Origin of the sequence: Ulvibacterium marinum, assembly GCF_003626755.1 — a bacterium.
Taxonomy (GTDB): Bacteria; Bacteroidota; Bacteroidia; order Flavobacteriales; family Flavobacteriaceae; genus Ulvibacterium; species Ulvibacterium marinum.
The window spans coordinates 1,440,820-1,670,967 of the sequence record NZ_RBCJ01000001.1 but is presented as its reverse complement, the minus strand read 5'-3'; the positions used below and the strand labels follow the sequence as shown (position 1 = coordinate 1,670,967).

Sequence of the window (230,148 nt, the reverse complement as noted above, 5' to 3'; positions counted from 1 at the left end):
TCAAAAAGGCCCGCTCCTCGTCTCCACAATATGTAAATGAACTTCCTAAAACCCCAAGGGCATGCCCCCAAAGCGGCTGCAAATATAAACCGGTTTTTTTGTTTGTACAACACCTGAACGATTTTTTTTAAAAAGGTTAAGAATATTCGCAGTATTCCACCCAAGTCAAACATCAAAAAACTACGTGGATAAAGGGTATAGAACCTTGTTTTGATTATTTGAAACGGATAAAAAAATGTTCATGTTGGCCTTACTTTGTTGACGCATAATAAAGGCCTTATGCTAAAAAGCTGTGAAACTACAGAGATTCCATCAAGAAAAGAAATTCCAAACAAGGCCAAAACGAATTACAAAATCCCTATACGGGTAGTTTGGTGCTGAATAAAAATTGTAGCTTCCTCCAAAAGAAGAGTTGAAATGTTCGGCTTTCAAGTATATCCTGGTTTGTTTTACCCGGGCATTGATAAAAAAGTCCATTAGTGGATACCCTCCTAAACTTTCAGTATTCTGAATATAGAATTCCCCAAGCAGCGGATTGTACCCGTCCATAGTATAGGCCGAAAAATATTTGAATGTAATACCGGTCTGAAGGTACATGGCCTTTTTAAATACCTCTGACGAAAAATACAAGGTGTTCCTAGTAACCAATTGGGGAACATTAATTACATTATTGGTTTGCGAGACATTCTGATACATTACGGTATTATTAAGCGCAAAACCTCCCAACCTAAACTCCTTACTATATTTTATTTTTAAGTGGTTTACACTATTGCCTTCCTGAAATGGTCTTATGTTGCCCAATTCCATTCCTTCATCCACCGGGTTTTCCTGATCTAAAGTGAAATAGGTATAGTTATCCAAGGTGGTATATTTGGCCATGATGTTACCCCAAAAACCGGAATCAAAATTAACCTGGATGTTATTCACCCTTTGATTATCAAATACGGCCGTATTCTGCCAGTTGTAATTCTCGTACTCACTTTGGTAAAGCAGAAAATTGAAATTTGGCATTCTGGAAGAGGAATGAATTGAAAATCTAAGGTTGTTATTTTCATTGAACCGGTAACTTGCGGAAGCATCCAAAATACTACCCGTCAAACTTCCGGAAACATTATATTTTATATCACCCTTTAACTGGAAGCCACCAATTCGTTTTTCATACTTTGCCCCAACGGCAATTTCCTCTCCATTCAATCTGTTGTCGATTCGCTGAGTATCGTTTACCAATATACTATTAAAGAAATAATTGTAGTTATATAGACTGATGTTTCCTTGAAGCCGACCTAAAATAGGGTTGAAGAATTCAGCGCTAAATTCATTGAGCATCGTCTTAAGATTAGCCTTGTCATTGATATCCGTAAGAAAGGCACTCCCAAAATAGTCGTTGCTCGCCGTTTGTATGAATTGGTAATATTTGGTCTCATAATTGAATTTATGACCGATGGACAAGGATGTCGCCTCTACCTTAGAGGAGTCACGATTGCTTCTTAACAACTTGTATTGATGATCTAAAAAATATCGTTTCCCCAATATCTTATTATTGGCATCAGTAAATCTTACATCTATTCTGGATCGATCCCTGAATTCATTGTCTTCACCGCCAGTCTCAAATTGTTCCCTGTTCAGTAATCCTCCATTTTCCTCCGTTTCTATATCCTGGGCTGCGATATGTGCCCGTAAAACATATCGACCATTCCGAGATGTATAATTAGCGGTTGTCCTGAAGTTTCCGGATTCCGCTTGATCAAAGGCGTACTTGCCCAAAGACCTAAAACCTTTATAGGCCAGCGAAAAATTCAGTCTTTTGGAAGTATTGAAGGTGAGCATGGCGTCTAAAAGCTGACCTTGTTCAAACGTTGTCTTAAAAAAGAGGTCGGTCATGGGGGTAGGTACATTATAATACATAATGTCCTCCATTTCCATATAATTATAGTGAAGTGCCTCCGCCCCCAATACGGGATAAAGGTTTCTTCGGTCAAAATCTACTCCCAATTTATTGTAGGGTTGGCCTACATTGGAGAAGGGCATAAGTTCAAAATCGTCCTTTCTTAAATAATTATAGCGATATTCCTTTTGTATGGTCAAGGTGGTGTCCAAGAAAGTGGTATCCCGCTCGTAGGAGATTATTTTATAGTCCCTTATCGTCAATTCCTGGGAAGGGGCCTCCATCTTTTCATTGCCCGGTTTTATCATCCGCTCCCCTAAACGAGCGGTATCCAGCTTCTTTGCCGGCGGAATGGAGTCTTCTTGGGAATGGAGGGAGAGTCCAAAAAATAATAAAAATAGGAAAGGGAAATATTTCATTAAATCTGATGACCGCCCCCAAGGAAGCATTAAACAGGTCCCGTCATATGCCGGGATTATTACAATAAACTATTTTGGCAATTGCATAAAGCAGTATATCAAAACAAGTTCCATGGGCAAAGTTAATTTTTTTGTTCCTAATGAAATGTGAAAGTTTTCCGGGCCTTTGAGAGGCATCAATAAAAATTTCTTGAAATTTTATATTTTGCCCCTCCCGGAATTGCGAAAAGGCAATTCCGACCTCCCAAGGGGAGGTATGATCGGGAACCCCGAGGCAAAGCCATCGGGGAATTACACAGATTAAAGTTGGCGTAAATTATTTTCGATCCCAGTTTAGTATACTTATATTGTACCCAAACTGAAACAGTTGTCAAGTGCTTAAATCGTACTATCATAATATTGATGAAGTGGGCACCGACGAAGCAGGTAGAGGATGCCTGGCCGGGCCGGTTACGGCTGCCGCCATACTTCTTCCTAAAGACTTTAAAAATGATATTTTAAACGATTCCAAACAGCTTTCCCACGGCAAACGGAACTTTTTACGGCCCATATTGGAAAACGACTGCAGGTGTTATGGTGTGGCCCATGTGTATCCCGAAAAAATTGATGAAATCAATATTCTTAATGCGTCGATCCTCGCGATGCACAAAGCCATAGATTTGTTATCCGTTACGCCCAAGTTCATTATTGTTGACGGGAATCGGTTTAAATCCTACAAAAATATTCCGCATAAAAGTATTGTAAAGGGCGACAGCAAATTCATGAGTATTGCCGCCGCATCCGTACTTGCCAAGACCTATAGGGATGCCTACATGGAAGAGTTGCATGAACAATTTCCTATGTACAATTGGAAAAAAAACAAAGGTTACCCCACAAAAGAACATCGGGAGGCCATCCTTAAATATGGTACTACTAAATATCATAGAAAAAGTTTTAGGTTATTGCCGGACCAATTGACCTTAGAGTTTTAAAAGTTTATTTTTACGGCAAAGTATTTCCATGAAGTCCAAAATCCTTATCCTTTATTTTCTTTTTTTGATTTTTGGCTGTCAAGAAGAGAAAAGAACCTCTTCATCCTTACTGGAATTTATACCAGCGAATGCTTCGCTCATTATCAAAATCAATTCCTTTGATAGTTTTAAGGAAAGTATTCGAAACAACGATTTCCTTAAACGTTTTAAATCCTCAAAAACCTATAAGGAAATAGCCGAGGTAGTGAATAATCTCGATTATGTTCGGCCACAAACTTCAAGTTTATTGGCTTTTTCAAAATCCGCGGAGGGGAAATGGGGATACACTTTGGTAACAGCTTTTTCTCCGGATATCATAAACCTGAACAGTTTAAAAAACAAAACTATTGAGAGCCTTTCCACGGAACAGGAAGAAATAAATCGGTACACCATTGACGGATCAGTATTTTTTGCTTCCCGTTTGAAGGATAAAATAGCCGTAAGTTCGTCACAATCTCTATTGGAAAATTTGTCTAGAAGCTTTGGAAAGGTTGAAATTTCGAAAGCGTTACAAAAACTTTTCAAGGCATCGGGTACTACAAAGCCTGCATCTATTTTTCTGCATATGGATGAAAATACCGAACTTCTTGGCTCCTTGCTGAAGAACAATCCCGAAATTGAAACCTCACGCTTTGCAGATTGGTTGTCCCTGGACATCGACCTGCAATTGGATTACATCAATTTAAGGGGAATAAGCATGGTACAGGACTCGACCAAAAACTACCTAAACCTTTTTAAGAATACTACTCCCTTGGCCAACACCATTCAAAATTTCGCCCCTAAAAATGCCGAGGCCATCCTATCCTATACATTTAATGATTATGAGATATTTGCAAAAAACAAACGCGAGTATTTAGGGCATTCCGTACCAGAAGATTCCTTGTTTTCAACAGTTGAGGAAATTGGGTGTATCTATCTTAACTCCAAAAAGGCAGTCCTGTTAAATACGTATGGATCTGAAACCATTGCCGAATATTTGGGAGAAATGCAAGTGGGTTCCCTTGATTTTCAGGGAAATGAAATCCTGGAATTGGGTCAAAGTGATTTTTTAAAAAAACTACTTTCACCACTTATAACGGATTTTGATGCAAAATACGTTACGGTTTTGGACAATGCCTTTGTTTTTTCCGAGGAAAAGGAGGTCTTGCAAACTGTAATCAGAAATTACAAAAACAGCAACACTTTTCAGGATACCCCTGTTTATGAAACGGCCATGGAAAATATAGCGTCGGAATCTACTATTTTGTACATCTCGGATTCCGATGGCATAAAAGATGTGTTGAATGCACATTTTTCCAAGACTTTCATTCAAGATTTTACCAAATCAAAACTTAAGCCTACAGTATACGGAGCTCAGGTGGTGGCGGACAAGGATATCTTTCATACCAATGCCATAATCAATGCAATAACGCCCAAAAAATCCAACAGGAGCATTTCCAAGTCGTTTTCCCTAAACTTGGAAAATGAAATTACCATGAATCCTCAATTTGTCGTCAACCATAATACCAAAACAAAGGAAATTGTTGTTCAAGATGCGGACAATACGCTCTATCTAATTTCAAGAAACGGTAAAATACTTTGGAGCAAAAAATTGGATGGCCGTATTCAAGGCAAGGTACATCAGGTAGACATTTATAAGAATGGGCGTCTACAATTGGCCTTTACGACCAATAATCAATTTCTGGTTTTGGATAGAAATGGAGAAGAGGTAAAACCTTTCGTAAAATCATTTGAAGGTGGAAACCTGAATCCGCTTGCGGTTTTTGATTATGATGGAAAAAAGGACTATCGCTTTGTTGTGGTACATAATGAAAAAATATTTATGTACAACAACAAGGGCAATATTGTAACCGGCTTTACCTATATCGAAGCGGAACACCCGGTTCTTGGCGCTCCAAAACATTTTAGAATTGGCAAAAAAGACTATCTGACGTTTAAACTTTCGGACGGTAGCCTAAAGATCTTAAGCCGGGTGGGTAAAGTTCGGGTAAAGGTAGATAAGAAGATAGATTTCTCCGAAAACGAAATATACGTATACAAGAATAAATTTATTGTGACGGATAAAGACGGAATTCTGTATCAAATTGATGAAAGGGGAAAAATGTCCGAAGCCAACCTAAATCTCAATGAAGACCACGGCCTGGATGCCACGAGCAAAACGCTTGTACTTATGAACAACAACGAACTTAGTATAAGGGGAAACAAGGTAGAACTGGATTTGGGCGTATACCTACCACCAAAGATTTTCTATATCTATGACAAGATATACATTAGTTTGACGGACATCCAAAATCAAAGAGTTTATCTTTTTGACAGTATGGCAAAGGCTATTCCCAATTTTCCAATTTTCGGCACTTCCCCCATAGATTTGAACGACGTGGACAATGATAGAAAGTTGGAAGTAGTGGTCAAGGATCAGGACAATTCCATTATTATGTATAATATGAATTGACGACTTCTATCCGCCCATCCATACATCATAACCAGCCAACTATACATTTTTTTGTTTTTGGTTTACAATGGTTTTTAAATTTAACCAAATGCATATAAACTTCCCCTAAATCTTCACGATCTTAAGAAACGCTAAAAATGTAACAATCAGAAATACAAAGTGCGGATTAAAAATGGTGATAATTCCCAACTAAAATGGCACGTAAGTATAAACGCACATTGGACATAACCAATATTTTGTATTTTTAAAAGGCACCAATTTAGTACGAAAGTCATGAAAAAATTAAGTAAAATCATTAAACTAGGAGCGACCTTTTTTCTTTTATTCGGGTTTGCACAAACCGCAAATGCCCAATTTCTGAAAAAGCTGGGCAAACGTGCGGAGAAAGCGGCTGAAAGGGCAGTAGAGCGAAGAGTTGACAAAGAGACTACGGAAAAGACCGACCAAGTTCTGGATAGTATCTTAGAACCAGGATCAAAAGGAAGTGGTCAGGGCGGAAACCCTATCCCACAAACCACGGAAACGAATACTCCTGATTCCAATTCGAGCGACGGGAACAGTGGAGGTAATCCAAGTACAGCCCCAGCCACAGAAAAATCGCTTACGGTTTATAGCAAGTTCGATTTTGTCCCCGGGGACAAACCCCTATTTTTTGACGATTTCGCAAACGACTTCATTGGGGATTTCCCTTCCAAATGGAATACCAATGCGGGAGGGGAAATCGTAACCCTTGGCGAGTCGTCCCAAAAATGGCTGGAACTAAAATCTGGATACAACATATATTATGTCCCCGATGTGTCAAAATTGCCCGAAGAATATACCATTGAATTTGACATAGCGGCCGTTGGCCTGGACCGGAAAACCTCTTCTACGGCCCAACTTAGGGTATCAGTTAGTGATGATGATAAATTTAAAGATGGTATAAACTATGCCTACGCCGAAATTCCGTTCTGTCAGTATGCGGCCATTGGGGTTACGGTTCAAAACAGGATTAACGGGAAATCGGAAATACGCAGTACGGTCAAAGCTGATTTACGGGATGAAGTTTTAAATATGCCCCACGTGTCCATAGCCGCCAATAAACAACGTTTCAGGCTCTGGATCAATGAGGTTAAATATTTGGATGTACCTAGATTGTTGCCTGCCGGAGCTGTATTGCATACCGTGAAATTTCACATGAACAATTTTAAGGACGGGAAAGAAAGGATATTTATTACCAACCTCAAAGTGGCCGAGGGTGGCGTGGATCTGCGCCGCAAGCTAATCTCGGAGGGCAAAATATCTACCAATGCAATTTTGTTCGAATCGGGCTCGGCCAATCTAAAGCCACAGTCGATGGGGGTTATTCGGCAAATATCCCAAGTCCTTCAGCAAGAGGCTTCCATGAAACTTAAAATTGTTGGTCATACCGATGCCGATGGTAATGACGCCTCTAATATGGAACTTTCCAAAAAAAGAGCGGATGCCGTAAAAAATGCATTGGTTTCTGTTTATAACGTTTCTTCAGGTCGATTAATAACGGAAGGCAAGGGAGAGACCGAGCCCATGGGTGACAATAGCACAGTGGACGGAAAGGCTCAAAATAGAAGGGTTGAATTTATTAAACAATAATACGTATTTAGCTATGAAAAAGACAATACTGGGGTTGACCCTTGCCCTACTATTTGGGACACACAGCTTGCTATCCCAAGACAATTGCAGTAAATATTATCCCTTAGAGGAGGGAACTACGTTTCAATATACCATGTACAATAAAAAGGGAAAGACCGAGGGCATTACCGACTACAGGGTTACCAATGTTGACAACTCAGGAGGCGAAACCAGTGCTACTATGGCTATGAAATTTACTGATAAAAAGGGGAAAGAGGCCTTTACTTCGGATTACAAATATACTTGTACCGGAAAAGGTATTAAAATTGACTTCAATTCCTTGTTACCGGAAGCTATGACAAGTCAGTTCAAGGATATGGAATATGAGATAACAGGTACGGATATAGAGCTCCCGAATGACTTAAGTGTAGGGCAGACCTTGGATGATGCCAACGTAACCATGGCCATAAGTATGGCCGGGGTGAATATGAACATCGAAGTAAATATGATCAATCGCAAGGTAGAGAAACGGGAAAGTGTAACCACACCCGCCGGCACTTTTGATTGTTACGTGCTTTATAACGATACACAATCCAAGACTATGGGGGCAAACCAAACCTTTCCTTCAAGACTGTGGCTCGCCGAAGGAGTAGGTATGATTAAACAAGAAACGTATAAAAAAGATGGCGCTCTTATGAATAGTATGGCGCTCACACAGTTTAGCAAGTAAAAGAAAAATAGATTTTTGATGGAAGGCCAGGGTTTACACCCTGGCCTTTTGTTCTATCAATTCTGCCTCGAAGAGCGTTTTAAAATGGACAAGTAGTTTTTGTTTTACTTCATTCACGTCAATTTCTCTTTTTCCCAATTCTACATTTAATGAAGTGACAGCTTTGTCCTTAATACCGCAGGGAATCATATGGTCAAAATACCCAAGGTCCGTATTTACATTCAATGCAAAGCCGTGCATGGTAACCCATCTACTGGCCCGTACGCCCAGGGCACAGATTTTACGGGCAAAGGGAGTGCCTACATCCAACCAGACTCCAGTCTCTCCTTCGGAACGCTGCCCTTGTAATTCGTATTCGGCCAAGGTTAAAATGACCATTTCTTCCAAAAATCGAAGGTATTTGTGGATATCCGTAAAGAAATTGTCCAGATCCAAGATCGGGTAGCCCACAACCTGTCCGGGACCATGATAGGTGATATCTCCCCCCCTATTTATTTTGTAGTATTTGGCCCCTATTTCTTTTAGCTGTGCCTCATCTACGAGAAGGTTTTCTTCATCCCCGCTCTTTCCCAAGGTATACACATGTGGATGCTCTACGAACAAAAAATGATTGGGGGTTTTAAGTGTGGTTCCTTGCCTTCTATTTTTGATTTTTAGATCAACTATTTCCTGAAAAAGCGTCTCTTGATAGTCCCAAGTCTTCTTGTAGTCTTGAAAACCCAAATCCCGTACCGCCACCTTTTTGTTCATAAGGGCAAAGATACGACGATAGCATCACTTTTATGTTTATTGTGAATGTAGTTTTCCCACCCCGATAGGGCAGTTATAACAAGACTTCTAACTCGGATTATTTAAAATCACTAAAGCAGCGATAACACCGGGAACCCATCCACATAGCGTAAGCAAAAAGACAATAATGATAGAACCGCAACCTTGATCGATAACGGACAAGGGCGGAAATAAGATAGCCAGTAAGACTCTGAAACAACCCATTTTGTAATTTCTTTTGATTGATGTATCTATAGGACGCAATTTTACTCCATTTGTTACGCAAAACCTGTATTTTTATTTCTTATATGACTCCTTTTTTATGTCAACAAGAATATTGTTTTTTCTAATCTGTTTTACCATCCTTAAAAGTCAGGGGCAATATCGTTTTGATGGACACATAAACCCTGACGAAGGCAAAACGGTGTACCTCTCTTATATAGAGGATTACAGAAAGTTTTCCCGAATTTATACAGATCAAATTATTCGCAAAACAGAGACCGACTCCTTGGGCCGGTTTAGTTTTCAGGGAACCAATCTTCCGGAAGAAAATCGGATTTACAGGCTGCACGTGGATGGTTGTGAGATGGAGTCTACGAAAAATCCTCACGTACTCGGGGTTTGTGATTTTAGCCAAAGTGTACTTTTTATAGCCAACAATACGGATACTTTGAATTTTTCAAAATCGGCCTACGGACAAACATTTTGTCAGATCGTTTCCACAAATCCCTCTTCCGATAATTTCTTGGAAATAGCGACCCTAAAGGAGGAAATGATAGTGGATTTCAACGATTTTAACAGTGAGGCCAATAAAAAAATCAACTCGGAGAAATGGTTTGCCAACCTACAGAATTTCGGTACTGGTCTTCATGAGCCCTTGGCAGAACTCTTTATTTACGATTTTTTATCGGATAGAAGAAATGAGACTTACCCCTATTACTTAAAAGACCTCAATGAAAACCCGTATTATGGTAATCTACTTGAACGCTTAAAAAAAGTATATCCTGAAACCAGTTATACCCAACTTTATGAAAACGAAATTGACCTGGATAAACAAATTGCGTCCAACAAAGGGGCAAGTCTTTTTACTTGGAAATGGATTTTGGCCTTTGCCTTATTACTTTCCCTGTTACTGAACATTTATTTGTTGATGAAAAAAAGACAATCCAGAGAAATGGCCAAAAAGGGAATTTTGGAGAAACTTACCCATCAGGAGCAGAAAATAGTAGACGAGATTTTAAAGGAAAAGACCAATAAGGAGATTGCAACGGACCTTTTTATTAGCGTCAGTACGGTAAAAACGCACATCAACAATTTGTATAAAAAACTAGACGTTTCCAAAAGAGACGATATCAAAGGGCTTTTTGAGAATCAAAATTGAAAATCCACCTGGGGTCTAGTCCCTATTTCCAACGCCACTTTTTTTGGATCTAATCGCTAATCCGTGATTTTCGGCATCTAAACTTTAAACCGAAAATCATGAGAACTAGTGCATTTTTATTTTTTACATTGTTTTGTATGGCTTTGAACGGGCAAAATCAGGAAATCACCCCGGAAAACGGAAATTCATTCCTTTTGGGTAAAATAACGTTAAACGTCTTTGAAAAAGAACCTTATCGGGAATGGTACCAAAAATCATATCAAGATTATGGAGTGGATGAAACCTTGGTTCATCTTTTCAGTAAGAAATTGTCCCATTATCGAATACAACTCTTTTTGGGTACATGGTGCGGGGATAGCAAGCGGGAAGTACCTCGGTTTATAAAAATTTTAAAGGAGGCCAATTTTCCTCTGGAAAATTTAGAGGTCGTAGCGTTAGATCGAAGAAAAGGGTGGTACAAAAAAAGTCCGGGGGGAGAAGAAAGGGGCAAGAACATTAAAAAAGTGCCCACGATCCTATTCATCAAAAATGGAAAAGAGGTCAATAGAATTGTGGAAAGTCCTGTAGAATCCCTTGAAGAAGATATGGCCCTCATCCTAAACGGAGGTGAGTATATACCCAACTATGCTGTAATGAAACAATAGAGCTCTTAATTATCTTTCAATAGTCCTCCTACGTAGCAGTTCGGCACCAAACTAATTTTTCGGCGTATTTTTGCTATTTGTACCTATATCCAATTAAGAATACGAAATGTTTAGTAGACTGTTGAAAGGTAATCTTCTTTTAATTGTTTTTTTCACGGTACTCGGGCTTGCCTGTAGTACAGATGAAGCAGTAGCTACTGACATGTTGGAACCTGAACAGAAGATTTCACCTGGCACTTCCATTCGTTATCTTGCGCTAGGCGATAGTTATACGGCAGGAACGGGCATAGACACATTACAAAGTTTCCCCCGGCAGCTACAACAAACCCTGGCCAGTGAACTTACTAGAGGGGTAACAGTGCAAGTAGTTGCCCGAGCAGGGTGGCGCACGGACAATTTAATCAATGCCCTGGAGGGGGAAACACTGGAAGATAGCTACGATTTTGTCACGCTATTGATCGGAGTGAATAATCAATTTCAAAATCGTCCTTTTTCGCAGTACGAAGACGAATTTCCGAAGCTCCTGAACAGGGCTTTGAACTTGGCAGGCGACAATCCTGAGCGAGTGGTGGTGATTTCCATCCCCGATTATTCCTATACCCCGTTTGGACAGAACCTGGGCTTTGAGAATATATCTGATGAAATTGATGGTTATAACAATTTTGCAAAAATAATCACGGAAGAGAACGGCATTCCATTTGTTGATATTACGGATATCTCCCGAAATGGTCTGGAAGACATCTCCTTGGTAGCCAGAGACAATCTTCATCTTTCGGAAAAGGCTTATCAAATGTTTTTGGATCGGATTGTTCCAGATGCCATATCCAAATTGAAAGATTGAGGCAAAGGGCCTATATTTGCAGCCTTAATTAAATGTACATGCAACTTTCGGAGCAAGAGATTATAAGGAGGGACAAATTGGAGAAATTAAGGGAAATGGGTATAAACCCGTATCCTGCAGCACTGTTTCCCGTAAATACAACCTCGAAGCAAATAAAGGAAGAATATCTTGAAGGGAAAAAAGTAATTATTTCGGGCCGGTTGATGTCTCGCCGTATCCAAGGAAAAGCTTCTTTTGCGGAATTACAGGATGGTCTTGGCCGAATTCAGGTGTACTTTAATCGCGATGAAATTTGTCCGGGTGAGGACAAAGCTTTATACAACGAGGTATACAAAAAGTTGCTGGACATTGGTGATATCATTGGGGTAGAAGGAGCGCTTTTTACTACTAAGGTGGGAGAGAAAACGGTTATGGTAAAAGACTTTACCCTGTTAAGCAAGGCTCTTCGCCCATTGCCCTTACCAAAAAAAGATTCAGAAGGAAATCTATACGATGAATTCAACGACCCGGAATTGCGCTATCGCCAGCGCTATGTGGACCTAGTCGTAAATCCATCCGTTAAGGAGACCTTTATCAAAAGGACTAAAATAACCAATAGCATCCGGGAGTTTTTAAATGCGCAAGGTTATCTTGAGGTAGAAACCCCTATTCTACAACCCATTCCTGGTGGCGCGGCCGCGCGTCCATTCTTGACCCATCACAATGCATTGAATATTCCATTATACTTACGCATCGCCAACGAGTTGTATTTAAAGCGCCTTATTGTTGGAGGATTTGATGGTGTCTACGAGTTTGCCAAGGATTTTAGGAACGAGGGTATGGATCGTACCCATAATCCCGAGTTTACTATAATGGAATTATATGTCGCCTACAAGGACTATAATTGGATGATGGAAACCACCGAACAGTTATTGGAAAAAGTGGCTTTGGATGCTAACGGCACCACTAAAGTAAAGGTTGATGAAAAAGAAATCGACTTTAAGGCTCCCTATCCCAGGGTTCCCATTTTGGAAGCGATAAAGATACATACCGGTTTTGATGTTGCCGGAATGGATGAGACCCAACTCAGGGAAGTGGCACGGAAGCTACAAATAGAGGTGGATGAAACCATGGGTATTGGCAAATTGATCGATGAGATTTTTGGCGAAACATGTGAGCACCAGTATATACAACCCACCTTTATTATCGATTATCCCAAAGAGATGAGCCCTTTGACCAAGGAGCACCGTAGCAATCCGGCCTTGACGGAACGCTTTGAACTCATGATTAATGGGAAGGAAATAGCCAATGCCTATTCCGAGCTAAACGATCCCATTGATCAACGTGAACGTTTTGAGGAGCAGCTAAAACTATCTGAAAAAGGAGATGATGAAGCCATGTTCATTGACCAGGACTTTCTACGGGCCTTGGAATATGGCATGCCCCCAACTTCCGGCATTGGTATTGGCATAGATCGTTTGGTAATGCTTATGACCAATAATTCCTCCATTCAAGAGGTATTGTTCTTCCCTCAAATGCGGCCCGAGAAAAAGCAGATAGAGCTGACTGAGGAAGAAAAAACGATAGTAGCCCTTTTAAAGCCGGAAGGGAATATGGATTTAGGCGAACTTAAATCCCAAGCCGGGCTCAGCGGCAAAAAATGGGACAGATCTATGAAGGCACTTTCCAAAAATGGGCTTGTGAAGGTTGTAGTTGAAGGCGACTCAAAAATTGTAATGTTGAAAGAATAAGATTCAGCTCTTTTAAAAATCAGGCTTTAGTTGCACAGTGTTGCGTAATTTTAAAACCCGATTTTTCAAAATATCCCTATATTTATAAGCCGTTCCAAATCATTGGATTGTACATGAAAAGGAAGATTTATATAGGAATATGCATTGGTATGGCCCTAATGGCCATTGCCCTTCTCTGGAATTCGTTTAAACCTAACGAAAAAGTTGATTTTAGCACACAAATAAAACCCATACTCAATAATAGGTGTATCACTTGTCACGGAGGTGTCAAAAAGAATGGAGGGTTTAGCCTATTGTTTGAAAAGGAGGCCTTTGCCGCTACAGAATCCGGAAAACCAGCTATCATTCCCGGGGATGCCTCAGGTAGCGAATTCATTAAAAGATTGAAGGAAGAAGATCCAGAACTTCGCATGCCTTATGAAAAGCCCAAACTATCGGATGAGGAAATAGACCTCCTAACGCGCTGGATAGACCAAGGGGCAGAATGGGGCCAACATTGGGCCTATTCGCTTCCAGAAAAAGTAGACGTACCCACATTGACCAACGAAGCCGGATTTACCTTTGAAGAATCATCCGATTTCCTCCAGAACAACATTGATAATTTTATCCTTACCCGCTTGGAAAGTGAACAAGTGGAACCCAATCCAGCGGCTGAGAAAAACATCATTGCCCGAAGACTCGCCTTGGACCTAACCGGATTACCCCCTAGCACGGAATTATTGAAAGCGTTCGAAAGCGGAGCACTTTCCTACGAAGCCTTGACAGACACCTTACTGGCACAAAAGAGCTACGGGGAAAAATGGGCTACTTGGTGGTTGGACCTTGCCCGGTACGCAGATTCAAAAGGCTATGAAAAAGATATGGGCCGATCCATTTGGAAATATCGAGATTGGGTTATTGATGCCTTTAACAGGGATCTCCCTTATGATCAGTTTACCCTGGAGCAATTGGCGGGGGACCTTCTAGCGAATCCGAGTACCGATCAACTCATCGCAACTGCTTTCCATAGAAACACCATGAATAATGATGAAGGGGGCACTGATGATGAAGAATATCGAGTGGCCACGGTCATTGATAGGGTGAATACCACCTTTGAAGTCTGGCAGAGTACCACCATAGGTTGTGTACAATGCCATGGCCATCCATATGACCCGTTTAAGCACGAGGAATATTATAAGCTCATGGCCTTTTTTAACAACACAAGGGACGAAGATACCCCAAGCGAGGGTCCGGTGCTCAAGTTTTATACCCCAGAACAGCAGAAAGACGTTGATAAGGTATTGAATTGGATTACGGAAAATGGTACTATAAAACAGCATAAGACCTACAAAGACTTCATGCAGTTTACCGAACCCGTTTATAAATCGCATATTTTTCAAGAAATTACCAATGGGTCCTACGATGATCATGCTTCCGTGGTACTATGGGATGATGGCAATTGCATCCTGAAAAACGGCTATACCAACAACAGCGGTTATGTATATTTAAACTATCGTTCGCACTATGACGGCACTCGGATGACCATACGTGAAGGGGATGCCAACGGTCCTATTTTAGGGCAGTTTACCATTAATAAGGCGAAAAATAACACCACATCCCAATTTCCAATAAAAAAGATAGACCGTAAGACCAATCTTTATATTGAAACGCAAAATAATGCGGCGGCCAAAGAGGCCAATATTATCAATATCTATTGGATTGCGTTTTTAGAAGATATGCCAGGACAGGATAAACCTGGATGGTCTGCCGTAAACAAGACTTTTCTGAAGACCTTGAATACCAACATGGCTGTCACCGTACCTATTTTGGCCGAAAACCCATCATATATGCAGCGTGCCACCCAGGTTTTTGATCGTGGTAGCTGGCTTTCCCAGACCGATACGGTTCAACCGAGCACTCCTGAAAGCCTTAGCAAGTGGAATACGGAATGGCCCAAAGACCGATTAGGTTTTTCCAAATGGATCGTTGACAAAGAAAATCCTTTGACCGCTAGGACTTTGGTAAATAGGATATGGCACCAAATTTATGGCAGGGGCTTGGTCCCAACTATCGAGGATATCGGTTCACAATCCGATGCTCCTTCCCACCCTGCCCTACTGGACTGGCTCTCGTTGCGTTTGATGAACGAGCACAATTGGAGCATGAAAGCGTTGATAAAGGAAATTGTGCTTTCGGGTACTTATCGCCAAAGCTCTAAGAGCACCCCTGAAATGTATCAAAGGGATCCAAATAACGAATTGTATGCCAGAGGTCCCAGGGTTCGATTGGGAGCCGAGGCCATTCGCGATCAAGCGTTGGCCGTTTCCGGACTTTTAAGTGACAAGATGTACGGTCCAGGGGTAATGCCCCCGCAGCCCGATGGAGTCTGGCAAACCGTTTACAACGGGGCCCAATGGGAAGAAAGCAAAGGAGAAGATCGGTATAGAAGAGGAGTCTATACCTATTTGAAACGTACTAGCCCCTACCCCTCGTTTTTAACCTTCGATGCCGGCAGCAGGGAGGTCTGTACCATTCGCCGAATCGTCACCAACACACCCCTACAGGCCTTAGTAACCCTGAACGATCCGGTTTACTTAGAAGCGTCGTATACGCTAGCAAAGAATACCAAGGTCGCCGATGATGTAGACGAGAGTATCGCCCAAAGCTATAAAAGGGCAACCTATACCGATATTTCACCGAACAAATTGGAGGCGTTAAAGGCATTGTATGAGGAGTCATTATCAGAATTCAGGGAAAATGAGGAAGCCAATGTACTTTTTTTACATTTTGATGATAAACCAACTCCAGAATTAAGTGCCCTGACCGTGGTAGCCAATGCCATTATGAATTTGGATGAATTTTTAACGAAAGCCTAACCCCATGGAAGACCATATCCAGAGATTGATCCAAGAAAAGATCGTGCGAGAGACACAGGCCAAAACCCGCAGGCACTTCATAAAGAGTTGTGCTCAAGGTATGGGTGGTTTGGCATTAAGCTCCATTTTTATGGGTTGCGATCCTTTGGCTAAACCCATGGCGAAAAAAACCGTGGCATTTTCCGAACGCGACCTAAACCCGTTGGCTACTTTGGCTCCTCCCTTTGCCCCAAAGGTAAAGTCGGTTATTTACCTACATATGGCAGGAGCGCCCTCGCAACTCGAAATGTTCGATTATAAACCGCAACTCCAAAAATATCATGGACAGGATTGCCCACAATCTTTGTTGGAGGGAAAGAAATTTGCCTTTATCAAGGGGACTCCAAAATTAATGGGGCCTCAGGCCGAGTTTAAACAAGAGGGGCAATCAGGAAATTGGGTGTCAAACTTTATGCCCCATTTTAAGAAGGTGGTGGACGAAGTAGCCTTTTTAAAGGCCGTACATACCGATCAATTCAATCACGGCCCCGCGCAGTTGTTTATGCATACGGGTAGTGCCCGATTGGGCAGGCCCAGTATCGGTGCGTGGGCCACATACGGATTGGGTTCTCCAAATCAGAATCTTCCCGGTTTTGTAGTGTTGACCTCTGGTGGCAATACTCCTGATGCCGGGAAAAGTGTCTGGGGCAGTGGATTTCTACCGTCCGTTTACCAAGGTGTTCAATGCCGCTCCAAAGGAGATCCCGTACTCTACATAGAAGATCCCGATGGTATGACCCGAGATCTTAAAAAAAGTACTATTGATGCCATCAACAAAATCAATAAAGAGGAATATGCCAAGTATGCCGACCCGGAAATCTTGGCACGTATAAACCAATATGAAATGGCCTACCGTATGCAGATAGCAGTACCGGAGGTCATGAATATCAACAATGAACCGGAAAATATTAAACAAATGTACGGCGTTGAACCGGGCAAGGAATCTTTTGCCAACAACTGTCTTTTGGCCCGTAAATTAGTCGAGGATGGCGTACGTTTCGTACAGCTTTTTGACTGGGGATGGGATACTCATGGGAATATCCGTGAGGGATCTATCGATTTAGGCCTACGCAATAAATGTGGGGAAATAGACCGGCCAATTGCCGCGCTAATCTTAGATCTGAAACAACGCGGTCTATTGGACGAAACCTTAATAGTCTGGGGCGGTGAGTTTGGCCGTACACCCATGCAGGAGAACCGGGGCAATAAAAAAATGGCCTACAAAGGTCGTGATCATCATGGAGATGCCTTTACCATGTGGATGGCTGGTGGGGGTATCAAGAAAGGGGTTTCCCATGGCAAAACAGACGATATTGGGTTTTCCGGAATAGAAGGTCAGGTTTCGGTACATGATATTCATGCCACCATTTTACACCTACTGGGCTTTGATCATGAACAATTTACCTATGAATTTCAAGGAAGACATTTTCGATTGACCGATGTAGAAGGAGAACTTATTAAAGAAATTTTAGCGTAATCCTAGACTCCCTCATTTTAGTAAGGGTAAAGTTGGAACGCTAAGGGTAAGACAGGAAATGAACTCAAATACCAAACCAAAAAAATGAAAAGACGTTTTCTCTTTGCCCTATTTTGCATATCCTTCCTCACGCATTCGCAACAAAAAAAACAGCTAGAATTCTTTCAAACCGACTGGGGTAGAACTACCTCTTGGGATAGCTTCTGCAAACGCATAAAGGCATCTGGGTATGACGGGCTTGAAACCTGGTTCCCATCTACCGAGCAAAGTCAAAATGAGTTGAAAGCTGCATTAAAAAAATATGGGTTGAAAGTCGGATTTTTAAATGGAACCAATAAGTCATTGCCTTTTGAAGAGAGTCTAAAATCCTATACCGAACATTTCAAGGTTTTGGTATCCTGGGAACCCGCGTACATTAACTGTCATACAGGCAACGACTTTTTTACCTTTGAGCAGAACAAGGCCTTTGTTGATGCTGCCAATGCCATGGCCAAAGAAAGTGGCGTTCCCATTTATCATGAGACACATCGAGGAAGGTTCAGTTTTAACCTACCGGATACGAAGGCCTATTTAAAAGCAATTCCCTATTTGAAATTAACCTTGGATATTAGTCATTGGATGGTCGTCCATGAATCGCTCTTAGAAAATCAAAATGAAGAATTGAGTGAAGTTATTGACCGATCCCATCATATCCATGCCCGTGTGGGGCATGCCGAAGGGCCGCAGGTCAACGATCCGGAGGCCCCGGAATGGAAAAAAGCCCTGGACCGACATCTGGATATCTGGGAAAAGGTGATACGTAAAAAATGGGAAACCCAAGATGTGTACACCATCACTACTGAATTCGGCCCTGCCGATTATATGCCAACCTTACCCTATACCCGCGTTCCGGTAGCGGACCAATGGAAAGCCAATACATATATGATGATGCGATTAAAAGAACGTTTGAATATTGATTAACCAAAAAGATTTATGGACGTTCTAAAACAGTTACTGGGTAGGCTTCACCCCCTTGTGGTGCATCTACCCATAGGATTTATCATTCTTGGATTATTACTACAATGGTATGATCGCAAACGTAAGGAATACACTAAAGTCATTTCACTTGTGTACCTATGGGGTGGAATCAGCGCAGCCCTGGCCTGTATTACCGGTTATTTGCAATATCTCGGAGAAGGCTATGCATTTGATACGGTGAAATGGCATCTATGGTCGGGCATCGCAACAGCATTATTTTCTTTTTTGATGTATGCCAAGTTACAGGAAATACAACGAATCGATTTTTTGGGTAAAGTGCCCATCGCGGTATTGGCGGTGCTATTTTTTGTATTGATTTCCTTTACCGGTCATCAAGGAGGTAATATTACACACGGGGAAGATTATTTGGTAGAACCACTTCCCAATCATATAAAATCGGCCTTGGGTTTTGAGACCTTTGAAGAAAAACCCATTGTTTTGAATGAAGAAAATTGGCAAGAAGCCTTAATTTATGATGATGTTGTAAAACCTATTTTAAACAATAATTGCGTAAGCTGCCACGGAAAAAAGAAAACTAAGGGAGAACTGCAATTGCATACACCTGAAGTACTTCTAAAAGGTGGTGAAAATGGGGAAATCATAATTACCAATAATCCCGAAAATAGTGAGTTGTATACTCGACTGGTATTACCTAAGAATGACGAGGACCATATGCCGCCCAAAGATAAAAGGCAACCCACCCAAGAGGAAATCGAGTTAATCAAAGCTTGGTTGAGTATCGGAAACCCTTTTGAGGGTGCCATAGGGGAACTCGGGATGGAGAAGGAATTGTTCCTATCATTTTTCCCGAAAAAACACAATGCCGATTACCCTGATATTCAAATTGCAGCTGCTTCCCAAGATACTATCAACGCTATAAAGAGCCATGGGCTTCATGTAGAACACATCAGTAAAGCATCCAATTTTTTAGAGGTTTCCTGTATTAACAAACCTTCCTTTGTAGATTCCGATTTTGAAATAATAATGCCCCTCAAAGAGCAGATTGCCATATTAGATCTTGGAGGAACCCAAATTACGGATGCCATTTTTGAAAAATTGGCGACCCTGACCAACTTGACCGTATTGAAATTGGACGCCACAGCAATTACAGGGAAAAACATGGAGTTGCTCGCTTCTTTGGAGCATCTTAAATCCATTAATTTGACCGGATCTCACTTAGAAGAAATTTATTTGCGAAACTTGGAAAGCTTCAAAAATCTGGAAATTGCCTATGTCTTTGGTACCCAGGTAGAGGGAGAGGGTGTCCGAAGGTTGAAAGATGGTCAAATAACTATCGATTATGGCAATTACGAACTACCGCCCCTCCCATCGGATTCTATAATTTATTAGGCCTATGGCATCAATTCATAGATGGAAAAGCGCAGGTTTGCCCAAACACAAATTTTTAAAACCAAAAGAAAAAACATAGTTTAGGGGCATTAATCTACCTTCATGGAAATCAGTAGGAAACTAGGTCTTTTTTTAGGCCCCATTTTATTTTTTGTCATAATCAATCTACCTTTTCAGCTGGTTTCCGAACAAGGAGATGCCGTCATCGGCGTTGCCGTCTGGATGGTCATCTGGTGGATTACCGAAGCGGTGTCCATATCGGTAACCGCTCTTCTGCCCTTGCTACTGTTTCCCATCCTCAAGGTAATGCCGATGACAGATGTAGGGGCCAATTATGGAAGCCCCATAGTTTTCCTCTTCTTTGGTGGCTTTGTTATGGCACTTGCACTGGAAAAGGTAAACCTGCACAAACGTATTGCCCTAAGTATTATAAAGGTAACAGGAACTACTCCGAATAAAGTGGTACTGGGATTCATGATTGCCACGGCATCCCTAAGTATGTGGATCAGCAATACGGCCAGTACCGTGGTGATGTTACCTATTGCTATGTCCGTTATTGGATTATTGATCAATGATGCCGATGGTTTTACCAAAAACGATCAGAATTTCGCCCTTAGCGTGATGTTGGGGATTGCCTTTTCTGCCAATGCCGGCGGTATTGCCACAGTTATCGGCACACCTCCCAATTCTGTTATGATCGGGCTCTTGGAAAATGAATATAACATTGAAATATCCTTTTTAAAATGGATGGTTATCGGGGTTCCCTTTTCTTTCGTTATGATCGCTATCAGCTATTTGGTATTGGTGAAATGGATGTTTCCCAATAAACAGCTAAAGTTTACGGCGTCCAAGGAAGTTATCAATTCCGAGCTTCAAAAATTAGGGCCAACGAGCGGAAAGGAAAAAATGGTCTTGGTCATTTTTGGCATCACTGTTTTCCTGTGGATCTTTAGAACCCTTATCAACAAAATATTTCCCGCTTTAGGACTTTCAGATACCATCATTAGTATGTTTGCCGCTATTTCCCTTTTTGCGGCTCCTTACAACCTGAGAAAGGGTGATTTTTTAATCCATTGGCGAGATACTTCAAAATTGGCCTGGGGCATTTTGATTCTTTTTGGCGGTGGGTTGGCTTTGGCGAAAGGGATGTCCGTAAGTGGTATAGTGGATATGGTGGCCAACGCCATAGCTGCCAGTGAAATCTCCATTTTGCTTACCGCGGCGCTACTGATTTTTTTAATGCTCTTTATGACCGAATTAATGAGCAACGTAGCTCTGGTAGCCGTTTTGGCCCCTGTAGTGGCCGGTATTGCGATAGGCCTCGAAATTCCTATCTTGTACTTATTGATTCCGGTAACCATAGCAAGTAGCTGCGCTTTTATGCTCCCTATGGCCACTCCGCCCAATGCGATCGTTTTTGCAAGTGGTTATATAAGGGTACATCAAATGGCCCGGGTAGGGATAATGCTTAACCTTATTGCGGTTGGGCTTTTGATCTTGATGTTCCAATTTATATTACCCTTGATTTTTTGAAAAAAGAAAGCCCTGGACAAATTGCCCAGGGCCCGTTCATCTATTTTTAATGTACTCTTACTTTCTCTGGTAAACGTTAAATGACTCAGGCAAGTACTCTGCCGTCTCAAAATCCATTTCGATATCATCACTGGAATCCATATAATTGATTCCTTCCACCGAACTTGGATCGGCATAGGCATCAAAGTCTGCGGGCAGATAAATCTTTAACTCCTCAAGCTGCGGCAGTCCCTCTTCTTCCATATAAGAAACGGAATTCAGGTCAAAATATATGGTATACGGATCGAAACCTTCCGGCAAATAATCCGCGGTGTCAAACCCGAGGTCAACTTGGGCTTCTTCCTCAATATAGGTTATACTATTAATGTCAAATTCTTTCTCTGGTCGGTGTGCCAATATTCCATTGGCAAATAATAGACCAATTGCGATACTTAGGGTTGCTCTTTTAAAACTCATAACGATATGGTTAATTGTATGAAAGGATATAACGTTATAAAAACCAATTATTGCCTCTTTTAAGCTCTGGACAAATTTTCAAAAAATGTCTAGAAATAGGGTTGTCAATGTAAAGGCCTCTTATTTGCCAACCCCATACTATAGCTTAATTTTTTTTACGTTCTTCTCAATTTTATATCCTAATTTTTGCCAAATGGAGTTTATCCACTTTTGCGTTATTTTTTTGTTAATTTCTATACTCTTCATTTTTAGTCGGTATTCTGTTTCGGTCAATTCCGGAAAAAAGGGGCCGGCCGAAAAGCCGGCCCTTTTTTGACTAATTCAAATTAACTCTAAAATGAAGATTCTCTGTCTATAAGACTATCCTTAATTCAAAGTGTTACGCTTTTATGAAAACTTTAAGCCTTTTCGACCTCCTATCGACCAAAAGGCCTAAAAATCCGATGTTATGAATCCCAACACGATAATCGGAAAGTGATAATAGTGGTGACCACAGAATTTGGCTCGTTCACCCCATCAAGTTATGCATTTCACAACATTGGTTCCTTTTGGGGATTTCCTTGGTCTATCTTAGAGAAATAATCAAAAAAATCAATAATTATGTCCCCCAAAATTAAAAGTTTACTTTATTTCACTTGTTTTATGGCCTCTGCTGCTATGTATTACATCGTAGAGCCTGAAGATTTGCAAAATCAAAAAGAATCTCCAGAATTAGTTAAGGTAGATGTGGAAAATTATGCGCCTCAGGCCGAAGTATTTGAAGATACCCTGAAATAACCAACCAAAATCAATATATTACAACCAAAGGTGTGGAGTTTATCCGCACCTTTTTCTTTTAATGTAGTTGCCTATTGCGCTTCGTTAAAGAAATCACAAACTTCACTACCATGATTAAACCTCTTCTTAATCTCCAAGTCCTACTTCTGAAAATCATAAAATATAAAGACATGAAAAAAACATTAGTATTAGTTATGCTATTGGCAGGAGCAACTGTTATGGCGCAAAAAGGGCAAAAAAATCATCATAGGGAGGCCATGAAGGACCTGACCCCGGAACAGATCGCCACCCTACACACCAAAAAAATGACCTTGGCCTTGGACCTCAGTGACACACAACAAAAGCAAGTTCAGGTATTAAATTTGGAGAACGCCAAACTTCGCAAGGCTAAAATGGAAGAACGAAAGGCAAGGAAAGAAAGCGGTGATTCCAAAAAACCGACCTCAGAGGAGCGCTATGAACTGCAATTGGAACATTTGGACAATCAGATTGCCCATAAGGCCGAAATAAAAGCGATTCTTTCCCCGGAACAATATGAAAAATGGGAGAAATTGCATTTCCATAAAAGAAAAATGCGTGGAAAAGAGCGGAGCGAGGGCAAAAGAGGTAGACGATAACGGGCTTTATGTCCTAGTGTGAGGAGCATGCCTAAAAACCCCACATTTTCTATCATTGCGAGGTACGAAGCAATCTGTAGCTTCTTGGGAAGAAATAAACAGATTACTTCACTTTGTTCGTAATGACGAATGATATGGGTTTTTAGGCGTTCCCTATGTTATCGTATATATTTGGCTTACCCCTATTACATGAAATGGTATCTACAAAGCCATAGGAAGCTCTAACCGAGGCTTCAGCAAATTCTTCAAAAACATAAGCCTGCTAAGAGGCACAAAATACCTCAGGTCATCAATCAATAGGGCAAACGCCTGCTCCATCCCTTGGATTATTGCCAAAAACTCTTCTAGACGGAGGTTTATATTCCATGATTTGCATCAATCCATACATGCCTTGTCCCACAATTTCACTATATTTCTGGGTAATAAACACACAATAATAACCATTAACACCAGAGAATTATGAAAAAATTAGTTGCAGAATTTATCGGAACCTTATGGCTCGTATTGGGAGGATGTGGGAGTGCCGTTTTAGCCGCTGCCTATCCAGAATTGGGTATTGGATTTGTCGGCGTTGCCCTTGCCTTTGGCCTAACCGTTTTAACCATGGCCTATGCCATTGGGCACATTTCGGGATGTCATCTTAATCCGGCCGTTTCCATTGGGCTTTGGATGGGAGGCCGTTTTGAAAAAAAAGAACTACTCCCTTACATCATTGCGCAGGTTTTGGGCGGTATTGCCGGGGCCGGTATCCTATACCTAATTGCAAGTGGAAAACCTGGATTTGAGCTGGGCGGTTTTGCCGCCAATGGTTATGGGGAACACTCTCCTGGAGGATATGGTCTGGTCGCTGCTTTGGTGACTGAAATCGTCATGACCTTTATGTTTTTGATTATTATTTTAGGAGCAACACATTCCAAAGCGGCACAAGGATTCGCGGGATTGGCCATAGGATTGGGGCTTACACTCATCCACTTGATAAGTATTCCCGTAACCAATACCTCGGTAAATCCGGCAAGAAGTACAAGCCAAGCTTTGTTTGTAGGTGATTGGGCCATCGGTCAATTATGGCTGTTTTGGGTAGCACCCATTCTGGGGGCTCTTTTGGCCGGACTCGTTTACAAATTCATTTCACCCGAAAAGGAATAGAACAAGGTTATCCTTGTTTTCAAATTGCCCGGACGAAAAAGAAATGGCAAGTGGAACCTAGAATAGAACTATTCCCTACTACCAAATTCATTGGGAAGCGGTTGAAAATGTCCCTTACCGCTAACCGGACACTAGAACTTTGGCAAGGTTTTATGCCCCAAATAGGACGAATCCAAAATAGGTTAGGCACGGAACTTTTTTCAGTTGAAGTTTACAACGAAACCTTATTTTTTGAATATTATAGTCCGGAAAAGCTATTCGAAAAATGGGCCGCCGTACCGGTATCGCATTTGGAATTCATCCCAAGTGCTATGGAACCTTTGGAAATCCCAAAGGGGCTTTATGCCGTTTTCCTTTATAAAGGAAAGGCAAGCGAGGCACCTAAGGCGTATGCCTACATTTTTGGAACCTGGATCCCCAATTCGGATTATCTTTTGGACAGTAGGCCCCACTTTGCCATTATGGGCGAAAAATACAAAAATGAAGACCCTAATTCGGAGGAAGAATTATGGATTCCGATACGAAAGGCATAAATTCGGAATATCCATACGATAGGGCTTGACGCTATTTAAACACCCTTCACAAATCCAAGGCATCTAGGGCTGCAATGGTTTCGTCCAAATCGCCATAGCTCAGGGCATCATTTAAAAAATAGCTCTCAAAGGCACTGGGCGGTAAGTAAATCCCTTTTTCCAACATCCCATGGAAGTACTTTTTAAAAGTCTCGTTATTTCCCTTGGCCGAAGTCTCAAAATCCATTACCGGGGCATTTGTGAAATGTACCGAAATCATACTTCCAAAACGGTTGATTTGATAAGGAATACCTTTTTTGCGCAGCACATTATCAAAACCTTCATACAAGTGTTCCGTCTTGTCCGCCAAACTTTCAAAAACTTCAGGATGTTCATTGAGTTGGGTAAGCATGGCCAACCCTGCACCCATGGCCAGAGGGTTTCCACTTAAGGTTCCCGCCTGGTATACGGGCCCCTCCGGTGCCAGATGTGCCATAATCTCCGAGCGGGCAGCAAAAGCCCCTACAGGTAGCCCGCCGCCGATTACCTTTCCAAACATCACCATATCCGCATTGATGCCCAGAGCTTCTTGTGCTCCTCCTTTGGCTAAGCGGAATCCTGTCATGACCTCATCGAACAACAATAATATCCCTTCTCGGTTACACAGTTCCCGAAGACCTTCCAAAAAGCCCTCCCGGGGTACAATACAGCCCATATTACCCGCCACAGGCTCAATGATAATCGCAGCGATTTCACCTCTGTTTGCTTGAGTCAATGCTTTTACACTTTCCAAATCATTGTACGGGGCCAAAAGGGTGTCCTTGGCCGTCCCTTGGGTAACCCCGGGACTGTTTGGCGTACCAAAGGTAACCGCCCCACTTCCTGCCTGTATCAAAAAGGAATCCGAATGCCCATGATAACAACCCGCAAATTTGATGATCTTGTCCCTACCAGTATAACCCCGTGCCAAGCGAATGGCGCTCATACATGCTTCGGTACCACTATTTACAAAGCGAATCTTATCAATATTCGGCACCATGGATACCGTCAATTGGGCCAACTCGGTTTCTATTTCCGTTGGCATTCCAAAGGAAGTTCCCTTTTTCGCTTTATCGATTACCGCGTCGACCACAGGGGCATAAGCATGCCCCAAAATCAAGGGGCCCCATGAGGCAATGTAATCGATAAGCCTGTTCCCGTCCTCATCATATAAATAAGCTCCTTTTGCCTCATTAACGAAAATAGGGTCTCCTCCTACCGCCTTAAAGGCACGGACAGGGGAGTTTACCCCTCCGGGGATATATTTTTTGGCCTCCGCGAACAAGGAGCTACTTCTTTGATACAGCATTATTTGTTGATTTGTGTAGATTTTATGGTAAGTTCCTGACCTATTGAGATGGTATTGCCCCTAATGCCGTTCCAGCGCTTTAATTCATCTACTGAGACAAGATATTTTCGGGATATGGAATACAGGGTATCGCCCTTTTTGACTATGTAAATATTCCTTTGGGATACTTCAACCACCTCTTTTTTATCATATCTTTTGCGAATAACGGCCCTATCGTATTTATGCAATCGGTGTTGCTCTATTAATTGAATCAATTTTTGGGGATAGCGCTTATCCGTGGCATAACCTGCTTGTTTTAGTCCCTTTGCCCAACGCTTGTAATCGTTTGGGGGTAGGTTGAACAAAAAGGCATAGCGAGAGCGGTTCGCCAAAAAAATACTGTGATCCCGATAGGAATACATAGGATGATTGTATTTGCGAAAGCATTCGCCCCGCTCATCATCATCATGAAAGTCATAATCCCCCTGCCAGCCCGTATGGCACTTTATTCCAAAATGATTATTGGTCTTTTTTGCAAGCTCGCCCCTACCAAAACCACTTTCCAGAAGTCCTTGGGCCAAAGTGATACTAGCCGGTATTCCATAGGCCTTCATTTCAAATTGGGCAATTTCAGAAAATGTGTCGATGTACTCTGAAATGGACGAAATCTCAAATCTCACGAATTTTCCGGTATCTTCTGGCAAAGGATATAAACCATCGTCGGCTTTTTGGGTCTTTCCTGTTTTGACGGTTTTTGCCGATTGCCCTTTTTTTCCATTTCCATAGGTAGTGCGTTTTTTTGCCTTACAGCCCATAAACAAAACACCCAAGACAATGATCCATGCCCCTTTTCTAATCATAGAACCCCAATTTAATCGTGTACATTGATTAACGGTAATTTTTTTTGTTTTAGCACACGGTTCATTCCTTCTATACCTTGCAGTCCCCCCGTATGTACGGCTAAAATTCTTGTTCTTGGTTTAAAGCTTTTGTTTTGTGCCATATCCAATAGTCCGAACATCATTTTTCCTGTATAAATGGGATCAAGTAGTATTTGAGTTTGTTTGTAAAAATCATTTACAAAGTCTACAAGAGTTTTGGATACTTTAGCATAACCTCCAAAATGATACGCTGTTTGCAAAACCCAATTTTCCTTTCGCGCAAATTTACGAATATCTTCCTGTAAAAAATCGCCCTTCAATGCCGGAAACCCTAAAACTTGCTGATGTGGCAAGGCTGCATTGCTAATTCCAGCCAAGGTTCCTCCTGTACCAACGGAACAACAAAGCACATCGCAATCATTGTCATTAGGGGTCAAAATCTCTTCACAACCTTTTATGGCCAATGCATTGGTTCCGCCTTCCGGTAACAAATAATGCGATCCAAACTCGTTTTCCAATTCACGGTGAAAATGGATATTGTCCTTATCTCCATACACATCCCTGGAGACAAATTTAAACTGCATTCCATGCTCCTTGGCCAATTTTAAGGTAGGGTTAAGCCTCCATTTCTCTTCCAGTTCCTCACCCCGAATAATTCCGATGGTCTTAAACCCATGCACTTTACCGGCATAGGCTGTCGCTGCGATATGATTGGAATAAGCTCCACCAAAGGTGAGCAGAGCATCGAAGCCATCCTCCCTGGCTTTGATAAGGTTGTATTTGAGCTTTCTATACTTATTACCTGAAATGAGCGGATGGATAAGGTCTTCCCTTTTGATAAAGAGGGATATTTTATTATCTGTAAGGACAGGTAGGCGTATTGGTTGATTTTCCACAAACACACCAAAGGCTTACGTACGAAAAAAATAGTTCATGAAACTGAATGGCCTCCTGCGGTCCAGATAATTGAGGTCTTTCTCATTGTGATAGGCTTCACGTTCAAAACTCATATTCTGGTAGGCCCTATACGTATTCAAATATAGTACGGTCCTTAAAAGCCATTCAAGGATATAAAAGATATAAAAGGGTAAAATCAATAGTTCCAGTTGCTGCCTCAAATGTATTTTCTCATGATTTATAAGCACAGCGTCCTTTTTAAGCTCATTGTGCTTTAAAAAAATGAAAGGCCAAAGGGATAGCCCTACATAGTTTTTGTAAAAGAGGTGTTTAAAGACTAAAATCATAAATCAGCTTTAAAACGGTCTATAACAAAGATAATTGTTAAAAACGTTGACTTCTCGTTAAAATGGATTTATTGCCAACAATTGTAATAGAAGCTACAAAAAGCTCCCAATGACTGTTAAATTTATGGTTGTGGTGAATGTAAAGCCTTTTTATTCACAATAAAATCATGTATTTTTATAAAAGACTACTATTCCAGTCGAGACTAAAATGAAGGAGATTATTCCGTTGGAAGAGGGTGATTATTACCTCTCCGAAGAAGGCTACAAAGTATTCACCGAACAATATCATCTCAAAAGAGGGTATTGCTGTGAGAGTGGCTGTAGACATTGTCCATACGGTTATAATCCAAAAACCAATTTACGGTAGTTTTACCCGTATTCGGCATGATTTTTGAGACTTGTTTTAAAGTTAATAGCCTCAGTTTGGAATAATTAAAAATCTTTGTTATGAAAAAAGTTAAAACACTGGCAATCCCGTTATTTGTAATGTTATTCTTAAGTTCCTGTTCTTCGGTCCAAGTTTTGTCCGATTATGATAAGGAAACAAACTTCACCGAATACAAATCCTATGCATTCTATAAAACTGGAATTGATCAGGCTCAGATATCCGATTTGGACAAAAAGCGCATTCTTAAGGCAATTCAAGATGAAATGAACAATAGAGGATTCGTAAAATCCGGAAAACCTGATTTATTGGTAAGCATCTTTACCAAAGAAAAAGAACAAGTGGATGTTTACAACAACAACTGGGGCGCCTGGGGTTGGGGCTGGGGTTGGAACCCTTGGATGTGGGGACCTGGATGGGGAGCCGGCTGGGGCGGTAGCCAAGTAAGCACACGAACGGAAGGCTCACTTTATATAGACCTTATCGATGCAGGTACCAGGGAACTGGTTTGGCAAGGAAAAGGTGTCGGGAACTTAAACAACATTAAGGATATCAATAAGAAAGAAGAACGCATCAAGGAATTTGTGTCTGAAATATTACAGCAATATCCGCCCGATGCGGTGGCTGTAAATTAATACACCTATCCCATACAATCCCTTCTCTTTATGAGAGGGGTTTTTTTTGTCAAAAATTTTGGATTCCAAAAAGTTGACCTTCCTATTTCGTAACTTTAAAGAAAATAGATTTACTATAATGTCCTATGAAAGCAATGCCATCCTGGATAAGCTGCCCAGGCATTTAAGACAATATATAAAACCTCAGAAATATGAGGAATATACGGCCATAAATCAGGCGGTATGGCGGTACGTGATGCGAAAAAATGTGGATTACCTAAGTCAAGTTGCCCATACCTCCTATGTAGATGGACTCAAAAAAACCGGAATATCCATAGACCATATTCCCAACATGTACGGTATGAATCGAATCTTAAAAGATCTCGGTTGGGCCGCAGTGGCCGTTGATGGATTTATTCCACCATCGGCATTTATGGAATTCCAGGCCTACAATGTATTGGTAATCGCATCTGATATTAGGCAATTGGAACATATTGAATATACCCCGGCTCCGGACATCATCCATGAAGGAGCCGGTCATGCCCCTATCATTGCCAATCCCGAATATGCCGAATATCTACGTCGTTTCGGGGAAATTGGTAGCAAGGCCATTTCCAGTGCCAAGGATTTTGAGTTATATGAGGCCGTACGGCATCTTTCCATTATTAAAGAAGCATTGGGAACACCAAAAAGCGATATTGATGAAGCTGAAAGTCATATTGCGCAATTGCAGCAAAATATGGGTGAGCCCAGCGAAATGGCCTTAATACGAAATCTTCACTGGTGGACCGTGGAGTATGGACTCATCGGAACGGTGAACAATCCCAAAATTTATGGCGCAGGTCTACTCTCCTCTATTGGTGAGAGTACATGGTGTCTGACCGATAAGGTAAAGAAAATCCCATATTCCGTTGAAGCTGCACATATCTCTTTCGATATTACCCAACCTCAGCCCCAACTTTTCGTAACCCCGGATTTCGCTTATTTAAGCCAAGTTTTGGAAGAATTTGCGAACACCATGGCTCTGCGTAAAGGAGGACTAAAAGGCATTCAAAAATTGATCGACTCCAAGGAGCTGGGAACCATAGAGCTTAGTACGGGTCTCCAGATTTCGGGGAATTTTATTGAGGTAATTGCCCATGATAGCAAACCCGTGTACCTACAGACCCAAGGGGAAACCGCCCTGTCCTATCGAGAAAAGGAGTTGGTAGGGCACGGTACATTAAACCACCCCGATGGTTTCGGCACACCTATCGGTAGACTTAAGGGCATTAACCTGGCGATTGAAGATATGAGTCCCAGAGACCTCAAGGCTTATAACATATTTGAGGGTGAGGAAGTTTCCTTGGAGTTTGAGGGGAATATAACGATTAAGGGTAAAATCATCACCGGAACCAGAAACCTTCAAGGTAAAATACTGTTGATAACCTTCGAAAATTGTACGGTAACACACAGAGGCGACACCCTTTTCGAATCCAAGGAAAATCTTTATAACATGGCAATAGGGCAGGAAATCGTATCGGCTTTCAATGGCCCTGCCGACCTTGAGAGTTTTGACTTGATTACGCATACTGTTTCCTCCACTACCTTAAAACCCGAAATATCCAGTTCAGGCAAAAAACTGGAACAGTATTACGAACAAATTCGTCATTTTAGGGAAGGAAAGAACACGACCATCTCCAGAAATAAGGTCTTTGGAGAACTTAGGGAAAACTATCCCGAGGACTGGTTATTGCCCGTTGAGCTCTATGAATTGGCCAAGACCAATGGCGATACCCAATTTGCCCAAGAAATCTTGGTACATTTGGAAGGTATAAAACAAAACGATCCCAAAGTAGGTCATTTGATCGATGACGGTCTGAGGCTAGTGGATAAAAGTTTGATTCTTTGATTATGAAAAAAATAATAAACCATACTATTATCCTTCTCTTCATGACACATTTCTCCTCCGCACAATTTGAACCAAATTATGATGAGGCCAAGGTGCCCGTATTCCCAATCCCAGATCTACTGACTACCTTTTCCGGAGAGATAATCAAAAACAGCGAAGACTGGAATACAGAACGACGACCCGAACTTCTCAATTTCTTTGAAGAAAACGTCTACGGAAAGGTACCTGGAACATTGGACAATGCTTCATTTGAAGTTGTAGAAAGAAACGAAAACGCCCTTAATGGTAAGGCACATCGTAAGCAAATTGAAGTTACCCTCCAAAAAGGCAGTCGTTCACTCCAGTTTAACATCCTTCTATATCTGCCAAAACACAAGGACAAGGCACCTTTATTTTTGGGTTATAATTTTTTCGGGAACCATACGATTACCACGGACCTCAATGTGCTCGTTTCCAAAGCTTGGACCATGAACAATGAAAAGTTGGGCATTACCGCAAACCATGCAACAGAAGCTTCCAGGGGAGTGCGTGCCCATCGCTGGGCCATAGATAAAATTCTGGATAAAGGATTTGGGTTGGCGGTCATTTATTATGGTGAGGTGGATCCGGATAAAAATGATTTTTCGGATGGGCTGCACACCCTTTTTTATAGCAAAGGGCAAAAACAGCCTAAGGCCAACGAATGGGGGAGTATCGCTGCATGGGCCTTTGGATTGAGTAGGGCCTTGGATTTTCTGGAAAAGGAGAAACAAGTAGACGCTTCTAAAGTCATAGCTTTTGGACATTCACGATTGGGGAAGGCTGCCTTGTGGGCAGCCGCCACAGACGAACGTTTTGCAGGGGTCATTAGTAATAACTCGGGCTGTGGCGGGGCCGCATTATCCAAACGGAAATTTGGCGAAACCGTTGGCCGTATCAATACAAGTTTCCCCCACTGGTTTTGTGATAATTTTGAGAAATACAATGAAAATGAAGAAGCTTTGCCCATAGACCAGCACCAATTGTTGGCCCTAATTGCACCAAGACCCTTATATGTTGCAAGTGCAGAGGAAGATCAATGGGCGGATCCCAAAGGTGAATTTCTTTCGGCCCATTATACTTTTCCGGTTTATGGCTTGTTCGGTAAAGAGGGAATCACTTCACAAAGGATGCCCGAGGTTAACCAACCTATTCAAAATACAGTGGCCTATCACATTAGAACAGGTATACATGATGTAACCGACTACGATTGGGAACAGTATCTTATTTGGGCCAAGAAGTTTATAGAATAGAATTGATCAGGCCGCTCTGCCTTTGATATATCGGATCTGACCGTTATGGTTGGATTCATGTTCCACCACGTGGAACCATTTACAATAGTTGTTGGTAGGTTGGTTACCGAAGAATTCTGTAGATTCCATTAACCAACTGTCGTCCCTATTTTTTAATTCCTTTTTTGAAAACTCCCTCACCTCATTCAATTTATCCAAATAGAAAGATAAGGGTTTGTCCTTAAACACCCTGCGCCCGGAATCACCTAAATTACTAGCTGCGCTCCAAACATCCTCTTCCACACCAAAACCAAGTTTATTTTTGGGGATTCCCGTAAACGTATCGATTTGATAATAGCGTTCCGTGGCGGCCAGATGCATTAACATGGCCCCTATAGTGTTTGAATTTTCATCTAATAAAAAATCAAGCTGCTCTTGTGAAATACCCCTCGTATCCCTTATGATCACAAATCGCATCCAGTCCATCATGGATATCAAGATGCTAACTTGATCGGTATAACCCTCCCTTTTTCCAAACTCATGGATATTATCATTGGCAGAAAACGTCCCGCTCGAGGCAAAATTCACTTTAGGAATAAACAATCCGGCACCTAAAAGCGTGGATGCCCTTAAAAAATTCCGTCTATCATTTTTTGGTTCTAGGTTGTCCATGATTCTTCATTTACTTCCAATTTAGAAACAAACCCGTATACCTTACCTGAGTTTCAGGAAATTTTAACATCAATCCTCAGTCAAAATTTGGTTTAAATCTTGATTTATGATTCGGTCTTTATAGGCCAATGACCAACCCATGGAATTGGTCAAGATGTAGAATTTTTGAAGTTCACTGATCAATCGGTTTCGGGCGTTGGTTTTCAGGGGAGAAGCTTCTATCTTTTTAAATAAAGCACTATTCACATTCGTTTTAATGGTATTGTAATCCGAAGCATTAAATTGATTAAAGTAATCCGCCGTCACATCATAATATTCAAAATCTGGATTGATTTTAACTTCCGGTTCGGGAATGGTTTTAATGTAAAGAGTTTTGCTATCTCTGTCCATTTCAAAATCGATCTTGGATAAATCGTAGGCTACGGTAACCTCGGCATTTACTACCACTAATGCCTTTTTATCTGCTGTGATCAAGGAGCCGAATAGTTCTTGAGAATCTTTGTAGGTGTAGACTTCGGCAAAATGTCCCTCGGTTACGATAAGCTTGGAGACATTATCGATCTGCTGCTGTATGAGCATGGAATTTTCCTGAAGAATGGATTTTTCCTTTCTTTCCTCAGAACAGGACCGGAAAATAAGGACAACCGCCAATGTAATAATTACTCCGATTACTATTTTTTTCATCATCCCAGTGTTGACCTCGCATGAAGTTTAAAACTCCATAAAAGGATATCCTTTTTGAAGATACACAATTTTCTCCTGTAGCGATTTTCTGAATTTTTGATGGGATTCCGAATCGGGATGAAAAGGTCGGTGCATCAGCCCTTTTTGGATTGTATCCACTTTTTCCATTGTAGAATAGGCTTGTTTAGAAATCCAGGTTTCCTTGAATTTTTCCCAGATATAATCGATGGCCAATGAATTAGGATGAATCATATCTGCTTCATAGAAGCGGTAGTCGCGCAATTCGTCCATCATAAGTTCGTAGGAAGGAAAATAAAGACATGTGGTCCTTTCTGGATAAGTGTCCAGCAATTGGTGAACAGCAGTTATTAAATGGGCTTTGCTCCTTTGGTTTTCAAGGAAACCATCTTTAAGATGACGAACCGGGGAAATGGTTAAAATAATTTGAGCCTTTTTATTGACAGATTGAATCCGATTTACAAGCTGTTCCAGGCTCTTTGCAATAGTTTCTATGGAAAGGAGTTCCTTATCAAATTCCTTTTGTGGAATCTTATGGCAGTTGGCCACTAGGGCATTGGTCTTTTTATAGCGATAGGTCCAAGCCGTGCCCAAGGTTAAGATAATATGTGTGGCTTCGCCTATTTCTTGGCTCGTATGTTCAAGACTTTCGTTTAACCTTTGAACTAGCCTTTCCTTGGACACATCACTTAAATCGGAATGTGCATCAAAACAATGCCAACGCTCATTGTGAAAAAAAACATCCCTTTCTGTAAAAGTATTATGATCTAATGCTCTTGAAAGTAGATTTTCGATCGCTTTCGGATGAAACAGAACACCCCATGGATTTTGAAGATTTTGGAATTTAAAATAATCCGATTTTTTGCCGATGTTCTCAACAAAACATGACCCTACCAGCAGTAATCGGCTTTGATAATCAATTTGACTATTTGCAGGATTTAAAGGAATTTTGGTCTGTAGCTTCATCGACATAAAAACGATTCACAAAATACAAACTTAATCTTCATTTTAAACTCACAAGCTCAATATATTTGTTATCGCCTTGATAGTTTACAGAAGAAAATTTAGTATTTTTATATACTGATTTTCAATATTTTACAAATTATGGGATTTAAAGCAAAAATCATTTTATCCTTTTTTGCGGTAATTTTATGCAGTGTTGCGTGTAGTGATAGTTTTTTGGAAACCAACCAAGAACCCGCAATGGAACCGACCTCTGAATTGGATGTTGAAAAGGCCAATAAGGATTTTTCTGAGCTTCCTTTTAAAACCGGCATCAACGATTTTGAAATAAGCGTATTATTCAACCAAAGATGGCGATTTCGTCTAAATGTACCAGAAGTGACGGACGATGAATTGGTACCCCTTTTTATAAATTTACATGGTGGTGCACTTACCCCAAGGCCAGATGGGTTCAGACGAGGAGATTGTCTACTTGGACCTGCCCTGGAGACGAAAAATATCAAGGCATATATTTTGAGTCCTACTTCTGAAGCTCTTTTATGGTTTGACCCTTTCAATGAGGCTCAAGTGGTCAACCTAGTGAAATTTTCAATAGAGCATCTAAATGTTGACCCTAAAAGAGTGGTTGTCTTTGGATATAGTGATGGCGGTTTTGGGAGTTGGTTCTTTGCCGATACCCATCCCGAGCTTTTTTCAGCGGCCATACCTATGGCACAGGCCTACGGTCTAATATCTTCGGACAATGGAATAGCAAAAAAAACGGAAATCCCCTTATATGTTATTCATGGGGAAACCGACGTAATTTTTCCCTTTTCCAATACGGAGGATTTGGTGGAGCGATCTAGAAATGCTGGTAGTGAAATTATATTTGTAAAAGCAGAGGGGTTAGATCACAATAGGGCTTGTAGTTATTTACCTTATGTAGAAGATGCTATTGACTGGTTAAAAGACTCCGTTTGGGAATAACAAAATCGAGTTTATGGCATATTTCAATGACATTTGCTAAAAGAAAAGTGTTTTCCTTTAAAAAAACAATGGTTATATACAGTCCGTGATCCGTTTCAAAAAAGCTTCATATTCCTTTTCCAAACTGGAATCCATTTGGCGAATAAAATCCAAGACCCGAAGCAAAAGCTCTATTTCCTGATTCTGTAACGCATTGCTGGCCTTGTCCATTTCCTTCATGACCAAATCCTGCAGATTATAAATGCCTTGAAGTCCATAGAGGCAGTCATAATTAAATTCGTTTACAATTCCCGTAGTCTTGGACGTTTCCCATGCTATTTTGGAAAGCTCGGCCAACTCTAGATTAATGAAAACATCCCCTTCATAATTAAATAGTGCGTCAGCTATGTTAGTAGAATCTGTTATACGCAAAAAGTCCGGAAACTCTTTTTGAAATTTACCCATTTGTCCAGCTGTTACTACAACACCATCCTCATCGCCCGAATCAAATCCTTTATAAGTCTCGATGGCCTTGACAAGGCGCTGGTTGTTTTGCCTTGTCTTTCGAAGCTCCCCTAAATTATTTTTAATTTCAATTTGAATTTTTTCAATAGCAATTTTCTTGTCCTGATCTATTTTTTTGGAAGCATTCCAATCGTTGAACCAAATAGCAAGATTGATTCCAACAAATATCAATAGAACCTCCCCGACAATATATTTCCAATTGAAATTACGGAGTCTTAGGCGTTTCATTTTACACTACATATTTTCTGGCCTCTTGTAAGGCTTGATGTATCCCATCTGGATTTTTCCCTCCTGCCGTGGCAAAAAAAGGTTGTCCGCCCCCACCACCTTGAATAAATTTTCCAAGTTCACGGACAATGGTTCCCGCGTTCATTTCCCGCTCAGCCACTAATGCTTTGGATATATAGCAAGATAGCAGGGCCTTCCCATTCTGCTCCGTTCCAAAAAGTAAGAACAAATCGTTTCGGCTATTTCCCATTTCAAATGAAAGATCCTTGATACTGGCCGCATCCAAATCTAGCTTTTTGGCCAGAAATTGAATCCCGTTTACCTCCTCCAATTCATTTAACAGCTCCCCCTTAAGGTTTTTGGCCTTGTCCTTTAACAACTGTTCCACATCCTTTTTTAATCTGGTATTTTCATTTTGAAGGGATTCCAGTGCCTTAACAGGATCTTGTGGATTGTTCAGGAGACCTTTGAGTTCGGCAAGTACACTTTCGCTTTTGGTATAAAAATCCTTTACGGCATCCGAAGTTATGGCTTCTATACGTCTAATCCCAGCTGCTATGGCACTCTCGGAAACAATTTTAAAATGCCAGATATCACCGGTGTTCCGTACATGGGTACCACCACATAATTCTATAGATTGCCCAAAACGGATTGTACGGACCGTATCACCGTATTTTTCACCGAACAATGCCATGGCGCCTTCATCAAGAGCCTGGGTCATAGGTACATTTCTGTTTTCCTGTAAGGGCAATTGACCATCTATACGAGCACGTACAAACTCCTCCACAGATTTAATTTCTTCTTGGGTCAACTTCGCAAAGTGGGAAAAATCGAACCGGAGGTATTTGGAATGTACGGCCGATCCTTTTTGTTCTACATGGGAACCTAATATTTCCCTTAGCGCTTGGTGCAACAAATGTGTTGCAGTGTGATTTGCAGCTGTTCGTTGCCTCTGCTTTTTATCAACAACCGCTCTAAAGGTGGCTTCGGTATGTCTAGGCAAGCTTTTGGCAAAATGTACAATTTCATTGTTCTCCTTTTTGGTATCAACAATATATACCACATCTCCATTCGGGACTTCCAAATAGCCCTTATCCCCAACTTGCCCCCCTCCTTCGGGATAAAATGGAGTTATATTGAATACCAATTGATAATGCTCGCCATCCTTTTTGGAGGAAACCCTTCTATATTTGGTCAACTTTACATCGGCCTCCAAGAGGTCATAGCCTACAAATTCCTGTTCTACATCGCTGGATAAAATCTCCCAATCGCCCTTGGAAATTTCAGAGGCTGATTTTGAGCGCTCTTTTTGTTCCTGCATTGCTTTCTCAAACCCCTTTTCATCCAAGGCATACCCTTTTTCCTCGAGAATCAATGCCGTTAGGTCTATTGGAAAACCATAGGTGTCGTAAAGTTCAAAAGCTTTGTGGCCATCCACTGTTTTAGTTTTCGTAGATTGGATAACGCTTTCCAAAAGTACCAAGCCTTGTTCCAGGGTATTTAGAAAAGAATGCTCCTCTTCCCGTACTACATTCTCGATCAAGTGCCTCTGCTGTTTCAATTCGGGGAATGCTTCGCCCATTACGCTGACCAGCACATTTACCAAACGGAACATAAACGGTTCCTTTATTCCCAAAAAGGTAAATCCATAGCGTATGGCCCTGCGCAATATTCTTCGGATAACATAACCTGCCCCCGTGTTGCTAGGGAGTTGTCCATCCGCAATGGAAAACGCCACGGCACGAACATGATCCGCAATTACCCTGATAGCTATATCGATATCCTCATTCTGTCCATATTTGGTATTGGTTATGGTTTCTATTTCCCGGATAATCGGAGAAAAAATATCGGTATCGTAATTGGATTTTACACCCTGTAAAACCATACACAAACGTTCAAAGCCCATTCCGGTATCCACATGTTTGGCAGGTAGGGGCTCTAGCGCTCCGTTGGCTTTTCGATTGTATTGCATGAAAACCAGGTTCCAAATCTCCACTACTTGAGGATGGTCCTGATTCACCAGGGATGCTCCGGAAGTCTTTGCTTTTTCCTCGGCGGTACGTATATCCACATGTATTTCGGAACAAGGGCCACAAGGGCCTTGATCCCCCATTTCCCAAAAGTTATCCTTCTTGTCGCCCATAAGGATGCGATTCTTGGGAACAATGGCCTTCCAATGTTCATAGGCCTCTTTATCCATCTCCAGGTTATCGGCATCCTCGCTCCCCTCAAAGACGGTAACATAGAGATCGGCCTTATCTATTTTGAGAACATCGGTCAGCAATTCCCAAGACCATTGTATGGCTTCTTTTTTGAAATACCCAGCTGTGTCGGAACTGGCGGCGTCACCAAAACTCCAATTCCCCAGCATCTCGAACATGGTATGGTGATAGGTATCCTTGCCTACTTCCTCAAGATCGTTATGCTTGCCGCTTACCCGAAGACATTTTTGGGAATCCGCCACCCTAACATGTTCCGCCTTCCGATTTCCTAGGAAAAATTCCTTGAATTGGTTCATCCCCGCATTGGTAAACATTAGGGTAGGATCATCCCTGACGACCATGGGGGCAGAAGGCACAATTTTATGCGCTTTTCCTTTGAAAAAATTTAAAAATTGATTCCTTATTTCTTTGGAAGTCATTGAAAATGGTAAGGTTTTACAAATTTTAACGGTTTGTACAAAACAATTTTTATATTTGTTTGTTTTGTTAAAAGAAAGCACAAAAATAGGATAAAATCCATTCATGTCTAAGGTAAAGTATTATTACGACCCGGACACCTTGTCCTACCGAAAGATAGAACCCAAAAAATCCAAGCGCTATTGGAATATCGCTTTTTTCTTCCTTGGGTCATTATTATTTGGCCTATTATGTCTTATCCTATTATTGAATACCAATTTAATAAATACGCCAAGGGAATTGTCCTTACAGCGTGAGGTAAAGAATTACGAGCTACAGTTTGAGCTTTTGAACAAAAAAATGGAGCAAATTGAGGAAGTTTTGGCCAATATAGAGGACCGCGACAATAACATTTATCGTCTATATTTTGAGGCCAATCCTATCCCGGAAGAACAAAGAAGAGCTGGCTTTGGAGGGATTAATCGATACAAATCCTTGGAAGGCTTCAATAATTCTGAAATGGTCATTGCCACCACCAAGCGCCTGGACATCATTAAAAAACAAATGGCCATACAATCCAAGTCCTTGGATGAGATTACCAAATTGGCCAAGGAAAAGGAGAAACTATTGGCTTCTATTCCTGCCATACAACCCATTAACAATGAAGACCTTACCCGAATGGCATCAGGTTTCGGTTGGCGGTCGGACCCCTTTACCAAAGCTAGGAAAATGCATAGGGGTATGGATTTCACTGCACCTAGGGGTACGCCTATATATGCAACAGGGGATGGTAAGGTAACTCGGGCGGACAATAGATCTTCAGGTTTTGGCAAACATATCCGTATAGAACATGGGTATGGATACATTACCCTTTATGCCCATTTAAGCAGATACAACGTAAAAAGGGGACAAAAGGTAAAGCGTGGAGACATCATTGGCTTTGTAGGGAATACAGGACGCTCCGAAGCTCCTCATGTACATTATGAAGTGTGGAAGGATGAGGAACGCATAAACCCCATAAACTTCTATTACGGAAGTTTGTCGGCGGAAGAATTCGAGAATATGCTCAAATACGCTACTCAAGAAAATCAATCCTTGGATTAATGTACGTAGAGCTGCCTGAAAAACGATACTATGGTATTGGCGAAGTCGCCAAGGCCTTTGGGGTAAACACTTCTTTGATACGTTTTTGGGAAAAGGAATTCGATGCGCTCAAACCCAAAAAAAATGCCAAAGGTAATCGAAAATTCACCCCTCAGGACATCAATAACCTACGTCTTATTTACCATTTGGTGAAGGAACGGGGATTTACCCTGGAAGGGGCAAAGACACATCTTCGTGAAAGTAGACAGAAAACCTTGAATAATTTCGAAATTATCCAAAAGTTGGAACGGATAAAGGCCGAGCTTTCCAAGATAAAAGAGCAACTATAAATCTACCTTAAATACACTACCATGAAAAAGGGATTAATTATTTTAATTATTCTTGGGGTCATTGCTTTTGGCCTCTATCAATGGGCCGTAGGATTTAACAATACGGCCGTAGAATTGGAGGCGGATGCCAAGACCGCTTGGTCCAATGTAGAAAGCGCCTACCAGCGCAGAAATGATCTCATCGGAAATTTGGTCAAAACCGTCCAGGGTGCCGCAGACTTCGAACGGGGTACGCTAACCGATGTAATAGAAGCACGCGCCAAGGCCACTTCTACCAACATAGATGTAAACAATCTCACTCCCCAAAGTATGGCGGCCTTTCAAGAGGCCCAAAGTGGATTAACAGGTGCCCTTGGCAAACTAATGGTTGTAGTGGAACGTTATCCTGAACTAAAGGCCAATCAAAACTTCTTGGAATTACAGGCCCAACTTGAGGGAACGGAGAATAGGATAAACGTGGAACGCAATAGATTTAACGAAAAGGTAAATCTTTACGACATCCACACCACCAAGTTCCCGGGGAAGTTATTGGCAGGACTTTTCGGTTTTGATGAGATGGCCCGTTACCAAGCTGATCCAGGTTCGGATCAAGCACCGGACGTAGAATTTGACTTTAACTAACCTTATGTCCAAGGTAGAGGAATTTCTAACCGCGGAGGAGGAGAAGGAAATTGTCCTGGCCATTTTGCAGGCCGAAAAGAACACCTCAGGGGAAATCCGCGTACATATCGAAGCACATACAGAGCTAGATTATCTTGATCGTGCCAAAGAAGTCTTCCATATACTTAAAATGGACAATACCAAAGAAGATAATGGAGTACTAATATACATTGCGGTCAATGATAGAAATTTTGCCATTTATGGAGATAATGGCATAGATAAGGTAGTCCCTAAAGGTTTTTGGGAAAGCACTCGAGATGCCATCCAAAAAGCATTCAAGGAAGGGCATTTCAAACAGGGCATCATTGACGGCGTTTTAACTGCAGGCAAAGAATTGGAATCCCATTTCCCATGGCAGCATGGGGATATGAATGAATTAAGCGATGAAATTTCAAAAGGTTAGTCTTCTTTTAGTCGTTTGCCTTTTTTGCTCGGGAGTTACCTTTGCCCAGTTCCGAATTCCAGAAAAACCGGCTTCTACTAGTGACCAAACCAGTGTATACGATTACATTGGCCTACTTTCTCAAAATCAAGAATCAAATCTGAGAAAAAAACTAATTCGTTATTCAGATAGTACCTCCACACAAATAGTCATAGCGATCATAAGTTCTACGGAAGGGGAGAATATCAATTATCTTGGGGCCCAATGGGGTCAAAAATGGGGTATAGGCCAAGCCGATAAGGATAACGGTATTCTAGTTCTTTTGGCTAAAGATGATCGAAGAATCGCTATAAATACAGGATATGGTGTGGAGAGCAATCTTACGGATGCGATGTCCCGACGTATTATAGAAAATATTATCGTACCTCGGTTCAAGCTAGATGACTACTATGGTGGTCTTAGCAATGGTGTTGACTCCATTTTTAAGGTATTGACAGGAGAATTTAAGGAAGAACGGACTTTTAACAATGAAGAAGGATTTCCATTAGGCTCCATACTACCCTTTATTGTTTTTATTATTATTTTGATCATTCTTTCGCGCAGAAATCGAAAAGGTGGTGGACGAGGTGGTAATCGTTCTTCTGGGCCGGATATTTGGGATATCATTATCCTCAGCAATATGGGGCGTGGCGGATTCGGCGGTAGTTCCAAAGGAGGCTTTGGAGGAGGCGGTTTTGGAAGCGGCGGATTCGGTGGGGGCTTTGGTGGCGGTGGTTTTGGTGGCGGAGGCGCTTCAGGAGGTTGGTAAATCCAAATTCAAGTGCACGTTTTAAAATCAAAATCAGAATTATAGTATCTGGCGATGCTACTTCTGAAGCATAAAAATGGGTATGAGTACGCCGGTGAGGTTAAAATGTTCCCATAACTTGCTCTCTAAAAACCACTTGTACATACTACGCAACCTTTTTTTGACTTGTCCATCCTAAAAGAAAAATAATGTGCAAAGTATTGTTTTTTCTGCCCGTTTTGGTACTTCTATCAATGTGTGACAACGAGGGGGATAATGTTCTAGCTCCTGATTGCGCCGCCGTACTATGCGAAGCTGATTTCTCCGAGCTATTTTTAGAAGTTGTATCCAGTGATACCAACGAGAATGTCTTTTTTGCCAATATCCATGACGAAAGCGATATTACCGTAAATGGAAATCCATCAATGAACTTTGAAATAAGGAATGTACTGGAAAAAGAACTTTTGGTCCTAAGCGATGAAAATTGGGAAATTGGCAGTTTTGAGTATACCCTTCGGATAGGGGAGACCAATGAATTTGTGTTGGCCCTTGAATTGGCAAGGACTGGCGGTGTCGGTTGTTGCGCAAACCGGTTATTCCTGGATAATCTTAAAATAAATGATACCGTCCAAGATGTAAATTCCAGACCTTGGATTTTTACCATTTCAGTTAATTGAAGACTGGAGTACCTCAATAAGTTGAGTATTCAATATACCAAAAACTACTTCTTACGCATAAAAATTGACATGGGTACACCCGTAAAGACAAAGTGTTCCCGCAATTTGTTCTCTAAAAACCGCTTGTAAGGATCACGTACATATTGGGGCAGATTACAAAAGAAGGCAAATTGTGGAAAAGGAGTGGGCAGCTGCGTAATGAACTTTATTTTTACGTATTTTCCTTTATAGGCGGGTGGTGGCGTATTCTGGATAATGGGCAGCATAACATCATTCAACTTACGGGTGGGGATGCGTTTGGAGCGATTTTTATACACCTCCACCGCTGTTTCAATTGCCTTAAAAATTCGCTGCTTGGTCAATACCGAAATAAAGAGGATGGGTACATCGGTAAAAGGTTCCATCGCTTGTTTGATCTTTTGGGTATACTGCTTCATGGTATGGGTTTCCTTATCACCGACCAAATCCCATTTATTGACCAAAATCACGATGCCTTTATTGTTTCGCTGCGCGAGCCAAAAAATGTTTTCGACCTGGCCATCGAATCCTCTAGTTGCATCGAACAAAAGAAGACATACGTCACAATGTTCAATGGCCCTTACCGAACGCATCACTGAATAAAACTCCAAATCTTCCTTTACTTTGGCTTTCCTCCGAATACCCGCCGTATCCACCAAATTGAACTCAAAACCGAAGCGATTGTATTTGGTGTCAATACTATCCCGAGTGGTTCCCGCAATATCCGTAACTATATAGCGTTCCTCTCCGATCAATGCGTTGATGAAAGATGATTTTCCCGCATTTGGCCTTCCTACCACGGCAAATCTGGGTAAATCATCCGTTTCCATTTCTTTTTCGGGCAAGACCTTGACCAAATCATCCAACAGCTCTCCGGTTCCACTTCCATTGATGCTGGAAAGGGTGTAATACTCCCCTAATCCCAGCGCGTAGAATTCTACTGCATCCGCAGCCCGTTTGGCATTGTCCACTTTGTTGACCGTTAAAAAAACCGGCTTGTCTATTCTTCGAAGTAATTTTGCTACATCCTCATCCATACCGGTTACCCCGGATTCCACATCTACCATGAATATAATGGCATCTGCCTCATCTATCGCCAATTCTACCTGTTTGTCGATTTCCTTTTCAAAAATATCGTCACTGCCTACAACATAACCTCCAGTGTCTATTAAGGAAAATTCCTTTCCGTTCCAATCGCTCTTTCCATAGTGGCGATCACGTGTAACCCCACTAATGGCATCCACTATGGCCTCACGGCGCTGTATGAGACGGTTAAAAAAAGTGGATTTACCTACATTGGGCCTTCCTACAATGGCAACAATCGCGCTCATAAAAATCAATTGAGTTTGCAAAGGTAGCACTAATCAATAAATTATAATGGTAAATGGACTAAAGTAGGAAGAGAATGGAAAAAGGTATGGAATCTGGCAGGTATATTAAAACCTGGAATTGAAAAAGCATAGCTCCTTAAAGCATAATTAAAATACTTCTACCTGTGTCGAAATAGTGAAATCATATTTGTGTCACCTCTACTTCCCATCAGGTAAGGATCGCCAGCTATTCTATTCCTAATTTTTTTAACAGGAGACCCATAAGCCAAAACATAACTATCGACATTACCAACCACCAAAGATCCCGCACCGATAACAGTATATTTTCCTATGGTGATATTCTCAATAATATTCGTACCCAAACAAATAGCAGAACCTGTTCCCAGAATAAAATTTCCCCCTACACAAACCCTTGGTGCTAAACTTGAAAAGTCGCACAGAAGGCCGTCATGCTCAAAAGAAGAGTTTGTATTGAGTATGCAATGATTTCCGATAACGGAGTTAGCATTAATGATTACCCCGGGCATAACCACACTGCCATGACCAATTTCTACGTTCATACCTACAATGGCCGTGGGATGAACGGTAGAAACAAAACGAAAATCAGAGATAATTCTAATAATTCTCTCAACAATTATTTTTCTTATCCAATTATCCCCAATCGCAACTATGCCACCATGTATATTATACTTTTCGATCAAATAGGGAAGATCGTATTCATTACCAAGAATTGGGTAGCCATTGTGTTCTCTGCCCTTTTTCTGAAAGGAATCTATATATCCAACAAAGTTATACTCTCCTTCCTTCTTAACACAATCCATGACGACACTACCGTGACCGGAAGCTCCAAAAATGACAATATTGTGCATTTTATCGGATTTTTTTGCGTTTCATCGATATTTCAAAGATACTCAAAGTTAACATAGGGTAAAGAAAAAAGGTGTCTTTTCGACTAAATTACTAATATTAAGATAAGATAGCTCTGATTTTCAGAATCATAAATCTTTTTAAAATTTCGAAAACATATTAAAAATGTAGACATATATTTTCGTCTCTCCCACCAGCCTAAGAATTGCAAAAATCATTTTCTTCAAAGATCTGCCTTCTCCTTTTCCAAAAAAAGAAGTATATTATTACACCCTTGATGTCTAATGAAAACACTACCCAATGATATTGTTCTAAGACCTAGGTTTCAGTTGGAGTTACCAAATGAGAAGGAAACGGTTTTGGAAGCCTTTGAGCAGACACAAAAAGATCCCTTTTTGTTGAAAAGGGTAGATGACCATGTGTTCATCAAGTTCAACAGGGAACATATCCATTTTTGGTCGCCTCAATTGCATTTGGAAATCAATGAAGTTGATGTAAAGAACAGTAAGCTCTATGGCCTTTTTGGACCTAACCCTACTTTATGGACTTTTTTTATGTTCCTTCATTTTGGAGTGGGAACGTTTTTTATCATTTTTGGGATTTGGGCCTATTCTTATGCCTCGCTTGGTAGACCCTACGGACTTCAGATGGGGATTATGATTTTTATGGTAATCCTATGGTTTGTACTGTATGCCTTTGGAAGGGCGGGAAAACGCAAAGGGAAACCCCAAATGCGGGAACTGTATCAATTTATGATGGAGACCTTGACCGATTGATTTCACAATCGATCAAAAATCATCCATCCCAATCAATTAATTACACTAATTTTCGTAAAAAGTAACGGTTCCGCTTACCTCATTACTAACTACCAATACATCTTTTCCTGAAGGGCTATACTCCGCAGGAATGGCCAATACACCTTCTGGGCCAATATCCCCGGCATTGGATAGGATATCCATAAAAACAGGGGCATATGGATCGGAAATATCATAAATCATCACCTGATTATTTCGTTCCAGACCTACAAAGAGAATGTACTTTTCCCCAACTTTCAAAACTTCTACGGCCTCGGGTTCCGCCCCTTTATCATCACTTCGTGCGTCGTCCCCGTTAAAAACGTCGGGAGTGAGGCTCAAGGTTTGCATGGCAATATCATTGCCACTATCGTATACCAGTTGACCGTTACCTGTCCAAATTGTAAAAGAACGTGCCCCGTAGTTATACAGTTCATCGTAATCACCATCTCCGTCAATATCTCCCAAGGTTGTTGTAGATTGAAGCCGGCCCAAGTTTTCTTCCAGCTGCAATGTTGCCGCATCAGGAAACTTCGTTTCATCCAAGGGTAAGCCCCCAATTCTCTCTTCTTCAGAAAAACCATCGTAATCCCTGGCATCACCCTCATTGGCAGTAATAATGTAGTCTGCCCCGCTTACGTTGTAATGCGCTATGGCATCCGGTTGGAATATTCCAAAAACGGGTACACTCCGTAATTCCTTTTTACCGTCTTCGTTACTTGGGTCAATTTCATTTCCGGGAAGGCTGTAATCCTTAAACCCTAAAGGTAGGATGGCTTCAATTTGCTTTGTCTCCAGATTTACTACTGCAACCCCATTGTTTTCCTGTAGGGTAACCCATGCCGTTTTTGAATCTTCCGAGATGGCTACATATTCGGGCTCTACATCCATAGCGAGCGTGGCGCCCGGTCCAAATACCCTAAAACCTTCAGCGCAAAGGTTGTGAACATCCATATTAAAGCTTTCAAAATCTAAGGTCTCCACAGCGCCTTCTGCCACATTAATGATACTTACCGTACCATGGGGGTCATTTGTATAGTCATCATTGGGCTCTCCCTCATTGGCGGAAACGATGTACTTCCCGTCTGGCGAAAAGGCCACCATATCGGGTAAAGCACCCACTGTAAAGGAGTTTAGATAGTTTTGGGTTTCCGTGTCAAAGAGTTTAATTGCTCCTTGGTCTTGTTTTACTTCAGCTTCCACGGCTACCGCCAATATACCGTTTTTTACTGCTACACTATTTGGAGCTCCAGAGCCTGACAAATCAATGGACGTTAGTTGCATGGGGGCATCAAGGTCCGAGATATCATAGACCGATATGCCATTGGTCTCCACATTGACCGTAAACAGTTTCTTGGTCATGGGGTCATAGGCGGAAATCTCCGCAGCCCCTTCGCCACCTACCTGAATGGTATTTTTATACACAAAATTTACATCCATTGTTGGATCATCATCGTCATGCCCATCCGGGTCACCAAGAAAATCATCCAATTTATCGCAAGAAAGAATAGAGAAAAGTAATCCTAAGGATAGGATTCTAGTAAAAAGTTTCATCTTAAGTTGGTTTTTTAGATTGATGACAAGATGAAACTTTCAATAGAACTAAAGGTTAGCAAAAATCTAAGTTATGGTTAGCTAAGTAATAGGAAAAGGTTAGGTTTAGGAAATGTAAATGTTAATCGCCTAATTATTGTAGCCAAACCGCTTGAGTTGTCTGGAATCGCTACGCCAATTTTTATTTACTTTTACGTATAATTCCAAATGGACCTGTTTGCCAAAGAATTTTTCCAGGTCCTTACGGGCCTCTACGCCTACACGCTTTAGGGCGCTGCCTTTATGCCCAATTATGATTCCTTTTTGTGAATCCCGCTCTACCATAATTACGGAACGCATACGGATAATGTCCGCGTCCTCCAGGAATTCTTCGGTTTCTATTTCCACGGAATATGGAATTTCCTTTTTGTAGTGTATCAGTATTTTTTCACGTATGGTCTCATTGACAAAAAAACGTTCCGGCTTGTCAGTTAATTGATCTTTGGGATAATAAGGAGGCGCTTGGGGCAACAATTCGATTATTCGATCAAAGACTCCTTTAACGTTAAAGTTCTGGAGCGCCGAAATGGGATGTATCTCTACCTTGGGCAACGTTTCTTGCCAATGTTGTACCTGTTCTTCCAGAAGCTCCTGGGAGGCACTGTCTATTTTATTCAATAGTAAAAGAACAGGAATCTTACTGCTCTTGATTTTATCCAGGAATCGTTCATCCTTTAATGCTTTTTCCCCAATTTCCACCATATATAGCAATACATCGGCATCCTCAAAAGCCGATTTCACAAAGTCCATCATGCTGGATTGCAACTCGTATGCCGGCTTGATGATTCCCGGGGTATCGGAAAGGATAAGCTGAAAATCATCGCCATTGACAATACCTAAAATGCGATGCCTAGTGGTTTGTGCCTTGGAAGTGATGATGGACAACTTTTCACCTACAAAGGCATTCATCAGGGTCGATTTTCCCACATTGGGATTGCCTATGATATTTACAAATCCGGCTCTATGTTCCGACATGTTTCCTTTTTTCGAAGTAGATTTTCATTTGTTGGTCCACCTTTGGTGATAAGTAAAGAACGGCCAACATATTTGGAATCACCATAAGGGCATACGCCAAATCAATCAGATTAATGACCAAATCTACCGAAGCGACCGCGGCAAAAACAATGGTTCCAACAAAATACCAGTTGTAGTATTTCCCAATCTTGGCATTGGTTAGAAATGAAAGACATTTTACCCCATAATATGAATAGGTAAAGAGCGTTGAAAGTGCAAAGGCAGATACGATAACCATAAGCAAAACGTCCCCAAAACCAAACAATGTCTTTTTAAAGGCAATCAACGTCATCAAAATACCATTACTTTCTGCTTCCAAGTAGGCTCCACTTAAAATAATAACTATGGCGGTAAGGGTACATACAATAATGGTATCGATAAAGGGGCCCAGCATAGCGACCAGACCCTCTTGTACAGGTTCATCCGTTTTGGTCTGACCATGATACATAGGCGCGCTCCCGAGTCCCGCCTCATTGGAAAACATAGCTCGCCTCACTCCAAGGATAATCAAGCCCCAAAGACCGCCTTTGACCATGGTGTCCAGATTAAAAGCCTCGGTAAAAATTAATTTTAGAGAGGGTCCTATTTCCGAGGTATTGGTCATCATGACTACCAAAACAGCCAGAAAATATAGCAACACCATAAACGGAACTATTGTGGATGCCACCTTGGCGATTTTTTTTAGCCCTCCAAAAATAACGAATGAAGTGATAAGGGCCAGAATAATCCCAACTATCAATTTCCAATTAAAGTCCCCCAGTATAATCAAGTTTTCGTCTGGCCTTACCACATTCATAAAGGTTTGGGTAAATTGATTTGCCGTGAATACGCCTAAAAAACCAAACAGCCCTGCTATGCAGAAAAAACTGGCCAGAGGCTTTGCTTTTTGACCTATCCCTTGAATGATATAGAACATGGGGCCTCCCTGAAGTTTACCTTCGGAATCCTTTCCCCGAAACATTATGGAAAGACTGCAAGAATAGAATTTAATACACATCCCTATGAGTGCCGTAATCCAAATCCAGAAAACCACTCCAGGCCCCCCCATGTATATGGCAATGGCGACGCCAGAGATATTTCCCAGGCCCACGGTGGCCGCTACTGCCGCGGATAACGCCTGTAGGTGACTTACATCTCCTTTTGCCTCTTCCTTATCATGTTTCCCTGCCGTTATTGCAATGGCATGACCAAAGTAGCGATAGGGCAAAAACTTAGATTTAAAAACAAGAAAAAGTCCGCCACCAATTAAAAGAATCAGCATAGCCCATTCCGTATAGGGCAGCATTGCGGATAAAAAATCATTAAACGTCTCCATAGGTGCGCAAAGTCCCGAAGGTATGGATTTTCTTAATTTTCATGAGACCGTTCGAGAAATAATTCTTTTTTGGTAGGATTTGATAATACTAAAAAACCGTTGTATCTTTGCCGTCCACATCGCGGGGTAGTGTTTCGACAGGCTCAACATTAAAGCAGTATCCTTCGACAAGGCTCAGGACAGGGTACCTACCGGAACTGGGTAAATTGAATAAATCAAGTGCCTACAAAGCACTTTTAAGATACATCGCGGGGTAGAGCAGTAGGTAGCTCGTCGGGCTCATAACCCGAAGGTCGCTGGTTCGAGTCCAGTCCCCGCTACTAAGAAGCCCCAAGGAAACTTGGAGCTTTTTTGTTTATAGGGTCGCGTAGCTCAGCTGGATAGAGCATCTGCCTTCTAAGCAGGGGGCCGTTGTACTTTGAAAAATAAAAAAAATGAACTAAAAAATTTAGGTCGCGTAGCTCAGCTGGATAGAGCATCCGCCTTCTAAGCGGACGGTCACAGGTTCGAATCCTGTCGCGATCACTGATTTTTTTGATAGGCTTCCAAATTTTTTGGAGGCCTTTTATTTTCAATCCGTACAACATACGTACAACATTTGAAGCTTTGAATTGTCTTTCCAAAATATAGGTAACTGGACAAATACTCGAACAACCTTTTTGGTTGATGTGTACTGAATGACTTGTTTTAAAATTCATGCCTCTAATTTTAGACTAAGATTGAATTTACCCTGCCTGATTCTAGATTCACGAATGCCCCGTGTTTTTGAATCTGTTTGTGGTATAACAAGCGAAACAAACAGTCGGAAGCATGGGCGACCAAGACGTCGTTAATGAACAGCGACTGTTCATTTAGTTTATCGGAATAAGTGCATCCTGCGCCCTGTAAAGTAGGTGTGTCATAGGCATCCAAATCGGGAAAGAAATCGATGATATTTTTGAGTTTTTCGACCTGTTCAAAGTCCTCTCTTTCTATTTTACGTTTCTCATTGAAAAGCGTTCCTATAACAAATTGCCCTGTATTTCTACTGTTGCCCAAATCCAACCAATAAAACATAGTATTGTATTCAGAACCTTTGTACGGATATTGAAGCGATCGTGCGAGTTGTACCCGAAAATTGGCATTGTCAACACAAGTAATTATGATATTCGCCCTAATATCTTCGCCATCAGGGAGAGCGTCCATGGGAATACCTTGCCATTGCAGACCAAATGCCATGTTTACCTTGTTAACGGCATTGATCACTTTGTACTCCCCAACATCGGAAGTAGTGTACAATTGTCTCCCTACATTATTTGGTTCGACTATATCGGAATCATAGGCGATGATGTGCAGCCCTGGGTGTCCTACTTGACGTAGCGCATGATCGATTCTAGCCAATCGTGCCAATAGTAATGAACCCGTTCCCCCAACTCCGATCAAAGCAATCGTTATAGGATGTGTCGGGTTATAAAAGTAGTTAGGCGCAAAGTGTATCCTAGTTTTCATAAAGGTCTTTTATGGTCAGTTTGTTTGCAATCAATAATCCATCGTCAAAGAATGGTTTGTCCAAATGGCTTTTCATTATGGCTACAATATTTCCCTTAGCAATACGGTTGTGATGGGTTGCCGTAAAGACCGATCGAAAAAATTGCTGTTCCACAAAGCCCATGATGTCCTCGTAATATTCAAAGCCGTCATACTCCATTGAAGCACTACCCATACAGACTTTGCCATGCCCATCTACATTAAGTAGCGGTGCGTTATAAATCGGGGTCGATTCGTTCAGACTATCCTTTCGAAGAAGAGCAAACACCCTAAGAGTATTTCCTTCTAGTTTAAACAGCAACTTTGGCAATGGATATTTTCCCGAAACGATCCCCGTATTGGTATCAAAATACATGGTATGCTGTTTTGGATGTACATACCAGACCAGTTGAAGGCTTCCCTTGAAATCGAAATGGATTAGGTTTTTAGGCAACATTCCCTTGAAACGGAACTTTATCAGATCGCCTTCCAAGCAGCTAAAGACGTTTCGGGCGGTATCTTTGGTTAAAGGCATTCCTGCCGTTAATTTCTCTCCAACTATGTTGTGATATGAGAAGTAATGTCCTTGAGTATAATAGCCCTGATCTTGGGAATAACCGATGATAGCAAACTTGGGTAGAAAATGTTCGTCGGCCTGTAAAATGGTAACGTGTTCCATGTTTATAATTGTCTTAAAAGTTGGTTCAATTCGGATAGAAATTCTTCCAATCTATTGAGTTGATAGCGTGTATCTTTATTGAAAGGCTCCATGTTTTCTTTGTCAGCAATGGTATGTTCGTATGCCGAAATGATGTCGTATTCATTGGAACATTCGTTGAGCATTTCAATGTAGGAGCCTGTGAATTCGCTATCCTCATCGTCAACTATGAGGAAAGATTCCGAATGGTTGAATAAACTTTCATGTTGCTCCCTGATACTTAGACGCAAGGGTACATTAAAATCAATGGTATCGACTCTCAATAGGAGTTGCTTTATTTTTTTGTGCAACGGTTTTCTTGGTCGGTACTTCGAAACCAAAATTCTCCAATCCCGTGGAGTATATTCGCTAAATATGGTTTCGTATCGCCCAAAGAACTTTACGGAGTGATTTTGAGAGAATACCTTCCCGTTCTTGTTTTGGTACACCTCTTCCTCAAAAAGAAACTGCCATATCCAATCAACACGGGATTCGTCGGTCTGAAACAGCCCGATGTATGGCAACTCCTTCACAAAGGATAACAGGATATGAAAAAGGGAAGGGTTCTTCCATTTCAACCGAAATATTGGACGTAAGGGAATACAATACACCGTTCCCCTTCTTCCGATATAGCGTTTTAAAATCAGTAGTAGTCCAGCGTCCTGTACGATCCCAATATGGTCTATTCTTGCCCTTTCCCGTAACCGATAGGCACATCTTAAAATCAAATCCTCATAACTATCCAACGGTTCTAATTTCCAAGTGGATATATCCCCCGAAAAATGATTTGTTACGTCTACCATCAATTGAGCGAGTTCGCGAAGGTCAACATCCGATTCGTCCAATAAGCAATGGGAAAGTATTGGGGATATGGTTATGTTAGAAAGGGAAAAACTTCGGGCTGTAAAACCTTCGGTCTTCGTGTTCCGCCCTTGAAATGGGATTGTTGTACCGCTTTGAACAATCGAACGTGAAATTCTTTCTGTTCTTTTGATATGCTGAGTTGGGGATTGGGCTTCCATGGTTTTTGTCTTATAAATTCATCTACATTCATCGATCTATCCTTTCGTACCCGCTAAGGTCTTAAAGTGAATTTCATGAAAACCATTGACAATGCCCCTGTCCATAATATTGGCATTGGTCAAATCGGCGTATAAATGGGAATAGTGATCCATGACCTGTTCATGGGTCATGCCGTCGTCAATATCGTCCAACTCAATGGTATTGTTGTTGCCGTTTTGATAGATGTACTTACGTGTAATGCTTGCTACTTCCATTATGTAAAAAGTTTAGGGGATTCATAAACCTTCATATCCTTTACGACCTTTTGGGCATCCTTATGGTTCGGGTCGATCTTCAAAATATCGTTGGCGATGTCCGTTGCTTTTTTGTGGTCGGTCATAGGGTTAAAGTCGGTTGCCTTTAAAAGTTGCTTCAGTTCGGTCGCTTTTTTGGAAGCGGATTCCTTTTTCTTTTTTGCCTGTTGCGTCTTTTGTTCGGTCTCGGCTAGGGTCTGTTCAAAAGCAACGGTATTGCGAAAAAGTGCTTTTGTTTTTTGCATTGGTTTTTGAAGAATCTGAAAAAACTTCTCGTCCACTTCCTGCACATTTCCTCGCAGGGTAAGAGGTTTTAGGGATTGGAGTGCCTTGTCCTTGGCACTCGATTTGGGCAGTACGGATACGTTTACAGTATCCTCATTAAAGGAAATACTAATGCCAAATTGTTCGATACCCGTTTGCCGTAATGTTGAAAAAAAGTCTGTCATTGTAACGGTATTTATAGTTCTCAAAAAAAAATTATTTAAAAGCGGGGCTTGGTATACACCAAATTAATTTGCCCCGCTCCTTCCTTAACTCTCTTTCAAGATACGTCCATACCTGTGGGAATCCTCGTAAAATCAAGCGAAAATCCGCCCTTTTCTTCCTTCCCCCTATCCACAAAAATGCGCCCGATAGGGCGCTGGATTCTATGACTTAAAATAATTTTTTTTGTTATGTATTTTAAAGCTTGGCTTTGATTTGGTTAGCCTAAATGCTCTAAATTTTTATAAATAAGGATTTATTGAAAAACAGTACCGTAAAAGGTCAATTACCGGAACTACTAAAAAGAACGGCAAATGGAACTGTCAACCAAATACTATGTTTCTTAATTATGTTGTTTCCTAAAATCGCCGATTTTAAGAACTGGAAAAAGCCCAATAGTGTAACATCTGAAGGGACTAATCCTCTTTAATGTCAAAATTGTTATATTAACAGTTAAATAGTAACCAACAAGTATATGATCGAGGAGTCAATGCACAAGGGTACCTATTCGGGAAAAATACTTCTTTCAAGTTTTGGCTCTAGCCATACGGCCAGTATTACGAAATACAACCCAAAAAGCTTTAACGACAAGCTTCACGCTCATGAGAACGCACATTTTAGCTATTTGTTCGATGGAGGATGTGTAGAAAAGAAAAGGTCCTCATATGAAATTTGTCCGGGAAATATTACGTACTACGAAGCCGGGGAAAAGCATCAGGTGACTAAGGTCGCAAAGGATACAACACGTATTAATCTTGAATTTGAGGACTCTTTCCTTAAGCAGTATAATATATCTTCTGGCCACATGCGTACCGCCGTATATAGGAATCCCGAGGCCAGATTTCTTCTAATGAAAGTCTACAGAGAACTTGTAATAGATGATTCACTTTCCGATCTCTCGCTCCAAATGCTTTGTCTTGAATTGACCGTTCCAAAATTTGTGCATCCCAAAAACGGGAACAGTACAAATTGGCTGGAAAACCTTGAGGAATATCTAAGGTGCACCCTACCCAAAAAGCTCTCCTTGGACCAACTATCGGAAGTATGTAATTTACATCCCGTTACCGTCTCAAAAGGCTTTGCTACCCATTTTAATTGTACGCTCGGTCAATTTAAACGAAAACTTATGGTAGAAAGGGCATTGCCAATGGTAAGCTCTTCCGAGTTATCATTGTGCGAGATTGCATTGGAATGTGGTTTTTTTGATCAAAGCCATTTTACTCGGACTTTCAAAGAATTGATAGGTTGCTCTCCCAAAACATATAGGAAATTTAAGAAGGACTTCTAGGTGAGGGCTAAATCCATACTATTTTTTATTAAATCTAAATACTAGGTTTGCTTCATAAACTAAATTGAATATGAAGCATCTTTTAAACTTGGGTATTGGTCTGATTCTAATAGGACAACTGGTTAGTTGTATATCCAATGCACCTGTTACGGCCCTGAACGGGAAAGAAATCAGTGCCGCTCGGATAGACTCCTTTTTGAATAAACAAATGGATTCGGTCAATATGCCGGGCCTTTCCATTGCATTCATAAACGACGGCAAGATAGTGCTGCACAGGGAACTGGGATATGCCGATTTGGAATCCAAGAAAGTTGTGGACGAGTTAACTCTATTCGAGGCTGCATCCATGAGCAAAACGGTATTCGCATATTTCGTGATGCAGCAGGTGGAAAAAGGCATTCTGACTCTTGATGAGCCTTTATATAAGATTCTTCCCTTCGAAGACTTGGCATATGACGAGCGTCACAAGTTGTTTACTGCTCGTATGGTTTTGGCTCATACTACCGGGCTTCCCAACTGGCATGAGTACCAACCGCCTGACCCAAGTTTAAACGTGCCCGAGGGACATACTTACATTATGTTCGAACCCGGCACCCAATTCTCCTATTCGGGGGAGGCCTACCAATATTTGGTCGATGTGTTGGCCCATCTATTGGACACCGATCAGGAAGGCTTAGCGAAAATATATCGTGAAGAAATGGCAAAACCTTTGGGGATGGACCATGCTTATTTCGATTGGAGCGAATTTATTAAGGAACATAGGGCCACTGGTTATTTTCAAGATGAAGATAGTGGCTTAAATGAGGCAGGGACGCTTAAGGAATTTAATGGGTTCAGCGCGGCAGGTGGAATTAGAACAAATGCCCTTTCCTTCGCCAATTTCATAATAGCTTTGATGGACGAAAAGGGTCTGAAAAAACATTCCTTCAATGAAATGTTCGAGATTCAGTCAACGGTCGATGATTGGTCCGATATTGACCATTGGGGCCTTGGTATCGGGATTAAAGAGACTCCTTACGGTATTAGGTATATGCATAGTGGCAACAACGGGGATTATCATGCATATTTCATTATGTATAAAGAGCAGAAATCTGGTTGGGTATTCCTTACCAACTGTAATCGTTCAGACGAACTCTTTGAAAGTTTGGAATCATTCTTCCGTGCAGGAGAATAATGAATTCTTATAACGCGCAGAATCTATTAACAGAATATATTAATAGAGGAGTAAAATCCGTTAGTGCCGCAAAACCAAGGTCATATTAGACACCCTCCTTTCTTATTCATTTAAATGAACTGAATTGGAAAATCCACGTTTTTCATTAAAAAGGGTTAGCCTTACGAGGTATTTGATTCATCCTTAAGCTTCAGTAGTTCGACTTTAGCGGATATTAAAAGCATTTTTAATTTCTGTTTTTGAACCCTACATTTAGAAATAACCATATTTTCTTTTGTGCGATAAATAAGGGATTCGCAGTATTTAATTCGAGTAAAAATCGGACATTTAGAAACTACATTTTTGTAGAGGGAATCAAAATGGACCAATGACTTCCGAAACCTGTATATCGTTGTAAATTCTAGGAGCTTGAATATCATTTCTTAATTATTACACCTAGTCGTAGATTGATTACTCTAAGTTGATCTTGGAATTTATATCCTCAAATTTCATTCCCAACTATCAGAAAATCATCTAATTAACAGTATTTCATTTTTTTCAATAAGAGATGTATTCAAAACTCTATAAAAGCTGCTTGAAGGCTTGTGGTATGCTGCAGACCCCTGACCCCTAATTTTTTTGATATGATTCTGAATAGGATAATCCTAAGTCCCAAACTGATTTTTATCATTTTCTGGATAGACCTTGGGTCTTAATTTTATCGTCCAATTTGCTAGAAAATGGATGGGATAAATGCAAAAACAAGAAGATTATCCTGGGTATATATCTTCCTGATAGGAATAACAATTCAAAGCTGTACAATGGTAAAAGTTAGTGTAAGCGATAAACGAAATCCAGTTCTCCAAACCGTAGACTTCAACGAAAATCTGAAGATTACCTCTTGGGGCACCATCAAGGTGAACAAGTCAGATTTTTTTCCATCGAGTTTCCAAATTGTATCGGGAGGGAAAACGATTTACATAGACCCTGTCGAAACAAGTACATCGGAAAAGGCCGATTATATATTTATCACCCATGCACATCCTGACCATTATTCGCTTAAAACTATCGAGCGAATCGTCAAACCTGAAACCATCTTTATATGTCCGAGAGAGGTCTCGAAAAAGCTTTCCAAAAAAGGATATACCACACGGACAGTAGTACCTAATGACAGTATAGTAATGGACGGTATAAATAGTGAAGCAGTACATGCGTACAACACCAAAAATGTATTCCTATGGATAAAGGCGCATCCAAAATCCAAACAAAACGTAGGCTACATTTTAACGCTAGGGGACGACATCAGAATATATCACGCAGGCGACACGGACTACATACCTGAAATGGAAAACATCAAGGATATTGACATAGCAATGGTACCCATAGGGGGAGACAACCTGACCATGAACATTGATGAGGCATCAAAAATAGTCAACAAAATCAAACCTAAGTTGGTTATACCAATGCACTATGAACTCAAAAACAAGGCTGATTTGACGAAATTCAAATCTCTGGTGGATAAGGATATTACGGTTAGCATATTAGAGTAAGCTGTATACGGTTAATATTAATGTGGGAAATCTAATGCAACATATGTATTTATCGAGCAAGAATCTTCTTGTTGTAGGCAGCGTTTTGAGTTTCCTAGTTGCGCTATTACATGTTGCGCTCACCATAAGACCAAAACTTTATGATTATTTCGGGGCTTCAAAGCTTTCTGAACTTACCGAGCAAGGTTCATCGTTTACCGTATGGGTTACGCTAGGTCTGGTTATCATGTTCTTCGTTTGGGGATTTTATGGACTTTCCGGCGCAGGTATCATTGGGCAACTTCCATTATTGCGTCTAACACTTTTCGGTATCGGAATCATTTACCTTATACGAGCGCTTATGCTTCCTTCGGATATTCTGAAATTTGCACAACATGCCCGTCCGTTCCGATTTATTATATTATCGACCGGTTCGTTATTGGCAGGCTTGTTTTATCTGATGGGTGCACTAATGACCGCCAAATGAGAATTTTAATACATTCGCAAACAAAACTGAACAATCGATAAAAAGAAGATAAAAAAATGACACTTGCAGATTTAGGTTACACTTCCAGTTTAGCGCAATATGGAAAAGATAAAAATCTGGACGCTTTCAATGTGGGTCGTATTGTATCAGAACACAAAGATAGATATGTAGTAAAAACAGGTACAGGGGAATTTGATTGCGAGCTCATTGGTAATTTACGATTTACCGCTGAAAATCGTTATGACCTTCCCGCCGTTGGGGACTGGGTGGCCATTTCCGAATATGATAAGGACAAAGCCTTGATCCGTTCTATTTATCCGAGACATTCGATACTTGAAAGACAGGCCGTCGGAAAATCGGGGCAGATACAAATAATTGCCACGAACATTGATTACGGCCTAATTGTCCAGTCGGTAAACAGGGATTTTAATATAAACAGGCTGGAACGATATTTGGCGATCTGCAACGCTTCCATGGTAAAACCCATTATCGTTCTTAGCAAAATAGATCTAATTGATGAACAAGGGCTAAAAACACTTCTAAATCAAATAAATGAACGGATCAAGGGTGTTCCTATAATCGCCATCAGCAATCAATCCGATATTGGGCTAGATAAACTGGACGCTATTATACATAAAGGCAAAACCTATTGTTTACTTGGCTCCTCTGGTGTCGGAAAATCAACACTATTGAATAAACTGGTTGGCAAGGAATTAATGGAAACCGGTGCCATAAGTCAAAGTATCGATAGGGGTAAACACGTCACCAGCCATAGGGAACTGATAGTGCTGGAAAATGGAGGGATCATAATCGACAATCCCGGGATGCGGGAAGTAGGCATTACCGATTCCAAAGCCGGACTTGAGATTACATTCGATGACATTGTAAAATTATCATACGATTGTAAATTCAAGGATTGTACACATACAACTGAGATCGGCTGTGCGGTTATGGAAGCCCTCGAGAATGATGAAATTGACCGCGGATCCTATGAAAACTATCTAAAAATGGAGCGGGAAAAAGTGCATTTTGAATCCACTATTGCAGAACGGCGCAAGAAGGACAAGGATTTTGGGAAAATGGTAAAACATTTTAAAAACCGAAATCGCAGAGGTGACCAGTAGAAGAATACTTTAAAATGGAATTCTACTAGCGATGACTTATGAGAGAATACATAAAAAATAATCCTGTTAAACTCTTCTTCATTCTGACATTTATTATTTCTTGGAGTGGAATTTTGATGGTGGCAAACCAAACAGGAATCCCTGCCAGTACGGAACAATTTGATAAACTACTTCCAATTGCAATGATTCCGTATTTACTGGGACCTAGTATTGCCGGTTTTATCATGATCGGTCTAACCCAAGGAAAAAAAGGGTTTAACGAGCTATTCAGAAAGCTCTCAAAATGGCGCTTAGGAAGCTCAATATATCTAATAACCATATTCACCGTACCGATTCTTTCATTTGTTGCTCTTTTCATTTTATATCAATTTTCAGAGGTATACATTCCGGATATTGTTACTACGAATGATAAGACGGCCCTAATTCTAAGTTGATTGATTTATGGGATAATAGGTGGTGGACTTTTAGAGGAGTTGGGATGGTCGGGATATGTAACTCCTAAACTAAGGGAAAAATATAGCGTAGTAAAAACCGGTCTTATTATCGGTGTATTCTGGGGAGCGTGGCATTTCCTTCCTGTTTTTTGAGGGTCTGGCGACAGTTCAGGTAACTTGGTGCTATCAAAGTTTTTACCCGGTCTGTTTTTTCACTATGCCGGTTTAATACCTGTACGTATACTTATTGTTTGGCTTTATGATAGGTCGCAAAGTCTAATTCCGCCTATACTATTGCATGCAACATTAACAGCGTTCACATTTTTCATCTTCAATATTTCCCAGGTAGGTGTTTCTCTTTTTATTTATTATGTCCTGCTTGCTATTGGTTTTTGGATACTAGTTGCTATTGTCAAGAACAAATCAATGTTGAAACCAAATAAGATTAGAAAATGAAAATCCCTTAAAAGGGAAAGTTGCTCCCGTAAAACCTACCTATTTTGAAAATCCAGCCCTCGTTATCAATCTGTCTCAGAAACTCGCCGTTTTTTAGTTCGACTTAAATCAATTCTCCTACTGGACAACCAATTAACAAAAATTTGCGTCTATATTATTAGAAAACAGTTTAGTTTGGTTGAATGAAATTAAATACGATTACAACACTTTTGATTTTCTGTGTCAATTTTCTTGGAATGACGCAAGACTCGAAATCATATAATGCCGGATTTAACACCATACAATTATTAGATACATCACGAATCTACAAACCAAATTCTCAGGTAACAGATAGATTGCATTACCGACCCATTGATTTGGATGTCTGGTATCCTTCCTCCGAATCTGTTGATGGAAAAGAACCCCTACGGTTTGGGAATCTGTTTCAATTATATGAGGATCGAGCCAATAAATACCAAAACGAAACCGATTATACAGGGTTAGTTGAAGAATTGGCTCAATTTTTTGTAGCACAGTTAGGAATAGAGGGAGATGGCCGTCGACTTCTAGAGGTGGTTACCGATAGTTATCAAGACCTAAAAATACTCGAAGCGCCGATTCCATTGATTATTTATATGGCGGGAATCAATGGTATGGGCTTTGAAAACTATAAGCTATTGGAAGATTTAGCTGAGAACGGCTATGTAGTGGTTTCGATTTCATCCAATGGGCGCTATCCTGCTGATATGACCAATGAACTTGGCGATACCATGGAGCAGGTTTATGATGCAGAATTTGCCTTGAACTACCTAAAAACGCAAACGGATTTCCATATCGATTATGGCAAAATTGGAGTTATAGGTACCAGCTGGGGGGGTATGTCGGGCGCAATACTGTTAAACCGTAGCGAAAACATTAAAGCCCTGGTTTCACTGGATGGTTCAGATACGCATTTTTATGGAGATTATAGTGATAACAATCGCTACGCGAATGATGCGACATGGGAAGATAATGATCGGTTTATCAAAGAAATCTACGATGCAGAGTTCACTGACATTGAGAAGCAAAAGTTTGCCTACCTCTATCTTGAAAGTGGGGATAAATTAAATGACTTTACACCTACAGATGAATATCAGTTACATAAAGAATTGGAATCCAATGCTAAGTATTTACGTTTCAAACAAAGTGAACATGCTGATTTTACTTGTATCCCTTCAATTCTGAGCAGTTCAAAGAAAAGTATAGCTGTTCATGAACAAATTCAAAACACTACCGTCGGTTTTTTAAATCAGGTCTTTAAAGGAACGAAGGAATTCGATGTGTTATGGAATAACTATACCAGATTAGAGGAGACTACAACGGAACCCTACGACATCGCAAACTTGAGTCCAAAGGTGACGGAGTTTGGCGAACTGCTCGGTAGAATAGTAGATGCAAAAACCGACTTGCCATTGAGTTATGTCAATGTTGGTATCCTAAATCGAGAGGTGGGTACGGTCACGGATAGCCTGGGAAATTTTAATTTAAATGTATTGAAAGAATTCAGTAATGATACCGTTCGCATTTCGATGATTGGGTATGAGCCTATCGAACTAATACTGGGCAATATTGTAAAGAAAAAAGACACCCTTAAAGTTCGATTGAAGGAACAGATCAGTGAGCTTAATGAAGTCGTCGTTTCAGCCAAGGCATTTAAGAGAAGGACCCTGGGTAATAAAACGGAATCTAAATTCATAAGTACAGGTTTCGGTTACAACCAACTAGGTGCGGAGATGGGTATTAAAATCAATATTCGTAAAAATCCAACCTTTGTGGACGCCTTTAATTTTACGGTTTCACAAAATCGCCTAAGCGCAAAATCTATTTTTCGATTGAACTTTTATGAAGTAAACAAGAGGAAGCCCGGAAACAATATTCTAAAGGACAATATTTTGGTTGCTATAGAACCGAAACAGACGGGTAAGATGACCATTGACTTGAAACCCTATGATATCGTATTAAAAGAAGATGTTATCGCTACCCTAGAATGGGTTGCTAACGAAGGAGAGAATAAAAAAGACGAAGCTATATTTTTTCCAATAGGGTTTTTTACCAGCGGAACTCTACGCAAGGAAACCAGTCAATCACGATTTAAAAAGTTTGCAAGTTTGGGGATTGGTTTCAATATTGATGTGCGTTACTATTGAACCTATTTAAATTTTTGACTTAGGTTCCTCATGCGAGCACTTTATTCCATGTGAAATTTGATTAGTATCGTAAAACGAACGATTAATAAGACTCCATAGATTTTCCAAGCAAGTATCATCAAACCGCCGTTTTATAATACCGGTGTTTTTCATTGAAGGCATAGGAATTCACTATATTTCATTTTCAAGTCAGACAAATGCTTCAGTTCGATTTCTTAAAGAATAAATATGGCAAGGAACTCCTTATCGATCTGGGTAGGATTGAATCCCTTTATGGATACATCCTAGAGGACGACCTGCATATTATCACCTTTTACGAGGTTTTGGTCATTACCAAGGGAGCGGGTACATATTCACTTGACGGCACGCCAAAACAATTAAAGCGTGGAACCGTGGTAGTGACCCTACCTAACCAAGTGCGGCAATGGAAGACCGAGGGAGAGGTAGAGGGATTTTCATTTTTTTTTGAGGGCGAGTTTTTGAACACCCATTTTAAAGATGAACTTTTTCTGAACCGATTCGCCATTTTTGATTACGACCGACCCAAAATCGGTTTTGACCTCAAGGAAGAGAATCTTGAAAAACTGTTATGGACGTTTGACGAAGTGGAACAAGAATTCAAGGAACTTGAGGGCGACAGCTCTCACATCTTCAGGTCCTTACTCTACTTTGTGCTCAGTCAGATTGACCGATACTACCGTAAAAATGTAGGCCAGGAAAAAGAGGAGGCTCCAATGGAAGTATATAGATTTAAAAAGCTTTTGGATAGGAACATCCACAGATGGCAGACTGTTCAGGATTACGTGAAAGCAATGGACATCGGAAAGGACCACCTGAACAAACTGGCACAGCGTTATTTCAAGCAGACCCCGCTTCAGCTCATCCACCACCGTATGGAGATTATCGCAAAGCGCGAACTGCGGTACTCGACCAAGACCATTAGCGAAATCGCACACGAACTCAACTTCTCGGATGTCTCCAATTTCAACCGCTTTTTCAAGAAGCGCACCGGGGAGTCCCCAAAATCCTACAAAGTCAAAATGACCGATCTAAAGTCGAATTGACCTGTTTTTGACAAGTCATTCAACGCAACTTTGTACCATCAAATTGCAAATTCGACCTTGTCATGAATCTAAAGTTTCTTTTATCCTTATTGTTTATTATCCCCTTCCTGGGAACCGCCCAGTTCACCGTTACGGGCACCTCAGAAGATACCAATGGCTTGCCGCTGGCATTTGCCAATGTCTTACTGTTGAAGACTTCCGACAGCACTTTTGTTTCAGGTGCGACGTCCGATGACAACGGTACATTCGAATTGACGACCGTTACCGCTGGCGAATATAGGGTCACGGTTTCCGTCCTTGGGTTCGACACCTATACTTCCCAAAGCTTTTCATTGAGCGATGCCCGACCAAATATGGAATTGGGAACCGTACAGCTGTCCGAGGGTGCTCTTGCCCTGAACGAAGTGCAGGTGGTCGGTAGCCGCCCGCTTATAGAACGGAAGATTGACCGTTTGGTGGTCAACGTGGCCAACAAGGTCAATACCGCGGGAAGTTCCGCCCTTGAGATATTGGAACGCTCGCCCGGGGTGGTCGTCAACCGCCAAGGAAATTCGATTGCCATGCTTGGAAAAGAGGGGGTGAACGTGATGGTCAATGGTAAGTTGCAGTATATGCCCGCAGACGCCCTTTTCAGTTACCTACAAGGCCTTGATGCCGACAACATCCAATCCCTTGAACTTATCACCACCCCGCCAGCCAATCTCGATGCCCAGGGCAATGCGGGATATATCAATCTGGTGCTCAAAAAAAATCCAGATGAAGGGTTTAATGGCGGGTATTCACTATCGGCTGGATTTGGCCAGGGGGAGACCGGAAATGCCAGCGTGAACTTCAACTATCGAAAGAACCGGATCAACCTTTTTGGAAGTTATAGCTATTTAAGGAACGGTCAGGAACAGTTCACCACCTTGGAGCGAAGAACTGGGACTGGCGATGATTTTACGGAAACACTTTTGACAAGTGATAGGAACCCGACCCAGAACAACCATAATTACCGATTAGGCCTTGACATCCAGGCCAGCGAAAAGACCACCATCGGGGTATTGTTTTCGGGCTATGACAACAATTGGGATATGGATGCCCTTAACATCACAAGTATAAGACCTGCCGTTGCCCCTGATACCTTGGCCATCTCACGAAATGTAGAGATCAATGATTGGCAACACCTTCAGTCCAATATCAACTTGTTGCACAATTTTGACAACGGGGCAACGCTGAACCTGGACTTCGACTATCTCACCTACGATAACCAAAACCCCATCACCTATGACCTAAGTTTTGAAGGTACGGATGGAACGCTCTTTGACCAATCGGACCTATTGAGTGAAAAGGACACCCCTTTCAACATCCTGGTCGGAAAAGCCGACTATTCATTGCCCGTGGGCGAAAAGGCAAAGTTGAGTGTGGGGACCAAATATGTGACCTCCGATTTCGAGAACCTAGTAGCATTGTCGGATGATGGGGTCACGGTTCCCGGCTTTACCTCGAACAGTGATCTTGAAGAGGATATTTTTGCGGTGTATTCCCAAGTGGACTATCAACTTTCCGAAAATACCACCCTGAAAGGAGGTCTGCGTTTTGAAAGCTCCAGTACGGTGCTCAACTCTACCAATGGTGGGCAAGTAGTGGATAGGCAATTGGACAATCTATTTCCCAGTATCTATTGGAACCAAAAGCTCGGTGAGTTCAGCAGTTTCAACCTTTCCTACAGCAGACGTATCAATAGGCCCTCCTTTAGTGATATGGCACCCTTTGTTATTTTCTTGGACCCGAGGACTTCATTTGGGGGAAATGCTGCACTTCGCCCCGCACTGGCCAATACCTTTCAACTGGACTACACCCGAAAAAGTGTAAGCCTCTCGGCCCAATATACCGATGAGGACTTTACTATAGTGGGCTTTCAGAACCGATTCAACCCTGAAACGAACACCCAACTAATCGTACCGGACAATCTCGAAGGTCAACGGACGGCATCGCTGACCCTGTCATTCCCTGTAACAGTTACCGATTGGTGGAAAATGAGATACTTTTCGACCCTACTTTGGCAGGAGTCCACGACCATCGAGGATTTGGGAAGGTTCACCTTTGACCAGACCAACTTCAGGATAAACGGGAACCAAACATTTACCCTTGGCAACGACTACACCGCTGAACTGTCCGGTTTTTACCAGACCCGTTCATTGGTCGGAAACGTGAAGTTCGAACCTCTTGGAATTCTGAATTTTGGAATACAGAAAAAGTTCAAGAACGGAAGCCGGTTGGCCTTCAACATTACGGACGTTTTCAACTCATTGGAACGTATCGGGATAACGGACATTCCAGAGGAGAACATCTTTATCGAGAGGGCCTTTGATTTCAGCCAGCGCACTTTCAAGCTCACTTGGTCCGCCAGTTTCGGAAACAAGGGTGTGAAAAAGGAGCGTGATAGAAAGACCGGTGCCGACGAGGAAAAGGAAAGGGTCAATTAAAAACAAATATTCACATAAAACAGATAAAGCATGAAAAAATTAGTCGCAACAGCACTATTAATGGCGTTCCTGTGGGGCGTCTCGGCCCAGAACGGGATTGAAAAAATTCCATTGAACGATGATAACCTATCCTATCCGGAGGGTACGCAACATTCCTTTGAGACTATCGATGGCAAGAACACTTTGGTACTGAACGGCAGGGCGCAGGTCAAGAACCCAAGGTTTACCAACGGCACCATTGAGGTAGAAGTCTTTGCCAACCAAAAAAGGAGTTTTGCGGGCATCACCTTTAGAAAGCAAGACGAAACGTTTGAGGAAGTCTATATCCGAATGCACAAATCAGGTCTTCCGGATGCACTTCAGTATAATCCCGTTTTTAACATGGAGAGCAACTGGCAACTATATCCCGAACACCAGGCTGCGGTTATTACCAAGAACGAGGGGTGGAATACTTTAAAAATAGTGGTAAATGGTGACACAGCGGAAATATTCGTGAACGGCAAGAGCGCAATGGTGGTTCCCGATTTGAAAACGGACCATGAAGAAGGGAACATAGGCCTTTTTGCCCTTTTTGAAAACCGTTTTGCCAATTTGAAGGTTTCCAAAGAATCTGAAGTCAATCTACCCGAAGCGGAGGAATCGAATACTATCGAGGGGCTAATTACCGAATGGAACCTTTCCGTGCCCAGCACTTTTGATGGCAAGACTTTTCCAAAGAATGTGAAAAATGTCCCTTACATGACCAAAGGTCAAGCGGAAACTTCTGGATTGTTGACCGTCTCCAAATATGTTACAAAGCCCTCAAGAGGAAAATACCGAAGGAACAATGAAGATTATGTGGTGGCCGGAACAACGATTAACAGTACTGAAGAAATTGTAAAACATTTCTATTTTGATTACAGCGACAGGATAATGGTCTATCTCAATGGTGAACTGCTCTATTCAGGGAACAATGGATTTCTCTTTAAGAACCCACAGTACGAAGGGCATCTCAAATTGGAAACGAACATGGTCACTTTACCGTTAAAGAAAGGGGCCAATGAATTACAGTGTGTGGTCATCGAAAGGGCAAATGGCTGGGGGCTTATGGGAAGATTGACCGATTAAGCTTTGACCCATCATGCCCGTAGTTTCCATATTCCAAACTAACCAAAATTCAGGTCCGATGTTCCAAAACGCAGCCGAAAAAGGATGGATTGCAGATGAAGCCTATCGTTTGAAATGGTTTTCCGTGGAGAAGGACGGCCCTGAAGAAATAGGCCATATCGATATTCAGGTAATCGTCGAGGGTCCTACTGTGACGACCATAAGTACGATTTTCTTAAAAGGAATCCATGAGACTTGGACAGATTATTCTATTGCGGAATTTGAAGGCTTGAAACCATTGTTGCATACCTCTTTGTCACCTCAAAGGGATTTGAAGATTCGTTTTGGAAAAAGGGCCAAAGGCGTTCTTTTTGATAAGGGTTCACAAGGGAGGAAGAATATCGACATCGGTATAAAGGGTAATTACTTTGATAGCGCGATGTCGCATCATTTGGTTCGTTGGTCCGATATTGAAGAAAGAAAAATCATCACTATCCCAATGTTCAATTACCAGGCTAATAAAAAAGCGAAGCTCATTGCGGTCAAGCTTTTTGATATCAAGAAAACGGAGTATAGCTTAAAGGATGAGACATTGGATTCATGGCATGTCAAATCGACCAGCGGTATCACCAACCATCAAGTATTGACCGAATATACCATTGGACGAAGCTCTAGAAAGATTTTACGAATGGATATTGCTAACGGGGCTAGGAAGTCGTTTATGGAAAGAACATAAAGTTATTCATTTTTTGATGTGGTAATGGTCGTGTCGTAAAAGGAAGGTTTTTAAGGACTATGATTCCGAAATTAGTTTACTCGCAACTGTTCCTCAAACTTTCAATTTGGGTAAAGTGCTTACCGAGAGAGAAAATATTTTCAAAATTCTTATTTTCTATAAGCTGTTTAGCAAATCGGGCGATTTACGGGACTGTTGATACATCCACTTCACTAAAAGCTGAGTAGACACCCTCACAGACTACGAACAGTATTTGAATCCAAACAATGTATTAACATATTATTATTCAAATTCAAATACACTATTTTAATATTTATGAATAAATGTTCATATCTTTGTATAGATGAAACTTGATAAACTCAACAGGATATTCAATGCTACACTCAACTTGACCGGAAAGGTCGGGATCGCAGGTCTCAAAATGTCCAGTATCGCAAAGGAAGCATCCATGGCCACTGGTACGCTCTATCTTTATTTTAAGAACAAGAAAGAGTTGTTGAACGCACTCTACTTTAAATTACAGAAAGAAAGCGCACCTGCTCTTATATCCGAAATAAACCATCTTCCTATTGAAATACAGCTCTATAAAATGTGGTCGTTGGCACTGAAAAGATTGGTCGAGAATAATTTGAGAATTATTTTTTTAGAGCAATTTTTGATTTCCCCATACGTTTCCGAGTCCAGTAAAGAAATGGATGCGCGTTTTAGGAATTACTTGAGAGATTTGTTGGATAAAGGCAAGAAAGAAAACCAAATCAAGGATGTTGACAGCAACATACTTATTTCCCTAATTATTGGGTTTTTGAGGAACTTTTCGACTTACATATTTAAAGATAAAGAAGGTGAGCTATCGGAGAAATCAATTGACGAATCATTTTCGCTATGTTGGGAAGCTATCAAAAAATAAAAAAATTTAATCAAAAAATGAATAATTATTCATAATTATTAATTAATAGAAAAGACCATGAGAGATATCACCATTTTAATATTCGCCTTTGTAAGCCTTTTGCCTACTAATGCGCAAAATAAAAAATCGAAAATTCAAGAAAACAAAAAAGAAAACGTAACAATGAGCAAATCAAAAACCATTAAAATCAACGAAGAAACGTTATCATACTTAGATAATGAGAATGGAAAAATCACACTTTTATTCCTACACGGAGCATTTATCAATAAAGACTACTGGGACGAACAACTATCCTATTTTGCCAAAGACTTTCGAGTTATAGCTGTTGATCTGCCAGGGCACGGAGACTCTTCATTCAATCAAAAAGAGTACACTGGCGAGCGATTCGGAAAAGACATAAGCACCCTAATAAAAAAGCTAGCTCTCAAAAACGTCATAATCATAGGACACTCTTTTGGCTCTGACGTTATGCTGGAAACTGTAGCATTAAACGCTTCTGAAATTATTGGTCTAATCGAGATTGACCATTTGAAAAACGTTGGGATGGAATTACCAAAGGAGGCAGTTGACCAAATAGTTGCTGGCTTGAATACGGATTTTGAGGCTACCTGCGAGCAATTTGCCAAACAAGCATTGTTGACGGAGGCAACGAATCCTGAAATTGTTGCCAGATTGCTAAATGATTATAAGAGGATGAACCCAGAGTTTGGCATTCCTTTACTCGAATATAACTTTGGTTATGCCCGACGCGAAGCGGAACTTCTGAAAGGATTGGAACTAAAGCTAAATTCCGTTCACGTCAACTATACGCCCACCAATGAGGAAAGTCTCAAAACGTACCTTGGTGATAACTATAAACTGCATATTATGGAAGGCACGTGCCATTATCCTATGCTCGAAAATCCAAAGGAACTCAATACCCTGCTCGAAACGATTATTTCAAAAATCTAATATCTGAACACAACATAAGTAGATTTCGATACATACAGTTTTTCGTTCTTGCTGAACTTTGTACCAAACAAAAAACACAATTATGAAAATTACACTTGCAGGTTCATTGGGGCGTATCGGAAGACCCTTAGCACAACAATTAATTAAAGATGGCCACACGGTCACCATAATCAGTAGCAATCCGGACAGAAGTAAAGATATAGAGGCTTCGGGCGCAATTTCCGCTATTGGTGCTTTACAGAACACCGACTTTCTTATATCCACTTTTACAGGTGCTGATGTAGCGTATACTTTAGTTCCCCCAGCAAATTATTTTAATCAAGACCTTGATTTGTACCAATACTTTGCAGAATTAGGAGATAGCTTTAAAAAGGCTATAGAGAATACCGACGTTAACCGAGTAGTAAACCTTAGCAGTATTGGAGCGCATTTAGAGAAAGGTAACGGAATTCTTGAAGGCACGTATTATGTAGAACAAGCTCTCAACAGTCTACCTGAAGATATAGCCATAACCCATATCCGACCCGTTGAAATTTATTATAACCTCTTTCAATTTGTTGATCTGATCAAGCATCAAAATATTGTAGGTAGTAATCTCGATAAAGATGATGTTAATGCTTGGGTATCACCAAAAGATATAGCGGAAGCCGTAGCCGATGAAATCCTAAATATCAAATCAGGCCGTAACGTGAGATACGTAGCAAGTGAAGAACTTACGTATTCCGAGTTGGCCACTACCCTTGGTACTGCGATAGGTAAGCCAGATTTACAATGGGTGCAATTTACCGACAAACAAGTTTTGGAAAGTCTGATTAATGTGGGAATGCAACCAGCAGCGGCTGAGAAAATGGTAGAAATGTATGCAGCTATCCATAGCGGTCTGCTGTACGAAGATTACAGGCAAAAAGAACCTAAGATTGAAGGCAAGGTCAAAATGAAGGACTTCGCCCAAGAATTTGCGGTAGTTTATAAAAATGCCTAAGCCTTAAAAGTTCAAAAGAACTTGTTTTCTATCATTAAATCCAAAGAAATGCCAGATATAAATATAGCTAATCCAAGCAATGAAACCATAAATCAGATTTTGGAGCATATGAGTGATGCATTTCGGAATTTACCGCGTTCACCTATATTGCGCAAGCCATCGGAAGCAGGTCTGGTTTACGAAAATATTTCATTTTCATCCATAGACGGTATACCTCTTGAAGGTTGGTTTATTCCTCGTGAAAATTCGGAAAAGGCCATTATCGCAAACCATCCTATGGGATTTACCCGTTCTGGACTGCCCGCACATTTAGAACCTTGGAAATCTGTATGGTGTGCCAGTGGTAATGATTTTGAAGTCAACTTTATACCTGACTACAAAGTTCTGCACGATGCTGGTTATAATGTGCTTGCCTATGACCTGAGAAATCACGGTCATAGTTCCGAGGCAAATGGCGGTATCATCTCAACCGGAATCTATGAATCCCGTGATGTACTGGGTTCTATAAACTATATACGCAATAGACCAGACACAAGTAAAATGAAGATTGGTCTCTTTAGCCGATGTTTGGGATGTGATGCTACCTTTTATGCAATGCAAAGTAATCCCGAAGTATTCAATCAGGTTAGCTGTTTGGTAGGCGCACAACCTGTAAGCGAAGAAATCATTCTTGGCAAACAGCTAGAGTTGTCTGGTATTCCCATAGAACGGTTAAAAGACCTCAATGAGCTTATGGTATTAAAAACCAGCCTAAGCATTGCAGAAAGGGATGCCAGGGAATGGGCAAAATCAGTATGTATCCCTACGTTTCTTTACCAAGTACACGATGATGTACTTACCAGTCCGTCGGATGTACAGACGATGTTTGACAACATTTCTTTGGAAGATAAACAGTTACAGTGGATACCTGATACTACCGTGCGATGGAACGGATATTTGGAATTTCAGAGACGTCCAGAACCAATGCTGGACTGGTTTCAAAAGTATATGTAGTAACAGTAACAATTTTTAAAGCACAATTATTATGAAAATATTATCATCATTAAAAACGCCAAATTTAGTTAACGTCCTAATAGCTCTAGTTTTGGTCAATTTGAACATTGAGACTGTTTTTGCACAATCAAAAGCAACAGAACCACCGAGCATTGATGGATTTGTGGAAAGTGATGAAGAGAAGAAAATCATTCTTGAAAAACGTGAGCAGTGGAGACAGACCTTTGAATCAAAAAGTGTTGATGATATTATGGAGTATTACGCTTCTGATATATTATCTTATGACCTTATGGCGCCCATTCAGTTTGAGGGCGAGTCTATGTGGCGAGATAACTGGGTCAGTTTTTTCAATACTTTTAAAGGCAGCATTCAATTGACTTTTGAGGATTTAACGGTGTTTCAATCTGGCGACCTGGCAACGATTCGAGGTCTTACAAGGTTACAAGGGGAAACTGCTACGGGACAAAACATAGATATGTGGACTCGTGAAACCAATGTGATGCGTAAGATAAACGGCGAGTGGTTAATTGTTCACGACCACGTTTCCGTGCCTATGGATTTTGTAACAGGTAAAGCGCTTATTGATTTAAAACCAATCAAAAAATAAAATAGTATATGCAACCAATACGATTCAAAACAATCGCCCAGTATCATAAGTTTAGAAATCTTGAAGGGCCAACACATCCCCTGATAAGTATCCATCGTATCGAGGACATCAAGAAACTAAATGATGATGAGCCCCAACGCTTAATTCAGGATTTCTATATGGTTGCGCTTAAGCATAATGTAAATGCAACAATGCAATACGGGCAACAAGAATATGATTTTGAGGAAGGCGCATTAATTTTTTTAGCGCCCAATCAACTATATGCTATCCAAGCTGATAGCGACTTGACCCACACGGGATGGTTACTGCTTATTCATCCAGATTTCTTTTGGAATACCTCATTAGCTAAGAACATTAAAAACTACGAGTATTTTGATTATGATATTAACGAAGCGTTACATCTTTCAGAAAAAGAAGAAAAGACAGTTATAAACATCTTGCAAAATATCGATGAAGAATGCAGTACGAATATCGATAAATTCAGCAAGGCTGTAATTATATCTCATTTAGAAACCTTATTGAACTATGCCGATAGGTTTTATCACAGGCAATTCATAACCCGGGAAAAACAAAATCACGAAATATTGGTGAGGTTGGAAAAATTACTTTCTGACCATTTCAATGACCCAAAAGAATCAATTAATGGTATAATTACGGTAACGGATATATCAGCTTCACTAAATATATCACCTAATTATTTGAGTGGCTTGCTTACCGTTTTAACAGGGAAAAGTACCCAACAGCATATTCACGATAAATTAATAGAAAAAGCTAAAGAAAGGTTGGCAATAAGCGAATTGTCCATAAGTGAGATCGCTTACGAACTTGGCTTTGATTATTCCCAATCGTTCAGCAAACTGTTTAAATCCAAAACAAACCTAACCCCTTCTGAGTTTAGACAATCTTATAACTGATTCTTTTTAGAAGAAATTGCCTATCTAGTGGCCACCGTGAAACCATTGTAATTTTTGTAATTCAAGGTCCTTCCTTATGCAAATGCACAAATAATACTGACCAAAAGTTCTGAATTACCAACTTTTCACGATACCCCTGTCTTAGGGCAATTTTGATATACGGATAATGCGATAAATACTTTTCGTACCCTTGTCTTCCTGAAAATCTTTTTTTCAAAATTTCCTGTGGTCCATTGTTCCGGTAGAAAAGAGATTCGGCAAAGCAAACCGTAGATGTGCAACATTTTCCCGTGACCAATGGTTTCATCTTTGCATTGTAATGTTAAAGAATAAGAGAATGAGCACACAAAAAGTTTGGTTTGTCACAGGTGCCTCGAAAGGCCTGGGACTTTCATTGGTCAAAAAATTGTTGGATGCAGGTCATCGAGTGGCAGCCACCTCGAGAACCCCCGAGGCCATAAGTGAAAAGATTGACGCCCCGGATACCGAGTGCTTGGTGCTTTCAATGGATTTGACGAACGATAAGGATATCCGAAGCGCCATCGATGCCACGGAAAAGCACTTTGGCACTATCGACTATGTTGTGAACAACGCAGGGTATGCCTTGATGGGTGCCCTGGAAGAATCGAGCTCGGAGGAAATCAAGAAAAATTTCGATGTCAACGTAAACGGTTCCCTAGACGTAATCCGAAACGTTCTGCCCCTGTTGCGCGAAAAGGGTTCGGGCCATATCATCAATATCGCTTCCGTAGGCGGTTTTGTGGGCAGTTTCCCCGCTTTCGGCATCTACTGCGCCACAAAGTTCGCCGTTCAGGGATTTACCGAATCACTGGCGGTAGAAGTCGAGCCCTTCGGTATTCGGGCGACCAGTGTGAACCCCGGCTATTTCCGAACGGAATTTTTGAGCAACGAATCGCTCAATGCCACTAAAATCCAGCTTCCGGAATACGAAAACGTGCGGGAAATGCAAAAGCTCCACGAAGAGAAACTGCACGGCAACCAGCCCGGTGATCCAGACAAGGCCGCGGAGGTTCTTATGGAACTCGTAGCCATGGAAAAACCGCCCGTACACCTATTCCTAGGTTCGGACGCTTATGATATGGTGGACCGGAAAATCGATAGCTTAAAGACTTCGATGGAAGAATATCGCGAGCTGGCGACATCCACGAATATCGCCGAAAGTGTTTAGGTGTGGTATAACCTATCCAGCTATCTTAGGTTGGATAGGTATCCTACTGTTAACCATAAACTGTAAATCACAGGAAATGGACGGGAACAGGACTATCGAAGAAACAAAGGAATATATTGGGATGTGAGTCACGGGCGACGGTAAAATCAGTTGAAACCATATCGACTATAAGGACGATACCGGGTTTACAGCGGACGGGGAGTTTAAGGACGGCATATTGTACCACGGGGGAATGATTTTTTACAAAGAGAAGTAAATGTTACATTTAAATGATGAAAGACAGCTTTCACTTCAGATCCATCAGCGAGTTCCATAAGCAGGGCAATCTACCGAAACCGGAGCATCCGCTGATCAGCCTTATCGACTATAGTCAAGTGGATTATAATATCGATGCCTCCTCCATCAGCTGGGTGCAGGATTTCTATGCCATTGGCCTCAAGCGCAACCTCAATGGCAAGTTCGATTATGGGCAACAACAATACGACTTTGATGAAGGGGTGCTCTCTTTCGTTGCACCCAAACAAAAACTCAAATTGGAAATCAACCATTCCGCGACCGAAAATCCGGAAGGTTGGCTTCTTTTGATCCATCCCGATTTCCTTTGGAATACCACCTTGGCCAAAACCATGAAAAAATATGAGTTTTTTGGGTACAGAATCAACGAGGCACTCTTCCTGTCCGAAAAAGAAGAGGGTATCGTTGTCGATCTGTTTAAAAATATCGAACGTGAATACCGGGCGAACATCGATAAATTCAGTAACGGTATCATCATTTCACAGATCGAACTTTTACTGAATTATGCCGAACGCTACTATGAGCGGCAGTTAATCACCCGCAAGATTACGAACCATCATATACTCGAGCGGTTAGAGACAGTACTTGATCAGTGTTTTGCCAAGAATACCGATGACGATTTTATAAAGGTACCTACCGTAAAGGATATTGCGAATAGACTCCATCTATCCCCGAATTATTTAAGCGGGATACTGAAATCGTTGACCGGTCGCACGACCCAACAGCATATTCAGGACAAACTGATAGAGAAGGCCAAGGAAAAATTATCGACCACTCGATTATCCATCAGTGAAATCGCATATGACCTGGGGTTCGAGCACCCTGCTTCCTTTAGTAAGCTTTTCAAGAGCAAGACGGAAACCACCCCAATTGAATTCAGGCAGTCGTTCAATTGAATACCCGTTATACCAATTTACCAATTAGTTTGACATCCTTAAATCGTATGGTATTCTATTCTTCGCAAAGTACAATAGCAATAGATAATAGTACTTTCAAATCAAAATTCCTGCTATTTCGAAAATTAATTAGTTTCTGAAAATGAACCTTTTATAAGGAATCAACTATTATTACTGAGTAGTCCCATTAATCCGCGGTTTTACGATACCATGTTTCCATTATAACAAGCAATAACATTTTTAAAACCTACTCCTAGATTTTTTAAAGATATAACCTCTTCCTATTTACCAATTAATCCGGCTTTTATACCACTTATTCTTGTAATCTTGCCATTTACTATTTTAGACATTCAAAATCGCTACATATTTCTGATATTCAAAAGCATATAAACAACTCCGGTAATTCATTTTGAGTTGAAATTCTTTAAATTTATGGCACCTCCCCTTTAAAAAATAACCCTATGAAATTCAATCAAATACTGTATTGGCTTCTAGCTTTCTATATTTTAGGTTATTCTAAACTTCAAGCTCAAAATGAGGCAAAAATAGATAGTCTTCGAAAGTCATTACTAATTACAAACTCAGATTCAACTACCCTTACAATTTTAAAAAATCTTAGTTGGTACTATGCGACCACAAGAAGTAAATTGGATTCAGCGAAATTCTATGCGGACAGCCTCAAAAGCTTCTCCCTTAAAATCGAGAATGAAGAAGGTGCTGCCCTGTCCCACTTTTATTTTGGGCTAATAGATCGTTTTAGTGGTAACTATTATGATGGACTGAAACAATTTGACAAGTATTTGGAGTATTTTGGAGAGCAAAGAGATACATTAAGAATGGAAACTGGATTATTTCAAAAAGGTGTAATTCATTATAATTTAGGTAATTACACCAAGAGTTTGGAATTATATCACGAAATTTTAAAAATTTATGAGAATAATGGCATGGATAAAAGTATTGCAACAACATTGCATTCGATTGGTCATATTCAGAGAAAAATGGATAAACAGGAAGAGGCAATAGAAAGCTATCAAAAATCCATTGGTATCAAGGAGAAACTTAATGACAAAGAAGGATTAGTAATGAGTCTAACTAGTCTTGGCAATACGTATGGAGAAATGGAGCAATATAATTTGGCCCTAATCCCCTTAATTAAAGCCTATGAGCTGGCGCATACTTTAAAAGTTCCCTATTTAACTGCTTCTGTATCTGATAATCTTGGTAATCTCTATGGAAAAACCAAAGAATACTCTAAAGCACTTAAGTATCACCTCGAAGCCTTAGAAATAAGAAAAAATCTACCGTCCAAAAAAGATTTAGCCGGTAGTCTAAATTCAGTTGGAGGAAGCTATCTTAAATTAAAAGAGTACCAAAAGTCGATGGACTATCTTAAAAGAAGTCTTGCAATTTCAAAATCAATAAATGCAAAACCAATATCCTTATTAAATTATAAAGTACTAAGTGAGCTGCATTCTGAAACCGGAAATTATAAAGAAGCATATTATTTTCAGCATATCCGCTCAGAACTAAGGGATTCAATTTTTAATAAGGAGAAGAACAGGCAATTGATGGAATTGGAAACCAAATATGAGGTCTCCCAAAAAGAGAAAGATATCGAGTTGCTCACCAAAGAAAACGAACTTCAAGAAGCCAATGCAGAAAAAGAAGCCACTTTACGAAAAGCACTTACAGGTGGTCTTATTTCATTAGCCGTAATTGGTTTACTTTTATTCCATACCATGCGCCAACGTCTGAAAAATCAAAAAGTAGTGGCCGCAAAAAACGAAGAAGTGAGCAAAGCCAGACTTTCAGAAGAACTGCAAACCTTGGAAATGAAAGCACTTCGGGCACAGATGAATCCGCACTTTTTGTTCAATAGCCTAAATTCGATCAATACTATGATCCTCAACGATGAAAATGAAAATGCCAGCCGGTACCTTTCAAAATTCTCAAAACTGGTGCGCTTGCTTTTAGAAAATTCGGAGCAACCCATGGTCTCCCTAAAAGATGAAATGGACATGCTGGAAACCTATATTCAACTCGAGGCATTACGGTTCAACAACAAATTGGAATATCAAATCAATATTGATGAGCACATTGATCAAGAAAGTACCATGCTCCCTTCAATGGTCATGCAACCCTTTGTAGAAAATGCCATTTGGCACGGATTATTGCACAAAGACAATAAGGGTCTCTTGACCATTTCCATTACGGAAGAAGACAACAAATTACATTGCAGTATTATCGATAATGGTGTGGGACGGGAAAAATCGGTTACTTTGAAACAAGAAGGTGGACTTAAAAAGAAATCAATGGGCATCAAAATAACGGCAGATAGACTTAAAATATTGACCCACCAGAAAATTCAAGATGTCATAAATATCATAGATTTGAAAGACGAAAACCAAAATGCTGTTGGCACCCAGGTGAACCTTCAAATTCCCATTGCGTAGCGAAACTATGATAAAAGCAATACTAATAGACGATGAAGCTAAAGCCCGACAAGGACTTCGGCTAGTCTTGGAAAAGTATTGCCCCGAAGTAGCCATACTTGCCCTTTGTGAGTCGCCCGAAATCGGTCTGGAAAAAATAAAGACCCTAAAACCTGATTTGGTCTTTTTGGATGTACAGATGCCCAAAATGTCCGGTTTTGATGTATTGGAGCGAATTCCAGAAATCAATTTCGAGGTCATTTTCGTTACGGCCTATGACCGCTATGCCATAAAAGCGATTAAGTTCAGCGCTTTGGACTATCTCTTAAAACCCATTGATGTTGATGAGCTGGTGGCCGCTGTCAATAAGACTTCTTCAAAAAAACAAGATAAATCCCATCAATACAAATCGTTGTTCAACAACGTAAAATCCGATTCGGAAAAACTGAAGAGATTGGCCATTCCTTCAGATAATGAAATCATCATGCAGCCCATTGCTGATATTATCTATTGTGAGGCCGATAGCAGTTACACCACCTTATACTTATCCCAAGGAAAAAAAATAACGGTAGCGAAAACTTTAAAGGAGTTCGAGAACATTCTACCTGAAACCGACTTCTGCCGTATTCACCATTCTACCCTTGTAAACATGGCACATGTTGTAAAATACATCAAAGGAGAGGGCGGTTATGTCATCATTTCGAACAAGCAACACCTCAATGTATCTCGCCGAAAAAAAGAGCATTTTCTGCAATTGCTTTATCAAGGGTAATTCCACTTACCATCCTTTAGAGAACACATACTACCACATATCGGCCACTTGCTAGTTTACCCTAAGCCGTCTTGTAAACCCGTCCTATTTTTACCTCGAAATCACATTAGTGCATTTAGTCTTGACCAAAGCTACTATACTGATTCACAAAAAACCTTCCCCCTAACACAAACAAAAATTAACTAAAGGAGGCTTCCTCCCCTGCTGATCGAATGCTATGTGCCGACCCTAAAAATAATAATCAAGGGTTGACACAATGATAGGTAAAGCCTCCTTTTTAAAAGAATTCCTCCAGACTTAAATATGTAACTAAAAATTGATGTAATGAAAAAATTGAAAAAAAGTAAAATTGATTATCTGGTTATCTTGCTGCTGGTCATCTTGTTAGTAATGATGAACTCATGTAAGAAGGACGATTCTATTGAGGAACCGACGGTACCCAATACACAAGTGGTTTTACCACCTGATTATGTGGCGCTCAAAGAACTATACGACGCCAATTCCGGAAATAGCTTAGGATGGGATTTAGACGACACCACCATGAAAAGTTGGTCAGGTGTTACCTTGGCGGGAGAGCGTGTTACCCAGCTAGATATTTCGGGCAAAAGTCTGACAAGCCTTCCCCCTAAAATCGGAGAGCTTTCGGAACTGACTAGTTTTAAGGCTGACGATAACAACATTGCCACCATTCCTTCGGCCATAAGGCAATGGACAAAACTCACTTATTTCTCTGCTAGTGAAAATGCAATCACCAATATCCCAAAAGAAATAGGTGAATTGAGCAATCTCGTTGAGTTGCATGTGAGGGGAAACCAATTAAGCGAGCTTCCCCTGGAACTGGAAACCCTTGATAAGGTGGTTATTTTCGATGCAAGTTACAATGCCTTGACCATGGTTCCCCAGCAAATCCGAAAGATGATAGGGCTTGAAAAGCTGTATTTCAGTTACAATAAATTGAATTCCATATCCTATACCATTGGACAGCTTACTTCAATCAAGGAAATAGATTTTAGCAACAATGAATTAACCGTGCTGCCTATTGAAATGGGCAACTTGAGTACCTTGGAGCAACTCTTGGTCAGGCAAAATCAGATTACGATACTTCCTCAGGAAGTATGTGACCTGGAAACCAACAACGGCACTACAATTTCGAAGGATGTCAATACTAGCTGTGGAAATGTATTTCCTAATTATATCGCTTTGCATGCCTTATACCAAGCGAACCCAGATAATACCTTAGGATGGGATCTGACCGATACCACCATGGCATCTTGGCAGGGCGTAGTTGTAGACCAAGGCACGGTGACCGATTTAGACCTATCTTCAAAACAGGTGTCCAATATTACTTCTGATATCGGGGCACTTACGGCATTACGGTCTTTGAATCTCTCAGGTAATGACATTGAAAGTCTACCTGCCGAAATCGGATTATTGTCGGTTCTCGATAATTTGTGGCTGGACAATAACTTACTGACCGGTCTGCCCTCAGAATTCAAAGATTTGAATATACTTCTGGTATTGGGCTTGAAAAACAATGAATTTACCAAGGTTCCTAGTTTGTTAAACGAATTCAGTTTAATCAACTCCATTGATTTAGGTAACAACAAGATTGATGAGATTGCCAAAGAAATAGCTAGTTTGAAGGTGGGTAGTTTAAAATTGGCCAATAATGAAATTACCAAAGTTCCAGTTGAGTTGGGCGACATTCAAAATCTGACCTTATTGGACTTACAAGGGAATTCCATAACCGAAATACCCGATGAAGTCTGTGCACTAAAAGACAAGACACCACCTACGGCTATCCTATTGGATGATGATACCCTGTGTGAAGATAATACCGTTGCCGCGGTAAGCGAATACCAAGTGTTACGGGAGTTGTATGAGGCCAATCCAAACAATTCGCTGAATTGGGGAGAAACCCTGGACGATGCGACTATGGCTGCATGGGAAGGTATAACCGTATCTAACGGACACGTCACTGAATTAAGTTTATCCTTCAAAAGAATTGATGTATTGCCACAATCCTTTGGGCAATTGCCCATGTTGGAAAGGCTTGAGTTGGGCGACAATAATTTAAATGTGCTACCAAATACATTTTTTGATCTTGTCAATTTAGTTTGGTTGGAACTGAACTCCAATAATATTGTTCAAATACAAGAGGTCTTGGGTAATTTGGTACGTCTGGAATACTTAAAATTAGGTGATAATTCATTTACGACCTTACCGGACAGTATAGGTGAACTTGTTAACCTAGAATCACTACAAATAGATAGTACTTTTAAATATTTATTTTTTGGAGTACAGGGTCTGTCAGAATTGCCAGAAACTCTTGGAAACTTGAAACATCTGACCCATGTTACAATAAAAGGACATGGATTTACTTCCCTACCGAACAGTTTTAAAAATTTGAGGAGTCTTTTTTATTGTGATTTATCCCTTAATAAGTTAGTCACCCTGCCAAATGACCTGAATGGGTTATCAAGTTTGGAAACCCTGATATTGAACGAAAATGGATTAACCGTACTTCCCGAAAGTATAGGTGATATAGCTACCCTTAAAACACTATGGGTGCACAATAATAACATAACGGTTTTGCCAAATGCCATTGGTGATTTGTTGAATCTAACAGAATTGGAAGCTTTCAATAATCAAATAGAGGTGTTGCCCAGTTCTATCGGGAATCTACGCAACCTGATAAAATTGAACTTTAGTGGCAATCAACTAGAAGATGCTGATATCCCGAGTGAGTTTTTCAATCTTACTGCCCTTAAACAATTGTTTTTATCCACAAATAAATTCTCATCAATACCTAGTGAAATGGGTAATTTGATTGAATTGGAAGAACTATTCTATACAGATAACACTTCAATGGATGAAGTTGCCCCTGAGCTGGAGAAGCTTATCAACTTAAGAACATGTGGTCTTAAGGGCACTGGTATCACTTCGCTACCTCCTGAAGTATGTGCCATGCGTACAGGTGGCAACGTAAACACCAGCTTTATAGTAGATGGTGATATTGATGATTACTGCCAGTAGAATACCAAAAGACAAACTACAACACTTTGAACACGACACCTTCTTTAAAAATCAATTATTATAAATAAAAATATCATGAAAAAAAATTTATATCCATTTACCATATTCATTTTATCATTACTCATCTTACAAACCGCTTGTAGTAAAGACGATACCTCACCGCCAACTGAAGAGGAGGAAGAGGAAAATGAAAACCCCGATAACCCAGACGGAAGCGTTGACCCTACTCAAGACCCCGTTGAATCAGCTGACTATCTTGCCCTAAAAGCCCTTTACGAGGCAAATGACAACAATACTTTAGGCTGGGACCTCAATGATAAGACCATGAACAGTTGGGCTGGTGTTGAACAAGAAAACGAAAGGGTTACCGAATTGCATATAGAAGGTAAAAGCATTATGACATTGGTACCTGAAATGGGTAATCTTGAAAAACTCACTGTATTGGATGCCGGTAAAAATAAGCTGACCCAATTACCCCAAGAACTTGGGCAACTTGATGAACTAACACAATTGTTATTACGTGAAAACAATTTGGTGGAACTACTGGATAATAGCTTGCCCAATGGACTGACCGTACTTGGTTTGGCAGAGAATAAATTGACAGAGCTGCCCTTTAGTTTTCAAAACCTGGATAAGCTTGAAATCTTGAACCTTTCCGGGAATTTCTTTGAAGTCCTGCCCTCGGAAATGGGTGATTTTGATAAGCTGACCCTATTGGATTTTTCAAAAAATCTGATTCAAGAGGTGCCCGAAGAATTGGGGCAATTACATGGCTTAAAGTATTTGGGCCTTGAAGAGAACGATTTCACTATAATCCCTCAAGAAGTCTGTAATCTGGAAGAATTTGGAGATACGGAAATCGGCAAGAACCGCAATGTCACTTGTAATTTGCAATTTTATCAATACGAAGGACTAAAGGCACTATATGAAGCCAACCCAAACAATACCATTAATTGGGATTTAAACGATACCAGTATGCAAAGCTGGCAAGGGCTGATTTTTGATACGAACGGTAGTCTTTCTGAAATCTATATGAGCGGCTTTGGTTTGGCTAATATTCCTCCAGAAATAGGTAATCTCAGACATGTTTCTATTATAACCCTAAGAAATAATGGCATTGAAGAATTACCCGCAGAAATAGGATTGTTGGCAAAAGTACAGGAGCTTTTTCTTAAGGATAATGACCTAAAAAGTCTACCTCGTTCAATAGGTAATTTGAAGAATCTAACCCATTTGGAATTGCGTGATAATAAATTGGAATCCATTCCGGATACCATGGGTGATATGGACGATATGCTCATCTTGAATTTATTTGGAAATGAATTGACCACGGTACCTACCATTCTGGCCAATTTAGAGCCTACGATAGAAGAGTTTCATTTAACAGGCAATAATATCACTGAGCTTCCTGCGGAAATTTGTGGTATGCCTTCGTTGTTCATAGAAACTGGAATCTGTCCTTAATCCATCCCTTTGAAAAAGAAAATCATGAAAAATAAATTGTTCATTTTAATCATGTTCGTCTGCTCCTTGATTTTGCTGAATTTGGCCTGTAGCAAAGACGTTACACCACCTACGCCCGAAGAGAAAGAAGAAGAAAAGGAAAATCCTGACAACTCAGGTGGTATGGTCGACCCTAATCAAGACCCTATGGTTTCAACAGATTACTTGGCACTCAAGGCGTTATACGAAGCCAATACCAATAACGCTTTGGGATGGAATTTGGATGATACTACCATGCAAAGTTGGAAGGGTGTCGAACAGGAAAACAAAAAGGTAATACGTCTTGATGTGAAAGATAAAGGCCTCGAAATTTTGGTGCCTGAAATCGGCGATTTGGAAAAATTGACCTTTCTTGATATCGGAATTAACTCCATCTCTGAAATCCCTGCAGAAATAGGAAAGCTTACCGAACTGGAAGAACTGCATCTTGAAAGCAATTCGTTGATCGCTATTCCTTCGGAAATAGGATTGTTGACACAATTAAAGGAATTCTATGTACAGGCCAACAACAGCATTAGGAATCTACCACCAGAAATAGAAGCTTTGGAGCAACTTCGTGTATTCAATCTGTATGGAAATGCCCTGGAAAGCTTACCCAATGAAATCGGAAAACTAGAGTCGCTACAGATGTTGTCTGTTTACGGTAATAAACTTACCGAAATCCCCTCTGAAATCGGGAATCTTAGCGAATTAAAAGTGCTCAATTTAAATGATAATCCGTTGCTTTCGCTACCTGAAGAAATAGGAAATCTTTTGAATTTGAACGTGTTGAATATCGAGAACGCCGATTTGATAAAGATTCCGCAAGAAATCTGCAATCTTGAAGAAGATGGTACAACGACTATCAATAAAGACGCTCGTGTACAATGTGACTTAGCGAGGTATCATCACAAGGCCTTGATTGCTTTATATGAAGCAAATCCTTCAAATACCATTGGTTGGGATTTAACAGACACCTCAATGCAAAGTTGGGGCGGTGTGTCCCTTTTTCCTGATGGGTCCGTATCACAATTGGAATTGTTTGCCCATCAGTTTAAAGTTCTCCCTAAAGAAATCGGTAATCTCAAAGGCATTTCTCTCTTATCCATGAAAAGCAACGGAATTACCTCGGTTCCTAATGAAATAGGAAAACTCACAAGTTTAACAAGTTTAAATATGGCGTTCAACGACATTGAGGAAATTCCAAGCGCCCTAGGGAATTTGATAAATTTAACAGAATTGACCTTGGATTTCAATAGTCTTCAAAATCTACCTATACAAATAGGTAACCTTAATAATCTAGTGGTATTGCTTTTGAGTAACAATTCTTTGAGTGAGTTACCCAATTCAATAGGACAACTGACCAACCTACAACAGTTAAGTCTAGAATTTAATGACTTAGAGGTAGTTCCCCCGACAATGGGCAATATGACCGCCTTGAAACGGTTGCACTTGTTTCAAAATCGGCTTACGAGCATCCCTGTCAGCATCGGTAATTTAAATGAAATAACTTTCTTAAGTCTTGAGAACAACATCTTACAGGTTTTACCTGCAAGTTTAGGGATGCTCACCAATCTTGAAATATTGGATGTTTCAAATAATGAACTGAATACAGCTCCCAAGGAAATAGCAGAACTATCTAATTTAACATTATTTGATATTGCCGATAACCCACTGGCAGACGACCTACCTGGTGAGATATGTCAATTAAACGCCTTAAGTCTTGATAGCGAACAGGATATGCGCGTATGTAAATTTTGAATTAAATAAGAGTAAAATGAAATACACAAAAGTAGCCTTTAAGAAAAATAAGGTATTCCTATTCGTAATCCCATTAGTATCATGCTTTATCATGCTACCTAAAAAAGTAGAAGCACAACGAAAGAAAACAGTCCGTGTAAAACGTTCTAAAGTGGTAGTACATAAAAAAATACGTGCACGGCCAATTAGGGGAAGACGGGTTGCCCATTACCGCTATCGTGGACTACCACGATGGGGGAAAACCGTCAGAACTGTCGGGGCTGGATTTGTGGGCGTTAGATTTGGCGGCATCGGTTATCGGTTTCATAATGGTGTTTGGTACCGACCAAAAGGGAGAAAATCCATTGTGGCCAAAGCACCGTTCGGGGTTCGTGTTCGTAAACTTCCCATAGGACACCAAAGGTTTGTGATAGGAGCACATACCTACTTTTACTATTACGGCACCTACTATGCACAAGTGGTCAACTCTGAAGAATATCAAGTCGTAATACCGCCACTTGGGGCGGCAATAGATGCGCTTCCCGATGGCTACGAAATCGTGAGCATCAATGACAGGGACTATTACAAATTCGAAGACACCTATTATGAACCCCGAACCGATAATGAACAAATTGAATATTATGTGGTCATTGAACCAACGGCATTGAACTAACAAAAAAAAAGGATGAAAACTTCTATCCATATCAAAACCTTTATTCTTTTTTGGGCACTGTTAACCCTACTATCGTGCGATAAAAGTGATGAAAGTCTGTCTTCCGAAGAAATAGAAAACACGAAAGAATCCCATACCGAGAAGGTAGTTACCATCAGCAATGGTGACCAACGGGAATATATCGTGTACACGCCATCGACCTATGATGAAAAGAACGAACATCCCTTGGTATTTCAATTACATGGCAGTAGTGGCAACGGTGAAAAGTTTTATACTATTTCCGGTTGGAATGCGCTTGCAGAGCAGCACAACTTTATCGCGGTGTACCCGACCTCATATGTCTATGACCTAAGACTGAAAGGTTGCGGCAACGATTTGGTGACCAAATGGAACAACTATAATCTTCCGAAAGAAGTCTGCCCCACAGAAACCCTACGAGACGATACGGCCTTTTTCAATCAGATATTGGATGAACTTATGAATGCCTATAGTATTGACGAATCAAGGATTTATATGGCCGGTTTTTCCAATGGTTCAGGTATGGTTTCACGATTGGCGGTAGAATTATCCGACAAAATTACAGCGGTTGGAGGCTTGGCAGGATTTTTTCCCGAAGATACTATCTACGCACCGAAACGCATACGACCGTTACATCTCATGTTGGGCACTACGGACGAGAAAATTGCTTCTCGCACCATCTTTCAAGATACCATCCCTATGGATTTTCAACAGTTGTTCACAGACCCTACTTTGAGAGGCATTACACAGACCTATATCAAAACCTTTGATCTAGACCCTAATTACTCGGTAATGGATTCTACCGAATATACCCTAACGGCGACTTTTAAGGGCAAATCCGGAGAACCCAACCATCTCATGAAGTTTACCCTTTGGAAAGATTTGGGCCATTTTTTTCCCAATCCCGATGACCGTGATGGTGCGGCCGACGTATTATGGGAATTTTTTGAAATGTATCAGAACAATCCGTAGTAGGTTTAATAACGATTACGATTGTACTGCTTTGAAACCGCTTTAAATTCATGGAAACAATAAAAGAAATGAGCTCATGAAAGTAAAATTCGAAATAGTGATTATAGAGTATATTCCTAAGCTATTGGCAATGATGGGTAAATTTAATGCCATTTACGACTATCCTTTTAATGCCATAATCACAGAACAAAACCTAACGGAGTTTTTGGGTAATGCATCGCTGGGAAGGCTTTGGCTGATATATGCTAAAAGTAAGCCTATTGGATATTTCGTTTTGACCTTTGGCTTTAGTTTCGAATACGGTGGACGCGATGCATTTATTGATGAGTTATTTATCGAAGAAGATTTTAGGCAAAGAGGTGTTGGCAAAAAGACAATGAAATTTGTACTATCAGAAGCAAAGCGACTACATATTAAGGCCGTGCATTTGGAAGTGGAAAAACACAATAAGAAAGGGCATCAATTATACATAAAATCTGGCTTTATGAGTACCTATAGAGAATTGCTTACAAACTGTTTAATTGAATGATTCTCTTTAAACAGAGAAAAACTAGATTTTTTTGTCCCAGAAAAGAACGTTTCTCGGCACTTTAGTTATATCTTCTTTTAGTTCTTTTTTAATTGGCCGTTTTAGAAAGCTAAAATTTTACTTCATGCCATCTGCATTATTTCTTTTTCTCAAAAATCAATTCAAAGTAATTTTTTAAGTGCCTCAAGTGGTCTGCGGTCAGGTCTTTGCCCTTTAGTGCCTTAGAAACTACAAAGGCACCTTCAAAGATAACAACGGTATGATCTGCCAATGACTGGATATCGACTTCGATTTTAGTGTCATATTTTTTCAGAACATCATTAATCAACTTCTCCATTGTAGTTCTCCAAGTCAATATGGTTTCCGCTATGCGGTTCAAGGTTTCCTCGTCGAACTGATTGGGTTCATAGGTGTAAGATGCATATAGGCAGCTATAAGGTTCGTCAACCTCGCACATCATATCTATGAACTCCTGTATGAACCGTAGAAGACGGTCCAGAGCATCTCCCTTTAAATCCTCGGTTTTTTTTAAGGCCTCGTTCATATGGTGGATATCTTCCCTCGCAAATTCTTCTATCAAAGCTTTTGCCAATGCGTTCTTCGTCTTAAAATGATAGAAGAACGCTCCCTTGGTAATTCCAGTACGCTCTAGTATCTGATCGATACTGGTTCCCGAAAATCCGTTTTCAAAAACCAGTTGCTTTGACTCGGCCAAAATTTTATTGCGTGTTGGTGTTCCATCTCTTCCCATATGTTAAAGATATAAAATTTTAAACAGACTAGTTGGTACAATAAAAAATAATTTTAAATTTGCACCGTCTAGTCGGTATAATTAAAATAAAATCATTTAAAAATCAGTTATTATGGAAGATTTCATTTCACAGCTACCAACACCTTTCGAATTGGTGTTCGACCCCATCTCCTATATTATATTCGGGATGTACGGGGGATTAATGTTATGGGAAACACTTTTCCCGGCACGTAAACTTCCCCAAGTAAAATTTTGGAAGTTAAGGGGCATTCTCGCCTTTGTACTTTTCTTTTTCCTTTCCTCCTACCTTCCCATAATCTGGGACGGTTTTTTTGCCCAATATCAGATTTTCGACCTCACGGCACTGGGGACCATTTGGGGAGCGATAGTAGGCGTATTGGTGTATGAACTGGGGGAATATGTTTGGCATAGGATCATGCACAATAGTGATTTCCTTTGGAAAGGGATGCACCAAATGCACCATAGTGCGGAACGAATGGATAGTTACGGGGCGTTCTACTTCAGTCCCCTTGACATGATCGGGTGGATTATCGTCAGCAGCGTCATGCTTGTTCTTGTGGCAGGTTTTACGCCGGAGGCCAGTACCCTGATTATTCTGATTACCACCTTCTTGTCCATTTTTCAGCATAGTAATATCAAAACGCCGACGTGGATCGGGTATATCGTACAGCGACCGGAATCCCACACGATTCATCATGCGAAGGGCATACATGCCCATAACTATGCGGGAATAGCCCTTTACGATATCCTGTTCGGAACCTTTAAGAATCCAAAAGGCTATGAACATGAGACCGGTTTCTATCATGGGGCCTCGGCAAAAGTGAAGGATATGTTATTGTTCAAGGATATTTCAAAAGAAAAAAAATGAAGCGTTACGAAAAATTGGAGAAAGGGCTGATTCTTTTCGCCGGACTATTGGTCCTGCTCCATTTCTATCTCCTGTTCGAGCTTTTTTACTAATAGTTGGAACATAATACAATAACCGTTGCATAGCAACATCATCATTTCAAAAATTCATTAATCTCTAAATCATTTATCATGAAAATTATCAAGAACAATTTTTTAATCGCAATAACCATATTGTTCGTTGCCTGTAGCGACGACGATTATACGAAAGACGTCCCCGAACAAAAGCAGACCCAGTTAAAAGTAATTGGTAGGGGAACGGCGGTCGCTCAATTAAAAACAATTACGAACCCGGATAACGGCCAGCCCGTTGAGGCTTTCTGCTTTTTAATGGATTTGATCGATTCGAAGACCGGTGAAATCATTGGAACCCTAGAGGACTGTGATATGGGAACTACCGAAAACCCGGATGGCACGCTTGTTTCCAAAATAGTCACCAAGTTCAATTTTACCGGAAAGGGCTCCTTTACCTCTAGGGGCGACGTGCTGCAAACCCCAATTGGCGATGGGAAGTTCACCACGGAGTCCAATCCTTCTGAAAATAACGTTTTTGACACCACATTTGATTTTGAGGGCAGTGAGGGTAAAGCAACCTTGGTAGGAGAAATCGATTTGTCAAAATTCGATCAGAACATCATCGGTTTCGACTGCAATTTTACGATCGACCTGGTATCCTATTGATTCCAATCAAAAAACAGTGTATTAGGTTAGGGTTGGTGCCCACCTGCCCATCTTCGGAGTGGGTGGGCACTTTTTAAAAACACGTAGTAATGACAAGTCATGGAAAAATACTTGAAAAATAGAACAACAGTTGAACTTAAATGGTTTGGCTGGAAAAGCGACGGTAATTCTTGCCCACGGGCCAAAGGCCTTTTGAACAGCAGGTTTAACAATAAAACAGTAGTAAAATAAATTCATCAAAAATAAAAAAACGACAGTATTATGAAAAAAATAGTAATCAGCTTAATAACAGTGGGTATGGTAAGTTTTGGTTTTGCCCAAAACTCGAATGCCGATTTGGATTTTTATAAATATAGGGAGCTCGACATTTCAGGTTCGAATCATAAATACTTATATGAAGTGCAAGATGTCGTTACACCCCGACGGGTCAAATATCTTGAGAACGGGGTAACGAATTGGAACGTCTTGGCATCAAAAGAATTTGTCGGCCGAAAAGACGAAACCTTTAAAGTCACTTTCAAGTTGAAGGATGGAAACATATATGCATTATACGGGAGTAATGGATCGATTGTTTCAGCCATAGAACGGTTCAGCAATTTTGCCATGCCCAAATCGGTAGGCAATGATATTATAAAGCAATACCCTGATTGGAACATTGTAAAGAACCGGTATTCTATCCTATACCATCATGGCGATGGAACGAAAAGAAGATTCAAAGTGCTCATTCAGAAGGGGGACCGGAAAAAGTGGCTGAAAATCGATTCGTCCGGTAAAATCGCCTAAAGGGGATTTATGGCAGTCTGATTTGGAAATTGGCCGCGCGACGGTCGTCAACTTCTTTAAACTATTATAATTAAATGTCGTTTGGGCATGAAAATTAAGTTCAGATGACTGAATTAAAAAAAATGAACAAAGAATTCGAAAATAACAATGTTAGGGGGCCTATTAACTCTTGGTTCTTTTACACGATTTCCGGCTATATGGATGTGCTATGGGGAAAGTCGAAAAAAGAACTGTTTCAAGACCATTCAGGGACCGTTGTTGAAATAGGTCCAGGGGCTGGGGCCAATATGCGGTACCTGAAAAGAGGCACTAAATTGATTGCCATTGAGCCCAACATACATATGCATAAGAATCTGCGAAAGACGGCCAAGAAGTACGGGATACATCTGTACATAAAATCCATAACAGGGGAAACCATCGATTTACCGGATAGTTCAGTGGATTTTGTAATGAGTACCCTCGTTCTATGCACGGTCGACAATCCTTTGCAATGTGTAAATCAAATAAAACGCATCTTAAAACCTACTGGTCAATTTGTGTTCATCGAGCACGTAAAGGCTAGAGAAAATTCCATTCTCGGTTTCATCCAGAATCTGATACACAAACCATGGCATTGGTTTTTTGAAGGATGTCATACGAACAGGGATACGGCAAGCTTATTGGAATCTGCCGGGTTTAGTTCAATAGTAATGGATAAGTACAATCATTATTCCCCATTCATCCCGATTATCCCTCAAATCCGCGGACGTGCAGTGAAATAATTGAAAATTATATCTTAGCAGTACGCAGTGCTTTCATAGTTATCGAGTACCGGTAATTGGAAGGCTGAACAAATTGAAATTAAATGAAGACGTTTTTAACTTTTACACTGATGGCACTAATTACAGGACAAAGTATTGGGCAATCTCCCCATACGAAGGAGACGGTAAAAATCAATGGAATTGATATATACTACGAGGTTTATGGCGATGGAGAGCCGCTATTACTGCTACACGGCTGGACGCAATCCTCCCGGTTTTGGTCGGATTATATCCCGACCTACGCGCCAAATTTTAAGGTTTTTGCCATCGACCTTCGGGGCCATGGCAGGTCGTCCGAACTGACCGATGATTTCAGTATAGAAAAATCCGCGACGGATATTTTGAAGCTGTTGGACTTTCTGAAAATAGAAAGAGCAAAAGCAATAGGGTTAAGTTACGGAGGGTTAGTCCTGTTACAACTGGCCAGTTTACATCCTGACAGAATTGAATCGATGGTCTTGATCGGTGCCTCCCCTAAATATGACGGTGCAGAGAACTCGAATCTCGACAAGACATTCTCCTACGAGAATCTGCCCGAGCCGTTTATCAAAGAATTGAAAGAGACACACTATGGGGGAGAAAGTCAGATAAAGGCACTTTTCAACCCAAAACTCAACTATAAGATAAGCATCGGTGATGAAAATTTAAAAGCAATAGAAACAAAGACCCTAATAGTTAACGGAGACCGCGATGAAATAATGGGAATTATCCCTGCCACTACCCTTCACGAAAATTTACCTAATTCTGAATTGTGGATTGTTCCGAACACAGGGCATATTGCCATAATTGGTTCTAATCAAGATAATTTTCTCTCGAAAAGCATTCAATTCTTTACTAAAGAATAGATATGTCAGCAATAACGGAGATAATTTATGAAATCATTTGATAAAAGACCTGACCATTTAAATAGTGTTGTAAAACGAACTCTTTTAAGGACAACACATGGCATTGAATATATTTCAATCTTCAATCAGAAAACCAATTCCGGATAATTCAAAGGTTCGGAAATCTCAGGAATATTTCCTACATATTCTTTTCCCCCAAGACGTCCAACAGTATAATAATCCAATTTCTCTTCGGGATACGACTGAATCAATTCATGGATCGCTTTTTTCTGGCCTTTCTCCCAAAGCGCTTCATCATAAGGTTGAATCCATTCATTTTCAAGTTCCGTTGGCAGTATCAATGGCATACGAGGGCCATCCTTAGCTTTAGGATTGTTGTGGAGTTTTGCCATTAACGGATTGGGTTTTGTGGTCACTATGGCAAAGGTGTTCCATATACCGCCTGTATTGTAATCTTTCCAAACGCTCCAAAGTCCTGCAAGGGCCATTGGCTCATTGTCCTTTTTTTTGATAAGAAAAGGGTATGTCTTGCCCTTAAAATGGTGGTGCTCGTAAAACGCATCACAATAAATAAGACATCTTCGCTTTTTCGCCGATTCCCGAAAGGAGGGTTTACTGAATATGGTTTCTCCCCTGGCATTCAATGTGTTGTTCCAGTAGCTTTTGTCCTCCGCATCCTCGGGAACGAGCCCCCATGTAGATACTTGGGGGAAGTATGGGTCCTCGTCCGTATAGATCAATAGTGAGGGGTGGCCGAAACCTTTTGAATGATATAAGGGAAGATCGGTCAAAGGAGCGAGCTTTTCCATGATTTCCTCAATGGCATGTTCATCCCCATCACGCATCGCCCTTCTTAGCTGGGTTTCCAATTGCGCCTTAATGTCATAACACATATCTAAACGGTTTTGGCCATCAAATTAATGAAATATGTTAAAATCAAAAAGACAAACATTTCATTTTCTATATTTGGATATAATCCTAACATATGGATTATATCCAATTCAATGAAAAATATTGTTTTTCGACATGCCGACAAATATGTTCTTGAGCACTTGCTGAAAGAGATTGGCAGGCATCGGCTCAATGAGGAATGTGAAAACATGAAATTGCCCTTTCCGAAAAGGCTTGGCCTCTTTTATCTGGAAAGCAATGATGACTGTACGTTTCTTAAATATAAATACCAACAAGGGGATCACGTTGTAATGAAGCTTGATAGATACGCGTTACCTGAAACGGGTTGGGTAAGAGTCAAATTGTGATAGCAATGTTTAAAGTGGTGGTTCCCAAACTAATCTCATTGGCAAATTTGCCCTCCGAAATTTTTGTTTATATGTTTTGAATCGGATTTATTCCGAATTCTTAGAATACCGGTTGAAATGTGATTCTGCAAAATGAACCTTTTTAGAATTGCATAACTTAACCAAGTCTCAAACCGGATATATCCCGCGTTAGGGATAGCAGCAGCATCGACCGCAGTGGCCCCCTTAGGGTTCGTTGTCTTGAAAAGCGACAGCGGAGCTCTTTCAAGGCTTACGAAACCTAGGGGTCCGCAAGGGCGGTATAGCGGATAGCCCGGCCAACGCCAAGAACATTATAGAGAAACACCTTGGGATTTACGAACCATACCGAATGATTCCGTTTTTTTGATTGAAGTCTCTTTTTTTACCTCTTTTTCCTCTGGTTCCGTGTCGTATTTTTCATCCAGATCGGCATTGATTTCAACGAGCCGTTTTTGCACCAACTCCAACTTTTTCGTTTTATCAAAGTGGAGTTCCAACACTTTTTGATTGGCCTTAATGGATTTCTTATATTCAGCTGCCAATTCTTTTCGGGTCTTTAATGTCTTTGGGATTTTGGACAATGCATTATACATGTAATCGGCCAGACTGTGCCAATTCTTCACGATTCTTTTGGAACCATAGCCATAGGACGCATTCGGACTAACCACGAGCAATTGGTGGTTGGTCTCATCTTCAACATGAAGCATCAACTTTGCATCTCCCATCGCGATGATGACATGCTCGCCCTTTTTTGTCCTTAAAGCCTGTAAACGAATTTCAAGATGTTCGCCCAGTACTATGGGGTCAGAGGAAGGCTGGGATAAGACCTCGCTTAATTTTAACCAGTAATCTTCTTTATTAGCAACGCTTTTCCAAAGTGGAATATCATTTTCAAGTTTGGCAATATTCCTATCGGCCCTTGAAAGTTCGGTTTCATAGAACGAAATATTGTTTTTGGCTTCCAGGCGATTTTTTTTGAAAATGGATTTTTCCAATTCCAGTTCGTCCAGTTCTTTGCTTAGTTCTTCCTTTTCAAGATACCACGGGTCGTTTTTGGCAACAGCCAGCAAGGTTTTATAATCGATTGAACCTTCATCGTTGACAGGCCCCATATCCAATCTATTGAACTGAATGGTACCGTTGGTCAATTGTTCGATGAAATTCTTTTTAATGTTCACGTTATTGAGCATCAAGGCATCGGTACAATTTTCGACAATATAAAAGGACACTACCACTTTATTGTCGTGGTATTGTTTGGCACCCACATTTCCTTTTCGCACGCCCCTTCCGTTGCGTTGGTCGATGTCCGTTGGCCGATACGGAATATCCACATGATGGATACGCACCAAACGTTCCTGAATATTGGTGCCGGTACCCAGTTTTTCAGTAGAACCGATAATGACCCGATAGTTTCCTGCATTAACCTCTTTAAAACATTCCAGTCGCTTTGTATCCGTCTTAAAATCATGGATAAATACCACCTCCTCATTGGGAATACCGAATTCTTCCGTCAGGATACGTTTTAGTTCATCATAAATATTAAAGTTTTCCTTGGGTACGCCCAAGTCTGAAAAGATGGCCTGTGTACCCTTAAAAGAAGCCGTTTCGGTATAGGTCTTATAGACTTCGGACGCAATGGTTCGCAACTTGGCCTCGCCCGGATCTTCTAAGTCTTGGCTCAGCATTCTAGGATCAATGGAAGCATTGCGCATGTGGTGCAATGCAATCAAGGACAAGGCACTTTTTTGATCTTCGGTGTAGTTCTTATTCCCATACAAAAGGTTACTATCCCCTGTTCTTAGAAACTCCTTTATTTGCTCAAAATAGGCCAACTGTGCAGGTGTGGGTTTTAGGGTATGCACATCCAATTGCATTTTGGGACTATCGATTTGGTGGGTAGTCCCGTTGACGATAATCGATATCTCGTTGTACAAGGAAGACAGTAACTTCATTTTTTTGAACGAGCGGAAGCGTTCCCGTACTTTATAATCCCCTGAAACCGTAGGTTCGAATTCGTACGACTTGTTGGCAAATACCTGTGCCCATTGGTCAAAGGATGTTATGTTCATCTGTTCCATGCGATGCGGAATCAAATACTTGAACAGCACATAGACCTCGGTAATGGAATTGGATATGGGCGTACCCGATAGAAAGGTGGTCTGAAAGTCCCGTGCTTTCGCACGCTGTAAAGTCCGTATGGCTACCAACAGATTTTTGCTCCTTTCCGAACCTTGGGAGGTATTCAACCCCGCAACCCGATTGTGGCGGGTGGTATACATCAGGTTCTTGAACTTGTGCGATTCATCGACCATGATATGCTCGAAGCCCATTTGTTCAAAATCCACGACATCGCTCTGTTTGCTGTTAATCTGAAAAAATACCTGTTGCAAGGTTGCTTTCAAATTCTCCCTTCTTTGCTCCAGCCCTTTTAAAACCCTTTTTCCGACATTGTATTTATCTTCATGGATGACGCTCAGATCGCGGTTGAGATTGGCCAATTCCTCCGAGATGATCTCGTGGATAATTTCAGGGGATTGCGGGATAAATTTGAACGTATCGTGGCTCATAAGCACCACATCGTGCGAGCAATTCTTGATCTTCTTGAAAAAGGCATTTCTTTTAGCCAATCCGCTAACGACCTTATCATGCGCCACGAGTAGATTCATCATGGGGAAGGCATTCAGTAATTCACGTTCCAATTGAACGACGGTGGAGCGCAGACCGATGACCAAGGTTTTTTTCGACAGGCCGAGTTCTTTCAGTTTTTGGGTCGTTAACGCCATATCCAAGGTCTTGCCGAAACCGACTTCCTTATTGACCAAAAGTCCTTGGTTTACAATAATACCAGCAACGGTGTCTTTTTGGCTCTTGTAAGGGGTAAAATGCCGAAGGCCCTCGAACTGAAGATAATCGCCGTCATATTTTGCATGCACTTGGGCATCATAGGTATCGTAAAAAATACGTTCGAGACGGGTTTTGATTTCCGGCTTGCCGATGATGTACGCATTGAATTCCTTATATAGCAAGTCGAACTTGATGCGAATTTCCTGCATTTTGGCCTTGTCCGTTCGCTTGTATTGTTTTGAGCCTTTTGATATATAGGGAATTGTCGAATTCAATGCACCTTCCAAAATATCCTTGAAACCGTAATACCGATGTTCCGTTTGAACGCTGAATTTTTTGATATACTCATAATCCGCCTTTTCAACTTTGACCATGTACTTTGATGTACTGTCATTGTAGGCGATATGAACGGTCGTGCCATAGGTTTCGTAAATAAATGCCTGGGTGTATTCAATTGGAAACCAAGGCTCGTGCAATTTGACATCCAAATCCTCAAAAGGGGTCATCGGCGGCCTGACCTTTTCCAAGGACAAAACCGTTCGGTCGATATAGGATTTGTCCACATAGGATTGAAACTTCCCAAAATCATTTTTTCGATAGGCATTTATTTTTTTGTAAATGGTTCCCGAAAGGAAAAGAAATCTGGGAGCTAGCTCCCATCCATTTTCTGTTGGGTTTAAGAACAAAAGTTGCCTGTCCAACGCATCTTTAATCAACTCTTCCTCTGCAATTTGCGTTGCAGCCTCCAAGGCCGAGATATCAATGCGATTGTATTTGTTCAGGGAATAGTAGATAGCATCTTCAAGGGGTAGCTTTTTTGGGATTTCCTCGGCGATTTTCTCGACCTTTTTCAAAGGAATCGATCTGTCGAAAATATCGGACTTTATAAAAACGCCGTCTTTCGGCTTTTCCAATTCCAAAATCAAGGGGCCTTGTATATCCAAGGTCGCAAAGGCATAATTTGGTTTATCGTTCAGACGTCCATATTGAAAATGGAAGGCATCGTATTGGTAATCCAGCTCGTCCTTTATTTTGGCCGCTTCCGCTTCAGGGGCATCGAGCAATTTGAAATAGGTATCGCGAAGGGCGACTATCTTTGAAATCCTATCGAATTCCTTGGGTTTCGTAACCAACAGTTCCAACTGCTGCTCGGCATCGATCTTATAAACCTTTTGGTGTTTGATGACCAGATTACCCGGTTTGAGTTTGTGGGTGTTTGCATCACCATCCTCGGCACTTTGAAATTTTGGTTTTGTAATATTTTCAGTCGGGACAAGGGCAGTCAGAACACTTTGCCTACGCTGCATTTTAGGCTGGATAACGAATTTGCTTAGGGTATCGGTTATTTCATAGGCTAGGGCGGCAAGATTTTTGTGGGTTGTGACGGTGTAGTCCAGATTGTTGTACATCCCACCTTCCTCGATAGCACCAAGAACCCGCTCAGGAAATTCAGAAAAGTAATCGCTTATCTGAACGGCGCTTTCGCCTACTTGCCGTTCGGAACTTTTTGAAAACAAATCATTGACACTTGTTTGTTCTAGGGTGGTTTCGATTTGTTGATTGTTTTGAAAGACCAAAATATCGGTTACGATCGCCGTGTTCTCTTGGGCAAAAGTGGAATCAGGCAAACGAACCCCACCAATAAAATTATTGCGCTTTAATAAATGCTCCCTAATGGGGATATATTTTGTCTTGTCCATAAAATTCTTGGTGCATAGCAACACCGAAATACCGGATGGCTTAAGACATTCAAGACTTTTATGGATAAAATAGGAGTGGATGTTTTTGGAAATCCCGGTCCGTAACGGATGTCCCATAAGTTCTGGATCGAAAATTTTATTCGCTCCAAAAGGAATATTGCTAATGACCAAATCATATTTTTTCGTTGCATCGGTCTGGGAAAGATTCTCAAACGGAACACCATAAATCGTGACATTCTTTTTGAACTTGAAATTGTGTTCCAGAATGCGCACTGTCAGGATTTCCTTTTCAAAGGCGGTAAATTTGGCAGCGGGGAAAACTTTTGCCAACGAACGTATAAAGATACCATTGCCCGCACTTGGCTCCAATATCGTCTTAGGTTGAAAATGGCTTAGGTTTTTTACATAGTCGGTTATCGCATTTACAATAGGATCGGGCATGTAGAACGAATTGAGCGACCCGCTTTTAAGACTGTTGATGATGGTCCGTGAATAGTCTGCACCAAAATGTTCATCAAGTTTTTTAATGAATTCAGCGCGATAGGAGCTGTTTTTCAGGATATCGAAAATGTTTCCGAAACCGGGATTATTGATAAAAAAATGGGGTTCTGTTTCCGGGCTATGAAGTGCGTCTATGGTCCGGACCATAAAGTCCAGATACTTTCTTTTTGAATATTTCATGAGTAAGTGAGTGAGTTAAGGAATATCGGTGTGTGCTATTGTCGTATCTGGTTTATGGTTCTTCTAGGAGTGTTATCTATTACCCGACTTTCAATGGTCCCAAAATCTTTGCTTTGGGAATACTGTTGCCGGATATATTTCGAAACTTCTGGGGTAATCGGCATAAAGTGCAATTCTTCGGAAGGTTTTCGTATTTCGGCAAAATGCCACTTACCTGTTCTGTAATGCTTTTTTAAAAACGCCTTCTTGCCATGCGATTCGAGATAGACGGCACCCTTTTCTATGACAAAGTTCTTGTTCATGATGACCTGTTTACAGAGATAGTACTTGACCTTCATAGGCAATTCCGAAGTCTTAATAATATCATCATACCTGTCCCAATGAATCGACGTTTTTGGCGGGTCCGTAAGGTTTCGGCCAATATGGAGTATTCCGTCCTTCACGCCAAGTCTTAGATCATGCTTTAGATGGGCGATTATCTCGATTTGGCTATCCAAGAAAAGTTGTTTGAATTCCCCCATGGTAAAATAATGGGTTTCCGATTTCGGTGCCGTTTTCAAAAAGGACTGAAAAGATAGATAATGGCCATTGGCCTCCGATAAGGTCGCGATCAAAACAGGCTTTTCTTGGAACGTCAGCCGGAACTGTTTGCCAATGTACAATTCCGGATTCTCAAGTAGCGCCTCGTTCGGGTCTAGGATACTTTTTGTAAAATATTTATTACCATGGAAAACTTGCGTAACACATTGGTTGTATGTTTCATAAACCTGCTTTATATCCGCTATTTTTTGCAGATGGGTCAGTTCGTTACCGCAGTGCGAATGTTCCAGTCGTAGATTGTCCGTTTGTTCGGGTTGGATACGAGATGTAAACTGCACCAATTCCGATAGGTCGAGATTTCTCCATTTCGGTATGTTTTCATGGTTAGTATAGGCCAAGCTGAAGGTCGTTTGGTCGCGTTCATAGCCTATCTGTATTTGTGCACGAAGCACTTCTCCATCCATGATCTTGAGAGATCCGATGGGCATGATTCTGGCATTGCGGTCCAGCAATCGCCGCTTTTCCTTTTGTTGCGCAAGTTGCTTTTTGAGGTCGGCACCGATATATCCGTTTCGGGCCAATTGCAATTTTTTAAGATAATTCAGCCTTTTGAGATCGGTAAGGTTTTCGCGTTCGGTATCGCCATATTCCATAATCTCAAATTCCCTGAAATCGACATCGGCAGCTTTATCGTACAGATTCTTTAAGGTGTGTACAATGCTATTGGCTTTCCTGAACGAGTTTCGAATATTCTTTTTCTTCTGTTCCATAGCGCGTTATTTTCGGAAAAGGTTCTTATATATTTTTCTTTTAAGGTTCAATGAGTAAATGGGATCAATCTTAATCCCATTTTTGACCACCTCATAATGCAGATGAAATCCTGTTGAACTTCCCGTAGTACCTACTGTTGCGATAAGTTCATGTTGGGCCACCGTTTGTCCTTCGCTGACCAACACCTTGTTCAGATGGCCATAAAGGGTCTCAAAGCCGAAGCGGTGTTTGATAATGATATGGGTACCATATCCTTTTTGGGAATGGGTAATGGATAGCACGGTTCCCGATGCCGAGGCATAGACATATCTATCGGAAGTGGCTGCCAGGTCGATACCGAAATGTTTTTTCCTTTTTCTGAAAATAGGATGTTTCCGTACCCCATATTCGCTGGAGAGCCAATAGTCCCCTTTTTCCAATGGAACCGTAGAAGGAATCTGTTCCAATATCATCGGGGCATATTCCAAATACGTTTCCAATGCCGCGATATAGGAGTAATCCGGTATCTGATATAGATAGGCGACCAACTTCTCCTCGATATTCCGCAGTAATTGTACGCGTTCCTTTTTTAGTATGACGGTGTCATTTGCTGTGGAATTTAAGTTTGATTCCAACTGTTCTCCATAACCGTCCATGGCAATTGTAGTTTCTACCAAACTGTCATTCCATACCTTGGAAATAGGACTGTTTACATAAAAAAGGGCCAACAACAGTAAGAAGACAATAGTTCCAATCCGTTTCTTAGAAACTGACTGTAAGCTCTTTAGGAGCCAAAAAGAGCTATTTTTTCTAAAAAATGTTGCTATTTGAAAACTTTTCATATATTTGCTGTGTTATATGCAAATATATATTTTATTTACAAATATAAAAGAAATGTACAGATTATGATCAATACATGGCTGACAGAAGATCATCGAATTCATCTACCAAAACTCTTGGAGCGTTTAGGTTATACCTGTTCAATGACCGAAAGAACGCATTGCATCTATACCCGTAACAAGGAGACCTGTGTGGTCATACTAACGGTCGATGGGTACTTTTACTATAAAGTGCAACTTCCGGAGCTGAAATTATCGGCTTCCCATTTGATTATCGGGCATGTCTCAAAAATCGAAGGGTCGAATAAGGAAACCGTTTGGGACAAAGTGGATGCCTTTTATCAAAAGGTCTTGGAAAACCAAGAACTGTTGATTACTAGGGGGAACCCAGGAATGGAAAAGGTCGCCAAGGATTATAACCATTTTCATTCTTATTCGTTCCCGTTACGTGCCAGAAAAGATGGTCTTTATAGCGATATAGCGCAAATGGGACCCTTTAAAGGCAGCATATTTGAAGACGAAGAAGGCCAAGTACTGTTCCCGTTGTATAATCTTCAAAACGAGAACTGCGGCTTTTTTGTGGACAATGCCCACGAAACTGCCCCTTATAAAGAATCTTCAGCAAAAAACTCCCTTTGGTATTCCAAAATTCCCGACACTATTGAATGGCTTGTCGTCTTTAAGGACCCGAAAGAGGCATTGGCTTTCCATAAAAAGTTCCGATTGGAAAATGTCATTTATCTCGCCCTCGGTGCCCTCAACTATGAAACCACCAAAATCCTGTTCCAAATACAGCAATCCGTCAAGGTCAAAAAACTCATTCTCTCATTTACAGGCGAGAAAAAAATAAAGGGCTATTTGCGCGATCTGAATTTCATATCCTTTATGGACGAATCAAATTTTAAGCTATCGGTCAAAGAACAGGATATCTTGGTGCGCTTCCGCATGGGCGACGAGAAATCGTTCCTGAATTTTTTCAATAGCACGAAGACCTTCAATCAGGGTTTGGCGAAAAGCTTTTTGAAATACAACAAGGTTATCGACCAGAACCGGATCAATGAACAAAGTATCATGGTCGCCAAGGAGAATGAACTGATCAAAGTCCGGATCCCCTTAGAGGTCAATGCTATCAGGTTTTTTGTCTGGTCGTACTACAAGAATTATTTGAACAAAACCATAGACATACTGAAACCCGTACAGCCCAATTGGTACCTGGAATGGGAATCGACTCAAAGTATTTCGTTAAAGGGAAAGGAGGTGCAGTTGAAGGATTACAGAATAGCATTATAAATGGAAAAAGAGGGCTCCCCCTCTCTTTCCGTAATATTCCTTAACTGTTAAAATCATGAAGATTTTAAAAGTTACTCAAAGTTAAACAAATTAATATTCCTTAACAATTAAAATCACTCACAATGGAAAAACAAGTAGAAAAGGTCTTTGTAAAGATTAACCAAGTATGGCAAAAAGGAACGGCTGTCTCCGAAGATGGCCAGGTCTTCAAGGTCAAAACGAACGACAATCTTTCATTCGAGATCGAAAAAGGCAACAAATACCTTGAATTTCAAAAATTCCCCGCCCAGCAATTTGCCGTCGGCGATGCCAAGGAACGATTAGAAGGTGCCTATGTCAGTTTTGACAAATTGCCGGAGAACATTCAAGATGCCATTATCCAAGGCAGGGAATACCTCCACTCATCATCGTACATCAACGATGGTAAAATGCGGGAAAGCGTAAAAATGGTTCAGATGCTTTATAGTCCTACCTCCGGTTCAAAATTGGATGTGCAGATCAAACGCAACGAGCCGGTAAAACTCGAACAGGCCAAAGCCTATAACCACCAGTTTACGCAGGCCGAGTTCGATACTATGGTCAAGGACGGGCAGACAATTTCCTTTATGGGTTCAAGTACGAACGGGGAAACATTTACCAAGTTGGCCTATTACGAACCGAAGTTGAACGACATCCGAACCAAATCGGCATTGACGGCCAACACCTATTTTTACGGGCAAAAATTAACCCCGCAACAGGCGGATGCCATCAATAAGGGCTTGGAACCTGAAATTACGATAGATACGAAAAAAGGCAAAAAGACCTATTTGGTAAGCTATAGCCCAAGGGCAGAAAAGTTCATTACAAAATCTGTGGAACAATCGAAGATGAACAAAATGGAGGTCAAAAGTGCCATTACAGTCGGCGAAAAAAAAAGGAAAAGAGTTAGCCAGGGAGTAAGCCTGTAGCTTTTGACCTTAAAATTCCAAAATGGCCGATGTACATTTTATATCGGCCATTTTAATCCAATTGAAAATGCAACTGCCTTATTCCGAAAATATAGCCTATTACAAACGATTGATCGCCCAGATTAATACGGATGTCGATTTTCCAGCCTATCTGAACCATTTGGGTTACAAATTGCTGAAAAAAAGTGCCGGTTCGCTTGAATTCGGCAATGAAGAAGACCGTTTGGTGCTGAACATCAGTAGAAATCCAGTGACCTATTTCAACCGCAACGATTCTACCGACAAGGGACTGTTTTTTAAATTCCTCCGAAAACAACATGATAATTTTTACCAGACCGTAAAATCCGGCTTGGAAATTATAGACCGCACCTATGCATTGGGGGAACCGTCATTGGCACTTGCCAAAAAGGTAGAAAATTCGAAAAGTCTAGAAGAGAACTACAACATCGTACCATTACAAAAACCGGAATACTTGGTTCAGGAAAGAGGGTTGTCCGAGGCCACACTTAACAATGAACTTTTCAGAGGGAGGATATTCAATGCCTTTCACATCAGGGATAACGGCGGGAAAATCGGCAACGTCGCTTTCCCGAAATATGACCTTAATGGAAACGCAAAAAACTATATCCTTTACAACAAACCCTATTTTGACCGAAGGGAAAAACAAATTAAAAAGTTTCGGCTGACGCTGAACAAAAAAGACCGTTTTCTGTTCTATTCAAAACCGATTCCGAACCCCAAGAACATCATTTTTGGAGAAAGTGCCATTGATCTACTTTCGTATCACGAACTTTATGGCAGACCCGAAAACTTCTATATCTCCTTTGGCGGAAGTATCTATCCGGAAAAACTAGCTTTTTTCGCCCGACTTATAGAGCCATACCTCGGGAACCAAAAAATAGGTTTGATTTCCGTAATGGACAATGATAGGGCAGGTCGGGAATTCGACATCAAAGTGCTCTCATCACTTGTGAATCGTAACCATTCGAATGTATATATGGAGCATACTATTAAGCAGGGAGGTATTATGATAACAGCCCATTATGTTGAGTCCCATAGAAAAAGGATAGCCCAGGATAAAAACTCTATCGAGGCTAATTTGATTTCCAATGCCGAATCGAATGGCCTTCCCGCAAGTACGGTCAAATCCATCGCTTTTTCCGATAAGATCGTCTTGGAATTTTCCGTGGAGAAGCTGAAAGGCAAACTGAATACTCCATCCAAACCGGTTCTTGAAACTTTGGGTAAGTTGTATTTGCCGTTCCCTTTCTCAATCCATAAATCCAACGGAAAAGATTGGAACGAGGATCTGAGGGAATCCAAAAAGAACAGTTTTATAATCACATCGAAGGTAGTACCAGGTCGCGTGAAAATTGGGGACAAAATTGAGCTAAAAACCGAAACAGGCCCGGAAGGAGCAAAAAATCAAGGCGTCATCGTAGAGATAAAAAAGAATGGCGTCGATTGCGATTTTGGTTTGAAACATACCTACCTCATTCCCTTTACCGCAATACATAAGCACTTTTGGAAAACAAACATCAGAACTAAAACCAAAAACAATACAAGGAAAATCAAAACCAAAAGAACACTCTCAATATCATAAACATGGAAGCACTATCAGAAGAATTACAGGACAACCAATACTATGTAGAGGTGTTAGATGCCCTAATTGAAGAGAACGATTTGGAGCTAAAGCACCGGTTGCAAAAAGCGGATACTTATCGAATTTTCATAAACGAACAAGCTAGCCTTTTAATGGACAAGACCATTGACCATATCAGGAAAAACAAATCGTCATTTTCCATAGCATCATCGATCATCTTGGATGAATGGAATGAACGGATGTTCTCCTAAGTACCAAACTAATATTCCTTAACTCACTCAAAATATCATGAACGATCGAAAAATGGCCTTTTCGGCCATGCTCATTTCCTCGGCATTATTCACGGCCATCGGCTTCCTGGACTACTATGGGTTGATGCGTTACCATAATTTTGGAGGCAACCTTGCCGAAATGACCTATAAGTTCCTGGCCAAATTTGAACTTTTGGGACGACCCTTTTATAGCAGGGTATTACTTCTGATGGTCATTACAGGTTCGGCAATGATATACAACCCTAAAAAGATGGAGGGCAAATCGTTTGGCAAAGGACTGGCCATTTATGCGCTGGGCTGTTCGTTACTATTGCTCTCCGATGCTTTTGCTTTTGACACATTACAACGAATTTGGGGTTCGCTGAGTATGTATTTTCTCGGGTTTCTTTTCTCCCTCTCCGGTGCCGTCCATTTGTTTCAGGTCATGAACTTTACGAACCCATCGAAGAAAGACCCTTTCAACGTAGAGAACGAAACCTTCTTACAGATGGAAGAACGTATCGATACCCCCTATTCCGTAAACATCCCCTATGAATATCGATACAAGAAGAAAGTTCGAAAAGGGTGGATAAATTTCGTCAACCTGTTCAGGGCCTTGCTGATTATAGGCACTCCTGGTAGCGGTAAATCGTTCGCTTTGATAGAGGAGATTATAGAACAATTGATTAGTAAGCTGTTCACGTTACTGATCTATGATTTCAAGTTCGATACGTTGAGCAAAATCACTTATAATTATTGGTTGCGCAAAAAGGAACAGCTAAAAAACAGGCCTGAAAAACTTGCCTTATTGCCCGATTTCTACGTGATCTGCTTTGATAACGTGGAAAAATCGCACCGCTGCAATCCCATCAATCCGTATTTGTTGAAAAGCCAGACGGATGCCTCGGATGCGGCTACCATTATCATGAAAAACCTCAACAGGGAATGGATCAAACGCAATGATTTCTTTTCCAAAAGTGCGATCAGCTTTGTCTCTGGATTGATTTGGTACTTGAAGAAAAAGTCCAAAGAAAGGGGCATCAACATCTGCACCTTGCCCCATGTCATCATTCTGTCCACGGTAAATATCGAATATCTGTTGCATATTATGCTGGAAGATGTCGAGGTACGAAGCCTGATGATTCCATTTAAGGATGCCCTGGAACGTGAGGCGGTACAACAGTTGGCCGGACAAACGGCAAGTGCCCAGATTTCTCTTTCCATGTTGGCCAATAAGGAAATATTCTACATTATGACGGGCAACGATTTCCAGTTGGATTTGAACAATCCCAAAAAGCCGAAGATTTTGTGCATACAGAACAATCCGGATCGTTCGGAAATCTATTCGGCTCCCATCGGCCTATACATCAACAAAATTCTTCAAGTTGTAAACAAGCCGGGAGGGCGGCCTTTAGGCCTGATATTGGACGAACTCCCCACCATTTTTATTATGGGTCTGCGTAAAATCATCGATACCGGCCGTTCACATTACGTGGCGACGATTCTGGGGATACAGAGCATAACCCAATTGATCGCCGATTATGGAAAAGAGTTGGCAGAGGTCATTTTCGATAATTGTTCCAATGTCTTTAGTGGAGCGGCCAAAGGGGAAACCGCTAGGCGCGTTAGTGAGATTTTCGGGAAGATCCATCAGGAGAAACAGGCAAAAACCATTTCCCGGAACGATACGACGACCAATATCAGCACAGCCATGCAGGAACTACTGCCGAAAAGTAAGATCACATCAATGTCCACAGGATATTTCGGCGGCATTGTTGCCGATACATTCGAATACCCGATAAAGAACAAACTATGCTACGGACTTATCAAGCCCAATATGGAATCAAAAAAGATTCAGGGAAATCATGACATGCCTATTATCAACGACTTTACCTTGGACAATCACGACGAATTGGTGCTTGAAATGATGAAATCATTGAAAAAATTAAACTTTTACGACACCATAGCGCAATTGGATTGCAGGCAGGTCGATTATATCGATTTCTATAATACCTACCTCGACGATTTTGCAGGCAAACACTATGATAACAAAGAGGAGAAAGACAATTTTATGGCATTGGTCAAGGAGTTGCAGCTTTTCGACCATTTGCAAGAAATCCATGAGCTAAGAAACGGAAGCAACATAAACCGGAATCTGGAAAACTTTACCTACCATTTGGTCAATCGTAGGTTCGTCCAAAAGGAAATCGATAGTGTTTTGGACAAAAATTTCATGAACGTGCTTCAGGATATCGACGATTTGGTACGTAATGAATATTATGAAATAACAGGGGAACATCTAGAATCTTCGATCTTTGACAAAGCGAAAATCAATGATGAAGTAGATGAGGCCATAAGCCAAGAACGTGAAGTTTCCTATCACTATACGCAACATCTAGCAACTGCTGATTCTACAGAAAAACCTACTTTTGATGAAAACGATACCAGTGGAGATAAGCGCTTGTTCGACAATGATAACGACGATGACAATAGCTATTATTCCTCTTATCCCGTAGAAATTCAGAGCACATGAAAAATATAGAAGAACTACAGAACGCCACGATCAAGGATTTTACATTTATCGGCAAACGGTTGAAGAAGATCAGGCTAGAACTGAAAAAGAACGATGACGCCAAAGACAAGCGGTTCAGTCGGTTTTCCGCCAAAAATGTGGCCGAAAGTTTGGGCGTCGATTACAATTCATTGATCAATATCGAACGAGGTACGATTTCGGTGTTGACCATGAAGGCCGTTCTGTTCTACCACAGCCTGGGATATAATCCTATGTGGGTCTTGTTGCCCGACAACGAGTTCATACCCAAACAGAATATCGGGGACAATTTGGTCTACCAGTCCGATGTCCAGGATTCCTATAAGGAAATGGAGCATGCCGTGGTCGCCGCTTTGACGGAGTTTAAAGCGAAGATTTGAACCTTGCATTATGAAACTACAATCCCAGTTTGAACATATCGTCCAATTAATTGAAAAGTCGAAGCAACGAGCCTTTCAAAAAGTAAATACGGAGATTATAGACCTGTATTGGCAAATAGGGAAGTACGTTCATGAGCAGGTCAATAAGGCTAATTGGGGAAAATCGGTTGTGAACGAGCTAGCCGCCTATATAAAGACCGTTCAGCCCAATACCAAAGGGTTTTCATCCCAAAATCTGTGGCGGATGAAGCAATTTTATGAAACCTACAAGGGCAGCAAAAAACTCTCGACGCTGTTGAGAGAAATTCCATGGTCGCACAATATGGCCATAGTATCGGCGGCCAAAAGTGATGAAGAGAAGGAGTTTTACATCAAACTGACGATAAAGGAACGCTTGTCCTTCCGCGACTTGGAACGCCAGATAAACAGCTCCTATTACGAGCGGGTCATGCTCGGCAATACAAAACTCTCAACACTGTCGAGAGAATTTCCAAAGGATATTACCAGCATTTTTAAGGACACCTATGTTTTGGAAATGTTGCAACTACCCCACGCACATTCCGAGAATGAACTGAAGGTCAAAATAACCCAGAACATCAGCAAATTTTTATTGGAATTCGGAAGGGATTTTGCCTTTATGGGCGAAGAATACCCCTTGCAGGTGGGAAATCAGGATTTCGCCATCGATTTGTTGTTCTACCACAGAACCCTTCAATGCATGGTAGCCATTGAATTGAAAATAGAAAAATTCAAGCCCGAGTTTTTGGGGCAGCTCAATTTTTATCTGGAAGCATTGGACAGGGATATAAAGACCCCGAATGAAAACCCCAGCTTAGGCATTCTACTCTGTAAGGGAAAGGATGATACCGTAGTGGAATATGCCTTGAGCCGTAGTTTATCGCCCACTTTGGTGGCGGATTATAAAACACAATTGCCCGATAAAAAGGTATTAAAGGAAAAATGGCAGGAGATACTAAGACAGTTGGAGGAAGCCAACTAGCAAAATTCTTGTAGTTTTAATTTGAACTTTTTACAAAAGGTGCATCTGTAAAGAGCTTTCAAAAACAGAGTATCGTCTATTTAGACTTGGATTTGAATTGTTTTGAAAATTCATCTTCTGACATTCCTACCGGCATGAGTACATGGTACCAAATACAATTTAGAATGTAACGAATTATTCTCAACCATCTGGGCAGTTTTTTCTTGGCCATAGTTCGATCAAATACTTTTGAGAACATTACTGTATCGATTTAAACTTTTGCCTGCTACAAAGCTGGAGATACCGATTATCTTATTATTCAAGGCGTCGTATTGAACTTCTACCCAAAAATAAGATATGGCATAGAGCACATATTTTGTCCTATCTTCTGCAATGGTATCGACGAATTGCCCTTGGGTAGATACGGTGTCATATTTATCGCGTTCGCTTAAAATATTGAATTCATATATACCCATACCATTCTCTATTTGAACTTTATTCTGATTTAAGAATTCCAGTCTTTAATTCACTTGTATACTCTGAAAATTTTAGCAAAGACAAAAAACATCGACATTATAAACAGAACTGCTAGATAGATCTCACCTCCAAAAAGTTCTCCAATTAAAAAAGAAGATAGATAGAAATCAATTGCCGTTGGGATTGCAACAATCAAACCGCTAAGTAATGGAGCAAAAGAAGTTCTCATTTAGTTTTATCAGGTTCTTGTTCAATCATCCTTTATGTAGACTTTAAATTTCTACTTACAGTTTTTGACTGATATCGAATTAATATCCTAGTAAAATGAAACTTCAAATCTTCCAGTGATTTAAAAACTGTAAGCCTCCTTTATTTATACTTTAATAACTTCTTAAATTCATTTTGCGATTTTAATCCCTTTTTATGTTTCTTCATTTAGAGCAAAATTCCCCATATAAATAATACGACTCCACTTAAAGCATAAATCAATTCTGTTAGTTCTGGACTAAAGCTAAAAAGCCATAAGTTTCAAATCCTAAAAGGTGACAATCGGCCAGAGAAGCTAAAAACCATATACTCGAAACCAAACTATAGGTTAAGAAGTCAATTGTCGTCAAAATTATTTCTAAGAAATATTTTTTCATTCTATTTTGATATTACAATTGAGTTTCCTTGAATGGATTATGTGATTTTTTTAGCGAATAGCCATGTGTTCTTTTTCGAAGTGATTGCAGATAATACATAAAAAGAATAATACCAAAAGCAACATAACCTAGTTCCAAATAACTGTGGCCAGACAATTTCAGACCAAACCCCAACAGGACGCACCACGTAATCAAAAGTAAATTTCTCATCGCTTAATTAGTTATATTATTAATCCTCTTTCTCGTTTCGCTTTTCCAGATCCTCTTTTAGGCCTTCAGGCAGTCCCTGCACATCTGCCAAGGTATAGGGGGCATTGTCCTCTTCTTTGGTTATTACACTAAAGGTAGCATCGGTTTCCAAGACAACGGCATGGACTTCCTTGATATTTTGTACGCCGCGGTGCCTTATCGCGGATAGGATCTCATTTTTGACGATTCGTTCGGAAGCCATATTATCTTCTAAAAATTCGCCATTGTAGACCAGAAGTTGGGGTGAGGAACGTACGACCTTCCTAAGTGCTGAACTGTGTACCATTAATTTGGTCAAAATCAATTGCATGAGCAATAGCAGGAGTATGGAGAAGGCGCCTTCAAGGATTGAAATGTCCTTAAGAATGATGGTCGAAGCGACCAGGGAACCCATTGCAACGGTTACGATCCAATCGAAACTGTTCATTTGCGAAGTCGCCCTTTTTCCGACCAGTCGGATATATAGAATCACTATGGCATAGATTACGGGCGCTGAAAATGCGATCCGTATAAGATTGTCCTGATTATCGAATAAAAACTTTTCCATTTATGTTCATGTTGATGTTTGTATATACACTTTTGAACTAACATTATTGCCCAATACACGAATGGTCAACTTGCTAGAAAAGACCTTAAGAATACTGTCCGAGGTCCTTGATCAGCACCACGCCGTTGAGAACACATGAGACAGAACAGATGGTGAACAAGGCCCATCTTGCGCTGAACAGCTCCGCATTTGCCAGGAAGGCATTCAAGGCAAAAAAAAGTGCGAAAGTTCGCGTTGATATATTCACACCAATCTTATGCCGGAACATTCGTAAAAGGAAATGCAAGGCCCCTACGATGGTCAAACTGCCGAATATAATTCCTAAATCCACTATGATTTCCATCCCCGTTTCAAATTAGCATTGCCGTTCAACAGTTATCACACAACTGTCATAGTTGATCGTCCCTGTATATACTGGTCCCATCCACTAAGCGATCGGCCGTGCAATATAAATTTGTCGACAGGGCGAATAGATGGGCCTCTGTCTCATAAAAATGCATCATATAACCCCCCGTGTTGATAAAGGCAATGTGATCTCCGATACCCGGTAGACCAGGGAAGGTGAATTTTCGTTTAAGGATCACGTCCTGCTCCAGACAATATGCCCCCGTAAAATACATTGAAGTATTTTTAGTCTCTTCAGGTTCCCTGTTATAAACTAGGTAGGGGTCGACCAAAAAATCCCTGCTGCTGCTGCGCAATTGGCTCATGTTCATTTCCAGTCCTACAAGCCAATCGCCATTCGAATCCTTCTTGCGATGGGCAACCTTCGCTATGGTCATTCCCACCTGGTCTAACAGGGACCTGCCCGGTTCGATGCGCAACTGCATCCCATTCCTTCGAATAGTATCGGCCACGGTATCCAATCCAAACCCTGGAGTGTAATCCAAAATTTCCTTCAAGAACGAAGTCTTATTGATATCATTATAGTAAGGATAAGTCTGTAGATTACCGGTAATCGATTTCGTGGTATGGTTCTTCTCATATCCCAATCCATCGTTACCAAAGGTCAATGGCCGCCTATCCCCGAAGACAGCTTGTTTTAATGCGGAATTGAAATCCTGCCATTGCTGCTTGTCCCGAAGATAGTTCATTAATATTCCCCCGCCTATATCTAGAAATCGGATCGTCTGCCCTCCGACCGATAGGTACTCTTTAAACTCCAAGGATTGCAGGATGCCCTCTGCGCGCTGGGCGGTAGAATATCCATCTAAATGGAAATGAAGACCTATCAGTTTTAAATTGTGGAAGCGAGGATCGTCATTGAACCATCGCTTTAACCAACCCTTGTCCAAATTTACATCAAAACCGAATCGGCTATAAAGCTTTTTATTCTTGAATTTGAAACCACTCAATCGCAGGCCAATGGCCGCTATTCTACCCAAACTGTTGGCCAAGTCATTGACCAATATCAGCTCATCTTCGTTATCGATGATTATTGGAACATTGTTCCTTAAGGCTAGTTCTATCATAGGCCTAGTCTTTATAGCAGCGGTAAGAACGAGATTATCATGGCCACCACCAAGTTCGATAGCCTGTGCCAGTTCTTCCCTGCTTGCCGTATCGACACCGACGCCCGATTCCAGAGCCCGCTTAACAAGGGCCTTGGACTTGTTCGCCTTCCGTGCAAAATAGACCTTGCCATCAAGTTCATAGGTCATGAAGACCTTTCGATAATCATCGACATTTTTATCGAAAGACGATAGATGATGAATATTAATAGTAGACCCGTGTTCCTTTGTCAACGATCTTAAGAGAATCGGTTTATTTAGAATGGATTCCATCCATTCGGAGATAATCGGCGAAAGTGGGAATTCACCTAGGTTTTCAGAATAGTTAACTTTATTATCGATAGTTTCGATCTGCATACTATTTTTTTAAGATTTCTTCCATACATCGCACGGACCAATCCGATGCGAAATTATTCCGTACTCTAGAGAGTGTGTCGTTATCATAGGTCATCCCTTCGGTCAAGGTGCCATAAAATGTGACTTGTCCGCTAACAGTGCCCTTAATATCCACTGGCCGGCCACACCTATCGATTTCGGGACATGCCGTTCTGTAACTATCGATACCGCTATTAATGAATTCACGTGCTATACCATTATTTTGCATGGCCTTTATCAAGGGCGACCAGTCCGCGATCGTGGTATTGACCGGGATACGGGCATCGATAAGCGTATCGACGATAAATTTACTGCCAGATTCGCTCTCAATGCTCCATCCATCGGCCAACCTATGAGTTCGGCAATTTTGATCGGGAATGGTATCCAGAATTCCATGTTCCATCAATGTAAGTACTTTTTCGGCATTGACCAAAGGGGGACCGTAGGATATCCGATTAAGCTTTGAGCGGTACTCCGTATCGAATAGCCTTTGCGACTCGGCAGTAAGTCCGCCAAAACTATAGACACTATTGAAAACTTCGCTACAATATCCCCATGTCAGGGCGGCCGCCATAAACGGGCTTGATTCTGAACCTTTTTTCGCCTCTCCAATAACATAGCTATAGTATGCTAAAGCGTCCAGGTCGATTTCTGGACGATCGGTAGCAACGGGCCTGAACAACTGTTCGAACTTGAACCGTGGGATATCTGGCCGCAGCTGGTGGAACCTATCAATACTGGTATCGAAGTGCATAATGCTTCGTCCATCGAGCGATATGCTAGGATCATTGCCCGATAGAATACGATAGTAGCGCAATTCCGTTTCTTTCTCTAATAAAGGGAGTATATCGGACTGAAAATCAGGTCGACCCCCAATAACAACATATTGAAATATATTATCATACGTAAAAAATGTCGGCGTATAGGTCTCCTTGCCCTCCGAAGCGGCCCTTGGTACCATGGGCATACCCGAACGCGAAAAAACGGTCAATTTTTTAGGTTCAAGGCTCGACGGCTCATAGAACATGGTACCAGTTCTGTTTTTTCTAAAGATTCCATCCCTACCTTCGGTCAAGGCAAGGACCGCATCGATGAAGGTCAGGCCAAGACCTTTTATTCCAACGGTTTCATAGGATGTTATGTCTCGGAATTTCTTGGGCAAAGGATAGATGAAGGGAATATCGCACTTACGGTCGGTAAATGAAACTTGATATTCTTGCAGGTCGCCTTTCCAGCTATCATGTCCCGTTGTGACCATTACTTGATCGCATATAACTTCTTTCAAGACGTCGTGCTGCCTGTAAATTATTAACACGCCATCATCACTAGGTTCTATTTCATTTACCGGACCTTTAATCATCGATACGGATGCATAATTCTCCGCTATTTTCCGTAGTTCATTGAATGAAGAACTAAGATAACGTCCTACAGTCGCTCTGGAGGAGAACCGGTCCCCTAAACCTTCATCGTCATTAATTTTCCCTGTTGTTAGGAATCTGGTAAGCGATGGTTTATCGTTCTCGGATTTACTACTCCTTAATCGCCATATATCGATATTGCGATTTGGATAGTTCATCAACAAATATGCGGGCTGCCCGGGGTCGTATATCTTACCACTTCCGAAATTACCGGAAGATTCAAAAAGAAGGATCTCCAAATCGACCGGGGCACCATAAATTTCCAGTTCATTGACGAGTCTCTCAAGAGCATATAGGCCTTTCGGTCCCATACCGATGATGGCGATCTTATGGCACATAACTATGAATCAAGCAAAATAGCGTTATTAATCTCTTTATTTGCGCCTTTTCGAGTATGACTATCGCGGTCGATATGATCAGCCACCCATGCTGGATTAAAGATGGTGTCCAGATAACGCTCCCCTCGATCGGCAAACAGCAGGACGGATATCGAGTTCTCGGGGATGTGCGATTCGATTTTTCCGAATGCCGAAACAAGGGCTCCCATAGAGCCGCCGCCAAGAATGGCCTCGCGCTCTAGGAGCATGTTGCAGCCCTTAACACAATCGTGGTCGTCTACGGTAACAACATCATGAATTTTCTTCCTGTCCAAAAATTGGGAAGCTATGCTTGCACCATGCCCGGGAATCGAACGTGGTGCACTATGACCACCAAAAAGAACACTCCCCACCGCATCGACGGCCACGGTTTTAGTGGACATCCCCCGGTCAGCGATATAATCGGCACATCCCATAATACTTCCACAAGTACTTGTAGCGACAAAAAGATAATCGATGACCGGCAAGGCCTGGGTCAACTCGTCCATGAGGGTAGTGTACGCCATAGGGTTCTGATTGTTCCCATATTGATTCGACCAGCAACTGTTCGGCACGATATCCAAAAGTTCACTTACCCGTTGCAACCTTGCGGCCAAAAAACCGCCCACCTTCAATGGCATGGTGACGGTATCTATGGTCGCACCATAGGCCTGCAACATTTTCCTGACATGGGGATTCAGCTTGAGATCAACAACAATGATAAGTTCGAGCCCATAGAACTTGCAGACCTGAGCCAGGCCCACAGCCATATTACCAGAACTCGATTCTACGATGGTCGAACCTCTTGAAATTTTTCCACAAAGCAAAAGTGATTCGATGATATTTTTAGAAGTTCTATCCTTCATGCTACCAGCGGGATTTGCACCCTCCATTTTGGCATAGACGTTTCGATTACTACCGAACAATCTATCCAATGAGACCAATGGCGTCGAACCTATGGAGTCCAAAATATTTTCTGAGAATCTTTTCATAAGGATGTGTTAATATAATACGGCATATTACGCATACAACTAAGAAGTTATTAGCGTTAAAAGTTAAATAGTTGACACAAAAAATATAGCGTAGGTAAAGATTTAAATTTTTGGACCGGGCCTACCTGAAATTGACAATAGTAATTGGAACATACGACTTAGTGGGAGGTTTGAACTTGACTAATCGCTCCATAAGAAAGATGAATAAAATATCATTTGAGTTAAACTATTATCATAACGAGATAATAGTTGACTATGATAAATGCGAATTTCAGTTAACTATGGAAAATATAATGAACATACCGAATATCTATCGTCGTCTGTACAACCTACAGGAAAAATCCAAGCACTATTATTCTTGCCTTCGTATTTTTCTCGGGAGGATAGAGCAAGGAAACCAAATCCATGTTTTTCTAAACGAGAAAATCTCAAGAAGAGAGCAATTTGCTAAAGAACTTAGTATCGTGGTTAATAAGGTAAGAAGTTATCCATGTGATATTTCGATTGTACAGAGACCGGTCGCGGTGTATTGGCTTTCGAAGGAGGAACTTTTAAATGTTAACTGTTTTGAGACAGCGAAGAAGCTCCTTTATGAAGCTGATCTTAAATCTATTAATGAATACAGGTACTTGTTGAATGTAAAAGGACTACCTGAGGAAGTTTCTGAGTTGGCCAATGTGCATAGTAGGATACTCGAACAAGAGCTTTTACGAAATCGGCCTGCAGAGTTTGATATATTTCCACAAAAATAGGGTAGAATCTATGAACAAAAAAGCACGGGTGACCGTGCTTTTATATTTAAATAAGTACTAAAGTGAATAAATTTGGCAACTATAACTGGGAATATCCAAGGAACCTGACCATTTTTTACCATCCGTACTATCTTCGAGCTTGTCCATACCCGAAACTTCGATATCGGAAAAATCATCGTCATAACCTTTCCAGCTACTATTAAAACGTAACCTCCAGTCATGTCCATCATCGATTCCAATTTTATAATCGGTAAAATCGGTATTACTAAAATTGAAGACCATCAATACCGGCTCCTTGCTTTCCCTATCCGCTCTGGTAAAAGAAAGTATTTTTGTATCGTTGTTAAAATGACCTATCCGCAATAATTGTCCCCGCAGACCAAAGGTACCTTCGCTCATACCGGTCCTAAGCGCGATTACGTCCTTAACTAGTTCTTTAATTCCCTTGTGCCTGTCGTGCTTCTCCCAGTCCAATCCCTCAGTATCCTGAAAGTACTCGTCCTCTATGAATTCCTGCCCTTGAAAAAGCATTGGTATTCCAGGTGCGGTAAGGGTAAGGACGATTCCTAGTATTGCGCGTTTTTTCGCGAAGGCACTCTCCGCACCCCCTGGCTGTACCTCCTCAGGCACCCTTGCTTGACCATTGGCCACCTCGTCATGCGACTCGGTATAGATAACCCTCCGGAAAACATCGTTGCTGTACTTAAATTCGAGTGCGTCAACAACTTTCTGCAGATCTCTACTGTCATCATGGGTATCAATTAGAACTTCGCGAATCGGATGTACATAATTCATGTCCCATTGGCTGCCGTAACCTAGACCATTGTCGTCAATAGGATCAGTGACGATGTTATGACCCTTGAGGTCTTCGGCGATAGTAAGAACATGGGGGTACTTCTCTATTATTTCGGCGTTAATATCGCGCATCAAGATATTTCCCTCTTCGATTTCGGTATCGTACCCAAGACCACCGCCCTCGAACCGGATATAGGAGGTTGCATCCATTCGTAGCCCGTCGCAACGATATTTCTCGATCCACATCAGCGCATTGTCTCTTAAATATTGTCGAACTTCCGGTCTTCCATAGTCAGGCCGAGTGTCTCCCCACGGGGTTTCACTTCGATGATCATTATAAAAATATATGCCTCCTTTTTTTTCCTCACCCCAGCCGTCGAAACGCCAGAGATCGACATCCGATGGTCCTAAATGATTGTACACTACATCCATGATAACGCCTACACCATGTTCATGGGCTTTTCGAACCAAACGGGCGAAAGCATCTGGGCCGCCGTAGTCCTGTTCAATGGCGAACGGATGTGCTGGGTTATAGCCCCATGATATCCCACCGGCAAATTCCGCAACGGGCAAAAGTTCGATACAGTTGACACCAAGATCTTGTAAATAGGGCAATTTGGCCACGACGTCATCGAAGGTTCCTATACTATCTGGATCAGGTCGGTTGAAGGTTCCCACATGCAGCTCGTAGATTACGAGCTCGTTCCAATTGGCCATACGGAAATCATCATCCCCCCAGTCGAAATTCAAGGACCGTATTATAGAATTTCCATTACTATTGGTAACCTCAAAGGCATATGGGTCATTGCGCTCTAGTCTTTCGTCCCCGTTATAAATCACATACTTATACTCGTCGCCCTCCTTCGGCTTGTTGCTGATACCCGCCCAATATCCGTTCTCCTCAAATTCAAGAACTAGGACTGAATCGTCCCAATCATTAAAATCCCCTGTCACGCAGATTTTGTCGGCATTGGGTGCCCATACTCGAAAAGTGGTTCGACCTTTCTCAAGTGTCGCCCCCATACCTGCAGATTTTTGGATAGTCATATCCATATCCTTGATTTCCTTATTTTGTTCTTGTGCCATTTAATAAAAATTTTGATATTAGAACAATAAAGATAGTTCGTGTACTGTCATAGGAGTATCGCAATCGCTACGTATATTGACGTTAAAAAAATTCTATTATGTGTACCTTAATGAGAAAAATCTTTGTGTGATGTTAAAGGCTATTGATATTCAAATAATTGCATGAGGTCCTCACGTGATATCAATCGGTATCATCTTCGCCTTCCTCTTGCACTTGCATGGCCAAGGGATGGTCCTTGATACCCAATCCCACTATTTTGATAATATTGGCTATTGTATTGTATAACATCAGTACGACGACTACCAGCGCAGAACTCAGAATTGTACTTATACCAAGGGTAATATAGTATATTGTACTGAACCAGTTGGCAGGAATGTTTTCACTTTCCGTGACCGGCAGGTTGAATATAAGGAAGAAAAGGATGGACGCGACGAAAATGACCGTATCGAGTTTGGCCAGCTGCAGTATATGTTTGTAATGGTCGTCCTTCAAACTAGAGGAAGTATTCGAACTTACCCCAAGCAAAGTTAGCATTAATGCGAGGATCGTAGCGGATGCGAGGGCTATTGTATTGCATAGTGTATTAAGGCCATCGATACTGGATTTGATCAGTTCTTTGGCCTCATATCCACTAAGTTTTCCTAGCATAAAGGTACTAAGTCCAATTACTGCCAATGCGATAACTCCGCCTAAAATGGCCCGTTTAGTGTATCTTGATAAATTCATAACAATGGTTTTAGGGGTATATAATTAAAAGAAACCTTCCCGATATGCTCATCCTCTATAGAACAAGTCGATATTTCGGCCCATTCTACCTCATTATCTATAACGCAGGTATATTGCGCGAGTAATTCTTCTGAAATCAGGATGTATTCAGCGATGGGAACCGCATTTTTGAGTAATCGGTGGGCGACTATGACATCTTCTCCCATTAATTTGATGTGTTTACCTATAGCGACAGGTGCGACCTCTCTCCCAAAATGCAAGATAATCTTAAGTCCCAAAATTGCAGGAATAGAATTCGAGTGATTATTACTGGCGTACTTCGATTTCAAGCTTTCCAAATGCGAATAGAAATCACTGTAGAAAGGCTTACATTGTACTATCAGCTCCTTTAATGTAGGCAAGTTACCCTGCCGATAAAACAGAACGGCATCCCCTTCGATTTCCGATACCTTTAAACCGATATCGTTAGAGTATATGATATTGTTGAGCAAGGAAGGGATCACCTTTGAACCAAGCTTGAAATCGACCTTGCTCATAAATTCGGTGAATCCGCTTATATCCGGAATACAAATTAACGTAGGTGCTGTAGCCATTGAGTAGAATTTTGTAACTAGACTAAGCTACGATTTTTGCGGAAAGCGGCATTTTGTGTATTACGCCAGATTCAATTCCATGAGTTGTCATCCGAATTCTTTCAGAAAATCCACTTTTAACTCGAGATAAGGGGCATAACTTTTTGCCTCGTCCCATTTGGCCTTAAAAATCTTCGCCGCCTCGGCCTTTATGGGGTCTTCATCTCCGCGCTCTTTCTGAGAACGGCCGTGTGATCCACTTATTCCCTTTTTATGATCGGGTACCGGACCGATATATTTCTTGCCGCCCTTATAGTTTGCGTAGCGGCGGGCACGCGTAAAACCATTTGCAGAAACTTCCGTGCCATATCGGCGCCTACGAAATCCCCTTGTTCAATATAGTCCAAGAACATGTTATAAATTTTTTCTGAAGACTCGGTGGCTAGTTGTGGGTTCTTGAACCTCCAAAATGGCAAGATTTCCGACTTATAGGGTTCAACGGTAAGTACACCTTGCTCGCCTTTTCCAATAGCATAATGTTCCGGATTCGCTCTGAGGTCTAAATTTTTATAGTCCAAGGAATAATCGAATTTTCTCATGCTAAAAAACTTGACTACAGATTCAGATTATTCAACAAACGCACTTTTGATTGTTTCATTAAGTTCGTCTCGTTGGGTTACCAATAGCGTTCTAGTGCTATCTATAATCGAGGTGTACTTTAGGACATCATTATATTCTCTGAGCAGGTTCTGCTCCGCTTTCTTACATTCAGCCAAAATCGCCTCCTCGGAATTTCCCTTGAAAAAAAGCATTAGCTCACTCCACGCATTACTCGTTGCTTCAATAATACCGGATTTTGACTTCGGGGTCTGGTTCAGTCGCACTATATCATCGGTCAGTACATTGATAAACCGACTTTTCTGCGCCGCCTGTGCCATGAAGAATTCTTTAAGAGCTGGTAGTTCCGATTTCTTGATACCTTCCGAATAGACATGTTGGGCGTGATAGTTGCCACCTAAAAGTCTGTTCATTAAATCTGCAGCTTGCGAGTAACTCATGATATGTAATTTTAAGTTTATTAGAATTGAAACCCTCCTTTAAGAGGGTTTCAGAGTGAATAGAGACAAATGGAGTGTTTTAGCGAACTTCCTCCATAGTCTTGATTTCCGATAGATCATTATTAATCCAGTTCATTTGCTGGCGTATGACTTCAGCCGCCGCCGGCGGTAAATCTATATCGTCTAAAATTTCTTCGTACTCCTCAACTGCGGCCTTGTCACCTTTTATGGCTTCTTCCAACATTGCCTCGTCATCGTCCCCTGAGAAAAAAGCTTTGACATCCATCCAAGTTCTGTGCATCGCAGCAGTGGTGCTCCCTTGAATTTCCCTGTTGCCTAAATCTATATTTGGCAACGCTGCACGAAGCGATGCTATAAAGTTCAAACGTTCCTTGGACTTGTTCTGAAAATAACTTTGAAGTCCGATTTCCTTAGCATTTTCGGCCGCTTTTTCATAACCTTTGACGGCATCCTCGTTTTTCTGGAGGATTTCCCTTAAGGCGGACCCTAATTTTTCTGGATATGTTTCCATTTTGATATTTTTATGGGTGCAACACCCTGATTGCTATATATTCAACTCAAAAGTAGGTGGAAAGATTTATCCGTATTATCCCGTTTCGAACATTTATTGTCTTATATGATATTTTCATCGCTGGAAGAATGTCATTCGCTTCGAGGTCACAATTGATATGAAAAGGATTAACACGTATAGACGCATCGCCTATCTTTGTAAAATTAGGAAGTAAACGATATACCGCTCGCCGGTTTAAAAAAAATGATGAAATGATTGTAAAACACCACGAGGAAGGCTGGGAGATAATTTCCCATTATGCGCATGGCCTGCTGTCCGGTAAGATCGCGCAGGAGCTAAGAAAAAAGCTTCGGCCGCAACATTGGCTGGATGTGCTGACGGGGATAGTCGAACATGACGATCATTTGCTGGACTTCGACGAGCAAGATTATTTGACCGAAAATGGTACGCCCAAGGATTTTATGATGGATGGCGGCACGGATGCGGAGGCTTTGGAACATGCGAAAAGAGTATACTCAAATGCCTTGCAAAAATCACAATTGGTCGCATTGATGGTCGGCAGACATTTGGCGTTTCTCTATGATGGTCTCGCGGACGATTTCAAACCAATGGAAGAATTCTTGAATGAGATCGGTTCTGTACGGGGTACTCAACGTAAACTCTACGGACTTAAAAAATCCGAGGAGGATAGTCTTTATAATATAATGCTTTTCTGTGACAGATTATCTCTTATCCTATGCCAGGAAGAGACACCTGAAGTTGGCCGAAAATTAGAGATAAATAGAACCATTGAGGATGAGCAGTACTTTATCTCCAAGGATAGTTCAGAACACCTAACTGTCGAACCCTGGCCGTTTGAGAAAGAGGAATTCACTTTGGCGTTCGAATATCGGATATTGAACAGGCCTACGTTCAAAGATTGTGAGGAATTGGAGTCCTGTCTCAATGATGCGGAAATTTGCATTAAAAGCTACACTTTTAAAAAGTGAAGTTTTATAAATTACACTTGGGTACTGTCACGCTGTATTTTTCGGTCAATAACACCCTTGGCCCAATGAACAGATCTCGTTCCAAAACACTCGGCTATCGCATCGACCCCGATAAGAGTTCCTTTGGCCAGTCGTCCCATCATCGCGACCGGAACCACATTCTCGCTATTCTTGCTTATCATCAACCCGTTCTCCTCTGTGCGTGCACCTAGCTTATCATGAATCGGCGCTACCGCCTCATTCATTAAAATACCTTTTATAATGGGACTCTGAACTTTTAGTAGTTGTGGTGAATCCAATACGGAGTTTATCATTATATCCGCATTATCCGTTTTTCCTTCAAGTTCGAATGTCCATCCAACTTCTGCCAGTTCTATTTCGGGATTGTTGACAAGGCTCAAATCTAAAATCCCACAATCTGCCAATTCCGATAACTGTTGCAGGCTATCTACCGGTGGTCCATATGAATACCTTTTAAGACGCTCATCCAAAGCTACTATCTTACAGATCAAGTCGTCCGGCAATGGTGCGAACGACAAAATCCGGTACATGGTCGGCTGGCAATGGCGCCATACATGTCCGATACAGTAATCCAGACTTACCGCGCCAGAACCCGTAGCCATAGCTATAAACCTATTGATGGCTTCCAAGGCGCCCATATCTATCGGAATTAGCAGTTCATGGGAAAACGTATCGTTGCGTAACCATTGACTAACTATCTCTTCGATTTCGGCTCTGGATAGGGTGTGTTCGATGGACATACTATCCATGGCTATGAATTTGTCCGCTATAATCGGGGCTATGGCATCGATGAGAAAATCGGTCGAACGCGCCTCCGCTTTTTCTATGCGGCGGAAAATTGCATTCCCATAATCTTCGAGCTGATCCTTAGAAGGAATATAAAGTAAATCTATCTCTTTGTTGAGCGGTTTGGGAGCCATGGGCAGACCGTCCAATGAAAATGGTATAATCGACCTTGGTTCTTTACCGCTGGCATGATACTTCATCGTTCTTTTCTTATCGTCCGTAATTTCGAATTTTCCATCAAGGTCGATGGTAAGTGCGCGAACGACATCTATCATCGCCAGACCGAAGCCTCGGATAGCGATTGTATAGTTGGAAAGACCGGTCGATGTATTCGTAATCCTTGAGACAGGATAAGGCTGCGTATAGAGTTCACAATTATCGAGTTCCTGTACCCGCTTAAGCCACATTGTCATCTGCCCATCAAGTTCGATAGGCTGATGCCCGATGCAAAGTGCGGCCTCTCTTGCCAAGCAGCTTTGACCTCCGAGTATACTGATGACGACGCTCTGTTCATCTATCCTTATGATATCCGCTTCCCCGTTTATATAGACCAACAGTCCCTGACTATGAAGAATTCCCGCAATCGAATTGTAACGTTCGTGCAAATATTTACCCAACTCCGAGCGAAGGGGAAATTCGTCGACCTCTGTTAAGGAATGTGGTTCTGCATTGTATCCTGACCACTCCTGAAAATCGGGAAAATCGGGAATGGAAAAGTTTTCGAAAACCGTCTTTTCACGATTATTTATACCTACGGCTCTGCGCGATACATTGAGCCAGTTACTGTCGGCCTGGTCCAAATCATAGACCGGTCCCGCACCTGGATAAGGACTTTTCTCCACGACCAGTACCTTGGGCAACACTTCATTTTTGGCAGCTTGGCGGAATAGGGATTCAAGGGCTGACAATCCTCTTGGTCCACATCCCACTATTGCAACATCAAATATTCTGGTATCCTCTTTCATAATCTTTGTAATCGCTTTTTTAGGCATTTGATGTTATAACGACCGAATTCCCCACGGCGATCTCGCCGGACTCCAATGGAACCAGACCGACACCCATTGTCGGACGCTGTCCCATCGACAGTCGGACTTTGGCTAATGTTGCAAGGGGCTGCATTGTCCTATCTTTTTTGGCAGTTTCCGGATCAATAGTTGTAAAAACACATCGACCTGTACGTTCCTGCACACGGAACTTTAGTCCATCGATCTCCAAGTATTCCCATTTGTCCTCTTCAAAGGGTTCATGACCATCCACGATTATATTGGGCCGGAAGTTGCGGGCGCTCACATTAGAAGTTAATTTACTGTTCAGATAATTGAGTGTTTTCAAATTGATTAAATGTATGGGCGCAGAATCGGCGAAGGCCTTGATATCCCCCTCCCTTCCTCCACGTTTTTTCGAGACGGAATTAAATTTACCGTTGAGATATACAAAACGGTAATTGCCATGAAGCAATTCAGATAACCAATGATTGGCTGCGTCATCAAAACAACAGCCCGAGACCTGGTTCTTGAATAGTTTATAGTCAACGAAATTATTATTTTTCGGCAGTCCGAAGTCAATGGTTTCCCCCATTTTAGTTTCTATCGCTAGCCGGTCGCGAACTACTCCGGACTTCAACTTTACCAGTTCCGGCAACTCTCTTCCGGTAATGACCTTACCTGATTCATCAACGATACATACACATCGATCGTGTCGAAATCCCGATAAGTCCACATTTACCTCCGAATGCGAAATGCCCCGAGAACTTTTAAGCACATATTTATACAACCTCTTTATTATCATAGTGTCACTTAGTTGTGCACAATATAGGTAGTTTTGATATGTGTTTATAAATAAATAGCGATTGGGTTAACAATTGGTGCAAATGGGGGAACGATTAATGAAAACGATGGTTAGATTTGATTTTATTAATCTAACAACTATATTATGGAAGAATACAGATTTAAGGACGAGAGAATCGATAAGGTTTTTGATACCGCTGAGAGTGCGAACGACTATTATGACTTTTTGGTCAAGACAGGTTACAGTACCGATGATATTACCGTTATCATGTCAGAAGATACGAAGCAACGTTTCTATGCGACAAACGAGCATATTAGCAATACTGGTGAGGAAGCATTGAAGGGTGCAGGGACTGGAAGCGCAATCGGTGGAACTGTTGGTGCTGTTGCAGGTGCTTTGTTGGCCATTGGTAGTTCTATTGTGATTCCAGGGCTGGGAATAGCGGTAGCCGGACCGATTGCAGCTGCCCTGGCAGGTGCAGGCGCGGGTGGAGCGACCGGAGCGATAATAGGAGCATTGACCAAGGCGGGGCTTTCCGATTCAGCTACGACGGAATATAAGAACGCAATGGATAAAGGCCATATTATCATATCTGTGGAACCGAAGGATAGGAACGATGTTGTACTTGTTTCAAAGTACGGCCGTGACATTCATAACGGTTACACCCAAGTGTAAAAACTGTATAAAATTATCCCGCCGTAAATTGGCGGGTTTTTTTTTGCTTTATCATAAAAACTTGCTCTATTTATATATTCAGTGTATATGATTTAAATTTATAATCTAAAAGGCTCACTTATCACCATCTTACTAAGAGATGGCAGAAGTAAAGTGATGTGCCCTTATAGACAGTAATGTGAATTTTTTCATAAAGTATCCTTTAATTAAACTTTGTTAGACTTGAGTATTCAATAACTTCTTAAGTTCCCTGTATTTTTCTAATAGAGCTCCTCTATTACCCCAATCCTCTGTGTCATCCTCAACTTTGGGATTTAAGAATGTACCGTTATCCGCAATTGTTTCTTCAAGCTACAAACCCATTTTTATTGAATTTCTTTCTTGCTCTTCAGTATCAATATAAATCCCCATCATTTCTTTCGAGTGTTCCAAACCTTTGTTGAAAACCTCTTCAAATAGGTTTAGAAATTGTTCAACGATATTCTTAGTTGCCCGATTCATAATTTATTCCTTATTTGAACTTTGAGGGAAGATACTAAAATTCCCATCGTTTTAAAATGGTATAACTATACAGTTCAATATAGCGATAGCGTTATTTTTAAATTGGTATTTAATACAATACCAGGGTTTAATTCCTTAATTTTCTCTAAGCTTTATATCTCATGGGAAACAAAACCTATAGAACCTGTCAAAACTGCGGTACCGTTAATCTTAACAAGGATTACTGTCAAGAATGCGGAGAGATTGTCAATATCCTTTTGGAGCGAAAAATTGAGCGTGAAAATAAAGCGTTGAAAAAGGAACGTATGGAAAAACAAAAAGAGCCGAATAAGGTGACCGTGTTCTTTGAAAAAGCCAAAACCCACCCCAATATTGTCTTAAGAAGCATAGCCATATTTTTCTACTCTATTTGGGTTATTGTATTGGCGATAGGTTCGTTTTTCGCCCTGTTATTTGGATATATTGCAGCCTGAAAAATTAATAAGCAGTAACACCATCAACACCCTCTTGACATACCGTTCGATAGCCTTTCAGTGGGTTAAAAGTTTTTACTTTCCTATTTGCTGTGTGCTGGCGGTTAGCTTATATTTTTACCAGCTTACTGATTTTTACGTTCCCAAACTGTTGAATAATTATTTCAATGATTTGGTCTGTATGCCAATTGTCCTTAAAATCTGCCAATACGTAGTTCGCTATGTGAAGTCGAATGCAGCGATTTATATTCCCTTGGCGCTCCAGCTAGTTTTAACCTTTGTCTTCTGTAACTATTTTGAATATATACTTCCGAAATACAACCCTAGATATACAAGTGACGGACTTGATGTCGTCATGTATTTTTTAGGGACGTTCTTTTTCTTTCTTATGGAGCGGCCTAGGTCATCAAGAACACTTGAAATCTATTAAGGTTGAGATACTGGACGTTTTGGGGAATCGCGATACCATTGACCTTGACTTACTTCTTATTTAATTCTAATATCAAGCTAAAGTAGAAGTTACTGCCGTTTTTACTTGTCGGAGAACTCTTGACAAAAGCTGCAATTTGTAAAGAGTCTATTGGATTAGTTAAACTCTGATGAAGTTACCTAGAATTTAATCCTCTGGTTATTATATCGATCATAGAGCTAATTCCGTGGATAAATTGAGTTTCTCCATTCTCTCTATCGACCATTAAAATACTATTCTTAATTCTGACCAAGTTTTCAGAATACCCTGCAAATTCAAAGTGTTCATTTCTGTACTCATCTTCAAACTCATTGAGCATCTCATACGCCTTTCTAGCGTATTTCCAATCCTTTTGATTTAGGAAAGAGCTCTTGAGTTCTAATAATTCTATATTAATATCTTTCAATCTCATCGCTTTTTTGACTTTACCAAACTGATATTATACCTCCAATCAACTAAATTTTAAATTCTATAAGGTATTTTAGAGTCCTTAATTTCTATATGCTCGTATCCTGTTTTCAATAGTAGTTTGCCTAATCCAATTTTGTTTAATTCAAAATCTAATGACGGACCCAATATTATTTCCTTAATTGGTAATTTCAAATTATTTTCAGTATGCTTCATTACTTTTGAGTTGTTAATTCCTTTTTTCCGCTCTTTTTTAAACCTTGATATTAGCTTGATATAAGGAACGATAAGATTATTGGAATTTCTAAAATATAGAATTTTCTTTTTTTGTTTGTTAATGTTTCCATCAAAACGATATTCAATTCTAAACTCTTCTTCTTCCCTAAAACTAGGATGTTTGAAGTTTGCTATTATAGCTTCAAGAAAATAAATAAGGGTGTCGGCAACAAGATAATCGTAATCGAAACCTTCCCAATCAAGCAATTCCTTATACCCATTAAAATAATCAAGACTTATTTTGATGTATTCTTCTAAAACTTCTATCTGTTCTAATTCATTGTACATGATATTCATACAATCAACCCAATCGTATATGGATTCCTCAATATGGAAAGGGCAAAACCCAATAGCAACTCCCTTGCCATTATTTCCATAAGAACGCCATTGACTTAATAAATCCCCATTTCTTGAAAAACATGTAACATATCGATCTGTTTCAGATATCTTGCTTAAATTACTCCTTAAAAACTCAATAATTTTCTCGCTTTCTTTTTTAGTCTCAAAGCTATTTAAGACTCCTTGTATAAGGCCTATTCCATGTTTTAGTTCTTTTCTGTCATTTAGAAAATTTATATTAGTGGCATACAAATTCTGTGATTCCAAAATCCCAATTAATCCCTCAAAACTTGTATAGTGATATATTGTTTCATATGGTTCAACCGCTTTTTTAACCTTATCATTTGTAAGAGAAGCTTTAAGCAACTTATCTGCTAAATCAAGTTTTAGTGAAGCCCAATTTTCAGCAGTTATTTTGATTTTATCAGGTTTGCTCATAAATTGTAGCTAACTGTTCGGCACATATGTCAAGATTTCCTTTCCTTGAACTTTAGGGGATTGACCTATATCTTTCATACTCTATTTTTCATTAAGATCATCAAACTTTGCTTTCATTGTAGGATTTCCATGAGTAAGCTTCTTAATAGTCAAATCACTTGCTTTATTGTTAGCCAATCGTAAATTATTTTCCGAAGACAATAATGCATCTTTTGTTTTTTGTAGATGAATAATTGTTTTGTCTATTTCATCAATAGCAGTTTTAAATTTTCGACTAGCTAAATCATAATTTCTCGCAAAACCCTCCTTAAACGCGTTTATTTTTTCCTCAAAATTTGTAATGTCTACGTTTTGATTTCTAATCAGATTTAATTCTGCTTTGTATTGCATTGAGTTCATTGCCGCATTTCGCAGTAGTGTGATAATTGGAATGAAAAATTGAGGTCGCACTACGTACATTTTATTGAATTTATATGATACATCTACTATTCCTGTGTTATATAGTTCATTTTCTGATTCAAGTAAAGAGACAAGAACTGCATATTCACATTTCTTTTCTAATCGATCTTTATCAAGTTTTGCAAAAAAGTCTTCATTCTTCCTTTTTGTAGCAGTCTCATCATTCTCGTTTTTCATTTCGAACATTATTGAAATGATTTCATTACCTGCTCCGTCAGTTTCTTTATAGATAAAATCACCTTTGTTTCCAGCTCTTGAATCGTTATCTTTTTCAAAATAAGCATTTTGAAAAGCCGTTGCTCGAAGTTTGTTGAATTCAGCTTCACAATGTTGTTCTAATGTTTCGCCAATCATTTTTGTGGAAAGCTTCTGCTTAAAGTCTTTCAAACGAGCAATTTCATCATCCTTCATCTTAAGAACTTCGTCTTTTGCTTTGATTTTATCATTAAACTTTTCATTTATTGATTTTTCGAATAGTTGCCTTTCTGTTTCCTTGTTCTTCAAATTATTTGAGAGTTCATCACGTTCTTTTTCGATTATTTTGGTCGCTTCAATAACTTCCAATTTTTTTTGAACTTCTGCATTTTCTATTTGAGATTTCATTTCGGCGATTTCTGTTTCTTTTCTTGCTAGTTTCTCAGCAAGTTCAGAATCACTTTTAGCTTTTAATTCGGTTAGTTCTTTGTCTTTCTTTGCTAGCTCTTCTTGCAACGAGTTTTTTAAGTTGGCCTTCGCCAGTTGAACTGCACTTTCTTTTTCCTTCTCTGCAAGTGCTAGTCGGCTAGTTAATTCTTCCTCAAATTGATGGTCGCGAACTTGTTTAAGTATATCAGCAAATCCGGCTTTATCAACTTTGAAAGCTTTTTTACAATTAGGGCAAATAATCTCGTTCATATTCTGTTTATTTTAAATGCTTCACAATAATCATAAATATGTATTAGCAAGTATATTTCCTTTTAAACAATATACTTACTTTTTGTCCACCAGCTGCAAACTGGGACCAATGCATGAAATTAATTTTTATAAACGAAATTTTAAACTTTCGAATAACGATATTTCCCTTTTATGTTATTCGCTAGATATTTCCCATGCGAACCTGCTCCCATCAACTTTTCAAAGACCTGCTCAGGAATATCAAAGTATTGATAGATACCTCCGTTAAGAAATTCAACCTCTAATGTTTCGCTACTTGAATCATAGCCTATAGATTGAATGTTGGATGATGACACACTTTTTCTTTCCATAATTTTTTGATTTAAGTTATTTATAAGTCTTTCAATATGAGGGTTTTGAGCCCTCCAAGTTTCAGCTAATTCTTCGTATACCGGATGTTCTTCCATAGGAATACCCCAGCCACCTGTGTGCTGAGAATCTTCAACTGGATTAGGAGTATCTTCATAAATAATAGGGTCTTGACTATCAGGCCTTTTATCCTTTGGGGGTGCTTGAATTAAAGTACGCATTGGAAGTTTTACGGCTTCTCCAAGTATGATTGCTTCTCCAGTTCTCAGTATTGGAAGCATATTTGTCAATCCATCTAGATTATCAGGCAATGCCGCTGTAATATGTCCTCTGTCGGTTGCATTTGTTAATCGTAATGCAAAAAATGTTCCACATTGGGAAAGGATTGTTGAATTTATTTCTGAAGGACGCTGGCTAACAATCATTGCTCCAATTCCATATTTTCTACCTTCCTTGACAATTCGCTGAACAGTTCGTGAAGCAATACCTTTAAACAAATCATTTAAGTATATATGAGCTTCTTCCATCACTAGTAGTAATGGTCGATGACGACCACCTTGGGCTAAATCACGCGCCCAAAATAAGGCCTCATAAAGGATTCTTAGAACCACCCCAATTATTGTATTTAAAATATCATTAGGAACGCCAGATAAATCAATAATTGTTATTGGTTTTGAACAGCCAATCCAACTTTCCAATAGACTATCTAAATCTTTTGATACTTTACCATCTTCCTCGGGAGACCATTCACCTGGTTTAAAAATAAAATCATACCGAGGTATCCTCAATTTGGAACCTAAGAGAGACAATTGTTTTCCAATATTTAAGGATGATGGCAGATAGTTGATTTTTTCTGGGTCACCAGCATCATTTTTTGGGTTTTTGAAAATTGGTGGAATGCCATTTTCAGCATCGCCCACTAATTCTTTACCATTTGAATCTACTTCGTAAGCAAGATTATCGTAAGGCTTTCCACTATTACTCTTATAATAAGTTCCGAATGTTTCAAGATAAAGTTGATACCACAACTTATTGAGATTAAAAGGAATAGGAGAATCTACACTCAGTGCGTCAATATTAGCACCGTTCTTTGGATAGTTTTTTAAACTACTCTCCTTGTATTTTTGAATTCTTTCAAGAATGATATTGCGGTCCTTCTCATTATTAAATTCACCAAAACTCATCTCACATAACTCATTAAAATTCAAGGCCCAAAAAGGGATATACAACTCATTTTCCTTGTATTTTGCAGTTTTATTAGCTCCTATTTTGAAAATTTCAGCTCTATCATGCAAGGCCTGAGAGTACTCACCATGAATATCCAAAATAAGTATCCGAGCCGAGGGATAATTTTTGTCATTCGACAATGCGTTTAAAATACTTGCAACTGTGGTTGATTTACCCGAGCCGGTTGTACCGAGAATAGCAGAATGTCTAGTAACAAGTTTATTAACATCAATTAAAGCAGGTATAGACTCAGCATTGGCAATATGTCCTAATTTAACAAAATAAGGCTTATTAGGTTGACCATATATCCGTTCTAATTCTTTTTCTGAAATTAAGTGTACTTCATCACCAATTGTTGGATACTGGGAAATTCCGCGTTGAAACATACCTGTGCGTTGACCTTCACCGATCAATTGAATTGTCATCCATCTATTCCCATTAGGTTGATTCTCAGTCTTGTTTTCTGGAATTGAACTCGCACCTACTTGACTAATTATTCCAAACAAATCAGTAAAACCTATTGGTATCCTTATGAAACTTCCGATTTGTCCAATTCTATAACCTTGACCATCAATATAAACGAAACCAGTTAATGATTCTTTAGATAAGGAAACGCTAACCGTTGTACCATTAACATCTTGAACACTTCCTAAAAATGTTTCTTCATTAATCATCCTTTGAGTCTTTATTGGTTTCTGAAATATTCCCAATCAACATTTTTAAGAAATCAGTAAAAGTGGCAAAATCGCCTAGTCTAATTTGAAGAATTTCTTCTTCCATTGTTATGAATCGCAATAAATCCTTATCCTCAGTTTCTTTTTGCTTTTTCCATTCTCCGTAATTCGTGCCAATAATTGCTTTGTCAAAAGCCCAAACATTAAGATTATGTCTATCAAGTGCGAGTTTATTTGCTTTTGGATATCTTTCAATACCGTCCTTAATAAAGTATGAGTCATGCATCAATGCTAATACCATTGCAGAAGGGTTTGCTTTTAGAGCATTGATAATGGTATCATTTAAATGTTCATCGTTAAAAGAATATCCAGAAAGGACAAGCAATGAGGATTTTTGTCTTATGAACCTGTTTAATTGGTCTATAAGTGCCAAATAAGGCATCTTTCTGCTTTGCTCATATTTTAAATGCGATGGATAAATGAGATGAGAAGCATCCTCTTTTATTTCGGAGGATCTATAGATTTTTTTTTGTTCTTGAATTTCTTCTTGATACCAATTTATGGAACCATGAATTTTCCAAAGTCTAGTCCAATGAATAGGTATCAAATTGTTTTCCACAGCTCTTAAATCAAAAAAAGACTTTTTTGATCCAACGAAACCGTCGAAATATGGAATCTCCAGAGACTCTAAAGAATCTTCAAGTAATAAATCATAGTTTGTTGTAAATATATCAATAGGTATTTCCCTATCTATTGAACTAATCCATTTGCTGAGCTTATGATAAGGTGTTTGATTGTTAGGTAACTCAACATTTATTTTCCTTACAATTTGTTTACAAACTTCACTTTCTAGACTCTCCAAATCTTTTTCAGAAAAACCGCGTACTTTACCCCCAACGGATACTTGTTTAAGGCCTCTAATAAAGCTTAATATATCTTCAATATTATTTCTGTCTTTTTTTGCCTTATCAACCTCCAATAATAACGCTACATATTTTTCATTAGCACTCATTTCATTATTAATCCATAGTGTTAAGTTTTTTACATCTGGGATTAGTGGCCATTTGCCCTCTGGCATTTGAACAGAAAGTGGACACCCTGCTGATATAAAAAACCCAATTGGTTTACTATCTTGAGAAAGGGACTGTCTTAGATATTCTAAATGTCTTATAGGATCGTGATATATACTCATGTTAGTTGTTTTAAAAATATATCGCTGCTATTCGTATGGTTAAGCAACTCGTTTTATTTATTGAAATCAACGGTTACCTCTTTTATAATTTTGTCAGTTAAATGCATTTCAGCGCAATGCTCTATTGAACCAATTTCAAATTGAAGAACAGAATCTTCATCAGTCAAAGCAATTATTCGATGTTCTTTTTGATAGCTTAAAAGGTGTGTTTTGTTGAACAAGGACAATTTATGGTTGTTCTTGTTCAAATTTTTGTATCTGACCATATTATGAGAATATTCAATTCCCATTTCCGCTAATTTGTTAGTAACAGAATTTAAAAATTGCTGTACATCCTTAATAATTAGACAATGTGTTCCAAATCGGTTCATTCTTTTATCAATCCGATGGATTGATTTTCTTCTCAATAATAAAGTTGAAATAGCGTAAGTCGAAAAAATATTTCCAATATGTCCGGTGTGATGCTTTCTTAACTGAAGACTTGCATTATTAAAAGTTACTGGGTTATTTGGAATTCTGAGAGTTAGTCTACCATTCTTAATATTTTCAACTTCTGAAGCTCCTTCATAAATGTCACCAATTCCCTCTTTTTCAAAATTTTTAAACCATTGAATTGTGTTCATGAATATTTCTCCTTTCCTCAAAAGGTTTTCTATATGCTCTTTTTTTCCAAATTTTAAAAGAAATATAACTTCAGTATTCATTTTATATGTTTCATGACTTACACGTATTTAAGCCTGTATATATGTCTGCATATAGCGCGATATAGATTCAGGTGTTAGTTTTATAGTAACAAGTACCAAAAATATCTAAAGTAGTGGGGGCTGGTAAACTTCAGGTAATGTAATAGCAATATAAGGTAAGTTGTGTAAATATTCTTACAAGAAAGCGTAAAATTGAAAAGGACTGACAGTCGTGCTTTTAAACATTTATGGTTGGTTTCGTATAACTCTTTACATTACACCTTTCGGAAACGCATTAAGAGTTACTGACGAAGGCCTGAAATCTAATTCAAATTGAAAAACTCTTTACAAAATCCGCTTATTGTAAAGAGTCGATAACAAGACAGATTAATGTGGAATTCTTAGTAAAGTGCTATTTAAATATTCAAATAAAATTACTCTTGTATTTCTCATAATCGGTAAGCTCATCACGAAATCCATCAAAGACCTCTTCTTCACGATAGCTGGATTTACCGAGCAGAGAGCTAAAAGCATAAACGCTTCTTCTTAAAAGACGTGCGTGTTTGGCATTTACTTTTTGATTATTGGCGACAAGTATTTTTTCCCTAAGCCCATTTTCCATATGAAATTTCAGAATCTCTTGGGAGAGGTTCGGTCGTACACCGTCATTGGCGATCATGAAAGCAGCCTTTTCGTACAATTGCTTTTCAATCAGGTAAGACACCCATAAATTTTTGAGGTGGCCTTGTTTCTGGCTTGTAGTCTTATCAAGTATCGTTCGTTGATCTTTAAGTATCGTATCCAGACCTTTTGTGGCCAAAAGATATTTTTGGGTTTTCGGTAAGAGTGGCACTCCAACCGGAAATTTGGAATAAATGGAGTGCAAGAAAAGATGGTTTTCTTTTCGCAAAAAGTAAATACCCTTTGCATTGAACAATCGAATATAATCCTTGGCCGACTTTTCAAAGGGAATATGCAGTTTTTCCCCAGTTTCCTGATAGGCGCTCAGACTCAATTCCTCAAAAGTTTGGCGGTGTTTATCGGACATGGATCCGTACAGACTCGGAAAGATTATCGGAAGGAAAAAAACGCTTCCATTAATACCAGCCTCCTTAAAGGGCACGTTGTTGACCAGGGCATTAAGCACCTTTTCATTCTGACTAATAAATCCGGTAGACACATAGGAATTGGTAGTTTCGGGCAGCATAAAGTTGGGAAGGGCCAAAGGACTTTGGTGCCTATTGGAATTGAGATAGGCTATATGGCCCCGAACATACTTTACCCCAAGACTTTGTAAAAGTTCAAAAACAATGGCCTTATCTGACGTAACATCAAAAAGACCTTTGCCGAGAATTTTTTGTATCAAGAAAGCTTTCTGATGTAGCACTTCAACTTCTTTTTTACTTTCGGACACATAAATCGCACGCTGCGTTTGCTCGAATTCCGACCGAATCAGAGACGCTAAGAATGTTGGATTTCGCTGTAGATAGGTATTCAAAAAAACAAAACGCTCCGAAGAACAGATAATAGGTAACAGCTCATTGAGTCTTTTGTTTCGGACAAATTCAGACAACAAACTATCTTTATAGCCGTTCAAATAAGCGGTATAAAAAGCATTTTTAATCAGCTTCCTGACTTCCAAAGCCATTTGGTTGCTCCTTGTATCCAGTTCGGTCTTGACTCCTTTTCCTTTATCATTTAGCACAGAATTAGCCTCAAAACCTAACAGAGAACTAATTTCTTGGCTGTTAAACACATATCCGGATTTATCTAAAATGGTAAAATCCAACGGCTTGCCCTCGTCATTATATCGGACCTTGGCATCGATTTTTTGGTACGACTTTAAAATATGTGGAAGGTCTTCAGGATATATGCTTTTAAAAAGTTGAAAGGTAGTCATCAACTGTTTTTCCAATCGTTTTCTGTGCATGGGCAATGACTTTGATTGCGATTGCCTGTTGAAAATGGCCTGTAGTTTTGGCCCGCTCAATCTTGGGTGGACCGTATACCCATCGATAAATCTTGATCTATAGCCGTTATCAATGGCTATTCCATAGGAAACACCGATACGGCCTGAACGATTTTTTGTCGGTTTTACCACAATATGATAGGGTGCCACCAACTGCGCAAGTTCTTTAAAACTTCGCACCTTGTGCTTCTGTAGGGTACTGTTCAAAATGTCCTGAATATAAAATTTCACACCATTAGTGTCGTCTTTTTTGATTTCAGGCAGACGATAAAGCGGTAGTTCTCTGCTGGATTTTGTTTCAGGGGATGGCGACAACCCGAACCGTTGTTCCAGATATTTCTGGGTGGCTACATTACGTCTAAAGTCATGGGAAAGGTCTATTAAATTACCATTTTCTTTTACCGTAGTGGACACGATATGAACATGTTGATGTTGTGTATCGAAATGACGTACTACCACAAAAGGCTGTTCGCCATAGCCCATATTTTCCATATAGTTTTTGGAGAGTTCATAGAAATCTGAATCGTTCAATTTTTCGCCATGGGGTAGATTTAGCGAAATATGTACATAGCGCTTTTGTGATTCATGGCGACCACCCAAATGGTGTAAAATCCTAGTGAATTGTTCTTGGGTGGTATCGGTTTTAGAATAGGTATTTTGATATCCAAGCACGCGGATTTTGGTCTTGCCGAACACATAATTAATAACACCATGTACACTTTCCCGATACAAAATTCGTCCGATCATCTATTCCCTTTTATCATCCAAAAGCCCAAAAATCTTCCGCATTAATTCATTTGATTTCTGCATTTCCAGTTCCAATTTTGAGTTCGGACGTATCAAATTCTTGTAATTGGCAACTTTGACCAGTTGATTGATGTTGGTTCCAATCTTGTTAATTTGATAGGTCAGGTTTGAAGTTGAATCTGAAATCCGGGTTTCCAGGACCGCCTTATCCTGCAAAATCAGTCTCCTCAAAAAGGGTCCCAATACCCCTCTTTTTTTGAAATCCAGATTGTAAGATTCCAATAGTATTTTGATAGTCTTCATTTCGGTATCATTGAAACGCAGGTTAACCGTATGCTCTCTTTTATGTTTCCCTAATGGTTTTCTTCCCGCTTTTTTACGCATCGATCAGTACTGAATTATTTATATTTTATTCATTTTTCACTTCGCCAGAAGTAGTCATTTTAAGGCACTTAAAATATAACTTGCTATCCGCCCCTGCGGATAAATATAGAAAAACAGAATGAATCTTATCTATTTAATTATCAGTATTTTATACGAATTAATTACATGAAAACAAATGAAACTAAATGATAAATTTTGTGTGCGTATTACTTTTGGATAATAGTAGTGAAAAGGTTTTTTTATACTTTGATAAATAGGTATTCAAACCATCCCTAGCATGGAAAAAATAAATGCAAGGCGGCGACTTTTTTCGCCGTCTTGCGTTTATGCGCGTTTCCGAGGGGGTTTGAAAAAGCGGAACGGAAAGCCTCCCGAAAGCGGGCGGGCGAAGGTCGGTCGCTCGGGTCGGCTTGGAGTGTAGGATTTTCAAACTTCCGCACGAAAAGGGGAGAGAAAGAAATTGACAATACTTTGAACGATACAAGAAAAACGGCCATTTTTCGTTGTAGTAAAGTTGAGACAATGGTCTAATGGCCGTTCTCTTTACAAAGACAATATAACATTGAACTTCTACTGGAAAATTCTAATCGGTTTAGTCGTACTCTATTATGGGTATGTCTTCTGGGTCTTGAAAATTAAAAAAGAGCCAAAGGTAAAAAAAGATGCTTCAAATGAGTCATATTTGCAAAATAATGATATATTTGTAAATAATACATCATTTGAACAAACCGATTTGGAAGATATACTCGACCAGGTAGTAGAGGACACAGAAAATAATTCCAAGCTACTGGATGCTTTTAAAAAGGGTTCATCTGATGAAGATGATATAAATTCCTTAACTCGTAAAAAGCATGAAAAACTCAAAGTTATCCGTAGCAAGGATTCCGTGGACGATAAACCCACCGACTCCGAATCCTAAAGAATTCCTATTCCTTTTATTGTTGATCCTTTTTGTTCCGACTGACCTCTTCTCGCAACTCAACGAACTGGTCAGCGAATTCCAAAAGACCGAAAGTGAGGCCGAAAGCATTGCCGACAGTATTGTCGGGGTCGTAAAGACCATAGCTGGTGTTTCCGTAATCATCGGCTCGTTGGTCTACCTCTATTTAAGGGAGCAACAAAGTGATCTTACAAAGAAGGTCGGCAATACGATTATCGGTATTGCGCTCTTCTTTATTCTTCTGGCCGTAGGCGATAGCATCCGTTCCTAACACGCAACACCCTTTGTTATGGAACAGGAGTACCTACATATTAAAAAGGGGCTTCAAAAAGAAGTACTCTTTATGGGCCTAAAAGCAGTCTATATCAACTACTGTATTTATTTGGGGCTTGCCAGTATCATTATCGGGCTTGGACTATCGACCATCATCCCCACCGCTTTGGCGCTACTGATTACGACCCTTTTAATCTTGGTGGTATTCGCGATTCTGATGTTTTATTCCAAAACCTATGGGGCAAAGGGCTTTGTAAAAAAATTGGCTGATGCCCAAAGACCGAATTCCATCAAAGTATCCAATTCATTTGAAACACTTCTAGTATGGAAAAACAACTAGCCCTTTACGACGCTTTTCCCATCTATGGGTACGAACGCCGTTCGTTGATAGCCAAAGAAAAGGGTTGTGTGACCATACCCTTAAAATTGAAACTCCCTGAAGTTTTCACTTTGGACGTTTCAGAATATGTTCAACTAAACGAATTGTTCTTTAACATCATTGATATTTTAGGGCCGAACACCTTACTCCACAAGCAAGACTTTTTCTTTGAGGAAACGTACCGACCCATCAAAGGGAGATTACAGGGCGATTTTTTAGAACGGGCGAATGAATTCCATTTCAATGAACGCTCTTTTTTACGAACCCAACATTATCTGTATGTAAGTAATGTTCCCAAAAACTATATCAGGCATTCCCCAAAGCGATCGAATTCCTTCCTGAACAAAAAAAGGGACTTCTATATGGAAAATGTGGTTCCTAAAGAATTTGTTAGCACAACGGTATTGGCGGATTTTGAGAGCAAGGTCGAAAGCGTGGTAGCCCTTATCAACGCTTCGGGATTGGTTACCGCAACTGTAATGGACTATGACAGTCTGTTTTTCGAAAATGGATTATACCCAAAATATTTCGGACTTTCCTCCGTAAACATCAATTTGCCCGATATTGATTTTAGCGATAACGTAATACAGGTCGGCAATAAAAAAGCCCAATTCTTTACGGTCGAAAATCTCGATCAATTCACAAAGGAGCATTTATCTACTAACGAGGTTTATGGAAAGTATTCCACCAAATACAATCAATTTCCAGTTGGAAATTTATTCTCTATAGGATTTAAGATTCCCCATGAACATATCATCAACCAATACATCTTTATACCCGAACAGGATAAAGTGATGAAACAATTGCGTAAAAAAGCAAAACGTTTCAATCAATTTTCCAACGGCAAAAAGGACGATAGCAATGCGATTTATGCCGACCAGATACATGCTTTCAATACGGACGTTCTTGAAAACCATAAGGAAATCGTTTTTTACCATTTAAACATTTTGGCTTTCGGGGATGAACACGGACAGCATCGAAAGTTGTGCAACTCGGTTTCCAGCGCTTTTAAAAAGCTAAAAATCAATGTCAAGGAAAATAGTATCGACCGAAAAAATCTTTTTTTCGGGGGAGTGCCGGGCAATTCAGTTGGAATCCCATCGGATATGTATATGCCCATGTCCAGCGATATGGCGGCATCACTACTCTATTTTGAAGGGGAATATAAAGATGCCACTACTTCGGTCGATGGTCTCCGCTTGGTAAATCGTACCACGGGAAGACCATTATCCGTGAGCGTTTACAAACTACCTGAGGAAGAAGATTGGATTTTCAATCGCGGAATGCTGGTTGCTTCAGGTTCCGGTGGCGGTAAATCTTTCTATGTAAATCACTATGTGGCTTCGGAATTGCGACAAGGTGCAGAGGCAGTAATTATGGAAGATGGCAATTCCTATGACAAGATCACGGAAGTTTTCGAAGGTGTTGTTATCGAGCATGATGACGAAAGGCCCTTTACATTCAACCCATTTCAATTGGACAGTTACGATGTTGTCATAGATGCTAACGGTAAAAATAGATTGACCGAGAACAAGACCATCAATTTGGTCACGCTCCTAAAACTGATTACAGGGGATGAAAAAAATGTCAACACAAGTCTGCTATCCTTAGAGGTCAAGAATACGGTTTTTGAAATCTTGATCGCAGGCTATTATGAAAGGAGGTGGGAAGAAGATAAGGCGAATTTTAACTTCGACAGCTTTTTCGAATACTGCAAAGACCACATTGTGGCTCTTGTTAAGGCCAAGGGAATTTCGCGGGAAATCTTCGATTCAAAAGTGTTTCTTTTTCTCCTGGAAAAATATTACAAAGATGGCCCACGGGGAAAATTGCTGAATCACGAAGATGATCGGATAAGCCGATTGAGCGATGAAAAAATCGTGTACTTCAAATTGGGCAAACTCATTGACAACGAATTATTGTTTCCCATTACCGCCTTAATGATCATGGAAATTTTCAGTAAAAAACTCAGCGACCGTTCAAAATTGTCCATTAATAAAATGATGGTCGTAGACGAGGCTTGGAAGGCATTGGACAGAAAGGAACTGGTGGACTATTTCAACAGCCAGTCCCGAATGGCTCGGAAGTACGGTGGTCAGCCAATTTTTATTTCCCAAAAAGTCAGTGATTTTATAGCCTCAGAGGTCATTAAGAATGCCATTGTCGTCAATTCGCATATCAAGGTATTTCTCGATATGCGCGATTTTGCGAAGTCCTTTGACAAAATCCAGTCCGTTATGGGTCTTGGGGAAAAACAGAAACAATTGATTCTTTCCATCAACAAGGACCTGCCGGAAGACAGAAAATTAAGGGAGGTCGCTTTCTGCTGGCTGGATCGGGTAAAAGTTTATGGCATTGAAACCTCTTTGGAGGAGAAATGCATCTATGAGACCAATGCCACAGAAAGCGGCAAGATCATACAATTATTTAAGGACAATCATAAGAACTGGGAACTTACGGCCAAGGCCTATGCCTACCGAAGTTCCAAAAAACCATTAAAGACATGAAAAAAATAATACTTATCAAAATAATCTTGTTCCCGCTTTTGGCCTGGGGCCAGATTCCGGTAACAGATGCCGCGACAAATGCAAGCATCGGATTGGTCAATAGCCAACTAACGAACATCAACATCCAATTGAAGGCTATGAACAAAAATTTGGCACGCCTTATCAACCTTTTGGAAAAGAACAATAACCTGACCTCAAAATCCAAGGAAATATTAAAAGAGGAACTGGAGGCCAAAAAGCAAGCTCCGGCTTACGTAACCAAATCTACCGAAGTAGCGTTGACTCTTGATTTGAAGGATAAAATCGTAGAGGCGTACCAGACTTCCAGAAACACCGTTCAAAACTTTGAACATTTAGAACGAAATGAAATTCAGGATTTTTTAATCTATTCCACAGAGGCAATCGTCGATACCAAAAATCTGTTCAAGCAATGCAACCAGATCTTAAAGACCAAATCGATAATCCATCCTGAAGAGCGGTTGAAGGAAGTTACTTCCATCAACACGAAACTCGAAGCCATTTTGGACGAACTTATCGATTACAATAACCGTCTGGAACAGATTAACTCCTATAGGCTCGCCAGAAAAACGATGGTCAACCTTAATAAAAATTAACAAGATGGTCATTAATACAACAGAAATAGGAATTCGCGAATCGGTCAATGCGCTTTTTGATCAGTACATCATAGATGCTTTTGAAACGGTCGATCCAATAATCAATATCGGACAACAGTTCGCCTACATCGGTATTGCAATAATTGCGTTGCGTGTCTATCTCAACGAACAAACTAGGGCTGATGTAGTTGCATATCTGAAATGGGTTCCTTTGGCATTTGTTCTAATGAAATATAAGGTGTTCACAATGGCCATCTTCGATTTTTATCAGGGTATAGGTCTTTCCCTCAAAGCCAATGATATTTCATGGGATATCCTCCAAATGAAAATCTTTATGTCCCAATCCGAATCCATGGCAAAATTGGGCGATTCTTGGAACCTCTTCACTTTGGACGGTGCTGCATTGGAATCGCTCTGTTTGGCATTGATGACTTCAGGGGTAACATCCATTGCCTCCATTATTTCTACCGTGGTATTCGTGGGCATAAAGGCAATGTCGGTCATTTATCTCTTTGTGCTCATTGTTTTCGGGCCGCTTAATATCGGGCTGTCATTCATTCCGGCACTTTCCGGTATGTGGAAGGCCTGGTTGCAGAAATTCATGAACGTCTGCTTATGGATTCCCATGTTGTACCTCATCGATAATTTCTTGTTGCGGGTTATGGAAAAGCTCATCGACACCTTACTTTCAAATGGCGATACAAATCTAGGATTGGTTCTTACAAGTGCTCTCTTGGTTGTGATGAACATATTTGTCTATTTCAAGGCACCTTCCCTTTCAAATTTTATAGTGCAGGGCATGAACGTCGGGGCAACCCAAATGAAGGACAAGGCCAAGCACTATGCAAAGAAAACGGCTCAGGCCGCCATGGACGTAAAAAGTGGTGGTGTAACCAAGGGGGTACGGACACTGGTGCAATAGAACGATTAAAACGGATTTTTAACGAATGCCATTCAACGAATGAACGATAATTATAAAGTTTTCAACGATTTAAGCAAGGTTCATAAGAGAAGTACGAATATTCTTATTTTATCTTTATCGTCCATGTTTTGTTGCGTTTTGTTCTGCGTCTATGTGATGTATCGCACGAACGAAAGCGTAAAGAACAGATTTTATCTGCTGGACAAAGGCCAAAAAGTGGGCGCTGTGCGCATCAACGACCCCAAACGAGCGCTAGAGATTTTGTGCAATGGCCATATCGGCAATTTTCACGAACTCTTCTTTTCCCTAGAACCCGACCTACGCTTTATAAAAAGAAATATAGAGGGCAAGGCACTCTATATGATAGATCATTCCGGCGAACGGCTCTATAACCGTTTGGTGGATCAAAACTATTATGAAGACGTGGCAAAAAGTGACTACTCCATAGAAGTGGAACAAGATTCCATTTCGATCGAATATGCAAGGTATCCTTATCCCTTTCGCTTTGTGGGCAAACAACGGATCACAAAAAACGGCGATACGGAATACCGAAATCTGATTACCACCGGTTACATCAAAGAAACGACATCAACGCCCAATAATCTGAACGGTCTAAGAATCATTCATTTTAAAGTGGTCGATAACAATGACCTATAGATATCAAAATGGCGACTATTAAAGAAAGGTTCGATAAGTGGATAAAGCGGCACAAGCGCTTCGCAATGGCTGTACCCATTGTCGGATTGCTTTTGATATTTTTTGTGGTCACAAGCCTGAAATCGATATCCGAGAAGGGAGATGAGGACACGGTGAATAGTGGGTACAACAATTCCCTGCCAAATCAAAAAAGCGAACTTGAAGTAAAAGACCCGAACGAATACTACAAGCAGAGCTTAAAGGATTCTTTGGAACAATTGAGGGAGTACGGTCGTATTCAAAACATAAACGATACCAGAAAAGAGAACGATTCCCTTGAGCGCATTTTGAAAGAGCTTAATAATTTTTCTTTGGATGAAGCCGATACCAACGATAATGAAGTCACAAAAGTGTCAGCCAGTTCTGAGACGCCTCAAACCGAATACACTTCTAAAATGAGTGCGGCAGAAGAAAAACTGGAATACCGAAAACTCTTAATGGAAGCACGGGACGAAAGGCTTTCAAGAAGTCAGGATTATTCCGCACCTTATATGGAATCTTCAAACAAGACTTCGGCAAGCATAGTTTCCATAGATGCGGCCATCTACCGCGACCAGTTCATTCTTCCGGGCAATCGGGTCAAGTTGATTTTAAAGGAAGACATTTCTTATAACGGAAAGCGATTCCGAAAGAACACTTTCGTTTACGCTACTTCGAACATACAGGGTTCGCGGATCATATTGGAAGTAACCAATATCGATAACGTAAAGATTTCGTTGACAGCTTTGGACCAAGAAGATGGAATGATAGGGCTACATAATGAGAGGGCGGGCGAATTAATGCAGGAATTCAAGGCCAATGTTGAACAGGAAGGTGCAAACGAACTATCAGAAGCGGTCGGGGAATCAACGGAAATGCCGCTAGCCCGAAATCTGATACGGTCGTTCGGCAATTTTTTTCAAAAGAAAAAATACAAAGAACGGGACAAAATTTTATTGGTCAACGGAGACCGTGTATTTCTAGTACCAAAAGCTTAGAAAAATGGTAAGACAGTTTCTTTTCATACCGGTCTTAATGATGATGTTCGCGGGTGCGGCACAACATTGTAGTGATACTTTGGAGGTTTCCAAAAAGTACAAGACGATTTTGATATTTCCCGAAAATATTTCAGAGAGTATTATCGGGAACGACTACGGGTTTATAGCCGACCTGCCCAAAGCCGAGGGAAGCAAATTTCACGGCCGAATCTTAAAGCTATACTACGATGAACTCGCTACTGAAAAAGAAAATTTCACAAATCATACGGTAATAACCGATTCGGGTAATGTGTATGATTTTATCCTGAACTTAAAGGAAAAACCTAAACAGTTTACTTGGTACATCAAGCCTGAAATGGCAATTACCAATATTAGCGGTAATACCCAATTAAGAAGCGAGGACGTTACAACTCCAAGTCCGGAAACCAAGATAGCGCGAACAGAAACGCCAGCAGAACAATCCACTTCCTCAACAAACAATAAGGAAACAAATTCTATAGACAGGGCCACAAAAGAACTATATGAAAAAGACCCCATGGAATACTATCGGTTACGGTGCTATTATATGCAGTTCGACAAGGCCAAGATCAGCCGATATTTTTCTAGGTTGGATAATGTTTTCCTCTGGTTAAAAGGGGTCTATTTCAATGAGGACGAACTTTATTTTCAGTACCGAATCGAAAATAAGGAAGGTTTGGATCTGGATATCAATTTCGTGAAACACCAAATAGCCACTAATTATAAAAACAGCAGTAGCAACCAAAAGCTGGGTTTGGAACCGGTCTTCGTGTACAAACAACCAAAAACGGTCGCCGGTAAAAGCGAGAACCATTTCGTTCTGGTCTTCAAAAAATTCGCCTTGGACGAAAAGAAAGAGGTGGTGGTCGAACTGGACGAAGAGTCCGGCAATCGAAATTTATCCATGACCATAGGCCATGAAATAATCAATAATCCCATACACTTTTAACCGATGAAAATTAGCACACTTTTGATCGCTCTTTTACTAACAGCCTTTGGGTATTCACAAGGTAGCAATTACGCTTCTTCGGTGGGACTTAGTGGTGGTTATGCCGAGGATGGTTTCGGAATTATGGCAACGTACAACTATCATCTGAATAGGAATCGATATGCCCAATTGAGCGTTTTTGCCGCCATAGCGGAGGATAAGGGAAGTTTTGACATCCCCTATAACATCTTTACCGTACAGCCCGGGTATTTCATTAAGGTGTGGGAACAAAAGAATTTTAAAAAATACGCCGTCAATGTCGGCGGCGGGGCCATAATCGGTTACGAAGTAATCAATAACGGAAATAGCCTCTTAGAAACTGGCGCCATTATCGACGCAAAAAGCCAGTTTATCTACGGTGTGTTAGTCGGCCTTGAAGGAGAAATAACACTGAGCAACGACTTTTCCCTTTTGATAAAAGCGAACGAATACTATCATATAAATAGCGATGTAGGCCAATTCTATCCTTATGCTGGATTGGGCCTTAGATATTTCCTGTTCTAAACACTTTGAAAATGAAAAATTTTATCCGACCGACCCGATTTTCGATTGCTGCTATCTTGGCAACTTTTGTCCTGATATTGGCATGTAGCAAAGACTTTGAGGATGTTATTAAGGATGATTTTGACTTTAGTTTTACGGAAGAACATCCCGAAGAAAACTTTGTGTTCGAAAATGCCCGGACTACTTTTTCTTTGGTACCGGAAAAGGAAATTACCACGGTCGATTACTTTATTAAGTTCTCCTCTGATAGAGGCAGGGGATATTTCCTATCGATGGAAGGCGATACCATAAGGGAGCGGGACACTTTACAGATAACCGACCGAAATTGGGCTTACAATTATGTGGCCATCGATACGGGTGCGCACAAAATCAGATTTTCTGCATGGGATACCAATACAAGAAAAAAGGAACTGGAACTTCTATATAATGCCAAATACGCCAGCTTTAGCTTTTTGCTAAACAAGGGGGTCAACGAATTTATCATCAATTCTAAAAATCCGGTAAACGTCACATTACTTAGGGATAAGGAAACCGAAAATCCTGACAACAAAGGGGATTTCGAAGTCATTTACCAAATAGAAAACGGAACTGGGAAGCTCTATCTTGGTAACGAAGTCTTTGATGTAGGTAAACCATTTATCCTGCCCAAAGGCATTTCCGAATTGGAATATCTGCCCGAAAATTTGGGGGAACACAAACTTATCGTAACGGCCAAGGCTCCTGATGGCGCCACTTTGACGGAAGAATTGTTATTGAACGTTCTGAATTTGGACTTTATCCTCAATGCCACGGCATCATCGACCCAAGTGGAATTGGATACGAATTTGGCCATTGCTATCGATTTAAAAACACAAGATGAAGATTCGGAAGTGGAATATGAAATATCCCATTCCTTTTCTTCGACTAGTGCAGGTAGCGGAACGGTCAGGGACCACAATGGCGGGGTCATGGAACCGGGCCAATACAGAACCATAGTTCCAAACTCTTACAATTATACGTTTACTAGCAAAGATTTGGGTAAGCGTAAGATATACTTTGATGTTAGGGATTCCAATGGACAAGTAAAACAGGATAGTGTTGAAATCGAGGTCGCGAACATTCCCTTTACCTTTTCAGGCAATTCGGAAAGCAATTCCGTTTTTGTAAATGAACGGACCCAGTTTAATTTTAATATCAAATCCAACGGCAATACTGAAAACATAGAATATTCCATTTCCTATGAAATTCTTGAAGGTAACGGAAGAATTGCTGGTATCAATGGTAATACCCTTCAGAATTCGACAGAGTATCCCGTAGCACTTGGTAATTTTTCCCTTTTCTATTATCCCGAAAGCTTGGGTTCACATCAGGTTTCCTTCATCGTGACAGATAATTATGGTCAGGAAGTTGGCCCCGTATTGATTGACCTCGAAACCAAGCAAAATGATTTCACGGTCAATATCACTCCTTCCAAAACCTCTGAATTTGCGAATATTCCCGTAAACGTGATTATAGACATTAACGAAATACCCGAAGGAACCAATGATAGTTATGAAGCCTTTTATTCATCGGGGAGAAACAGTTCGCTGCGTGTAAATGGAACGGAATATGGTCCAGGCGAGAAATTCCTCTTAAGCCCGAACAATAACAATGTTGTATATACCGGAACGGAAGCCGGGCAACATGCCATTGTTTTGAGTGTGGAATCTAGTACCAACGTAACTCATACTGCAAATACGGCTATCAATTATAATCAGGTAGATTTTTTATTTACTGGAGGAAGCCAAAAATCCGATATTTCGGTCGGGGAAATCACTTCCTTGAACTTCAATATCTCGGAAAGTATTGGTTCTTCGGACTATACCATGAGATATAGTATTAGCGGGAATGCCATCATAACCAATGAAAATGGCACTCAGGTCAGTGCGGGGAATATTTATGATGTTCCAAAAGGAAATTTCAATTGGGAACTGTTGGGAACGAATGACGGAAATATCACCTTGACTTTCTACGTACAGAATGATACGGGTCTTGAAAAGACAGTTGACATTACTATTAATGTCGAACCAAAAAATTTCAACTTTACGGCCAATGCTTCCCAATCGCAGGCCAATACCGGGGATACTATAGATATCAATTTCAATATATCGGAATTGGGTATCGGCGGCGATACGTATGTGATGTATTATTCCTCCGGAGGCAGCAACGGTACTTTTGAATATTTGGGAACCACCTATGCCGCTGGCGAGAGCTTCAGCGTTCCGATAGGTACATTCCAAGGAAAATATACCGGAATTTCCGAATCGAACCATAGTATAGAGTTTACCGTTCGGTCTTCGTCGGAAGTAGAAAAAAAGGCGGATGTCAACATACAGTTTGACAAATACGAGGAATTCTTCGATTTCAATATCAGTCAATCCTCCGAGGATAAGTACGAAGGGCAGCCTTTTACTTTGACGGCAGTTACTAATGCCAGCACAGGTCATGATCCCAATATAACTTACGAAATGACTTTTACGTTTACGGGTGCCAGCGCGGGGTACATATACTATAAGAGCCGACTATATCGAGAAGGGGATATTCTGCCGTTGGACTACGGTTCGACCCCAATGCAATTTTTTCCGGAAACCGATGAGAACTTTACCATCAATTTTAGGGTCGAGAATTCCACGGGCATTTCCCAAACGTTGAGCGAATCGATAATAATGTTTAAAAAACCACAGGTAGCGGCCAAAGGCGAGAAACGAAATATAAGTTGTGGCGGTCTGAACGGTTGTGATTATCAAGTAAGGATATTTACCTGTTTTGATACGAATTGTAGCGAGGCCTACAACGGTGCAACATTGCAGCAGGTGGAAATAAGGATATATAACCGATTTGACCGAAGATGGGATACCAAACTTTTCAATTACAACGATGCACAAGGTACAGGGGTAGATCGCATATTTTTAATGGAAGAAGAACCTAGCGAAGGTAAACTTAGATATCTCGACCAAAGATATGAAGTGAGGGTTCAGGACAGCAATGGGGAATGGAGCGATGTTGAAAAGGGCACCGTTCAAAGAGTCTAGAAACATTTTATAAATGATATTCTATTTCTTTCTATAAGTAATGGTCATAATATAATCTTGACCATCGAAAGTGTCGTCCGATTCGACCTTTAACCGATTTTTGGTCAACTCGATTATTCTGAAAGGCTCCCTGCCTTCAAAACTGATAGTAGCATTATTGTTTGTGAGTGTCCAAAAATCCTCTTCAACAAAAGAAAATGGATTATTGTCATCACAGGCGAGATTATTTTCGGTAACGTTATATTCTGGTTTGTCGGAAGGGCCATCTTCAGTATAGGTGGTAATATTGTCCTTAACACATTGGGGCAGTTCTTGGGTATTGAACAAATCGATATTGGAGGTATTGTCCCCGTTCAAATCTACCGCCCTGTCTGTCATGATCGCTTCGTATTCCCATTGCCCTAATAATGCCCGATTTCGGTCTTCTACCGAAACTTCGTCATCATCTTTGTTGCAGGATATTAATAACACCGGAATTGCCAACAGTAGAAATAGTAATCGTTTCATTGATGTTTGATTAGGTTTTCTAAATTATAAATATAGAAAAATCAAAAAAAAGCGGTTGGAAAGCAACTATGATATGAGACAAGGGGTCTTTGTGCAAGATCTAACACCCCCTTTTTAATTGAATTGATTAAAAACGTTTTGTGTTGATCTTTGATAGTATCGAATGCATAAAAGCCAATTGCCTTATCTATTTTTACAAAAAAAGTAAATGGCATCAGGATTTTTCGCAGTTTTAGACGATATAGCTGCTTTGATGGATGATGTGGCCGTAATGAGCAAAGTGGCGGCAAAAAAGACCGCAGGTATTCTGGGCGATGATCTGGCGGTCAATGCCGAAAAAGCATCGGGTTTTGTATCCTCTCGAGAAATACCAGTTTTATGGGCTATAAGCAAAGGCTCGTTACTGAACAAGTTGATAATTCTTCCTATCGCTTTTCTTTTGAGTGCCTTTCTGCCAATGGTCATAACAATAATTCTGTTGCTTGGAGGTATTTACCTTGCTTATGAAGGTGGCGAAAAGATTTTCGAATATTTCTTTCCCCATAATCACAAACCGAAACATTTGCAAGCACAAGAGTTGAGCGAAGCCGAAATTTTGGCCTTTGAGAAAGAACGAATAAAATCGGCCATAGTAACGGATTTTATCCTATCGGTTGAAATTGTAATCATCGCATTGGGCACGGTTTTGAAAGAACCGCTAACGAACCAAATCGTAGTGGTTTCAATAATTGCGCTTGTTGCAACCGTAGGTGTTTACGGAATCGTTGCACTAATTGTCAGAATGGACGAGTTCGGTGCAAAACTGATTGCTCTGAACGATAGGAAAAATAGTATATCAGATAGCATAGGAAGGTTCTTGGTAAAGGCGTTACCATTTGTTATAAGAAGTTTGGGGTTTATCGGAACCATTGCCCTGATTCTTGTCGCTGGTGGAATTTTCGTTCACAATATCGACTTTCTGCACCATTTTCTGTCTAGTTTACCGTCATTGTTACAGGAATTCATAGTCGGACTTTTAGTTGCTTTTTTGGCTGTGGGCACAGTCCAGATTTTTAAAAAGATTTATAAAAAAGTTTAGGGAAAGTGTACTTTGATTTCAGGTTCAAAAGGACATGACATAATCTAAACTTGAATTATAAATTCGAAACTAGCTAACTATATCCCATTTTATGGAAGAAAGTTCAAATCCTTTCGAATTCTCAACTATTTATAGTTTTTTACATAAATAAGGTTAAGGGTGCTTATATTATTATAAGGGCTGAGAATATACCTTTCGATTCGGTGGATAATGCCACCGTTGATATATGATAGTCAAGGGAACGTACAATGTGTAAAAGCATCTTCGTTCCCTTTTCGTTTTCTGACTATGGTAAGAGCAAAATTCTATTTTATCCAATTATGCCCCCTTGCTTATTGACAGCCTTGAAATATGTCTATAAGAAAGAAAAATCTCTACCACAGTAACAGACTTTCATGTTTTGAGTTTTTCCATACGCTGATTACCGTACGTTAAATTTCATAAAAAAGGACGTATGGTCGAATGACCGTACATCCCCTAATACATTCAAGTAAGGTGCCATTACCCGCCAAATGGACCGATAATCCCATAACTTGGTATACAGACCATTCATTACTTATTCAACGAGTGTATAGGTTACTTCGCCAAGGTTTTCGTAGTTAATGCGATACGCCCCCGGCTCAAGTGGCAGGTCACTTCCTAAACTTCCGGTAGCGATAATTTGTCCGGTCTTGACACCAAGGTCTTGTTCGGCCAGTTTACGAAGTAAAAACTCCAAGGCCTCGAATTGACTGCCAAGTGCATCGCCACTAATGCCGGTCGAGATCATTTCCTCATTTTTAAAAACCTGTATATTAATCGAGTCAAGTGCCACCGTTAAATCGCTCAAGTTGACCCGCTCGCCTACAACAAATGCCCTTGCTCCGGCATTGGCAGCAATAAGATCCTTGTAATTGATTCCCATGGGACCCTCTTCAAATGCGATTTCAGGGAATTCGGACAAAGGCGCAATGGCACCTATAAGGGATCCCAGTTCACTCTCAGGTAGAGGAAAATCCGAAACATCATAGCTCGCATCCTTTGCGATGTAAATGGCCAATTCTACCCCGGCATTGCCAGCTGCCCAGGTTTCGCTTATATCAAGTGTTACTCCGCTCTGGCTTTCCTGAGATGCCAACAAGCGGCCGTAAACCGGTTCGGGCGCGCCGAATGGTCTGGGGGCATCGCCTGTAAATCCGAGTTTGTAACCAACTACTGTTTCGCCACGATCTATTAATTCTTCTACGAAATCCTCCTGAAATTCATAAGCGTCAGCATCGCTAAAATCCTCTATTCTGGCTGTTATAGACGGATATAGCTGTACCGCCAAATAGTTGTCAGCGTAGGTATTTACCAAATCGCTGGTTTCGGTATTTATGATATCGTCGATTTCATCTGTTGAATCGTCGTCACAGCCCACCATAGAAAAGGCCAATACTATACTAAAAAATGCAAAAGGCTTATTCTTCTTTCTCATGATTATATTTTTTATTTATTATTACCATGCAAGATTAGCCTATGTAAAAAACGTAAGCTGTTCGGCGCTCGTTTTTTTTTTGACTCTAAAGGGAAAATAGCGCGGGTGCGCTGTCTAAGGTTTAATTTTTCCGTCTTACTTATGAAAGTGGTATGTAGCTGAACGGTGCCAAGATTATTTTATACGAAGAAAAACTGAAAATTAAAATGGCGAATTGATTTCCGATGTCGTAGGGAATGCTACGGTATCTTCTCTCTATTTCGGTTGTTCAACGGGCAGTATCACATGAAATGCAGCACCCATGCCCTCTTCCGAAACGGTATAGATGGCCCCATGGTGGTTCTCGACTATTTTTTTGACGAGCGACAGGCCTATACCGCTGCCCTTATGCTCCTTTGATTCGCGCAGGCGCTGAAAGATGAGGAATATCTGCTCTTGGTATTTGGGGCTAAAACCGATGCCGTTATCGCTTACGATGATCTCACAGTAGTTCAGTTTGGGAGAGAGCGAAGGATGTTTCTCAACCTCCTTTTTTGGAAAGACGTGCGAAGCTACCTTAATCAGCGGCGCAACGCCCTTGGTAGAAAATTTGAGCGCATTGCCGATAAGGTTTGCGAGCAACTGGTTCATCTGAAGGGGTATGGCCTGTATTTCCGGTAGCTGTCCGATATCAAGCTGCGCCTGTTTTTCTCTGATCAACAGATCAAAGTCGGAAAGTATATCCTTGGTGATTAGGTTGAGATCGGTCGCCTCGAAAAGATCACCTTGATGTGCAACACGGGAATACTCAAGTAGTCCTTTGATCAGCCCCGACATACGTTCCGCCGAAGACGCGATCTTTTTAAGGGTGTCCCGGTTTTCATCCGGTTCGTTAGCTGACCCTTCCAGCAATAGGTTCGAAAAAATCATGATCTTTCGCAGCGGCTCTTGCAGGTCATGGCTGGCCACGTGTACGTATCGGTCCAATTGCTCGTTGGTCTTTTGGAGTTCGGATATAGTTTCCTTATACGCTTGGGTCATCTTTCTTTCGGTAATATCCTCCATCGATAACAGGATCAGTTTTTCGGAATCCTTTTCACGTTCGATCTCCCTTGCGTTGAACATAAAGGACTTTTTCTCGCCAGTGGGGAAATCGATACCGATTTCCTCATCGACCACAAGTCCTTTTTCGGGAAGTACTTTTTCCAACAGGGTCCGTAATGCGGCGTTGTTCCACAGCTTGTGCTGTATCGCGAAGAAGGGTTTGCCCTCTATCTGCGTTTTTTTAACCTCAAACTTTTTATAGAACGTAGCGTTGGCGATCTGTACGTTGTACCCTTTTTCCAGCACCAAAAGAGGCTCGCGCAGATTGGCGAAGATAGCCTCAAGATAGTTCAAAGTATGGTTCAGTTCTCCTTGCTTCTCCAAAAGTTCGCGGTTGACGATGATCAGCTCCTCGTTGGTCGATTGCAGTTCTTCCTTAGAGGTTTCCAGTTCTTCGTTAAGGCTTTGCATCTCTTCGTTGCTGCTCTGCATCTCTTCATTGGTACTTTGCAGTTCCTCGTTAAACGCTTCTTGATCCTCGCTGATACGGCGCATGTCTTCACGGGCCTGTTCCAGTTCCCGCTCCAGGGCGGTATTGCGCTGCTGTACGTGGTTTTTTTCCGAGGCCGTAAAGCTGGGTTTCAGTTTTTTCCAGGCCCGTCCCCAAAAAGAAGTGTTGGGCGATTCTTTTTGAAAAAGTATAAGATAGTGCGGATCCACGGTCTCGGTCAGCGGTACGATCTCGATATTGGCCGAAAACCGCTCTCCGTTGTTCTTTACGGGAATACCTTCCTTGATAATGGATTCTTGTGTCGTTTTGGCTTTGTCTATGGCATTGCGCAGCTCAAAGGCCAGTTCTTTCCGGGCCATTTTCATCAGTTCGTGCGTGGGCTTGCCCGACGACGGTTCCAAAAAAGGGGCAACTTCGCCGCTGATATGTACGATTTCCATATGTTCGTCAACGATCACGCTTGCGGGGGTGTATCTGGAAATCAGGACGGATTCCGCATTCTTTCTAAAATCGGTTTTAGAACTCCTTTTCATAGGCATTTTTTTAAAAGCGGGAGCCGCAGTATTTTTACCCTGCCGGTCGGGAACTTGGAAAAAACGGCCGGAACCGGGCTTTCGCGTAAAGATTTTCGCCTGTTTGGAAAAGGGTACGAACAGGTCCGACGATGTTCCTGTAGTCTCCGATTTGCCGAGTAGCAAAAATCCGTTTTCGTTGAGGGCATAGTGTAAAGTGGCAAATAATTTCTTTTGCAGAACGGGTTCCATATAGATCAGCACGTTGCGGCAGCTTACCAGGTCTACCTTGCCGAAGGGCGGGTCCTTGAGAAAATTATGGACGGCGAACACGATGCTGTCCCTGATGGGCTTTACGACCTTGTAACTGCCGTCGGTCTTGGTAAAATACTGCTCCCGTTGTCTTTTGGAGAGCGGTTCCATTTCGGTAGCCGAGTAGATGCCGGCCCGGGCTTTGTTGATGGCCACCTCCGACATGTCCGATGCGAATATCTGGATCTTGGTGCGGTGCATGTTATGGCCCGCGGTAAGCCCGCCCAACAGTTCGAACAGGGCAATGGCAATCGAGTAGACTTCCTCCCCCGTGGCACAGGCCGTTACCCAGATGCGTATGGGCTTGTCAGGCACCTGGTCCGCCAAAAGCTGCGGAAGGACCTTTTCGGCCAATTCCGCAAAAATTTCCGGATCGCGGAAAAAGGCCGTTACCTTTATGAGCAGGTCTTGGAAAAGGGCTTCCTGTTCGGCCTTGCTCTCCCCAAGAAATTCTAGATAACCTAGATGATCCGCCATTTGGTTGATCGCTATTCTACGGTCTATACGGCGTATGATGGTGGGTCGTTTGTAATAGCTAAAATCTACTCCGCTGAACCGTTGAACCGCTGAGAGAATCTTTTTAAGCCCATCCTCGTTGATATCCGTTTTTTTTGTTTGTATTCTATCGGCAGAGGTGCGCGTGGTTTCGTAGGCGGCGTGAACGTTGATCAATTTCGACGGGATTTCTTCTGCTGGCAGCACAAAATCGACCACCCCCGCCGCTATGGCACTTTTCGGCATCCCGTCCCATGCCGCGGTATCGGGATCCTCGGCAAAGGTAATGCCCCCGTATTCCTTGATGTCCCTTAGGCCCACCGTACCGTCATGGGCGGTACCGGAGAGTACCACGCCTATCGCCAAGCTTTGGTGCACCTTGGCCAGCGAGGTAAAAAAAATGTCGATGGGCATATTGAGCGCACCCTTTTCGCGCGGCAACAGTTTTAGTTCGTGGTCCGTAACCAGTAGCGTTTTATTTTCGGGGATGACATAGATATGGTCCGGGGCAATGTGGCATTCATCTGTAATTTCCTGTACGGGAATGTTCGTTATCTTGGCCAGGATATCGGGCAGAATGCTATCGTGCGACGGTGAAAGGTGCTGTACGAGAATATAGGCCATCCCCGAATTATCGGGAACGGCGGACAGGAATTTTTTAAAGGATTCTATGCCCCCTGCCGATGCCCCGATGCCGACCAATGGAAATTTTTGAGATGTTTTTTCTGCCGCCATGCCATTTTATTGGAATTCCTTTTAGTAAATTCATAGGAAGGTACTGAACAATCTCAATTTAAAAGAACACTTTCCATTTTATTATTGATTGCAAACCCACGAAGTCGGCATCTATTCAAAAAGCTGTAAAACAGATTGTTAGCCCTGAACCCTGAACCCTGAACCCTGAACCCTGAACCCTGAACCCTGAACCCTGAACCCTGAAATCTAATAATTTTTGTCTACATTGCGTGGTATTAATCCCCAAAAACGTGAAAACCGGCCAAATATTCATGATCGTTGACGATGATGATGACGATATCGACTTCTTCTGCCAGGCGATTCGCAAAATCGACCCGACATATACCTGTATGAGCGCAACTGATGGGGAGGCCGCGCTCCAAAAACTACAGAATGAAACGAACGCACTGCCCGATTTTATCTTCCTTGACCTCAACATGCCCCGAATGGACGGCAAGACCTGTCTTCGGGAACTGAAGAAACAGGAGAAGCTTAAGGATATCCCCGTAATTATTTATACTACCTCTTCACATCCTCAGGAACGAGAGGAAACCTTACAACTCGGTGCGGCCCATTTTTTGACCAAGGCTTATTCGATCAAAATGCTTCAAGAAGGTATCAGAAATGTTCTAGAGATCCTGGGTGCAACCAACGAGAATTCCAATATTTCCAATATTTGAACTCCTTTTGGTTTTCAAAATAGGCACAAGAGGGCTTATCTAAAAATAGTTGGCCATCCGCCCTTTTTGAATCATTTCATTTGCCCTCGTGGTTTCTTCTTAAGTAGGAAGGGCAACTGTATGTTTCTCCTTCCCTTCCAGTTCAAAACTTAGTATTATGTACATCGGTATATGGTCGAAATCGATTTTTTCCCTGGTTCCAGAACAAAATTCCGGAATCCCCGAGAAATAAAAATATGATCGAGCGGCCATCGGAAAATAGGATATTTCGCATGATGGGTATTGTACAAGCCATCTTGGTAAACTATTTTTTTGGCTTCGATTGTATTAGGGGTGTTTGAAGGGTTTCTTGCTTCGTTCTCGGACGGGGCCTCTTTTGTTCTCTTGAAATTTACTACGGATAATTCTACAAGCAATGGCTAAAGAACGTTCAACGCCTGAACCGATAATATTCTTGTAGCAGGTCTTCCTCTCCATTTAACATATTCAAGATGACGTCCATTCCGATAACGGAAAAAGTGATACCATTTCCCCGAAGCCCAAAACAAAATAGGTGCTGTCAAAATTGGGGTGCTTACCGATATACGGAAGCCCATCAAAATTGATGGGCCTTACTTTCAAAGAAATCATCTTATTTTTTTGATTTCTTGTCCTTCGTTTTGCTTTTGTCGTTCATCTTGGCCAAAGTACTTTCTTCTTTGCCCGACTTTTTATTTTCCGTAGATTTTGCTTTTTCGCTCATAGTTGTACGTTTAACATTTTTATGTACTACAAGATAGTCGCCGGTCGCGATAGAATTTGACACAAAGAGGTCTATTTATGGCTTCAAAAGAATCCGTTCCTGCAATTTTGGTCGCTATGCGTAAACAAAATGTAGCTTCCATAAACCAAAAGGTGGATATCGGACTTTTAGGATTCACAGCGTTGCGGTAAATGCTTTATATCGCATAGGAAACTAAAAAAAACGATTTTAATTGGCCAACTTCCCTTTTCGGACCATTTCATTGGCCCTTTCGGTTTCTTCCTGTGTGGGAAGCGGAACCCTATGTTTCTCCTTCCCTTCCGGTTCAAAACTGAGCTTTACGTACATCGGTATATGGTCGGAATGGATTTTACCGCCCAGCTCCAACGCTACATTCCGGAATTCTGGGGAAATAAAAATATGGTCGAGCGGCCAGCGAAAAATGGGATATTTCGCATGATAGGTATTGTAGAAGCCAAGCCCTTTTCGCATATCCAAGAGTCCGCTCATGTTATGAAAGAGCCCAGTTGTGCCCGACCAGGCCACATCGTTAAAATCCCCAGTAACGATTACGGAATAGTTGGAAGCCCTTGATAGTTTGGCGATTTCCATCAGCTCGGCATCGCGACCGGTCGATTTGAGATTGTGACCAGGCAATGGTGGCCTGGGGTGGATAGCGAACAGTTGAATTGTATCCTGTTTGGGCAAAATGATCTTGGTGTGTATGGAGGGAATGCTATCGTCTACTATATATTTTACTTCGGAGCCGTACAAGGGATATTTTGACCCGACCAACATACCATAGGTGTTTTCGAGGGGTATTGACACTTGGTAAGCATAAGCGGATTTTAGGTTTTTTTGTAGCACTGCCGTCCATCTTTTATTGGTTTCCGTCAGCACTATAATATCGGGGTCGTATCTTTTTATTTCCGAGAGCAGTGCTTCGGGTTTTTTATTTTCCTGATACACATTTGCAGTATAGAGGCTCAGCATCCGGTTTTCGTCGGAAGCTTCCGGCGGCAAAACTTCATAGTCCGCCAAAGGCGTGAAGGGGAAGATCTTGACCAACTGAAATACGAAACAGCCCGAAAGGACGAGAACGAAGAACATATCGAACCGCAATTCTACATCGAACTTTATGAAATAGGCGATCAAGGCGATCAAAGTCATTGCAGTCAGTTGAAAATGGGGGAAATCGAAGACCACGATCCACCAATATTGCTTTGCAATTAGCGGTATCAGGGTTAGCAATACCGCAAGCAACCCAAAAAATTGAAGAAATCGCTTGGCTACCATAAGATTTGCTGTTTATTTTGGAATCAAGATTTTCCTCAGTGGGATATTGAATTTACGCAGAGGAAGCGGAACGGCTTTACAAAAATGAAATTGCCAGTCCCTAACGGCCTGGCAATTCCCTTTAAGTTAACTACGATAATCTTAACTTCCTTTCTCACTAGACTTTTCTGCCCGTTACCAACTTATAGACAATCAATATTACGGCAATGACCAAAAGGGCATGTATGATTCCGCCCAATGCCGGAAAGGCAAAGAAGCCTATCAGCCATCCGATGACCAATACTACTGCAATAATCCAAATAATGTCTTTCATAATTTTAGTTTTTAGTTATTTAATCAATTTAAAGTTTTAACATTTAGAGACTACGTATTCAAACTTGCCTTTTCGGAGACGTTCTTTTTAGGAATGTTCTTAAAAAAATCGGCAAGTTCTAGATTTGCGGTAGGCCCATAGCCCATTAATAAAGAACCCTTGTTTCCATCTTCTGTTTCCAGCACATAAAGGATGGATAGGTCCGATGGATTGCTCATACCTTCGTACCGATGTTCGGCAACGATATATATTTCTCTGGGAGTGTAGGCAGTTCCGGTTTCGGAATCGATTAGGGCGCCATTTTCAAAACGGTAACTGTGGTCGTATCCCGCTTCTTCGTATTTACGGATTAGATCTTTTTCGTGCTTTGCGTAATTTTCCATGTAGAGGCTAGTTTGTTCTGTGGGACTCATTATCCGCTTTCGCAGATATTAAGAAAATCATTTCCTCCTCGTTCAAATGTTCTTTGGTCTCAACGTTTGAAAAAAGTTCAGGTTCATCTTCTGGATCGGGATCCGTTAGCACAGCAGTTCACAACGAGAGTATTAAAGCCAAGAAAAATAAGATACATGTATTTATAGGTCTCATTGTTTTAGTATATACTTTTTATGTCAAATCCGCCACCATTGTGGAACTATTAGCACGTCAGCTTGTAAAAGCCCCGGTAAAAATATACCGAGGCTTCTATCAACCAACCAAACTTACTTTGTGTAAATAACTTTGTAATCGCCGACCCTATCTTTGAGCTCGTTCATATCGTTCACATACGTATGTTGTCGGTTAAATACCCGATCCGGACGTTGGCCGACCACATAGTACTTGACGTTTAGGTCAGCTGCGTTCAATGTGACCTGGTCTGAAACCCTCATTTTTTTGTCGCCGATACTCTGGCCCGTGGACTTCAATTCAGAAATAACGTAGAGGTTTTTTCCTGTCGCCCAAATTTGCTGAATTTCCATGGTGTGTTCTTCATCGGAAACCTCGGCCTCTATATATAAGGTATGTTCCTCCTTTTCGCCTCCGTCGGGCATATCAACGTCGATATACGGAACTTCTACTTCCTCCTCTTCCATAACTACGACCACTTTCGGAATTTCAACGGTTTCCGTTTTCGTACCTACGTTTACCTCGGCCCAGTCCACATCGTATTCCGGCAACTCGCCCGCTTCGGCATCCACATCGACATCGATTTCGGGAAGTTCCCCTTTTTCTGTTTTCTTAAAATCGCAACCCGCAAGGATAGCCAATGTTGTCATTGTAAAAATCATTCTTCTAATCATATTCTAGTTTTAGATTTAATCGGGAAATTACCAGTGCGAATTTTAATTTACGACACCATCATTTTCAATTATTCAAGTACTCGACCTATCGAACGATAATCCCAACAATTATTTGTCTGGCCGAAATGTAATGAGCTGGAATGGCAGTTGCGTGCTTTAAAAGACCATAGGTTGACTTCAAAAGGTTTCCTCGGAATACACCTAGAGCTTAAAGTACCATTGATAAAGGCGTAAGCGTAGTTTTCTTAATGCTGTGAGATTTATGGCGGACTACGTTTTCAATCCTGGAATAAACCTTTCGTGTACAGCTGGCTAAACAGCTTTTACTCTTTGGGGTCAATGATCGAGCCTTTAGGGTCAAGACCCGGAATACTTGGGCGTTACATTTGGCCATTGTCCAAAACGGGCAACAAAAATTCAATTTAAACAAGAGCAAATGAAAAATTTTAGTACCCTATTGATCGCAAGCTTGCTTTTCAGCATATCTCTGAGCGCACAGAAAGAAATCGAGATGGAATTGGATGCCTTCGATGAAATCAAGGTGTTGGACCAAATTAATGTGACTTTAATAAAAAGTGATAAAAATCATGCGCACATAACAGGAGACGATACGGAAAAGGTTTCGATCAAAAACAAAGAAGGGCGTTTGAAAATCGATATGGAAGCCGATAATTTCTTGGATGGAAACGAAACCAATGTGACCTTATACCATACCCAAGACCTTAGTCTCATCGATGGCAACGAAGGTGCCAAAATCGTTTCTGAAGGCACAATGGAATCAAAATATCTCACCATTAGATCCCAGGAAGGTGCAAAGATCCATCTTGCCGTAAACGCACGAAATTTAGATACCAAAGCCGTTACCGGTGGGGAAATCACGGTAACGGGAACAGCCGAAAATCAAGAAGTAACCGTACGTACGGGAGGCGACTATAATGCGAAGGACCTTTCGTCCAATCAGACGGATGTAACGATTCTTGCGGGCGGAAATGCTATCGTTAACGTTTCCGATTACGTCGAGGCCAACGTAACGGCGGGCGGTACCATAGAGATTTATGGGAACCCGGAAACGGTCAAGGAAGATAAGACCTTCGGCGGATCCATTATCATAAGACAATAATTTTAGTTTAGTTGGTTGGTTAGTGTAGGGCCGAAGTGTATTGCTTCGGCTTTACTGTATCGACAATATTGTAAGTAGCTTTATCATGAACGAAAACGAAACCACGATTTCAGAGTCACTCGCTTCATTTTTTGATCAGTTCATTGAACAATTGCCCGGCATAGGTTTAGGTATTGTTATCATTGTTCTCGGCCTTTTGATAGGTTCATGGATCGGACGGTTTACTCGAAAAAGAATAGCGGCCACGACCGAGGATCCGCTTATGAGCCGGTTTCTGGGCAAAGCAATAAAATATACGTTGATCGTCATTGCCATAATGCTCGCCTTAAGGGCAGCTGGTCTTGGCGGTATCGCAACAGGCATACTGACCGCCGCCGGAGCGAGCGCGGTCGTGTTGGGCTTCGCCTTCAAAGATATCGGCGAAAACTTCATATCGGGAATCATACTTGCATTTAATAGGCCTTTTGAAATCAACGATACGGTTGAGATCGGGGAAAATTTTGGCAAGGTCAAAGCGTTGGAATTTAGATACACCAAATTAAAGACCTTCGATGGCAAAGATGTCTATATACCCAATAGCGATGTGCTTACAAAACCCGTTACCAACTTTACCGAGGATGGTTTTTTTTGCGATGGGATTTTATTATCGGCATCGCCTATGAAGATAATATCGAAGGAGCAAAAGAAACCGTCATGAAAGCCTTAAGGGAAGCTCCGGATGTCATAGAAGACGAGGAGCACGAAAACTTCGTGATCGAAGACGAATTGGATACCAGTACCGTAAACCTTAAAGTCTTTTTCTGGGTCGATACCAAGGACTTTAGACGAATGGCCCTAGTTACCAAGGGCATTGTGGTAAAAAACGTAAAGGAGGCATTGGAAGGTGCCGGGTATTATATGCCTGCCGATATTCATGAAATCAAACTATATGGTGGCGAGACTGAATTTCCGGTTAGGCTAAACGCCAAAAACGGGACACTTTCCGACGAGAAAGATTCCGTAAAGCCTTGAAAGAGTAAACTTTAAATTCCGAACCATTTATAAAAACTGACAAAAACAATTGATGCAAGACACGAACCAAAAACCCCCAGTACATTTAGACGCGCTAATCGCTGCATTTCAAAAAAAAGACATTGCGGCCTTCGAGCATTTGTACCAAATGTACGCGGAAAGCATGTGCGGTGCCATTCATTATATCGTAAAAAACGAAAAGGACGCCCAGGATATCTGCCAAGAAGTATTCATGAAAATTTGGGATAACGCAGAGACGTATGACCACTCAAAAGGGCGATTTTTTACATGGATATTGAGCATTGCAAGGAATGCGGCTATCGACCGTATAAGATCAAAAGCCTACAAAAATCGAAAACAGACCATTTCATCACACACCTTGCACAATTATGCCGATCACCGGGCGTATCAGGTGGAAAGTAAATTAGATACCCAAGGAATGGAATCGTTGATGAAAAGCCTCAGTGAAAAATGTAGACAGACCATTATCCTTTTTTATCTCAAGGGCTATACCCAAAAAGAAGTCTCTGAAGAATTGCGAATTCCCCTTGGCACGGTCAAGACACGAAATAGAAGTGCGCTGTTGAAGTTGCGTAGGGCTGTTGAGGGAAGGGTTTTAACTATTAACAATTTAACGGTTGATTGATAGTCATCGCCCAAGTTGGCGATTCCATTCTAGCTCTAGAAATTCATCCGAAAAATTTGGTTCGCCCAAAAGCCAAGCATCAATCATGTCTTTATGAAAAAATTTTTGGCGAATGTGTTGGTTGTTTCCAGTAGGAATTAACTTTAGTTGCGTAAGCTTATAAATTTTGCTTTTGGAAAGACCCGTATAATTGGCAAGATCCTCAACATTGAAAACCTTTTTATTATAGGACAACAGTCTTTTTATGTCCTTCAGTAGCTCTAATACATTATTATCGTCGTTCATAACATAAATTTTAGACGGAAATATAAATAGATGGTTATTAACAAGGCCTTAATTACTGACATGTCAGGGTAAAAAAGTCAAATGTCAGTCAGAAATTCGAAGAAGTCGTCAACGTGCTCTCGATACTCCTTGTCCGGTATGTTGTCGCTATAGGCACTCGTCAATCCCTTTTGAGTGATCAATTTGCCCTTGTTGTAGATTCTATTTGACTTTTCAAACGATGTTAAAGTCACTCCCTTTTTCAGCCTTTTTATCTTTTCTAAAATGTATTTTAATTCCGCCAAGTTCATATCGAAATGAACTACATCATGATGTTCGTCAAAATTCAAGGTCATGACATTATAGAACTCTTGGTAGCTCGTCAATTCTTCATTCACATATCCGTATTTTTGAAGATAGGCAAATAGTTTTTTGAAGACCAAGTGATTCAAATCAAGATTGAAACCCTTAACCTCTTCCCTAGTTCTGGTGTTTTTCTTACCCAATCTTTGCTCCATTCTCAGTTTAACGGAAAAAAAAAGTATGATAATACCATAGAGTATAATGGGAATTATTGCCCATAGCAAATTATCAAAGCCATTATAAAGAAAAACTGAAACAATCAAAAAAGGGACTAGTAATAAAACCAATAAAAAGAAAATTCCATTATGACCTCTGTTCAAGAACGATGACATAGCCGAATTGACCCTATTCCTACCAGAAAGAATAACCAATAATGCATCTACTATCTTGTCAAGAATCCTGTACATTGAGATAATTCTAATGTTTTAAAGGTAAAGAAAAGTGTGGATTTGTGTAATCCTGCTAAAAGGAGGGTGTATGATCTATCTAGAATGTAGTATTAAAAAAACACTACTGCGAAGAGAAAAAAGTAAGGAATACAACTAAAAAAAGCTATCGAATTCTCGATAGCTCATGTTTATAAGGTTTGGAAGTGACTCGGATTTGCGAATCTCTAAGCGACCGGCAGGAATTACAGTAACAATGCAGAAGCCTCGTCTATAACAGAACTATCCAAGTCTTTGAGATAGGTTTGTGTTATTGCTAAAGTCTCATGTCCTAATGCCTCACTTATTACGTCTGTGGCAACACCTAATTGTTTCAATGAATTGGCAAAAGTATGCCGAGCCACATAACTTGTCAAATTGGTATCTATTTCACAATGAAATGCTATTTCCTTTAAGTCCTTGTTGTATTGCTTCCTAGTTTTGTGCTTACGGTTTTCAATTTGCATAGGTGTCAAATTATCCTTTAGCAGTATTGGAAACACATATTTGGTGTTTAGGCTATTTTCTTTGTAGTAGTCCAATATGTTCCTAACGGGAGGTAGAATAGTAATATTGAAAACCCCTTTCGTCTTAGATCTTGTATAGCTAATTTTATTGCTGCTAATTTGACCCCACTCTAAAAGCATCTGATCAGTAAAGTTCATGCCACGGGTATAAAAACTGAAAACAAACAGGTTATGACTAAGAATGAGGTGGGGATATTTGATAATGTCCATTTTGACGATTTTCATCATTTCCTCATATTGAAGTGCTTTTTTTATAGTATTGCTCTTAAGCCTCGAAATTTTATATTTCTTAAAAGGATAGTTTTCGTTTAGCATTCTCCCAATTTTAGTTTTAGCTTCACTTCTAGAGATTGCGAGATTGTAGACTGTTCTAATAGATCGCATCCTGACACTAATGCCCCCATTTGTTCCTCCCTGAGAACGCAACTGGTTTTCGTATTTCTGCAAGAACGCTATATCAATTTGCTCAAACCTTAACTGAGTACTACCATTGAATTTTTTCAATGCTGCGAAACTGTGTTTGTGTATTCTCGCGTCTCCAGTTCTTCCGGCAGCGTTTAAATCCTCAATTAAATCGTTCCAGAAATAAAAAAAGTTATCGATAATTTGAGCAGGTTTTGCCGATGAGATGAACGCTCTCTCAAAATCACTCAATGAAAAATCTTCGTTTTCATATTCAAGTTCAGTATAAACTTTTAATGCCTTATCCTTGAACTTTAGAAGCACGCGATTACTCTGAAGATAGTTTGCATACTTTCGCGTAAATTGTTCCGCTTTTTCATCGAATTCTTCTGGCAAAGCTTGAAAAATTGTTTTAAAGAATTTTGATTTCCTATTTTTGGTCACACGGATTCTAACGGGATATGTGCCATTTGCTCTTTTGACTTTCTGTAAAACTACTTTGATTGCGCCCATAACTATTATTTAATTGATTTGAAATCCGTACAACATCCGTACAACAATTGTGCTCTTAAATATATGTCAAATGTTTTCAGATGAAAAGGAAATAGTTGTAAAATATTGATTTTCAGACCATAAGAAAGCAAATGAAAACAAATGAAAATTAAAAACGTCTTCCTTCTGAACACCCGGTAATAAGCGACAATAGAAAAAAATTGATAGAAACAATCTTCCAAAGTGTATGTACTCTGCTCATATTTTCAACTTCATATTAAAATGGATTTTTCACTAACCTTTATCTTTCTTCATACCCCGAGAGCCTCTAGAAGCCAGGACTGAAACTAAATAATTTGAGAAAAATCAATTTTAGTTTCTTTAATATATGATAATTCAAACTCTTGAATTAACCGCAAAAAATTCTTGTTTTGACCATGCAAATATAGGTTAAAAAAAAATATTACACGTGTTCTATATTAAGAATACTATCTTAATATAATGATTATATTCATATAGTATCCTTGCATCGAGAAACCTGACTGGAAAGGCTTGGACAAATTTTAAAAACCAACGGTCCATTAATTTCTCGACTAATATTAACGACGAGTGTTGTACCCGCCTCATCAAATCGCAGCAAAATCTTTTTTCTTTCGTAAGGTATAGAACCAAAAAATCAGACTTGTGCAAACTGTTATCAGTGCTCCGCCCAAATATGATATGTCATTAGGTAGATTAAATCCTTCCGGTGACACCAAAATATAGGAACTACACACCATTGTCATGAAAAGAGCCGGGAACAAGGTTACCCAATAGGCCTTGCTTTCGTAAATGAGGTACGCTGTAATCGTCCATAGCACCACTGTTGCCAAGGTCTGATTGCTCCATGCGAAATAGCGCCAGATAATGCCAAAATCAATTTGGGTGAGGGCAAAGGCAATCACGAACAGAGGGAAACTTATAAAAAGTCTGTTCTTTATTTTTTTCTGGTCGGATTTAAAAACATCTGACAAAATCAGACGGGCTGATCGAAAAGCGGTATCTCCTGAAGTAATCGGGGCCGCTACGAGACCTAGCAAAGCCAGTATCCCGCCAATACCGCCAAGCATATTGAGCGATATCTCGTTCGCCGCCCAGGCCGCGTTATTATCGTTAGCTAACATTGCCGCATTTAGTTCGGACACATTGCCAAAAAAGGTCATCGCGGCGGCGGCCCAGATAAGGGCTACTATCCCTTCGGTTATCATAGTGCCATAGAATATTTTCCTTCCCAAACTTTCATTCTTCATACAGCGCGCCATCAAAGGAGATTGAGTGGCGTGAAAACCCGAAATGGCTCCACAGGCAATGGTTACGAATAGTATTGGAAACAAAGGGCTAGCCTCTGGATAGGTGGTCATATTCCGGATATTGCCGGGAACAAGTTCGGGAATGTGGTAGTCCCCGAAAAGTAGTGGAATCAATAGCCCAATGGCCATCAACAGCATCGCTACCCCAAAGACAGGATACAGTTTGCTTATAATCTTGTCTATAGGTAGTAGTGTCGATAATACATAATAGACCAAAATAATGCCCACCCAAATCCAGATGCCACAGACATTACCTGTCATTCCGTCGATAATCTTTGCAGGACCTATTAAAAAAACCGTACCAACAAAAATCAATAGTATTACGGTAAATAGGCGCATAATCTGCTTCATCTTGCCCCCCAAATATATACCTACGATTTCGCTGATACTCAAGCCATCATGGCGAACTGAAAGCATGCCAGATAAATAATCGTGGACTGCACCAGCAAAAATACTTCCGAATACAATCCAAAGAAAAGAGGCCGGACCGAACATAGCACCGGCTATGGCCCCAAAAATAGGGCCTAGTCCTGCTATGTTTAGAAACTGAATCAAGAATATTTTCCAGGCCGATAGGGGTACAAAGTCAACGTCGTCCCTCAATCTTACAGCTGGTGTCTCACGATTTTTTTCAACTCCGAATATTCTTTCGATAAACTTGCCATAGGTAAAATAGCCTATTATAAGAACGCAAATCGATATAATAAATGAAATCAATCTTACAGTGAATTAATCGGGTTTGGATTAATTTTTAAACCTTTCTATATTTTATTTCTTGTGGCCGCTTGTTCTCCAATGCCGCTTGACCAGCAACCTGTCCTGCTGCCTCACCCATGGCTACCGCATTGCCAGTGACCCTATAGCTTGCATGGGCGAAAAAGTCGCCGCTGATACATCTTCCCGCCATCATCAATCCATCAACATCTTTGGCTATCAATGCCCCTAACGGAATTTCATAGGGTTTGGATTTTATGCCATGTCCACCATACCCACCTCCATCTTTTTTTTCCAAGGAATGTACGTCGACGCCAAAGTCAACGCTACAAACGCCATCATCGAATTGAGCCCCTTTTATTAAATCTTCTTTGGTTATCATGTACCTACCATGAATTCTTCTACCCTCCCTGACCCCAATCTGGGAAGCAGTTGAAACAAGCCTAACATTTGACCATACACCACCTAAAGACCGAAGCCCGTTAACTATATTGTTAACTTCTGCCCGTGCCTCGATGGTAGCCTTGCTGACCTGTTTTGCATCTAGGATGGATACTCCATATTGATGGTTGGCCATCATGGCGACCAGTCCATCCCTTACCCCAAAAAGAGTTGGTTTTGTATAACTGGCATTTAGTCCGGCCCGTTCAATTTCGCTGTACAAGAAGTTCTTTTCCGAAGCCGTAGGATAGCCTATTTTCTTCATTAGGCCACCGTTATTCAGTTCGTCTTCCTTAACCCCTGTCAACAAAGCCATCAATGACATAGGCTGCGTTTTACCTGATTCAGGATGTCCGATATCGAAGTAGCAACCTGCTTGGGCGGCCAGTTCTCCATTCCCTGTAGTGTCGATGAAAACCTTTGCTTTCCAAGCTTCCCTGCCCGAAAAACTCTCAGTTGTAATATATTCCAGACTATTTTTGGCATTTTTATAAGCAGCAGTCACTTTGGTATGAAGCCTTACTTCCACACCGGCATCCAAACACATTTTATCCAGTGTCCACTTCATTAATTCTGCATCATAGACTTTTGCAAAATGTTGCGCATCACTTTTTTCAAGGTTATTTACTAATTCCTTCATGATACCCGGCTTGTTCTCATAGTCTATGATATAGCTTAAGAGTCCCGTAGTCCATATGCCACCAAGGCAACCATACATTTCAATCAGGGTTGTTTTGGCCCCTTGACGGGCGGAAGCTATTGCAGCGGCAATACCGGCCGGACCGCCCCCGCAAACGATGACCTCGGTTTGCTTGGCAATCGGCAAACTTCGGGAGGGCTCCATAAAACCTTTGTTTATGGAGAAAGGTATACTTTTATCTTCTCCCAATGCACCGTGAACCGGCAATGCAGTAGCAGCTAGCAGTCCTGTTTTGATGAATCTTCTTCTATTCGTTTCCATATACCATATTTTTGATTATTAAATAGAACCGATTAAAATGAATTATAGTTCTTGACTCTTTATCGTATCATATATTTTAAGCAAAAATGCTCCTCTGGTAAGCGGATTTTCTTCCAAATAAACTTCCATCTCATTTCTTAATTTGGTGGAATCTAGCCTTTCCATCCACTTTTCGGCCAATTGTAGCTCTAAAGGTTCGTTAGGTTCCAATTCATGGAAAGGAAACGCATAAGCGTATTGCGTTCCCCTGATACTTTTGTAGGTTTCAGTACCGGGCATTTCGTTTTCCTTCATAAGGTATACATCATGTAAAAAACCGCGTACCCCCAAAAATTGCGCCGCTTCAAAATATGGGGAATCGCCGTCTATATCCGAAACGTATGCTGTTTTGGCTTTGTTCTGATGTAATAAATCCTGCACCTCTTTGACATCCACTTTTGAAATGGAAATATCTTTTTCCAAAGCTAAATGGGCGGTCAGACCGGTAGCTTGACCAAGTGCTGTCCATGTCGGTTCCAATCGTAGGCCACTGAAACCGACATGGCTTGCTGATACGGCAACAGAAACCAAGAGGTTGGAAAAGCCTTTTGGTTTGATTACGCCAAAAGGTATTTGAAACGGCGGAGGTATAAAATTAAAATCCCCTTCCGCAATGGAAGGATAAAGAGAACCTGGAGAGACCCCATGGCAGTTTAGTGCATAGTCGCCTATGGCAATGGCATCTTCCTTTAATGCAACGATCAAGGAATTTCCGATGGTATTAACATCATTTTGGGTAAATACATATTCCCCCATAATTCTTCTTGCTTCTCTAATGTAGAGCCTTGGCGGAAAGTTGTTGGTATCGATAAATTCGTCTTTGGCCAGACCCCATCCTTTGGCCTCATTTTTATATTTTTTGGGGACCGAAGAGTCGTTTTGGATAAAATAGACCATGCCAAGAATATGCTCTTTATGCCGTTGGATAATTTTTTTTCGAGTTTCCCAATCGCCGTCAGGGTACTCGTAGTTTTCTCCCAGCATAGTCATTCTGACCGGTGCGTTTTTGATGTCATTTACATCGGCCTTGTTATTCGGTAACATTTGTGATCGAAAAATACCATCACGACTTTTTTCAATAAAAACTTGGGATACTTTTCCCTGTTTTAAAACATCCGAGATTGGTAGATAATCTTCACGAACATAGCCTTTTGGCCTTTCTATTTTGGTCTGGTTCTTTGGGTCATTGGTCATAATCAACCTGAAATTATAAGCCTGAACCCTATGGTCGCCCTCGCCCGAACTACCTACCAAAATTTTTCCTTTATCAAAAAAAAGCTTGCCAGCAAAAGGTTCTCCGTATTCTCGACGGGATTCCCTTCCTATGCGATATTCTGCACCTGCATAGGCCGCCAAATCACCCTCATAAGTTGCATCAATAAATATTTTTCCATTCAGGATAACCGAAGTATTGGATTCCAGATCTGTACATACGGCTGCTTTAATTACTTTTGTTCCGTTCTCCGGTTTGTCCATTAAAGCGGAGTGTAAACGATGGTTTACCAAAACCTTTATATTCGGAAATTCATCGAGCATTTCCTTAAAAATCTGAAGGGTAACATGTGGTTCTGCATGGATGCCGCCATGACAATCTTTAAATTGTTTGGATCTCTTTCCATATTTATCCAAATAGTACTTTTCAACACGTTTCATATAATCTTTAAAAGTACCGCCCAAGGCTTCGTAGGAAATAAAATCCGTAAACGATAGACCACCGGTCATAAGACCACCAATAATAGGATATTCTTCGACAATAACTACTGAATGACCATACTTTGCAGCATTGATCGCCGCGGCCATACCTGAAAAAGTGGCACCTGCTATAACCAAATCATACTGGTTTTCGAGAACTTTCCCCTGAATTGCTTTAACAGGGTTCAAATAAAACATGAGAAAAACCAAAATAATCAGTTGACCCATATTTTTCTTAAATGGATTCATCATTAACCAATTTTTTTAGACCTTATCAGTGAGTTCTTCATAATGAATTCTGTTCCGATTTTAAAATATCCGTAAGTGTTCCTTACCCTATGAGTTAATTTAAATAATCGAACAAAAGGGGGTTAAAAAATTCAACCCCCTTCGTTCAAAAAACTAAACTAACTCAACAAACTAAATTATTTCGCCCATACTAACTTGGTGCTGCTACCGAACAAGGTCGAAAAGTTCACATCAGAAGGTGTATTGGGATTTCGTGTAACTTCTGAAATCGGATATAACATTCTATTTGCCCGTCCTTCAGGATTAGTTGCCGGAAAGAAGTCGAATTTTCTGGTTTCATTGTAGGCTTCTATCCATTGAAATTTAAAGAGGTAGATATACTTCTGGGAAATAATTGTTTCCAACGTTAGGCCCCCTTCCCCAGGAGACACTTCTGGATAGCCTAGATAGGATGAAACATCGGCGGGTTCGATTTGGACCTCGGCACTAAAATCTGAAGATTCTTCCAAAGCCAACTGAACGGCCTCTTGATAGGCACTATATGCTTCCGAAGTATTTCCTAATCTAAAATTGGCTTCCGCTTTTATAAATAGGAGCTCATTATAGGTTAAAATAGGTAACGGAGCCGCAGTAGATTTTAGAAACAAAGGTTTGGAATAGATGGCACCATCCAATCTAGGCTCTCCAAAATCGGCATCTGCTACCCCGCTTGGCGCCGGTATCCGAACACCACCAATAGTCGAGAACCACAAGATAGACCTCGGGTCTTCCTCGATTATTGCGTTTGGTGCGAAAGATAACATCACATCATAAACATTGCCTACCGCCGATTGTGGCTGACCATTTTGACCGACCGCATAGGGGTTTCCGTTTTCCAAGGAGCTATTGTAAATTGTGATCGAAAAATTCTCATCGGCTGACGCAAATGAACTACCAATAGCCGAAAGGGCGTTTTGGGCAGAGCTGGTCGCATCCAAATTGCTTAGTTTGTTGTACAATCTAGCCTTGAGCCCATATGCTGTCTTTGTCCATAAACTTTGATCCCCATTGAACACCAAATCATCTTGCGCGGGCGGATTTGAATCTGATTTCCCCAGATTCTCTATGGCGGTATCTAGAATTTCGTGTATTTGCGGATATAAAGTTTCATGCGCTTCGAATACAGGATTTCTTATTTCAGATTGTAACGCTTCCGAAAATGGAATATCTCCGTACAAATCTATCAACGTAGTCAAAGTAAAAGCCTTTAATATGTCTGCAATCCCCGCATAGGTCCAAGCTTCATTTTCTGTAGCTTTGGCTTTCATAAATTCAAGGTCGTTCAGCATTAAATAGCCATTTTCCCAACCCCTAGCACTTGAACGTTCCAAATCGGTATAACTGTTAAAGCCTAGTACGCCGCTAGTCTGTTCTGACATGAATCCGGCGTGGATAGCTCCCTCCCTTCCAACTATTTCGTTGCTATACGATATAATCAGTTGGGGCAACAAAGAATTCAGAGGTGCATCATTTACAACATTTGGGTTGGTATCAATTTCTGTAAGGGTATCCTCACTACAAGAGGAAAACAGACCAATAAGAAATATTACTAAAGTGAATCTTTTTATATTTTTCATGATTTTTTATTTAAAAATTAACCCTAACTCCAACTCCTATACTTTTGGTCTGTGGTATCTGTGACCACTCTAAACCAGCGGTATTTCCGCTCCTGCCGTCCGTAAAGTTTACCTCGGGGTCGGTAAATGAATCGGATATCAGAAATAGGTTTCGGCCTGACACATATACCGATGCAGAATTAATAAACGATTTACCAAGGGCTTTTTCAGGGATGTCATAATTTAAAATTATCTCACGCAATCTTACAAACGAGGCATCTTGCAATGACTGTTCGGTAGGATTGAACGCACCAATACTATTGTAATAGGCAAAGTCTTTTTTTATGGGAATGTCATTTTCGCCAGTAACCACAGGGTTACCATCTACCAATGTCCCTTTGACACCCGGGATTATATCGTCTACCTCACGATCGTTGGTTACACCGGCAAGTCCTCTCCATCTGGTTTCCACGAATGATTGGGAAAACATTTGACCTCCTGATCGCCAGTCTATCTGGAATGACAACGATAGATCCTTATAAGTGAAATTGTTAATGAAGTTCATTTCAAAGTCGGGAAGCGCAGACCCAATAATTTTTCTTTCCGTATCAACAATGGGAAAACCAAATCCTGATGCATCTGGGTCGCTTTGAATTACAGGTTGCCCGCTAGCCGGATCTTCAACATAAGATAGGCCTATAATAGAAGGGTAATCAAAGCCCTCTTCGGCAACTATAATCCCACTATTGATATCAATTCGTTCAACGCCTTCTACCAAACTAACCACCTTATTATCAACAGTGTTAAAGTTTGTAGTAAGGTTCCAGGTGAATGACTCATTTCTAATTGGGATTAGGTTTAAAATGACCTCGTGGCCTTTTGAGGAGATTTCCCCTGCATTCCTGATTTCGTTCTCCGCACCAGTTGAAAGAGGCAATGGTACTTCAAAAATTTGACCTTCGGATATACTGTTGAAATATGTGTAATCAATGGATAATCGATCATTAAAAAAACGGAAGTCAAATCCTAATTCATAGGACTTTGTGTTCTCTGGTCCGAGATTCGGATTGATTCTAGTTGTTTGTTGCGAAAATGAAGCGATTCCGTTGAATGGAAAATTAAATCCTCCTGGATTGTTTGATACGAACCCAGTGCCATTCACGAACAAAGGTCCTGCCTGACCGACTTCGGCCCAAGTAGCCCTGATTTTTCCAAAGGACATTGCATTTTCCAGTTTCGGAAAAATATTGGTCAGAATAAAACTTGTGCCAACAGAGGGGTAAAAGAAGGATCGGTTGTCCACTGGCATATTCGAAACATAATCATTTCTTCCAGATGCGTTTAGGTATATCTTATCCTGCCATCCCAAATTCATATTGCCGTAGAAACCTACTATCCTTTGCCTACTTTCGAAGTTTGAGCCATTTATGATCGTAGCATTTGCTAAGTTCGCCCAACCACCTGTAACAAAATTTGATCCACTTGAGATTTCTGAATTCCTTTTTTCATCAAAAATTTCATTGCCGACCACCAAATCAAGTAAAAAATCTTTACCTAGTTCTTTATTGTATGACAAGAATAAATTCGAATTGAGCTGAGTCGCTTTTTGGTTCTGAATAGAAATTCTTCCTCCACTAGGAGGGTTTGTTCGTCCAGCCTGACCGGTTCCAAGCTCCCTAAAATCCTCGGTCCGTGAAGTAAAATTATCGACTCCAAAACGATAGTTAAGCGAGAGATCATCGGTTATCTGATAATCGAATAAAATATTCCCAAGGGTTCTAGGCCTTTCGGTGTTTCTGTAATTATTATTGACTACCCAATACGGGTTATTCTGAGTACTTCTAAAATATTGTTGGAGGTAAGGATCGTTTTCATTGGCAAATGCAGTTCCGGCTAAATTATAGGAAGGAGGAACATCGGTTAAGCTTCGGAAATAGTTATTGTTGCCCGTTAAATCTGGATAATCGTTATAATTCAGGTCGGAATAATTGAACGAAATCGTAGTACTGAACCTTTCGCTGACGTTCAATTTCCCATTAAAGTTTAGGTTGGTTCTACGTAAATCAGTACCAGGAATGATTCCCTCCTGAGAATTATGACCGACCCCTAAAGAATAACTGCCAATTGTTCCCACATTTGATATCGACAAGTTGGTATTGGAGGTGCTTCCTGACCTGTAGAACGCCTTATCGTTATCATAAGACCTTGCTACCTCTTCCTGTCCCAGATTGTTGGTGTAAGTTCCAATTTCACTTATTCTAGGGCCCCATGAAAATGGTCCATTCACATTAAGTTCGCCATTTGCTCCTTGGGCAAACGTCGTCTGTAAATCCGGCAAATATGCGACATCATCAATACTATAAAAAGTTTCCAAACTAATAGTGGGCTTTCCGTCTATGGATTTTCCACTTTTTGTGGTAATCAGCACAACACCGTTCGATGCCCGAAGACCGTACAATGCGGATGCAGCAGGCCCTTTGAGAACGTTGATCGATTCAATATTGTTTGGATTGATGTCTTGTATATTACCGGATATGGGCGCACCATCTACCACGAATAGAGGTTGGTTGTTTCCAGTTAGCGATCTACTGCCCCGAATTTTTATTGATGGAGATCTTCCTGGCATACCACTACTAAGATTGACCGATACACCAGCAACTTTACCTTGCAGTCCGTTAAGTACGTTAGGGTTTCCCACTTGAGCTAAATCTTCTCCCCCGACTTCCTGTGTAGCATATACTACGGCTTTTTTAGATTTTCGAATGCCAAACGATGTAACAACCACTTCATCAAGTCCTTGGGCACTTTCTTGTAGTACTACATTAATTGTACTTTGCCCATTGACCGCTATTTCTTTGGTGGCAAATCCTATATACGAAACTAGCAGAGTGGCATTTTCATCTGAAATTTCAATGGAAAAATTACCGTCGAAATCCGCCGTAACACCTTTGATCGTGCCTTTTTCAATGATATTTGCTCCTGGAAGTGGGGTTCCGTTTTCATCCTTGACCGTACCGCTTATTTCTCTGTCTTGAAATCTATCGGGCGTAATTTTCCTTTGTGTCAAGACAATCTGATTTCTATTGATCTTAAAATCAAAATTTGCCTTCTCAGCTAATCTGTTCAAAACTTCCCTGACAGTTTCCTTATCCGCGTTTACGGAGGTTTTTTGAGTATCGTCTATTTCCTTGACATTATAAAAGAAGCTATAGCCTGTTTGCGCCTTTATTTCGTTTAGAACACGTTTTAATGGGGCATTGTCGTAATTAAATTCCATTTTCTTTTGCGACATCACCGTGTTGGCCGATAACTGGAACAGCATAAAGGAAACCACAAGAAAACAAAACTTCATTTTAAAATTCAATTTTTGGCCGCGCACTTTCATACGAAAGTCGTCCTCGTCACTTTTTTTCATAATTTTGATTGTCTTTGATTGTTAGTACTAGATATTAATGGTCGATTAGATAAGGGGAGTGCTCCAACACTTCCCTTTCTTTTTTACTTCGTTATAGTAATCACATTTTGGTTTATTTCATATTCGAAAGCTGTACTTAAGGAGATTGTTTTAAGAATGGTTTCAATATCCTCGTTTACAAATTCTCCCTTATAAATTTCATCGTTCAAACTTTCGGCCTTGTTCACGAATTTTACAAAATACCTTCTTTCGAGCTTGACCAATAATTCCGAAAATTTTAGATTATCAATGACCAGACGGTTCTGCATCCAAGCGGTATAAATATTAGTATCGACTTTTGCTTTATTAAAGTGGTTACCGAATTTATCATACTTGGCCTGAAAACTTGGAGTCAATTGTATGTCGTTTTCCGGGGTTCTGGTTTCATAAACGCTGACCGACCCTTCCACCAAAGTCGTAGCTATATAGTCGTCCGTTTCATAGGAAGAAATATTGAATTTGGTACCGAGTACTTTAACGTCTACCTCTTGCGTATTCACAATGAAAGGTTTGTTTTTGTTTTTGGCAACATCAAAAAAGGCCTCGCCCTCCAAATAGACAATTCTATTTTTAACCGAATTCAGGAAATTTTGTGGAAACCGAAGTTTTGAACCCGCATTTAACCAAACCATGGTACCATCTGAAAGTTTTAACTTGAAAGTTTGACCAAATGGTATAAAAACCTCGTTGTATGCCGGAGTAATTCTTGACAGCTCCTTTGCCTCATCAAACACTAGGGTGTTTCCTCCTTTACTGGCTACAATTTTACCGTTCGCATCAGTTACCTTTTCATTTCCCTCTGAACTTAGCACCTTGGCAGTTCCGTCGGCCAGTTTGATAATAATATCATTGCCGGTAGGTTTTTTTTGCTCATTTTTAACTGCATCTATTGAAATTTCTGAACTAGTAGGAAGTAGTTGCCGCTTAGCCAAAAAACCAATGGCAAACAAAATGGCGAACATTGCAGCATATTTCAATACCGCGTGGAAAAGCTTCGGAGTTTTATTCCTTGATTTCAGATTTTCGGAAAATCTTTTGTAGGCCAAGTCGGCATCAAAGTCAACTGATATTTTTCGATTTGATTCTTTGATGCGATTTCTAAAAAAGTTTAGGTTAGCCTCACTTTCTAGAATCCACTTCTCTAGGGTTTTCCTTTCATCAGAGGAAATAGTCCTATTAATAAACTTATCGATTAACAAATGATATTTGGACATTCAGTAATTACTTTAACTAAAAGATGCAGTAATCACAAAAAACCCCTACGCATTTTTTATTTTTCTTAGATTTGATTTACTATTGGGTCAATATGGACGAACAGAAATTAATAAAAAGATTACAAAAAGGTTACGAGGAGGCCTATCGGTTTTTGTTCTCGGAATACTATGATTGGCTATGTAATTACGTTTATAACTTATGTGAAAATCGTTCTTTAGCTGAAGATATTGTTCAAGACGCTATGGTCAATTTTTGGAAAAAAAGAAAGTCAATAATCATTACCACATCGCTTAAGAACTATCTGTTCAGAACTTGCCATAACCAATTCTTGCAGCACATTCGAAGACAAAAAATTCAATTTGACTCTTTGGATAAAATAAGATGGGATGTTATCTCGGAGGTGACTTTGGAAGAAGATCTTTATGATTTTAAAATGGAGAAGTTGAACAAGCTGATAAATCAGTTGCCTCCTCGCTGCAAGGAAATATTTGTTCAAAATAAATTGGAGAAGAAAAAATATAGAGAAATAGCTATGGATATGGGAATTTCAGTGAAAACTGTCGAAAATCAAATGTCCAAAGCACTCCATTTTTTAAAGACTAATGCCACTACTTTTATGCTGTAAAATTAGGATGGTTACAGTCTAAATCATTTATACTAAATGGGCCAAGATTTAAATTGCCTCTCATTATCGATAGCTACACTATTTAAGAAATTAACCCTGAATTTTTTAAAATATTGGGTAAATTGGTAACGTAGTAGGTATTCATTAAAAAAGGTTGATTAACGAAGCCAATCGTTCTTAGTTTCTTCATCGGGGATACCTCAAAAATGATGTAATTAAAATAATCCTAACCTGTTTGAACGTTTATGATTAATCCTATTCCTTCAATCTCCTTGTAGATATGGTTTCCGAATAGCGAAGTTCTCCGTTTCGCCCATCAAAATACTGAAAGATAACCTGGGGATATTCGTAGGCCACCCAGCGTTGGGATCCTACTTTTTTCGGGCTGTTGAATACGTTGTTTATCTGTACCACGCAGTAGTGCGGATATTTTCGTTCCGATCTGGGGATGTCGTTCAACAGAAAACTGGACCAAAGGATATCCATCTCTCTTTTGTCAAATTTAAAAGGGCCCGATTTAGGTCTATTACCTTCGTCCAAAAGTTGGTGGTTGAGCGAGTTGTGAGGGCCGGAACAAAATTCGTAAATCTGGTCCGTAATTTTTATCGCAAAACTATTATGGAGGTCTCCGGTCAGCACAAAAACTGGTCTGTCGAGTTCTTCCCAAAAAGAGATTAGTTTCTCGCGCTCGTCCAAAAATACGGTCCATGACTCATCCTTGTTGTTGGCCATGGCATAGCCTCCGGCTCCGATATGCGGAATCATGAAGGGCACGGAAGAAACAACAAAAAAGAAATCCGCCTCACTTTTATCCATTTCTGTTGTCAGCCAAGTGTATTGTTCCCGGCCCAACATGGTCAGCCCGGGCTTGTCCCTTTGGGAAGTGTCATGCCACTCGCGGTTCGTTCTGGTATCCAGTAGAAAAAAATCGCAATTGGCCACCGTAAATTTACTATATGATTTTCTGCCTATGGAGTACGCCCCTTTACCATTGGCCGGTGCATTAGGCGAAATCTTCAACCTATGCTTGTCTATTTTCCCTAAAATATCATAGACCATGGAATTTGGGTTACCGTCGTTCAACGAATCCAATTTAATGTCATCGACCCCTGCGGTCGGGGTACCCCAATGTACATGCAGGTTAGCTATCTCATCCATGTTCAATTGGTCAAAATCTGATTTGGAGTCATAGAGCACATTTGAATTTTTTTTGAACCTGGCACTGCCAAAATGCACCTTTTGTCCAAAATCAATGGGATTCGCCCAGCCTAGGTAATCGTACCAAGCGGCCGTGCCGATATCCCTGAACACTGTTCTACGATCTCTTCTCCCGGCTGTGCCTGCTCCCCAAATATCGTTTACCAATTCATGATCGTCGAAGGTAAAGTAGGAGGGTATAGACCGATGCCAATCCATTAAATTTGTTCCTCGGGACATGTAGATCCTATAATTTTCCCAAACTCCCGTGATTGTTGGGGCGTGGGTCACTATATCGGGTTGCCGGCTCTTTGAAATTTCTTGCTGCGCCAACCATACCGAAGCAGGTTGATCCCGATTTTCTTCATATAACCAATCGCCGTTCATTATGGCAAAATCGATATTGTCTTTTAATTCCCTAAGCATTGTCGTGTAAGCGGGTAGACTTGGCCCAATGCTATTATCCGAATTCTGACTTGCACAAGAGCCGAATTCAAACCTGAAATTGAACAACCCTTTAGGATTGTATTCTGGGTCAATATGATCTTTGATGGAAGGAAGCGTTTTAAAAGTTCCACCAAGTCGGTCGCCATTCCTATTATACCCAACTTCATAATTATAATGGGTATCGGGGTAAAGATTTTTTAAAGTTACCCATCCAGCATTGTCATCAGATCGATACGTAAATCCGAAAACTTTATCTACAATATTTAAGTGCGATTCTGACTTGGAATATGTAACTGTAAATTTACCGGGAAATCCGGTTCGTATCCATATTCGAATTGTACTATCCGTAACATGTCCTAAAATCGGACCATGTGTAATATTTTCTGCCGTACGTTCTTGCGCAACTCCAATAGACAAAATAAATAATGCTGTCATCCATAATATTAAGGTTAAAAAAAATCGAATTTTTATCATATTTGAAATATTTCTAGTTCATTTAATTAATTTCGATTCTAATTGAAGTCGATTTGATAAGACTCTCGGCCATTCTTCTTTATTCCAATTTTCCTTAAACCTCATCAAGTATCCATTATATGACTTTCCAACCAGGCATTGTCCGTTTTATGCTATAGCACTTGGCTTCCAAAGGTTATTAGAAGGAGGATTCTAAATCAAAAGAATTAAGAAACCAGTATAATGTACAAAATTTACTTGCGAATGTAAATTAAAAAAATTAATTTTCACACGTGTTCTGAAAGATGTATGGAAGGAACATTAAAAACCCCAACAAGGGAGTATTCTTACGAACAGATGATTCCATAGGTATTCCTAATAGTAGAACTACTTATGTACACCGAAGAATTATAGAAAAATTTTCAAAATGAAAAAGACTGTTTTCGGTACTTTATGCATTCTTCTGGCTTACGGCTTTACGGATTATACTCAATTTGCCCAAAGACAAGTGCAAGAATCGCTCAGGAAGAGGCCGAATATTATCCTTATTGTGGGCGATGACCTTGGGTACGGAGATATCGGTGCCTACGGCAGCACATTCAATAATACTCCTAACATTGATCATTTAGCAAAGCAAGGTTTAAAATTTACCGATTTTCATGCGAACGCCCCGGGCTGTAGTCCGACACGTGCGGCCATTATGACCGGACTATATCAGCAAAGAGTAGGCATTACCATGTGGATAGGTGCCGATGAGGAGACGGGTATACCCGATGAAAAAACGACCTTACCAGAATATCTACAAGCGAAAGGTTATACAACAGGCCTGTTTGGAAAATGGCACTTGGGCAATGATTACCCGAGCTCGCCGATGAAAAACGGTTTCGACCATTTTAAGGGATTTATGAGGGGGAACGTCGATTACCATTCCCATGTAGCCCAGATGGGTGCCCTTGATTGGTTCGATAAAAGAGACACCCTAAGGGAAAAAGGGTACTCTACCGATCTGATCACAAAATATGCTACTGATTTTATCGCCGAAAACAAGGAAAATCCATTTTTTCTTATGGTAAGCCATGCGGCTCCCCACTATCCATATCAGGGAAGAAACGATACGATCGAACGCACGATAGGGGGCACTTTCGAGACCTACGGCAGCCGACCCGATAAAAGGGTCGCCTACAAAGAAATGGTGGAAGCCATGGACGAGGGCATCGGTCTCATCATAAAATCTTTGGAGGAAAAAAACCTGCTTTCCAATACTTTGATTATTTTCTGTTCTGACAACGGGGCTTGGAAATATGGCTCGAATGCACCGCTTAATGGCATGAAGGCGGGGCTTCTCGAAGGCGGGCATCGTGTTCCGGGCATTTTCTATTGGAAGGATAAAATACCAGCAGGCACGGTTGACGAGACTGTTATGACCATGGATATCTATCCAACGTTAGTCGATTTTTTGAAAGGAGAGAAGAATGAAGTGGACATTCCATCTGACGGTACCAGCTTTCTGCCACTCCTGTTCAATCCCAAAAAGAAGATGCCGGAAAGACCTTTATTTTGGGAATTTGCATCACAAGAGGCTGTTCGTCTGGGCAATTGGAAATACATCAGGAACGGTCCGGACGAATACCTGTTCAATCTAGAAAACGACCTTTCCGAAAGCCACAACCTGTATAATGAAAATTTAACGAAGGCCGACCGGATGAGGGCTTTGTTGGAAGAATGGAAAAAAGAGGTCGCCATTGAATAGCAGTTAAGAACTCGTTCGGTTATAGGTTGGTCGATCGGCCGACGAAGCTGAAGCCAAAAATCATCATACTACTATGAAACATACTTTATACTATCTCTTAATTGTCGTATTGGCCGTATTTTCTTCCTGTAAGGAGAAAACCGAAAAAGCAATCGAGAAAACCCAAACCAAACCGAACATACTTTTTATTTCAGTGGATGATCTTAGGCCTGAACTAAATGCATTTGGGGCTTCCCAAATCATTTCCCCCCATATCGACAGGTTGGCAAACGATGCGATGACTTTTAACCGTGCGTATTGCAATATGCCCGTTTGCGGGGCTTCACGGGCCAGTATTTTAACTGGCATCTATCCGACCCCGACCCGATTTACCGATTACAAGACACGGGTCGATGAAGAGGCGCCGAAGGTGACCTACCTTCCCGAATACTTTAAACAGCAGGGGTATTTTACCTCGACCATTGGCAAAATATTCCATCATCCTGATGACGGCATGCGCAGTTGGTCCGAGACTCCTTACCGACCCGATTACCCGAATGATATTGCGCAACAGGAACTTTGGCGCGATTACCAGAACAAAGAAAATGCATGGACGAAGACCACGGATCTTCCTCTGGGCGGTGCGGGGCCTGCTTGGGAGGTCGGCGAAGTAACCGACAGTGCGTACTATGACGGAAAGACTACCGAACTCGCCCTAAAAAAATTGGAAGAGCTCACACAAAAAGACGAACCCTTCTTTTTCGGGCTGGGCTATATCCGGCCACATCTACCCTTCGTTGCACCAAAAAAGTATTGGGACCTCTACGACCCTCAAACGATCATGCTTCCCGAACATCCCAATCTGCCCAAAGATTCGCCGGCCGGGGCTTGGCATAATTTCGAGGAGCTTCGGGCCTATGCGAATATTGCCAACGATACCCTGCCCATTCCCAAAGACCAAGTGCTGAAACTACGGCATGGGTATTATGCCTGCGTCAGCTATATCGACGCACAGATCGGCCAGGTTGTTGACAAACTCAAAGAATTGGGTCAATACGAAAACACCATCATCGTGATATGGGGCGATCATGGGTGGAGTTTGGGCGAACACGGACTCTGGTGCAAGCACTCCTGTCTCGAAAAAGCCCTGCGCACTACCCTTATCATCAAGCCTCAAGGTTCGGATAAAGTGGGCAGTTCAGATGCACTGGTAAGTTTGATAGACGTGTACCCCACGTTGAGCGATATGGCGGGACTTGAAATTCCCGATCATTTAAAAGGAAAAAGTCTGGCTCCATTATTTGAAAATCCCAACGAAAAAATAAACGATTACCTCTTTAGCCGATACGAAAACGGGGAGACCGTAAAGGGAGACCGCTATATCTATACACAGTATTTCGATGCGGACGGCAAGTTCGAATCGCACATGCTCTATGACCACAAAAACGACCCGGAGGAAACAATCAATATTGTGGATGCATCCGAACATGCGGAAACCGTCGCCCGGCTAAAAGCGGCTTTGAAAAAACACATGACAGACCGTTCTTAGAACTTTGTTACTAAGATTGCCGTAGGCGGGGTGTAGCAAAAGTTGTGTGCTTTTTAAAAGAGTAAAAATTTTCGATGATTGGTTTGGTTTTCCTACTTAGTAAGAATCTGTCCCCTCTCCTCGGGAGAGGGCTAGGGAGAGGACTTTTTTGCGAGTTTAAAAAATGTTAGTATTAAAATACAGTATGGAACCTAAAACCTTAATTTGAACAAGTCCTGAATAGACCCTGCGATATGGCATCCGAAGAAAATACTATCCTTACGACAATCAAGAAAAAGCTGACCAGTTTTGGGCCGGCCTTTTTTATCATAGGATATGTCGTGGGCACAGGAAGCGTTACCTCGATGGTTGTCTCCGGGGCAGATTACGGGCTGCGGCTGTCATGGGCGCTATTGCTCTCGTGTTTCTTTACCTATTTTTTAATCATCGCCATTAGCAAACTTACAATCGTATCGGGCAATTCGCTGCTCTATAATTTTAAAACGCATTTTGGAAAACCGCTGACCCTTTTTATAATGTTGGCCGTTCTGGTGTTGATCATTTCATCGATTGTCGGAATTATGGGGATCGTCACCGAAGTGGTGGTAAAGTGGTTATCGGAGCTTAGTGATGGAGCTATTGCTACATCCGAAATCGCAGTCGCGTTGTTTTTCATCTTTATTTTATTAGTTCTCTTTTGGAGGGGCAAACATGCGTCTTTTCTTAATATTATGACCGTATTAGTATCGCTTATGGCACTTTCGTTTGTGGTTACCAGCGTGGTCGTGCTTTTCAATCCTGAAATGGCATTTTCGGCACTCTTTGAGAAAAAAGACAGTATTTCAGAAACAAACGGCAGCATCGAATTGGTCATCGCAGGACTGGTAGGCACTACGATGGCGGCCGTGGTTCTGGTATCCCGCAGTATTCTGGTCGAAGAAGAGGGGTGGAAATTATCGGACCTTAAACGTGAAAATAAGGATGCCGGGGTGTCGATGGTACTGACCTTTATCATCAGCTTGGCGATTATGATCAGTGCCGCAGGTACGCTCTACGTAACCGATTTTAAAATCGAGAACGCCATAGATATGATGAACGCCTTGGTGCCCGTCGCAGGGGAATTTGCCATGTCTTTGTTCGCCATCGGTATTATCGCTGCGGCTTTATCCTCCATTTTCCCGAACCTCTTGCTTTTTCCTTGGTTATGGTCGGACTATAACGAAACACCACGAAAATTGGACAAACCGATGTACCGGATAATGGTGGTCTGTATCGCCCTTGCAGGCATGGCCATCCCGATTTTCGGGGGCAAACCGATATGGATATTGATCGCATCGCAAGCTTTGAGTCCGTTCGTGATGCCTTTGATTACCCTGTTTCTTATCATCCTTTTAAACCGTAAAAACGTCATGCAACAATACAAAATCGGTTGGGCCATGAACTTGGCGCTGGTCTGCACCTTTATTTTCAATTGTTATATGTTAACAATCGCATTGAGCGGCCTATCGGATTATATGAAATGATGCTTATTTAAAATAGATTCCTTAAAATGTATAAAGCTATATTGACATGAAAACAAAAAAATTGATCCAAAGCCTGATACTGGCATCCTGTATCTGTTTTCTGGGATATGGAAAAAGTACCATTGACCCGGTGCAATCCTATGAAGTGTACCAGAGTAACGATTCCATTTTCGTTAGGGGCCAGATCGATTTCAAAACAAAATATGCTTCTGTCTCCGCGGACGAATCCCTACAGTTTGCCCTCGATGCGCTGAAGGAAAAAGGCGGGGAAGTATTGGTACATAACGGACGGTATGTGCTTGGAAAGCAAATCGAACTGTATTCGGGTATTCAGCTGCGCGGAAAGGGCACGGCCACTGTTTTTATGCTTGCGGGTTCCCATCCGACCGGCATTGCCTTTCATGCAGCGGAAAAAAATAGAGTACATATTTCCGATATTTCCATCGTAAACAAAAGGGAAACAAATAACAGGGCCCGTATCGGTATCGACCTCGATCATTGCGGCGACTGTTTGGTGGAGGATGTGTTGGTCGTAGGTATGAAAGAATACGGCATCAAGCTGCACAACGATTCCTTTTTATGCGAAATTCGGGGCGCACGAATTGCGGATTCGGGAATCAGCGGCATTTTTGTACTGAACATCGACCAAGGTGGGCGGGGCGGCGACTTTGTTTCCAACCTCATATCGAACTGTATCATTTACGGGGGCAACAAGGGGATCCTGACCGACCGCACCATGGTGCTCAACATTACGGGCTGTCAAGTATACCAGACCAAAGGGGTTGCCTTTCACATTAGCAACTGGAGCAACAGCGTGGCCATTACCGGATGTCGTACCTTTCAGATTTCCGATGACGCGGTGGTCGTCGAAGGCTCCCATGAAATCAATATGAGCGGCAACATTTTTTGTTGGCATACCGGAAACGGAATCGTACTGAAAAATGCGGTATGGGGCAGTATAACAGGAAACAATATAATAGATACGGGCAGCGTCAACGTTTTTGACGAAACCGAGGACAAGTTTATAAAATCGGGCGATCGCCCATTTCAGAAGCCCATAGAAGACGAGAATGCCTATACATTGTATACGGCCATCGTAATCAAGGAGGAAAGCAAAGGACTGGTCGTCGGAAACAACGCCATTTTTAACTGGCATGTATTGCCCCCCATGAAACACGGTATAACGGAGGACAGCTCGTGCATCAACAACGTGATAACGGACAATTCCATAAATTTCTGTAAGGACGAGGGCGTCGTTGCCAATGGTAAGGGTTCAAAAATCAGCAACAATATGGTATACGGGGATGAACCTTACATACAGCCCCATGTAAAAAAGTACCAATTTTTTGACCCTAGGGTGCTGAATTCTTTTATTGAGGAATTAAAGGAATTTTAGGACAATGGTCATGAAATAAACTCTTTCAGCGGAAGACGGAAGTAAATTCAAGGTAAATTTAATAAATTCATTGTTCAAAATCGAATATGTTCAAGATTATAGACGCTAATTCGGCAGTTCAAAAAATCAGGGATGGCGACAGCTTGGCCATTGGCGGTGCCGGTGCCGGTCATGCCGTGCCCGATCGGCTGTTACAGTGCCTGGGAGAACGGTATGCCCTGGAAGGGCATCCCAAAAAACTTACGACCATTCATCCCTGTGGAATTGGGGACAATGACAAACGGGGACTGAACCATTTGGCCCAAGAGGGGCTTATCGATACCGATTTTGGGGGTTTTTGGGGCAATGCGCCCAAAATGTGCCGATTGGCCAAGGAACATAAAATAAAAGGTTATAATCTTCCCCAAGGTGTTTTAAGCCATTTGATGCGGGCATCAGCCTCAAAAAAACCGGGTATCATCACAAAAGTCGGGCTGCATACTTTTGTCGATCCGCGGGTCGAAGGCGGAAAAATAAATGATATTACCACCCAGGATTGGGTCCGGGTCATGCAAATCGATGGGGAAGAGTACCTGTTTTACAAATCGTTTAAGATCGATGTTGCATTTATCCGTGGCACGTCCATCGATTCGGAAGGCAATATCACGATGGAAGAAGAGGTCGGCTCATTTTCGATGCTGTCTATCGCCCAGGCTGCCAGGACCAATGGCGGTATCGTCATCGCCCAAGTAAGGAACATTGAAAGGGGCCATAGTGATCCCGGCCATGTAAAAGTACCGGGCAACCTTATCGATTTTGTGGTACACGAGCCCGAACAGGAAATGACCTTTTTATCAAAATTTGATGCTGCACTGGTGAAAAGAAATGTCGAGTATACGAGCGATGAACTACAATTGCACGGTCCAAAACGTGTCATTATCCGTCGGGCTGCCCTGGAATTAAAAAAAAGAAGTTTTGTTAATTTGGGCTATGGCATGTCCGACGGGGTACCCATAGTAGCAGAGCAGGAAAAGATAGTCAACGATATTAGCTTTATGATCGAGCAAGGGGCCAGTGGGGGCATACCCACAACGGGCTTGAATTTCGGGGCCATGTACAACCCCTCTTCCATTGTCGATGATGGGTACCAGTTCGATTTTTTTCAAGGGGGCGGGCTCGATATCGCCTTCTTGGGCTTTGCCCAGATCGACAAGCACGGTAATGTGAATTCAAGCCGTTTCGGAAATGTACTTACGGGCTGTGGGGGATTTATCGATATTTCCCAAAATGCGAAGAAGGTGGTCCTTACCGGTACATTTGCGGTAAAGTCAAATCAAGAGGTGACCGAGAACGGTATTGTAATAACCCGTCCGGGGAAGTTCAAAAAATTTGTAGACCAAGTGGAACAGATTACCTTTTCAGGAGATTATGCCCGGGAGAATGGGCAAGAAATCCTTTATGTCACGGAAAGGGCCGTTTTTAAAATGTCCGAAAAGGGACTGGAATTGATCGAAATTGCTCCGGGTGTCGATTTGCAAAAAGACATTCTGGATATGATGGAGTTTGAACCGATTATCAGTAAGAACTTGAAAACCATTGACAATTCCGTTTATCAAAATGGAAAGACCTTGAATCTAAAACAACTATTATCCTAAGTTATTGATATGATTTTGACCGATTTGAACGAAGGGATTTTAACGATTACCCTGAAGAATCCTTCCAAAATGAACTGTATGGGCTTTGAAATGCTCCATGGGTTGAAGGATGCAATAACTAAGGCTCAAAAGGACACTGAAATTGAAGTGGTCGTTTTGAAAGGAGCTGGCGAGCGGGCATTTTCTTCCGGTGCCGACACAAAAGAATTCGCAGCACTTTCGCCCCCTGAAGTAGAAAAATGGATTCGGTCGGGCAACGATATCTTTAACCAACTCGAACAGTTGCCCAAACCTACCGTAGCCTTTCTTAACGGATATGTCATGGGCGGTGGATTGGAGCTTGCTTTGGCCTGTGACTTTCGGCTGGCCACTTCTTCCGTGGTCATTTCCAGTCCCGAACTCGGTAACGGCTGGTTGCCCGGTTGGGGCGGCATGACCCGTTTGCGTAGACTTATCGGCGAAGCAAATGCCAAAAGAGTGGTCTTGTTGTCTGAAAGGTTTGATGCCGAAAGTTCAAATCGATTAGGACTTCTAACAATACGCATGACCGATGGCAAAGAGGCCGAAGAGCTTCAGAGTTTCGTTGATGGATTAAAATCCAAAAACAGTAAGGCCTATGGAATGGCAAAGCTCGCCCTAATGGACGTTAACAGAACAACTTCCGGTACCGCTATCGATTTTGACATACTTGCCGTAAGCCTTTCCAGAGAAAACTAATAGAAAACGGGGAATGAAAATAGACAGCTTAATTACTTTGGATAAAATAAACACTCTGCTTCCTTCCTTTTGGGACCTTGTGATTCAGAAGGTACAAGACCTCAACAAAAATTACAACATCTCGAAGGGCAGTCCAGTCTTTACGATAAACGGAAAGTATACTTCTCGGGGATGGACCGAATGGACACAGGGTTTTCAATACGGTATTCCCCTATTAGCCTTTGACGCAACGGGGGAAACCGATATGCTATCCATCGCAAAAGAGAATATCAAAAAACATATGCCCCATCATTTGACGCACTTCGGTGTACATGACCATGGATTCAATAACGTCAGTACGTATGGAAATTTATTACGTTTGGCGAACGAGAATAAATTCACCGCGGATTATCATGAAAAAGAATTTTATAAACTGGCCTTGAAGGTATCCGGCACGGTTCAGGCAAAACGGTGGACGACAACCAATGACGGAGGTTACCTTTACTCATTTAATGGGCCACATTCCCTTTTTATCGATACTATGAGAACCTGTAGAAGTCTGTTGGTCGCCCATCACTTAGGTCATCGGATGTTGGAAGAGCATGATGAGGAAATTGATCTTTTGGACAGAGCTATTACACATGGACTGACCACGGCAAAATATGCAGTCTACTATGATGAAGGTCGAGATTTTTATGACGAACTCGGTCGAGTCGCTCATGAATCCATATTCAATTTGAACGATGGGGCCTATCGTTGCCCAAATACTCAGCAGGGCTTTTCAGGGTTTACCACTTGGACGCGTGGTCTCGCCTGGGCGATGTTGGGTTTTACCGAGTTCCTGGAATTTTTGAACGCTCTACCTCAAACTCATGAAAAAATAGAAAACAGCAAAAACGTTTTTTTAAAGGCCGCTATGGCTACCTGTGATTTTTATATCGCGAACACCGCTGCAGATGGCATCCCTTATTGGGATACCGGGGCTCCTAATTTATATAAACTTGGAAACTATAGAGATTTCGATTCTCAACCCAACAACAACCACGAACCCGTTGATAGTTCGGCAGCCGCCATCGGGGCCCAAGGGCTGATACGGCTAGGCATTCTCTTGAAAAAAAACGAGGCCGAATTAAGTAAAAATTATATTACGGCAGGCCTTAAAGTGACCAAGACCTTACTAAGCCATGATTACCTTGCGAACGACCCAGCCCATCAAGGCATTATAAAACATTCCATATATCACCGACCGAACGGATGGGACCATACACCTAAAGGCAGTAAAATTCCTGTCGGCGAATCAAGTATGTGGGGCGACTACCACATGGTCGAGCTCTGTTTGCTCGTCCAAAAGCTTTCCCAAGATAAAAACTATACCTTTTTCAGTGGTATTGTCTAAATTTAGACAATTGGAAATATAATTTATATGGCAAGAGTAAGTCAAAAGGATATAGCAATTGCATTGAACCTGTCGCGGGTAACAGTTACCAAGGCTTTAAAAGATCATCCCGATATATCGGACAGTACCAAAAAACAAATAAAGGAAAAGGCCAAGGAACTGGGCTATATACCCGATTTGATCGGACGTAGCCTTTCTAGCGGGCGAACGAAAACCATAGGGGTCATCCTGCCTAAAATCGCACATTCGTTTTTCGCCTATGCCGTTGAAAGGTTTTATGAATATGCGCATGAGAGAGACTATAATATTATCCCGATGGTGTCTTTTGAAGATAGCGAAAAGGAAAAAAAGAATATCGACACGCTGCTTTCAATGCGAGTAGATGGAATAATCATTGATACTGTAGGAATTAAGGATAGGAAAACCTATTATAATTTGATTAACAAGTCAGGAACCAAGATTCTGTTTTTCGACAGGGCACCTATTGAGCATCCTGTGGGAGCAGTTGTGGCCGACGACATGGAATCCAGTTATCAATTAACCAAACTCTTGCTACAAAAAAAATATGTCAAAATATGTCATTTTGGGGGGCCTTCTGGTATAAGTATTACCGAAGAAAGGAGAAAGGGATATGAAAGGGCAATACAAGAAGTTGGAATATCGGCCTGGGTAATACTTACGGATATGACCAAAGACGATGGCTATACGATTTTGAGAAAACTGGGACATAGCGCCAATCTCCCAGATGCTGTAATCGCAATAAACGACTCCGTGGCACAAGGTGCTCACAAAGCAGCTTTAGAGATGGGTCTAGAAATACCTAGTGATATCGCCATTGCGGGTTTTGGCGATCTGACCACGTCAAGAATCATGAAACCGTCATTGACAACCGTACGAATGCCCCTAAAGGAGATGACCAAGTATACCATTGATTTGATTATCGATATGATCGAAAATGAAACCACGGTAAAGGGTAACACTATATTTAAGGGAGAATTGATAGAACGGGAATCTACTTGACCGATGAATAACTTAAGATTGAAAAGGACCTTATAATGAAGAAAAGTTCATCGTTATTGTTTGCCTGGTTCGCTGTTGCGTTACAGACCAATGCTCAAGAAGTGCCATCGTCGCCCGAGTGGTATGACGAGGCCAAGTTTGGCATATTTATCCATTGGGGCGTTTACTCCGTTCCCGCATTCAGTATGACCGAGGAAATTGAGAACCCCTCACATTGGAGCGAAAAGAACCAAGCGTATAGTGAATGGTATTGGCATTCGATAACCAAGAAATACAGTCCGACTTACGATTTCCATACAAAAACCTATGGCTCCGATTTTGAATATCAAGATTTTGCGCCCATGTTCAAGGCAGAACTTTTTGATCCGGCCTATTGGGCCGATATTTTTGAGCGATCGGGAGCGAAATATGTGGTCATGGTCGCCAAACATCACGATGGTTATGCTTTATGGCCTTCTAAATATAGCTGGAACTGGAACAGCATGGATGTCGGACCGCATCGTGACCTTTTGGGCGATCTTTCGAGGGAAGTCAAAAAAAGAGGATTGAAAATGGGCGTATCCTATTCGTTGGATGCGTGGTTCGACCCCCTGTACCTCAAAGACTTCAATAGTTACGTCGACGAAAAATTACATCCTCAGTTAAAGGAATTGATAACGGATTATGAGCCTGATATCTTTGTGGCCGGTGGCCATAATATGCATACCGTCGAAGCTTTTAAAACGGATGGTTTTCTAAAATGGCTTTATAGTGAATCACCCGTTAAGAATAAAATCGTAGTCAACGACCGATGGGGAAAGGATAGTCCGAAAAAATTGGGCAGTTATTTTACCACCCAATACAGCGATGTGAACGCGCCCAAAAACTTCGATAAAAAATGGGAGGAGATGCGCGGCATTGGAAAGTCTTTTGGATATAGCCGCATTGAAAAAGCTGACGATTATATGAGTTCCGCCGAACTAATCGAGACCTTGGTCAAGGTCGTTTGTAATGGAGGGAATCTCTTGCTGAATATAGGGCCAACGGCCGATGGTCGCATTCCCGTAATCATGCAGGAGCGACTTTTAGAAATAGGAAACTGGCTGTCTATAAATGGCGAGGCTATTTACAGTACGAGAAAGTGGGTGAATACGGAAATGAACCTGAGCAAGCTTTACCAATTTTATGCCAAAAAGAATAGCGATTTATATGTAATTATTACAGAAAAGTATGACGATAAAATTTTCGTTAACGGTATTGAGAGTGTCAAAAGTGTCCGTCTATTGGGGTATACTGGTGAAATAGAATATTCGATGGTCGGAAAGACCATTCGTATTTCATTTCCATCTTTAGTTGCTGGCAAAAAAGTTACCAATCCTGCATGGGTTTTCAAATTGGAATCTATTGTGGAATGACTTATGATTCAATAAACGATTTAAAAATTTTAATTACTGCATTCTTTTTAGTACAACAAATTAATTAACAATATGATAAAAACAATCCTTCCAATTCATCATATAATTTTATACATTGCAATTTCTAGTTTATCGATAAGCACGACATTATGTCAATTGAAATATCGTGAAATTCTTAATGTTACCTAAGCAAAGTTAAAGGGTCAAAAGATGAAATTAGACCTTTTAATGACCTAGGATAAAAATGGATACTACTTATAAAAAATAGGTAAGAAACTCTATTCAAACCCTATTTCAAAAGATAATTGTTAAATTCTTGTTCTAGAAATTCATCCGACAAATTAGGCTCGCCCATCAACCAAGCATCAATAACATCCTTATGAAAAAACTTCTGTCGTATGTGCTTGTTATTTCCCGTTGGTATTAACTTCAGCTGAGTAAGTTTATAAATCTTACTCTTTGAAAGGCCAGTATAACTAACCAAATCGTCCACGTTCAAGACTTTTTTATTTTGGGACAACAATGTTTTGATGTCCCTTAAAATTTCCAATACATTGTTATCCTCATTCATAATCTTATTGTTTTATAGATTAATATGAGTAAATGGCCATTTACTTTTTTAGAATTTTGTCGAAATGTAACTAGATGATAATAAACTCTTGTCAGAAAACTGATATGTCAGGCTAAAAAATTCAAATGTCAGTAAGAAACTTGAAGAAATTATCTAAATGATCTCTGAATTCTTTATCGGGAATAGAATCACTGTAGGCACTGGTCATACTCTTTTGAGTAACCAGTTTGCCTTTATTGTAGATTTTGTTCGACTTTTCGAAAGAAGTTAAGGTCAGGCCTTTTTTTAATTTTTTGATTTTTTCCAAAAGATATTTAAGCTCCGCTAAGTTCATCTTAAAATGAATTACATCATCGTGCCTTTCTAAGTCCAAAGTCATCACTTTAAAGAACTCATCATAGCTGGTCAATTCTTCGTCTATAAATTCATATTTCATTAAGTATGCAAAGAGTTTCCTAAACACCAAATCATTCAGGTCAAGATGGAAGCCTGTAAATTCACTTTTCTGGTTGGACTTCTCCAGATTCAATCTTTTTTCCATTCCCAATTTAAGGACAAAGAATAGTACTATGATACCATATAATAGCAATGGAACAAGCGTCCACAACCAATTCGAAGCTTGATTATAAAGGAAAATTGAAACGATTAAAAATGGAATAAAAAATAAAATTGATAAAATAAGGATTTCATTATTTCCTTTATCGAGAAAGGTGGCCAAACTATTATTAACCTTATCCCTTCCCATGAGTATGGCGGACAAGGCATTCAACATCGTATTAAGAATCTTCCCCATTGGAATCTTTGGTTGAATTTTAAAGATAAAGAAAACGGGGAATTAGTTCAATCAGCACTTAATCTTTAAAAGATCTCACGAAAAAAAAGTTTAAAAGGGCGGTATGTTTATATGTCATAAATTTAACTAGAGCAAAAAAAGGTTTTTGCACAAAATCAAAAATAAGACCATAAATCTGTTGCGGGCAATATATCATACAATATCAACTTGAACCTATAACCGCATACGTGGCGGTCAGGATTTACAACAATAGGGCGGAGGCCTCATCAATAACAGAACTATCCAAGTCTTTGAGGTATGTTTGTGTAACTGCTAAAGTCTCATGCCCTAACGCCTCACTTATTACGTCTGTGGCAACTCCTAACTGTTTCAATGAATTGGCAAAAGTATGTCGAGCTACATAACTCGTCAAATTGGTATCTATTTCACAATGAAATGCTATTTCCTTTAAGTCCTTGTTGTATTGCTTCCTAGTCTTGTGCTTGCGGTTTTCAATTTGCATAGGTGTCATATTATCCTTTAGCAGTATTGGAAACACATATTTGGTATTTAGGCAATTTTCTTTGTAGTAGTCCAATATTTTCCTAACAGGAGGTAGAATAGTAATATTGAAAACTCCTTTCGTTTTAGATCTGGTATAGTTAATTTTATTGCTGCTAATTTGACCCCACTCTAAAAGCATCTGATCAGTGAAGTTCATGCCACGGGTATAAAAACTGAAAACAAACAGGTTATGACTTAGAATGAGGTGGGGATATTTGGTAATATCCATTTTGACGATTTTCATCATTTCCTCATATTGAAGTGCTTTTTTTATAGGATTGCTCTTAAGCCTTGAAATTTTATATTTCTTAAAAGGGTAGTTTTCGTTCAGCATTCTTCCGATTTTGGTTTTAGCATCACTTCTAGAGATTGCGAGATTGTAGACTGTTCTAATAGATCGCATCCTGACACTAATACCCCCATTTGTACCTCCCTGAGAACGCAACTGGTTTTCGTATTTCTGCAAGAACGTTATATCAATTTGCTCGAACCTTAGCTGAGTACTTCCATTGAATTTTTTCAATGCTGCGAAACTGTGCTTGTGTATTCGTGCGTCTCCAGTTCTTCCGGCAGCATTTAAATCCTCAATTAAATCGTTCCAGAAATAAAAAAAGTTATCAATATTTTGAGCAGGTTTTGTAGAGGAGATGAACGCCCTCTCAAAATCGATTAATGAAAAATCTTCGTTTTCATATTCAAGTTCAGTATAGACCTTTAATGCCTTATCCTTGAACTTTAGAAGCACCCGATTACTCTGAATATAGTTTGCATACTTTCGCGTAAATTGTTCCGCTTTTTCATCAAATTCTTCTGGCAAAGCTTGAAAAATTGTTTTAAAGAATTTTGATTTCCTATTTTTGGTCACACGGATTCTTATTGGATATGTTCCATTGGCTCTTTTTACTTTCTGCAAAACTATTTTGATTGCGGCCATAACTTTTGTTTAATGGGTTTAAAATCCGTACAACATCCGTACAACAATTGTGCTCTTAAATATATATCAAATGTTTTCAGATGAAAAGGAAATAGTTGTAAAATATTGATTTTCAGACTATAAGAAAGCAGATGAAAACAAATGTAAATTAAAAACGTCTTCCTTCTAAGCAGACGGTCACAGGTTCGAATCCTGTCGCGATCACTTAAAGCGGAAAGTCCATCACGTTAGTGGTGGATTTTTTGTTTTATAAAGCGTATGAAAGCCAACAGCTTTCCAATATTCGGAATAAAACGAAAAACAGCGGCGCTAGCCGGTGTGCTTTCCATTTTCATCAGAGGCCGCAAAGGAAAACCAAAGGTAATCCTGTCGCGATCACAACACTCAGAAAACCACGCCCAAAGGCGTGGTTCCTTGTTTTAAGGAAAAACCGGACGTGGTGCGGGTCTTGATTGAAAAAAGGGACCAGAACGATAGCCCAGGGCTTTCTATTTGCAATATTGAGTGCAAAGGAAAACCGAAGGTAATCCTGTTAGGATTACGAATAAATCAACCAAAAGTTGAAAACGAAGCGGGCTGAAAACATTGCTCGCTTTTGTTTTGCTGCAAGGATATCCAATCCTTACACAATTAGAGGGTTTTCGAGGGGTTCTGGGTGCTACCCCATCATTAAAAAACATAGCCCAAAAGCCAATACAAAATAATAAATAGTACCAAAAACCCGACACAACCACATTTTCCTCCTCCAAGCTTTTTTGCGCCCCAACCGGCCAATAACGCCCTAATGATATTTTTCATTCCCCAATAATTTGTAAGGCCATAAAACTATGTAGAATTACAGTAACTTAATAATTCAAACATCCCATCTGTTAATCCAATTGATATATGGTGTAATATACAACCTATGCCTACAATGACCTGATTGCCCTAAGGCAATTTACCTCCAAAATCGAACCAAAGTACAATGGGGTCACTACGATCTCCCTTATGATGCGCAATGGAGCTTTTTTGTGATGAAGGCCCTAGTTTATCTGCTTGTTTAAACTTTGTTCCTATCGGGGGAATCTCGTAGAGGAACGAAATATCCCCGTTTGGAAAGGGAGGGGCCACGCCTCCTGCGATATGTTCTGGATCGGCCGGTATATACAATCGCAAAAAAAGCCCGGGGGTTTCCGTAATAATCCTAATGGGCAGTTCCTCTGTTCTTAATTCGGCCCAAAATAGATTTCCATGGTATCCCTTGAATTCAGGATAGACCAGATTATCAAAACTGGCTCCGGTAATCGTATTGTTATATTCCTTTTCCCAAACCCCTATTTCGGCACCTTTGGTCCTATTTTTCCAGACACGGTACGGGCCTTGACCCATCCATTTAATCCCTTTGACCTTATTTTCGGGGTAATTAAAGGAAATACCTATAAAATCAATGGCATCCGCGGAAAAATTCAGTGGACTTACCTCCAATCGCAAAAGGCCTGTTGGCAGCAATTCCCATCGTATTTTTTCCGGATAGGTATCATAACAGGTTTCCAAAACAAAACTTCCTTCTTTGTCTATCCACCATTTTACATCCTTTACAAGGGTTTCGATTCCTACTGGGAGTGGGCCACCATTAAAGGAAATTGGTTTTTCCTGAAAAGACACCTCGTCCAAATGACCATTTTCCCTATTGAAGACAAAACCAAGTTCGTTTATATTGATCTTAAGGCCGTTTTTCTCTTCAACAACTTCAATCTGACCTTTTTCCAGGTCTGATTCTATCTGTTGAAGCAATTCATACGCAATCTGGTCCGGTTGTTTTATTGGCCAATTCCAGGTATATATTTCCATTCCTTTGTTATCTGTAGCCGTAAATGAAAAAATATTTCCTTGCTCAATATTTTTAGGGATTTCAAGTTGCAGATACTTTGTCTCCCCGGGAGCTATATCAGGCCCCTTTGCTGTGCCCGAAGCCAGAACCATAGTTTCATTAAAACCCGAAGTGGATCGTAGTTCCCAAGAAAAGGTACATTGATCCAAATTGGTATACAGATAGGTATTGGTGAGTGCCAGTCGTCCATCAAAATTGGATGTAATGGTCCGTGGACTTATCTGAACGGGAGACCATATTTCCTTTATGGTGTAAAAGCTGCCTTCCTTTTCCCTATAGGGGCCTACAATCCCGTCCGGGGCATGGTTACCGTCACTATCCAGTGTATTATCCCTATCCCTCCTTACTACGGCCTCATCGGAAAAGACCCATAGAAAACCGCCCGAAAACATGGGGTGAACCGAATAGTTCTTCCAAAAATCATCCAAGCCTGCACCATGTCCCCCATCATAAAGACCATGTAGTAATTCTGTGGGCATAAAAGGCTCATTTCCATTGCTCAAACGGTTGATTCCATAACCATATGTGGGATAATGCCGGGTGTCCACCCCATTCCGTTTTAGCCATGGATAGATTATGGGCCGTTTCTGTATATTGTACCTATGGAACCATTTCTCATTGGCAAAATCCCATCCTCCCTCATTGCCATGGTCCCAAATGACGACACTAGGGTGATTCTCGTCTTTCAATATCAATTCCTTAACCAATTTGGGCCCAACTACCGTATCATAGGCGTCTTGCCAACCGGTAAGTTCATCCAGTACAAAAAGCCCCAGGGAGTCACAGAGTTCAAGGAAACGTTCGTCCGGGCCGTAATGGGACATCCGAACAGCGTTCATGTTCATCTCCTTCATCAGCCGAATATCCTCCAAATGATTTTCCTCGCTTAGCGCCCTTCCTGTTTCCGGCCAAAAGGAATGCCGATTTACCCCCTTAAAAATAACTCTTTGTTCATTCACATAAATCCCATCATTCTCTCGGAGTTCAACAGACCGAAAACCGAAACGCTCTCTTTTTTGATAGACCACCTTACCCTTCTCCAACAGTTCAAAAAGGGCAGTATACAAGTGCGGTGATTCGGGATTCCATGACTTTATAGTATTGAAACTTCCCGATATCATCAACTCGTTCTTTCTTCTTTCAAACGATTTTGACAAGATTTCCCCAACACGATTCCCTTCCGGGGAAAACAGCGTTACCTTTACCAATCCTTTGGATATTGGTTTGTTGAGGGTCAAAAGTGCATTGAATTCACCTGTATGTTTTGCATCAATGGCCGTCCTTGTAAAATGATGATTGGGCAAGACTTCTAAAAACACCGGGCGGAAAATTCCTCCAAAAATCCAGAAGTCGGCTTGGCGTTCCGCCCTGTTTACAGATTTGTTGGCCGAATGCTTTGCAACATCCACTTCTAAAATATTTTCCTGACCGTATTTCAACAGTTTCGTTATGTCATATTTGAACCTATAGAAAGATCCCTGGTGCATTTCTCCAGCGGATCTGCTATTAATGATGACCCTGGTATCGGTCATGGAACCGTCAAAAACGATGTTTATGGTCTTTCCCTTCCATTGGGCCGGCACCTGAAATTTATGCCGGTACATTCCATGTTCCTTACCTAATTTCCGGTTCTCATTTCTGTGATCATGGCCATAATTGTAGGTGCCAAATCCATGCAATTCCCAGTTAGAAGGTACCGGAAGTTTGGACCATACGCCACTATTGGCCCCATCGGTTACCTTAAAATCCCAATCCACGGTTTCCGAAGCATCCTTACCGGACAAGTATACCCGTTTATATTCAATATCCCCTTGTCCCCATACGGAAAAAGAGATTCCTAAAAGCATAACCCATGTAATCACGGCATACCGAAAAACCCTAAAACTCGGCATATCGAAAAGTGACATTTTACCCTGTCTTTTAAAAGAGATGCTATTCATTTATGTATAATTGAGAAATAAGAGGTGTTGAACAAGCCTTGAAGTTACAAAGATTGTAGGTTATTGCGTTCTTCAAAACCGTTTTGAAAGCGAATGAGGTAATCTTTTTGTTTCCAAAGTTATCCGCAGTTCTTTGGTCTGATAGAATAAAGGTCGCTAAATAGATTTATAAATTAAAAATCCACCTCTTTTCCGAGGTGGATTTTTACTTCAAGGGGCCTCCACTCATTTTCAGAGCGTAGTGCAAATTTAACGTCTACAAAAACTATTCAATTCCTTGAATAGGGGATCTCCGGCAAACTCATCCAGAACATGTCCTCCATTGGGTACGATTACCAATTTGCTACAAATACCCCATTGATCCAGCTTTTCTTTTGCTTTTATGGCCCGATTCTTCCAATAAGTATCCCTTTCACCGGCAATCATCAAAATTTTGGTTTTGGAAAGGGATTTGAGTTTATCCTTATCCCTATAATCAGGATTTCCTGGCATTGCAATTACACCAGTAAATTTATTATGGTACATTTCCGCTATTTGAAAGGCATCTACACTATTGGCCGAAAAACCTAAAATGAAAAGCTCCCTTATGGTGTAGTTTTCTTCCAAATAATCCAATAGCACGTTTATCACACTTCGCTTTTCCATATGGACCAAGCTCTCGACCAAAATCCAACCATGTTGATCAGCATGGGTCCCAAAATAACGACATCCCGCCTTTAGGTCCCCTCCATCCAACCCGGGGCCGAGTAATACAGGATATGCCTTATCTTTGGAAAACTCTTCGGGTTCCGTTATTCTTACCAGTAGTTCCTTGCCTTTTGAAATGGGTATTTTCATTGTTTTTTGTTGCCCAAAAACAGTTTCAGCACCCAACAGAACCAAAAACAAAAACAAGTTGACACGTAGCGCACCAATGTAGGACCGTCTATTCATTTTGCGTGAGTTTTATGAGTTTGCCTGAAGCGACTTCCAGTAGGTGAATTTCCGAACCGTCATCAAATGAAGTGTTGTAAGCCACATAATTGACCTCCGGGTCTGTTTTCCCAAACATTACCGATCTATAAGGCACTGTACCCAGTTCCCTAATATCGTTTCCTTCCAGATCTTCCAGAATAAAAGTAGTTCCCTCATCATGGTCCTTTTGTTTGATAACATGATTCTCTACAATGAACCATCCTTCCAAATTGGGCACATCGGTTACCTTGCCAGAATTCCTATCCAGAATGTGCTTGGAATACAGATTCTTTTCCAGGTCTATGATTTTACTGAGATATAAGGTTCCATTTGCAGCGACTTGGGGTCGATTGGTAATACCATCTGTTGATAACCGGGTAATCTTATCGCCCATGGCATGGTAGGCGTCCGGTCTAAAACCCTCTCCGGCCGGCCAATGAAAAAAGTAATATCCATCCCCGGCAGGATCCCATGAGGAAAACATATGAAATCCATTTTCTGAGACCGATACCAGCTTTTTAAGATTATCGCCATTACGATCAATTGTCATCATCCTGGCTCCCTCCTCTAGGAAACTGGTATAGGCGATTCTTCTCCCATCAGGGGACCAAATGGGTTCCGTATGAAATCCTAGGGTGTCCTTTTTTGTGAGCTCCCTCACTTCCGTACCATCTGAATTCATCAAATAAATACGCGAGACATTCCACTCACTATTGATATAGGAATAAAAAGCAATTTTGGAACCGTCCGGAGAAAAGGATGGGCCCAAATCCGGAAAAGAATCATTTTTTACCGTTCGCCGTTCAAGCTCTGCTTCATTCTTTGGAGAATCCATTTTGGAATCTTCTAGGTTATTGGTATCTGTTTTGTCCCGGTTTTCCTTACAAGACAGATTAAAGCATGAAAGAATCAATGCGAGAATCAAAATTCGATGTGTCATAGATTTATTTTTGAAATTTCTCGCAATCTAAAAGGGAGCGGATCTAGAAGAAAACAGTCTGTGACAAATAGTGCTTTTAGTGATATATTACCCTAAAGGGATGTACCACATATAAAGGTGGCTATTTTGTTAATTGCCATACATTTCTTCCGTTAATGTCAGCCCTATAGATATAGGTATTTCCTTCTTGAGCCATTCCATAATAACCTGAATCAAAGAGCAATATAGAATGGGTCAAATGTGAATTCAGCTCTTGTTTGTCATTGAAAAAAGATACTTGAACCATCTTACACGAATCCCTTTCCCTTTTAAATAAGTCAAAGGAATTAGAATCCGGATTGGCACTATACATTAGATATTTCCCATCACTGGACCAACTTGGCATTCTTTCATTTATATGGGGTGTTCGGGTAATGTTTTCTACTTTTTCGGTAAAAATTTCCAATGAGAATACATCAAATATAGGAGTAGAGTCATTTGACATATTTTTTAGAAAAATCAATTCATTTCCATCGGGATGGATTACTGGCTTATAGAACTCATCACCGCTTTGTGCCGACCTCATGAGCAACGTATCCCTATTGCTATCAAGCTTCCTTAGATAAATAGCGGTTTTACGATTGGGTTGGAATTCGCAATATGCCATTATTTTTCCATCGGAAGTAAAACTGATTTCCGAATGGCGGTAACCTTTATGCGGAAAAGTAACCCTTTGAATTTCCATCGTCTTTAGAACCATACGATAAATCGACATATCTCCACCCCTATCCGAGGAGAAATAAATGTGTTCTCCTTTGGGTTCCCATTTAGGGTTCAAGTCCCATGCTTTATAGTCAAAGGTAAGTTGCGTTTCCTTTAACGTCTTCAAATCCATCAGGTACAAATCGGGCAAGCTATCGTTTCGATATGAGTAATACACCACTTTACTCTGATCCGGGGACAAGCGAGGGGCAAAATCCAGTTGATCTGCCAGTTGCGCTTTGACTCCAGCCAACGATACCAACACAAAAAGTAAAATAAAAGGACCCAAAGTCTTACCCATACCAATATTATAAAACCGATTTTTAGAAGGTTTTCAGCGAAGCTAGCGGAGTTATGATTTCAACAAAAACTGGCTGTGACGTATCGTTATATATGTGATAAAATGTGAGCACAAAAATTTAATCGGAAGTTGTCCGTTTGGCACTGAAAACAAAACGATTCGTCCCATTTTTAACCATAGGACACAATGCAATTTCAATGGTGCTATGGGGGATTTAATTTTGGCGAAACTGAAAATTCCAAAACAATGAAAAGAGCAAAAATCCATTGGGCCATGGCCGCCCTATTTATGTTTACACTAAACGTTTCCAAAGCACAAATGAAAACCGAAAACCTTGTTACCGCCTGGGACGCCATGACAAAAATGGTGGTTGAAACCGCAAAGGCCATGCCTGAGGTTAATTACAGTTTTAAGCCTACTGAGGAGCTTCGCGATTTTGCCGAACAGATTTCACATACCTCAGGAGCCAACTATCTATTTGCATCGGTGGTGAAACTAAATACACCCGATCCAAATCCCGTAACCGATACCAAAAAGAAGAATGAAGTCATCCAACAATTGCAAGGCTCCTTTGCATTTATCAGGGATGGCATGGAAAAACTCAAGGAAGAGGACTTAAAGGAAGAAATTGAATTCTTTGGCAGCAAGATGTCACGATTGCAGTCGATTTTGATCATGACCTCGCACCTTCAACGGGAGCATGGGAAAAGCACCATATATACCAGGCTAAAAGGCATAGCCCCAGGTCCAACCGGGGGATGGTAGGGTATTTATCTATTCCTCTACAAAAAACCGGCGGAGACTATTTCTCGATTTATGGCATACCTTGCACCATCATAACACAATGTGCTGTGCCCAACGGGAACGCTCTCCTCTGGTTTTACTGTGTAAATCCTGAATATTTCATTGGCCGGGTTGCCGGGAAAATCAAAATTAGTCTTTACCACAACTTGTATGGCATTGTTAGAGTCAGAACTTTCCAATACTATGGCATTACCACAATCCGTCTCGGATTTGCTTATTAAAGAGACATTGGAAGCCGCCTCCTGACCAAACATATCACCATGAAAATCCAACCCATACTCATCTTCTTCATGAAGCAAATAAAAGATTTCTTGGTAGGTGAGTTCACTTATATTCTTAATCCGCTCTTCCACAGGGGTCCTTTCTTTGTCAGCATGTGGTTTTTTTTCCTTGCAGGAACCCATTACAACAAAAGAAAGGAGGAGAAGGTAGATATATGGCTTTTTGATCATGACAAGGTAAGCTGTAAAAGATTTACTTTCGTGTTTTACAATTTTTTACCTTAGAAAGGTATTATCACTACATGTTAAAAATTGCATGCCAAAGTTATAAAAATTTACCTATTTCCCTTTCCAGAATGGGTTTAATAGGACTACTGGTATGCCTCTTTTTTATCGCCAAGGAATATACAGATCATTTGATCAATGCCTACAATTATCCTTTTAGTTGGTTTTTTATTGGCAGCAAGATTCTAATCAATTACCTATTTTGGATTGTTTTATCGCCTTTGGTATATGCTCTCACCAAACTAGTACAAAACAAATCCAACCTCACTTCCAATGCAATCAAGGCAATTTTTGGTGTTCTTCTACTAGCAATTGCCCATAGGGCACTGGTAACAAAAGTAAATGATGTAATTTACTATTTAAGCGCGGGCTATATGAAAGATTTTTTTGGGCCAAATGGGATAGTTGGTATGGTTGTGGGAAGTTTTTCCAGCCTAATCGAACTCCTGGTACTAATGGGCCTCTTTTTTGCCATCGACTATCAAAAACGATATCTAAAAAATCAAAAGGAGCTGATTGCCGCCCAATTGGCCAGCCTACAAATGCAGTTACACCCGCATTTTTTGTTCAACACCTTACATTCTATCTCATCCATGATCGATATAGATTCCCAGAAAGCCCAAAAGATGTTAACAAAAATGGGGGCTTTAATGCGAACCCTCTTAGAAAATGATCTGGAGCAAATGATTACTATTGAAAAGGAAGTAGATTTTATTAAGGATTACCTAGATCTGGAACAAATACGATATGCGGATAAAATGGCCATTCGTTATCAGGTCTCCAAAGACGTTCTACAGACCAAAGTCCCAAATATGATTTTACAGCCCCTAGTTGAAAATGCCATTAAATATGGTATCGTTCCTGCAATGAACCCAGGAGAAATATGTATTGAGATCAAAAGGACAAAAGACGAAAGCTCCCTTAAGGACTATGTAGACCTTAAAATATCCAATACCTCGGAGAATAATGAAAGTGCCATACATGAAAAAGGAACAGGCTTGGGAATCCAGAACATAAGGAAAAGGTTGGAGGGAATCTATGCCGATGGGTTTCTTTTTGAATCACGATTTGTGAATCCAAAACTATATGTTGCGCAAATAAGTCTTCCTTTAAACAGCCTATAGATGAAACTGAGATGCATTATTGTTGATGATGAGTATTTAGCCAGACAACGAATTCTTAAGTTGTTGGAGGGCCACGATGATATTGCCGTTGTCGCCGAATGTAAAAATGGTAAGGATGCTATTTCCAAAATAAAACTCAAGGAACCGGACTTTATCTTTTTGGATATCCAAATGCCCGATTTAGATGGTTTTTCCGTACTGAACAAACTGGACAAAATTCCCTATGTCATATTTACAACGGCCTATGATTCCTTTGCACTCAAGGCATTTGAAATCAATGCGGTGGACTATCTCTTGAAGCCCTTTGATGAGGAGCGTATGGATACTTCCCTAAAGAGGATGAAGGCCATAAAAGAACAAGAAAAAGCCATAGGCTTAAAAGATAAGTTGACCAATTTACTCACAACTTTTCAGGGTGAAGATTCAAATGGTTTTAGAACGCATTTCGAAATCAAGAAAAATGGCCGGCTCCTTAAGGTACTTACGGAAAATATCATGTATATAAAATCCGAAGGCAATTATCTAGAGCTATATACCGAAAAAAACAAGTTTCTTTTTCGGGCAACGATGAATTCCATTGAGGCGGAATTGCCAAAACACCAGTTCATGCGCATCCATAGATCTTTGCTCATCAACAAATTTTATATTGATTCTTGTTTTTATTTGGGCAATTCAGAATACAAAATCCACCTTAAAACAGGACTTTCCTTACTCTCAGGTAGAGCTTTTAAGGAGAATATAACTTCTTATTTAGAAGACATCCAGTCGTAATTTCCCAATTTTCACTATCTGACACATTTTGCATCGGAATTGGAATAGTCGAATATATCTTTCCCTATTAAATCCGTGTATCAAAATGAAAAATGATAAAAAGCATCCATCAATGTTAAATCCAATTCAATATCTTAAATGCCGTTCCTTGGCAATATTCCTTCTCCTCCTAATCGTCAATGGCGCATGTAATGGACAATCCAGCTCAGGGGAAAGAATCATATTCGATTCACAACTGAACAGTAGGAATCAATCTTTTGAGTTATTTTCAATTTCACCGGACGGAAGCGACTTAAAACAGCATACTTTCGACGCCGTACCCCGTAGGGCCAATACCAGTGGCCAACTTTCACCGGATGGCAAACACGTTATCTTCGGTACTTACAAATACGGGGGTTATAAGATTGCCATTGCCAAAAGTGATTTTTCCAGTCAACGAAAACTTACCAAAGGGCCCCATTATACCTATGTAGGATCATGGTCCCCGGACAGTAAGCAAATTGTATATAGTAAGGTCGACACAAAATCGGCACCGTATTTTCAAGGAGATCTGGAAATTTTTGTGATGCACATTGATGGAACCAGAGATGTAAATATTTCCAATACCAAAGGCGCGGATTCCGGTGCTAAATGGTCTCCGAGTGGAGAAAGGATTTTATTTTCCTCCGATAGAACTGGAAATTCGGATATCTATAGTATGGATGTTGACGGGAAAAATTTGAAGAATCTTACCCATACTCCCAATATAGATGAATTTGGTCCGTCATGGTCTCCCAATTCCAAACAAATTGCCTTTCATACTATGAAACGGAATACAGGTAGTCAATATATAGATCTTTGTGTTATGGATACAGATGGAAGCAACAAGCGTAATCTCACGAACAATCATACGGCAAAACGCAACGCATTCGTCCCTTATTATGATGGTGCCTCACCAATTTTCTATCAGACTACTTGGTCGCCGAACGGAAAGGAAATTGCCTTTTCATCCAAAAGAAACTCTGAAAATTTCGAAATTTTCATCATTTCCGCAAATGGAAAGAACCTACGTCAGCTTACCACAAATGGGACGAACAATGTTTTCCCTTTTTGGTATGGAAAGTGAAAAAATCGCCTAGGCTATTGGGAAAAATGAGTTCCCACGACTTAGCTATACGCTTTGGCAACCTGTTTGGAACTTCCCAGACCATCGATTCCAAGTTCTACGACATCACCCGGTTTTAAATAGCGTGGTGGATCAAAGCCCAGCCCTACACCGAAAGGCGTACCTGTAGAAATGACATCCCCTGGCAAAAGGGTCATAAATTGGCTAATGTAACTTATAGAGGTTGGAATATCGAATACAAAATCTGAGGTATTGCTGTTTTGGAGCGTCTCCCCATTGACCTTTAACCATAAATCCAGATTGTGGGGATCTTTAATTTCATCCGGGGTGGCAATAAATGGTCCTATAGGTGCAAAGGTATCGCAGCTTTTACCCTTTACCCATTGCCCACTACGTTCAATCTGATATTCCCGCTCACTATAATCATTGTGCAGAACATAACCGGCCACATGGTCCATGGCTTCCGATTCCGAAACGTAGGATGCCTTTTTGCCAATAACTATGGCCAGTTCCACTTCCCAGTCCGTTTTGATGCTTCCCTTGGGAATGACCACATCATCATTAGGGCCTACAATTGCCGTAGTGGCCTTAAAGAACAGTACCGGCTCCTTGGGGATTTCCATCCCTGCCTCCTGGGCATGCTTGGCATAATTTAGGCCAATACAGATTATTTTTGAAGGTCTGCAAAGTGGGGCGCCCAACCGCATTGAGTCATCTACTTTGGAGCAAGACCCTACATTTTTATCCAGCCAGCCTTTCAATCTACGAATACCGTCCCCGCCAAAAAATTGCTCGTCGTAATCCTGCCCAAAGCCCGAAACATCCAGCCAATCACCGTTTTCCAGCTGTACTCCGGGTTTTTCATTTCCTATAGCACCAAATCGAATTAATTTCATATGTCCTTGATTATTTAGGTTTTTAGTTTCCGTTCAATCGTATAAATCCGCCATCGATGGGAAAATCGGTTCCCGTAATGAATGAAGCCTCATCGGAACAAAGATAGAGTACCAAATCGGCCACTTCTTGAGGAGCTGCCATTCTACCGATAGGTTGGGTCTTTGACAATTTCTCAAACATTTCTTTCTCTTTTCCCGGAAAATTTGCCTTTAGATAGCCATCCACAAAAGGCGTATGTACGCGGCCCGGGGAAATACTATTGCAACGGATGTTATACTCCAGATAATCTTTGGCCAAAGAATACGTCATGGTTAAGACGGCCCCCTTTGAGGCCGAATAGGCAAATCTATCATTGATGCCAACCGTTGCGGCTACGGAGGCCATATTCAATATAACCCCACCATGGGTTTTCATATGTGGAACACTACAGTGGATACAGTTGTAGACCCCTTTTATGTTTACGTTATAGATTTTGTCAAAATCGGCCTCGGTGGTGTTCTCCACATCACCGATATGGGCAATGCCAGCATTATTGACCAGTACATCTATGCTTCCCTTGGCCGTAATTTGATCCACTTCTTTTTTTACTTCGGCCTGATGGGCAATATTACAAGTATGTGCTTGCGCACTACCTCCATTTTTTTGGATTTCGGCAATAACTCCATCAGCTTTGCTTTGATCCAACTCAAAAATGTGCACTTTAGCACCCTGTGCAGCCAGTGTTAGGGAAATGGCACGGCCTATGCCGCTCCCTCCTCCGGTCACAATAGCTACTTTGTTCTCAAGATTGAATTTCATAGGTGTTTAACTTTTCGGGATACTATCCGAAGCTACAAAATAGGACTTAATTTCTTCATCAATTCCATTTTCGATCAATACATCAGGGTTTTGGAATTTTAGTTCCTCCAGAGCAGATTCAGATACTTGGGTCCCCCAAATATAAAGGCTTTTTAGGTTTTTCCATTCTTTAAAAAACGAAATACTTCGGTCTCCAATGTTTGTTTCATAGACCTTTAATAGACGTAGTTTCGATAAATTCCTCAAGGTATCTACCTCAACATCGGTAATTGGGGTCTTATCGATTTCCAACCACTCCAAATTGGGGCAATTGGCCGCAAATGCCAGCTCCTTTTCCCCAATGGGCAAACCGCTTAGGTCCAATTCCACAATGTTCCGATTCACAGGAGCCAAATTCAAAAGTATCCGAGCATCATATTCGGGTGGCATATATACATTTACCTTTAAGGCATCCGTTGCGCCGGCCAACCGAGTTATGGTCAAATAATCAGAGGCTAGATTACCTAGTGTAGAGTCTGCTACCTTTGGAAGAGACGTCCATTTTTCCATGGGGTCCGGTTCCATCATTTCCTTGATTAAAACTGCCAAGGGTTGCGAATCTTCCAAATGGTTCAATTGTAGGGTATCCGAAGCTCCCAAAGCAATCCATTGTTCCAAGATATGTATTTCATTATCCGTTAAAGGCCGCTCCCCTTCAGGAGGCATATGCTCTTCATCTTCTATGGATAAATACAGACGTCTTATCATTTCACTCTCCTCCGGATTTCCCGGTATCAATGTGTTTCCACCTTCACCACCCTTTAAAAGCCCCGCCAAATCGGTCATTAATAATTCACCTTTCTTCTTGTTCGAATTATGGCACTTTACGCATTTGTCCTCCAAAATTCGACTCACAACATGTCCGTAGATCAATGGGTTTTTGGGAATGATGTCCTGCTTTTTGTCTTCTGGTAATGCCAAAAAATCTTGACCATGCGTAATCATTCCCCCATAATGTCCGGTCAAAATAATAAGCCCTATGATAACTACTTGTATAATCTTTGTATAGACTTGCTTACCTACTTGGAGCCCCTCTAAACCATACCAAAGTGCTGCCAATAGAGCTAGTCCTCCTCCCAGCCATTGGTGCCAGAAAAGCAAATCGCCCTTACTCCCGACCTCCTTTCCCAGAAAGAATCCGGAAATAGCGGTAACCAGTGCTGAAATTACTGCAACGGTGAACAAATTTCTTGGAATTTTCCTTCCCGTTAATCCCAAAAAAATAACAATCAATAAAAGTACAATCGGAAAGTGGAGCACCAACGGATGCCATCGGCCGATCCATGCCACAAGAACAGGAAGCTCAATATAGGATTCGAAGAGCAAACAAAAAATCAGGAATATGGAAAGTCCAAAAATGACATAGTCGATCTTTCCATTTTTAGGAGTGTATGTCATTTTTACGCTAAAAGGTCTTTGACCACATGCCCCGCTACATCGGTCAAACGAAAACGACGGCCTTGATATTTATAGATAAGTTGTTCGTGATCCAGCCCCATGGCATGCATTAGAGTCGCATGGAAATCATTGATGTGAACGGGATTTTCAATGACGTTGTATCCGAATTCATCGGTCTGCCCATAATTTAGTCCCGGTTTTATGCCACCGCCGGCCATCCAAATACTGAAAGCACGGGGATGATGGTCTCTCCCATAATTGTTGGGATCGAATTTTCCCTGGCAATAGTTGCCCCTTCCAAATTCACCGCCCCAAATGACCAAAGTATCCTCTAGCATACCGCGTTGTTTTAAATCCAGGACAAGAGCTGCGGAGGCCTTGTCCACGTCCTTGGCCTGACCGGCCATTTCATCATGTAGATTTCCGTGTTGGTCCCAACCCTGATGGTACAATTGGATAAACCGCACACCATTTTCAGCCAACCTGCGTGCCTGTAGGGCGTTTGCCGCGTAGGTTCCGGGCACTTGGCAATCTTCCCCATATAATTTAATGATGGATTCCGGTTCTTTGGAAATGTCCATAACATCGGGGACGGACATCTGCATGCGGTATGCCATTTCATACTGTGCGATCCGGGATTCTATTTCGTCATCACCGGTTTCCACGTGGTGCAATTTATTCAAGGAGGATACATGATCTAACAAATGCCTCTTATCTGAGCGTGATAGTCCTTCCGGGTCGTTTAGGTATAATACGGGGTCTTTGCCCGAACGCAGCAATACCCCCTGATGCTTGGAATCTAGGAAACCACTTGACCATAGCTTGGAATAGAGCCCTTGGCTATTGCCTTTTCCCCTGGAAGTAAGGACTACGAAGGAAGGCAAATTTTTATTTTCACTTCCAAGCCCGTAACTCATCCAAGAGCCCATGCTGGGGCGACCAGAAATCTGGCTACCCGTCTGGAAAAAAGTTATAGCAGGGTCATGGTTTATAGCCTCTGTGTGCATACTGCGCACTACGGTAATATCGTCCGCAATTTTGGCGGTATGCGGGAAAAAGTCACTAATCCAGGTTCCACTTTCGCCATGTTGTTGAAATCCAACTTTAGGGGGCATCAAGGGAAATTTATCCTGATTTGCCGTCATCCCCGTTAACCTTTGTCCTTTACGGATAGATTCCGGTAAATCCTGTCCCATACGCTTGCGAAGGGTCGGTTTGTAATCAAAAGTTTCTAGCTGCGAAGGGGCACCTGCCTGGAACAAATAAATAATACGCTTTGCCTTTGGAGCAAAATGGGGAATCCCTAAAGGCCTAGTGATCAAATCCTTGGCTTCTCCCTTGAAAAGATCTGGAATTAAAAGTGAGCCCAGGGCCAATGAACCAATGCCCACACTCAATTGCGAAAAAAAATGCCTACGGTTTACCTTCAATGAGGGTTCTTCCTTCGGTTCATGATGATGTTGCGACATGGTTATTACTCTTTTGTTATGGTTTCGTCCAAATTATAGATTACCTGAGCGGTCAACATTAAAGCGGCCGTTTTGGCCGGATCAACATCCAATTGTTCATATTCTCCTACTGCTACCAATTTTTTGGCATCTTCCACATTGTTCAAATAGGTCTCAAGGGCATCATGATAATAATTGTTCAAAGTCAATAATTCCTCTTTTTTTGGCGAACGTACCAAAAGACTTTGAAAGATATTCTCTACAATAGCATTGCTATCTTCTTTTTCAACCAAAGTTCGCTGCGCCAATACCCGAGCTGCTTCCAATATTTGTACATCGTTCTGCAGTGCCAAGGCCTGAAGGGGGGTATTCGTTTTTTGCCGACGAACCTCACAAAAATCCCTTGTTGGGGCATCGAAAATGGTCATACTAGGTGGTGGTAACGTACGTTTCCAAAAGGTGTACAGGGACCTTCTATATAGATCATCCCCTTCGCCCGGAATATATTTTGTTAATATACCTCTATTTCCCCCTGCATTGGTCTCTTCCCAAAGACCGGGTGGTTGATACGGTTTTACGCTGGGTCCGCCAACTTCCGTATTCAAAAGACCACTTGAAGCAAGAATATAATCCCGTATCATTTCGCCACTCATACGAAATCGTGGTGCCCGGGCCAATAACCGGTTCTCGGAATCTACCTTTTTTAGATCTGGGCGAAGTTCCGATTTTTGCTGATAGGTAGCCGAAAGCATAATTTTTTTAAGCAGGTATTTAACGTCCCAATCGTGTTCCATGAAGTCGGCAGCCAACCAATCCAAAAGTTCGGGGTGGGTGGGAAGACTACCTTGCACTCCAAAGTCTTCGGAAGTTTCCACAAGTCCCCGTCCAAAAAGCATCCCCCAAATACGATTCACGAAAACCCGAGCGGTCAATGGATTGTTCTTATCCGTTACCCATTTGGCAAGACCCAGCCTATTTTCCGGAAATTCTTCAGAGAAAGGAAAAATAGTCTTTGGTGTATTGGGCTTTACGGAATCTGTAGGCTGATCGTATTCGCCCCTATTTAGAATATAGGTAGTTTTCGCAGCAGAATCGTTCATGACCATCACCTTAATCTTAGGTGTCTTTTTCATGTTGATGAATGAAAGTACATCCTCGGTTTCCTTGGCCGATATTTCTATATACGGAGGATCAGCAAAAAACTTCTGGTTAGCGGCCTGTACAGCATCCATTTGAAGTCCTTTTTCATTCACCTGATTGAAAAAAGCAAAAAGTTCAAAATAATCCTTTTGTGAAATGGCATCATATTTATGGTCATGACAGCGGGCACATTCCAATGTTATTCCCAAAATACCTTTGCCCAAAGTATTTGTACGGTCCAAAACATAGTTGGTCCGATATTCTTCTTGAATAACCCCACCCTCTTGAGTTATGGGGTGGTTTCTATTAAATCCTGTGGCCAAAATCTGTTCTTTGGTAGCGTTGGGCAGCAAATCGCCGGCCAATTGCAAAGTCAAGAAATCATCATAGGGCATATTTTCATTAAATGCATGGATTACCCAATCGCGCCAAGGCCACATGGTGCGATAGCTATCGTCTTGATATCCGTGGGAGTCCGCATAACGCGCCAGATCCAACCACGACTGTGTCATGCGTTCCCCATAGGCGGGAGATGCCAGAAATTTATCAATGATTTTGGCCATAGTAGCTTCAGAAGTGTCAGCCAGTAGTTTTTGTACCTGTTCCCTTTGGGGAGGCAGTCCGGTAAGATCAAGACTTACCCTACGGATAAGGGTCTCCAAGGAAGCTCTTTCGGAAGGAAGTACGTTATGTTCTTCCAATTTCTTAAAGATAAATCCATCTATTTCGTTTTGTACCCCATCCAAAACTTCCAATGTGGGCACCTCCTTTTTTGTAGGAGGAATAAATGCCCAATGCTTTTCAAATTTTGCCCCTTGCTGAATCCATTTCCTTATCAACTTTTTCTCATACGAATTTAGGGCCAGTTTGGAATCCGGTGGCGGCATCATCAAATTCGGATCGTCCGTCATGATATGTCCATAGAGCAAGCTTTCGCCGGGCTTACCGGATACCAAGGCGTAATTTCCAGGGTTTTCCTTCAATTCCAAAAAGGCGGTTTCTTCCAAATCCAATCGTAGGCCCGCTTTGCGCTTGTTGGCATCCGGGCCATGACAGGTATAGCAATTGTCAGAAAGTATGGGTTTAATATGAAAATTATAATCAATTACGTCGGGTACCTTAAGATTGGCGTACGCATCCTCCCCTTCATTGAAAACACCCGCTTTAAAGGCGTACAACAAAGTCAGCAAAACGGCTAGAATAGCAATAATGACTATTTTCTGTTTCATAGATTTTTTTTCCGCTTCCTTTATCTATCGAGAATTTATAAAGTTAGTGAATTCCTAAGTATTGCGACAAATAGCAAATTGCCTATTGTTGGTGTTTTTTGTTAGAAAATCAATCTATTTATAAAAAATGAAGAAGTTGGATATCGTTGTCCAAATATTTAGGTCAAAATACCGGATTTTAACTATGACCTAAATTTTTAACGGCAAGCCAAGCCATTAATCCACCTCCTATTTCCAAGGCATTCTCATCAATATCGAACGTTTGTGTATGCAGGCCGGATCGGATTCCTTTTTGCTCATTCCCGACCCCCAACAAATAAAAACAAGAGGGATTCTTTTGGGAATAGTAGGCAAAGTCCTCTGCAGCCATCCAAGGTTCAAGGTCAACTGCATTTTTACTACCCAAATATTCAATAGCGGCGGATTTCATATCTTGGGTCAGGACGGTATCATTTACCAGGTGGGGATACCCATGATTAATTTTGAGTTCGCAACTGCCTCCCATACCTTCTGCGATGGATGTAACCAATTTTTCAAGTCTCTGCAAAGCATCTTTTCGCCAAGCCTTGTCAAAGGTTCGAAAAGTTCCTTCAATGTGAACCTCATCAGGGACAATATTGACAGCACCGTTAGCAATTACTTTTCCAAATGATAATACGGAGGGCGTCCTGGGGGAAGCCATACGACTTACCAATTGCTGTGCCGCTACAATTATATGCGATGCAATTAGCACCGGATCGATCAGACTTTCCGGCATGGCACCATGACCACCTTTCCCTTTTATTGTCAAAAAGAGTTCATCCATACTGGCCATGAACTTCCCAGAACAGAAACCCACTTTGCCTACCGGAAGGTTTGGCTGCACATGTTGCCCAATATGGGGAAGGCAGCCTAAATCCTGATATGCCTTTTCCCGCATAACCAAAGAAGCACCCCCGGGAACAACTTCCTCCCCAGGTTGAAATAGCAGCTTAATACTACCGTTTAAATCCTCTTTTATTTCCCATAAAATTTTAGCACATAACAAGAGCGAGGCACTATGGGCATCATGTCCACAAGCATGCATTACCCCATCATTTTTAGAGGCATAGGATACTTTGTTTTTTTCAAGGATTGGCAACGCATCCATATCCGCACGTAATAAAACAGTATCTCCCTTTTGCCTTCCCTCAATGGTAGCCAAAAGACCGGTTTCTGCAACCGAGGCGATATCGGTTATTCCAATGGCCTGTAGTCTTTTTTTAATGTAAGCGCATGTATCGTATTCTTGAAAAGATAGTTCCGGGTTTTGGTGAAGGTGACGCCTAACAGCTACAAATTCAGGGGCGAATTTTTGGGCAAGCGATTCAATTTTTTCACGTACATCCATCCCTACTTTTCAATATAAAAAATTAGTGTTCAGCGGTTTGTATAGCCGCCCAATAGCAATAATGTTTCCTTAAGGAATCGGAAAAATTTAGGCTTAATTACTTTGTAAAAACCAAATCGAACTTGACCACCACATCATCCCCGACCACAATTTGTCCAAACATTGCCGAAGGAGGTTCCATATCGTAGTCCTGAAGTTTTATGGGTTTCTCACCCTTTATTTTAATTTGACCGCTGGCATTGGTCATTTCAGTCTCGATTTCCACCTCTTTTTCGTGTCCGGCAATATTTAAAGTACCCACCACCGAAGAACCGCCCTTTACTTCCTTGAACTTAAAGGTAACCTTGGGATGATTTTCCATTTTAAGGGCATTGTGCGTTTTTTTATCCATGGTAGCACCTCGCTCACTTTTAATGTCAGCTACGAGAACTTCAAAATCGATTTCCTTTGGGGCGTTACCCTCCGCTACCAGATTGCCATTTATAGTATTGGCGGTAACCGTCCAATCATGAAGTGTAGAAGTACCATCGATGGTTAGACTGCTTTCCGAGGAAAGCGTATAAGTTTCCTGAGAGAAACCAGCTAAGGTAATACTAGCTAAAAACAAGGTTAGAATATTTTTTTTCATTGCTATGTAGTTTAATATATTATTCATTATCACAAAACCTCCTTTCCTGGTCCTGGAATACTATAATTCCCATCTTCCAAAGGAGCATTGGGCATTTTCATGTCCCAGATAATCGGGCTGGGTACTATACTCAAATTGGATGTTTTTGCCTTATCTATTGCAATGACCTTACCAGATTCAATGGCCATACGGCCCATGATAGTGGTCATGGTACTCTCTGCCCCATAGTCGGTATTATTGACGTAGGGATACGTTCCTTGTATTGCACCGATAAATACATCTTGTTCTATTTGGGAGGAAGAAGGGTCTTCCCTATCCCGATAGCGCCAAAGCACATTTCCCTTGTTGTCCAAAAATTGAAAACGCTCATCTGCCCGGCCGACCGTACCTTGTATATTGAAGCCCATTCGGTTATCGCAATTATCCATCTGCCGGCATTGTACATGAAGTTTGGTGCCATCGGCATATTCAAATTCCACGTAATGATGGTCGAAAATCTCTCCATGATTTGGGCCCTTCAGCATAGCCCTACCTCCCATTCCACTTGCCTTTACGGGATAATCCTGTTTGACCCAATTAATGACATCGATCTGGTGAATCGCTTGCCCGGCCAACTGTCCCCCCCACAACCAGTTGAAATAATGCCAATTGCTTATTTGATATTCCAATTCGGTTTGGCCTGGTTTTCTGGGATGTACTGTTGCTTTTCCCACATTATAGTAAACATCCGTGGAAAGAATTTCGCCAAGTTCCCCATTGTGAATTTTATTCACCATTTCATTCATGGCAATCTCATAGCGAAATTGTAACCCTACTACGACATTCAATTTCTTTTGTGTCGCCTGTCTTCCCGTTTCCAATACTTTTCGGTATCCCGGGGAATCCACCGCTAAAGGTTTTTCCATAAAAACATGTTTATTGGATGCCACCGCATATTCAAAATGCTCAGGACGAAATCCGGGTGGAGTTGCCAAGATAACCGCATCACATTCACCAATCACATCCTTATATGCTTCAAGGCCCAAAAACTGTCGCTCCTTTGGTACATCTACTTGATCTGGAAAATCTTTGGAAACCCTTTGTAGACTGGAATCCATTTCGTGCTGAAAAACATCGCCCATGGCAACCAGTTGAACGGATTTGGAAGCGGTCAATGCCTGAAAGATTGCCCCCGTTCCGCGCCCTCCGCAACCTATCAGTCCCAATTTAATACGTTCTTGACCCAAAACATGGGCACTGGAAAAAACGGGAAGCTGGGCAAAAACCAAACCCGCCGCTGCTGTTTTGGCCGAAGTCTTTACAAATCTCCTACGGGTAGTCGGTTTTGAGCTCTTCATGTTTTATGAATGGGATAGTTGATATGTTTCCATTTTAAGAGGCACCCAAAATTTACAATTATGCTTGTTAAAGCTCTCATTTCAAATGAAAACTTACTCTTTAGGAATATCTCTATTCATCCAACACCCTTTGCCAGAACTTTTTCTGCTCCTCCGGCGTGGGTTGTTTTGCTGGGCTTGCCAAACGCATCCCTATATAATTACTGTCCGTAAACCACCAAAAACTTTTAGGAATCTGGGGATCACGTTTCTGTAATTTTAAACTGGATGCCGATCTACTTGCGGAACGTAATTTATCCGCATCATCATCCCAAGAACCTCCTCTAAAGACTCTTGGATGGATAACCATGGGAGTCATCCACGGATTGTCCGTGTCCAAGGTGGCATATGCATCCTCCTTATATTCATCCAAAGTCCATTCGGCAGCATTCCCATGCATATCGTATAGTCCCCATGGGTTGGGTTTTTTACTTCCCACTTTGGCATATTGATTATTCGAGTTTTTGTAATACACAGCGTAGGCATCGATATCATCCACACCATCCCCAAAACTATACGCTGAATCGGTTCCCGCCCTTGCCGCATATTCCCATTCCGCTTCCGTGGGCAAACGATAGAATTTTCCGGTAATAGCGCTCAACCACTTGCAAAAGACCAAGGCCGAATACGCTGACATACTTACCGCGGGATAGCCATCCTTTCCCATACCATAGGATGGGTCTTCATAAGGAGGGCTAGGCCTGGTTATTGCATCTATTTTCATGACCCGGTCATCGTCCAATTTCACGAACAACTCTTGGTTCTGTTTGAAAAAAAGTTCAAAAACTTCCCAAGTAAGTTCATATTTGCCCATAAACAGGGAATCTACCTTTACTTTTCTTTGAGGTCCCTCGTGCGGTTTTCTTTCTCCTTCGGATTCAGGACTTCCCATCATAAATTCACCACCAGGAATCAATACCATATCAAAACTTATTTCAGTAGCCGGGATTTTTTCCGTGTAGTCCAAGGAGACGTTCTCGTCCATTGAAGGAGTTGCTTTTTCTGCCTTGTCTTCCTCTTCAACGGACACTGCACTTACCGATTTGCAGGAGGAGAATCCTGCGGCCAATATCATCGCTAAACCTATAAATTTGGTCAAGTTTTTAGTTGTAAATTCCATTGGTTTCGTTTCGTTAAAAGTATTGATTTTTATTAGAAAAATGGTACTCAAAAGAAGCTTAATACAATCCTTTTTTCCAATGTTGCATATTGTTTTTCACGAATATATCATCGTTCAATTCCGGGTAGTCCCTGTAAACCCGATTTATTTCTTCGATTTGCCCTTTAGACAAATCCTCCTTGGTATCCAAGCACCAAGTTCCATTAAGCAAACCTTGCCTGCGAAGTACTTCATGAATACCGGCGATACAACCATGAAAATCATTGGCTGTATCAAAAAAAGCTGCATTGGTATCCGTAACTGCAATATTCAGTGTCATAAGTTCCTTAGGAATTGTCGTTTCAGATTCTTTGATGTTATGGATGTTATCCAGTAGTTCTACCGCTTTTCTTGTCCATACCGCCCAATGGCCAAGAAGACCTCCTACGATATCTTTTTTAATCGATTTTCCGTTGACCTGTACCTCATAGGTAGTCAAAAGATCCGCAACGATATTGTCATCGTTACCCGTATACAAGGCAATTTCGTTATTTCGGGATGAGGCACAGACCGCTCGGACGACCTCCAAAGTTTGATAGCGGTTAAAAGGTGCCATTTTGATGGCATGTACATTTTCAATTTCGGAAAAAGCCCTCCAAAAATCATAGCTCAAAACCCGTCCGCCAACAGCGGGCTGTAAATAAAACCCAAAAACAGGCATTATCTCCGCAATTTTCCGGGTACGATTTAAAAGGGCTTCTTCCGTAAAACTTCCCAATCCATTTGTGCTGACCAGGACAATGTCATAACCAAGCTCTGCACAAATCTCTGTCTCGTGGATGGCTTGTGATGTATCCCCGCTAACACCCGCCACTTTGATAAAGGGTCGATCCAAATCGGTACTATCAATTTCTTCCGATGCCAATTGCAAGACCTTCCGATACAAGTTTATTTTCGGATCCCGAATTTGAAATTGTGTTGTGTGTACCCCTACGGCAATGCCCCCAGCTCCCGAGGCCATATAATACCGGGTCAATAAGCGTTGCCTACTTTCATCCAATTGCCGATCCTCGGTCAATGCCAAGGGATGGGCAGGAATCACCGTACCCCTATGGAGCAAGTTTTTTATTTCGGGTTTAAGAGATTTCATTTTTTGTGTTCCTTATGTATGCTGGTCGAAATTTTCACCATACGAATCGGTTTTTATTTTTAAATCCGTTATTCAGAAATTACCCTTCCGCTCCTGAAAATGGGTAGGTTTACCAAGTTGCTCACCTCCTGTTTTGACCCAATGGGCCGTCCATCGTATCATTTCTGCCAATGAGACGGAAGGGTCCCCAAATAACTTATACGCCCGGGCCGAATTGTTCAATAAGGCCGTTTCGCTAGGGCGGTTTTCAAAAATTGGTGCCTTGCCCAGCAATTCCCCGAATTCCTCCGCCAGCCATTGCACTGCTACAATCTCCGGACCGGTAATGTTCAGTTTTTTGGCCGGAGATTCGCAATGCAACAGACTTCGAATGGCATATTCGTTGGCATCACCTTGCCAAATTACATTTACAAACCCCATGCTTAAATCAATCGGGTTTTGGCTCGCTACCGCCTTTGCAACTTCCAGTAAGACCCCATACCGTAAATCCAAAGCATAATTTAAACGATATAGTAGCATTTTAGTCCCATTTTTAACTGAAAAATGCTCAAAAACGCGCTCCCTTCCCAAACAGGACTGAGCATATTCCCCAATGGGAGATGGTTTAATCTTCTCGGTAGCACCTCCGCTATCTATGGGCATAAAAGGGTAAACATTTCCCGTAGAGAAGACCACGACATTCGAGTTTCTATATTTTTCCGAAACTCTTCCCGGTAAATAAGCGTTCATTGCCCAGGTAAAATGTTCGTTACCCACAGTTCCGAATTTATTGCCGGCCATATAAATTACATTTCTGGCATCGGGAAGCTTCATCAATGCCTCATCATCCAACAAATCCACGGGTATACATTCGATGCCAAAGTCCGTTAGCTCTTGATGAAGTCCTTTATTCGAAAAACGTGAGGCCCCAATTATCCTTCTATGCAAACCAGCTGCATCCACCGCTCTTTTGGCCAGTTTTGCCAATGTAGGGCCCATTTTGCCTCCCAAGCCCAGAATCATGATATCCCCTTCTATTTTGGCCATGTCAGAAATGAGACGTTTTGAGGGTTGGGAGAGCTTTTCTTCCAGTTCGGCAATCGTTCCAATCATTATTTCCAATTTATTTGATAAATATATTGTAGACATTCGCCGCTGCCAAAACTAATAGCAGTATCAATCCGAAAATCAACACAGTTTGCAATGGCAAGCCCAGCTTTAGTTGCTTTTTTTTGGCACTATCCCTTGCTATCAAATAGAGCATTAACCCAATCAAGGGGCCAACAATAATGGTAAATCCCTGTGCCATTACTATCAGTTCTATGGGAAGGCTTCCAAAAATAATGGCTACCACTGCTCCGATAAAAATCACCGACATGATAACGTAGCGTACGTTACGGGATTCCAATTTTCTTCCCACATTCAATGCATCGGACAACAGAACTCCACCTAGGGTAGCGTTTCCTATTAATGAGGAAAAGGAAGCGGCGAAGAGGCCCAGCATAAAAATCAGCGTTGCATAACTACCAAAAATCGGCTCCAATGTCTTTCCCATCTCCGTAGCCGAATTCACTTGTATTCCTTGGGGAAACAGTACGGATGCGCCTACCAACATAACTGTTGCCGTTATGATACCCAAAATTAATATGCCCGATAGGCTTTCTCGTTCATGGGATTTTGATTTGTTTGTATCCCACCCTTTTTCCTGTACCAGATACGATTGATAAAAGGCCCCGGCCACCGAAAAACTGGAAGCTACCAAGGCCAAGGCCAAAAATTCGGAACCCCCGGGCAGGCTAAAATTAAACTGCTCTAGCAAAAGTGAAATATTGGGTTTTGAGATAATCAAGGTAATTACAAAGGAAATCAGCATCAGGACCACCATGGCAATCATAATCCTTTCCAAAATCTTAAAGAATGATTTAAAGAACAGCAGAACAATGGCCGCTATAGAGAAGAAAACCACCCAAGGTACGGAGGAGGAATGGAACATCTCGCCAAACACCATACCCGCACCGATGGAATTGCCCGCCTGAAAGGAAGCGGCCACCACAAATAGCCCCACTCCTATAACAATGCATACGGCACTCCCGTATTTTTTACGTATTAATTGAATCAATGTGAGATTGGAAGAGAGTCCAATTCGGGTAGAAACCATCGTAAAAGCAGCCATAAACAAAATGCAAATGGGTACTATCCAAAGTAGTCGAAATTCATAGTTGGCCCCTATTTTGGAGGCTACGGCCAAACTGCCGGGGCCTAGTACCAGCGCCGCGGTTATAAACCCTGGGCCTATGAGTCTCAAAAAGTTCTTTGATTTTTTTTCAGCCATGTCCTATGCCAAGCTACCCGGAAACCCTATTTGAGAAAGGGAAACCCCACTTCATTTGCGATATTCCCCCAATATATGCAATCTTACTACATTCGCGAAATATCAATCTCCCCGATTCTCAAATTTTCCTGCGGATTTCCAATCTCAAAATACTTTATATTTGGATGAACATTAGTAAACCCTTTAACATGAAAAAATTAGTGTATTTGGTCCTAGCCCTATCTATTTCAGTCAATGTTTTGGCACAAAGGGCAAATACGAAAAAACTCGAAAAGTTTACGGAGGTAAAAGCGTATGACCGTATTGTTGTGGATTTGGTAAAAAGCAACGAGAATAAATTGGTCATCACCGGAGACGATCAAGACGAGGTGGATATCTCCAACAAGAATGGGCTCCTAAAAATAAAAATGGAGTTCGATAACTTTATGGATGGTGGCGAAGCCAAAGCCACTTTGTATTATACCGAAACCCTAGTCCTTTTGGATGCCAATGAGAATGCCAAGATTACTTCGGACGAAACCCTTACCGGTAATCGTGTTGAAATTAAGACGCAGGAAGGAGGCCATATCGATTTGAAAATTGATGTGGCCGACCTATATACCAAATCGGTTTCCGGGGGAGAAGTCTCTTTAACCGGCCAGGCCAAAACCCAGGAAGTCATGGTAAATACCGGCGGGCAGGTGTATAACAAGGCCTTAGATACCGATGAAACCATAGTTACCGTGAATGCGGGTGGACGGGCCGATGTAAAGGCTTCGGAAAAAGTACAGGCCAAAGTTCGGGCAGGGGGTTCCATCTACATCTATGGCAATCCAAAAGATGTAGAGCGAAACAAAGTCTTTGGTGGCAAAATCAAGGTTATGGATTGAATACTATCCAGCGGTGACAGTCTTGCCGCTATCGATCACGGTCTTTCGGTTACCCTGTAGAAAATTGGCCCCCATTAAGAGGGTGACTATTAAAAAAATCCCCGAACCGATGGCAAATACGCTGGTCTCCATAGTTTCGAACAACAAGCCTCCCAAAATCAAGCCGAACATACTGGCCATACTTCCCATACTATTGCCATAACCTTGAATGGCCCCTTGGATCTGAGGATTTCCGGTCCGCGCCAATAATGCCAAAAAACTTGGCCACATTAAACCATTACCAATGGATAAGAGCGTATTGGCAACATATAATATGACCAGACTATCCACGGAGAGCAGAAAAAAACTCAAAGACAGTAAAAGGGACCCTACCAAAATCAGGGATTGATTGCTGATATTGTCCGATAATCTGGACAATAATGGCCCTTGGACCAAAATCATAATCAGACTTGAATATGCCAAGAAAATCCCCAAGTCTATTGCTGTCCATTCCAAAAGTGTGCTAGCATAAATCGGCAATCCCGCATAGAATAGACTAAAAGCCAAAAAAGTTAGAAAGTACACAGCATATAATAACGGAATTCCTGGTTCTCTAAGAACAATGCCCCAGCCTTTTTTAGGGGGATTTGCCTCAATATCACCTTCCTGATAACAATCTTTGTGCTCAACCTGAAAAAATCTCCGAAATGAACGGGTACTCAATTCTCCCGTATCGACCACACAGGGATTACTTTCCTTTAATTTTGTACTGATGACAAAAATGGCTACGAGTGAAATCAAGGCGGCCAAGGCCAAAGGAACCAATTCTCCCAGAGCGGAGGAAGCCAATATTCCTGCTAAGGCGGGCCCAAGAACAAAACCCAAACTTGTTGAGGCCCCCATCTTTCCAAAATTCTTGTTGCGGTCTTCATCTGTTGATATATCTGAGAGATACGCATTGGCTACGGAAACATTTCCTCCGGTGAATCCGTCAAATATTCTGGCGATAAAAATGATGACAAGGGGTAAGGTCATGATATAACTCCCCGTAACTTCGGTATTTTGAGACCAAAGCTGAGTTTTTGGAAGCGCAAAGGCCAATAAAAAGAGCATCCAAGCCACAAAAGTTCCAGCCTGACTTAGTACCAGCACCTTTTTTCTTCCGATACGATCCGAAAGACTCCCCAATATGGGTGCTCCAATAAATTGAAAGAAAGGGTACATGGCTCCCAGAATGCCATAAATAAATCCATTGCCCCCCATATCTGTGACAATGAATATTAGTATAGGGATAACTATGCTGTACCCTAAAATGCCAATGAAGTTTACCAAGAGAATCGGGAAAATTTTTGGCGAAATCATCTTTGGTAAATTCACAGCAGCATTGAAATTGGTCAACCTAAAAATATACAATCTTGGTAAACAAAACTAGCAGAGTCGAGATTCCTTTACTGACCGATTTCAGTAGCCTGGAAACCTGTTAATCCGTCATTTTCGAATTGTGTTTGAATCTCGATGGGATTGCAGCATACTTCGCAATCCTCTATATAGGTCTGCTGGTTAACAGAAGGGTCCATTAACATTGAAATTTCCGCCCAGCAATATGGGCATTGGAAAAAGTGTTCGTACATGTGGTATAGGCTAGATAACTTGTTTGTACACCGGATGAAACTACCGAATTACAAGGAATCACAAAAAAACAATGCTTTGGCTTTCCGAGGATTTGTATAAGGCAGTAATGACCTCAACGGATTTTCTGGCTTCGAGGCCATCTACCATGGGTGGTCTATCTTCTTCAATAGCACCCAACATATCCAAAATCACTTTTTTATGGTTTTGATGACCTATTGCCGTAGGGTCCGCGGCCCCACTCCCATTACCATTTTCTTTGCCAAAATCCGGTTCTGGAACGTCCATAACATTCCAACTTACAATTCTTCCACCTTCCATGAGAATGCTTCCTTTTTCACCAAATACTTCTAGGCGTTCAGGGTGTCCCGGATATAGAGCGGTACCTGCGGTAATGTTCCCTATAGCCCCATTTTCGAAATTCAAAATTCCGGAACCTACATCTTCCCCCTGGATTTTATGCACCCTAGTCTGAACTGTCCCAAAAACTGTTTTCACCTCTCCAAAGAGATATAATAATAAATCAATGGTGTGAATGCCTTGGTTCATAAACGCAGCACCTCCATCCAATTCCAAAGTGCCCCGCCAAGGGTTTTTGGCATAATATTCCGCATTCCGATACCAATTGATATGGGCATTGCCCATCAATAATTTTCCCAACTTCCCTTTGGATACGGCATTGACAACCTCACCAAAATGTTCCCCATATCTGTTTTGAAAGACACAACCCAACTTAACCCCGTTCTGTTCGCAGGTGGTAATGGCATCATCGATTTTTTGGAGGGTAACCTCCAACGGCTTTTCACACAAAACGTGTTTTTTGGACCTTGCCGCTTTAACTATCGCTTGGCCATGACTACCACTTTCGTTGCATACGCAGACCAAATCAATTTGAGGTAGTGCCAAAAATTTTTCAAGATTGTCATAAACGGGAAATCCAAATTCCGATTCGATTTTTTTAACCCTGTCAGGTAATCGGGTATACAGCGCAACGATCTCAACCGCATCAATTTCTTCAATGCACTTGACATAGGTATGCACTATAGAACCCGTACCGATAATTCCTATCCCTTTTTTTGACATGGTATTTTCATCCTAAAACAACACGTTCAACACGCCATTAGAGTTCAACATTTAATAACTGCCCCGTTAGCTGTAACAACTGTAGTTCAGCCAGCTTAGCATCATACTTAGCCAGATTCTTGTTGGTTTGTGCGTTCAAGAGATTTATTTGTGCTTGGCGAAATTCAATTGAGGTTATGCGACCCAATTGAAATTGTTCTTTGCTCCGTTCAAAATTGTTCTTGTTGGTAATTACATTTTGTTCCTGAATCTGGTAAATGTTCAATCTGTTTTCGTATATGGCCAAGGCATTTTCTATATCGCGCTTTACCTCTAACTTTATCTGGGCCTTTTGTAGCTCCTGGTTTTCGTAGGCCAATTTAGAGTTTCTGACCCTTACCGTTGTTCCGCCGCCATCGAACAAATTCCAGGTTAGGGTGGCACCCAATGCAAAATTTCGCGTATTATTAACATTTACTCCGGGAAAAAAAGCTCCTGGGGCATTCTGATTGAGGTTCCAACCATAGGAGCCGTTAAGGTTTACAACGGGCAAATAGCCCGAACGATCCACTTTGATGTCATATTCGTTTATGGCCAGATTTCGCTCCGTCTGTAATAAGGCAACATTGTTCAAATCGGCTTGCGAAATAAAATCCTCCAATTGCATTTTTGGGGTAAACCGCACCACCGTGTCTACCTGATATACCTTATTCAGGTCCTCGGCCAAAACAACATTTAGATCACGGACGGTATTCTCCAGTTGCTGACGGGTATTCAATAGGTTGATGCTATCATTGGTTACATCTACCTGAGCGTTTAAAATGTCCAGTTTGGTATTTTGTCCATATTCAAAGGAATACTCCGCCCGTCTAATCCTGTCGGTAGAAATTTCCAGGGCCTGTCTTAAAACATTTTCATTTTCCGTAAGTCGGGCTACTTCAAAATAAACGCTAAAGAGCTGCAACATGGTATTTTCAATGGTCTCCCGGGCCTGAAGCTCGCTCAAACGATATTGCTCCTTCAATCGTTTGTAGTTATAAAAACGGCCCAGACCATCAAAAAGCGTATAGCTTGCATTTAAAGCAGTACCGTAGCGTTGCGCTTCTGCCTTGTAAAGGTCAACATCGGGCCTAGGTACGGCTTGACCTGTATCTGGATCTATAAGGGGTTCATTGGTATCAGGGTCGCTTAAGAATTGACCCGGAAACGAAAAGGTGTTGTCGTCACGTTGGTAATTGGCATTTGCAGTCCCTGTTAAGCTGGGTAAAAATCCTGAATTCAAAACGCTTTGATTATTCTCGGCAATTTCAACCTGGTTCCTGGCCACCTGAATACCAAAGTTATTCTCCAAAGCTAGGTTTGCGGCTTCTTGCTTGGATAGTATTTCTTCTTGGGCAACTGTGGTAAACGTTATAAAAAGGAAAGAAATAGCGGTTAATTGTATGCTGTTCATTCTGCGTGTTCTTCTAATGCTTTTTCAGATTCGGAAAGTATTTCTTCGGACTGGGTCAATTGTCCATCAATACCGTTGGAAGGCCTGATCGTTTTACCCATAAGGTGCAATTCTTCTTTTTGTTCCTTAATGGCCCGTTCTACCTCTTCTTTCGTAATTTTATTTCCCGTGGCCAACCATTTTGTATTCACCTTGATCTTATTGCTAAAAGAAAGGAAAATAGGAAGCATCAACAAGGTCAAAACTGTTGCGAAGCCAATGCCATAGGCTATGGAAATGGCCATGGGTATAAGGAACTGTGCCTGTCTACTTGTTTCCAACATCAAGGGAGCCAATCCGGCAATGGTAGTTATAGAGGTAAGGAAAATTGCCCGGAATCGTGAACGACCAGCTTCATATATAGCTTCGTCAAAAGACATTCCGGTCCTAAGGTTGCCATTGAATTTACCAATAAGTACCAGCCCATCATTGACCATGATTCCTATCAGCGCTATAATCCCCAACATGGAAAGTATGTTTATGGGAAAATCATGGATCCAGTGCCCCCATGCCACTGCGGTAAGGCTAAAAGGCACCAATAAAAGTAGCATTAAGGGTTGACTAAAGCTTCTAAATGTAAAGGCAATGGTAATGTAAATTAGGCCAAGAACGGACAACCCTACCAAATTCAAGGAATCGAAAAGTTTGTTCCGTTCCCGGTTCTGTCCTTCATAAGATGCACTTACGGTAGGATATTTTGACTGAATTTCAGGCATGATAACCGTCCTTATCTCGTTCATGACGTCCACGGGGCTAGTTGCTTTTGGGTCTTTGAGATCGGCCGAAATCTGAATTTCCCTTTGGCCCTCCAACCGGTTTATGGCCACGTCCCCACGTTCTATGCTGTAATTGGCAATTTCCCTTAAGGGAACCCTGTCCCCTGAAGGTGTCACAATTCGCATTTCATCCAGATCCGCTATAGAGGAACGGTTTTCGCGATCGTAGCGCACCCAAACCCTTATTTCGTCCTGACCTCTTTGGAAACGTTGGGCCTGTGCGCCAAAAAAACCGGCACGTACCTGATCCATTATCATCCTTAAATCCATCCCCAAAGGATATGCGTTTTCCTTGAGTTCCAATCGAATTTCCTTAATCCCAGCGGGATCATTATCGGAAATATCCTTTAGGGCACTATTGCTCAGCATGGAGGCCTTTAGTTCCTGTTTTGCCGCTTTGAGTTCTTGAATGTTGTTCCCTAAAAGCGAAACGGATACGGGGTCACCTCCAAAATTACCGCCAGATCCGTAGATAAGACTTTCCACCCCAATTACCGGGCCCACCAACTCCCGTAATCTGTTGGTGACCAAATCCGAGCGTACGGCATCCGGGCGTTCTTCACCCGGCAACATGTTAATGGTCAAAGTGGCAGAGGATGAACCTGGTCCTATCTCTTTGATTACATTTTCAAAAAGTTCTTTTCCAGTACCTTTTAGATATTTCTCCGTTAGCTCCTGGTTTACTATTTTGGATTTTTCTTCTATTAAACTGATGATCGAGTCAGTAACTTTTTCATTTGTACCGTTGGGCATCAGAAGTTCTACTTGTGCCCTATCACTGGCAATACGAGGGAAAAAGGCCGTTCGTATTATACCCCCTCCAATGGAGCCAAAGGTTAAAATCAGGGCCATGGCGAAGAACGAAAACGTCAGTAACTTATGTTTCAATGCAAACTTCAGGGTTGGGCTATACAAATTGTCCCGCATCCAAGCCATAGCACGATCCCCCGATCGGTTAATGACCCTAAGCTTGGCAAAGGCCCTAGCGATACCATTCTTTGGTTTTTCGGTCGAGGGTCTCAACGCCTTTGAGTGCGCCAGGTGGGCCGGCAAAATAATAAGGGCCTCAATTAAGGAAACCACCAGGGTTAAGAGAACGATTACCGAAACCTCTCCAAAGAAATCGCCTATACGACCATCCAAGAACAAGAAGATCGAGAAAGCCAGTACGGTGGTGATAATTGCGGAAACAATGGGAGGAATAACCTCCATAGTACCATCCACGGCTGCCTGTACCGGTGATTTGCCTTTCTCATAATGCTGATAAATATTCTCGGCTATCACAATACCATCATCCACCAAAATACCGATAACGATAATCATTCCAAAAAGGGAAAGAACATTTATGGTCACATCAAAAAAACCAGCAAAAATGAACATCCCCAGAAAAGATATGGGAAGGCCAAAAGCCACCCAAAAGGCCAAACGTGTATTTAGGAACAATGAAAGGAAGATAAGCACAAGTATGGTTCCCAATATGGCATTTTCGCTTAATAGTTGAGTCCTTTGTACCAAAGTGGTAGAAAGATCCCGCACTACATCCAATTGTATATTGTCGTATTTTTGATTGAAGTCACTTATATACTCCTTAACCTTTTCCGCGGACTCAATTAAATCCTCCGTATTGGTACTTGTAATGGTGACATTTACGGATAGATTACCGTTGAAAAAAGCAGTATTCGGAGTTTCTGAAAACCTGTCCCTAATAATAGAGACATCCTTTAAGCGCACAGTCTGTCCCGAAGCATCCGCCCTTACAATGATATTGGAAAGTTCATTGGCGTAATAAGAACGATTTTTTGCACGGATCAGGTACTCTTCCGCATCTGTCTTTATTGTTCCTCCTGTAACCAATATATTGGCATTGGCCACTGCTTGTGCTACTTCCTGAAAAGAAAGTTCATAGGCCAAGAGACTATTTTCATTTACGGCAATTTCAATTTCTTCATCGGGATATCCGGTAATTCCTATTTGGGAGATACCATCAATAGCCCTTATATCATTTTCTATTTGTCTCCCAATTTGTTTTAGTGTTGCCAATGGCACATTTCTCCCGCTCACGGCAAAACTAATGGTTGGTCTTACTGCTTCCAATTTTGCCACGATCAATGGCTCCATTCCAGTAGGAAAGGTAGGTACGCGGTCTACTGCATTTTTTACTTCGAGAAGCATGAAGTCAATATCCCTGCCCTTTTCAATTTCCACATTGATACTCCCATTATTCTCCCTGGAGGTAGAGGTAACACGATCCACACCCTCAAGCCCTTTTAGGTTATCTTCAATCTTGAGTACAATGCCTTCCTCCACTTCCTGCGGAGAAGCCCCAGGATACGTAATGGTTATCAGGATGTTCTTTGAATCCGTTAATGGAAAAAAGGAAGATTTTAATAAGGAGGCACCTACTACCCCGAAAATCACAAAAGCAAGGACAATAACATTTACTGCAACATGATACTTTATGAAATACTCAATAATCTTTCGCATTATCCCTTCTCGTTTGCGGATTTGTCCTTAAAAACCTGCACAGCCATACCCGTATAGGCACCTATAAGGGGTTTGGCCATGATATTGGTACCATCTGGAATGTCCTTGAGCACTACACTTTTATCCGTAAAATATACTGGTCTAACATCTATCAAATCCAAAATAGAATCCCGGACCACAAAAATTTTATCATTTTCCAATAGCAAACTTCTATCGATTTCAATGGCGTTCTCCTCTTCCTTTGCCTGAAGATTGGCTTCTAGGTACATCCCTTCGCGCAGGGTTTCGTCCGTTACTTCAATAAATGCCTTAATCGTTTGGGAAGTTTGATCTACCCTACCGTTGATACGGGTAACCTTACCTGAGTAGGTTTTTGTTTTATCCAAATCATTGAGTTCCACAAGCTCACCAACCTTCAGCAAATCGCTATAGGTCTTGCCCACGGCAACCTCCAGTTCATATATTCCCGTTTTGATAAATTCACCAAGCTTTTGCCCGGACCGGACCAATGTCCCTTCAGTCACCAGAGCTTCGGTAAGCACTCCATCAAAAGGAGCTTGAATACGATATTTGGATAAACGCTGTTCTAAGTTCTTAATATTATAGTATGAAGTGAGTATCCCACGACCCGATATGAAAAACTTCTCCTTATCCGAGCTCATTTCCGGTAATGGGGGAGTGCTTTTGGACATATCAAAATCATCAAGGTATGCCTGCCATTTGGAAAAGACTTCTGGATAATCCAATCGTAAATCAGGCATTACAGAAGTGATCAAGTTAAAAAGGTTGCTCTTGGCACTTCGTACACTTGCAGCATATTCATCGGAATCTATCTTAATAATAGTGGCCCCTTTACGGTAGTTCTGACCGGGTCTAAACAGTTTATTGCCTCCACGGAATACACCTTGAACCTCTGAATAGAGTTCCACCCTATTTTTGGCCACCAAATTGCCATTTGCCGGAACCACGATAGGAACGGTTCCATTTTGTACCACTTGGGTAAAAACGGTCTTCACTACTTTTTGTGCTTGTGGCCTATAGCTCTTTTTGCTATCCACAATTTTCTTCGCTAGAAAAATGGATAGTACAATAAGTAACAGTCCCAATATGGATAAAATAATCTTTCTCATGATCGTTCTTGTGGCAGTGCCGGTTTAAGTTTTAGGTTGGACTGTACTTTTTTTAGAATGTTTATCATATGCTCCTTCTCCGTTTGGGTAATGTCATGTTCAAGGATATTGATTATCCGAGCAACCACGGGTATGGTTTTATCAAAAGTAAGTTTGCCTTTTT

199 protein-coding genes, 2 tRNA genes and 2 pseudogenes (1 of these 203 only partly in view) are annotated in these 230,148 nt (G+C 41.0%); 106 read left to right on the top strand and 97 right to left on the bottom strand.

All coding sequences use genetic code 11. The features are described 5' to 3' along the window. Positions 1-312: 312 nt before the first annotated feature. Positions 313-2,304 (bottom strand): putative porin, encoded by a 1,992-nt coding sequence (locus tag D7Z94_RS07215; RefSeq protein WP_120710803.1) that lies wholly within the window; start codon positions 2,302-2,304, stop codon positions 313-315. 374 nt (positions 2,305-2,678) lie between these two features. Here D7Z94_RS07215 and D7Z94_RS07210 point away from each other — a divergent pair, with 374 nt between their 5' ends. From D7Z94_RS07210 to D7Z94_RS07195, 4 genes are all read left to right on the top strand, one after another. Then, positions 2,679-3,275 carry a ribonuclease HII gene (locus D7Z94_RS07210; RefSeq protein ID WP_120710802.1) on the top strand — a complete coding sequence of 199 codons (597 nt, stop codon included), beginning with the start codon at positions 2,679-2,681 and terminating at the stop codon, positions 3,273-3,275. A gap of 28 nt (positions 3,276-3,303) precedes the next feature. After that, positions 3,304-5,766 carry a ribonuclease HII gene (locus tag D7Z94_RS07205; RefSeq protein ID WP_120710801.1) on the top strand — a complete coding sequence of 821 codons (2,463 nt, stop codon included), beginning with the start codon at positions 3,304-3,306 and terminating at the stop codon, positions 5,764-5,766. A 273-nt stretch (positions 5,767-6,039) separates the two neighbouring features. Next, positions 6,040-7,377: an OmpA family protein gene (locus D7Z94_RS07200; protein ID WP_120710800.1), complete on the top strand. Its 1,338-nt coding sequence runs from the start codon at positions 6,040-6,042 to the stop codon at positions 7,375-7,377. A 13-nt stretch (positions 7,378-7,390) separates the two neighbouring features. Beyond that, complete coding sequence (locus D7Z94_RS07195; protein ID WP_120710799.1) at positions 7,391-8,086, top strand: TapB family protein; 696 nt, start codon at positions 7,391-7,393, stop codon at positions 8,084-8,086. A gap of 33 nt (positions 8,087-8,119) precedes the next feature. On the opposite strand, the gene lipB is transcribed toward D7Z94_RS07195, so the two are convergent. Both lipB and D7Z94_RS07185 read right to left on the bottom strand, forming a co-directional pair. Next, positions 8,120-8,836: a lipoyl(octanoyl) transferase LipB gene (gene lipB / locus D7Z94_RS07190; RefSeq protein ID WP_120710798.1), complete on the bottom strand. Its 717-nt coding sequence runs from the start codon at positions 8,834-8,836 to the stop codon at positions 8,120-8,122. Between the two features lie 87 nt (positions 8,837-8,923). After that, complete coding sequence (locus tag D7Z94_RS07185; protein WP_120710797.1) at positions 8,924-9,079, bottom strand: YqaE/Pmp3 family membrane protein; 156 nt, start codon at positions 9,077-9,079, stop codon at positions 8,924-8,926. Positions 9,080-9,176: 97 nt separating this feature from the next. Here D7Z94_RS07185 and D7Z94_RS07180 point away from each other — a divergent pair, with 97 nt between their 5' ends. The 9 genes from D7Z94_RS07180 (at position 9,177) to D7Z94_RS07140 (ending at position 21,721) form a co-directional block, all read left to right on the top strand. After that, on the top strand, positions 9,177-10,235 hold the full coding sequence (locus D7Z94_RS07180) for a response regulator transcription factor (RefSeq protein WP_147415845.1): 1,059 nt from the start codon (positions 9,177-9,179) through the stop codon (positions 10,233-10,235). 98 nt (positions 10,236-10,333) lie between these two features. After that, positions 10,334-10,879 carry a thioredoxin family protein gene (locus tag D7Z94_RS07175; protein WP_120710795.1) on the top strand — a complete coding sequence of 182 codons (546 nt, stop codon included), beginning with the start codon at positions 10,334-10,336 and terminating at the stop codon, positions 10,877-10,879. A 106-nt stretch (positions 10,880-10,985) separates the two neighbouring features. Further along, positions 10,986-11,720, top strand: coding sequence for an SGNH/GDSL hydrolase family protein (locus tag D7Z94_RS07170; RefSeq protein WP_120710794.1), 735 nt, complete (start codon positions 10,986-10,988; stop codon positions 11,718-11,720). A 38-nt stretch (positions 11,721-11,758) separates the two neighbouring features. Continuing rightward, entirely contained in the window at positions 11,759-13,450 is a 1,692-nt protein-coding gene (gene lysS / locus D7Z94_RS07165; protein ID WP_120710793.1) for a lysine--tRNA ligase, read from the top strand. 113 nt (positions 13,451-13,563) lie between these two features. Beyond that, complete coding sequence (locus D7Z94_RS07160) at positions 13,564-16,305, top strand: PSD1 and planctomycete cytochrome C domain-containing protein (RefSeq protein ID WP_211341753.1); 2,742 nt, start codon at positions 13,564-13,566, stop codon at positions 16,303-16,305. Positions 16,306-16,309: 4 nt separating this feature from the next. Further along, entirely contained in the window at positions 16,310-17,821 is a 1,512-nt protein-coding gene (locus tag D7Z94_RS07155; RefSeq protein ID WP_120710791.1) for a DUF1501 domain-containing protein, read from the top strand. An 84-nt stretch (positions 17,822-17,905) separates the two neighbouring features. After that, complete coding sequence (locus tag D7Z94_RS07150; protein WP_120710790.1) at positions 17,906-18,781, top strand: sugar phosphate isomerase/epimerase family protein; 876 nt, start codon at positions 17,906-17,908, stop codon at positions 18,779-18,781. Between the two features lie 12 nt (positions 18,782-18,793). Continuing rightward, positions 18,794-20,188, top strand: a complete 1,395-nt coding sequence (locus D7Z94_RS07145; RefSeq protein WP_120710789.1) for a c-type cytochrome domain-containing protein — start codon at positions 18,794-18,796, stop codon at positions 20,186-20,188. 102 nt (positions 20,189-20,290) lie between these two features. Then, positions 20,291-21,721, top strand: a complete 1,431-nt coding sequence (locus D7Z94_RS07140; protein WP_120710788.1) for an SLC13 family permease — start codon at positions 20,291-20,293, stop codon at positions 21,719-21,721. 57 nt (positions 21,722-21,778) lie between these two features. Here the strand turns inward: D7Z94_RS07140 and D7Z94_RS07135 are convergent, their stop codons facing one another. Next, on the bottom strand, positions 21,779-22,177 hold the full coding sequence (locus D7Z94_RS07135) for a hypothetical protein (protein WP_120710787.1): 399 nt from the start codon (positions 22,175-22,177) through the stop codon (positions 21,779-21,781). A 600-nt stretch (positions 22,178-22,777) separates the two neighbouring features. Between D7Z94_RS07135 and D7Z94_RS25615 the strand changes: the two genes are divergently transcribed. From D7Z94_RS25615 to D7Z94_RS07115, 4 genes are all read left to right on the top strand, one after another. Further along, on the top strand, positions 22,778-22,954 hold the full coding sequence (locus D7Z94_RS25615) for a hypothetical protein (RefSeq protein ID WP_158594598.1): 177 nt from the start codon (positions 22,778-22,780) through the stop codon (positions 22,952-22,954). A 170-nt stretch (positions 22,955-23,124) separates the two neighbouring features. Then, on the top strand, positions 23,125-23,571 hold the full coding sequence (locus D7Z94_RS07125; RefSeq protein WP_120710909.1) for a Spy/CpxP family protein refolding chaperone: 447 nt from the start codon (positions 23,125-23,127) through the stop codon (positions 23,569-23,571). Between the two features lie 459 nt (positions 23,572-24,030). After that, positions 24,031-24,717, top strand: coding sequence for an aquaporin Z (aqpZ, locus tag D7Z94_RS07120; protein WP_120710785.1), 687 nt, complete (start codon positions 24,031-24,033; stop codon positions 24,715-24,717). Between the two features lie 50 nt (positions 24,718-24,767). Continuing rightward, positions 24,768-25,250 (top strand): GyrI-like domain-containing protein, encoded by a 483-nt coding sequence (locus D7Z94_RS07115; RefSeq protein WP_245967153.1) that lies wholly within the window; start codon positions 24,768-24,770, stop codon positions 25,248-25,250. A gap of 46 nt (positions 25,251-25,296) precedes the next feature. Here the strand turns inward: D7Z94_RS07115 and hemL are convergent, their stop codons facing one another. Genes hemL through D7Z94_RS07095 form a run of 4 tightly spaced genes read right to left on the bottom strand, consistent with a single transcriptional unit; the run spans position 25,297 to position 28,681 of the window. Next, positions 25,297-26,577 (bottom strand): glutamate-1-semialdehyde 2,1-aminomutase, encoded by a 1,281-nt coding sequence (hemL, locus tag D7Z94_RS07110; protein ID WP_120710783.1) that lies wholly within the window; start codon positions 26,575-26,577, stop codon positions 25,297-25,299. Further along, a complete protein-coding gene (locus D7Z94_RS07105) occupies positions 26,577-27,416 on the bottom strand; it encodes a glucosaminidase domain-containing protein (protein ID WP_120710782.1) in 840 nt (279 codons plus the stop codon). Before D7Z94_RS07105 ends, hemL begins: the two co-directional genes overlap by 1 nt. An 11-nt stretch (positions 27,417-27,427) precedes the next feature. Next, positions 27,428-28,339 carry a 1-aminocyclopropane-1-carboxylate deaminase/D-cysteine desulfhydrase gene (locus tag D7Z94_RS07100; protein WP_120710781.1) on the bottom strand — a complete coding sequence of 304 codons (912 nt, stop codon included), beginning with the start codon at positions 28,337-28,339 and terminating at the stop codon, positions 27,428-27,430. A gap of 9 nt (positions 28,340-28,348) precedes the next feature. Beyond that, positions 28,349-28,681: a hypothetical protein gene (locus D7Z94_RS07095; protein WP_120710780.1), complete on the bottom strand. Its 333-nt coding sequence runs from the start codon at positions 28,679-28,681 to the stop codon at positions 28,349-28,351. 208 nt (positions 28,682-28,889) lie between these two features. Between D7Z94_RS07095 and D7Z94_RS25610 the strand changes: the two genes are divergently transcribed. From D7Z94_RS25610 to D7Z94_RS07080, 4 genes are all read left to right on the top strand, one after another. Next, entirely contained in the window at positions 28,890-29,048 is a 159-nt protein-coding gene (locus D7Z94_RS25610) for a DUF5522 domain-containing protein (RefSeq protein WP_158594597.1), read from the top strand. A gap of 80 nt (positions 29,049-29,128) precedes the next feature. Then, the gene (locus D7Z94_RS07090) at positions 29,129-29,701 is read left to right on the top strand and encodes a DUF4136 domain-containing protein (protein ID WP_120710779.1); all 573 of its coding nucleotides are present in this window, start codon (positions 29,129-29,131) and stop codon (positions 29,699-29,701) included. A gap of 118 nt (positions 29,702-29,819) precedes the next feature. Continuing rightward, positions 29,820-31,571 (top strand): aromatic amino acid hydroxylase, encoded by a 1,752-nt coding sequence (locus D7Z94_RS07085; RefSeq protein ID WP_120710908.1) that lies wholly within the window; start codon positions 29,820-29,822, stop codon positions 31,569-31,571. Positions 31,572-31,573: 2 nt separating this feature from the next. Then, on the top strand, positions 31,574-32,842 hold the full coding sequence (locus D7Z94_RS07080; protein WP_245967152.1) for a glucuronyl esterase domain-containing protein: 1,269 nt from the start codon (positions 31,574-31,576) through the stop codon (positions 32,840-32,842). 6 nt (positions 32,843-32,848) lie between these two features. Here D7Z94_RS07080 and D7Z94_RS07075 read toward each other — a convergent pair whose 3' ends face one another. The 3 genes from D7Z94_RS07075 to D7Z94_RS07065 form a co-directional block, all read right to left on the bottom strand. Further along, positions 32,849-33,493, bottom strand: a complete 645-nt coding sequence (locus D7Z94_RS07075; RefSeq protein ID WP_120710778.1) for a DinB family protein — start codon at positions 33,491-33,493, stop codon at positions 32,849-32,851. Positions 33,494-33,562: 69 nt separating this feature from the next. Next, positions 33,563-34,177, bottom strand: coding sequence for a DUF4230 domain-containing protein (locus D7Z94_RS07070; protein ID WP_120710777.1), 615 nt, complete (start codon positions 34,175-34,177; stop codon positions 33,563-33,565). A 27-nt stretch (positions 34,178-34,204) separates the two neighbouring features. Beyond that, on the bottom strand, positions 34,205-35,161 hold the full coding sequence (locus tag D7Z94_RS07065; RefSeq protein ID WP_120710776.1) for a GSCFA domain-containing protein: 957 nt from the start codon (positions 35,159-35,161) through the stop codon (positions 34,205-34,207). Between the two features lie 138 nt (positions 35,162-35,299). Between D7Z94_RS07065 and D7Z94_RS07060 the strand changes: the two genes are divergently transcribed. Then, entirely contained in the window at positions 35,300-36,124 is an 825-nt protein-coding gene (locus D7Z94_RS07060; RefSeq protein WP_120710775.1) for a dienelactone hydrolase family protein, read from the top strand. Between the two features lie 72 nt (positions 36,125-36,196). Here D7Z94_RS07060 and D7Z94_RS07055 read toward each other — a convergent pair whose 3' ends face one another. Both D7Z94_RS07055 and alaS read right to left on the bottom strand, forming a co-directional pair. Then, the gene (locus D7Z94_RS07055) at positions 36,197-36,856 is read right to left on the bottom strand and encodes a hypothetical protein (protein ID WP_120710774.1); all 660 of its coding nucleotides are present in this window, start codon (positions 36,854-36,856) and stop codon (positions 36,197-36,199) included. Position 36,857: 1 nt separating this feature from the next. Then, a complete protein-coding gene (alaS, locus tag D7Z94_RS07050) occupies positions 36,858-39,497 on the bottom strand; it encodes an alanine--tRNA ligase (protein ID WP_120710906.1) in 2,640 nt (879 codons plus the stop codon). 103 nt (positions 39,498-39,600) lie between these two features. Here alaS and D7Z94_RS07045 point away from each other — a divergent pair, with 103 nt between their 5' ends. The 6 genes from D7Z94_RS07045 to D7Z94_RS07020 all read left to right on the top strand — a co-directional run bounded on the left by D7Z94_RS07045 (position 39,601) and on the right by D7Z94_RS07020 (position 43,413). Further along, positions 39,601-40,578, top strand: coding sequence for a M23 family metallopeptidase (locus D7Z94_RS07045; protein WP_120710773.1), 978 nt, complete (start codon positions 39,601-39,603; stop codon positions 40,576-40,578). After that, on the top strand, positions 40,578-40,907 hold the full coding sequence (locus D7Z94_RS07040; RefSeq protein WP_120710772.1) for a MerR family transcriptional regulator: 330 nt from the start codon (positions 40,578-40,580) through the stop codon (positions 40,905-40,907). Before D7Z94_RS07045 ends, D7Z94_RS07040 begins: the two co-directional genes overlap by 1 nt. A 21-nt stretch (positions 40,908-40,928) precedes the next feature. Then, entirely contained in the window at positions 40,929-41,528 is a 600-nt protein-coding gene (locus D7Z94_RS07035; RefSeq protein ID WP_120710771.1) for a LemA family protein, read from the top strand. Between the two features lie 4 nt (positions 41,529-41,532). Then, on the top strand, positions 41,533-41,970 hold the full coding sequence (locus D7Z94_RS07030) for a TPM domain-containing protein (RefSeq protein WP_120710770.1): 438 nt from the start codon (positions 41,533-41,535) through the stop codon (positions 41,968-41,970). Next, entirely contained in the window at positions 41,951-42,757 is an 807-nt protein-coding gene (locus D7Z94_RS07025; RefSeq protein ID WP_120710769.1) for a TPM domain-containing protein, read from the top strand. The genes D7Z94_RS07030 and D7Z94_RS07025 overlap by 20 nt, the downstream gene beginning before the upstream one ends. Before the next feature lie 188 nt (positions 42,758-42,945). Next, entirely contained in the window at positions 42,946-43,413 is a 468-nt protein-coding gene (locus D7Z94_RS07020) for a hypothetical protein (RefSeq protein WP_120710768.1), read from the top strand. Positions 43,414-43,457: 44 nt separating this feature from the next. Here the strand turns inward: D7Z94_RS07020 and der are convergent, their stop codons facing one another. Beyond that, complete coding sequence (der, locus tag D7Z94_RS07015; RefSeq protein WP_120710767.1) at positions 43,458-44,762, bottom strand: ribosome biogenesis GTPase Der; 1,305 nt, start codon at positions 44,760-44,762, stop codon at positions 43,458-43,460. Positions 44,763-44,920: 158 nt separating this feature from the next. Continuing rightward, complete coding sequence (locus D7Z94_RS07010) at positions 44,921-45,631, bottom strand: NeuD/PglB/VioB family sugar acetyltransferase (RefSeq protein ID WP_120710766.1); 711 nt, start codon at positions 45,629-45,631, stop codon at positions 44,921-44,923. 282 nt (positions 45,632-45,913) lie between these two features. Between D7Z94_RS07010 and D7Z94_RS07005 the strand changes: the two genes are divergently transcribed. Then, a complete protein-coding gene (locus tag D7Z94_RS07005) occupies positions 45,914-46,405 on the top strand; it encodes a GTP-binding protein (RefSeq protein WP_120710765.1) in 492 nt (163 codons plus the stop codon). 45 nt (positions 46,406-46,450) lie between these two features. On the opposite strand, the gene D7Z94_RS07000 is transcribed toward D7Z94_RS07005, so the two are convergent. The 3 genes from D7Z94_RS07000 to D7Z94_RS06990 form a co-directional block, all read right to left on the bottom strand. Further along, positions 46,451-47,977, bottom strand: a complete 1,527-nt coding sequence (locus D7Z94_RS07000; protein WP_120710764.1) for a choice-of-anchor I family protein — start codon at positions 47,975-47,977, stop codon at positions 46,451-46,453. Between the two features lie 129 nt (positions 47,978-48,106). Then, entirely contained in the window at positions 48,107-48,991 is an 885-nt protein-coding gene (gene era, locus D7Z94_RS06995; RefSeq protein ID WP_120710763.1) for a GTPase Era, read from the bottom strand. After that, complete coding sequence (locus D7Z94_RS06990; protein WP_120710762.1) at positions 48,978-50,345, bottom strand: alanine/glycine:cation symporter family protein; 1,368 nt, start codon at positions 50,343-50,345, stop codon at positions 48,978-48,980. Before D7Z94_RS06990 ends, era begins: the two co-directional genes overlap by 14 nt. Positions 50,346-50,592: 247 nt before the next feature. Between D7Z94_RS06990 and D7Z94_RS06985 the strand changes: the two genes are divergently transcribed. Next, positions 50,593-50,665: transfer RNA gene (locus D7Z94_RS06985), tRNA-Met, on the top strand. Positions 50,666-50,796: 131 nt separating this feature from the next. Then, positions 50,797-50,870, top strand: a tRNA-Arg gene (locus D7Z94_RS06980). Positions 50,871-51,053: 183 nt separating this feature from the next. Here the strand turns inward: D7Z94_RS06980 and D7Z94_RS06975 are convergent. From D7Z94_RS06975 to D7Z94_RS06955, 5 genes are read right to left on the bottom strand one after another with little or no spacing between them, the layout of a single operon-like run. Further along, on the bottom strand, positions 51,054-51,833 hold the full coding sequence (locus D7Z94_RS06975; protein WP_120710761.1) for a PRTRC system ThiF family protein: 780 nt from the start codon (positions 51,831-51,833) through the stop codon (positions 51,054-51,056). Further along, positions 51,823-52,530: a hypothetical protein gene (locus tag D7Z94_RS06970; protein WP_120710760.1), complete on the bottom strand. Its 708-nt coding sequence runs from the start codon at positions 52,528-52,530 to the stop codon at positions 51,823-51,825. Before D7Z94_RS06970 ends, D7Z94_RS06975 begins: the two co-directional genes overlap by 11 nt. 2 nt (positions 52,531-52,532) lie before the next feature. Next, positions 52,533-53,570, bottom strand: a complete 1,038-nt coding sequence (locus tag D7Z94_RS06965; protein ID WP_120710759.1) for a hypothetical protein — start codon at positions 53,568-53,570, stop codon at positions 52,533-52,535. Positions 53,571-53,606: 36 nt separating this feature from the next. Beyond that, the gene (locus D7Z94_RS06960; RefSeq protein ID WP_120710758.1) at positions 53,607-53,825 is read right to left on the bottom strand and encodes a PRTRC system protein C; all 219 of its coding nucleotides are present in this window, start codon (positions 53,823-53,825) and stop codon (positions 53,607-53,609) included. Further along, positions 53,825-54,313 (bottom strand): PRTRC system protein E, encoded by a 489-nt coding sequence (locus tag D7Z94_RS06955; protein ID WP_120710757.1) that lies wholly within the window; start codon positions 54,311-54,313, stop codon positions 53,825-53,827. The genes D7Z94_RS06960 and D7Z94_RS06955 overlap by 1 nt, the downstream gene beginning before the upstream one ends. Before the next feature lie 512 nt (positions 54,314-54,825). Between D7Z94_RS06955 and D7Z94_RS06950 the strand changes: the two genes are divergently transcribed. The 29 genes from D7Z94_RS06950 to D7Z94_RS06800 all read left to right on the top strand — a co-directional run bounded on the left by D7Z94_RS06950 (position 54,826) and on the right by D7Z94_RS06800 (position 87,727). Continuing rightward, positions 54,826-55,638 carry an AraC family transcriptional regulator gene (locus tag D7Z94_RS06950; protein ID WP_120710756.1) on the top strand — a complete coding sequence of 271 codons (813 nt, stop codon included), beginning with the start codon at positions 54,826-54,828 and terminating at the stop codon, positions 55,636-55,638. Positions 55,639-55,708: 70 nt separating this feature from the next. Further along, on the top strand, positions 55,709-56,812 hold the full coding sequence (locus D7Z94_RS06945) for a serine hydrolase domain-containing protein (protein WP_120710755.1): 1,104 nt from the start codon (positions 55,709-55,711) through the stop codon (positions 56,810-56,812). An 800-nt stretch (positions 56,813-57,612) separates the two neighbouring features. Continuing rightward, on the top strand, positions 57,613-58,341 hold the full coding sequence (locus D7Z94_RS06940) for an MBL fold metallo-hydrolase (protein WP_158594596.1): 729 nt from the start codon (positions 57,613-57,615) through the stop codon (positions 58,339-58,341). Positions 58,342-58,384: 43 nt separating this feature from the next. Further along, positions 58,385-58,807, top strand: a complete 423-nt coding sequence (locus D7Z94_RS06935) for a hypothetical protein (RefSeq protein WP_147415844.1) — start codon at positions 58,385-58,387, stop codon at positions 58,805-58,807. A 56-nt stretch (positions 58,808-58,863) separates the two neighbouring features. Further along, a complete protein-coding gene (rsgA, locus tag D7Z94_RS06930; RefSeq protein WP_120710752.1) occupies positions 58,864-59,931 on the top strand; it encodes a ribosome small subunit-dependent GTPase A in 1,068 nt (355 codons plus the stop codon). A gap of 38 nt (positions 59,932-59,969) precedes the next feature. Continuing rightward, a complete protein-coding gene (locus tag D7Z94_RS06925; protein ID WP_120710751.1) occupies positions 59,970-60,365 on the top strand; it encodes a hypothetical protein in 396 nt (131 codons plus the stop codon). After that, on the top strand, positions 60,366-60,518 hold the full coding sequence (locus tag D7Z94_RS26195; protein ID WP_120710750.1) for a CPBP family intramembrane glutamic endopeptidase: 153 nt from the start codon (positions 60,366-60,368) through the stop codon (positions 60,516-60,518). A 539-nt stretch (positions 60,519-61,057) separates the two neighbouring features. Next, positions 61,058-62,986 carry a carboxypeptidase-like regulatory domain-containing protein gene (locus tag D7Z94_RS06910; protein ID WP_158594595.1) on the top strand — a complete coding sequence of 643 codons (1,929 nt, stop codon included), beginning with the start codon at positions 61,058-61,060 and terminating at the stop codon, positions 62,984-62,986. Between the two features lie 197 nt (positions 62,987-63,183). Further along, on the top strand, positions 63,184-64,050 hold the full coding sequence (locus D7Z94_RS06905) for an AraC family transcriptional regulator (RefSeq protein ID WP_120710747.1): 867 nt from the start codon (positions 63,184-63,186) through the stop codon (positions 64,048-64,050). Between the two features lie 62 nt (positions 64,051-64,112). Beyond that, positions 64,113-66,518 (top strand): TonB-dependent receptor domain-containing protein, encoded by a 2,406-nt coding sequence (locus D7Z94_RS06900; protein WP_120710746.1) that lies wholly within the window; start codon positions 64,113-64,115, stop codon positions 66,516-66,518. A gap of 30 nt (positions 66,519-66,548) precedes the next feature. Next, positions 66,549-67,625: a family 16 glycoside hydrolase gene (locus D7Z94_RS06895; RefSeq protein ID WP_120710745.1), complete on the top strand. Its 1,077-nt coding sequence runs from the start codon at positions 66,549-66,551 to the stop codon at positions 67,623-67,625. A 58-nt stretch (positions 67,626-67,683) separates the two neighbouring features. Next, positions 67,684-68,340: a DUF3108 domain-containing protein gene (locus tag D7Z94_RS06890; protein ID WP_147415843.1), complete on the top strand. Its 657-nt coding sequence runs from the start codon at positions 67,684-67,686 to the stop codon at positions 68,338-68,340. A gap of 343 nt (positions 68,341-68,683) precedes the next feature. Then, complete coding sequence (locus D7Z94_RS06885; protein WP_120710743.1) at positions 68,684-69,247, top strand: TetR/AcrR family transcriptional regulator; 564 nt, start codon at positions 68,684-68,686, stop codon at positions 69,245-69,247. 57 nt (positions 69,248-69,304) lie between these two features. Further along, positions 69,305-70,198 (top strand): alpha/beta fold hydrolase, encoded by an 894-nt coding sequence (locus D7Z94_RS06880; RefSeq protein WP_120710742.1) that lies wholly within the window; start codon positions 69,305-69,307, stop codon positions 70,196-70,198. Positions 70,199-70,280: 82 nt separating this feature from the next. Next, a complete protein-coding gene (locus D7Z94_RS06875; protein WP_120710741.1) occupies positions 70,281-71,180 on the top strand; it encodes an NmrA family NAD(P)-binding protein in 900 nt (299 codons plus the stop codon). Positions 71,181-71,228: 48 nt separating this feature from the next. After that, positions 71,229-72,173 (top strand): alpha/beta hydrolase, encoded by a 945-nt coding sequence (locus D7Z94_RS06870; RefSeq protein WP_120710740.1) that lies wholly within the window; start codon positions 71,229-71,231, stop codon positions 72,171-72,173. Positions 72,174-72,204: 31 nt separating this feature from the next. Next, on the top strand, positions 72,205-72,780 hold the full coding sequence (locus tag D7Z94_RS06865; protein ID WP_120710739.1) for a YybH family protein: 576 nt from the start codon (positions 72,205-72,207) through the stop codon (positions 72,778-72,780). Positions 72,781-72,788: 8 nt separating this feature from the next. Then, entirely contained in the window at positions 72,789-73,694 is a 906-nt protein-coding gene (locus D7Z94_RS06860; protein WP_120710738.1) for a helix-turn-helix domain-containing protein, read from the top strand. 337 nt (positions 73,695-74,031) lie between these two features. Next, the gene (locus D7Z94_RS06850) at positions 74,032-74,883 is read left to right on the top strand and encodes an oxidoreductase (RefSeq protein WP_120710736.1); all 852 of its coding nucleotides are present in this window, start codon (positions 74,032-74,034) and stop codon (positions 74,881-74,883) included. A 160-nt stretch (positions 74,884-75,043) separates the two neighbouring features. Further along, positions 75,044-75,139, top strand: a complete 96-nt coding sequence (locus D7Z94_RS26190) for an Atu4866 domain-containing protein (protein ID WP_211341758.1) — start codon at positions 75,044-75,046, stop codon at positions 75,137-75,139. 16 nt (positions 75,140-75,155) lie between these two features. After that, positions 75,156-76,073 carry a helix-turn-helix domain-containing protein gene (locus D7Z94_RS06840; protein ID WP_394347416.1) on the top strand — a complete coding sequence of 306 codons (918 nt, stop codon included), beginning with the start codon at positions 75,156-75,158 and terminating at the stop codon, positions 76,071-76,073. 461 nt (positions 76,074-76,534) lie between these two features. After that, a complete protein-coding gene (locus tag D7Z94_RS06835) occupies positions 76,535-78,526 on the top strand; it encodes a tetratricopeptide repeat protein (protein ID WP_120710734.1) in 1,992 nt (663 codons plus the stop codon). Between the two features lie 7 nt (positions 78,527-78,533). Then, entirely contained in the window at positions 78,534-79,277 is a 744-nt protein-coding gene (locus D7Z94_RS06830) for a LytR/AlgR family response regulator transcription factor (protein ID WP_120710733.1), read from the top strand. A gap of 324 nt (positions 79,278-79,601) precedes the next feature. Beyond that, complete coding sequence (locus D7Z94_RS06825) at positions 79,602-82,313, top strand: leucine-rich repeat domain-containing protein (protein WP_120710732.1); 2,712 nt, start codon at positions 79,602-79,604, stop codon at positions 82,311-82,313. 75 nt (positions 82,314-82,388) lie between these two features. Beyond that, positions 82,389-83,777, top strand: coding sequence for a leucine-rich repeat domain-containing protein (locus D7Z94_RS06820; protein ID WP_120710731.1), 1,389 nt, complete (start codon positions 82,389-82,391; stop codon positions 83,775-83,777). A gap of 24 nt (positions 83,778-83,801) precedes the next feature. Next, a complete protein-coding gene (locus D7Z94_RS06815; RefSeq protein ID WP_120710730.1) occupies positions 83,802-85,556 on the top strand; it encodes a leucine-rich repeat domain-containing protein in 1,755 nt (584 codons plus the stop codon). A 16-nt stretch (positions 85,557-85,572) separates the two neighbouring features. Next, entirely contained in the window at positions 85,573-86,208 is a 636-nt protein-coding gene (locus tag D7Z94_RS06810) for a DUF6515 family protein (RefSeq protein ID WP_120710729.1), read from the top strand. 12 nt (positions 86,209-86,220) lie between these two features. Then, positions 86,221-87,198, top strand: a complete 978-nt coding sequence (locus tag D7Z94_RS06805; RefSeq protein ID WP_120710728.1) for an alpha/beta hydrolase family esterase — start codon at positions 86,221-86,223, stop codon at positions 87,196-87,198. Between the two features lie 76 nt (positions 87,199-87,274). Further along, on the top strand, positions 87,275-87,727 hold the full coding sequence (locus D7Z94_RS06800) for a GNAT family N-acetyltransferase (RefSeq protein WP_120710727.1): 453 nt from the start codon (positions 87,275-87,277) through the stop codon (positions 87,725-87,727). Between the two features lie 136 nt (positions 87,728-87,863). Here the strand turns inward: D7Z94_RS06800 and D7Z94_RS06795 are convergent, their stop codons facing one another. Continuing rightward, positions 87,864-88,478, bottom strand: coding sequence for a TetR/AcrR family transcriptional regulator (locus D7Z94_RS06795; protein WP_120710726.1), 615 nt, complete (start codon positions 88,476-88,478; stop codon positions 87,864-87,866). 112 nt (positions 88,479-88,590) lie between these two features. Here D7Z94_RS06795 and D7Z94_RS06790 point away from each other — a divergent pair, with 112 nt between their 5' ends. The 5 genes from D7Z94_RS06790 to D7Z94_RS06770 all read left to right on the top strand — a co-directional run bounded on the left by D7Z94_RS06790 (position 88,591) and on the right by D7Z94_RS06770 (position 92,514). Further along, on the top strand, positions 88,591-89,367 hold the full coding sequence (locus tag D7Z94_RS06790) for a sterol desaturase family protein (RefSeq protein WP_211341752.1): 777 nt from the start codon (positions 88,591-88,593) through the stop codon (positions 89,365-89,367). Between the two features lie 170 nt (positions 89,368-89,537). Further along, complete coding sequence (locus D7Z94_RS06785) at positions 89,538-90,086, top strand: hypothetical protein (protein WP_120710725.1); 549 nt, start codon at positions 89,538-89,540, stop codon at positions 90,084-90,086. 261 nt (positions 90,087-90,347) lie between these two features. Then, positions 90,348-90,869, top strand: coding sequence for a hypothetical protein (locus tag D7Z94_RS06780; RefSeq protein ID WP_147415842.1), 522 nt, complete (start codon positions 90,348-90,350; stop codon positions 90,867-90,869). Between the two features lie 122 nt (positions 90,870-90,991). After that, the gene (locus D7Z94_RS06775) at positions 90,992-91,630 is read left to right on the top strand and encodes a class I SAM-dependent methyltransferase (RefSeq protein ID WP_158594594.1); all 639 of its coding nucleotides are present in this window, start codon (positions 90,992-90,994) and stop codon (positions 91,628-91,630) included. 83 nt (positions 91,631-91,713) lie between these two features. After that, entirely contained in the window at positions 91,714-92,514 is an 801-nt protein-coding gene (locus D7Z94_RS06770; protein WP_120710722.1) for an alpha/beta fold hydrolase, read from the top strand. A 125-nt stretch (positions 92,515-92,639) separates the two neighbouring features. On the opposite strand, the gene D7Z94_RS06765 is transcribed toward D7Z94_RS06770, so the two are convergent. From D7Z94_RS06765 to D7Z94_RS06745, 4 genes are all read right to left on the bottom strand, one after another. Continuing rightward, positions 92,640-93,407 (bottom strand): SOS response-associated peptidase, encoded by a 768-nt coding sequence (locus D7Z94_RS06765; RefSeq protein ID WP_120710721.1) that lies wholly within the window; start codon positions 93,405-93,407, stop codon positions 92,640-92,642. Between the two features lie 698 nt (positions 93,408-94,105). After that, positions 94,106-99,019 (bottom strand): helicase-related protein, encoded by a 4,914-nt coding sequence (locus D7Z94_RS06755; protein ID WP_120710719.1) that lies wholly within the window; start codon positions 99,017-99,019, stop codon positions 94,106-94,108. 35 nt (positions 99,020-99,054) lie between these two features. Further along, the gene (locus D7Z94_RS06750) at positions 99,055-100,329 is read right to left on the bottom strand and encodes a hypothetical protein (protein ID WP_120710718.1); all 1,275 of its coding nucleotides are present in this window, start codon (positions 100,327-100,329) and stop codon (positions 99,055-99,057) included. Positions 100,330-100,335: 6 nt separating this feature from the next. After that, entirely contained in the window at positions 100,336-101,151 is an 816-nt protein-coding gene (locus tag D7Z94_RS06745) for a M23 family metallopeptidase (RefSeq protein WP_120710717.1), read from the bottom strand. A 63-nt stretch (positions 101,152-101,214) separates the two neighbouring features. Here D7Z94_RS06745 and D7Z94_RS06740 point away from each other — a divergent pair, with 63 nt between their 5' ends. The 7 genes from D7Z94_RS06740 to D7Z94_RS06710 all read left to right on the top strand — a co-directional run bounded on the left by D7Z94_RS06740 (position 101,215) and on the right by D7Z94_RS06710 (position 109,170). Continuing rightward, the gene (locus tag D7Z94_RS06740) at positions 101,215-102,438 is read left to right on the top strand and encodes a hypothetical protein (protein WP_147415841.1); all 1,224 of its coding nucleotides are present in this window, start codon (positions 101,215-101,217) and stop codon (positions 102,436-102,438) included. Positions 102,439-102,560: 122 nt separating this feature from the next. Next, the gene (locus D7Z94_RS06735; protein WP_120710715.1) at positions 102,561-103,385 is read left to right on the top strand and encodes a hypothetical protein; all 825 of its coding nucleotides are present in this window, start codon (positions 102,561-102,563) and stop codon (positions 103,383-103,385) included. A 22-nt stretch (positions 103,386-103,407) separates the two neighbouring features. Continuing rightward, entirely contained in the window at positions 103,408-104,988 is a 1,581-nt protein-coding gene (locus D7Z94_RS06730) for a toprim domain-containing protein (RefSeq protein WP_120710714.1), read from the top strand. A gap of 2 nt (positions 104,989-104,990) precedes the next feature. Beyond that, positions 104,991-105,239, top strand: coding sequence for a hypothetical protein (locus tag D7Z94_RS06725; RefSeq protein ID WP_120710713.1), 249 nt, complete (start codon positions 104,991-104,993; stop codon positions 105,237-105,239). Between the two features lie 37 nt (positions 105,240-105,276). Further along, complete coding sequence (locus D7Z94_RS06720; RefSeq protein ID WP_120710712.1) at positions 105,277-107,772, top strand: type IV secretory system conjugative DNA transfer family protein; 2,496 nt, start codon at positions 105,277-105,279, stop codon at positions 107,770-107,772. Then, a complete protein-coding gene (locus tag D7Z94_RS06715; RefSeq protein WP_120710711.1) occupies positions 107,769-108,170 on the top strand; it encodes a helix-turn-helix domain-containing protein in 402 nt (133 codons plus the stop codon). The genes D7Z94_RS06720 and D7Z94_RS06715 overlap by 4 nt, the downstream gene beginning before the upstream one ends. Before the next feature lie 10 nt (positions 108,171-108,180). Beyond that, positions 108,181-109,170: a PDDEXK nuclease domain-containing protein gene (locus tag D7Z94_RS06710; protein WP_120710710.1), complete on the top strand. Its 990-nt coding sequence runs from the start codon at positions 108,181-108,183 to the stop codon at positions 109,168-109,170. A gap of 218 nt (positions 109,171-109,388) precedes the next feature. Here the strand turns inward: D7Z94_RS06710 and D7Z94_RS06705 are convergent, their stop codons facing one another. From D7Z94_RS06705 to sbnA, 7 genes are all read right to left on the bottom strand, one after another. Further along, positions 109,389-109,625 carry a hypothetical protein gene (locus D7Z94_RS06705; RefSeq protein WP_120710709.1) on the bottom strand — a complete coding sequence of 79 codons (237 nt, stop codon included), beginning with the start codon at positions 109,623-109,625 and terminating at the stop codon, positions 109,389-109,391. 657 nt (positions 109,626-110,282) lie between these two features. Beyond that, positions 110,283-110,480 carry a hypothetical protein gene (locus tag D7Z94_RS25605; protein ID WP_158594593.1) on the bottom strand — a complete coding sequence of 66 codons (198 nt, stop codon included), beginning with the start codon at positions 110,478-110,480 and terminating at the stop codon, positions 110,283-110,285. 19 nt (positions 110,481-110,499) lie between these two features. Continuing rightward, on the bottom strand, positions 110,500-111,066 hold the full coding sequence (locus tag D7Z94_RS06700) for a DUF421 domain-containing protein (RefSeq protein WP_120710708.1): 567 nt from the start codon (positions 111,064-111,066) through the stop codon (positions 110,500-110,502). An 85-nt stretch (positions 111,067-111,151) separates the two neighbouring features. Further along, positions 111,152-111,409 carry a hypothetical protein gene (locus tag D7Z94_RS06695; protein ID WP_120710707.1) on the bottom strand — a complete coding sequence of 86 codons (258 nt, stop codon included), beginning with the start codon at positions 111,407-111,409 and terminating at the stop codon, positions 111,152-111,154. A gap of 46 nt (positions 111,410-111,455) precedes the next feature. Further along, entirely contained in the window at positions 111,456-112,934 is a 1,479-nt protein-coding gene (locus D7Z94_RS06690; protein WP_120710706.1) for a type III PLP-dependent enzyme domain-containing protein, read from the bottom strand. A 1-nt stretch (position 112,935) separates the two neighbouring features. Beyond that, complete coding sequence (locus tag D7Z94_RS06685) at positions 112,936-114,708, bottom strand: FAD/NAD(P)-binding protein (protein ID WP_120710705.1); 1,773 nt, start codon at positions 114,706-114,708, stop codon at positions 112,936-112,938. 2 nt (positions 114,709-114,710) lie between these two features. Then, positions 114,711-115,718: a 2,3-diaminopropionate biosynthesis protein SbnA gene (gene sbnA / locus D7Z94_RS06680; RefSeq protein ID WP_120710704.1), complete on the bottom strand. Its 1,008-nt coding sequence runs from the start codon at positions 115,716-115,718 to the stop codon at positions 114,711-114,713. A gap of 281 nt (positions 115,719-115,999) precedes the next feature. Between sbnA and D7Z94_RS06675 the strand changes: the two genes are divergently transcribed. Continuing rightward, positions 116,000-116,470, top strand: coding sequence for a hypothetical protein (locus D7Z94_RS06675; RefSeq protein WP_147415840.1), 471 nt, complete (start codon positions 116,000-116,002; stop codon positions 116,468-116,470). Between the two features lie 57 nt (positions 116,471-116,527). Here the strand turns inward: D7Z94_RS06675 and D7Z94_RS06670 are convergent, their stop codons facing one another. From D7Z94_RS06670 to D7Z94_RS06645, 6 genes and pseudogenes are all read right to left on the bottom strand, one after another. Next, a complete protein-coding gene (locus D7Z94_RS06670) occupies positions 116,528-118,351 on the bottom strand; it encodes an alpha-amylase family glycosyl hydrolase (protein WP_120710702.1) in 1,824 nt (607 codons plus the stop codon). A 181-nt stretch (positions 118,352-118,532) separates the two neighbouring features. Continuing rightward, entirely contained in the window at positions 118,533-119,078 is a 546-nt protein-coding gene (locus D7Z94_RS06665; RefSeq protein ID WP_120710701.1) for a hypothetical protein, read from the bottom strand. Then, entirely contained in the window at positions 119,075-119,671 is a 597-nt protein-coding gene (locus D7Z94_RS06660; protein WP_120710700.1) for a DUF2652 domain-containing protein, read from the bottom strand. The genes D7Z94_RS06665 and D7Z94_RS06660 overlap by 4 nt, the downstream gene beginning before the upstream one ends. A gap of 87 nt (positions 119,672-119,758) precedes the next feature. Then, positions 119,759-120,249, bottom strand: a pseudogene (locus tag D7Z94_RS06655) (DUF4385 domain-containing protein). 27 nt (positions 120,250-120,276) lie between these two features. Next, positions 120,277-120,708, bottom strand: a complete 432-nt coding sequence (locus D7Z94_RS06650) for a DUF2383 domain-containing protein (protein ID WP_120710699.1) — start codon at positions 120,706-120,708, stop codon at positions 120,277-120,279. A 79-nt stretch (positions 120,709-120,787) separates the two neighbouring features. After that, positions 120,788-121,240: a ferritin-like domain-containing protein gene (locus tag D7Z94_RS06645; protein WP_120710698.1), complete on the bottom strand. Its 453-nt coding sequence runs from the start codon at positions 121,238-121,240 to the stop codon at positions 120,788-120,790. Positions 121,241-121,491: 251 nt separating this feature from the next. On the opposite strand from D7Z94_RS06645, the gene D7Z94_RS06640 reads away from it, so the two are divergent. Then, entirely contained in the window at positions 121,492-122,229 is a 738-nt protein-coding gene (locus D7Z94_RS06640) for a DUF3891 family protein (RefSeq protein WP_120710697.1), read from the top strand. Positions 122,230-122,240: 11 nt separating this feature from the next. On the opposite strand, the gene D7Z94_RS06635 is transcribed toward D7Z94_RS06640, so the two are convergent. Together D7Z94_RS06635 and D7Z94_RS06630 are read right to left on the bottom strand one after the other, a co-directional pair. Further along, positions 122,241-124,001, bottom strand: a complete 1,761-nt coding sequence (locus D7Z94_RS06635) for an FAD/NAD(P)-binding protein (RefSeq protein WP_158594592.1) — start codon at positions 123,999-124,001, stop codon at positions 122,241-122,243. A 19-nt stretch (positions 124,002-124,020) separates the two neighbouring features. After that, positions 124,021-124,824 carry an MOSC domain-containing protein gene (locus D7Z94_RS06630; RefSeq protein ID WP_120710695.1) on the bottom strand — a complete coding sequence of 268 codons (804 nt, stop codon included), beginning with the start codon at positions 124,822-124,824 and terminating at the stop codon, positions 124,021-124,023. A gap of 144 nt (positions 124,825-124,968) precedes the next feature. Here D7Z94_RS06630 and D7Z94_RS06625 point away from each other — a divergent pair, with 144 nt between their 5' ends. Together D7Z94_RS06625 and D7Z94_RS06620 are read left to right on the top strand one after the other, a co-directional pair. Next, positions 124,969-125,499, top strand: a complete 531-nt coding sequence (locus D7Z94_RS06625; RefSeq protein ID WP_120710694.1) for a hypothetical protein — start codon at positions 124,969-124,971, stop codon at positions 125,497-125,499. A gap of 662 nt (positions 125,500-126,161) precedes the next feature. Beyond that, positions 126,162-126,473 carry a hypothetical protein gene (locus D7Z94_RS06620; RefSeq protein ID WP_120710693.1) on the top strand — a complete coding sequence of 104 codons (312 nt, stop codon included), beginning with the start codon at positions 126,162-126,164 and terminating at the stop codon, positions 126,471-126,473. 605 nt (positions 126,474-127,078) lie between these two features. On the opposite strand, the gene D7Z94_RS06615 is transcribed toward D7Z94_RS06620, so the two are convergent. From D7Z94_RS06615 to mobC, 8 genes are all read right to left on the bottom strand, one after another. Further along, positions 127,079-127,348 carry a hypothetical protein gene (locus D7Z94_RS06615; RefSeq protein WP_147415839.1) on the bottom strand — a complete coding sequence of 90 codons (270 nt, stop codon included), beginning with the start codon at positions 127,346-127,348 and terminating at the stop codon, positions 127,079-127,081. A 56-nt stretch (positions 127,349-127,404) separates the two neighbouring features. Then, on the bottom strand, positions 127,405-128,403 hold the full coding sequence (locus tag D7Z94_RS06610) for a DUF2971 domain-containing protein (RefSeq protein ID WP_120710691.1): 999 nt from the start codon (positions 128,401-128,403) through the stop codon (positions 127,405-127,407). An 81-nt stretch (positions 128,404-128,484) separates the two neighbouring features. Then, positions 128,485-129,756 (bottom strand): DUF2130 domain-containing protein, encoded by a 1,272-nt coding sequence (locus D7Z94_RS06605; protein WP_120710690.1) that lies wholly within the window; start codon positions 129,754-129,756, stop codon positions 128,485-128,487. Positions 129,757-129,896: 140 nt separating this feature from the next. Continuing rightward, positions 129,897-132,005, bottom strand: a complete 2,109-nt coding sequence (locus D7Z94_RS06600; RefSeq protein WP_120710689.1) for a helicase HerA-like domain-containing protein — start codon at positions 132,003-132,005, stop codon at positions 129,897-129,899. Beyond that, positions 131,998-133,197, bottom strand: coding sequence for an SIR2 family protein (locus tag D7Z94_RS06595; protein ID WP_120710688.1), 1,200 nt, complete (start codon positions 133,195-133,197; stop codon positions 131,998-132,000). The genes D7Z94_RS06600 and D7Z94_RS06595 overlap by 8 nt, the downstream gene beginning before the upstream one ends. A 53-nt stretch (positions 133,198-133,250) precedes the next feature. Continuing rightward, a complete protein-coding gene (locus tag D7Z94_RS06590; RefSeq protein WP_120710687.1) occupies positions 133,251-133,901 on the bottom strand; it encodes a hypothetical protein in 651 nt (216 codons plus the stop codon). 403 nt (positions 133,902-134,304) lie between these two features. After that, positions 134,305-136,596, bottom strand: coding sequence for a relaxase/mobilization nuclease domain-containing protein (locus tag D7Z94_RS06585; RefSeq protein ID WP_120710686.1), 2,292 nt, complete (start codon positions 136,594-136,596; stop codon positions 134,305-134,307). Beyond that, complete coding sequence (mobC, locus tag D7Z94_RS06580; RefSeq protein WP_120710685.1) at positions 136,597-136,980, bottom strand: plasmid mobilization relaxosome protein MobC; 384 nt, start codon at positions 136,978-136,980, stop codon at positions 136,597-136,599. 851 nt (positions 136,981-137,831) lie between these two features. Here mobC and D7Z94_RS06570 point away from each other — a divergent pair. Genes D7Z94_RS06570 through D7Z94_RS06525 form a run of 10 tightly spaced genes read left to right on the top strand, consistent with a single transcriptional unit; the run spans position 137,832 to position 148,848 of the window. Further along, positions 137,832-138,191: a TrbC/VirB2 family protein gene (locus tag D7Z94_RS06570; RefSeq protein ID WP_120710683.1), complete on the top strand. Its 360-nt coding sequence runs from the start codon at positions 137,832-137,834 to the stop codon at positions 138,189-138,191. Between the two features lie 18 nt (positions 138,192-138,209). Beyond that, positions 138,210-138,533 carry a DUF4133 domain-containing protein gene (locus tag D7Z94_RS06565; protein WP_120710682.1) on the top strand — a complete coding sequence of 108 codons (324 nt, stop codon included), beginning with the start codon at positions 138,210-138,212 and terminating at the stop codon, positions 138,531-138,533. Then, complete coding sequence (locus D7Z94_RS06560) at positions 138,518-141,079, top strand: TraG family conjugative transposon ATPase (RefSeq protein ID WP_120710681.1); 2,562 nt, start codon at positions 138,518-138,520, stop codon at positions 141,077-141,079. Before D7Z94_RS06565 ends, D7Z94_RS06560 begins: the two co-directional genes overlap by 16 nt. Next, the gene (locus D7Z94_RS06555; RefSeq protein WP_120710680.1) at positions 141,076-141,693 is read left to right on the top strand and encodes a hypothetical protein; all 618 of its coding nucleotides are present in this window, start codon (positions 141,076-141,078) and stop codon (positions 141,691-141,693) included. Before D7Z94_RS06560 ends, D7Z94_RS06555 begins: the two co-directional genes overlap by 4 nt. A gap of 4 nt (positions 141,694-141,697) precedes the next feature. After that, the gene (locus tag D7Z94_RS06550) at positions 141,698-142,615 is read left to right on the top strand and encodes a hypothetical protein (RefSeq protein WP_120710679.1); all 918 of its coding nucleotides are present in this window, start codon (positions 141,698-141,700) and stop codon (positions 142,613-142,615) included. A 39-nt stretch (positions 142,616-142,654) separates the two neighbouring features. Continuing rightward, positions 142,655-143,272, top strand: a complete 618-nt coding sequence (locus tag D7Z94_RS06545) for a hypothetical protein (RefSeq protein WP_147415838.1) — start codon at positions 142,655-142,657, stop codon at positions 143,270-143,272. Between the two features lie 8 nt (positions 143,273-143,280). Further along, positions 143,281-144,288 (top strand): conjugative transposon protein TraM, encoded by a 1,008-nt coding sequence (gene traM / locus D7Z94_RS06540; protein WP_120710677.1) that lies wholly within the window; start codon positions 143,281-143,283, stop codon positions 144,286-144,288. A 4-nt stretch (positions 144,289-144,292) separates the two neighbouring features. Then, positions 144,293-145,255, top strand: coding sequence for a DUF4138 domain-containing protein (locus D7Z94_RS06535; RefSeq protein ID WP_120710676.1), 963 nt, complete (start codon positions 144,293-144,295; stop codon positions 145,253-145,255). Between the two features lie 3 nt (positions 145,256-145,258). After that, entirely contained in the window at positions 145,259-145,798 is a 540-nt protein-coding gene (locus tag D7Z94_RS06530) for a conjugal transfer protein TraO (RefSeq protein WP_120710675.1), read from the top strand. 11 nt (positions 145,799-145,809) lie between these two features. Next, the gene (locus D7Z94_RS06525; protein ID WP_120710674.1) at positions 145,810-148,848 is read left to right on the top strand and encodes a TraQ conjugal transfer family protein; all 3,039 of its coding nucleotides are present in this window, start codon (positions 145,810-145,812) and stop codon (positions 148,846-148,848) included. A gap of 21 nt (positions 148,849-148,869) precedes the next feature. On the opposite strand, the gene D7Z94_RS06520 is transcribed toward D7Z94_RS06525, so the two are convergent. Next, complete coding sequence (locus tag D7Z94_RS06520) at positions 148,870-149,355, bottom strand: lipocalin family protein (RefSeq protein ID WP_120710673.1); 486 nt, start codon at positions 149,353-149,355, stop codon at positions 148,870-148,872. 208 nt (positions 149,356-149,563) lie between these two features. On the opposite strand from D7Z94_RS06520, the gene D7Z94_RS06515 reads away from it, so the two are divergent. Then, the gene (locus D7Z94_RS06515) at positions 149,564-150,433 is read left to right on the top strand and encodes a DUF808 domain-containing protein (protein ID WP_120710672.1); all 870 of its coding nucleotides are present in this window, start codon (positions 149,564-149,566) and stop codon (positions 150,431-150,433) included. 556 nt (positions 150,434-150,989) lie between these two features. Here D7Z94_RS06515 and D7Z94_RS06510 read toward each other — a convergent pair. Then, positions 150,990-151,889 carry a 2-keto-4-pentenoate hydratase gene (locus D7Z94_RS06510; protein ID WP_120710671.1) on the bottom strand — a complete coding sequence of 300 codons (900 nt, stop codon included), beginning with the start codon at positions 151,887-151,889 and terminating at the stop codon, positions 150,990-150,992. A 255-nt stretch (positions 151,890-152,144) separates the two neighbouring features. Then, on the bottom strand, positions 152,145-155,477 hold the full coding sequence (locus D7Z94_RS06505) for a chemotaxis protein CheB (RefSeq protein ID WP_120710670.1): 3,333 nt from the start codon (positions 155,475-155,477) through the stop codon (positions 152,145-152,147). 251 nt (positions 155,478-155,728) lie between these two features. On the opposite strand from D7Z94_RS06505, the gene D7Z94_RS06500 reads away from it, so the two are divergent. Next, positions 155,729-156,157: a response regulator gene (locus D7Z94_RS06500; protein WP_211341750.1), complete on the top strand. Its 429-nt coding sequence runs from the start codon at positions 155,729-155,731 to the stop codon at positions 156,155-156,157. A gap of 486 nt (positions 156,158-156,643) precedes the next feature. Here the strand turns inward: D7Z94_RS06500 and D7Z94_RS06495 are convergent, their stop codons facing one another. The 5 genes from D7Z94_RS06495 to D7Z94_RS06475 form a co-directional block, all read right to left on the bottom strand. Continuing rightward, complete coding sequence (locus D7Z94_RS06495; RefSeq protein WP_211341749.1) at positions 156,644-156,787, bottom strand: hypothetical protein; 144 nt, start codon at positions 156,785-156,787, stop codon at positions 156,644-156,646. Positions 156,788-157,127: 340 nt separating this feature from the next. After that, positions 157,128-158,195, bottom strand: coding sequence for an endonuclease/exonuclease/phosphatase family protein (locus D7Z94_RS06490; RefSeq protein WP_170158837.1), 1,068 nt, complete (start codon positions 158,193-158,195; stop codon positions 157,128-157,130). 157 nt (positions 158,196-158,352) lie between these two features. Continuing rightward, complete coding sequence (locus tag D7Z94_RS06485) at positions 158,353-158,508, bottom strand: lmo0937 family membrane protein (RefSeq protein WP_120710669.1); 156 nt, start codon at positions 158,506-158,508, stop codon at positions 158,353-158,355. Positions 158,509-158,558: 50 nt separating this feature from the next. Next, a complete protein-coding gene (locus tag D7Z94_RS06480) occupies positions 158,559-158,891 on the bottom strand; it encodes a hypothetical protein (protein ID WP_120710902.1) in 333 nt (110 codons plus the stop codon). Between the two features lie 318 nt (positions 158,892-159,209). After that, positions 159,210-159,788 carry a hypothetical protein gene (locus D7Z94_RS06475; protein WP_245967151.1) on the bottom strand — a complete coding sequence of 193 codons (579 nt, stop codon included), beginning with the start codon at positions 159,786-159,788 and terminating at the stop codon, positions 159,210-159,212. 436 nt (positions 159,789-160,224) lie between these two features. Between D7Z94_RS06475 and D7Z94_RS06470 the strand changes: the two genes are divergently transcribed. The 3 genes and pseudogenes from D7Z94_RS06470 (at position 160,225) to D7Z94_RS06460 (ending at position 162,565) form a co-directional block, all read left to right on the top strand. Further along, positions 160,225-160,908, top strand: a complete 684-nt coding sequence (locus D7Z94_RS06470; protein WP_120710668.1) for a head GIN domain-containing protein — start codon at positions 160,225-160,227, stop codon at positions 160,906-160,908. Between the two features lie 85 nt (positions 160,909-160,993). Continuing rightward, a pseudogene (locus D7Z94_RS06465) lies at positions 160,994-161,919 on the top strand (mechanosensitive ion channel family protein). A 52-nt stretch (positions 161,920-161,971) separates the two neighbouring features. Next, positions 161,972-162,565 carry an RNA polymerase sigma factor gene (locus tag D7Z94_RS06460; protein WP_120710667.1) on the top strand — a complete coding sequence of 198 codons (594 nt, stop codon included), beginning with the start codon at positions 161,972-161,974 and terminating at the stop codon, positions 162,563-162,565. A 3-nt stretch (positions 162,566-162,568) separates the two neighbouring features. Here D7Z94_RS06460 and D7Z94_RS06455 read toward each other — a convergent pair whose 3' ends face one another. The 9 genes from D7Z94_RS06455 to D7Z94_RS06415 all read right to left on the bottom strand — a co-directional run bounded on the left by D7Z94_RS06455 (position 162,569) and on the right by D7Z94_RS06415 (position 176,746). Continuing rightward, entirely contained in the window at positions 162,569-162,850 is a 282-nt protein-coding gene (locus D7Z94_RS06455) for a helix-turn-helix transcriptional regulator (RefSeq protein WP_120710666.1), read from the bottom strand. A gap of 77 nt (positions 162,851-162,927) precedes the next feature. Continuing rightward, positions 162,928-163,599, bottom strand: coding sequence for a hypothetical protein (locus D7Z94_RS06450; protein WP_120710665.1), 672 nt, complete (start codon positions 163,597-163,599; stop codon positions 162,928-162,930). Between the two features lie 224 nt (positions 163,600-163,823). Then, positions 163,824-165,059, bottom strand: a complete 1,236-nt coding sequence (locus tag D7Z94_RS06445) for a site-specific integrase (RefSeq protein ID WP_120710664.1) — start codon at positions 165,057-165,059, stop codon at positions 163,824-163,826. Positions 165,060-165,664: 605 nt separating this feature from the next. After that, complete coding sequence (locus D7Z94_RS06440) at positions 165,665-167,104, bottom strand: carbon starvation CstA family protein (protein ID WP_120710663.1); 1,440 nt, start codon at positions 167,102-167,104, stop codon at positions 165,665-165,667. Between the two features lie 34 nt (positions 167,105-167,138). Further along, positions 167,139-168,503: an FAD-dependent oxidoreductase gene (locus D7Z94_RS06435; RefSeq protein WP_120710662.1), complete on the bottom strand. Its 1,365-nt coding sequence runs from the start codon at positions 168,501-168,503 to the stop codon at positions 167,139-167,141. A 42-nt stretch (positions 168,504-168,545) separates the two neighbouring features. Beyond that, complete coding sequence (locus tag D7Z94_RS06430; RefSeq protein ID WP_120710661.1) at positions 168,546-170,486, bottom strand: FAD-dependent oxidoreductase; 1,941 nt, start codon at positions 170,484-170,486, stop codon at positions 168,546-168,548. 173 nt (positions 170,487-170,659) lie between these two features. Further along, positions 170,660-172,099: a SusD/RagB family nutrient-binding outer membrane lipoprotein gene (locus tag D7Z94_RS06425; protein WP_120710660.1), complete on the bottom strand. Its 1,440-nt coding sequence runs from the start codon at positions 172,097-172,099 to the stop codon at positions 170,660-170,662. A 10-nt stretch (positions 172,100-172,109) separates the two neighbouring features. Beyond that, the gene (locus D7Z94_RS06420; RefSeq protein WP_120710659.1) at positions 172,110-175,493 is read right to left on the bottom strand and encodes a SusC/RagA family TonB-linked outer membrane protein; all 3,384 of its coding nucleotides are present in this window, start codon (positions 175,491-175,493) and stop codon (positions 172,110-172,112) included. A gap of 83 nt (positions 175,494-175,576) precedes the next feature. Further along, positions 175,577-176,746: a FecR family protein gene (locus D7Z94_RS06415; protein ID WP_120710658.1), complete on the bottom strand. Its 1,170-nt coding sequence runs from the start codon at positions 176,744-176,746 to the stop codon at positions 175,577-175,579. A 92-nt stretch (positions 176,747-176,838) separates the two neighbouring features. Here D7Z94_RS06415 and D7Z94_RS06410 point away from each other — a divergent pair, with 92 nt between their 5' ends. Beyond that, complete coding sequence (locus tag D7Z94_RS06410; RefSeq protein WP_120710657.1) at positions 176,839-177,372, top strand: RNA polymerase sigma factor; 534 nt, start codon at positions 176,839-176,841, stop codon at positions 177,370-177,372. A 255-nt stretch (positions 177,373-177,627) separates the two neighbouring features. Here D7Z94_RS06410 and D7Z94_RS06405 read toward each other — a convergent pair whose 3' ends face one another. Beyond that, complete coding sequence (locus D7Z94_RS06405; protein ID WP_211341748.1) at positions 177,628-179,451, bottom strand: alkaline phosphatase D family protein; 1,824 nt, start codon at positions 179,449-179,451, stop codon at positions 177,628-177,630. A 445-nt stretch (positions 179,452-179,896) separates the two neighbouring features. Between D7Z94_RS06405 and D7Z94_RS06400 the strand changes: the two genes are divergently transcribed. From D7Z94_RS06400 to D7Z94_RS06360, 9 genes are all read left to right on the top strand, one after another. Beyond that, positions 179,897-181,219, top strand: coding sequence for a sulfatase-like hydrolase/transferase (locus D7Z94_RS06400; protein ID WP_120710655.1), 1,323 nt, complete (start codon positions 179,897-179,899; stop codon positions 181,217-181,219). 73 nt (positions 181,220-181,292) lie between these two features. Continuing rightward, a complete protein-coding gene (locus D7Z94_RS06395) occupies positions 181,293-182,747 on the top strand; it encodes a sulfatase (protein WP_120710654.1) in 1,455 nt (484 codons plus the stop codon). Between the two features lie 233 nt (positions 182,748-182,980). Then, positions 182,981-184,249 carry an NRAMP family divalent metal transporter gene (locus D7Z94_RS06390; protein WP_120710653.1) on the top strand — a complete coding sequence of 423 codons (1,269 nt, stop codon included), beginning with the start codon at positions 182,981-182,983 and terminating at the stop codon, positions 184,247-184,249. Positions 184,250-184,295: 46 nt separating this feature from the next. Continuing rightward, on the top strand, positions 184,296-185,645 hold the full coding sequence (locus D7Z94_RS06385) for a right-handed parallel beta-helix repeat-containing protein (protein WP_120710652.1): 1,350 nt from the start codon (positions 184,296-184,298) through the stop codon (positions 185,643-185,645). 86 nt (positions 185,646-185,731) lie between these two features. Further along, positions 185,732-187,279 carry an acyl CoA:acetate/3-ketoacid CoA transferase gene (locus D7Z94_RS06380; protein ID WP_120710651.1) on the top strand — a complete coding sequence of 516 codons (1,548 nt, stop codon included), beginning with the start codon at positions 185,732-185,734 and terminating at the stop codon, positions 187,277-187,279. A gap of 9 nt (positions 187,280-187,288) precedes the next feature. Continuing rightward, positions 187,289-187,996: an enoyl-CoA hydratase/isomerase family protein gene (locus D7Z94_RS06375; RefSeq protein ID WP_120710650.1), complete on the top strand. Its 708-nt coding sequence runs from the start codon at positions 187,289-187,291 to the stop codon at positions 187,994-187,996. A gap of 13 nt (positions 187,997-188,009) precedes the next feature. After that, positions 188,010-189,371 (top strand): glycoside hydrolase family 88 protein, encoded by a 1,362-nt coding sequence (locus D7Z94_RS06370; protein ID WP_120710649.1) that lies wholly within the window; start codon positions 188,010-188,012, stop codon positions 189,369-189,371. Positions 189,372-189,398: 27 nt separating this feature from the next. Then, positions 189,399-190,391 carry a LacI family DNA-binding transcriptional regulator gene (locus D7Z94_RS06365; RefSeq protein WP_120710648.1) on the top strand — a complete coding sequence of 331 codons (993 nt, stop codon included), beginning with the start codon at positions 189,399-189,401 and terminating at the stop codon, positions 190,389-190,391. 35 nt (positions 190,392-190,426) lie between these two features. Further along, positions 190,427-191,785, top strand: a complete 1,359-nt coding sequence (locus tag D7Z94_RS06360; protein WP_120710647.1) for an alpha-L-fucosidase — start codon at positions 190,427-190,429, stop codon at positions 191,783-191,785. A gap of 289 nt (positions 191,786-192,074) precedes the next feature. On the opposite strand, the gene D7Z94_RS06355 is transcribed toward D7Z94_RS06360, so the two are convergent. The 8 genes from D7Z94_RS06355 to D7Z94_RS06325 all read right to left on the bottom strand — a co-directional run bounded on the left by D7Z94_RS06355 (position 192,075) and on the right by D7Z94_RS06325 (position 201,372). Further along, complete coding sequence (locus D7Z94_RS06355) at positions 192,075-192,356, bottom strand: helix-turn-helix transcriptional regulator (protein ID WP_120710646.1); 282 nt, start codon at positions 192,354-192,356, stop codon at positions 192,075-192,077. Positions 192,357-192,477: 121 nt separating this feature from the next. Then, positions 192,478-193,149 (bottom strand): hypothetical protein, encoded by a 672-nt coding sequence (locus tag D7Z94_RS06350; protein WP_120710645.1) that lies wholly within the window; start codon positions 193,147-193,149, stop codon positions 192,478-192,480. A gap of 241 nt (positions 193,150-193,390) precedes the next feature. Beyond that, complete coding sequence (locus tag D7Z94_RS06345; protein ID WP_120710644.1) at positions 193,391-194,626, bottom strand: site-specific integrase; 1,236 nt, start codon at positions 194,624-194,626, stop codon at positions 193,391-193,393. Positions 194,627-195,295: 669 nt separating this feature from the next. Further along, positions 195,296-195,424, bottom strand: coding sequence for a hypothetical protein (locus tag D7Z94_RS26080; RefSeq protein ID WP_262696926.1), 129 nt, complete (start codon positions 195,422-195,424; stop codon positions 195,296-195,298). Positions 195,425-195,553: 129 nt separating this feature from the next. Further along, a complete protein-coding gene (locus D7Z94_RS06340; protein WP_211341747.1) occupies positions 195,554-198,436 on the bottom strand; it encodes a glycoside hydrolase family 2 protein in 2,883 nt (960 codons plus the stop codon). Positions 198,437-198,685: 249 nt separating this feature from the next. Further along, the gene (locus tag D7Z94_RS06335) at positions 198,686-199,369 is read right to left on the bottom strand and encodes an alpha/beta hydrolase (protein WP_147415837.1); all 684 of its coding nucleotides are present in this window, start codon (positions 199,367-199,369) and stop codon (positions 198,686-198,688) included. Then, complete coding sequence (locus D7Z94_RS06330; protein WP_120710642.1) at positions 199,362-200,330, bottom strand: TolB family protein; 969 nt, start codon at positions 200,328-200,330, stop codon at positions 199,362-199,364. The genes D7Z94_RS06335 and D7Z94_RS06330 overlap by 8 nt, the downstream gene beginning before the upstream one ends. Before the next feature lie 121 nt (positions 200,331-200,451). Further along, entirely contained in the window at positions 200,452-201,372 is a 921-nt protein-coding gene (locus D7Z94_RS06325; protein ID WP_120710641.1) for a TolB family protein, read from the bottom strand. A 246-nt stretch (positions 201,373-201,618) separates the two neighbouring features. Here D7Z94_RS06325 and D7Z94_RS06320 point away from each other — a divergent pair, with 246 nt between their 5' ends. Then, positions 201,619-202,137, top strand: coding sequence for a DinB family protein (locus D7Z94_RS06320; RefSeq protein WP_158594591.1), 519 nt, complete (start codon positions 201,619-201,621; stop codon positions 202,135-202,137). A 17-nt stretch (positions 202,138-202,154) separates the two neighbouring features. On the opposite strand, the gene D7Z94_RS06315 is transcribed toward D7Z94_RS06320, so the two are convergent. Continuing rightward, positions 202,155-202,628, bottom strand: a complete 474-nt coding sequence (locus D7Z94_RS06315) for a hypothetical protein (RefSeq protein WP_120710639.1) — start codon at positions 202,626-202,628, stop codon at positions 202,155-202,157. Between the two features lie 125 nt (positions 202,629-202,753). On the opposite strand from D7Z94_RS06315, the gene D7Z94_RS06310 reads away from it, so the two are divergent. From D7Z94_RS06310 to D7Z94_RS06300, 3 genes are all read left to right on the top strand, one after another. Further along, the gene (locus tag D7Z94_RS06310; protein WP_158594590.1) at positions 202,754-203,806 is read left to right on the top strand and encodes a sensor histidine kinase; all 1,053 of its coding nucleotides are present in this window, start codon (positions 202,754-202,756) and stop codon (positions 203,804-203,806) included. Continuing rightward, positions 203,807-204,577 (top strand): LytR/AlgR family response regulator transcription factor, encoded by a 771-nt coding sequence (locus tag D7Z94_RS06305; RefSeq protein WP_120710637.1) that lies wholly within the window; start codon positions 203,807-203,809, stop codon positions 204,575-204,577. Between the two features lie 148 nt (positions 204,578-204,725). Continuing rightward, the gene (locus tag D7Z94_RS06300) at positions 204,726-205,682 is read left to right on the top strand and encodes a PD40 domain-containing protein (protein ID WP_158594589.1); all 957 of its coding nucleotides are present in this window, start codon (positions 204,726-204,728) and stop codon (positions 205,680-205,682) included. Positions 205,683-205,723: 41 nt separating this feature from the next. Here D7Z94_RS06300 and D7Z94_RS06295 read toward each other — a convergent pair whose 3' ends face one another. The 12 genes from D7Z94_RS06295 to D7Z94_RS06240 all read right to left on the bottom strand — a co-directional run bounded on the left by D7Z94_RS06295 (position 205,724) and on the right by D7Z94_RS06240 (position 220,537). After that, on the bottom strand, positions 205,724-206,578 hold the full coding sequence (locus tag D7Z94_RS06295) for a fumarylacetoacetate hydrolase family protein (protein ID WP_120710635.1): 855 nt from the start codon (positions 206,576-206,578) through the stop codon (positions 205,724-205,726). A gap of 22 nt (positions 206,579-206,600) precedes the next feature. Then, the gene (locus D7Z94_RS06290; RefSeq protein WP_120710634.1) at positions 206,601-207,377 is read right to left on the bottom strand and encodes an SDR family NAD(P)-dependent oxidoreductase; all 777 of its coding nucleotides are present in this window, start codon (positions 207,375-207,377) and stop codon (positions 206,601-206,603) included. 6 nt (positions 207,378-207,383) lie between these two features. Continuing rightward, positions 207,384-208,814, bottom strand: coding sequence for a c-type cytochrome domain-containing protein (locus tag D7Z94_RS06285; RefSeq protein ID WP_120710633.1), 1,431 nt, complete (start codon positions 208,812-208,814; stop codon positions 207,384-207,386). Positions 208,815-208,816: 2 nt separating this feature from the next. Then, a complete protein-coding gene (locus tag D7Z94_RS06280; protein WP_120710632.1) occupies positions 208,817-210,283 on the bottom strand; it encodes a DUF1501 domain-containing protein in 1,467 nt (488 codons plus the stop codon). Between the two features lie 5 nt (positions 210,284-210,288). Then, complete coding sequence (locus tag D7Z94_RS06275) at positions 210,289-212,631, bottom strand: PSD1 and planctomycete cytochrome C domain-containing protein (RefSeq protein WP_120710631.1); 2,343 nt, start codon at positions 212,629-212,631, stop codon at positions 210,289-210,291. Positions 212,632-212,809: 178 nt separating this feature from the next. Further along, positions 212,810-214,000 (bottom strand): M20 metallopeptidase family protein, encoded by a 1,191-nt coding sequence (locus tag D7Z94_RS06270; RefSeq protein ID WP_120710630.1) that lies wholly within the window; start codon positions 213,998-214,000, stop codon positions 212,810-212,812. 97 nt (positions 214,001-214,097) lie between these two features. Continuing rightward, a complete protein-coding gene (locus D7Z94_RS06265; protein ID WP_158594588.1) occupies positions 214,098-214,628 on the bottom strand; it encodes a YceI family protein in 531 nt (176 codons plus the stop codon). 29 nt (positions 214,629-214,657) lie between these two features. Then, complete coding sequence (locus tag D7Z94_RS06260; protein WP_120710628.1) at positions 214,658-215,965, bottom strand: Gfo/Idh/MocA family protein; 1,308 nt, start codon at positions 215,963-215,965, stop codon at positions 214,658-214,660. A 112-nt stretch (positions 215,966-216,077) separates the two neighbouring features. After that, positions 216,078-217,124, bottom strand: a complete 1,047-nt coding sequence (locus D7Z94_RS06255; protein ID WP_245967150.1) for a formylglycine-generating enzyme family protein — start codon at positions 217,122-217,124, stop codon at positions 216,078-216,080. A 58-nt stretch (positions 217,125-217,182) separates the two neighbouring features. Then, positions 217,183-218,253 carry a dihydrodipicolinate synthase family protein gene (locus D7Z94_RS06250; RefSeq protein ID WP_120710627.1) on the bottom strand — a complete coding sequence of 357 codons (1,071 nt, stop codon included), beginning with the start codon at positions 218,251-218,253 and terminating at the stop codon, positions 217,183-217,185. A gap of 72 nt (positions 218,254-218,325) precedes the next feature. Continuing rightward, on the bottom strand, positions 218,326-219,345 hold the full coding sequence (locus tag D7Z94_RS06245) for an NAD-dependent epimerase/dehydratase family protein (RefSeq protein ID WP_211341746.1): 1,020 nt from the start codon (positions 219,343-219,345) through the stop codon (positions 218,326-218,328). Between the two features lie 10 nt (positions 219,346-219,355). Next, positions 219,356-220,537, bottom strand: coding sequence for an Nramp family divalent metal transporter (locus D7Z94_RS06240; protein WP_211341745.1), 1,182 nt, complete (start codon positions 220,535-220,537; stop codon positions 219,356-219,358). Between the two features lie 215 nt (positions 220,538-220,752). Here D7Z94_RS06240 and D7Z94_RS06235 point away from each other — a divergent pair, with 215 nt between their 5' ends. Then, the gene (locus D7Z94_RS06235; protein ID WP_158594587.1) at positions 220,753-221,433 is read left to right on the top strand and encodes a head GIN domain-containing protein; all 681 of its coding nucleotides are present in this window, start codon (positions 220,753-220,755) and stop codon (positions 221,431-221,433) included. A 3-nt stretch (positions 221,434-221,436) separates the two neighbouring features. On the opposite strand, the gene D7Z94_RS06230 is transcribed toward D7Z94_RS06235, so the two are convergent. The 7 genes from D7Z94_RS06230 to D7Z94_RS06200 form a co-directional block, all read right to left on the bottom strand. After that, positions 221,437-222,774, bottom strand: coding sequence for an MFS transporter (locus D7Z94_RS06230; RefSeq protein WP_120710624.1), 1,338 nt, complete (start codon positions 222,772-222,774; stop codon positions 221,437-221,439). A gap of 86 nt (positions 222,775-222,860) precedes the next feature. Continuing rightward, positions 222,861-223,043: a CPXCG motif-containing cysteine-rich protein gene (locus tag D7Z94_RS06225; protein ID WP_120710623.1), complete on the bottom strand. Its 183-nt coding sequence runs from the start codon at positions 223,041-223,043 to the stop codon at positions 222,861-222,863. Positions 223,044-223,101: 58 nt separating this feature from the next. Next, on the bottom strand, positions 223,102-224,124 hold the full coding sequence (locus tag D7Z94_RS06220) for a Gfo/Idh/MocA family protein (protein WP_120710622.1): 1,023 nt from the start codon (positions 224,122-224,124) through the stop codon (positions 223,102-223,104). A 37-nt stretch (positions 224,125-224,161) separates the two neighbouring features. Beyond that, positions 224,162-225,556: a TolC family protein gene (locus D7Z94_RS06215; protein WP_120710621.1), complete on the bottom strand. Its 1,395-nt coding sequence runs from the start codon at positions 225,554-225,556 to the stop codon at positions 224,162-224,164. Then, on the bottom strand, positions 225,553-228,855 hold the full coding sequence (locus D7Z94_RS06210) for an efflux RND transporter permease subunit (protein WP_120710620.1): 3,303 nt from the start codon (positions 228,853-228,855) through the stop codon (positions 225,553-225,555). Before D7Z94_RS06210 ends, D7Z94_RS06215 begins: the two co-directional genes overlap by 4 nt. Further along, the gene (locus D7Z94_RS06205; protein WP_120710619.1) at positions 228,855-229,985 is read right to left on the bottom strand and encodes an efflux RND transporter periplasmic adaptor subunit; all 1,131 of its coding nucleotides are present in this window, start codon (positions 229,983-229,985) and stop codon (positions 228,855-228,857) included. Before D7Z94_RS06205 ends, D7Z94_RS06210 begins: the two co-directional genes overlap by 1 nt. Next, positions 229,982-230,148, bottom strand: partial view of a MarR family winged helix-turn-helix transcriptional regulator gene (locus tag D7Z94_RS06200; RefSeq protein WP_120710618.1) — the final stretch only. It continues 307 nt past the right edge of the window; 167 of the gene's 474 nt are visible here — the last part of the coding sequence; its start codon lies beyond the right edge, outside the window; the stop codon is at positions 229,982-229,984. The genes D7Z94_RS06205 and D7Z94_RS06200 overlap by 4 nt, the downstream gene beginning before the upstream one ends.

Excerpts from the sequence above, each read along its gene's own strand:
- D7Z94_RS06605 (WP_120710690.1), bottom strand. The coding sequence starts at position 129,756 with ATGAACGAGATTATTTGCCCTAATTGTAAAAAAGCTTTCAAAGTTGAT.
- D7Z94_RS06220 (WP_120710622.1), bottom strand. The coding sequence starts at position 224,124 with ATGTCAAAAAAAGGGATAGGAATTATCGGTACGGGTTCTATAGTGCAT.
- D7Z94_RS06515 (WP_120710672.1), top strand. The coding sequence starts at position 149,564 with ATGGCATCAGGATTTTTCGCAGTTTTAGACGATATAGCTGCTTTGATG.
- D7Z94_RS06335 (WP_147415837.1), bottom strand. The coding sequence starts at position 199,369 with ATGAATAGACGGTCCTACATTGGTGCGCTACGTGTCAACTTGTTTTTG.
- D7Z94_RS06475 (WP_245967151.1), bottom strand. The coding sequence starts at position 159,788 with ATGATTAGAAGAATGATTTTTACAATGACAACATTGGCTATCCTTGCG.
- D7Z94_RS06400 (WP_120710655.1), top strand. The coding sequence starts at position 179,897 with ATGAAAAAGACTGTTTTCGGTACTTTATGCATTCTTCTGGCTTACGGC.
- D7Z94_RS06710 (WP_120710710.1), top strand. The coding sequence starts at position 108,181 with ATGAAACTACAATCCCAGTTTGAACATATCGTCCAATTAATTGAAAAG.
- D7Z94_RS06810 (WP_120710729.1), top strand. The coding sequence starts at position 85,573 with ATGAAATACACAAAAGTAGCCTTTAAGAAAAATAAGGTATTCCTATTC.
- D7Z94_RS06905 (WP_120710747.1), top strand. The coding sequence starts at position 63,184 with ATGCTTCAGTTCGATTTCTTAAAGAATAAATATGGCAAGGAACTCCTT.
- D7Z94_RS06405 (WP_211341748.1), bottom strand. The coding sequence starts at position 179,451 with ATGACAGCATTATTTATTTTGTCTATTGGAGTTGCGCAAGAACGTACG.
- D7Z94_RS06430 (WP_120710661.1), bottom strand. The coding sequence starts at position 170,486 with ATGATGAATCCATTTAAGAAAAATATGGGTCAACTGATTATTTTGGTT.
- lysS (WP_120710793.1), top strand. The coding sequence starts at position 11,759 with ATGCAACTTTCGGAGCAAGAGATTATAAGGAGGGACAAATTGGAGAAA.
- D7Z94_RS06815 (WP_120710730.1), top strand. The coding sequence starts at position 83,802 with ATGAAAAATAAATTGTTCATTTTAATCATGTTCGTCTGCTCCTTGATT.
- D7Z94_RS06875 (WP_120710741.1), top strand. The coding sequence starts at position 70,281 with ATGAAAATTACACTTGCAGGTTCATTGGGGCGTATCGGAAGACCCTTA.
- D7Z94_RS06435 (WP_120710662.1), bottom strand. The coding sequence starts at position 168,503 with ATGGAAACGAATAGAAGAAGATTCATCAAAACAGGACTGCTAGCTGCT.
- D7Z94_RS06425 (WP_120710660.1), bottom strand. The coding sequence starts at position 172,099 with ATGAAAAATATAAAAAGATTCACTTTAGTAATATTTCTTATTGGTCTG.
- D7Z94_RS07125 (WP_120710909.1), top strand. The coding sequence starts at position 23,125 with ATGAAAAAAACATTAGTATTAGTTATGCTATTGGCAGGAGCAACTGTT.
- D7Z94_RS06635 (WP_158594592.1), bottom strand. The coding sequence starts at position 124,001 with ATGAAAGAGGATACCAGAATATTTGATGTTGCAATAGTGGGATGTGGA.
- D7Z94_RS07170 (WP_120710794.1), top strand. The coding sequence starts at position 10,986 with ATGTTTAGTAGACTGTTGAAAGGTAATCTTCTTTTAATTGTTTTTTTC.
- D7Z94_RS06675 (WP_147415840.1), top strand. The coding sequence starts at position 116,000 with ATGGAAAATATAATGAACATACCGAATATCTATCGTCGTCTGTACAAC.
- D7Z94_RS06785 (WP_120710725.1), top strand. The coding sequence starts at position 89,538 with ATGAAAATTATCAAGAACAATTTTTTAATCGCAATAACCATATTGTTC.
- D7Z94_RS06990 (WP_120710762.1), bottom strand. The coding sequence starts at position 50,345 with ATGGAGACGTTTAATGATTTTTTATCCGCAATGCTGCCCTATACGGAA.
- rsgA (WP_120710752.1), top strand. The coding sequence starts at position 58,864 with ATGACACTTGCAGATTTAGGTTACACTTCCAGTTTAGCGCAATATGGA.
- D7Z94_RS06775 (WP_158594594.1), top strand. The coding sequence starts at position 90,992 with ATGAACAAAGAATTCGAAAATAACAATGTTAGGGGGCCTATTAACTCT.
- D7Z94_RS06950 (WP_120710756.1), top strand. The coding sequence starts at position 54,826 with ATGATCGAGGAGTCAATGCACAAGGGTACCTATTCGGGAAAAATACTT.
- D7Z94_RS06695 (WP_120710707.1), bottom strand. The coding sequence starts at position 111,409 with ATGGAAATCATAGTGGATTTAGGAATTATATTCGGCAGTTTGACCATC.
- D7Z94_RS06690 (WP_120710706.1), bottom strand. The coding sequence starts at position 112,934 with ATGCAGATCGAAACTATCGATAATAAAGTTAACTATTCTGAAAACCTA.
- D7Z94_RS06715 (WP_120710711.1), top strand. The coding sequence starts at position 107,769 with ATGAAAAATATAGAAGAACTACAGAACGCCACGATCAAGGATTTTACA.
- D7Z94_RS06960 (WP_120710758.1), bottom strand. The coding sequence starts at position 53,825 with ATGGAAGTAGCAAGCATTACACGTAAGTACATCTATCAAAACGGCAAC.
- D7Z94_RS06885 (WP_120710743.1), top strand. The coding sequence starts at position 68,684 with ATGAAACTTGATAAACTCAACAGGATATTCAATGCTACACTCAACTTG.
- D7Z94_RS06610 (WP_120710691.1), bottom strand. The coding sequence starts at position 128,403 with ATGAGCAAACCTGATAAAATCAAAATAACTGCTGAAAATTGGGCTTCA.
- D7Z94_RS06570 (WP_120710683.1), top strand. The coding sequence starts at position 137,832 with ATGAAAAACTCAAAGTTATCCGTAGCAAGGATTCCGTGGACGATAAAC.
- D7Z94_RS06565 (WP_120710682.1), top strand. The coding sequence starts at position 138,210 with ATGGAACAGGAGTACCTACATATTAAAAAGGGGCTTCAAAAAGAAGTA.
- D7Z94_RS06650 (WP_120710699.1), bottom strand. The coding sequence starts at position 120,708 with ATGAGTTACTCGCAAGCTGCAGATTTAATGAACAGACTTTTAGGTGGC.
- D7Z94_RS06225 (WP_120710623.1), bottom strand. The coding sequence starts at position 223,043 with ATGTACGAACACTTTTTCCAATGCCCATATTGCTGGGCGGAAATTTCA.
- D7Z94_RS06965 (WP_120710759.1), bottom strand. The coding sequence starts at position 53,570 with ATGGAAGCCCAATCCCCAACTCAGCATATCAAAAGAACAGAAAGAATT.
- D7Z94_RS06595 (WP_120710688.1), bottom strand. The coding sequence starts at position 133,197 with ATGAGTATATATCACGATCCTATAAGACATTTAGAATATCTAAGACAG.
- D7Z94_RS06805 (WP_120710728.1), top strand. The coding sequence starts at position 86,221 with ATGAAAACTTCTATCCATATCAAAACCTTTATTCTTTTTTGGGCACTG.
- D7Z94_RS07205 (WP_120710801.1), top strand. The coding sequence starts at position 3,304 with ATGAAGTCCAAAATCCTTATCCTTTATTTTCTTTTTTTGATTTTTGGC.
- D7Z94_RS06290 (WP_120710634.1), bottom strand. The coding sequence starts at position 207,377 with ATGAAATTCAATCTTGAGAACAAAGTAGCTATTGTGACCGGAGGAGGG.
- D7Z94_RS07065 (WP_120710776.1), bottom strand. The coding sequence starts at position 35,161 with ATGAAGCTACAGACCAAAATTCCTTTAAATCCTGCAAATAGTCAAATT.
- D7Z94_RS06550 (WP_120710679.1), top strand. The coding sequence starts at position 141,698 with ATGGTCATTAATACAACAGAAATAGGAATTCGCGAATCGGTCAATGCG.
- D7Z94_RS06600 (WP_120710689.1), bottom strand. The coding sequence starts at position 132,005 with ATGATTAATGAAGAAACATTTTTAGGAAGTGTTCAAGATGTTAATGGT.
- D7Z94_RS07055 (WP_120710774.1), bottom strand. The coding sequence starts at position 36,856 with ATGAAACGCCTAAGACTCCGTAATTTCAATTGGAAATATATTGTCGGG.
- D7Z94_RS07030 (WP_120710770.1), top strand. The coding sequence starts at position 41,533 with ATGTCCAAGGTAGAGGAATTTCTAACCGCGGAGGAGGAGAAGGAAATT.
- D7Z94_RS07070 (WP_120710777.1), bottom strand. The coding sequence starts at position 34,177 with ATGAAAAAAATAGTAATCGGAGTAATTATTACATTGGCGGTTGTCCTT.
- D7Z94_RS06410 (WP_120710657.1), top strand. The coding sequence starts at position 176,839 with ATGGACGAACAGAAATTAATAAAAAGATTACAAAAAGGTTACGAGGAG.
- D7Z94_RS07180 (WP_147415845.1), top strand. The coding sequence starts at position 9,177 with ATGTCAACAAGAATATTGTTTTTTCTAATCTGTTTTACCATCCTTAAA.
- D7Z94_RS06370 (WP_120710649.1), top strand. The coding sequence starts at position 188,010 with ATGAAAATAGACAGCTTAATTACTTTGGATAAAATAAACACTCTGCTT.
- lipB (WP_120710798.1), bottom strand. The coding sequence starts at position 8,836 with ATGAACAAAAAGGTGGCGGTACGGGATTTGGGTTTTCAAGACTACAAG.
- D7Z94_RS06210 (WP_120710620.1), bottom strand. The coding sequence starts at position 228,855 with ATGCGAAAGATTATTGAGTATTTCATAAAGTATCATGTTGCAGTAAAT.
- D7Z94_RS06625 (WP_120710694.1), top strand. The coding sequence starts at position 124,969 with ATGGAAGAATACAGATTTAAGGACGAGAGAATCGATAAGGTTTTTGAT.
- D7Z94_RS06285 (WP_120710633.1), bottom strand. The coding sequence starts at position 208,814 with ATGACATACACTCCTAAAAATGGAAAGATCGACTATGTCATTTTTGGA.
- D7Z94_RS06455 (WP_120710666.1), bottom strand. The coding sequence starts at position 162,850 with ATGAACGACGATAATAATGTATTAGAGCTACTGAAGGACATAAAAAGA.
- D7Z94_RS06765 (WP_120710721.1), bottom strand. The coding sequence starts at position 93,407 with ATGTGTTATGACATTAAGGCGCAATTGGAAACCCAGCTAAGAAGGGCG.
- D7Z94_RS06840 (WP_394347416.1), top strand. The coding sequence starts at position 75,156 with ATGAAAGACAGCTTTCACTTCAGATCCATCAGCGAGTTCCATAAGCAG.
- D7Z94_RS06585 (WP_120710686.1), bottom strand. The coding sequence starts at position 136,596 with ATGATCGGACGAATTTTGTATCGGGAAAGTGTACATGGTGTTATTAAT.
- D7Z94_RS06380 (WP_120710651.1), top strand. The coding sequence starts at position 185,732 with ATGTTCAAGATTATAGACGCTAATTCGGCAGTTCAAAAAATCAGGGAT.
- D7Z94_RS06235 (WP_158594587.1), top strand. The coding sequence starts at position 220,753 with ATGAAAAAATTAGTGTATTTGGTCCTAGCCCTATCTATTTCAGTCAAT.
- D7Z94_RS06495 (WP_211341749.1), bottom strand. The coding sequence starts at position 156,787 with ATGATTTCTTTGAAAGTAAGGCCCATCAATTTTGATGGGCTTCCGTAT.
- D7Z94_RS06620 (WP_120710693.1), top strand. The coding sequence starts at position 126,162 with ATGGGAAACAAAACCTATAGAACCTGTCAAAACTGCGGTACCGTTAAT.
- D7Z94_RS06925 (WP_120710751.1), top strand. The coding sequence starts at position 59,970 with ATGAGAGAATACATAAAAAATAATCCTGTTAAACTCTTCTTCATTCTG.
- D7Z94_RS07155 (WP_120710791.1), top strand. The coding sequence starts at position 16,310 with ATGGAAGACCATATCCAGAGATTGATCCAAGAAAAGATCGTGCGAGAG.
- D7Z94_RS06450 (WP_120710665.1), bottom strand. The coding sequence starts at position 163,599 with ATGTACAGGATTCTTGACAAGATAGTAGATGCATTATTGGTTATTCTT.
- D7Z94_RS07025 (WP_120710769.1), top strand. The coding sequence starts at position 41,951 with ATGAAATTTCAAAAGGTTAGTCTTCTTTTAGTCGTTTGCCTTTTTTGC.
- D7Z94_RS06955 (WP_120710757.1), bottom strand. The coding sequence starts at position 54,313 with ATGACAGACTTTTTTTCAACATTACGGCAAACGGGTATCGAACAATTT.
- D7Z94_RS06525 (WP_120710674.1), top strand. The coding sequence starts at position 145,810 with ATGAAAAATTTTATCCGACCGACCCGATTTTCGATTGCTGCTATCTTG.
- D7Z94_RS06420 (WP_120710659.1), bottom strand. The coding sequence starts at position 175,493 with ATGAAAAAAAGTGACGAGGACGACTTTCGTATGAAAGTGCGCGGCCAA.
- hemL (WP_120710783.1), bottom strand. The coding sequence starts at position 26,577 with ATGCTGTATCAAAGAAGTAGCTCCTTGTTCGCGGAGGCCAAAAAATAT.
- D7Z94_RS06865 (WP_120710739.1), top strand. The coding sequence starts at position 72,205 with ATGAAAATATTATCATCATTAAAAACGCCAAATTTAGTTAACGTCCTA.
- D7Z94_RS07150 (WP_120710790.1), top strand. The coding sequence starts at position 17,906 with ATGAAAAGACGTTTTCTCTTTGCCCTATTTTGCATATCCTTCCTCACG.
- D7Z94_RS06270 (WP_120710630.1), bottom strand. The coding sequence starts at position 214,000 with ATGGATGTACGTGAAAAAATTGAATCGCTTGCCCAAAAATTCGCCCCT.
- D7Z94_RS07060 (WP_120710775.1), top strand. The coding sequence starts at position 35,300 with ATGGGATTTAAAGCAAAAATCATTTTATCCTTTTTTGCGGTAATTTTA.
- D7Z94_RS06205 (WP_120710619.1), bottom strand. The coding sequence starts at position 229,985 with ATGAGAAAGATTATTTTATCCATATTGGGACTGTTACTTATTGTACTA.
- D7Z94_RS06325 (WP_120710641.1), bottom strand. The coding sequence starts at position 201,372 with ATGGGTAAGACTTTGGGTCCTTTTATTTTACTTTTTGTGTTGGTATCG.
- D7Z94_RS06545 (WP_147415838.1), top strand. The coding sequence starts at position 142,655 with ATGAACGATAATTATAAAGTTTTCAACGATTTAAGCAAGGTTCATAAG.
- D7Z94_RS06445 (WP_120710664.1), bottom strand. The coding sequence starts at position 165,059 with ATGGGCGCAATCAAAGTAGTTTTACAGAAAGTCAAAAGAGCAAATGGC.
- D7Z94_RS25610 (WP_158594597.1), top strand. The coding sequence starts at position 28,890 with ATGAAGGAGATTATTCCGTTGGAAGAGGGTGATTATTACCTCTCCGAA.
- D7Z94_RS06895 (WP_120710745.1), top strand. The coding sequence starts at position 66,549 with ATGAAAAAATTAGTCGCAACAGCACTATTAATGGCGTTCCTGTGGGGC.
- D7Z94_RS07020 (WP_120710768.1), top strand. The coding sequence starts at position 42,946 with ATGTGCAAAGTATTGTTTTTTCTGCCCGTTTTGGTACTTCTATCAATG.
- D7Z94_RS06735 (WP_120710715.1), top strand. The coding sequence starts at position 102,561 with ATGGAAAAACAAGTAGAAAAGGTCTTTGTAAAGATTAACCAAGTATGG.
- D7Z94_RS06640 (WP_120710697.1), top strand. The coding sequence starts at position 121,492 with ATGATTGTAAAACACCACGAGGAAGGCTGGGAGATAATTTCCCATTAT.
- D7Z94_RS06800 (WP_120710727.1), top strand. The coding sequence starts at position 87,275 with ATGAAAGTAAAATTCGAAATAGTGATTATAGAGTATATTCCTAAGCTA.
- D7Z94_RS06480 (WP_120710902.1), bottom strand. The coding sequence starts at position 158,891 with ATGGAAAATTACGCAAAGCACGAAAAAGATCTAATCCGTAAATACGAA.
- D7Z94_RS06340 (WP_211341747.1), bottom strand. The coding sequence starts at position 198,436 with ATGAATAGCATCTCTTTTAAAAGACAGGGTAAAATGTCACTTTTCGAT.
- D7Z94_RS06315 (WP_120710639.1), bottom strand. The coding sequence starts at position 202,628 with ATGATCAAAAAGCCATATATCTACCTTCTCCTCCTTTCTTTTGTTGTA.
- D7Z94_RS06890 (WP_147415843.1), top strand. The coding sequence starts at position 67,684 with ATGTTCCAAAACGCAGCCGAAAAAGGATGGATTGCAGATGAAGCCTAT.
- mobC (WP_120710685.1), bottom strand. The coding sequence starts at position 136,980 with ATGCGTAAAAAAGCGGGAAGAAAACCATTAGGGAAACATAAAAGAGAG.
- D7Z94_RS06825 (WP_120710732.1), top strand. The coding sequence starts at position 79,602 with ATGAAAAAATTGAAAAAAAGTAAAATTGATTATCTGGTTATCTTGCTG.
- D7Z94_RS06700 (WP_120710708.1), bottom strand. The coding sequence starts at position 111,066 with ATGGAAAAGTTTTTATTCGATAATCAGGACAATCTTATACGGATCGCA.
- D7Z94_RS06560 (WP_120710681.1), top strand. The coding sequence starts at position 138,518 with ATGGAAAAACAACTAGCCCTTTACGACGCTTTTCCCATCTATGGGTAC.
- D7Z94_RS06295 (WP_120710635.1), bottom strand. The coding sequence starts at position 206,578 with ATGAAATTAATTCGATTTGGTGCTATAGGAAATGAAAAACCCGGAGTA.
- D7Z94_RS06535 (WP_120710676.1), top strand. The coding sequence starts at position 144,293 with ATGGTAAGACAGTTTCTTTTCATACCGGTCTTAATGATGATGTTCGCG.
- D7Z94_RS07045 (WP_120710773.1), top strand. The coding sequence starts at position 39,601 with ATGTCTAAGGTAAAGTATTATTACGACCCGGACACCTTGTCCTACCGA.
- D7Z94_RS06975 (WP_120710761.1), bottom strand. The coding sequence starts at position 51,833 with ATGAAAACTAGGATACACTTTGCGCCTAACTACTTTTATAACCCGACA.
- D7Z94_RS07000 (WP_120710764.1), bottom strand. The coding sequence starts at position 47,977 with ATGAAACTTTTTACTAGAATCCTATCCTTAGGATTACTTTTCTCTATT.
- D7Z94_RS07080 (WP_245967152.1), top strand. The coding sequence starts at position 31,574 with ATGAAAAAAATAATAAACCATACTATTATCCTTCTCTTCATGACACAT.
- aqpZ (WP_120710785.1), top strand. The coding sequence starts at position 24,031 with ATGAAAAAATTAGTTGCAGAATTTATCGGAACCTTATGGCTCGTATTG.
- D7Z94_RS06730 (WP_120710714.1), top strand. The coding sequence starts at position 103,408 with ATGGCCGATGTACATTTTATATCGGCCATTTTAATCCAATTGAAAATG.
- D7Z94_RS26080 (WP_262696926.1), bottom strand. The coding sequence starts at position 195,424 with ATGAAAAATATCATTAGGGCGTTATTGGCCGGTTGGGGCGCAAAAAAG.
- D7Z94_RS06555 (WP_120710680.1), top strand. The coding sequence starts at position 141,076 with ATGAAAAAAATAATACTTATCAAAATAATCTTGTTCCCGCTTTTGGCC.
- D7Z94_RS07140 (WP_120710788.1), top strand. The coding sequence starts at position 20,291 with ATGGAAATCAGTAGGAAACTAGGTCTTTTTTTAGGCCCCATTTTATTT.
- D7Z94_RS06265 (WP_158594588.1), bottom strand. The coding sequence starts at position 214,628 with ATGAAAAAAAATATTCTAACCTTGTTTTTAGCTAGTATTACCTTAGCT.
- D7Z94_RS06750 (WP_120710718.1), bottom strand. The coding sequence starts at position 100,329 with ATGGAACAGAAGAAAAAGAATATTCGAAACTCGTTCAGGAAAGCCAAT.
- D7Z94_RS06255 (WP_245967150.1), bottom strand. The coding sequence starts at position 217,124 with ATGGAATTTACAACTAAAAACTTGACCAAATTTATAGGTTTAGCGATG.
- D7Z94_RS07105 (WP_120710782.1), bottom strand. The coding sequence starts at position 27,416 with ATGATTAGAAAAGGGGCATGGATCATTGTCTTGGGTGTTTTGTTTATG.
- D7Z94_RS06685 (WP_120710705.1), bottom strand. The coding sequence starts at position 114,708 with ATGTGCCATAAGATCGCCATCATCGGTATGGGACCGAAAGGCCTATAT.
- D7Z94_RS06505 (WP_120710670.1), bottom strand. The coding sequence starts at position 155,477 with ATGGCGGCAGAAAAAACATCTCAAAAATTTCCATTGGTCGGCATCGGG.
- D7Z94_RS06970 (WP_120710760.1), bottom strand. The coding sequence starts at position 52,530 with ATGGAACACGTTACCATTTTACAGGCCGACGAACATTTTCTACCCAAG.
- D7Z94_RS06330 (WP_120710642.1), bottom strand. The coding sequence starts at position 200,330 with ATGACACATCGAATTTTGATTCTCGCATTGATTCTTTCATGCTTTAAT.
- D7Z94_RS06755 (WP_120710719.1), bottom strand. The coding sequence starts at position 99,019 with ATGAAATATTCAAAAAGAAAGTATCTGGACTTTATGGTCCGGACCATA.
- D7Z94_RS06360 (WP_120710647.1), top strand. The coding sequence starts at position 190,427 with ATGAAGAAAAGTTCATCGTTATTGTTTGCCTGGTTCGCTGTTGCGTTA.
- D7Z94_RS06770 (WP_120710722.1), top strand. The coding sequence starts at position 91,714 with ATGAAGACGTTTTTAACTTTTACACTGATGGCACTAATTACAGGACAA.
- D7Z94_RS06470 (WP_120710668.1), top strand. The coding sequence starts at position 160,225 with ATGAAAAATTTTAGTACCCTATTGATCGCAAGCTTGCTTTTCAGCATA.
- D7Z94_RS07160 (WP_211341753.1), top strand. The coding sequence starts at position 13,564 with ATGAAAAGGAAGATTTATATAGGAATATGCATTGGTATGGCCCTAATG.
- D7Z94_RS06375 (WP_120710650.1), top strand. The coding sequence starts at position 187,289 with ATGATTTTGACCGATTTGAACGAAGGGATTTTAACGATTACCCTGAAG.
- D7Z94_RS06260 (WP_120710628.1), bottom strand. The coding sequence starts at position 215,965 with ATGAAGAGCTCAAAACCGACTACCCGTAGGAGATTTGTAAAGACTTCG.
- D7Z94_RS06665 (WP_120710701.1), bottom strand. The coding sequence starts at position 119,078 with ATGAATTTATCAAGATACACTAAACGGGCCATTTTAGGCGGAGTTATC.
- D7Z94_RS06835 (WP_120710734.1), top strand. The coding sequence starts at position 76,535 with ATGAAATTCAATCAAATACTGTATTGGCTTCTAGCTTTCTATATTTTA.
- D7Z94_RS06395 (WP_120710654.1), top strand. The coding sequence starts at position 181,293 with ATGAAACATACTTTATACTATCTCTTAATTGTCGTATTGGCCGTATTT.
- D7Z94_RS06660 (WP_120710700.1), bottom strand. The coding sequence starts at position 119,671 with ATGGCTACAGCACCTACGTTAATTTGTATTCCGGATATAAGCGGATTC.
- D7Z94_RS06365 (WP_120710648.1), top strand. The coding sequence starts at position 189,399 with ATGGCAAGAGTAAGTCAAAAGGATATAGCAATTGCATTGAACCTGTCG.
- D7Z94_RS06740 (WP_147415841.1), top strand. The coding sequence starts at position 101,215 with ATGATCAATACATGGCTGACAGAAGATCATCGAATTCATCTACCAAAA.
- D7Z94_RS06945 (WP_120710755.1), top strand. The coding sequence starts at position 55,709 with ATGAAGCATCTTTTAAACTTGGGTATTGGTCTGATTCTAATAGGACAA.
- era (WP_120710763.1), bottom strand. The coding sequence starts at position 48,991 with ATGTCGGAACATAGAGCCGGATTTGTAAATATCATAGGCAATCCCAAT.
- D7Z94_RS06385 (WP_120710652.1), top strand. The coding sequence starts at position 184,296 with ATGAAAACAAAAAAATTGATCCAAAGCCTGATACTGGCATCCTGTATC.
- D7Z94_RS06820 (WP_120710731.1), top strand. The coding sequence starts at position 82,389 with ATGAAAAAAAATTTATATCCATTTACCATATTCATTTTATCATTACTC.
- D7Z94_RS06485 (WP_120710669.1), bottom strand. The coding sequence starts at position 158,508 with ATGAAAGACATTATTTGGATTATTGCAGTAGTATTGGTCATCGGATGG.
- D7Z94_RS06645 (WP_120710698.1), bottom strand. The coding sequence starts at position 121,240 with ATGGAAACATATCCAGAAAAATTAGGGTCCGCCTTAAGGGAAATCCTC.
- D7Z94_RS06510 (WP_120710671.1), bottom strand. The coding sequence starts at position 151,889 with ATGAGAAAGAAGAATAAGCCTTTTGCATTTTTTAGTATAGTATTGGCC.
- D7Z94_RS07075 (WP_120710778.1), bottom strand. The coding sequence starts at position 33,493 with ATGGACAACCTAGAACCAAAAAATGATAGACGGAATTTTTTAAGGGCA.
- D7Z94_RS06415 (WP_120710658.1), bottom strand. The coding sequence starts at position 176,746 with ATGTCCAAATATCATTTGTTAATCGATAAGTTTATTAATAGGACTATT.
- D7Z94_RS06910 (WP_158594595.1), top strand. The coding sequence starts at position 61,058 with ATGACGCAAGACTCGAAATCATATAATGCCGGATTTAACACCATACAA.
- D7Z94_RS06830 (WP_120710733.1), top strand. The coding sequence starts at position 78,534 with ATGATAAAAGCAATACTAATAGACGATGAAGCTAAAGCCCGACAAGGA.
- D7Z94_RS06590 (WP_120710687.1), bottom strand. The coding sequence starts at position 133,901 with ATGAATACTGAAGTTATATTTCTTTTAAAATTTGGAAAAAAAGAGCAT.
- D7Z94_RS06530 (WP_120710675.1), top strand. The coding sequence starts at position 145,259 with ATGAAAATTAGCACACTTTTGATCGCTCTTTTACTAACAGCCTTTGGG.
- traM (WP_120710677.1), top strand. The coding sequence starts at position 143,281 with ATGGCGACTATTAAAGAAAGGTTCGATAAGTGGATAAAGCGGCACAAG.
- der (WP_120710767.1), bottom strand. The coding sequence starts at position 44,762 with ATGAGCGCGATTGTTGCCATTGTAGGAAGGCCCAATGTAGGTAAATCC.
- D7Z94_RS07005 (WP_120710765.1), top strand. The coding sequence starts at position 45,914 with ATGAAAACACTACCCAATGATATTGTTCTAAGACCTAGGTTTCAGTTG.
- D7Z94_RS06320 (WP_158594591.1), top strand. The coding sequence starts at position 201,619 with ATGAAAAGAGCAAAAATCCATTGGGCCATGGCCGCCCTATTTATGTTT.
- D7Z94_RS06705 (WP_120710709.1), bottom strand. The coding sequence starts at position 109,625 with ATGGGTATATATGAATTCAATATTTTAAGCGAACGCGATAAATATGAC.
- D7Z94_RS06390 (WP_120710653.1), top strand. The coding sequence starts at position 182,981 with ATGGCATCCGAAGAAAATACTATCCTTACGACAATCAAGAAAAAGCTG.
- D7Z94_RS06630 (WP_120710695.1), bottom strand. The coding sequence starts at position 124,824 with ATGATAATAAAGAGGTTGTATAAATATGTGCTTAAAAGTTCTCGGGGC.
- D7Z94_RS06720 (WP_120710712.1), top strand. The coding sequence starts at position 105,277 with ATGAACGATCGAAAAATGGCCTTTTCGGCCATGCTCATTTCCTCGGCA.
- D7Z94_RS07175 (WP_120710795.1), top strand. The coding sequence starts at position 10,334 with ATGAGAACTAGTGCATTTTTATTTTTTACATTGTTTTGTATGGCTTTG.
- D7Z94_RS06940 (WP_158594596.1), top strand. The coding sequence starts at position 57,613 with ATGGTAAAAGTTAGTGTAAGCGATAAACGAAATCCAGTTCTCCAAACC.
- D7Z94_RS07040 (WP_120710772.1), top strand. The coding sequence starts at position 40,578 with ATGTACGTAGAGCTGCCTGAAAAACGATACTATGGTATTGGCGAAGTC.
- D7Z94_RS06860 (WP_120710738.1), top strand. The coding sequence starts at position 72,789 with ATGCAACCAATACGATTCAAAACAATCGCCCAGTATCATAAGTTTAGA.
- D7Z94_RS06670 (WP_120710702.1), bottom strand. The coding sequence starts at position 118,351 with ATGGCACAAGAACAAAATAAGGAAATCAAGGATATGGATATGACTATC.
- D7Z94_RS06780 (WP_147415842.1), top strand. The coding sequence starts at position 90,348 with ATGAAAAAAATAGTAATCAGCTTAATAACAGTGGGTATGGTAAGTTTT.
- D7Z94_RS06215 (WP_120710621.1), bottom strand. The coding sequence starts at position 225,556 with ATGAACAGCATACAATTAACCGCTATTTCTTTCCTTTTTATAACGTTT.
- D7Z94_RS07185 (WP_120710797.1), bottom strand. The coding sequence starts at position 9,079 with ATGGGTTGTTTCAGAGTCTTACTGGCTATCTTATTTCCGCCCTTGTCC.
- D7Z94_RS06935 (WP_147415844.1), top strand. The coding sequence starts at position 58,385 with ATGTATTTATCGAGCAAGAATCTTCTTGTTGTAGGCAGCGTTTTGAGT.
- D7Z94_RS25615 (WP_158594598.1), top strand. The coding sequence starts at position 22,778 with ATGTCCCCCAAAATTAAAAGTTTACTTTATTTCACTTGTTTTATGGCC.
- D7Z94_RS06230 (WP_120710624.1), bottom strand. The coding sequence starts at position 222,774 with ATGATTTCGCCAAAAATTTTCCCGATTCTCTTGGTAAACTTCATTGGC.
- D7Z94_RS25605 (WP_158594593.1), bottom strand. The coding sequence starts at position 110,480 with ATGAGAAATTTACTTTTGATTACGTGGTGCGTCCTGTTGGGGTTTGGT.
- D7Z94_RS07095 (WP_120710780.1), bottom strand. The coding sequence starts at position 28,681 with ATGATTTTAGTCTTTAAACACCTCTTTTACAAAAACTATGTAGGGCTA.
- sbnA (WP_120710704.1), bottom strand. The coding sequence starts at position 115,718 with ATGAAAAGATTCTCAGAAAATATTTTGGACTCCATAGGTTCGACGCCA.
- D7Z94_RS06275 (WP_120710631.1), bottom strand. The coding sequence starts at position 212,631 with ATGAAACAGAAAATAGTCATTATTGCTATTCTAGCCGTTTTGCTGACT.
- D7Z94_RS06795 (WP_120710726.1), bottom strand. The coding sequence starts at position 88,478 with ATGGGAAGAGATGGAACACCAACACGCAATAAAATTTTGGCCGAGTCA.
- D7Z94_RS06490 (WP_170158837.1), bottom strand. The coding sequence starts at position 158,195 with ATGGTAGCCAAGCGATTTCTTCAATTTTTTGGGTTGCTTGCGGTATTG.
- D7Z94_RS07135 (WP_120710787.1), bottom strand. The coding sequence starts at position 22,177 with ATGAGTTTTAAAAGAGCAACCCTAAGTATCGCAATTGGTCTATTATTT.
- D7Z94_RS06245 (WP_211341746.1), bottom strand. The coding sequence starts at position 219,345 with ATGATTGGAACGATTGCCGAACTGGAAGAAAAGCTCTCCCAACCCTCA.
- D7Z94_RS06305 (WP_120710637.1), top strand. The coding sequence starts at position 203,807 with ATGAAACTGAGATGCATTATTGTTGATGATGAGTATTTAGCCAGACAA.
- D7Z94_RS07085 (WP_120710908.1), top strand. The coding sequence starts at position 29,820 with ATGTCCTATGAAAGCAATGCCATCCTGGATAAGCTGCCCAGGCATTTA.
- D7Z94_RS06280 (WP_120710632.1), bottom strand. The coding sequence starts at position 210,283 with ATGTCGCAACATCATCATGAACCGAAGGAAGAACCCTCATTGAAGGTA.
- D7Z94_RS06880 (WP_120710742.1), top strand. The coding sequence starts at position 69,305 with ATGAGAGATATCACCATTTTAATATTCGCCTTTGTAAGCCTTTTGCCT.
- D7Z94_RS07215 (WP_120710803.1), bottom strand. The coding sequence starts at position 2,304 with ATGAAATATTTCCCTTTCCTATTTTTATTATTTTTTGGACTCTCCCTC.
- D7Z94_RS06745 (WP_120710717.1), bottom strand. The coding sequence starts at position 101,151 with ATGAAAAGTTTTCAAATAGCAACATTTTTTAGAAAAAATAGCTCTTTT.
- D7Z94_RS07010 (WP_120710766.1), bottom strand. The coding sequence starts at position 45,631 with ATGCACAATATTGTCATTTTTGGAGCTTCCGGTCACGGTAGTGTCGTC.
- D7Z94_RS06460 (WP_120710667.1), top strand. The coding sequence starts at position 161,972 with ATGCAAGACACGAACCAAAAACCCCCAGTACATTTAGACGCGCTAATC.
- D7Z94_RS06350 (WP_120710645.1), bottom strand. The coding sequence starts at position 193,149 with ATGGGGAAGATTCTTAATACGATGTTGAATGCCTTGTCCGCCATACTC.
- D7Z94_RS06900 (WP_120710746.1), top strand. The coding sequence starts at position 64,113 with ATGAATCTAAAGTTTCTTTTATCCTTATTGTTTATTATCCCCTTCCTG.
- D7Z94_RS06790 (WP_211341752.1), top strand. The coding sequence starts at position 88,591 with ATGGAAGATTTCATTTCACAGCTACCAACACCTTTCGAATTGGTGTTC.
- D7Z94_RS06250 (WP_120710627.1), bottom strand. The coding sequence starts at position 218,253 with ATGAAATCTCTTAAACCCGAAATAAAAAACTTGCTCCATAGGGGTACG.
- D7Z94_RS07200 (WP_120710800.1), top strand. The coding sequence starts at position 6,040 with ATGAAAAAATTAAGTAAAATCATTAAACTAGGAGCGACCTTTTTTCTT.
- D7Z94_RS06345 (WP_120710644.1), bottom strand. The coding sequence starts at position 194,626 with ATGGCCGCAATCAAAATAGTTTTGCAGAAAGTAAAAAGAGCCAATGGA.
- D7Z94_RS07035 (WP_120710771.1), top strand. The coding sequence starts at position 40,929 with ATGAAAAAGGGATTAATTATTTTAATTATTCTTGGGGTCATTGCTTTT.
- D7Z94_RS06870 (WP_120710740.1), top strand. The coding sequence starts at position 71,229 with ATGCCAGATATAAATATAGCTAATCCAAGCAATGAAACCATAAATCAG.
- D7Z94_RS06520 (WP_120710673.1), bottom strand. The coding sequence starts at position 149,355 with ATGAAACGATTACTATTTCTACTGTTGGCAATTCCGGTGTTATTAATA.
- D7Z94_RS06310 (WP_158594590.1), top strand. The coding sequence starts at position 202,754 with ATGGGTTTAATAGGACTACTGGTATGCCTCTTTTTTATCGCCAAGGAA.
- D7Z94_RS06850 (WP_120710736.1), top strand. The coding sequence starts at position 74,032 with ATGAGCACACAAAAAGTTTGGTTTGTCACAGGTGCCTCGAAAGGCCTG.
- alaS (WP_120710906.1), bottom strand. The coding sequence starts at position 39,497 with ATGACTTCCAAAGAAATAAGGAATCAATTTTTAAATTTTTTCAAAGGA.
- D7Z94_RS07195 (WP_120710799.1), top strand. The coding sequence starts at position 7,391 with ATGAAAAAGACAATACTGGGGTTGACCCTTGCCCTACTATTTGGGACA.
- D7Z94_RS06725 (WP_120710713.1), top strand. The coding sequence starts at position 104,991 with ATGGAAGCACTATCAGAAGAATTACAGGACAACCAATACTATGTAGAG.
- D7Z94_RS06355 (WP_120710646.1), bottom strand. The coding sequence starts at position 192,356 with ATGAATGAGGATAACAATGTATTGGAAATTTTAAGGGACATCAAAACA.
- D7Z94_RS07145 (WP_120710789.1), top strand. The coding sequence starts at position 18,794 with ATGGACGTTCTAAAACAGTTACTGGGTAGGCTTCACCCCCTTGTGGTG.
- D7Z94_RS07090 (WP_120710779.1), top strand. The coding sequence starts at position 29,129 with ATGAAAAAAGTTAAAACACTGGCAATCCCGTTATTTGTAATGTTATTC.